188 protein-coding genes and 14 pseudogenes (1 of these 202 cut by a window edge) are annotated in these 230611 nt (G+C 60.6%); 88 read left to right on the forward strand and 114 right to left on the reverse strand.

Translation table 11 applies throughout. From position 1 onward, the window contains the following. From WBP07_RS22070 to WBP07_RS22080, 3 genes are all read left to right on the forward strand, one after another. Nucleotides 1-1792: the 3' portion of a TonB-dependent receptor gene (locus tag WBP07_RS22070; RefSeq protein ID WP_395396009.1), read on the forward strand. It extends 641 nt beyond the left edge of the window; 1792 of the gene's 2433 nt are visible here — the last part of the coding sequence; the start codon falls outside the window, past its left edge; the stop codon is at nucleotides 1790-1792. Nucleotides 1793-2124: 332 nt separating this feature from the next. After that, the gene (locus WBP07_RS22075) at nucleotides 2125-4278 is read left to right on the forward strand and encodes a glycoside hydrolase family 3 N-terminal domain-containing protein (RefSeq protein WP_395396010.1); all 2154 of its coding nucleotides are present in this window, start codon (nucleotides 2125-2127) and stop codon (nucleotides 4276-4278) included. 106 nt (nucleotides 4279-4384) lie between these two features. After that, nucleotides 4385-7741 carry a glycosyl hydrolase gene (locus WBP07_RS22080; RefSeq protein ID WP_395396011.1) on the forward strand — a complete coding sequence of 1119 codons (3357 nt, stop codon included), beginning with the start codon at nucleotides 4385-4387 and terminating at the stop codon, nucleotides 7739-7741. Between the two features lie 161 nt (nucleotides 7742-7902). On the opposite strand, the gene WBP07_RS22085 is transcribed toward WBP07_RS22080, so the two are convergent. From WBP07_RS22085 to WBP07_RS22135, 11 genes and pseudogenes are all read right to left on the reverse strand, one after another. Beyond that, complete coding sequence (locus tag WBP07_RS22085; RefSeq protein ID WP_395396012.1) at nucleotides 7903-8220, reverse strand: hypothetical protein; 318 nt, start codon at nucleotides 8218-8220, stop codon at nucleotides 7903-7905. A gap of 172 nt (nucleotides 8221-8392) precedes the next feature. Continuing rightward, complete coding sequence (locus tag WBP07_RS22090; RefSeq protein ID WP_395396013.1) at nucleotides 8393-8956, reverse strand: TetR/AcrR family transcriptional regulator; 564 nt, start codon at nucleotides 8954-8956, stop codon at nucleotides 8393-8395. 337 nt (nucleotides 8957-9293) lie between these two features. Then, nucleotides 9294-9698, reverse strand: coding sequence for an NUDIX hydrolase (locus WBP07_RS22095; protein ID WP_395396014.1), 405 nt, complete (start codon nucleotides 9696-9698; stop codon nucleotides 9294-9296). 138 nt (nucleotides 9699-9836) lie between these two features. Continuing rightward, a complete protein-coding gene (locus WBP07_RS22100) occupies nucleotides 9837-10640 on the reverse strand; it encodes a phosphatase PAP2 family protein (RefSeq protein ID WP_395396015.1) in 804 nt (267 codons plus the stop codon). A gap of 704 nt (nucleotides 10641-11344) precedes the next feature. Continuing rightward, complete coding sequence (locus tag WBP07_RS22105) at nucleotides 11345-12670, reverse strand: sensor histidine kinase (RefSeq protein ID WP_395396016.1); 1326 nt, start codon at nucleotides 12668-12670, stop codon at nucleotides 11345-11347. Continuing rightward, nucleotides 12670-13404, reverse strand: coding sequence for a response regulator (locus WBP07_RS22110; RefSeq protein WP_395396017.1), 735 nt, complete (start codon nucleotides 13402-13404; stop codon nucleotides 12670-12672). The genes WBP07_RS22105 and WBP07_RS22110 overlap by 1 nt, the downstream gene beginning before the upstream one ends. Before the next feature lie 58 nt (nucleotides 13405-13462). Further along, entirely contained in the window at nucleotides 13463-14623 is a 1161-nt protein-coding gene (locus WBP07_RS22115; protein ID WP_395396018.1) for a lactonase family protein, read from the reverse strand. Nucleotides 14624-14627: 4 nt separating this feature from the next. Continuing rightward, nucleotides 14628-15875: a neutral/alkaline non-lysosomal ceramidase N-terminal domain-containing protein gene (locus WBP07_RS22120; RefSeq protein ID WP_395396019.1), complete on the reverse strand. Its 1248-nt coding sequence runs from the start codon at nucleotides 15873-15875 to the stop codon at nucleotides 14628-14630. A gap of 157 nt (nucleotides 15876-16032) precedes the next feature. Beyond that, a complete protein-coding gene (locus tag WBP07_RS22125; protein ID WP_395396020.1) occupies nucleotides 16033-18333 on the reverse strand; it encodes a TonB-dependent receptor in 2301 nt (766 codons plus the stop codon). Nucleotides 18334-18653: 320 nt separating this feature from the next. Beyond that, nucleotides 18654-19313, reverse strand: coding sequence for a DsbA family protein (locus tag WBP07_RS22130; protein WP_395396021.1), 660 nt, complete (start codon nucleotides 19311-19313; stop codon nucleotides 18654-18656). Continuing rightward, nucleotides 19310-19836, reverse strand: a pseudogene (locus WBP07_RS22135) (MFS transporter); the annotation flags it as partial. The gene WBP07_RS22130 and the pseudogene WBP07_RS22135, both read right to left, overlap by 4 nt. Before the next feature lie 386 nt (nucleotides 19837-20222). On the opposite strand from WBP07_RS22135, the gene WBP07_RS22140 reads away from it, so the two are divergent. From WBP07_RS22140 to WBP07_RS22155, 4 genes and pseudogenes are all read left to right on the forward strand, one after another. Beyond that, on the forward strand, nucleotides 20223-20588 hold the full coding sequence (locus WBP07_RS22140; protein WP_395396507.1) for an IclR family transcriptional regulator C-terminal domain-containing protein: 366 nt from the start codon (nucleotides 20223-20225) through the stop codon (nucleotides 20586-20588). A 223-nt stretch (nucleotides 20589-20811) separates the two neighbouring features. After that, nucleotides 20812-22167: a cell envelope integrity protein CreD gene (gene creD / locus WBP07_RS22145; RefSeq protein ID WP_395396022.1), complete on the forward strand. Its 1356-nt coding sequence runs from the start codon at nucleotides 20812-20814 to the stop codon at nucleotides 22165-22167. A 378-nt stretch (nucleotides 22168-22545) separates the two neighbouring features. Then, nucleotides 22546-23361: a hypothetical protein gene (locus tag WBP07_RS22150; protein ID WP_395396023.1), complete on the forward strand. Its 816-nt coding sequence runs from the start codon at nucleotides 22546-22548 to the stop codon at nucleotides 23359-23361. A gap of 158 nt (nucleotides 23362-23519) precedes the next feature. Beyond that, nucleotides 23520-23807 (forward strand): annotated as a pseudogene (locus WBP07_RS22155) (DUF389 domain-containing protein); the annotation flags it as partial. A gap of 165 nt (nucleotides 23808-23972) precedes the next feature. On the opposite strand, the gene WBP07_RS22160 reads toward WBP07_RS22155, so the two are convergent. Continuing rightward, nucleotides 23973-24335, reverse strand: coding sequence for a hypothetical protein (locus tag WBP07_RS22160; protein WP_395396024.1), 363 nt, complete (start codon nucleotides 24333-24335; stop codon nucleotides 23973-23975). Nucleotides 24336-25426: 1091 nt separating this feature from the next. Here WBP07_RS22160 and WBP07_RS22165 point away from each other — a divergent pair. The 3 genes from WBP07_RS22165 (at nucleotide 25427) to WBP07_RS22175 (ending at nucleotide 30134) form a co-directional block, all read left to right on the forward strand. After that, entirely contained in the window at nucleotides 25427-26248 is an 822-nt protein-coding gene (locus WBP07_RS22165) for a response regulator transcription factor (protein ID WP_395396025.1), read from the forward strand. A 114-nt stretch (nucleotides 26249-26362) separates the two neighbouring features. Continuing rightward, nucleotides 26363-29512 (forward strand): autotransporter domain-containing protein, encoded by a 3150-nt coding sequence (locus WBP07_RS22170; protein WP_395396026.1) that lies wholly within the window; start codon nucleotides 26363-26365, stop codon nucleotides 29510-29512. Nucleotides 29513-29762: 250 nt separating this feature from the next. Then, on the forward strand, nucleotides 29763-30134 hold the full coding sequence (locus tag WBP07_RS22175) for a hypothetical protein (RefSeq protein ID WP_395396027.1): 372 nt from the start codon (nucleotides 29763-29765) through the stop codon (nucleotides 30132-30134). A gap of 379 nt (nucleotides 30135-30513) precedes the next feature. Here the strand turns inward: WBP07_RS22175 and WBP07_RS22180 are convergent, their stop codons facing one another. The 3 genes from WBP07_RS22180 to WBP07_RS22190 form a co-directional block, all read right to left on the reverse strand. Beyond that, nucleotides 30514-30936 (reverse strand): hypothetical protein, encoded by a 423-nt coding sequence (locus WBP07_RS22180; RefSeq protein WP_395396028.1) that lies wholly within the window; start codon nucleotides 30934-30936, stop codon nucleotides 30514-30516. Between the two features lie 125 nt (nucleotides 30937-31061). Continuing rightward, nucleotides 31062-32222 (reverse strand): HupE/UreJ family protein, encoded by a 1161-nt coding sequence (locus WBP07_RS22185; protein ID WP_395396029.1) that lies wholly within the window; start codon nucleotides 32220-32222, stop codon nucleotides 31062-31064. Nucleotides 32223-32232: 10 nt separating this feature from the next. Next, the gene (locus tag WBP07_RS22190) at nucleotides 32233-33366 is read right to left on the reverse strand and encodes a DUF3500 domain-containing protein (protein WP_395396030.1); all 1134 of its coding nucleotides are present in this window, start codon (nucleotides 33364-33366) and stop codon (nucleotides 32233-32235) included. 881 nt (nucleotides 33367-34247) lie between these two features. On the opposite strand from WBP07_RS22190, the gene WBP07_RS22195 reads away from it, so the two are divergent. Both WBP07_RS22195 and WBP07_RS22200 read left to right on the forward strand, forming a co-directional pair. Next, a complete protein-coding gene (locus WBP07_RS22195; RefSeq protein WP_395396031.1) occupies nucleotides 34248-34805 on the forward strand; it encodes an outer membrane protein in 558 nt (185 codons plus the stop codon). 213 nt (nucleotides 34806-35018) lie between these two features. Then, on the forward strand, nucleotides 35019-35189 hold the full coding sequence (locus WBP07_RS22200; RefSeq protein WP_395396032.1) for a hypothetical protein: 171 nt from the start codon (nucleotides 35019-35021) through the stop codon (nucleotides 35187-35189). Between the two features lie 296 nt (nucleotides 35190-35485). Here WBP07_RS22200 and WBP07_RS22205 read toward each other — a convergent pair whose 3' ends face one another. After that, nucleotides 35486-35746, reverse strand: coding sequence for a hypothetical protein (locus WBP07_RS22205; RefSeq protein ID WP_395396033.1), 261 nt, complete (start codon nucleotides 35744-35746; stop codon nucleotides 35486-35488). A 562-nt stretch (nucleotides 35747-36308) separates the two neighbouring features. Between WBP07_RS22205 and WBP07_RS22210 the strand changes: the two genes are divergently transcribed. After that, entirely contained in the window at nucleotides 36309-37193 is an 885-nt protein-coding gene (locus WBP07_RS22210) for a hypothetical protein (RefSeq protein WP_395396034.1), read from the forward strand. A 181-nt stretch (nucleotides 37194-37374) separates the two neighbouring features. On the opposite strand, the gene WBP07_RS22215 is transcribed toward WBP07_RS22210, so the two are convergent. Beyond that, a complete protein-coding gene (locus tag WBP07_RS22215) occupies nucleotides 37375-37503 on the reverse strand; it encodes a pirin-like C-terminal cupin domain-containing protein (RefSeq protein WP_395396508.1) in 129 nt (42 codons plus the stop codon). Between the two features lie 519 nt (nucleotides 37504-38022). On the opposite strand from WBP07_RS22215, the gene WBP07_RS22220 reads away from it, so the two are divergent. After that, nucleotides 38023-38670 (forward strand): alpha/beta hydrolase, encoded by a 648-nt coding sequence (locus WBP07_RS22220; protein WP_395396035.1) that lies wholly within the window; start codon nucleotides 38023-38025, stop codon nucleotides 38668-38670. A gap of 258 nt (nucleotides 38671-38928) precedes the next feature. Here WBP07_RS22220 and WBP07_RS22225 read toward each other — a convergent pair whose 3' ends face one another. Then, nucleotides 38929-41511 (reverse strand): TonB-dependent receptor, encoded by a 2583-nt coding sequence (locus WBP07_RS22225; RefSeq protein WP_395396036.1) that lies wholly within the window; start codon nucleotides 41509-41511, stop codon nucleotides 38929-38931. Nucleotides 41512-41886: 375 nt separating this feature from the next. Between WBP07_RS22225 and WBP07_RS22230 the strand changes: the two genes are divergently transcribed. From WBP07_RS22230 to WBP07_RS22245, 4 genes are all read left to right on the forward strand, one after another. Then, nucleotides 41887-42201 carry a hypothetical protein gene (locus WBP07_RS22230; protein WP_395396037.1) on the forward strand — a complete coding sequence of 105 codons (315 nt, stop codon included), beginning with the start codon at nucleotides 41887-41889 and terminating at the stop codon, nucleotides 42199-42201. A gap of 358 nt (nucleotides 42202-42559) precedes the next feature. Then, the gene (locus WBP07_RS22235) at nucleotides 42560-43813 is read left to right on the forward strand and encodes a dipeptidase (RefSeq protein ID WP_395396038.1); all 1254 of its coding nucleotides are present in this window, start codon (nucleotides 42560-42562) and stop codon (nucleotides 43811-43813) included. 117 nt (nucleotides 43814-43930) lie between these two features. Then, nucleotides 43931-44509, forward strand: a complete 579-nt coding sequence (locus tag WBP07_RS22240; RefSeq protein WP_395396039.1) for a hypothetical protein — start codon at nucleotides 43931-43933, stop codon at nucleotides 44507-44509. A gap of 166 nt (nucleotides 44510-44675) precedes the next feature. Then, the gene (locus WBP07_RS22245; RefSeq protein ID WP_395396040.1) at nucleotides 44676-44936 is read left to right on the forward strand and encodes a hypothetical protein; all 261 of its coding nucleotides are present in this window, start codon (nucleotides 44676-44678) and stop codon (nucleotides 44934-44936) included. Nucleotides 44937-45226: 290 nt separating this feature from the next. On the opposite strand, the gene WBP07_RS22250 is transcribed toward WBP07_RS22245, so the two are convergent. The 7 genes and pseudogenes from WBP07_RS22250 to WBP07_RS22280 form a co-directional block, all read right to left on the reverse strand. Beyond that, entirely contained in the window at nucleotides 45227-45601 is a 375-nt protein-coding gene (locus WBP07_RS22250) for a hypothetical protein (protein ID WP_395396520.1), read from the reverse strand. Nucleotides 45602-45638: 37 nt separating this feature from the next. Next, nucleotides 45639-45974: pseudogene (locus tag WBP07_RS22255) on the reverse strand (hypothetical protein); the annotation flags it as partial. A gap of 1015 nt (nucleotides 45975-46989) precedes the next feature. Continuing rightward, nucleotides 46990-48057, reverse strand: coding sequence for an MBL fold metallo-hydrolase (locus tag WBP07_RS22260; RefSeq protein ID WP_395396041.1), 1068 nt, complete (start codon nucleotides 48055-48057; stop codon nucleotides 46990-46992). After that, the gene (locus WBP07_RS22265) at nucleotides 48014-48259 is read right to left on the reverse strand and encodes a hypothetical protein (protein ID WP_395396042.1); all 246 of its coding nucleotides are present in this window, start codon (nucleotides 48257-48259) and stop codon (nucleotides 48014-48016) included. Before WBP07_RS22265 ends, WBP07_RS22260 begins: the two co-directional genes overlap by 44 nt. Nucleotides 48260-48671: 412 nt before the next feature. Next, nucleotides 48672-48834, reverse strand: a pseudogene (locus WBP07_RS22270) (transposase); the annotation flags it as partial. Between the two features lie 130 nt (nucleotides 48835-48964). Further along, nucleotides 48965-49189 (reverse strand): hypothetical protein, encoded by a 225-nt coding sequence (locus WBP07_RS22275; RefSeq protein ID WP_395396044.1) that lies wholly within the window; start codon nucleotides 49187-49189, stop codon nucleotides 48965-48967. Nucleotides 49190-49377: 188 nt separating this feature from the next. After that, complete coding sequence (locus WBP07_RS22280) at nucleotides 49378-49884, reverse strand: DUF1003 domain-containing protein (RefSeq protein ID WP_395396045.1); 507 nt, start codon at nucleotides 49882-49884, stop codon at nucleotides 49378-49380. A 256-nt stretch (nucleotides 49885-50140) separates the two neighbouring features. On the opposite strand from WBP07_RS22280, the gene WBP07_RS22285 reads away from it, so the two are divergent. The 4 genes from WBP07_RS22285 (at nucleotide 50141) to WBP07_RS22300 (ending at nucleotide 56051) form a co-directional block, all read left to right on the forward strand. Continuing rightward, nucleotides 50141-50380, forward strand: coding sequence for a hypothetical protein (locus WBP07_RS22285; RefSeq protein ID WP_395396046.1), 240 nt, complete (start codon nucleotides 50141-50143; stop codon nucleotides 50378-50380). A gap of 26 nt (nucleotides 50381-50406) precedes the next feature. Further along, a complete protein-coding gene (locus WBP07_RS22290) occupies nucleotides 50407-50877 on the forward strand; it encodes a hypothetical protein (RefSeq protein ID WP_395396047.1) in 471 nt (156 codons plus the stop codon). A 28-nt stretch (nucleotides 50878-50905) separates the two neighbouring features. Next, nucleotides 50906-51202 (forward strand): hypothetical protein, encoded by a 297-nt coding sequence (locus WBP07_RS22295; RefSeq protein ID WP_395396048.1) that lies wholly within the window; start codon nucleotides 50906-50908, stop codon nucleotides 51200-51202. Nucleotides 51203-51515: 313 nt separating this feature from the next. Beyond that, complete coding sequence (locus WBP07_RS22300; RefSeq protein WP_395396049.1) at nucleotides 51516-56051, forward strand: autotransporter domain-containing protein; 4536 nt, start codon at nucleotides 51516-51518, stop codon at nucleotides 56049-56051. A gap of 149 nt (nucleotides 56052-56200) precedes the next feature. Here WBP07_RS22300 and WBP07_RS22305 read toward each other — a convergent pair. From WBP07_RS22305 to WBP07_RS22315, 3 genes and pseudogenes are all read right to left on the reverse strand, one after another. Beyond that, a pseudogene (locus tag WBP07_RS22305) lies at nucleotides 56201-57040 on the reverse strand (IS3 family transposase); the annotation flags it as partial. A gap of 427 nt (nucleotides 57041-57467) precedes the next feature. After that, entirely contained in the window at nucleotides 57468-57929 is a 462-nt protein-coding gene (locus WBP07_RS22310) for a hypothetical protein (protein ID WP_395396050.1), read from the reverse strand. Between the two features lie 288 nt (nucleotides 57930-58217). Then, entirely contained in the window at nucleotides 58218-59120 is a 903-nt protein-coding gene (locus WBP07_RS22315; protein WP_395396051.1) for a S1/P1 nuclease, read from the reverse strand. A gap of 207 nt (nucleotides 59121-59327) precedes the next feature. On the opposite strand from WBP07_RS22315, the gene WBP07_RS22320 reads away from it, so the two are divergent. The 9 genes and pseudogenes from WBP07_RS22320 to WBP07_RS22360 all read left to right on the forward strand — a co-directional run bounded on the left by WBP07_RS22320 (nucleotide 59328) and on the right by WBP07_RS22360 (nucleotide 71565). Next, a complete protein-coding gene (locus WBP07_RS22320) occupies nucleotides 59328-59933 on the forward strand; it encodes an RNA polymerase sigma factor (protein ID WP_395396052.1) in 606 nt (201 codons plus the stop codon). Then, nucleotides 59902-60900, forward strand: a complete 999-nt coding sequence (locus WBP07_RS22325; protein ID WP_395396053.1) for a FecR family protein — start codon at nucleotides 59902-59904, stop codon at nucleotides 60898-60900. The genes WBP07_RS22320 and WBP07_RS22325 overlap by 32 nt, the downstream gene beginning before the upstream one ends. Before the next feature lie 104 nt (nucleotides 60901-61004). Then, on the forward strand, nucleotides 61005-63926 hold the full coding sequence (locus WBP07_RS22330) for a TonB-dependent receptor (RefSeq protein ID WP_395396054.1): 2922 nt from the start codon (nucleotides 61005-61007) through the stop codon (nucleotides 63924-63926). 12 nt (nucleotides 63927-63938) lie between these two features. Continuing rightward, on the forward strand, nucleotides 63939-65153 hold the full coding sequence (locus tag WBP07_RS22335; protein ID WP_395396055.1) for an SGNH/GDSL hydrolase family protein: 1215 nt from the start codon (nucleotides 63939-63941) through the stop codon (nucleotides 65151-65153). 11 nt (nucleotides 65154-65164) lie between these two features. Next, nucleotides 65165-66187, forward strand: coding sequence for a nuclease (locus WBP07_RS22340; RefSeq protein WP_395396056.1), 1023 nt, complete (start codon nucleotides 65165-65167; stop codon nucleotides 66185-66187). Between the two features lie 322 nt (nucleotides 66188-66509). Further along, nucleotides 66510-66859, forward strand: a pseudogene (locus WBP07_RS22345) (LysR substrate-binding domain-containing protein); the annotation flags it as partial. A gap of 103 nt (nucleotides 66860-66962) precedes the next feature. Continuing rightward, nucleotides 66963-67088, forward strand: coding sequence for a hypothetical protein (locus tag WBP07_RS22350; protein ID WP_395396058.1), 126 nt, complete (start codon nucleotides 66963-66965; stop codon nucleotides 67086-67088). 204 nt (nucleotides 67089-67292) lie between these two features. Continuing rightward, nucleotides 67293-70094: a DUF5695 domain-containing protein gene (locus WBP07_RS22355; protein ID WP_395396059.1), complete on the forward strand. Its 2802-nt coding sequence runs from the start codon at nucleotides 67293-67295 to the stop codon at nucleotides 70092-70094. Nucleotides 70095-71298: 1204 nt separating this feature from the next. Then, nucleotides 71299-71565 carry a hypothetical protein gene (locus WBP07_RS22360; RefSeq protein WP_395396060.1) on the forward strand — a complete coding sequence of 89 codons (267 nt, stop codon included), beginning with the start codon at nucleotides 71299-71301 and terminating at the stop codon, nucleotides 71563-71565. A gap of 244 nt (nucleotides 71566-71809) precedes the next feature. On the opposite strand, the gene WBP07_RS22365 is transcribed toward WBP07_RS22360, so the two are convergent. The 7 genes from WBP07_RS22365 to WBP07_RS22395 all read right to left on the reverse strand — a co-directional run bounded on the left by WBP07_RS22365 (nucleotide 71810) and on the right by WBP07_RS22395 (nucleotide 83238). After that, entirely contained in the window at nucleotides 71810-72703 is an 894-nt protein-coding gene (locus WBP07_RS22365; RefSeq protein WP_395396061.1) for a LysR substrate-binding domain-containing protein, read from the reverse strand. A gap of 1024 nt (nucleotides 72704-73727) precedes the next feature. Beyond that, nucleotides 73728-74372 carry a hypothetical protein gene (locus tag WBP07_RS22370; protein WP_395396062.1) on the reverse strand — a complete coding sequence of 215 codons (645 nt, stop codon included), beginning with the start codon at nucleotides 74370-74372 and terminating at the stop codon, nucleotides 73728-73730. Between the two features lie 414 nt (nucleotides 74373-74786). Then, nucleotides 74787-75092 (reverse strand): DUF2149 domain-containing protein, encoded by a 306-nt coding sequence (locus WBP07_RS22375; protein ID WP_395396064.1) that lies wholly within the window; start codon nucleotides 75090-75092, stop codon nucleotides 74787-74789. Then, nucleotides 75092-75565 carry a MotA/TolQ/ExbB proton channel family protein gene (locus tag WBP07_RS22380; RefSeq protein WP_395396065.1) on the reverse strand — a complete coding sequence of 158 codons (474 nt, stop codon included), beginning with the start codon at nucleotides 75563-75565 and terminating at the stop codon, nucleotides 75092-75094. The genes WBP07_RS22375 and WBP07_RS22380 overlap by 1 nt, the downstream gene beginning before the upstream one ends. Continuing rightward, nucleotides 75552-79481, reverse strand: a complete 3930-nt coding sequence (cobN, locus tag WBP07_RS22385; protein ID WP_395396066.1) for a cobaltochelatase subunit CobN — start codon at nucleotides 79479-79481, stop codon at nucleotides 75552-75554. Before cobN ends, WBP07_RS22380 begins: the two co-directional genes overlap by 14 nt. 16 nt (nucleotides 79482-79497) lie before the next feature. Next, complete coding sequence (locus WBP07_RS22390; RefSeq protein ID WP_395396067.1) at nucleotides 79498-81465, reverse strand: TonB-dependent receptor domain-containing protein; 1968 nt, start codon at nucleotides 81463-81465, stop codon at nucleotides 79498-79500. An 801-nt stretch (nucleotides 81466-82266) separates the two neighbouring features. Continuing rightward, nucleotides 82267-83238 carry an HAD family hydrolase gene (locus tag WBP07_RS22395; RefSeq protein ID WP_395396068.1) on the reverse strand — a complete coding sequence of 324 codons (972 nt, stop codon included), beginning with the start codon at nucleotides 83236-83238 and terminating at the stop codon, nucleotides 82267-82269. Between the two features lie 987 nt (nucleotides 83239-84225). On the opposite strand from WBP07_RS22395, the gene WBP07_RS22400 reads away from it, so the two are divergent. Together WBP07_RS22400 and WBP07_RS22405 are read left to right on the forward strand one after the other, a co-directional pair. After that, nucleotides 84226-86079, forward strand: a complete 1854-nt coding sequence (locus WBP07_RS22400; RefSeq protein ID WP_395396070.1) for a methyl-accepting chemotaxis protein — start codon at nucleotides 84226-84228, stop codon at nucleotides 86077-86079. Between the two features lie 359 nt (nucleotides 86080-86438). Continuing rightward, entirely contained in the window at nucleotides 86439-86813 is a 375-nt protein-coding gene (locus WBP07_RS22405; RefSeq protein ID WP_395396509.1) for an alpha/beta hydrolase, read from the forward strand. An 882-nt stretch (nucleotides 86814-87695) separates the two neighbouring features. On the opposite strand, the gene WBP07_RS22410 is transcribed toward WBP07_RS22405, so the two are convergent. After that, nucleotides 87696-88169, reverse strand: coding sequence for an amidohydrolase family protein (locus WBP07_RS22410; RefSeq protein WP_395396071.1), 474 nt, complete (start codon nucleotides 88167-88169; stop codon nucleotides 87696-87698). Further along, nucleotides 88133-89077 carry a hypothetical protein gene (locus WBP07_RS22415; protein WP_395396072.1) on the reverse strand — a complete coding sequence of 315 codons (945 nt, stop codon included), beginning with the start codon at nucleotides 89075-89077 and terminating at the stop codon, nucleotides 88133-88135. The genes WBP07_RS22410 and WBP07_RS22415 overlap by 37 nt, the downstream gene beginning before the upstream one ends. 744 nt (nucleotides 89078-89821) lie before the next feature. On the opposite strand from WBP07_RS22415, the gene WBP07_RS22420 reads away from it, so the two are divergent. Then, on the forward strand, nucleotides 89822-91453 hold the full coding sequence (locus WBP07_RS22420) for a beta strand repeat-containing protein (RefSeq protein ID WP_395396073.1): 1632 nt from the start codon (nucleotides 89822-89824) through the stop codon (nucleotides 91451-91453). Nucleotides 91454-91458: 5 nt separating this feature from the next. After that, nucleotides 91459-93675 carry an autotransporter outer membrane beta-barrel domain-containing protein gene (locus WBP07_RS22425; protein WP_395396074.1) on the forward strand — a complete coding sequence of 739 codons (2217 nt, stop codon included), beginning with the start codon at nucleotides 91459-91461 and terminating at the stop codon, nucleotides 93673-93675. Nucleotides 93676-93746: 71 nt separating this feature from the next. Here the strand turns inward: WBP07_RS22425 and WBP07_RS22430 are convergent, their stop codons facing one another. The 7 genes from WBP07_RS22430 to WBP07_RS22460 form a co-directional block, all read right to left on the reverse strand. Continuing rightward, a complete protein-coding gene (locus WBP07_RS22430) occupies nucleotides 93747-94127 on the reverse strand; it encodes a Gfo/Idh/MocA family oxidoreductase (RefSeq protein ID WP_395396075.1) in 381 nt (126 codons plus the stop codon). After that, nucleotides 94058-94591 (reverse strand): Gfo/Idh/MocA family protein, encoded by a 534-nt coding sequence (locus WBP07_RS22435; protein WP_395396076.1) that lies wholly within the window; start codon nucleotides 94589-94591, stop codon nucleotides 94058-94060. Before WBP07_RS22435 ends, WBP07_RS22430 begins: the two co-directional genes overlap by 70 nt. Before the next feature lie 202 nt (nucleotides 94592-94793). Next, entirely contained in the window at nucleotides 94794-95402 is a 609-nt protein-coding gene (locus tag WBP07_RS22440; RefSeq protein WP_395396077.1) for a TonB family protein, read from the reverse strand. Between the two features lie 118 nt (nucleotides 95403-95520). After that, nucleotides 95521-97941, reverse strand: coding sequence for a TonB-dependent siderophore receptor (locus WBP07_RS22445; protein ID WP_395396078.1), 2421 nt, complete (start codon nucleotides 97939-97941; stop codon nucleotides 95521-95523). Between the two features lie 132 nt (nucleotides 97942-98073). After that, a complete protein-coding gene (locus WBP07_RS22450) occupies nucleotides 98074-99069 on the reverse strand; it encodes a FecR family protein (protein WP_395396079.1) in 996 nt (331 codons plus the stop codon). A 97-nt stretch (nucleotides 99070-99166) separates the two neighbouring features. Then, nucleotides 99167-99664: an RNA polymerase sigma factor gene (locus WBP07_RS22455; protein ID WP_395396080.1), complete on the reverse strand. Its 498-nt coding sequence runs from the start codon at nucleotides 99662-99664 to the stop codon at nucleotides 99167-99169. Nucleotides 99665-100763: 1099 nt separating this feature from the next. After that, a complete protein-coding gene (locus WBP07_RS22460; protein WP_395396081.1) occupies nucleotides 100764-101126 on the reverse strand; it encodes a hypothetical protein in 363 nt (120 codons plus the stop codon). A gap of 731 nt (nucleotides 101127-101857) precedes the next feature. Between WBP07_RS22460 and WBP07_RS22465 the strand changes: the two are divergent. Beyond that, nucleotides 101858-102092 (forward strand): annotated as a pseudogene (locus tag WBP07_RS22465) (FAD-dependent oxidoreductase); the annotation flags it as partial. Between the two features lie 244 nt (nucleotides 102093-102336). Here WBP07_RS22465 and WBP07_RS22470 read toward each other — a convergent pair. From WBP07_RS22470 to WBP07_RS22480, 3 genes are all read right to left on the reverse strand, one after another. Beyond that, nucleotides 102337-102762 (reverse strand): DUF3597 domain-containing protein, encoded by a 426-nt coding sequence (locus WBP07_RS22470; protein WP_395396082.1) that lies wholly within the window; start codon nucleotides 102760-102762, stop codon nucleotides 102337-102339. A 188-nt stretch (nucleotides 102763-102950) separates the two neighbouring features. Beyond that, a complete protein-coding gene (locus WBP07_RS22475; RefSeq protein ID WP_395396083.1) occupies nucleotides 102951-104153 on the reverse strand; it encodes a glycosyltransferase family 4 protein in 1203 nt (400 codons plus the stop codon). A 230-nt stretch (nucleotides 104154-104383) separates the two neighbouring features. Then, entirely contained in the window at nucleotides 104384-105466 is a 1083-nt protein-coding gene (locus WBP07_RS22480) for a DNA topoisomerase IB (protein ID WP_395396084.1), read from the reverse strand. 688 nt (nucleotides 105467-106154) lie between these two features. On the opposite strand from WBP07_RS22480, the gene WBP07_RS22485 reads away from it, so the two are divergent. Next, entirely contained in the window at nucleotides 106155-106367 is a 213-nt protein-coding gene (locus tag WBP07_RS22485) for a hypothetical protein (RefSeq protein ID WP_395396085.1), read from the forward strand. A gap of 259 nt (nucleotides 106368-106626) precedes the next feature. Here WBP07_RS22485 and WBP07_RS22490 read toward each other — a convergent pair whose 3' ends face one another. Then, entirely contained in the window at nucleotides 106627-107202 is a 576-nt protein-coding gene (locus WBP07_RS22490) for an alpha-ketoglutarate-dependent dioxygenase AlkB (RefSeq protein ID WP_395396086.1), read from the reverse strand. Between the two features lie 71 nt (nucleotides 107203-107273). Continuing rightward, on the reverse strand, nucleotides 107274-107537 hold the full coding sequence (locus WBP07_RS22495) for a DksA/TraR family C4-type zinc finger protein (protein WP_395396087.1): 264 nt from the start codon (nucleotides 107535-107537) through the stop codon (nucleotides 107274-107276). A gap of 197 nt (nucleotides 107538-107734) precedes the next feature. Between WBP07_RS22495 and WBP07_RS22500 the strand changes: the two are divergent. Beyond that, a pseudogene (locus WBP07_RS22500) lies at nucleotides 107735-107911 on the forward strand (hemerythrin domain-containing protein); the annotation flags it as partial. A gap of 2 nt (nucleotides 107912-107913) precedes the next feature. Here WBP07_RS22500 and WBP07_RS22505 read toward each other — a convergent pair. The 7 genes from WBP07_RS22505 to WBP07_RS22535 all read right to left on the reverse strand — a co-directional run bounded on the left by WBP07_RS22505 (nucleotide 107914) and on the right by WBP07_RS22535 (nucleotide 112553). Next, nucleotides 107914-108042, reverse strand: coding sequence for a hypothetical protein (locus WBP07_RS22505; protein WP_395396088.1), 129 nt, complete (start codon nucleotides 108040-108042; stop codon nucleotides 107914-107916). Continuing rightward, on the reverse strand, nucleotides 108039-108329 hold the full coding sequence (locus tag WBP07_RS22510) for a hypothetical protein (RefSeq protein ID WP_395396089.1): 291 nt from the start codon (nucleotides 108327-108329) through the stop codon (nucleotides 108039-108041). The genes WBP07_RS22505 and WBP07_RS22510 overlap by 4 nt, the downstream gene beginning before the upstream one ends. Then, nucleotides 108317-108688, reverse strand: a complete 372-nt coding sequence (locus tag WBP07_RS22515) for an HWE histidine kinase domain-containing protein (protein ID WP_395396090.1) — start codon at nucleotides 108686-108688, stop codon at nucleotides 108317-108319. The genes WBP07_RS22510 and WBP07_RS22515 overlap by 13 nt, the downstream gene beginning before the upstream one ends. 119 nt (nucleotides 108689-108807) lie before the next feature. Continuing rightward, a complete protein-coding gene (locus WBP07_RS22520; RefSeq protein WP_395396510.1) occupies nucleotides 108808-109869 on the reverse strand; it encodes a PAS domain-containing protein in 1062 nt (353 codons plus the stop codon). A gap of 198 nt (nucleotides 109870-110067) precedes the next feature. Continuing rightward, a complete protein-coding gene (locus tag WBP07_RS22525; protein ID WP_395396091.1) occupies nucleotides 110068-110328 on the reverse strand; it encodes a hypothetical protein in 261 nt (86 codons plus the stop codon). Between the two features lie 195 nt (nucleotides 110329-110523). Beyond that, nucleotides 110524-111798: a DUF763 domain-containing protein gene (locus WBP07_RS22530; RefSeq protein ID WP_395396092.1), complete on the reverse strand. Its 1275-nt coding sequence runs from the start codon at nucleotides 111796-111798 to the stop codon at nucleotides 110524-110526. Between the two features lie 332 nt (nucleotides 111799-112130). Then, a complete protein-coding gene (locus WBP07_RS22535; RefSeq protein WP_395396511.1) occupies nucleotides 112131-112553 on the reverse strand; it encodes a transposase in 423 nt (140 codons plus the stop codon). A gap of 49 nt (nucleotides 112554-112602) precedes the next feature. Between WBP07_RS22535 and WBP07_RS22540 the strand changes: the two are divergent. Beyond that, a pseudogene (locus WBP07_RS22540) lies at nucleotides 112603-112944 on the forward strand (LysR substrate-binding domain-containing protein); the annotation flags it as partial. Nucleotides 112945-113344: 400 nt separating this feature from the next. Continuing rightward, the gene (locus WBP07_RS22545) at nucleotides 113345-116203 is read left to right on the forward strand and encodes a PAS domain S-box protein (RefSeq protein WP_395396093.1); all 2859 of its coding nucleotides are present in this window, start codon (nucleotides 113345-113347) and stop codon (nucleotides 116201-116203) included. 14 nt (nucleotides 116204-116217) lie between these two features. On the opposite strand, the gene WBP07_RS22550 is transcribed toward WBP07_RS22545, so the two are convergent. The 4 genes from WBP07_RS22550 to WBP07_RS22565 form a co-directional block, all read right to left on the reverse strand. Further along, a complete protein-coding gene (locus WBP07_RS22550) occupies nucleotides 116218-117159 on the reverse strand; it encodes an IS110 family transposase (protein ID WP_395396094.1) in 942 nt (313 codons plus the stop codon). 851 nt (nucleotides 117160-118010) lie between these two features. Continuing rightward, on the reverse strand, nucleotides 118011-119408 hold the full coding sequence (locus tag WBP07_RS22555; protein WP_395396095.1) for an efflux transporter outer membrane subunit: 1398 nt from the start codon (nucleotides 119406-119408) through the stop codon (nucleotides 118011-118013). Next, entirely contained in the window at nucleotides 119408-120532 is a 1125-nt protein-coding gene (locus tag WBP07_RS22560; RefSeq protein WP_395396096.1) for an HlyD family secretion protein, read from the reverse strand. The genes WBP07_RS22555 and WBP07_RS22560 overlap by 1 nt, the downstream gene beginning before the upstream one ends. Nucleotides 120533-120549: 17 nt before the next feature. After that, nucleotides 120550-122235 carry an MFS transporter gene (locus WBP07_RS22565; RefSeq protein ID WP_395396097.1) on the reverse strand — a complete coding sequence of 562 codons (1686 nt, stop codon included), beginning with the start codon at nucleotides 122233-122235 and terminating at the stop codon, nucleotides 120550-120552. Between the two features lie 830 nt (nucleotides 122236-123065). On the opposite strand from WBP07_RS22565, the gene WBP07_RS22570 reads away from it, so the two are divergent. Next, on the forward strand, nucleotides 123066-123278 hold the full coding sequence (locus tag WBP07_RS22570; protein ID WP_395396512.1) for a helix-turn-helix domain-containing protein: 213 nt from the start codon (nucleotides 123066-123068) through the stop codon (nucleotides 123276-123278). A gap of 1033 nt (nucleotides 123279-124311) precedes the next feature. Then, entirely contained in the window at nucleotides 124312-124524 is a 213-nt protein-coding gene (locus WBP07_RS22575) for a hypothetical protein (protein WP_395396098.1), read from the forward strand. A 263-nt stretch (nucleotides 124525-124787) separates the two neighbouring features. Here the strand turns inward: WBP07_RS22575 and WBP07_RS22580 are convergent, their stop codons facing one another. The 5 genes and pseudogenes from WBP07_RS22580 to WBP07_RS22600 form a co-directional block, all read right to left on the reverse strand. Beyond that, nucleotides 124788-125180 carry a DNA-directed RNA polymerase subunit alpha C-terminal domain-containing protein gene (locus WBP07_RS22580; RefSeq protein ID WP_395396099.1) on the reverse strand — a complete coding sequence of 131 codons (393 nt, stop codon included), beginning with the start codon at nucleotides 125178-125180 and terminating at the stop codon, nucleotides 124788-124790. Between the two features lie 996 nt (nucleotides 125181-126176). Next, nucleotides 126177-126953 carry a hypothetical protein gene (locus WBP07_RS22585; protein ID WP_395396100.1) on the reverse strand — a complete coding sequence of 259 codons (777 nt, stop codon included), beginning with the start codon at nucleotides 126951-126953 and terminating at the stop codon, nucleotides 126177-126179. Between the two features lie 1060 nt (nucleotides 126954-128013). Next, a complete protein-coding gene (locus tag WBP07_RS22590; protein ID WP_395396101.1) occupies nucleotides 128014-129240 on the reverse strand; it encodes a dihydrolipoamide acetyltransferase family protein in 1227 nt (408 codons plus the stop codon). Nucleotides 129241-129242: 2 nt separating this feature from the next. Then, nucleotides 129243-131585, reverse strand: coding sequence for a transketolase (locus WBP07_RS22595; protein ID WP_395396102.1), 2343 nt, complete (start codon nucleotides 131583-131585; stop codon nucleotides 129243-129245). A 55-nt stretch (nucleotides 131586-131640) separates the two neighbouring features. Continuing rightward, nucleotides 131641-132312, reverse strand: a pseudogene (locus WBP07_RS22600) (fumarylacetoacetate hydrolase family protein); the annotation flags it as partial. 108 nt (nucleotides 132313-132420) lie between these two features. Here WBP07_RS22600 and WBP07_RS22605 point away from each other — a divergent pair. Together WBP07_RS22605 and WBP07_RS22610 are read left to right on the forward strand one after the other, a co-directional pair. After that, nucleotides 132421-132744, forward strand: a complete 324-nt coding sequence (locus tag WBP07_RS22605) for a DUF6968 family protein (protein WP_395391182.1) — start codon at nucleotides 132421-132423, stop codon at nucleotides 132742-132744. 38 nt (nucleotides 132745-132782) lie between these two features. Beyond that, nucleotides 132783-133549 (forward strand): annotated as a pseudogene (locus WBP07_RS22610) (IS5 family transposase). A gap of 143 nt (nucleotides 133550-133692) precedes the next feature. Here the strand turns inward: WBP07_RS22610 and WBP07_RS22615 are convergent. Genes WBP07_RS22615 through WBP07_RS22625 form a run of 3 tightly spaced genes read right to left on the reverse strand, consistent with a single transcriptional unit; the run spans nucleotide 133693 to nucleotide 136433 of the window. Further along, nucleotides 133693-134028 carry a hypothetical protein gene (locus WBP07_RS22615; protein WP_395396104.1) on the reverse strand — a complete coding sequence of 112 codons (336 nt, stop codon included), beginning with the start codon at nucleotides 134026-134028 and terminating at the stop codon, nucleotides 133693-133695. Then, on the reverse strand, nucleotides 134025-134651 hold the full coding sequence (locus WBP07_RS22620; protein WP_395396105.1) for a VOC family protein: 627 nt from the start codon (nucleotides 134649-134651) through the stop codon (nucleotides 134025-134027). Before WBP07_RS22620 ends, WBP07_RS22615 begins: the two co-directional genes overlap by 4 nt. Nucleotides 134652-134660: 9 nt before the next feature. Beyond that, a complete protein-coding gene (locus WBP07_RS22625; protein ID WP_395396106.1) occupies nucleotides 134661-136433 on the reverse strand; it encodes an FAD-dependent monooxygenase in 1773 nt (590 codons plus the stop codon). A gap of 285 nt (nucleotides 136434-136718) precedes the next feature. Here WBP07_RS22625 and WBP07_RS22630 point away from each other — a divergent pair, with 285 nt between their 5' ends. Together WBP07_RS22630 and WBP07_RS22635 are read left to right on the forward strand one after the other, a co-directional pair. Next, on the forward strand, nucleotides 136719-137429 hold the full coding sequence (locus tag WBP07_RS22630; RefSeq protein ID WP_395396107.1) for a TetR/AcrR family transcriptional regulator: 711 nt from the start codon (nucleotides 136719-136721) through the stop codon (nucleotides 137427-137429). A gap of 375 nt (nucleotides 137430-137804) precedes the next feature. Then, the gene (locus tag WBP07_RS22635) at nucleotides 137805-138068 is read left to right on the forward strand and encodes an XRE family transcriptional regulator (protein WP_395396108.1); all 264 of its coding nucleotides are present in this window, start codon (nucleotides 137805-137807) and stop codon (nucleotides 138066-138068) included. A 333-nt stretch (nucleotides 138069-138401) separates the two neighbouring features. On the opposite strand, the gene WBP07_RS22640 is transcribed toward WBP07_RS22635, so the two are convergent. From WBP07_RS22640 to WBP07_RS22665, 6 genes are all read right to left on the reverse strand, one after another. Next, a complete protein-coding gene (locus WBP07_RS22640) occupies nucleotides 138402-138620 on the reverse strand; it encodes a hypothetical protein (RefSeq protein ID WP_395396109.1) in 219 nt (72 codons plus the stop codon). A 236-nt stretch (nucleotides 138621-138856) separates the two neighbouring features. Further along, a complete protein-coding gene (locus WBP07_RS22645; protein ID WP_395396110.1) occupies nucleotides 138857-139093 on the reverse strand; it encodes a hypothetical protein in 237 nt (78 codons plus the stop codon). 42 nt (nucleotides 139094-139135) lie between these two features. After that, nucleotides 139136-140308, reverse strand: coding sequence for a cystathionine gamma-synthase (gene metB, locus WBP07_RS22650; protein ID WP_395396111.1), 1173 nt, complete (start codon nucleotides 140306-140308; stop codon nucleotides 139136-139138). A 223-nt stretch (nucleotides 140309-140531) separates the two neighbouring features. Next, a complete protein-coding gene (locus tag WBP07_RS22655; RefSeq protein ID WP_395396112.1) occupies nucleotides 140532-140654 on the reverse strand; it encodes a hypothetical protein in 123 nt (40 codons plus the stop codon). 250 nt (nucleotides 140655-140904) lie between these two features. Next, a complete protein-coding gene (locus WBP07_RS22660; RefSeq protein ID WP_395396113.1) occupies nucleotides 140905-141399 on the reverse strand; it encodes a DUF6306 domain-containing protein in 495 nt (164 codons plus the stop codon). Next, nucleotides 141396-142244: a LysR family transcriptional regulator gene (locus WBP07_RS22665; protein ID WP_395396114.1), complete on the reverse strand. Its 849-nt coding sequence runs from the start codon at nucleotides 142242-142244 to the stop codon at nucleotides 141396-141398. Before WBP07_RS22665 ends, WBP07_RS22660 begins: the two co-directional genes overlap by 4 nt. Before the next feature lie 327 nt (nucleotides 142245-142571). On the opposite strand from WBP07_RS22665, the gene WBP07_RS22670 reads away from it, so the two are divergent. Next, the gene (locus WBP07_RS22670) at nucleotides 142572-143117 is read left to right on the forward strand and encodes a hypothetical protein (RefSeq protein WP_395396115.1); all 546 of its coding nucleotides are present in this window, start codon (nucleotides 142572-142574) and stop codon (nucleotides 143115-143117) included. A gap of 292 nt (nucleotides 143118-143409) precedes the next feature. Here the strand turns inward: WBP07_RS22670 and WBP07_RS22675 are convergent, their stop codons facing one another. The 7 genes from WBP07_RS22675 to WBP07_RS22705 all read right to left on the reverse strand — a co-directional run bounded on the left by WBP07_RS22675 (nucleotide 143410) and on the right by WBP07_RS22705 (nucleotide 150765). Beyond that, on the reverse strand, nucleotides 143410-144546 hold the full coding sequence (locus tag WBP07_RS22675; RefSeq protein WP_395396116.1) for an aspartyl protease family protein: 1137 nt from the start codon (nucleotides 144544-144546) through the stop codon (nucleotides 143410-143412). Nucleotides 144547-144957: 411 nt separating this feature from the next. Further along, entirely contained in the window at nucleotides 144958-146379 is a 1422-nt protein-coding gene (locus WBP07_RS22680) for an efflux transporter outer membrane subunit (protein WP_395396117.1), read from the reverse strand. Beyond that, nucleotides 146373-147272, reverse strand: coding sequence for an efflux RND transporter periplasmic adaptor subunit (locus tag WBP07_RS22685; protein ID WP_395396513.1), 900 nt, complete (start codon nucleotides 147270-147272; stop codon nucleotides 146373-146375). Before WBP07_RS22685 ends, WBP07_RS22680 begins: the two co-directional genes overlap by 7 nt. A 2-nt stretch (nucleotides 147273-147274) precedes the next feature. After that, complete coding sequence (locus tag WBP07_RS22690) at nucleotides 147275-147499, reverse strand: DUF1656 domain-containing protein (protein WP_395396118.1); 225 nt, start codon at nucleotides 147497-147499, stop codon at nucleotides 147275-147277. Beyond that, nucleotides 147496-149553 carry an FUSC family protein gene (locus WBP07_RS22695; protein WP_395396119.1) on the reverse strand — a complete coding sequence of 686 codons (2058 nt, stop codon included), beginning with the start codon at nucleotides 149551-149553 and terminating at the stop codon, nucleotides 147496-147498. Before WBP07_RS22695 ends, WBP07_RS22690 begins: the two co-directional genes overlap by 4 nt. A 236-nt stretch (nucleotides 149554-149789) precedes the next feature. Continuing rightward, nucleotides 149790-150320, reverse strand: coding sequence for a hypothetical protein (locus WBP07_RS22700; RefSeq protein WP_395396120.1), 531 nt, complete (start codon nucleotides 150318-150320; stop codon nucleotides 149790-149792). 169 nt (nucleotides 150321-150489) lie between these two features. Then, a complete protein-coding gene (locus WBP07_RS22705) occupies nucleotides 150490-150765 on the reverse strand; it encodes a DUF1971 domain-containing protein (protein ID WP_395396121.1) in 276 nt (91 codons plus the stop codon). 1184 nt (nucleotides 150766-151949) lie between these two features. Here WBP07_RS22705 and WBP07_RS22710 point away from each other — a divergent pair. Next, nucleotides 151950-152381, forward strand: a complete 432-nt coding sequence (locus tag WBP07_RS22710; RefSeq protein WP_395396122.1) for an NUDIX hydrolase — start codon at nucleotides 151950-151952, stop codon at nucleotides 152379-152381. A 56-nt stretch (nucleotides 152382-152437) separates the two neighbouring features. On the opposite strand, the gene WBP07_RS22715 is transcribed toward WBP07_RS22710, so the two are convergent. Continuing rightward, the gene (locus WBP07_RS22715; protein ID WP_395396123.1) at nucleotides 152438-154081 is read right to left on the reverse strand and encodes a Na/Pi cotransporter family protein; all 1644 of its coding nucleotides are present in this window, start codon (nucleotides 154079-154081) and stop codon (nucleotides 152438-152440) included. A 493-nt stretch (nucleotides 154082-154574) separates the two neighbouring features. Between WBP07_RS22715 and WBP07_RS22720 the strand changes: the two genes are divergently transcribed. Beyond that, on the forward strand, nucleotides 154575-154850 hold the full coding sequence (locus tag WBP07_RS22720) for an HU family DNA-binding protein (RefSeq protein WP_395396124.1): 276 nt from the start codon (nucleotides 154575-154577) through the stop codon (nucleotides 154848-154850). A gap of 142 nt (nucleotides 154851-154992) precedes the next feature. Here WBP07_RS22720 and WBP07_RS22725 read toward each other — a convergent pair whose 3' ends face one another. Then, a complete protein-coding gene (locus WBP07_RS22725) occupies nucleotides 154993-157734 on the reverse strand; it encodes an EAL domain-containing protein (RefSeq protein WP_395396125.1) in 2742 nt (913 codons plus the stop codon). Nucleotides 157735-158182: 448 nt separating this feature from the next. Between WBP07_RS22725 and WBP07_RS22730 the strand changes: the two genes are divergently transcribed. The 3 genes from WBP07_RS22730 (at nucleotide 158183) to WBP07_RS22740 (ending at nucleotide 161149) form a co-directional block, all read left to right on the forward strand. Then, complete coding sequence (locus WBP07_RS22730) at nucleotides 158183-159559, forward strand: RimK family alpha-L-glutamate ligase (RefSeq protein ID WP_395396126.1); 1377 nt, start codon at nucleotides 158183-158185, stop codon at nucleotides 159557-159559. Then, nucleotides 159556-160344, forward strand: a complete 789-nt coding sequence (locus WBP07_RS22735; RefSeq protein WP_395396127.1) for a sulfite exporter TauE/SafE family protein — start codon at nucleotides 159556-159558, stop codon at nucleotides 160342-160344. The genes WBP07_RS22730 and WBP07_RS22735 overlap by 4 nt, the downstream gene beginning before the upstream one ends. A 472-nt stretch (nucleotides 160345-160816) precedes the next feature. Continuing rightward, nucleotides 160817-161149 (forward strand): hypothetical protein, encoded by a 333-nt coding sequence (locus WBP07_RS22740; RefSeq protein ID WP_395396128.1) that lies wholly within the window; start codon nucleotides 160817-160819, stop codon nucleotides 161147-161149. A 184-nt stretch (nucleotides 161150-161333) separates the two neighbouring features. On the opposite strand, the gene ybaL is transcribed toward WBP07_RS22740, so the two are convergent. The 7 genes from ybaL to WBP07_RS22775 all read right to left on the reverse strand — a co-directional run bounded on the left by ybaL (nucleotide 161334) and on the right by WBP07_RS22775 (nucleotide 173547). Beyond that, complete coding sequence (gene ybaL, locus WBP07_RS22745) at nucleotides 161334-163013, reverse strand: YbaL family putative K(+) efflux transporter (RefSeq protein ID WP_395396514.1); 1680 nt, start codon at nucleotides 163011-163013, stop codon at nucleotides 161334-161336. 989 nt (nucleotides 163014-164002) lie between these two features. Next, entirely contained in the window at nucleotides 164003-164371 is a 369-nt protein-coding gene (locus WBP07_RS22750; protein WP_395396129.1) for a hypothetical protein, read from the reverse strand. 407 nt (nucleotides 164372-164778) lie between these two features. Next, nucleotides 164779-165942 carry an ATP-binding protein gene (locus WBP07_RS22755; protein ID WP_395396130.1) on the reverse strand — a complete coding sequence of 388 codons (1164 nt, stop codon included), beginning with the start codon at nucleotides 165940-165942 and terminating at the stop codon, nucleotides 164779-164781. After that, on the reverse strand, nucleotides 165935-166513 hold the full coding sequence (locus tag WBP07_RS22760; protein WP_395396131.1) for a chemotaxis protein CheB: 579 nt from the start codon (nucleotides 166511-166513) through the stop codon (nucleotides 165935-165937). The genes WBP07_RS22755 and WBP07_RS22760 overlap by 8 nt, the downstream gene beginning before the upstream one ends. After that, a complete protein-coding gene (locus WBP07_RS22765; protein WP_395396132.1) occupies nucleotides 166510-167334 on the reverse strand; it encodes a CheR family methyltransferase in 825 nt (274 codons plus the stop codon). The genes WBP07_RS22760 and WBP07_RS22765 overlap by 4 nt, the downstream gene beginning before the upstream one ends. Before the next feature lie 9 nt (nucleotides 167335-167343). Then, the gene (locus tag WBP07_RS22770; RefSeq protein ID WP_395396133.1) at nucleotides 167344-170775 is read right to left on the reverse strand and encodes a response regulator; all 3432 of its coding nucleotides are present in this window, start codon (nucleotides 170773-170775) and stop codon (nucleotides 167344-167346) included. A gap of 1413 nt (nucleotides 170776-172188) precedes the next feature. Next, a complete protein-coding gene (locus tag WBP07_RS22775; RefSeq protein WP_395396134.1) occupies nucleotides 172189-173547 on the reverse strand; it encodes a replication protein RepA in 1359 nt (452 codons plus the stop codon). Between the two features lie 786 nt (nucleotides 173548-174333). On the opposite strand from WBP07_RS22775, the gene WBP07_RS22780 reads away from it, so the two are divergent. From WBP07_RS22780 to WBP07_RS22800, 5 genes are all read left to right on the forward strand, one after another. Further along, a complete protein-coding gene (locus WBP07_RS22780) occupies nucleotides 174334-175515 on the forward strand; it encodes an AAA family ATPase (RefSeq protein WP_395396135.1) in 1182 nt (393 codons plus the stop codon). A 1258-nt stretch (nucleotides 175516-176773) separates the two neighbouring features. Further along, nucleotides 176774-177784, forward strand: coding sequence for a ParB/RepB/Spo0J family partition protein (locus WBP07_RS22785; protein WP_395396136.1), 1011 nt, complete (start codon nucleotides 176774-176776; stop codon nucleotides 177782-177784). A gap of 686 nt (nucleotides 177785-178470) precedes the next feature. After that, complete coding sequence (locus tag WBP07_RS22790) at nucleotides 178471-178956, forward strand: hypothetical protein (RefSeq protein ID WP_395396137.1); 486 nt, start codon at nucleotides 178471-178473, stop codon at nucleotides 178954-178956. Continuing rightward, nucleotides 178943-179290 carry a Fic family protein gene (locus WBP07_RS22795; protein ID WP_395396138.1) on the forward strand — a complete coding sequence of 116 codons (348 nt, stop codon included), beginning with the start codon at nucleotides 178943-178945 and terminating at the stop codon, nucleotides 179288-179290. Before WBP07_RS22790 ends, WBP07_RS22795 begins: the two co-directional genes overlap by 14 nt. A 194-nt stretch (nucleotides 179291-179484) precedes the next feature. Beyond that, nucleotides 179485-179670, forward strand: a complete 186-nt coding sequence (locus WBP07_RS22800) for a hypothetical protein (RefSeq protein ID WP_395396139.1) — start codon at nucleotides 179485-179487, stop codon at nucleotides 179668-179670. On the opposite strand, the gene WBP07_RS22805 is transcribed toward WBP07_RS22800, so the two are convergent. After that, nucleotides 179667-180581, reverse strand: a complete 915-nt coding sequence (locus tag WBP07_RS22805; RefSeq protein WP_395396140.1) for a hypothetical protein — start codon at nucleotides 180579-180581, stop codon at nucleotides 179667-179669. The genes WBP07_RS22800 and WBP07_RS22805 overlap by 4 nt on opposite strands. A gap of 213 nt (nucleotides 180582-180794) precedes the next feature. Between WBP07_RS22805 and WBP07_RS22810 the strand changes: the two genes are divergently transcribed. Continuing rightward, nucleotides 180795-181970: a site-specific integrase gene (locus tag WBP07_RS22810; protein ID WP_395396515.1), complete on the forward strand. Its 1176-nt coding sequence runs from the start codon at nucleotides 180795-180797 to the stop codon at nucleotides 181968-181970. 231 nt (nucleotides 181971-182201) lie between these two features. Then, nucleotides 182202-182681: a DUF4440 domain-containing protein gene (locus tag WBP07_RS22815; RefSeq protein WP_395396141.1), complete on the forward strand. Its 480-nt coding sequence runs from the start codon at nucleotides 182202-182204 to the stop codon at nucleotides 182679-182681. An 881-nt stretch (nucleotides 182682-183562) separates the two neighbouring features. On the opposite strand, the gene WBP07_RS22820 is transcribed toward WBP07_RS22815, so the two are convergent. Continuing rightward, nucleotides 183563-184516, reverse strand: coding sequence for a hypothetical protein (locus tag WBP07_RS22820; RefSeq protein WP_395396142.1), 954 nt, complete (start codon nucleotides 184514-184516; stop codon nucleotides 183563-183565). Between the two features lie 360 nt (nucleotides 184517-184876). On the opposite strand from WBP07_RS22820, the gene WBP07_RS22825 reads away from it, so the two are divergent. The 6 genes and pseudogenes from WBP07_RS22825 (at nucleotide 184877) to WBP07_RS22850 (ending at nucleotide 189492) form a co-directional block, all read left to right on the forward strand. Then, the gene (locus WBP07_RS22825; RefSeq protein WP_395396143.1) at nucleotides 184877-185080 is read left to right on the forward strand and encodes a hypothetical protein; all 204 of its coding nucleotides are present in this window, start codon (nucleotides 184877-184879) and stop codon (nucleotides 185078-185080) included. A gap of 69 nt (nucleotides 185081-185149) precedes the next feature. Then, nucleotides 185150-185473, forward strand: coding sequence for a DUF6968 family protein (locus WBP07_RS22830; RefSeq protein ID WP_395391182.1), 324 nt, complete (start codon nucleotides 185150-185152; stop codon nucleotides 185471-185473). 38 nt (nucleotides 185474-185511) lie between these two features. Beyond that, nucleotides 185512-186278, forward strand: a pseudogene (locus WBP07_RS22835) (IS5 family transposase). Continuing rightward, on the forward strand, nucleotides 186279-187148 hold the full coding sequence (locus tag WBP07_RS22840) for a hypothetical protein (RefSeq protein WP_395396144.1): 870 nt from the start codon (nucleotides 186279-186281) through the stop codon (nucleotides 187146-187148). It begins immediately after the preceding pseudogene. Nucleotides 187149-187537: 389 nt separating this feature from the next. Beyond that, nucleotides 187538-188521 (forward strand): DUF1254 domain-containing protein, encoded by a 984-nt coding sequence (locus WBP07_RS22845; RefSeq protein WP_395396145.1) that lies wholly within the window; start codon nucleotides 187538-187540, stop codon nucleotides 188519-188521. 11 nt (nucleotides 188522-188532) lie between these two features. Next, nucleotides 188533-189492 carry a DUF1254 domain-containing protein gene (locus WBP07_RS22850; RefSeq protein ID WP_395396146.1) on the forward strand — a complete coding sequence of 320 codons (960 nt, stop codon included), beginning with the start codon at nucleotides 188533-188535 and terminating at the stop codon, nucleotides 189490-189492. 350 nt (nucleotides 189493-189842) lie between these two features. Here the strand turns inward: WBP07_RS22850 and WBP07_RS22855 are convergent, their stop codons facing one another. Beyond that, entirely contained in the window at nucleotides 189843-190379 is a 537-nt protein-coding gene (locus WBP07_RS22855; protein WP_395396147.1) for a hypothetical protein, read from the reverse strand. 645 nt (nucleotides 190380-191024) lie between these two features. Here WBP07_RS22855 and WBP07_RS22860 point away from each other — a divergent pair. The 3 genes from WBP07_RS22860 (at nucleotide 191025) to WBP07_RS22870 (ending at nucleotide 193562) form a co-directional block, all read left to right on the forward strand. Then, nucleotides 191025-191270: a BrnT family toxin gene (locus WBP07_RS22860; protein WP_395396148.1), complete on the forward strand. Its 246-nt coding sequence runs from the start codon at nucleotides 191025-191027 to the stop codon at nucleotides 191268-191270. Continuing rightward, nucleotides 191267-191554 carry a BrnA antitoxin family protein gene (locus WBP07_RS22865; protein ID WP_395396149.1) on the forward strand — a complete coding sequence of 96 codons (288 nt, stop codon included), beginning with the start codon at nucleotides 191267-191269 and terminating at the stop codon, nucleotides 191552-191554. The genes WBP07_RS22860 and WBP07_RS22865 overlap by 4 nt, the downstream gene beginning before the upstream one ends. Before the next feature lie 463 nt (nucleotides 191555-192017). Next, nucleotides 192018-193562, forward strand: a complete 1545-nt coding sequence (locus WBP07_RS22870) for a Fic family protein (RefSeq protein ID WP_395396150.1) — start codon at nucleotides 192018-192020, stop codon at nucleotides 193560-193562. Between the two features lie 363 nt (nucleotides 193563-193925). Here the strand turns inward: WBP07_RS22870 and WBP07_RS22875 are convergent, their stop codons facing one another. The 3 genes and pseudogenes from WBP07_RS22875 to WBP07_RS22885 all read right to left on the reverse strand — a co-directional run. Further along, nucleotides 193926-194273: an SbcC/MukB-like Walker B domain-containing protein gene (locus WBP07_RS22875; RefSeq protein WP_395396151.1), complete on the reverse strand. Its 348-nt coding sequence runs from the start codon at nucleotides 194271-194273 to the stop codon at nucleotides 193926-193928. Between the two features lie 86 nt (nucleotides 194274-194359). Then, entirely contained in the window at nucleotides 194360-194833 is a 474-nt protein-coding gene (locus WBP07_RS22880) for a hypothetical protein (RefSeq protein ID WP_395396521.1), read from the reverse strand. Nucleotides 194834-194885: 52 nt separating this feature from the next. Further along, a pseudogene (locus tag WBP07_RS22885) lies at nucleotides 194886-195227 on the reverse strand (transposase); the annotation flags it as partial. Between the two features lie 282 nt (nucleotides 195228-195509). Here WBP07_RS22885 and WBP07_RS22890 point away from each other — a divergent pair. The 4 genes from WBP07_RS22890 to WBP07_RS22905 all read left to right on the forward strand — a co-directional run bounded on the left by WBP07_RS22890 (nucleotide 195510) and on the right by WBP07_RS22905 (nucleotide 199299). Then, nucleotides 195510-195890 (forward strand): glyoxalase superfamily protein, encoded by a 381-nt coding sequence (locus tag WBP07_RS22890; protein WP_395396152.1) that lies wholly within the window; start codon nucleotides 195510-195512, stop codon nucleotides 195888-195890. Between the two features lie 460 nt (nucleotides 195891-196350). Then, nucleotides 196351-197535 (forward strand): tyrosine-type recombinase/integrase, encoded by a 1185-nt coding sequence (locus WBP07_RS22895; protein WP_395396516.1) that lies wholly within the window; start codon nucleotides 196351-196353, stop codon nucleotides 197533-197535. A 308-nt stretch (nucleotides 197536-197843) separates the two neighbouring features. After that, a complete protein-coding gene (locus WBP07_RS22900; RefSeq protein ID WP_395396153.1) occupies nucleotides 197844-198389 on the forward strand; it encodes a hypothetical protein in 546 nt (181 codons plus the stop codon). Next, the gene (locus tag WBP07_RS22905; protein WP_395396154.1) at nucleotides 198352-199299 is read left to right on the forward strand and encodes a nucleotidyl transferase AbiEii/AbiGii toxin family protein; all 948 of its coding nucleotides are present in this window, start codon (nucleotides 198352-198354) and stop codon (nucleotides 199297-199299) included. The genes WBP07_RS22900 and WBP07_RS22905 overlap by 38 nt, the downstream gene beginning before the upstream one ends. A 380-nt stretch (nucleotides 199300-199679) precedes the next feature. Here WBP07_RS22905 and WBP07_RS22910 read toward each other — a convergent pair. Together WBP07_RS22910 and WBP07_RS22915 are read right to left on the reverse strand one after the other, a co-directional pair. Then, nucleotides 199680-200309 (reverse strand): annotated as a pseudogene (locus tag WBP07_RS22910) (IS3 family transposase); the annotation flags it as partial. A 22-nt stretch (nucleotides 200310-200331) separates the two neighbouring features. Next, nucleotides 200332-200586 carry a hypothetical protein gene (locus WBP07_RS22915; RefSeq protein WP_395396522.1) on the reverse strand — a complete coding sequence of 85 codons (255 nt, stop codon included), beginning with the start codon at nucleotides 200584-200586 and terminating at the stop codon, nucleotides 200332-200334. Between the two features lie 90 nt (nucleotides 200587-200676). Between WBP07_RS22915 and WBP07_RS22920 the strand changes: the two genes are divergently transcribed. The 3 genes from WBP07_RS22920 (at nucleotide 200677) to istB (ending at nucleotide 203170) form a co-directional block, all read left to right on the forward strand. Further along, on the forward strand, nucleotides 200677-200940 hold the full coding sequence (locus WBP07_RS22920) for a hypothetical protein (protein WP_395396155.1): 264 nt from the start codon (nucleotides 200677-200679) through the stop codon (nucleotides 200938-200940). Between the two features lie 137 nt (nucleotides 200941-201077). Beyond that, nucleotides 201078-202382: an IS21 family transposase gene (gene istA / locus WBP07_RS22925; RefSeq protein WP_395396517.1), complete on the forward strand. Its 1305-nt coding sequence runs from the start codon at nucleotides 201078-201080 to the stop codon at nucleotides 202380-202382. Continuing rightward, the gene (gene istB / locus WBP07_RS22930) at nucleotides 202382-203170 is read left to right on the forward strand and encodes an IS21-like element helper ATPase IstB (protein WP_395396156.1); all 789 of its coding nucleotides are present in this window, start codon (nucleotides 202382-202384) and stop codon (nucleotides 203168-203170) included. The genes istA and istB overlap by 1 nt, the downstream gene beginning before the upstream one ends. A gap of 348 nt (nucleotides 203171-203518) precedes the next feature. Here the strand turns inward: istB and WBP07_RS22935 are convergent, their stop codons facing one another. Next, entirely contained in the window at nucleotides 203519-203827 is a 309-nt protein-coding gene (locus WBP07_RS22935) for a hypothetical protein (protein WP_395396157.1), read from the reverse strand. Nucleotides 203828-204418: 591 nt separating this feature from the next. Here WBP07_RS22935 and WBP07_RS22940 point away from each other — a divergent pair. The 3 genes from WBP07_RS22940 to WBP07_RS22950 all read left to right on the forward strand — a co-directional run bounded on the left by WBP07_RS22940 (nucleotide 204419) and on the right by WBP07_RS22950 (nucleotide 206033). After that, nucleotides 204419-204739, forward strand: a complete 321-nt coding sequence (locus tag WBP07_RS22940; RefSeq protein WP_395396158.1) for a hypothetical protein — start codon at nucleotides 204419-204421, stop codon at nucleotides 204737-204739. A 797-nt stretch (nucleotides 204740-205536) separates the two neighbouring features. Continuing rightward, on the forward strand, nucleotides 205537-205719 hold the full coding sequence (locus WBP07_RS22945; protein ID WP_334185417.1) for a hypothetical protein: 183 nt from the start codon (nucleotides 205537-205539) through the stop codon (nucleotides 205717-205719). Between the two features lie 62 nt (nucleotides 205720-205781). After that, nucleotides 205782-206033 (forward strand): hypothetical protein, encoded by a 252-nt coding sequence (locus WBP07_RS22950; protein WP_395396159.1) that lies wholly within the window; start codon nucleotides 205782-205784, stop codon nucleotides 206031-206033. A gap of 194 nt (nucleotides 206034-206227) precedes the next feature. Here WBP07_RS22950 and WBP07_RS22955 read toward each other — a convergent pair whose 3' ends face one another. Next, nucleotides 206228-206884: an inner membrane-spanning protein YciB gene (locus WBP07_RS22955; protein ID WP_395396160.1), complete on the reverse strand. Its 657-nt coding sequence runs from the start codon at nucleotides 206882-206884 to the stop codon at nucleotides 206228-206230. 160 nt (nucleotides 206885-207044) lie between these two features. On the opposite strand from WBP07_RS22955, the gene WBP07_RS22960 reads away from it, so the two are divergent. Beyond that, nucleotides 207045-207647 (forward strand): TetR/AcrR family transcriptional regulator, encoded by a 603-nt coding sequence (locus WBP07_RS22960; protein ID WP_395396161.1) that lies wholly within the window; start codon nucleotides 207045-207047, stop codon nucleotides 207645-207647. A gap of 381 nt (nucleotides 207648-208028) precedes the next feature. Next, entirely contained in the window at nucleotides 208029-208859 is an 831-nt protein-coding gene (locus WBP07_RS22965) for a 23S rRNA (adenine(2030)-N(6))-methyltransferase RlmJ (RefSeq protein WP_395396162.1), read from the forward strand. Between the two features lie 35 nt (nucleotides 208860-208894). Here the strand turns inward: WBP07_RS22965 and WBP07_RS22970 are convergent, their stop codons facing one another. The 5 genes from WBP07_RS22970 to WBP07_RS22990 all read right to left on the reverse strand — a co-directional run bounded on the left by WBP07_RS22970 (nucleotide 208895) and on the right by WBP07_RS22990 (nucleotide 211895). After that, nucleotides 208895-209215, reverse strand: a complete 321-nt coding sequence (locus WBP07_RS22970) for a hypothetical protein (RefSeq protein WP_395396163.1) — start codon at nucleotides 209213-209215, stop codon at nucleotides 208895-208897. Nucleotides 209216-209640: 425 nt separating this feature from the next. After that, on the reverse strand, nucleotides 209641-209826 hold the full coding sequence (locus tag WBP07_RS22975; RefSeq protein WP_395396164.1) for a hypothetical protein: 186 nt from the start codon (nucleotides 209824-209826) through the stop codon (nucleotides 209641-209643). Further along, nucleotides 209826-210353: a GNAT family N-acetyltransferase gene (locus WBP07_RS22980; RefSeq protein WP_395396165.1), complete on the reverse strand. Its 528-nt coding sequence runs from the start codon at nucleotides 210351-210353 to the stop codon at nucleotides 209826-209828. Before WBP07_RS22980 ends, WBP07_RS22975 begins: the two co-directional genes overlap by 1 nt. Before the next feature lie 57 nt (nucleotides 210354-210410). Beyond that, nucleotides 210411-210977 carry a helix-turn-helix domain-containing protein gene (locus tag WBP07_RS22985; RefSeq protein WP_395396166.1) on the reverse strand — a complete coding sequence of 189 codons (567 nt, stop codon included), beginning with the start codon at nucleotides 210975-210977 and terminating at the stop codon, nucleotides 210411-210413. Between the two features lie 285 nt (nucleotides 210978-211262). Then, nucleotides 211263-211895, reverse strand: coding sequence for a tyrosine-type recombinase/integrase (locus WBP07_RS22990; RefSeq protein ID WP_395396167.1), 633 nt, complete (start codon nucleotides 211893-211895; stop codon nucleotides 211263-211265). A 246-nt stretch (nucleotides 211896-212141) separates the two neighbouring features. Between WBP07_RS22990 and WBP07_RS22995 the strand changes: the two genes are divergently transcribed. After that, complete coding sequence (locus WBP07_RS22995; protein WP_395396168.1) at nucleotides 212142-213032, forward strand: hypothetical protein; 891 nt, start codon at nucleotides 212142-212144, stop codon at nucleotides 213030-213032. A 78-nt stretch (nucleotides 213033-213110) separates the two neighbouring features. On the opposite strand, the gene WBP07_RS23000 is transcribed toward WBP07_RS22995, so the two are convergent. The 5 genes from WBP07_RS23000 to WBP07_RS23020 all read right to left on the reverse strand — a co-directional run bounded on the left by WBP07_RS23000 (nucleotide 213111) and on the right by WBP07_RS23020 (nucleotide 217521). After that, on the reverse strand, nucleotides 213111-213815 hold the full coding sequence (locus WBP07_RS23000; RefSeq protein WP_395396169.1) for a phosphatase PAP2 family protein: 705 nt from the start codon (nucleotides 213813-213815) through the stop codon (nucleotides 213111-213113). 404 nt (nucleotides 213816-214219) lie between these two features. Further along, nucleotides 214220-215014, reverse strand: a complete 795-nt coding sequence (locus tag WBP07_RS23005; protein ID WP_395396170.1) for a PIN domain-containing protein — start codon at nucleotides 215012-215014, stop codon at nucleotides 214220-214222. After that, nucleotides 215004-215723, reverse strand: coding sequence for a hypothetical protein (locus WBP07_RS23010; protein WP_395396171.1), 720 nt, complete (start codon nucleotides 215721-215723; stop codon nucleotides 215004-215006). Before WBP07_RS23010 ends, WBP07_RS23005 begins: the two co-directional genes overlap by 11 nt. 408 nt (nucleotides 215724-216131) lie before the next feature. After that, nucleotides 216132-217037: a LysR family transcriptional regulator gene (locus tag WBP07_RS23015; protein WP_395396172.1), complete on the reverse strand. Its 906-nt coding sequence runs from the start codon at nucleotides 217035-217037 to the stop codon at nucleotides 216132-216134. 64 nt (nucleotides 217038-217101) lie between these two features. Beyond that, nucleotides 217102-217521: a VOC family protein gene (locus WBP07_RS23020; RefSeq protein WP_395396173.1), complete on the reverse strand. Its 420-nt coding sequence runs from the start codon at nucleotides 217519-217521 to the stop codon at nucleotides 217102-217104. A 490-nt stretch (nucleotides 217522-218011) separates the two neighbouring features. On the opposite strand from WBP07_RS23020, the gene WBP07_RS23025 reads away from it, so the two are divergent. After that, on the forward strand, nucleotides 218012-219145 hold the full coding sequence (locus WBP07_RS23025; RefSeq protein ID WP_395396174.1) for an FAD-dependent monooxygenase: 1134 nt from the start codon (nucleotides 218012-218014) through the stop codon (nucleotides 219143-219145). Between the two features lie 82 nt (nucleotides 219146-219227). After that, entirely contained in the window at nucleotides 219228-220409 is a 1182-nt protein-coding gene (locus WBP07_RS23030; protein WP_395396175.1) for an MFS transporter, read from the forward strand. A gap of 44 nt (nucleotides 220410-220453) precedes the next feature. Here WBP07_RS23030 and WBP07_RS23035 read toward each other — a convergent pair whose 3' ends face one another. Beyond that, nucleotides 220454-220666, reverse strand: coding sequence for a hypothetical protein (locus tag WBP07_RS23035; RefSeq protein ID WP_395396176.1), 213 nt, complete (start codon nucleotides 220664-220666; stop codon nucleotides 220454-220456). Between the two features lie 128 nt (nucleotides 220667-220794). On the opposite strand from WBP07_RS23035, the gene WBP07_RS23040 reads away from it, so the two are divergent. The 3 genes from WBP07_RS23040 to WBP07_RS23050 all read left to right on the forward strand — a co-directional run bounded on the left by WBP07_RS23040 (nucleotide 220795) and on the right by WBP07_RS23050 (nucleotide 224014). Continuing rightward, nucleotides 220795-223014, forward strand: a complete 2220-nt coding sequence (locus WBP07_RS23040) for a TonB-dependent receptor (protein WP_395396177.1) — start codon at nucleotides 220795-220797, stop codon at nucleotides 223012-223014. A 68-nt stretch (nucleotides 223015-223082) separates the two neighbouring features. After that, nucleotides 223083-223598: a nuclear transport factor 2 family protein gene (locus tag WBP07_RS23045; protein ID WP_395396178.1), complete on the forward strand. Its 516-nt coding sequence runs from the start codon at nucleotides 223083-223085 to the stop codon at nucleotides 223596-223598. After that, entirely contained in the window at nucleotides 223595-224014 is a 420-nt protein-coding gene (locus WBP07_RS23050) for a hypothetical protein (protein WP_395396179.1), read from the forward strand. The genes WBP07_RS23045 and WBP07_RS23050 overlap by 4 nt, the downstream gene beginning before the upstream one ends. 242 nt (nucleotides 224015-224256) lie before the next feature. Here WBP07_RS23050 and WBP07_RS23055 read toward each other — a convergent pair whose 3' ends face one another. The 3 genes from WBP07_RS23055 to WBP07_RS23065 are packed head-to-tail and all read right to left on the reverse strand — an operon-like array spanning nucleotide 224257 to nucleotide 228668. After that, complete coding sequence (locus WBP07_RS23055) at nucleotides 224257-225420, reverse strand: tyrosine-protein phosphatase (protein ID WP_395396180.1); 1164 nt, start codon at nucleotides 225418-225420, stop codon at nucleotides 224257-224259. Nucleotides 225421-225471: 51 nt separating this feature from the next. Then, complete coding sequence (locus WBP07_RS23060; RefSeq protein WP_395396181.1) at nucleotides 225472-226494, reverse strand: metallophosphoesterase family protein; 1023 nt, start codon at nucleotides 226492-226494, stop codon at nucleotides 225472-225474. Nucleotides 226495-226508: 14 nt separating this feature from the next. After that, nucleotides 226509-228668, reverse strand: coding sequence for a TonB-dependent receptor (locus tag WBP07_RS23065; protein ID WP_395396182.1), 2160 nt, complete (start codon nucleotides 228666-228668; stop codon nucleotides 226509-226511). Between the two features lie 230 nt (nucleotides 228669-228898). Between WBP07_RS23065 and WBP07_RS23070 the strand changes: the two genes are divergently transcribed. Together WBP07_RS23070 and WBP07_RS23075 are read left to right on the forward strand one after the other, a co-directional pair. Further along, entirely contained in the window at nucleotides 228899-229465 is a 567-nt protein-coding gene (locus tag WBP07_RS23070; protein ID WP_395396183.1) for a TetR/AcrR family transcriptional regulator, read from the forward strand. A 192-nt stretch (nucleotides 229466-229657) separates the two neighbouring features. Next, entirely contained in the window at nucleotides 229658-229954 is a 297-nt protein-coding gene (locus WBP07_RS23075) for a hypothetical protein (protein ID WP_395396184.1), read from the forward strand. The last annotated feature ends 657 nt before the right edge of the window (nucleotides 229955-230611 follow it).

Consider the following 230611-nt stretch of genomic DNA (forward strand, 5'->3'; position numbering starts at 1 on the left):
CCGTCCAATCGACACCAGCTACGGCGGCCGCGATCCTTTCGCGCGGACGAAGGCGGGCCGCATTACCGGCCTCGTCCAGCCTACCGACTGGCTGAAGCTGGAAGGCTCCTACCAGCACATGGAGCGCAATGCCGCCACCTACAACCAGGTGGCCTCGTTCAGCGAGGTCAATCCGGACGCCGATCCCAGCCCGGTCTACATCGCAACCGGCGATCGGCTGACCGACCAGGTCGTGCCGCAGCGGATCAGCCAAGTCTACAACATCTATAACTGGCGCGGCGAAGCGAGCCTGCTCGGTCAGGTGCTGATCTATCAGGGCCAGCATTATACCCAGAACGTGCATGCCAGCACGCCGCTCGATTCTGCCGTCATCTTTCCCGGCGAGGACACGTTCCAGACCACGCACACGTATACCAAGTCGACTTCGCACGAAGTCCGCCTGCAGAACCAGGAACGCCTGTTCGGGATGGTCGACTATGTCGTCGGATTCTTCGATCAGACAAATGATGCCCCGACGGACCTCATCCGCAAGACCGTCGTCGCCTTGCCGACCCTCTTTGGCGGCGGTTTCGCTACGGCTGTCGACACGCCGATCGCGGTGCGCGGCGGCAGCCACGAACAGTCCGAGTTCGGCAACCTGACGCTGCATGTGACGAAAAGCACCGAGATCTCGGGCGGGCTGCGTCATATCAGCTTCAAGGATGACGATACCCTGTCTGTCGCCGGCACCACGGTGAAGGAGTCCAACCAGGATCGCAGCACCTGGATCTATACCGCGTCGGTGAAGCAGAACATCACCCCCGACCTCATGGTCTATGCCAGCACCGGCAGCTCCTGGCGCCCCGGCATCAGCGTGATCGGCGATTTCAACATCGCCCCTTCCGCGCTGGAATCGAGCTTCATCACCCTGCCGCCCGAAAAGTCCAAATCCTATGAAATCGGCTTCAAGAGCACGCTGATGGACGGGCGCATGCATCTTAACGTCACGGGCTACCACCAGAAGTTCAAGAACTATCCCTATCGCGTCTCGAACGGTGTCTACTACATCAACACCGCCGCCGATTTCGACAGCGCCGGCAATTTCGCGGGCGTCCATCAGGAAGTGGGGCAGTTCAATTTCGTGGGCGCGGTCCCCGTCGAGGTCAACGGCGTCGAGGGCGATGCGTCGTTCGAGGTCAACGATCGCTGGAATGTCAGCCTGCTCGGCAGCTATTCGCTCGGCAAGATCAAGAACGGCACGGTGCCCTGCAATGACCTCAACGGCGACGGCGTACCGGACACGGTCACGGCAGCACCGACACTGAAGCAGCTCCAGGATACCGTTGGCGCAAACAACCTTGCAAGTTGCAAGGTCACGCAGCGCTCCTCGTTCCAGCCTCCCTTCTCGGCGACGCTGCAGAGCGAATACCACATGCCGATCTCGGGCAAGATGGACGGCTACTTGCGCGGTCTCGTGACCTACAACGGCAAGTCGAAGACCGATCCCACCAATCCGTACGACGATGTCGGCGACTATGCTCTGGTCAACCTCTACGCGGGCATCCGCGATCCGAAGGGCATGTGGGAAGTCTCGCTCTACGCGAAGAACGTGTTCGAGGTCGAAAAGGCGCTTTCGCGCACCAGCCCGCTCTCGACCAGCTACCAGCAGCTTGGCTTTGGCGGCTTCGGCCCAACCGGCCCGGTCTTCACTGGCCCGACCTCGGCCACGGCCACCAGCACCTACACCGGCATTACCATGACGCCGCCTCGAGAGTTCGGCATCAACATCCGCTACGCGTTCGGTTCTCGCTAGGCTGTGCGAACCGAACTCTCCTAGCCTGGGCGGGCGATCTTACGATCGCCCGCCCTCTTTTTCGTGATGGCTAGGACAATGACGACTCCCCTTGGCAGTGAAGTACCAGCTGGAAAGGGATCGTCGGACAATACGACAAGTCCGGGCGCCGTACGCCCCAGAAAGAGGAACTCCATATGCGTCGCATCTCGGCAACATTGGCAGCCAGTTTGCTGCTCGGCACTGCCTTGACCGGCTCGACGATAGCCGGCGCGGCACCGAAACATGTGTCAACCAAGGCTCCTGTGAGCGATGCCGATATCGACACGCGCGTCGACTCCCTGCTTTCAAAAATGACCGTCGAAGAAAAAGCGGGGCAGCTCAGCCAGTTTTTCTATTTCGCCCAGATTCCCGCGATGGCGAAAGGCGTCGACGATCAGATTGCAGCGGGCCGTGCCGGTTCGATCCTCTTCACGACCGATCCGAAGCTTCTCAATCGCGCGCAGAAGATCGCCGTCGAACAGACCCGCCTAAAGATTCCCCTTCTGGTCGGTTTCGACGTCATCCATGGGCTGCACACGATTTTCCCTGTTCCGCTTGCCATGGCTGCATCATGGGATCCGAAGGTTGCCGAGCAGGCGCAGGCCGTCGCCGCGCAAGAGGCCCGGGCCGTGGGTGTCCACTGGACCTTTGCCCCCAATGTCGACATCGCGCTTGACGCGCGCTGGGGTCGCATCGTCGAGGGAGCGGGCGAGGATCCCTATCTCGGTTCAGCGATGGCGTCAGCGCAAGTGCGCGGCTTCCAGGGCGCATACATCGGCGCGCCCGACCATATCATCGCCGGACCCAAGCATTTTGCCGGCTATGGCGCCGCCATGGGCGGCCGCGATTATGACGAGAGCGAGCTTTCCGAGAACCAGCTTCACAACCTCTATTTCCCCCCTTTCAAAGCGGCGGTCGACGCGGGCGCCGGCAACATCATGGCCGCATACATGGCACTCAACGGGGTTCCGGCAGCGGGTAACCGCCGCCTGCTAACCGACACGCTGCGCAAGGAGTGGGGTTTCAAGGGCTGGGTCGTCAGCGATGCCGGCGGCGTGAACGCACTTACGACCCACGGCCTTGCCGTCGATGGAAGCGAGGCCGCCTTGAAGGCTCTCGAGGCCGGCACCAACATGGAGATGGTCCCGCCCGGCCAGAAAGCCCGCATGCCCTCGCTTGCGCAAGCCGTGGCCGACGGAAAGCTCACCTTGGCCGCACTAGACGCCATGGTCCGACCGGTGCTCGCGGCCAAATTCCGCATGGGACTTTTTGAGAATCCCTATGTCGACGAAGCCAGGGCCGCGAAGGTGCTGGCCGATCCCGCCCACGCGGCGGCGGCGCGTGTCGCTGCCGAACGCTCAGCGGTGCTGCTTCGCAACGACGGCGGCCTGCTGCCGCTCAATCGCGAGAAGATCCACTCGCTGGCCGTAATCGGGCCGCTCGCCGATTCCGAGCGAGATGTGCTTGGCTCGTGGATATTCTCCATGAATTCGCCGAGCGCCCAGAGCCTTCTCGCGAGCATCCGTGCGAAAGTCGGACAAGGCGTTACCGTGAACTATTCCGAGGGCGTTCGCATCCCCGCCCGCGTCAATCCCTCGCCCTTCGACATGATGGATGGCAAACGCGCCAAGCCCGCGCCGATCGATGAGGATGCCGAAATCGCGAAGTCGGTGGAAATGGCTCGCCAGTCGGATGTCGCCATTCTCGTGCTCGGCGAGACCCAGAATATGAGCGGCGAAAAGGCGTCACGCGCTTCCTTCGATCTTCCAGGCCGACAGAGGGAACTCCTCGATGCCGTCGTCGCCACAGGCAAGCCGGTGGTCGTCGTTCTGATGAGCGCGCGCCCGCTGACGATCCAGGACAGCAAGCCAGGTGCGATCCTCGATGTCTGGTATCCGGGAAGCCAGGGCGCTGCCGCCGTAACCAACCTGCTATTCGGCGATGCGGTACCTGGCGGCAAATTGCCGATCAGCTGGCTTCGCAGCGCAGCCCAGGCGCCGATGACTTACGCCCGCTTGCCTTCGCATGATCCCGATGATGCCGCCAAGCGCTATCAGGAAGGCAGTAATGAGCCGGCCTGGCCATTCGGATTCGGGCTCAGCTACACGACGTTCGCTTACTCGAACCTGCAGGTATTGACGCCGAAGGTCGCGCCGGGGAACGCGGTGAAGGTCGCTGTCGATGTCGCAAATACCGGCCAGCGGACCGGCGACGAGGTGGCTCAGCTCTACATCCATCAAAGGCATGGCACCTCCTCGCGGCCGGTCCGTCAACTCAAGGGCTTTAGCCGCATAACGCTGAAGCCGGGCGAGAAGCGCACCCTCACTTTCACGCTCAGCCCGGATGACCTGCGCTATTGGAGCGACGCTAGGCGAATCTGGATCGAGGACAACTCGGTCTTCGACGTCTGGGTTGGCGGCGATTCCAGGGCGTCACTCGGCGGATCGTTCGAGGTAGCTGGTTAAGGCCGGCGCGGGAGGACTGTCGAAGCCCGAGGCTTCGGCAGCACCAACGACAAGCTCGGCGGGCGCTCTTCGCCGGCCGGCTTTCAAAGGATAATGGAGCTTGGACATGAACGGCGGAATCTCTCGCCGCGGGTTACTGCTCGCGACCGCGCTTGGCGCAATCGGGCTCGCCTCGGCGGCGCATGCGGACTCCCAGTCGCCCACTGCAGCTGCAGCTGCGGCAGCTGCGGCAGCTGCGGATCAGTTGGAAACAGAGTTCCGCAATCCCCCCGCATCCGCCCGCCCGCGCGTGTGGTGGCATTGGATGAACGGCAACATCACAGAGGACGGGATCCGCAAGGACCTGGAATGGATGAGCCGGATCGGCCTTGGCGGCGTTCAGAATTTCGACGCCAACCAGGATACGCCCCAGGTAGTCGCCAAACGCCTCCCTTACATGACCCCGGATTGGCAGAGCGCCTTCAGAGTGGCCGCATCGACTTCCGACAAGCTTGGCCTCGAACTTGGCATAGCCTCGTCGCCAGGCTGGTCTGAAACCGGAGGGCCATGGGTGCGCCTGGAAGATGGCATGAAAAAGCTCTCGTGGAGCGAGACGCTGGTCACGGGGCGCGCCCGCGGCCCGGTTTTGGCTCCTGCTCCGCGCGCCACCACCGGGCCTTTCCGCGATCTGCCCGGTGAGCTTGCGAACGCGCCGGGTCATTACGAAGACATTGCGATCTTCGCCTATCGACTTGGCGATATGCCGAGCCTGCCTCCCGCTCGCTATCGTGGGCCCGATGGCTCGGATCTCGACGCCGCGGTTCTTTCCGATGACCGGCTCACCACCTTTGCAACGATCAAGACTGGAAGCCGCGACAATCCGGCCATTGTCTCGCTCGCCTTCGACAAGCCGCAAATCGTCCGCTCGCTCACCCTTTTCGTTCCGGGCATCGCCCCCAATCCTCGGGGGCCGGGTCTCCTGCCGCGCCTTGAAGCCAGTACGGACGGGCAGGCATGGACCAAGGTCATCGACATCCCGGTCAGCGATGCCCCCAGCACGGTGAGCTTCGCTGCGAGAACCGCAGCCCATTTCAGAGTGGTCTTTGCCCAGCGGGAAGGCGCCCGGGCGGCCTTCGGCAGCGGTGTTCCGCCCAAGCTCGAAATTCGCGAGCTGACGCTCTCGCCCGAGAACCGGGTCAACATGTTCGAAGCGAAGGCGGGCTTCTCGACGGTATCCGACTTCTATGCCCTCGATGCAGGCGTAAACCCGGACGCCCCGGCCTTGCAGCCGCGCGATGTGATCGACCTGACTTCAAAGCTCCGCGAAGACGGTACCATCGACTGGAGGCCGCCTGCCGGGAGGTGGCGGATTGTGCGGCTAGGTTGGTCGCTGATCGGCAAGACGAACCATCCCGCCAGCGCTGAGGCGACGGGTCTCGAAGTCGACAAGATGGATGCCGGCGCTGTGCGCCGCTATCTTGAGCACTATTTCGGGACCTATCGTAACGCTGCGGGCGCTTCGCTGTTCGGCGAAGCCGGGGTGCGGGCGCTCGTGAACGACTCCACCGAAGTCGGCCCCTTCAATTGGACCGGCGACATGGCCGCCCAATTCCGACGTCTGCGCGGCTATGATCTGACGCCCTGGCTCCCGGTGCTGACCGGTGCGATCGTCGGTTCGCGGCAGGCGAGCGATGCGTTTCTATACGATTTTCGCCGGACGATCGGCGAGCTTCATGCGACTGAACACTATGGAACGATCGCCAAGGTCGCCCGGGAGAACGGGCTCAAAACATACGGCGAAGCCTTGGAAAATGCGCGCAGCACGCTCGGCGACGACATGCAGATGCGCAGCTTCGCAAATTACCCCATGGCGGCAATGTGGTACGTTCCGCGTAACGCGGCGATGCCGGGCGCTTTCATCGCCGATGTCAAAGGCGCAGCGTCCGTCGCCCATGTCTACGGTCAGAACATCGCAGCGGCTGAATCGCTGACATCGATCATGATGCCATGGGCAACCGGTCCCAACGAGCTGAAGTCGATCATCGACTACGAGTTCTCGCTTGGGATCAATCGCCCCGTCATTCACACCTCGGTGCATCAGCCCGTCGACGACAAGGTCCCCGGGCTCTCGCTCGGGATGTTCGGGCAATACTTCACGCGTCACGAGACCTGGGCTGCGCTGGCAAAGCCCTGGATCGATTACATCGCGCGTAGCGCCTTCATGCTCCAGCAGGGCCGCAGTGTTGCCGATGTCGCCTACTTCTACGGTGAGGAAGCACCGCTGACGAGCCTCTATGCAGGCGGGCTGCCTGACGAAGTGCCGCGTCAATACGGGTACGATTTCCTCAACACCGACGCGTTACTCCACCTCGCCTCGGTCGATGGTTCCGATCTCGTGATGCCGGGAGGCGCGCGCTATCGGGCGCTGTTCCTCGGCGGATCGAGCCGTTTCATGACGCTACCCGTGCTTCAGCGCCTTGCAGACCTTGCGGACCAGGGCGCAACGATTGTCGGTGATGCGCCGGTGGCGTCTCCCAGTCTCGCGGACGATCCCGCCGCGTTCAGTGCCTTGGTGAAAAAGCTGTGGCCCGGGACCGCTGTTGCCCAGATCGGTCGCGGCAAGATCATCGCCGGCCACGATCTGGCCGCAGCTCTAGGCTCGGCGGGAGCGGCACCCGATTTCGACTACGCAGGCGAGGAGGGCCGATCGCTCCTCTTCCAGCATCGCCGGCTCGCCGACGGCGACATCTACTTCGTCAGCAATCGCAAGGACCGCGAGGAGCATCTCGAAGCACGCTTCCGGGTAAGCGGGAAGGTCCCCGAAGTTTGGCGCGCGACAACCGGGAAGAGCGAGCCGGTTTCCTACCGCATCGATGGCGAGCACACGATTGTTCCGCTCGATCTCGCAAGCGAGGATGCGGTGTTTGTCGTCTTCCGCAAGCCCGCACAGGCAAATTCCGCAAAGGTCTCGTCTCCAGCGCTGCATGTGGCTGATCAGCTCGACAGAGGTTGGCGCGTCGTCTTCCAGCCCCATCGCGGCGCACCGCCCGCCATGGCGATCGACACCCTGTCATCGCTCAGCGAAAATCCTGATCCCGGCGTGCGCTATTTCTCCGGCGTCGCAACTTACTCGGTAGCGATGCCCGCACCCAGAGGGTGGCGGCCGGGCCAGAAGGTATGGATTGACCTTGGTGACGCCCGCGACGTGGCGGACATCTCCATCAATGGGAAACGCGTTGGCGGCGTCTGGCACGCGCCCTTCAGGATCGAGGCCACGCAATTCATGCACTCGGGCGTCAACCGGCTTGAGGTCAAAGTCGCCAATCTGTGGGTGAACCGCCTCATCGGCGATCAACAGCCAGGCGCCACCAAGGTAACGTGGACGGCGTTTCCGGCCTACAGCAAGACTTCGAAGCTTCGGCCGTCCGGGCTCTTGGGACCCGTTCGCGTTTTGAGCGAAAGCGCCGCGGGATCAACCCAGTAGCCTAAACGACGAGGACCTCTTTCTGCTGGCTGGCGAGAAAGAGGTCCTCTCCCCACACCGATGGGGAACCGATTGATGACGTCCGCTACCGGGTCTTTCGAGGGCAGGCGCACATGGAGGGGGCGACCATCCGCCCCCTTAATCATCTCAATTTCGCATCCTCAGTTGGGCCTTGCCGCGTCGAGATCGGCCTGGATTTTCGCGAGCTTTTCGTCCGTAAGCTGATCGCCCGCGAACTGCTGGAGCTGCGCAAGCGTCATGCCGCGCCCCATCTCGATCTGCGGGTTGTTGACGATCTCGGGAATGTACTTGAGCAGGATGGCCTTTGCCGCCGGATCATCGAGCATTGTGCCGAGATCGGTGTCCTGAACTTTGTAGGCCGCCTTGGTTTTGGCAGCAGCTGGGGGTGTTTCGGCATGGGCGGCCACCGGACCAGCCACCGCGGCTGCTAGAAGCACGGCCGAGAGAATTGCGCGCATTGATAATCCTTTCCCGAACAGGATCTGGGAGCGATGCGAGCGGCTCGTTCATGGCCGCAAGTCTCACGCATCTCTCCGCTGTTCGGTCCGGACTATCCGGTCATATTTCGATAGAGTCAATATCGATACAGTTTGTACATTTAAAACGCCGCTTTTATCGTCGCGGCGCAGATTACCAGGATTCAGCACCTCGGACGATACGATCTACCAAGGAAGCCGCGACCGCTTTGGCCTCGTCTTCCTCGAACGGCTCCGCTTCAGGGCGCATGGAGATCGTCCCACCCGTGACGGCCATTACCAGATCCGCTGCGCCGTCCGGGTCGCGCATCTCGAAGCCCCGGACCGGGCCATACTCACGAATCGAAGCGGCGATGAGCGCGTGGAGCTTGCGGTAGCCCTCCTGATTGTGGCCTATGAAGCCGGAGCCTGCAGTGCCGGTGAGGTTGCCGGCAAGCTTGGTGATGGCGCGGACTTCGGGATTTGTGCCCCAGAGCAGCATCGCTGCGATGTAGCTGACCAGCTGTTCAACGAGATCGTGAGACAAGGCAGGGTCGCGTTTGGTGTTGAGTTCCGACCACGATGAAATCTTTGCATCAATCACGGATTGGAGCAGATCAGACTTGTCGGAGAAGCGCTTGTAAAGCGTCGTGCGCGGAATACCCAGCTTCGTAGCGACAGCATCCATTGATGTCGCTTCATATCCGAATTCCAAGAACATTCGCGTGGCCTCGGTCAAGATGTCATGTGTGATCTTGACGGAGTCGGCGGCTACCGGACGCCCCCGCCGACGGACCGGTTTTTGTTCAGGCTTCGTCGCAGCCGATTCTCTCACCTTGTCCCACACTTCCCGCAATCCAAGCCTAAAAACACCGAGCTCCTCTGTCCTAACCGATTTGGAATGAGGCACAACAGCAATGGGCTGAATTGCAGCATCCCTTTCGCGAACACGAATATCCTTCGATGTTAGGTTTCCGGTGAATGACTGCTCTTTCCGCAAGCAGTCATTCTAAGCACGAGTGTCGAACGTCCAAATTTGGCCGCATACGGACAGGACAATCCGTCGTAAACGCCCATCATTGACCTTGCGTCGCGGCGACCCTTTCCGCCGCAAATGCCTGCAACGCGCGCTGAAGCTTTTCATCCTGCAGGATTGAGCGAGCTTCGGACAAGGAAAACCACGCACGTTTACGAGACCTCATTTCCGGCCACTGTTCCAATTCCGTTTCGACCCTCAGGGCGTAGACTCTCGCGCGGCTCGGATCGAAGCTGGCGGATGCATTCACTGGTTGTTTGGAGACTGTCCCAAGCACGCCCGCTTCCTCGAAGGCTTCGGTCGCCGCACGCTGGGACGCCGTTTCACCCGGCTCGATCTTCCCTTTCGGGAGGATCCACTTTCCTTTGCGTCGCGAGGTCACCAGGAGGACCTCACAGCTATCGCCATTCAGGCGGTAAGGAAGAGCGTTGGACTGACCTGGCATCCTACTTCTCGTTACCAATGGTGAAGCGCGATCGGACGGCGCAGCGCTTGTACGTCAGGACGTAGTTATGAAGGCACATTACAACGGCTGGTAGGTCCACGGAGTTGCCGCAGGCTGCTCTCTCTTGCAATGCCTTGATCAAAGGCGCGGCATTACCCTTTCGCGGATCAAGGCCGCTTCCGCGTCACATCCCACGGGGCGCTCTCCGCTAGCGCGCAGCGCATCGAGTTCTGCTTTGGCTGCCAAGCGATCGGCAAGATAATCGGGCTTGGTCTGGACGATTGCCATCGTAGCCGTTGCCGAAAGCATTCCGGCCTCAACAGCACTTTCGTTATGCGCACCGCAGACAAACCGACTATCGCCATAGGCCCGCCCTCGCTCAAGGATCTGTTGCGCACGGTCCGGCGCGATGCTCGACAGGACAAGTGCCCACGTCCAGCCCCAGGTCGTATGGCCTGACGGATAGTCGTAGCTCATTCGATGAGCCTTCTCGTCGTAGAGTTCGGAGGCTGGCTGGCAAATTTGCCCCTTGTCGATGGTGAATGGCCGATTGCGCTGGTAAACGGCCTTAGCCTTCCCAGACTGGGCGCTAGTATCGGAGCCGGCTCGTTGGATGACCGTCATCAGCTTTGGCGCGTTTTCCGGCGTGAGCTTTACCCCGACCGCACAGCTGAAATCGTTAGCAAGCGCCGACACACTGTAATCGGCATCCTGCGTCGCAAGCTTCCACCGAGGAGAGCCTGCCAGCTTGCGGGTTGCCCGGAAGACTTTGCGATCCGTTTCGTATCGCGGATCACCGGGACGCGGTGCCGGTTCGATTACGTGCGTGACGTCGAACTCAGCGGGATCAAGGTAACCACGAGGGCGCTCGGCGGAATCTGCGTTTGCTGTAGATAAGGCAGCGGTGGCCGCAACTACGGCAATCAGAAGCTTGAGGTTCACGAACGATCTCCAATGGCCTGGACCTACGGCATTCGGGCTCGCATGGTCAATATGACGGAAATATGACAGTTGAGCTTAAGCGTCCGGAATGGTGCACCCGCGCACGTGACTGGAACGCTGGGGGATCCGCAGATTCCAGCATATGTGGGTTTTCGAGTCGCGGTGAGGCTCAGCCTGAGATTTTGCTTAGCGGGAATGGCTACCTTGACCCACACTGGATTCGACTCCAGCTCAGACAATTGCGGTACGACACCTGCTTGATCGGACTGGCGCGCATTCTGACGGCGCCCGATCCAAAGGACCGAAATCGACTCCGATCGCCATATTCCCTAAGCCAACCTTGCGCCTTTGAGGGAAACAAGCGGGTAAAACGCCGGCGCCGATGGCCGCTGGGATCCATACAGGAAGCCGTCATTATTTGCGAAAGCTGGCTTTTCGGTGCAGCATAAGCCCCCGCCGCGACATGCTCGACCGCCGTGATCCGTGCATCGGATAAAGCCACACGGGCAAGATTTGCACAGTCGGCGGCAGCATGTGCCGTCGCAGGCGCAAGACCCTGCCCCGCAAGCTCCAGCACCTAAACCGGCTTCTGCACGAGGAAGACCTTCAGGGCCGGTGCGGAGGTGGACCTGATGACATGAGATGGCTTCCAATCGAACGTTCGGGGGGAACATGAAAGGTGTGATGGCGCGCCCGCAGGCACATTACTCAATATGCAGCGGCAATTCGAGGACGGCACGAAGCCCTCCCAATTGCGGTGATCGCGACAGGACAAGCTCTCCGCCATAGAGACCCGCGAGTTCGGCCACGAGACCGAGCCCGAACCCGAAACCGGCGCCATCCTCGGCAAGCCTTCGCCCGGGCTCCATCGCCAGAGTCATCTCCCCAGCGTCGAGGCCGGGCCCATCGTCCTCGACCGCAAGGCACGCCGAACGATCGGCCACAGCCCCCCGAATAACGATCCGACTGCGCGCGAAGCGCGTGGCGTTCTCAAGCAGGTTTCCAAGCATCTCGTCGAGATCCTCGGCATCGATAGCCAGCGTCAAAGACGGGTCGACTTCGTTGACGATCGTCAGTTCGCGTCCCCCCGCCAGCACATGCATTACCTCCGCAAGGCGCGCAACGACATGCGCCGGGTCGCACCGCACGCGTTCGCCCGAGCCGAGCGCCGCGCTTCGGGCACGGCCGAGGTGATGACACACGCGGGTATCCAGTTGTTGCAGAAGTTCGAGCGACTTCTCGCTGGCGCCTTCGCGCGGAAGCCGCAGCGAAAGCGTTGCCAGCGGCGTTTTGAGGCTGTGCGCGAGATTGGCCAGGTTGAGCCGTGCATGCTGCAGGCCGGCCTCGTTCTGCGTGATCAGCGCGTTGATTTCGCTTGCGAGCGCACGCAGTTCTTCAGGCAGGTCTTCGCAAAGCAGCCGAATTCGGCCGGCTCGTACGCCGGCAAGATCTCCTTGCAAGGTGCGCAAGGGCGCAAAGCCATAACGCCATTGAACTGCGACCAGCCCAATCAGCGCCAGCGCAAAGACTCCAAGTGCGCCCCAAAGCCTGACACGAGAGCGCGTGAACGGGTCCTGGAAGGGGCGGTCGGATCCGATCAAGGTGATCGAAAGCGGTAATCCGCTCTGCGTGGCACCGTGCCACATCCGCATATGAACGGACTGACCATTTATCGTTTCGCCCCGCGCAAGCTGCAGCTTGCCGCCGCTCTCCTCACCCGTTCGGGCCAGTTCGACAATCCGTGCGGTAGCGCCCGATTTCCAGGTGCCACGCGGCGTCGTGATCGCCCAGCCCCAAAGATCGGGATGGTCGTTAAACCCCTTGAGGAACAGTACCTCGTCCCGGTGAAAGTGCCCGTCCGCATCGATCGCTTCACGCATGCGGTCCTGCTGCGCGGTGAAGATCTCCTCAGCGCCGTCCATCACCACGTCGCGGATCACTTCACCGATTGCGTAGCCGGCCAGCAATAACACTGCGAGGCCGGTCACCAGCGAGATGACAAGGAAACGCCCCTGCAAGGATCCCCGCATCAGTGCCCATCCCCACCGAGACTGTAACCGCGCCCACGAACGGTCCGGATCAGGTCGCGGCCGATCTTGTGCCGCAGGCGCCCGATAGTCACTTCGAGCGACCCCGGCGACGGCTCTGTGCCGTCCTCGTAGATGCTCTCAAGCAGGGTAGAGCGCGCGACGAGGGTTCCCTTGCGCAGCATCAAAGCGGTGAGAATACGCCACTCGAACGCGGTCAGATCAAGATAGGCCCCATCGAGGTCGAATTCTCCTAAAACCGGATCGTAGCCTAGCCGCCCGCAAGTTTCGCGCGTCCGCCCAGCCCTGCGCGCCCGGCGGATCTGCGCCATCAGGCGGAACTCCAGTTCGCGGGCAACGAAAGGCTTGACGATGTAATCGTCCGCCCCCGCCTCGAAGCCCGCGACCTTATCGGTCCATCCACCTCGTGCAGTCATGATCAGGACCGGCATGTCGCATCCCTGCTCGCGCCAGCGCGCCAGCAACTGGTGGCCGCTGCCGTCGGGAAGGCCAAGATCGAGCAAGGCGGCATCGTATACATGGCCATCCCCCATCGCGCATGCGCGGGCGTAATCGGACGCGTGGTCGACCGCAAAGCCCTTGGCGCGCAGCGTAACCATCAGCTCTTCGGCCAAGTCCGCATCGTCCTCCACCAGCAATACCCGCAAAAGCTCACCTCGCATCCGCCGCGGGCTCTCCGGCCCGTCCTTTCCCGGATCGATCATAGCGTTGTCCATGCAGCTCCGCGAGAGCGGGACCATTCCCTCGCATTTGCCCTGTCTTTGGGGAACGGGATCAATGCGCAAAAGTCACGTTGACTGGTTGGTATACGGCAATGCCATTGTCCGTGGCACCAAGCTTCCCGCTCTCCGGATCACGGGCAAGCACCGCGACATGGCCAGCTGCCTCCTCGGCCACCAGCATCCACTGCTCGCCCGGTGACAGCGCGAAGCTCCAGGGGCGTTTACCGGTTTCGAAGCGCTGGACCTCGATAAGCGTGCCCTGCGCAGGATCGACGGCGAAAACGTAGATTGCGTCCTCCCCCTCGCGGCTCGACACATAAAGGAAACGTCCGTCACGCGACACCGCGATTTCGGCCGCGCTCCGCTGCCCGGTGAAGCCGGCAGGCGTGAGATCCAGCGTCTGCACCGGATCGAGACCACCGTTAGACGCATCCCAGCGATAAACGATCACTTGGGCCGTAAGCTCGGTTGCAAGGTAGGCATAGCGGCCGCCGCGTCCGAAGACGACATGGCGCGGCCCTGTGCCTGCGGGTACTTGCGCATAGGGACGCGGCGCTGGGCTGAGCCGACGCGTGCGGGGATCGAAGCGATAGACGAACGTACGGTCAGCGCCGAGATCAGGAACCAGCACGAAGCGTCCTGAGGGATCGAGCGTAACCCCGTGGGCGTGCGGCCCTGCTTGCCGCGGATTGGGCCCGGAGCCTTGATCCTGTACGCGTGCGGCCACGGGTCCGATCCGGCCCCCGAGATCGACCGGGAGTACGGTTGCTGTCCCGCTTCCGAAGTTCGCGACGAACAGCGAGTGCGAACGTGGGTCGTAGCCGAGATGGGTGGGCCCGCCACCGCCCGCATCGGCCGTCCCAATCCCGGCAAGGCTGCCGCTTGCGTGATCCACAGTATAGCTCACGACCTTTCCGTTGCTCCGTCCGTCATTGCCCTGCTCGCTGACGGCATAGATCAGGGGCCGAACGGGATCGGCGACGAGCCAGGTCGGCCGGAACAATGGGGCGACTTCGCCCAATGCCGAAAGCTTTCCGGTCGCCTCGTCGAAACGGGCCCCGAAAATGCCCTGTCCGGCCTGCTGACCGTGAGTGCCGAAGTAGACGAGACGCGTGGTACAGGCTCCGTCCCTGCAATCTCCTTGCTTGGGCGGCGTCGCACAGGAACTGGCGAGAGCAAGCGCCAGAAGCGCGGAAAGACGGGAAACACGCATCGACTTAGTTCTCCTGACGATCGGTCTGCCGGATCATTGCGACGAGGCCCTCAACTATGCCCGGCTCCGCACAGCCGCGCTGGACCGGGCTGCCCTTCACCTCGAATGTCGGACGATCGTAATCGCTGTCGGGCGGCAGGTAGCCGACGCGATCGTTGACGAGCGAGACCAGCAGGGTTTGGCGAAGCGGAGAAGAAGCGCGCAGCTTCGTGCCGATCGCGGTAAGCACTTCCCCCGAGACCCCGCCGAGCGCCACGTCATCGAGGCGGATCAGCGAAAGCCGGATCGGCACCGAAGAGACCGGTTCCTGATGCATGTCGGCCATGACGTCGACACCCGCCTTGACGGGGCAGGCGAAAGTCCGGTTCGCGGCGGCGAGCAAGCCTGCTTCGCGCATGTCCGATATCCGGCCAATCACGCGCAGCACTTCGCCGCCGAGCATGGTGCCCTGGGTATCGGCCTCGTGCCACGCGGCTTCGGCCTTGACCCCATCCTGCTTGGCACCCGGCGTAAACAGGCGCGGAGCCTGGTCGCCGATGGTGCTCTGCGCGAAGGCCACGATAGCGCCCCCGCCCAGCGTGTTTTCGACAAATCCGGCCGCCGCTCCGGTCAGATCTCCGCTCAGCAGGTCCGTGCCCAGCATGACATTAGCATGAACCGGGTAATTGACGATGGCGGCGATGGTCCGACCCGAAAGATCGTCGAAACGGATAACATGGACGGTCTTGTCCGAAGGACCGTCGGGATCGAAGCCGATGGTCCAGCCGCGCGCAGTGTACTCGTCGCGGTTGACGTTGACGTCGGCATGCCCCTCACCCGTGCCATAGCGCGCCGGCACCGCATGTGCGCGTGCCGCCCTGATCCCATCGATCACCTTGCCGATCACCGCGGAGGTATAGGCATCGACTTCCGGGCCGCCAGGATGGGCAAGCGCGCCCGGCGTAACCCTGCCAAGGCGCGGGGCGGAATGATCGTGCGTCGCGGTGATCATGACATGGTCTGCGGCGACGCCCGTTTCCCGGGCTATACGCTGCCGCTCGGCGTCCATATTGCCGACCTCGATGGCATCGATCGAGACGAAAGCTGTTACTTCCCGGCCAAGCTGGAGCACGATGACCCTCGCGTGGATCGGATCGTGCACGCCGCGAAAGGCCCTACCATCCATCGGGTTGAGCCCGGCCAGATCGGTCGGCGTAATGTTGATCCGCTCCGCACCGACGGTGAAGGTCGGCGAGGAAGGCCTGCCCGTCACGGCGCCGGCCGGATAAGGTGCCCATCCTCCAGCAAGGACAAGCGCCAATGCTCCCCAGCCAAACCTCTGCATCACATTCGCTTGCACGCCAGACTCCCGATTACCTCCGCGAAAAAGGACGGGCCGGCGGAGGAGGAAATCCGCCAGCCCGAGGCTTTCACCAGTTGAAGCCCAGTGTGACGCCATAAGTTCGCGGATCGCCGATCGTCGTGGCCGGCAGGGTCGACTGCTTGACTGCATAGTTCGAGAGGTTCTTCACGAAGGCAGCCACGCTGATCCTCTCGTTCGCGGTGGTGAAGCGCGCGTTGAGGTTCTCCTGCCAGTAGGCTGGCTGATAACCGTACCCAGCCGCGTCGTGGACGGGATGGACCCAGTACCCGCTCGAATGGAAGGCATCGCCGCCGATGGCGAGGCTCGCGCCCGATGCGAAGCGGAAGGTGTGCTCGTAGCTCACGGCCATGCTGAAGGTGGGCGAGTGCGGTTGGCTGGTCCCGGCAAGGTTGTAGAACAGGAGGTCGCCCGTGCCCTGATCGTTGTAGCCTATCCAGCAGCCGGTCGCGGTGGGAGCCGCAACGGTCGCGCACGCGCCTTGCTTCTTGTTGAAGCGCGCCTTCATCAGCGTGCCGTTGAAGCCGAGTACATCATTGTCCGTGACAAGGTATCGCGCCTGCCATTCAAGGCCGATGTTATAGGCGTTCTTGATGTTGAACGTTGGCAAGGAGCATTCCGCCGGCTGGTTGCCACCGTTCTGGCACGTGTAGGTATCGCCAACCGCGCCAGCCGAACTGGCGCTGGTCAACGTCACGTCGTAGCCCGCGTAGCTGTCGATATCCTGGTAATTGCTCTGGTCGTAATAGAAGGCGGAAAGGTTGAGGGTCAGGCGGTTGTCGAAGAACCTGTTCTTGAGGCCGAACTCGTAAGCCCGGGTTACCTCGCTCTTGAACACCGAGGCCGTGCCCGAGCTGCCGTCGTACGTGATGCCCCCCGGACGGTAGCCGCTCGATGCCGTGAAGTACTGCATCATGTTCGGCGCGATGTCGTATTCCTCGCCGACGCGGTAGTCGAAGTGAGAGAGGTTCGCGGTATATACGGTGGAAACGCCGGCAGGCTTGAGCATTCGCCGGTCCCAGCTGTACCGGGCGCCGCCGATCACACGCAGGCGGTCGGTCAGCGGATAGGTGACCTCGCCAAACAGCGCATTGGTGCGGGTGCCGTTCTGCGTACCGCCAAGCTTGCCGTCGACCGACTGAAACGCATCGTCCCACTTGGTCTGGCGGTAATCCCAGTAATAGTAACCAAGGTTCCACTGGACCTTGGAGGAAGCGTCCGAATGCAGGCGCGCTTCGGCCGAATACTGGTTGAACGGCGCGTAGGAATAGACGTGGCCGCACGTGGTCGTACCGCTCGTTGCCCAGGGCGGACCGGAATCGGTGCAGCTGTAGTCCGAACCCGTGATCTTCATGTAGGAACCGGTTACATCGAGCACGACGGCATCGGTCACGTTGTAGCTGACGCTGCCACTGAAGGTCTGCGACGTGACGTCGGACTTGTTGTCCGAGGGGCAGACCGTGTTCCCGCTGGAATCCGTGCCGCACAGGTCGCCCTTGTGCCAGGGATTGCCGCTGTCGTTGATGCTGTCGCCCGAATAGGGTGCGACCTTGCTGATGATGATGGGATAGCCCGCTTCCGACCCCTGCCCGGTACCACCGATATGATCGACCTGGTAAGTCAGCTTGACCGTCAGATCGTCTGTGGGCTGGGCCAGCAGCTTGGCTCGAAGCGACTGGGCAACGCTGTCGCTGGCCGCGGGCTTGAAGTAGGAATTCCGGTCGACTGCGGCGCCTGAGACCCGCAAGGCCAACTTGTCTCCCAGCGGAATATTTTGGGCAAGTTCAACGCGCTTCAACGCATAATTGCCGACAGTCACCGAGCCTCTGCCCGACCAGTCGCCAAGTACCGGATCATTGGTGATGACATTGACTACGCCGCCCTCGGCATTAGGGCCGTAACGCGTGCCTTGCGGGCCCTTGAGCACCTCGATGCGGCTGACATCGAACAGGCCGGTGGTCGTACCGAGCGCGATGATATTGTAGACGCCGTCGAATTCGAGCGCGACCGACCCTTGCGTAGTGCCGGTCGGCGTATCGGCGCCAAGGCCACGAATATTGATGGCTGAACCGCCCGGCTGAGTGGTGGTGTTCACACCGGGCGTGGCGGCAAGCGCCTGCGCCATACTGACGGTCGCCCGGGCGGCGAGGTCTTCACCGCCCAGTACGTCGACCGTGGCCGAAACCTTCTGAAGGCTCTGGCTGTGACGCGCAGCGGTGACGATGATGTCCCCGCTGGCATTGCCCGCATCGCCGGGCTGCGCCGTCTCGGCCTGATCGGACTGGGCCTGAGCTTGTGTCGAGATTGCTGCCGCAGCGACGCCGCAGAGCAGCGCAAATGCCGTCCTCATGGTGGGTCTCCCTCCCGTTTCTTGTTTGACGGCCTTGCTATCTAGACAGCTTGGGCAGAGGGAGAAGCGAGTTTAACCGCTCAATTTCGATGCGTTCGGCACTGCGGGCATTCTTGCGTTAAGCCACGATTTGGTTTGGTCCAAAACTTATCACAGACACCGGAATTTCGGCATTGACCGGACTCCCCGATGATCATTCTCGCGGCGACTTGCAGAATTTACGATACCAACGAGGTTGCCGGATGAATTGGCGCAGTCAAGCTGCGGCTGGCGAACTCACTCTTGAAGTTTGCCTCATGCTCTCGCTCTACCAACCGTTGTCAGCGCGCGCCCTGACGCGTCTTCTGCAAGACCTCGCGCAACGTCGCGGCGTCGATGGCGCCTGGGATCAGATAGTCACCAATCACCAAGGCAGGCGTTCCCGAAATGCCGAGCGTTTCGGCGAGTTGCCCCGTCTTGCGCAGCGAGGCATCGATCGCGCTCTTGTTGCGAGCAAGGTCGGCCTCCAGGCGCGGCCAATCGACGCCGGCGCGTTCAGCCGCATTGCGGATGGCGATGTGATCGAGCTTGACGGGGCCTGCCATCAGGGCGTCGTTGAAGGCAGCATGCTTGCCCTGATAGCGCGAAGCCATGGCGGCGCGTGCCGCTTCGAGCGAGGCGGCACCAAAGATCGGCCAGTCCCGATAAACGATGCGGACCTTGCGATCACTCGCCAGAAGCTGCTTCAGGTTGCCATGCATCTTGCGGCAATAGGGGCACTGGTAGTCGGAGAAGACGACAATCGTCGCGTCAAAGCCCTGCGGAGCGACGCTGGGCAAGCCAGGGTCATTGGCCAGCATGCCCTTCATGCGCTCGCGCTCGGCCGGTGAAGCCATAACGTCGGCTTTCGCATCCGGCACGGAATGGATTGCTGCATACGCTCCCGCGAATGCGCCAACTATGCCGACGCTGGCGATGAGCCAGACCGGAAACTTCTTCATGCATTGAGCCTTTTCAGAGTTGCGTGACGGCCGCTTCCCCAGGCGAGCAGCGAAAACGCGACCGAAACGCACGGGAGGACGAGCCAGTTGATTGCCGTCCAGCCTGAACTGTGCAGCAGGGATCCTGCGAAGAAGGATGCGCAGGCAACGGAACCAAAAACGAGGAAGTCATTGGTTCCCTGCACCTTGGCACCCTCAGGGGGCGTATGACAATCGGCGGCCATCGCGTAGCTCCCAGAAATCCGAAATTCCAGCCCACGCCGAGAAGGACGAGCGCCAGCCAGAAGTGGAGGATATCGACACCCGTTAGCGCCACGACCGCCGAGGTTCCGATCAGCAGAAGTCCCACTGCTGCAACGCGCTCCTTGCCGAACCGCACCATCAGTCGCCGGGTCACGAAGCTGGGTCCGTACATCGCCAGGATATGCCATTGGATCCCGAGCGCGGCCTTGTCGGCCGAATGACCGTGGCCGACCATCGCCACCGGCGAGGCTGTCATCACGAAGATGATGAGGCCATAGGAGCTCATAATCCGCTGATTCTAGGCATGTTCGAGTGCAGAACAACACTTTCGTTCTGTAATGTCGCATTGACCTGCGTCAGACGACGGCAAACGGCATCACCCATTCGGGGGCATAGCAACGTGGGATGCCTCGGCCGGCTCTGGTAGGTGGCAACGCTCACTTCGATGATCGTTATGTCTCGACAAGTGCGAGGCCCCGAGACAGGCGAATCCATCATTCTCGCCGAGTTGACGGAGACCCAGAATGAAGCCGCCTGCATCGCCGTCATTCAATCCATTAAGCCGTTGCGGTTCACGGTCCCTTCGGGGCACATAAGACCACTCTATGCTGCAACTGCGGGCCAGATGTTGCTGCCTTTCTGCCCGAGCACCCGTGTAACTCTTACCTGGCAAGAACCGATTTTCCAAAGCTGACCGCAGAAACGCTGGACCGCGAAGAACTTGCTTGCCGTTTGCCCGGAATAGTCCGCGATGCGATGGCTTTCGATCGCAATGGCAACTTTCTCGGCGCAAGCGCGATTAAGAGCCCAGTATTCAATGCCGGCGGTGCTGTGCGCTACGCCGCCGCCGTTGCTGGACCAACGGAGAGGATAGACGAAATCGCTCCGCAGCTCCATATACTGCAACTCGAAATCTTATACGCCGCCCTGCGGTTCAGGCCTCGCCTGACACGCTCAGCCCGATCCGCGATCCGAATCGAATCTTACCAAACGTGGCTTTGCCTTAGGCCGTTTGCGCAGACACTCGGTTGATATCAATAGATTGAAGCATCGCATCGAAACGATCAAGATAGGAGCCTGATCACGCGGGACAACCCTACCTAAGGACGTTCCTGGGCGCATGGACCAATTCTGTGCCGAAAGCTCATTTCGTGCAAGGGCAGGCCAGCGAATGCTTGTTCCACGAACCTGGAAGATTGTAGCGGAGGCGGCCATGAGCAAAGGAATACATAGGGAACGATCCCCGGGAATCAAATTGCTCTTCGCCAGCTTGATCGGCCTGGCGCTCGCGATCCCGCTTATGCTTGTTTACGCCTTGATCTGGGATCGCGAGCGCCAGTCACAGACTGCGCAAGACGCAATCAATGCAGGTTGGGGCGGGCCGCAGGTCATCGCGGGCCCGGTGGTGGTCGTGCCATTCCGCACGACACAGACACAAAACGAGGAAGTCGACGGCAGGATCGTTGCTCGCACGGTCGAGGTCGACAAGCTTCTCTATATCTCACCAACTCAAAACAACGTCACGACGAGCGTAACACCGCAGGAACGGCGCAAATCGATCTATCGCAGCGTGCTTTTCGAGGCCCAGATCAGTGGTGTCGCGACCTTTACGCTGCCGCCCGATCTTGCGCGGTTCGGTGTGACCCGCGAGCGCTTGCTCTGGGATCAGGCGGAGCTGCGCATGGGTGCGTCCGATGCGCGCGGACTGACAAAGGGGGCGGTTCTCAGGGCCGATGGACAGGCGCTTGCAGTGCAGCCGGGCAAGGGGCCGCGAGCAACAAGCGGGCAAGGCTTCTTTGCCTTCCTGCCGTGGAACGGCGAAGGCAGCCTCTCGGTCGATTACCGTTTCGGCCTGCGCGGCAGCCGCTCTCTGAGTCTCGTTCCGCGCGGCGGACAAACCCGATGGAACGTGTCGTCCTCGTGGCCGAGCCCCAGCTTCGGGGGCGCCTTTTTGCCGGAGAGGCCGGAGATTTCCAGTGACGGCTTCCACGCCGATTACACGATTGATAAACTCGCGCTGGGCGAAGCGCCGGTGTCAACGGATGAAGCTGGCCCTCCGTCGATCGAAGACGGCGTGGCCAGCACGAGCAGTTCGGAACCCATTCCTAGCCAAGCAAGGTTCGTCACCGTCGGCCTTGTCGAGCCGGTCAATCTCTACAGCAAGGTCGACAGGGCCGTGAAATACGGGTTCCTGTTCATCGGCTTCACGTTCCTTGCGTTCCTGTTATTTGACATTGTTGGCGGCGCGCACGTGGCCGCTGCGGAATATCTGCTGACGGGCGCCGGACTGGTGCTATTCTTCATGCTGCTGCTTGGCTTTGCAGAGGTGGTCGGCTTCACTCCCGCCTACCTCTCAGCCAGCAGTGCAATTATCGGACTTCTGACGAGCTACAGCGCGGCCGTGCTAGGCAGTTGGGGGCGAGCGCGCTTCATCGGCGCGCTTCTTATAGGGCTCTACGCGCTACTTTTCGTGCTGCTGAACCTTGAGGCATGGTCGCTGCTCATCGGTGCGGCGCTGTTGTTCATCTCTCTAGCCGGAGTGATGTATGCAACGCGCAATATTGACTGGGGGCAAGCCGATCGCCGCGAAACTGAGGTTGCGGACGTCTAGCTAGTGTCGAAAATGACATGGCCACGGCGATGATCTCGCGGCGTCATAGGCATGCCGGAATGGCAGCTTCCCCCAAATTCTGCAGTGTTTTTCTGCCGTTCCGAACACGCCGAAGATGAGGTCACTCGATCAAGGCAAACGAAATCCCTTTTTGAGTACACGATGTGGGCTCGGTACGAAGGTATACAGGCAGACTCTCGATCACCTCCAGGCGATCATCCCCGAGTTTGACCTCAGGGGTGTTCCAGCGCCCGGCCGGATCCGATTTCTCGGCTCCTGCAGCCAGATACCCTGTCAAAGTCATGCCCGCCCTGCTCTAGTGTCCGTGTTCGCCCCCGATTCCCCCAAGCGCCGAGTTCGCCAATGTTCGTCAATCGCATGCAGTTCCTGACCGTTATCGCCGCGCTTTCGAGCGCGAGCCTGCCCAACAGTGCAGCGGCACAGCCCATCGGCACGTCGGTCTCGCAGCCTCCTTATGCCAAGATGGTCGATCTTGCACGGAAGGCTAAACTCGTGATCAAGGCGCAAGTCACAAGCATGTCGCCCTTGCCCCAAGCGCACGTCACCGCCCCCCTCCATGGCATGTATTACGTCGAAGCGAAAACACAGTCGCTGCTCTATGGAGATAGCGGTATTGGCGGATCACTGCGCTATCTTGTGGAACTGCCGCTCGATGGAAGCGGAAGGGCAGCCAACCTCAAGGGAGAGAATGTGCTGCTCTTCGCCTGGCGCGTGCCGAACCAGGCCGAGGACCTGAAGCTGGTCGAACCCGGCGCTCAGCAAATATGGACCCCTGAGGGCGAGATGCAGCTGCGCTCGATCCTGCGCGGGCTGGTTTCGGCGCGCTCGCTCCGACCGGTAACGCGCGTCAGAGAGATTGGATATGTTGCAGGCAATCTTGCCGGCCAGGGCCGCACGCAGATATTCCTGGATACCCAGAAGGGCCCCGCCACCATCACGGTGCGCCATGCGCCGGGAGCAGGAACGAGTTGGGGCGTTTCGTTTGGCGAAGTGGCAGGAGGAGATCCGCACCCGCCCGCCAAGGACAGCCTCGAGTGGTATAGCCTCGCCTGCTTCCTGCCGCCTTCACCGGCTCAGGACGCGTACGTCTCCCGGACGTTTGCGGCCAAGCAGCAGGCCTACCAGGACTACCGCATGGTGCTGGGCGACCTTGGGCCATGTGTGCGAGACTGAACCGGTTCTTCCAATGCCTCTTCGGAATCGGGCTATTTTCGTTGGAACAGATTACGCCTGAAGACGGACTGAGAGAGCATTTAGAACACATAGACCGCTCAGCCCGGCCGGAAGAGCATTTCAATGTGCATTTGCAGCGCATCTCGCTCTCTCGCTGATGGCTTCGTTCGGTTGTCGGGCGTATCGATCACGAGGCTGTCCTCGCCCGCATTCGCGATGACAGCGGATGGTCGCCGCGCGATGCGTTCATGGTCATGATGTCAGCCGCCATTGCCATACTGGGCTTGCTGCTTTCGTCTCCAGCCGTCGTCATCGGCACCGTGCTGATATCGCCATCGATGAGCCCGATTCTCAGCTTCAGCCTTGCCTTGGTCGATTTTTCCGAGACATGGCGTTCCCCCGTGCTCGCAATAGGTGCAGTGGCGGCAGCCCTATTCACCGCCCTCCAATTGCTAAAATCGGAGGGGTTCAATCCTAATTTCAAAAATTATCCGGGAGCGGGCCATGGCGGCATGTTTGGACTTTCATTCAACTTGGCCACCAAAGCCATGGCGACCGAAGCCAACATAGCTTCATGACAAAACCGTCAGCCCGGTGCCGAGGGCCGCTAGTTACGGCACCCCTATGCGCTGAAGACCCAGGATTGCGGGAGCACCAAGTATCTTCTGAGCGATTTGGTTGTCGCTGCGCACGGAGCAATCGAATGGCACATCGAGCTGATCGCGGCGTCCGAATTCGATCCATTCGATCTTGAGGCCGGCATTCCTCGTCGACTGGTCGCACTGGGGTACAGTCGCCGAGACCGTCGGCTCGCCCTTCGGCCGAAACTCACTGAGACTAGCCGCGAATGCGTCGGCCGTCCGCCGTTTAACCTTGGCCCGTGAATGCTGGTAGTCCCAGTCGTTATGAACTGCATCCCATCGCCCAAACTCAATCAGCACTTCACCGGTCGGCGAAACGGTGATTTTGGACAACCGGCACGTGCGGCAATCCACTCTCGGGACGATCGTAAATGCGATCGTTGCGGTGTTGTCCGCGTTGGCTGGTGCTATGGGCGGTTTAGGGGGGACCGATCGGCTGCCGGTAACCATGATCGTATCAGAAGAGGCGACTGAAGTGCTCTCTTCCGGAACCGGTGCCTGGGCGCCTGCGGGCACTCTGGCGGCCGGTTGGCCCGGGCCGCTCAATGTGGGCCGCTCCGCGGCGGCCAGTGGGGGCTCCGATTCTTCATGTGCCGGCGCGACATGCGACTTTGTGACCGACGAAAAGACCGGAACTCGCGCGGGCTCAAGGGGTCGGCTTTCCACAGCAGTGGAGCTGGTTCTGGGCGCTAGCCTGGAAGAATGTACGAGCGCGCCAGCGCACCCGGCCGTTATGGACAGGACCGCCGCTTGCGCGATCAAGGCGAACATCGAGCCGCTGATCTGGGTGAATTTGTTGGAAGACGTCCGCGAAGGAGCTCTGAGTGGCAGCTTTGGCATCGTGCGATTCCGAACTAGAGGGCACCGGAGGCTTGTTTGCATCCTCGAAGGTGCCGTCCCAGCTGGGCGTTTCCCGCAGATTTCAGGATATTCGGTATCGTGCCAGCGCCCGACCAGCAGGCGGCCAAGGCTCCCTATCGCATGGAGAGGTGGTGCCGAGCCCAGACGCGGAGGATTTCATCTCGGGCGATAGGCGCGCGCGCTGGCGAAGGCGCGGGTCGCGCCGGCATCGGACGCTTCTCGGAATTAGGCGATTTACCGGTCGTGACGGGGAGGGAAGCCATGTTCAATTGCGGATGGCAACAGCATTATCGACGACAAAACAGGACGATAGCTCGTATCGGCCGGAGACAAGGGCGATTGGAACGAAAACCGGCCAGAACAAGTACAGGATCGTGCAATGGGATTACAGTGTATCGCCCTCAGCATAGTTTCGATGTTGTGGCGGTACTGTCACGATCGATTGCGATGCAATGGCGGAAATTTGGCAAATTCACGCCGCTCTGTGGCAATGTATCGGCACGGCGGGCCGGACGGGCGGGTTTTGAAATCTCCGCTATATGCACCGGTTTTACCCAGCATGCATGCAGACCATCCCTTCCGCTGCCGCGCCCCTTGAGAGCCGCATCCTTGTTGTCGATCCCGACCAGGATGGCCGTTCATCACTGATCGAGTTCCTGTCCCGACATGGCTATGATGCCGTTGGAACCGATAATTTGACGGCGATTCAGCGCCGAAACGAAGTGCCTTGCTTCGACCTTGTCGTACTGGATATCGCTTCCTCTCCGATGGGGGGGCTTGAGAGCCTGCGCAATTTGGTGCCCCTCGGGCCGCCTGTCGTGGTCTATTCGCAGTTCGACGCCAGCATTGACAGGATCGTCAGCCTAGAAATCGGCGCCGACGATTGCATCGCCAAACCGTGCGATTTGCGGGAGATGCTGGCACGCCTACGCATGGTACTGCGTCGGCGCGCGGCGCCCCCTTACCGGCGAGAGCCGACGGAGACGGCCGAGAGCGTCGCGGGCATTACCTCCGGCAATTGCCTGCATTTTGCCGGATGGCGCATGGATCTGGGCTTCAGCCTGTTGTTCAACCCGGCCGGGCAAATGGTTTCCCTCTCTCCGGGCGAATACAATCTGCTTCGCGCCTTCGTCGAGCATCCCCGCGCGGTCCTTTCGCGCGAGCAACTCATGGAGTTCGCCCACGTCGAGGATCCGGGATCGGATGATCGCACAATCGACGTCCGGTTGTTCCGTCTGCGCCGCAAATTGCGGCCCAAGGGAACGGTCGAGCTCATCCGCACCGTGAGGAACGAGGGGTATCTATTCACCCCGACCGTATGGGCGGAACAGTGCGAGGAGCTCCCCGATCTCTCGCACATCGACGATCACCGGCAACGCGGCTGAGCCGCGGATCGCCGCTCGGACCGACCTTTCAAATGATCCGCGCTGGAACCGGCTGCGGCGACGTGCGCGTCGCGCGCAGCCGCGTGTCCGAATTCATGACATGGGATTCTTCAAATGCGTAGCCTGTATTCTTCAACCAGCATCGGTACCCTCTCACTTGCGCTGGCATCGTGTCCCGCCCTTGCCGATACCACCGTTTCCAAAAGCACGACAACGGCACTTTCGACGGCAAGTGCCGGTAATATCGACGTCACCAGTGCGGGCACCATCACCGTCTCCAGCGGCAATGCGATCACGGTGAACAGCGACTCTTCGGCGACGGTGGACGGCGCGATTGTCGGGGGCAGCACCGACGGGGCGACCGGCATCTACGTCGCATCGGGCACGAACTCGTCGATCTCGATCGGCGAGGACGCAACGATCAAAGTGCTGGAAGACTATACGATCGATGACGACGACAACATCGTCACGACGGGTATTTCCTCGGCAAGCAACCGTTACGGCGTCTATGTCGCAGGCGATGCCTCGGGCACGATCCTGAATGAAGGTTTGATCTCGGTCGAGGGCCAGGATTCGGGCGGTATCGTGCTCGCCGGCGATTGGACAGGCGACATTACCAACACCGGCACCATCAAGGTTATCGGCGACAACGCACTCGGCATTTCCACGCAGGGCGTCGACGGCGACGTGACCGTTGAAGGTTCCGTATCGGTCGTAGGGTTCAATTCGACTGCGGTTAGCGTAGCAGGCGACGTGACCGGTGCGGTCACAATCCAGGGAACGGTCACCAAGGGCTATTCATACACCGACGACGATGGCGACACCGAGGTGCTGTCGCGCGCAGCGCTGCGCACGGGCACTGCGGCGGTATCGATAACCGGAAATGTCGCCGGCGGCATCTACGTGGCCGCGCCTCCTTCCGACGACGACGACGATAACGACGATGAGGATGGCGACGGCGTCACTGATTCCGAAGAAAGCACCGGCGTCATTTACAACTACGGCAACGGACCGGCGATCCAGGTGGGCGGCACCGACGACATCACCATCGGCGCCGTGAATGCCAATGTCGGCACCTACTCGATTGCCATCGAAGGCACGGTGACGTCGAACTCCTACTACAGCAACACCAACGCTTACGGTTTGGTTGTCGGCGGCGCGGGCGGAGACGTTACTTTGACCGACGGCATCGGCGTCTCGGGAACGCTTAGTGCCATCTCGTACGATTCCACTGCTGTGGCACTGCAGATCAACGAGGGCAGCACCGTGACCAGCCTCTACAACAGCGGCACGATCAGCGCTTCGCTGTCGTCCCCGGGTGAGGGGACGACGATCGCGGTTCAGGATCTTTCGGGAACGCTGACAAGCATCGAGAACACCGGCTACATCAGCGCTAGTGGATCAAGCACCGACACGCGTACGGCGCTCGACCTGTCGGCGAACACCACGGGCGTCACCATCTCGCAGTATCTCAATGATGACGATGCGGAAACCAAGGCGGACAATGAGGAGGAATCCGGCGAGGAGGATACCACCGTCTATGCCGGGATCTACGGAAACATCCTGCTCGGCTCGGGCAACGATACGATCTCATCGTCGACCGGCCTCATCAGCGGCGATACCTACTTCGGCGCCGGCGACGATACCCTGACGCTTTCGGACGATGCGGAATACAGCGGCGATATCTACTGGGGGACTGGCACTGCGACGACGACACTGTCGGGTGAGTCGCTCTATTCGGGCACGATGGACTTTGCAGGCGAGACCGGCACCGTTACCATCAATGATTCGGCGACCTACACGGGTCTTCTGACGAACGCAGAAAACGTGGCGATGACCGTCAACGGCGGCACGTATACGCCCAGCGAGGCGACGACGGTCAGCTTCGGCAACCTCTATGTGGGTTCGAGCGGGACGATCGGCGTCTATGTCGATGGAGACGAGAGTTCGACGATCTCGGTCAATTCCGCGACGCTCGAAGACGGCGCCAGCGTGAGCGCCACGTTCAGCAGCCTCGCTTCGGCGGAGGGGACCTATACGGTGCTTACCGCCGACGATCTTACCATCGACGGCACGCTCAATTCCTCGGTGAACACGCCGTATATCTACAACGGCACGGTCTCCTCCGACGACAGCAACATCTATCTTACCGTGTCACGCAAGACGACCGACGAACTCGGCCTGACAAGGTCGCAGGCATCCGCGTGGGACGCCATCTATGCGACCGCGCAGAACGACGACGATATCACGGACAGTTTCCTCGATATCGCCGATGGCGATACGCTGCGAACGCAGGTGAGTTCGCTGCTTCCCGACCATGCAGGAGGAATTTTCAAGGCTGTCACCATGGCTGACCGCGCGGCCGCTCGACATTTGAGCGATGAGACCACGATGTTCGATATCTCCGATGTCGATGCATGGATCGAGCCGATCTATTTCCGATCGAGCAAGGCGACAACCGGCACCGCAAGCTATAAGCTGAGTGGTTGGGGCCTGTCGGCCGGCGTCGAGCGGCATACGGATCTGGGCTACTTCGGCGTTTCCTACGCTTGGGTCCAAAGTTCGCTGAAGGACAATGGCGGGACCGGCATCCTTGACATCGGTCAGCATGATTTCGGTGCGTTCTGGCGAACCGCCAAGGGACCACTGATGGCTTATGCCCGCATTGGGGCGTCGCGGATTTCGATCGATTCCACGCGAACCTACACTGGAACTATCGACGATACCGACTTCACGTACGATGCCGACGGCAGCTGGAACGGGTGGCTGTTCTCCGGATTGCTTGGGGCATCCTACAAGTATGACGTCTCGCGCCGCTTCAGCCTGAAGCCCAAGATCGAGATCGAACAGATGTGGCTGCGGGAAAGCGGCTATGAGGAGACAGCGGACAGCGACGCGATCGCGCTCACGGTCGCCAGTCGGACGAGCAAGCAACTGAGCGCAACCCCGACGCTAACCGCCTCCTATTCTCTGGGAACAGTGTCGGCCGACTGGCAGCCGCTGACCTTCACTGTCGAGGCTGGCCGCAGGCAGACGCTGAGCGGAAAGCTGGGGAGCACCACGGCTTACTTCAACGGCGGTGACAGTTACGACGCCGGAGACGCCTTCACCATTGCTGGCGAAAGCGTGAAGAGCGCCTGGGTAACCGAAGTGGGCATGCTTGCAGGCGGGTATGACTTCACCTGGAGGATTTCTACCCGAATGGAGCGGACTTCAGATAGCACCGACCTTTCGGCCCGAGCCGCGTTGAGTGTCGCCTTCTGATCAATGACCGTGTCTTTGCAAACTGCTGCGAACGCGCGTCGAGGCGATCGGGTTTGGTTTCCAGGGGCAAAGCGTTGCAGCAGCGGCGGCGGCGGAAATGCCGTTTCAGGAAGGGCTTGCCGGCGGCGTCGCCATCAAGCAATTGATAATAAATCGCAATAAGCGAGATCGCCAAACATGAGGGGTAGCATTTGAAAAGGACTTGCCTCCCCAATTCTCGCCGCCTGCGCCGCAGGAGGCCGCGCATGCCATGATGCTGGTCGATGCCATGCGGTGCTGGAGCGAGGCGCGAAGAGCTGGCGAACCGGTCCAGCCACGTCTTTCGCATCTGCTCGGGGACCAGGACTGTGCGATGCTGACACCGGTCTTCGACAGTCTGATCCGACTGTACGAGATCGTTCTGGAGCGGCCAATCCAAGCAGGGAGCGGTCCGGTTTTCTCTGAAGACGAGCATCTTCTGCTGGACCTTGTTGGCGGCCGGTTCCCGCGCAAGGCCTGCCTATCTTGCCACAAGGAAATTGGCACCACCGTCGACTGCGCGATCTGTTCGACGCGGATTATGATGGCGCTTACGGTCCCGATCGATACGCCGTATCTTGAGGCCAGCGCTCGGTTGCGATGAACGAGAGAGCGCTGGCTTCGGCAATTGCATCCCATCGTTGCCCCGCGCGAACTGACGCGCGGGCCCCCATCCACGAGGTCGCCGGCGAACTTCGCTACGAAACGGTCAACGCAGTACCACTTGCGTGAGATCTGAGGTAGATTGAGCGCCCGACACTGATCACAAGCTGACGCTTAGTGAGCCGGATCGAAATATCGACAACCAGGCGCGAACAAGCGGAACTCCTGGAGAGACCTCTCGAACATGGCCACTTGCCTGTTCATGAGAAATTGCGGCCGCACGAGTTCCGAACCTGAACGGGAGCCGCTGCAATGAAATCGAACCTATACCAACCAAGCCGATCGCAGCATCCTGACCTGCGAGAGTCAGCAACAGCCGTCTAATGCCTCGTTTGGTCCGGCCTTTTGTTAAGTATCACCGCGAAAGCAGCAGAGAGTATCGTATCAAATGCCGCGACCTGCTCGCTATTGAAGCCAAATTTGGGCAGATGCGCGCTCACTTGCGACAAGCCGCGCAGATACTCCAGAATTTGCTCCTCAAACGCCCCCGTGACAAACACATCGTAGTCAAGCTGTGGTGCGCAGGTATAAGTCCGCTTTCTGATCGACGCCCTTGATCGCTGTGGGTATTCCTTGCGCATATCCGCCGGCATAACGATCGGGATATAACCAAGCTCTATGTCGGCATCTGCAAGGACGGATGTATTGAGCGCAGTGTTGAGATGTCCCTCGACACATCGGCGAGCTCGATCCAAGCTAAAGAATGCTGGCTGATATACCTCAGCGGAAGCCCAAAACCTCACGAATACGCTATCCTTCTGATTATTCGACACCCACGGCGAGGATTGACCAGAACCTTTATCCTCGTGCTGCGTATAGGCTGAAAATCCGTTGCACCGTGATCATCGCAGGCACCTTCGGAGAGATACTACTCACCAAGCATCCGACTGCACGCCCACCACAAGGCCGCCGCCAACGCCACAAGCGCCGCGCCGCGCCGCACGTAAGGCTCGGCACTGCGGCCGCGCAGCAGCAACAGCAATGGCATGACGAGCGCGACGATGCCCAGTTGGGCGACTTCGATGCCGAGATTGAAGCCAAGCGTCGCCAGCACCGTTTGGGTAGTAGAGAGTTCCAGTTCGCGGATCACGGTCGCGAAAGCCATGCCGTGGATCAGCCCGAAACCGCCTGCGATCCAAGCCTCACGCCGGGGGTAGATCGGCATTAGCGCGTGGGCCGCCGAGATCGCCACCGACAGCGCGATCAGTACTTCCACCCCCTGCCCCGCTGCTGGAAGCAGCCCCAGCGAGGTGGCGAGCAGCGACAGCGTATGTCCGCCCGTGAACGCGGTCACCCGCCAGAAAGTATTGGCAAGCACCCGGCGATTGTCGCGCTCGGCAATCCAGTTGCCGGCTCGTGCGGCAAGCGGCGCGGTGAGCAGCAGCGTCACCAGAAACGCGATATGGTCAGCGCCCTCGGCGATATGCTCGATGCCCAGCGCAATCATCGCCAGCAACGCAGAAAAGCCTGCGCCCTCTGTCCCGCCGATGACAATTGCACGCTCATCGCGCTCGAGCTTTCCGAGCACACGCGGATGTCCGGGAAGCACCCCACCCTGCCAATCCTGATCCACCGAGACGATCGCCGCATCGGGAATGACGTCGCGAATGATCACGTCGTAGCCGAGGCGCGCACGCCGCGGATCGTGTCCTGCCGGAGCGTGAGCCTCGATATCGACCGTCCAGTTGCGGGTATTGGCCGCGGGCTTATCGAGCGAAAGCACATGCAGCTTCCACGCCTGCCCGTCGGTGCTCGCCAAATGGACATTGGCCAGCACGTAATCGCGCACGGCGCGTTCAGGCGGCACCGGATATGCCGTGAACCCTGGCCCCGGATCGGCAATCCGCCCGGTCGAAATTAATGCCATAGCCAGGCGGTCGAAGGGCAACGTCAGCCGCAACAGCCACCGCCCTTCGTGCATGCGCACAGCCACGCCGGAATCGGGCATCGGATGGGCAGGTGCGGATGCCGGAAACAGCGCCCCGAGCAGTAACAGAAAGGGCAGCCATCGCCGGCCGCCCCGGCCCAACCCTCTCACCTCAGAAACTGAAATTGCCGCCATAGTCGTAAGTCTTGTCGCGCCAGACGGTGTGGTAGTGGGTCGCGCTGAACACGACACCGCTCTGGACGGAGAACTCGATCCAGATGCGCGGACCGTCGATGCGCATGTAGGAGCCCTGCGTCGCAAGGTCGGAATAGTTCGACCACGATATGTACGTGCTGCCCAGTGCCGAACTGGCAACATAGGCATCGTATTGCCCGGTGCCGTTGGCATCGCTGGCATACGTCGCGATGGCGGCCTTCACCAGATCCTGCTGGCTGGAATCGAGCGCCGAGACGGCAATGCCGGACTGGGTCGAAGGGTACTTGCCGTCTGCCTGCGGACCGACCACGAGATCACTGACCGAAGTGGAAAGCTTGGCCGCCGCCAATTGGCTGGTGCTGAAGGAATCGAGCACGGCCTTCATCGCATCGTGCTCGGAGGCCATCGGCGTCAGCGTCGAACTGCCCGAGGTGTAGCTCTTGGGCTCGACGCCCACGAAATTGGGGGTGAGGCTGACCGGCGCGTTGGAGGCGTCGAGCGCGTAGAAGAACGTGTAGTGATGCCCGGTAAATTCGAGGATCCAGGCCGAACTCGTCGATGGCGTGCCGAGGAACGAGACGTAGTAGAGGTCTTCTCCGTAATCGCTGCCGCCGCCGTTGTTCTTGAGGTACTCGTCGGCGGCGCGCAGGTTGGCCATCGTCGTTTGGCCCTGCGTCGAGAGCACGCCTGCGAGCAGCGCTTCGGCCGCTTCCTTCTGCGTATCGGTCAGTGCCGAAAGCGCGAGTCCGTGACGCGTCACGAATGTAGTAGGCAGGTTCGACCAGTAATTGGTCGCGTTGGCCTGGCTCAGCGTATAGATACTCGAAGTCTGCTGCGTCGTGCTGAGCGTCGCGAGATAGTTGGTCGCCAGGCACGTGATGTAGGCGCCCTGCCCGCTCGTCGTCGAACAGGTCGACGTTGTGTACGTGCCGCTGGAGGCCGACGATGAACCGCTCGATGAGGACGTGCTCGTCGAGGATGTCGAGGTGGAGGTCGTCGTAGAGGTACTGCTGGACGTCGAGGATGACGAGGAATCGTCTCCTCCGCACGATGCCAGCATCAGCGAAAGGCCCGAAAATCCGATGGCCAAGGCGCGAGAGGCCCTCGCTATTGGTCCAAATTCCTTAGGTCGCATCGATCCCTCCGCTAGCCGCCAGCACGGCTTCAGCCCATTTTGACAGTCACACTAGAATGGCTACGAGGAGGTCGTTGCGTGCGAATTTCGTGTTCGTTTCAGGCCGAAACCGCGTTTCTGAGTAGTATGCTGCTCCGATTGCGCTTTCCGCTTACGGCAAGGGTACACAATTCGAACCGCGGCGCATGGTCGGAACCATCATCACAAGTTGACCGGCGTTTTATCTCACCATCGACCAGAAAATCGGCCCGGCTATCCGGTAGTCCCTAACGAGGAACGCGCGAACATAGTCCTTGAGCCGAGTGTCCCTTGCCGCAAGGACTTCGAAGTTCCGAACACGCTCGACGCAGGTCGGAACATCGAGAAGTCGCTCGTCGCCCTTATCCCGCAGGCCTGTCGGCGCCCACCAACTTGCTAAACCTTACCGAGTGGGATTCTCGTCAAAACTTGGCATACATGATCTTTGCCGCTTGTAGAGAATATGGATCGCGGCAGTCGGGGCATTATCGAGCAGATCAAAAATTCCGCTCGACCGGCATGGAATTATAACTGCAAATGTTAAGTATCTCTCCTTCCACAATCGCCTCGACGAAATCAGCTCGATGATCAAAATAATTTTACGATACATCGTGTATCATCGAAAAATATCTCTGAAAATGACGAAATCCTTGGATTACCGCGCAGCTCTAGTCTTTAGTGCTGTTGCGATCTCGCAACAATTTCAGTCTCATTGCGACCAAATGTGGTTCCTTTCTTGAGTGAGACGTTTTGACCTGTATTCGGCCCCGACCTCGCCGCTGTGAAGCGGGAGGCAAGAAGAATGCAGGAGCAAGTACATGAAGAATATCGCCCTTTTTGGCGCAGCCGCCGCTCTTTTCGCCGTTCCGGCTACGGCGAACGCTCAGGCCTATGTCCAGGCGCAGACCGGCCTCGACAGCGTTTCGGTCAATGGCGGCTCGTCGGAAGGCCTGACCTATGGCGTCGCTGCTGGCTACGATGTGCAGGCGCGCGATGCTCTGTTCTTCGGCATTCAGGCCAGCGTTTCGGACAGCACGACCAAGGAATGTGAGCGCGATCTCCTCTCTGTCGGCGACAAGCTCTGCGTGCGGTCGGGCCGTGACCTTGCGGCGGTCGCCCGCGTCGGTACCAACGTTGGCGATACGACCAAGCTGTATGTGCTGGGCGGCTACACCAACGCGCGCATCCGGGTCACCTATAACGACGGGACCAACAAGGACAGCGAAGGCACCAACCTCGATGGCTTCCGTCTCGGCGCTGGCTTTGAGCACGACTTCGGCGGCAACCTGTTCGGCAAGGTCGAATACAACTACTCGAACTACGAGCAGGGCTTCAGCCGCCACTACGCTCTCGCCGGTCTCGGCGTGAAGTTCTGATCTAAGCACTTCGGAAGATGGGGAGCGTCATCGCTCCTCACCTTTCGCCGGGCCCGATTCTGTCAAGACGGCGTAATTTTCGGTAAAAATGCATCAGGCAGCCGGTCTGGATTGTGATTTTACTGCCAGCTGCTGGCTACACCCCCTCCTCCAAAATTTTATTGCGTCAATAAGTTGATTTCCCCTCATCCTCCCACCCCGAAGCAGATTGACATGATCCGCGATGCCGTTGCTCACGCTCTCGAGCAACGGGGTTTGGACAACCACGAATTCCTGCGCCAGATCCGGTCGGGCGAACAGGGCCATGGTCCATACATGGCAGGCGCGTTCGCAGCAGCCGAAGCGATACGGCAGCAACTTGGTGATCGTTTGCGCGGAAAATGATGCTGGCGGTGATCGCTGGGCATTGAGCAATCGAAATGGCAACGGGCTCTTGTAAGGCCTAAAGGCGCACCTCTCGAAACGAGCGTCCAAACATCAGTCGATGGAACTCCCTCCGGCGCCGAATGTCCAGTCGCGCAGCGTGACCGTCGATATCTGGCCGCGAGCGGCGTTCCAACGCTGGCCGACCTTTCCCACGCAGTGATCTGCTTCTGAAGGTGATCCGAAGGCTTGCCGGTCTTAACCGCGACTTCATTATCGCAGCCGCCGGCAGGCCCACCTTCAGGCGGCCCTCCAGGCTACCGCCAGCCCTCGGCAGTGAAGCGATCGCCCCATGCGTACTCGAAAACGGCAATGAAGCGCAGCACCTTTCCAACGATACGGTACTTGCCCTCGACCCTTGCGCTCAGCCAGTCGATGAGTTGCCTGACCGATCTTTCCTCGTCGAGAATATCAATGTCGTCGCCGAAAAGCTGCCGGCCGACAAGGAACGCCGCGTCGCGTCGAACGTCTTCGCTCTCGCGCACGGGCCGGCCTATCAGGATGTCATTCGAATTCATAAGGCGCGCCCCTCGATGGTGGGGCCAATAACGGTGCCGTGCAGGCACACAAGGGCCTCCGCCGCCAATTTTTCCGGCGTCGCCTCGCGGCACCTCAGATTTCAGAGAAGCGGAAGGCAAAATGCCGCCTCGTCCCAAGCGCACCGTACCCCAAGCCGACCGCGCTTACCTGATGCCGCGCGGGCCGGCATCACGCTCGGCCGGGATTTCCGATCGGACAGGCTGACCTGCATTACGGCACCGAAGTGCAGGTCAGCGCCATTTTTCGCCGGTTCGCGCTGCTTCGCCTTGTGGAGTAGCATTGCGCACCTGCAGGAACCGGAGCATCGCCGGGTCTGATGCCGCACGGTCACGACATTTCGGCCGCTGGGGTCTTGCGTCGCTTTCTATTCCAGCGGCCGGAATGTTTCGCGCACGCATGTTTTGCGTACGGGGGGCGGCGCCGTTCGCCCTCGGACCGATCCAATTCCAATCAGCCTATAATGTATCAGGAATGCCTTGGCCGATATCGGGCGCCGTTTGCGATGGTGATGGCGGTCGCCGCCGCGGGCCGCCTTGATCCATGGCTTTAGGCGGGCTCAAGGACGGTGCGATGTCGATAAACGGGATTTCTGGCGGGGCTGTAAACGGTTATTTTTACGCGGCGGCTACGCCGGAGAAGCCGGAACAGGATGATGAACCTTCATCGACCTCGTCGGCGACCAGCACGCGAACCGATCGTGAGCGGGATAAGCTTCGATCAGCGCAGTCGGCGTTGGAGACGATCAAGCAATACAACAAGCCGTCCGACCGCGATGCAGAGCGCAAGGCGCGCGCGAAGCAAAAAATCGCCGCACTCAAAGCGCGGCTCCAGATGTTGCAGATGATACGTCCCGTCAGCACCCGAGCGCTCGCTCAACTGGCGCGGGAATTGAAGGCGGCGATGAAGGAGTTCGGAGGAGCGTCAGGCACGGATGGCTCCTCAACGTCAACACAAGGTGACGGGATGGTTGCCGAGGCTGGTTCGCAAAACACCGCTGGGGACCTGAACGGCGGGAACCTCACAGCAGACGCGAGCACTGTCGATGGCGATGGCACTTCGCCTGATGCTTCACCATCTGCGGGGGAAAGCGGCGCGAAATCCGACGCGGAAAGCAAAGCAGGCGATGCCGAAGCGAAGGATGACGGCACCAAAGCCGCCGTCTACCGCCGCATGGCGGAACAAGCGTCGTCGCGCAGCGCCGAGCAGGCCCGCAAAGGCGAACAGAACCGTTCCGATAAGGAGTTCCTTACCGATGTTCGCAGCCTGGCAGCTCGCATCAAGGCCTTGGCGAGAGAGGCCGCGAAGGAAGGTCTGCGGGGGCGTCATGATGCCGAAGAAGCAGAATCTGCCGCGACCGATGCGGCCCGCGAAGCACAGAGCGCCGGCCAGGAACTGGGAGCGGTCAGCTTGTCGGTCATGGCCTGAAGCCAGCTTCACTGCTTAAACCGGCCTGAAATTGCCTATCGATTGTTATGTCGCAACCTCGTCGGCGAAGCGGGCGGTTTGACGTAGGAATGCACACATATCGTCATCCCCGTTCCTCCCAGGCACCATGCTGCAACGCCTTTGCCGCGCGGCGTTTCAGAGATTCGCCGCGAGACATTGATCAGATACCGACGTTGAGCAGAGAGGCAGTCCCGTAGAACTTGCCCGTCTGATAATCTCGAATGGCCTCGTCGATCTCCTCGTGCGATTTCATCGCGAAGAGGCCGCGGGCTGCAACCGGTTCGCCTATCGTGCCCCAGGCTTACCGGGACCAATCATAACGCCGCTGTTTGGATGCGGATTTTTGCTTTCATGGCGCCATCCAGCGGTGTGCCACGATGAACATTCGTCCGAGATCTTTTCCTCGCTATCCACAGACTGTGCATAACCCGATACCCTGACGCACGAGCGCGTTTCAGATATCCCTGCCTGATGTCCATTCTCTGTCTGATCGGGCGCCACAAGCCCTCCCCCGTGTCTCTCGCGCGGAGCAGGGACGATCGGTATTTGGCGCTGTGCGACGCATGCGCAGTTCCGCTCGAACGCACAGGCGCAAGCTGGCGTGCTGTCCGGCCTGGCGCAGCCGAGCCAAGGGCCTAAGCATCTGCGTTTGCGCATCAGGGGGCACATGCGGCTGCAAAGCGCGCTTGCACGCCGCTCGGAAAATTCGTCCCCGCCTGCGGCAGATACCCGCAGATTTGAGCTCCAGCAGGCAAAAGTTCCACCATTCCCGCGCCCCTAACCAGACGCGCTAACGAAGAGAATACCCATGCTGCTCGATGGCCCTCGCCTCGCTCCCTTGTCCGGTTCCAGCCCCAATGCACTCGTCATCCTCGTTCACGGTTATGGCTCGAACGGTGACGACATGATCGGGCTCGCCGAGATGATGCAGCAATCTCTTCCGGATGCCGCTTTCGTCGCACCGAACGCCCCTGGCCTCATCCCCCAAATGGCCGCAGCGCATCAATGGTGGCCGATCGACACGTTCTCCATGGCCGAACGGTCAGCCGGTGCCGATGCGGCAGCGCCAGATTTCGACGCCTTCATCACGGCGGAGCTGGAGGCGACGGGCCTCGCGAGCTCGCGCCTGCTACTTGTTGGCTTCAGCCAAGGGACGATGATGGCTCTGCACGTCGGGCTCAGGCGGCCCGAAGCCGTCGCCGGCATCGTGGGCATCTCGGGCATGCTCGTGGCCCCGGAACGACTGGACCTAGAAATCCGCAGCCGGCCCCCTGTCTTGCTCATTCACGGCACCGAGGACGACGTCGTGCCGTTTCGCTCGATGGAGCTTGCGACGACGGCTCTTGAGCAGGCCGGCGTCCCGACCGAGACGCACATTTCCCCCGGCGAAGAGCATGGGGTCGCGCCCGATGGCCTCGAGGCGGGAATCGCGTTCGCACGCCGGCTGCTCACCTGATCGGGACGAAACGTTCAGGAAGGGCGTCGATGAAACGGCGGTCGGCTTCGGCCCCGCCGGCGAGTTCGAAGCCCTGCCAGCGGCCGGGCCCTCCTCCGCCATCCTCAATTGCTTCGCAGAGCTCGGAAATCCCGAAACTCAGCGCATCGCACGGCCCCCGCTGCAATGCCACAACACTGACCGTCCACCCATTTGCCCAACAAAGCCGTCATGCGGCGGCGCAGGTCAAGGTCTGCGCCGCCAATCGACTTCTTGCGCTCAATACGCCGCCGACAACGTCAGAAACCACTGACGAGGTGCGATGGGATAGGCCGAATAGCTGTTCGTGGCCGATCCGATCGAAAGCGTAGATACACCCTTCTTATCGGTGAGGTTGGTCACGTTGAGCGCAAGTTCCACCTTTTGAAGCGGCAGAACGCCGTCAGGCACTCGTCCGGCGACGCGCAGAGAGGTCAGGAAGTAGGACGAAACACTGGCATCGTTAGTGAATGTCGCGAACCGGCGGCCAACGTAATCGCCGATCGCCTGAACCTCGATCGGGCCCACATCCAGCGTTGCAACCGTCTTGTTCATCCACTTAGGCGTACCAGGCAACTGCTTGCCGCACGTCGGCACAATGCCGCCAGTGACAACGTAGCCGCCAATGCAAGTGTCCGTGGCCGCACCGATCCCCAACGCAGTAGAGGTATAGTCGTTCTGGTATTTGGAGAGATTGTAGGAGACGGCATTGTAGAGCGAGAAGGTACGCCCGACCTTCAACGTAACAGCCGCGTCGACGCCATTCGTCTTGACGTCACCCACATTCACCAGCGTCGAAGTGCCGCCGGTAATCCCGCTTCCAGCGATACCACCCGGGTTGGTGGGGATCGCAAGCAGTCGGTTGCTGAAGTCAACGTGATAGTAGTTAATCTGCGCCTGGATCGCCAGGCCGTTGGAAAACGAGCGGCTCGTGCGCAGGCCCGCCTCGTAAGTCCAGCTCGTCTCGGGCTTGCCCTCATCGGCGAAGGCATCGAAAGCCGCCTGGCTGCCGGTGAACCAGGGACCGCCGCCGCCAGCGAGATAGGCCTGATATTGCCGCAGATTTTTCTGGACGTTGAAGTAGACCTGCTCGTGCCCGTTGAAATCATAAGTCGCGCCGAACGCCGGCAGGAACCAGTTCCTAGTGTTGATCTTGCCTTGGGGGAGCGCCGTCGTGCCGCCCAGCGAGCCGACACGCGGCTGCACCGGGAACCACCCGTTCGCCCATTGGGCGCTGGTCTTGACACCGCCCTGGATGAGTAACTGGTCGGTCACCTGCCAGGTGTCCTGGATATGCAGCTGCAACTGCTTGATCCGCGCTTCGCCCTGGTACTGTGTGAACAGCGGCTCCATGACATCACGGGGGCGGATGTAGGGGGTGCTCAGCGACGGATCGGAGACCGGCACGGCATACCAGCGGCGCCATTGCGTGGTGCTGTTGTGTTCGAACCAGCCGCCGAACTCGATCTTGTGGTTGGCCAGTTCAACGCTGGCTGCCGAGATCACACCAACGCGATCGATGCGGTATTCGGTGGTGCGGGTAATCATTCCCGAACCGCCGGTAGCGGCCACCAGCGCGGCACCCGAGGCGGCGGCCTGAGCAGCGGTCAGCGCCGTGCAAGCGGACGGGCGGATCCCGTTGCCATTGGCGGCAAAGCGGCAATTGGTAGGCCGGTTCGCATAGTTGGGATCGAGATAGGCCTGTGCCGTCGTGATCGACTGGCCGAGCGGTCCGGCGACGACGCCGGCACCGTCGTTATGGTGGTAGTAACCCGTGGTCGACCACGTGATCTTGTCGGTCAGATGCGCGTCGTAGCGCGCATAGCCGAGATAGTCGGTACGCTGCGCATCGGAATAGTAATTGCGATAGTTGCTGCCTTCGGCTGCTGGCGAATTCCCAAGCGGGGATAGGTAGTCCGTGCGGTAACCGTCAAAGTCGGGATAGAAGAAGGGCTTGGTGTAAGGCGTGAAGAGCTGGGCCGGGGTGGCTGTGCCGCCGGCGGATGGCTTGTAGAAGACAGTCGCGTCCTCGTTCGGCTGCGTCATGTCGTTGTAGTCGAAATAGAGCGTCAGCTTGCCGGCATCGCTCTCATGCACGAATTTCGCGTTGGCCTGCCAGCCCTTCTGGATACCGTCGAAGTCCCAGGCGCGTGCTCTCTGACGAACGCCCGAGATATAGACCGAATTCCCGCCGCCGATGTCGCCGCTATCAATGCGCACATACGTCCGCGATGTGCCGTAGCTGCCCACGGTCTGGGCGGCGCGGACGCCGAACTCTCTTTGCGGATCGGAGGAGAAAATCTCCACCGTACCGCCAAGGTTGCTGTTCGAAGGCGTTGCAAGGTCACCAGCGCCGGTGGCCACGACAACGCGCGCCACGTTTTCCGAAATCACGGCGCGCTGCGGCGAAAGGCCGTTGTAGTTGCCGTAGCTTTGATCGCCCAGGGGGATGCCATCCATGGTGTAGCCGAGTTGGTTACTCGCGAAACCGTGGATGAACATCTGCGCGTTCTGTTCGTTGTTCCCCCAAGGATCGGCGGTGATGTAGAGAACACCGGGCAGGGTCTGGATCGCCTTCAGGGGCGAAACACCGGGCAGGATCTTCTGGATTTCGACATCGGAGAGCGCCGTGGCCGAGCGGGTCGATTTAGCGCCGGTAACGATGATCGAGCCGTTACCGTCGTCGGCATTGCCGTCTGCAGGTGCGACTTCGTCAGCAGCGGCCTCGGCCGCCATCGCTTGCGTCGCGGAGCACAGAGTAAGCGCGGTGCCAGCGAGCATAGCCCAGCGCGCGGCCCTGGCCGCCGATCGAATTGCCGTCATGTGATTGCGTTCCCCAAACCTTGCGAGCGGTGCGTTCACCGTGCGGCACGGTCGGTAGCCAAGCACTGTGGCGGTTTGACTTAAATTTGATTGCAGTTTTAATTCATACGCAAAAGTAGTGAAATATTACATTGTGCAGACAGTCCGCCGGTCGAGTGATGAGCAGACTCGCGCCGATCGAAGTGAAATCGTGGCGATGCTCGCGCGACACGAACATCAGGGAAGCATCTACATCGGCCTGATGCCGAATACCCGCGCAACCAGCTCGATCTGAAAAGCGGTAAGAGCGGTGCCGTCATCGGCCACGATTGTATAGCGCCACACGTCTCCACGCTCATCGTTCATGGCAGCTTCGACAAGCGTGTCGATCGTTCCATGCCGGATAAGCTCGCCAAGCGGTATCGGGCAATCCGCATTCAGGTGGCTATCGTGCGCACGAAACAGCTTCCCGGTTGCCTTGACTTCGCTTGCCTGCATCGCCTCCCTTTCGGCTTATGGTCGGATAGGCTCGATGAAAAGCGTCCTCACTTCATTCACATAGTTGATGCGAAGACCAACAAGTTGGCGACTGGCGAATGCCGCACGCGTGCCTTCCGCAGCCTTTTGACCGTGCTCGGCGCAATCCTGATTCGCCGCTTGCCGCGAGCATTGCTGCCCTGCCGAGCAATCGGCACGGCAAAAATCCCGTGACTGAAAAGGTTTGGCTGGCTTCCCGGCGCAAACGCATGTCGGCCACGCTTGGCGCCGGCCTTCAAAAATTGGCGCTTCGCAAATCCGCCAATCGGCAAGACTTCGCCGCGCGGCTCGCGAAGCGCATAATTCCCGATCGTTCCGCGCCCGCCAGCCTCAAGCAAGCGGCGGCAGCGCCTGTGCGCCTGCATCCTGCTGCTGCTCGAACCCGGATACGGTGACACCGACGAGGCGCACGCCCTTCCCGGCCCGCAGGACCGAGCGGATCGGCGCCATGCTCGCCTCGCGCAGCGTCTCGGCGGCGCACGGCCCTCGCCCCTCGGCTCGGAATGGGGCTTTCCCCAGCAGCTCCTACGGAATGCCTCCGTCTTTCCTGGATAGCGGCCCGCCTTTTCAAAATCAGTTCCGTCGATCCAGAACGCCGCCCGTCGAAGCCCAATTGCCGAAAACGGCACCCATAAGCCAATTCGAGCCACTCAATCGGGAGGAAGAAATGGATCGACGTCAAGTTCTTGGCTTTGCAGGCGCGGCAATTTCAGTGGCAGCATTCGCGCCGGCACGCGCCTTTGCCGACGCCGCCAAAGGCTCCCAGATTGCCTCTGGAGGGCTGCTCATCGACGGCAATCTCATGCCTCCGCTCGACCCGGAAGCCCCTCTCGACGAGGAATTTGCAGCGCTGGTGCGCTCGTCGGGTCTTACCGCCCTCAAGATGACGCTGGGTGGTAGCGGAAATCTCGACAAGGCACAGACCGATGCGGATATCGCCGATGTCGGCAAGGCCATAGACAAGAATCCGCAGTTGTTTACGCGCATTCGGGCTCCCTCGGACTTCGTCGAGGCCAAGCGAAGCGGGAAAGTGGGCATCATCTTTTCCTTCGAGGCCGGGGAGATGCTCGAGGGCAAGGTCGATAACATCGACCACTTCCGGCAAGCCGGCGTGCTGGTGATGGGTCTCACCTACAACCGGGAGACGCCTTTCGGTTCGGGGGTACTTTCCAGGAACCCAACGGGGCTGACACGGCTCGGCCGCGAAGCGGTCGCGAGGATGAACGCACGCGGCGTATCGGTCGACATCAGCCACTGCGACGAAGCAACCAGCCTCGCAGCCATTACCGCGTCCCGCGCTCCGGTGCTGGTAACTCACGCTGGCTGCGCTGCGATATACAAGCACCCCCGCAACAAGTCGGATGCCCTGCTTCGGGCGCTGGCGAAGAAAGGCGGGGTCGTCGGCATATACGAGCTGAGCTTTCTCGTACCCTACCCCGCGCAACCGGACATCGCCGACTACATCTCGCATCTTGACCACGCGTTGAAGGTTTGCGGAGAGGATCATGTCGGGATCGGCACCGACGGCCCGCTGACGCCGTTCGATACTTCGCCGCAAAGCATGGCCGCCTGGAACGCAGAAATCGAACGGCGCAAGAAATCCGGTGTTTCCGCTCCGGGCGAAGGTCCGCCGCCTTTCGTGATCGGGCTCAACCGACCAGACCGCTATTCGGTGATCGCCGATGCCATGGCCGCACGAGGCTATCGCTCCCGCACGATCGAAAAGGTGCTGGGCGAAAACTTTGCGAGGGTCTTTGCGGAAACCTGGAAGTCCGAACCGCAATAGGCATGTAACCGAGCGCTTACTCAGGTGACCACCTGTGGGCTGATTATGACAAACTCAGCCTAGCCAGATTGGGAACGATCGTTACACATGTGCGCTCCCTACTCCGGGAGATTACCTATGGCCGCAAAACTGAAAGTATTCCGAACGGCCGCTGGTTTTCATGATGTCTATGTTGCGGCGACCAGCCAGAGGGCCGCGCTCGCGGCGTGGGGCGCAGACAGCAATCTTTTCGCCAGTGGCTTGGCCGAGCGGGTCGAGGATCCCGGACTCATGAAGGCGCCGCTCGACAATCCCGGCACGGTAATCAAGGTGCCGCGAGGCACTGCGGCAGAGCACCTGTCTTCGCTCCTTGCGCTCCCGCGCAAGACAGCAGCCAGGCATTCCGCACCGGCGGCTGAAGATGAGCCGGTCAAAAGCCGTCGGTCCAAGGCTGCTCCACCGCCGACGCCGAGCAGGCCTCCGCCACCCCGCCCGAACAGAAACAAGCTCGATGAAGCCGAAGAGACCCTCGTCCGACACGACCGCGACCTTGAAACGGAACTGGCTGAGCTCGAGGCCGAGCGAAAACGGATTTCGGAAAAGATTGCCGCCCGGCGCGCTGCGGCCGACAGACGGCGTGCCAAGCTCGCCGGTCGCCGCGACAAGGCAAAAGAAGTCTACGAGGTGGCTATGGATCGCTGGCGCAAGGCGACTTGAGGCAGAGCCGCGCCGAACCGAGAGGAGCAACTCCTTTCAGCCCGAAAGGTTTAGGCGTCTTGCGCCAATTGGAGTACCTTCCTGCCATCGTCGGCCCTGAAAGGCCCGCTGACGCCTGAGAGACAGCCGATCGTTGCGTGCTCCCGCCAAGTCGAGGAGCACTGCCATGCACCGCTTCACCATCGTGCCCACTGACCCGTCCCATCAGCCCATCGAGATAACCGCTCTCGATGCCGCAGCCGTCCTTCCGATCATCGACCGGCTCGGTTGCGGCGAGGTCCACGTGCATCGCAACAGCGCCTATGTCTTTTCGGCCCAGCCTAACGGCAATGGTTTCTGGTCGATCTTCCAGCGCAAGGATTCCGCGGAGATCCCGGCAGGTTCGGGCCTGCCGTTCTTGCCCCCGCCGACTTCCAGGTGGGATTGATCGACCCTCCGGTCCAAAACGCCCGAACGACAGCGATTTCAAGGAATGCAACCAGATAGGGCAACACTGGTTGCATTCCTTGCATTTGCGGGAGCGCGCTGCAACCGACATATGGCGTGTGCCTTTCAGGCATCCTCTCCCAAAAGACTTCCCAAGCCGGCCCTCGTGGCCGGCTTTTTTTTGCGCCTTTGCTTCGGCGGACCGAGCATGTCAGCCAAACACCCAGTAGCGGGCTCCCCTCTCGTCCTCGACCAGGAAGTAGTCGCGCACGCTCAGCCATTCCGCTTCGCTCAGATGCCATTCGCCATAGATGCGCTCCGGGCCGTCGCCGCGCGCCGCCTGACGCCGCGCCACACGAAATGAACCGGGGGATGGTCGGGCAGAAGCGCCATCGTCTCGATCGTTTCCGGGCGTACGAGCAGCCGCGCCGGGCGCGGCCAACGCTGCGGCCAGCGCAGCAGGGTCGGATCAGCCATAGGCGCGATGCGCAGGGTCGAGCGCTCGGGGATATGGCTTTCGCGCGCGGCCAGCCGGAAGAGCCGTTCCTCGCCGACCCGATTGCCGAGCACATCGACGAGCGCCGCGACTTCGGGAACAGCTCGCTCTCCCAGCGTCGAGATCGTGCGAAGACCGAGCGGCTCGGCGACAGGGGCAGCGAGCATCATACGCTCGACCCCCGAAGCCCGGATCGATGGTCTGGATTTTGTCGCAGAGAAGGCGCGCCAATTGCTTCTCGCGGCTTGGCTTTGCGAGTCCCGCTCGGATCGCCTGCACTGCATTGTCGACGCGGTGGAAACGTAGGTCGAGCCGGCGTGCGCCAAGCCCTGCTTCCTCCAGCTCCAGAGCCAGCGCGTCGACCAGCTTGCGCGTATAGCGTTCGAGCGTCTCGGCCGCGCCGATCGGCTCGGCAAAGCGCCGCTCAACCTCGATGCGCTCGCGTGCTTCGACCGGTTCGAAGGGCTCGGAAAGTCGGCCATAAACCTGATCGAGCCGGGCGCGACCGCAGCCTCGATCTTCGTCGCGATTTCGATGATTCAAATAGCGAATCGTTTGAAAGCAGCTCGTAGTGTCGTAAAGTTAGCGAGCCCTTAAAGGGCATCGCACGCACCCCCAGAACCCGCTGAGCAAACGCTCGGCGGGTTCGACCACAAAACGCTCAATAAGGCGGGCTTGCTCTCGCAGAGAACGAACTTTGACATCGCTTTTTGTTCTCGTCGGTATGGGCTCAACTAAGCGGAGCGGCTCTCAATCAACGGCGCTCCTGCTTTGTGCACCTTTCCCGTTGCGTTCTGGTGCTGGGCAAACGTTGGCTTGGACACGTCTTGGAGCTGCGCGATAAAGGCTCACAGACCGACAGCTGGACTGGCCGCGGTCTCTTCCATGCCCACACCGGACGACAGAGATCGCTACCGGATCACTTAGCCGTCAGCGGACTTCCGTTCTGGAACGACGCATGACCCTACGAAAGTCAGCTTTTTTTCCATGGGGTACAACAAGGTCTGGCAGAATAGTCGACGGGGAGCCTGTCCGTTCGGACAGCTTTTATAATATCCTGGCGCCCAGTGCAGTTTTCGGCTCGTCGTCCCGGCCAAACCAGCACTATCGGGCACCGGATCCTGTCGCAGATCGATGATGTCCAGCCTGGCGCCTGCCCGGCATGCGATACGCCGGATAAACGCCCCTCCTCTCCCTACCTCGTTTGTTTAAAATCATGCAAACTGACCACGCGCCCGTTTCATTGCCGCCTGGGTTTCTCATTGTCTCACGCCGTGGTTTAAGCTTGCATGAGGGATTCGGGATGATGGGATCTTCAGGCGAGCGCTGGAAAAATCCTTGTTGACCGCACCCGAATTGCAAACGGAAATCCTTTGTCCGGCCCCGACCCATTATTCGTAATGGCGAAATGCGCCTGCGTTAGAACGACAACGAAGGCGGAGCGAGTTGGTCCATAATTTGAGCTGGCAAAACAAAAAATCCCAGGGCCGCCCGATCTCCATGTCCGATGACGATCAAATCTCCCGATCGCCGTGAACCGACCTGGTTTCGCCATTGCTTATCGGACGCTGGGCACTTCCCAGGATTGCCCGGCATCCAGCGTGCGGAAGCGGCCCGGCTGGATGGCACGACGGGTCAGCGTAGCCGCCAATCGCGTTGGGGCGTCATCCACGGCTTCCTCTCCCAATTCGAAAGTGCCCCAGTGCACGCCCAAGGCCCAGGCCGGATGAAGAATGTCGAAAGCCTCGACCGCGCCATCGGGGTCGATATGGTTGCCGGTCTGCTTCTCGGTCAGCTTGTAAGGGGCGATGGGCAGGATCGCGAGGCGGATCGGACGCTTACCCTGCGCGGCCTGATGCGCCCAGACCATCTTCCCATCCCCGGTATCTCCTGCATAGTAAAGGTCGCCACCGGAAGGCAGGGCGATGCGAAAGCCGCACCATAGGGCACGGTCCCGATCGTCGTACCATCGCGCGCTCCAGTGATGAGCGCGGGTAATTACCACATCGATGCCGGGCCGAAAGCGGAATGCCTGCCCCCAATCGCCCGCCGTCGCCTTGATCCCGTGGTCCGCAAGCACGGTATCATTGCCAAGCCCTGTCAAGATCATTGGATGATCGCGCTGATCGATCTCCTTCAACGCGGCTATATCCAGATGGTCGTAGTGGTTGTGGCTGATCAGGATAAGATCGATCGGCGGCAGATCGTGCAGCTTTACGCCGGGTTCCCGTACTCGGCGCGGGCCCACAAGTTGGACCGGGGAATCGCGGTTTGCCCACACCGGATCGATCAGGATGTTGACGCCCTGCGTCTGCACCAGCGTGGTGGCATGGCCGATCCAGGTTACCAGCATCCGGCCTCCATCCACCCGGCGTGGCGGCACTGTCTGCACCACCGGGACAGAGGCGGGCCAAGTATGATGCCCGGCCTTTCCCTCGGCAATGCGCAGGAACGTGCCGGGACCGTCTCGCTGGGCGCCTCCGGTGCCATCTTCGCCTTCCGGATTGAAGAAGTGGGCTCCATCGAAATGGTCGGATTTCGGGCCGTGATAGTAGATCCGCGATGGCGGCGTATGGTTGCCGTCAAGGCATCCCGCCAGCGCGAGAGAGAGCGTCACGGAGAGCATCAGGCAGAACGCGGGAAATGCCGGCAAGCGGCGCCTCATCGAAGGTATACTCCATGCCGATGGCGCCGCTCCATTGGTCAGCGCTGCCGACGTCCGCGGCGATGGGAGAATGGCGATCGACGGCCAGCAAGCGCTGATATCCCCGCGCCGCGAACACGCCGAGACCGTCGAGCAGATTTCCCGAGATCGAATGCACTGCCATCGTACCGAGAGTCGTTCACGCCGCCCTGCCCAGAGATATCATCACGATGTTCGAGCCAAACCGTCTTTTTTTCAAACGCATGCCGCAATCGTCGGACTAGCATGAATCGAAACTCCCCACCAAGCCAATCAACCCAGGTATCTCCGCGCGATTGCCTAGGGATGCCTCCTTTCCCGCGAACCAATATTAAAATATGGCGCCCTGCGGACTCACCCTGGAAACCGACGGCTGCCTATCGGGGGGTAGGTAGACGTCGGTCCATATGAATGAGTATCCGACCGCCGGGGCCTCCAAGTGCTGAGGCAGCGCAAGGTGGCCCCCTTACAATCTCCGCCTAACCATTATAAGTTAGGCCAGTCTTCAGACGGGGTCTCTGGCTGCTCTGCCGGAAAAGCTTGCTTGCAGCATGCAGGCCGTATCGTGATGGGATGTCCGCCCAGGGCGCCCCGTCCCCAGCCGCCAGAATATGTCATTGAGCACCCGGCGGTCATCGACACGCGGCACTCCTCGCACCTAGTCGGCAAGAGCGGTTCGATCACAGACCACTCGAAATCCGTCAAACCGAACCGCGCCATATCAATTCCCTTTTCGGAGAATGAATCAGATCGCGGCCCCCTTTGGGAATCCTGTTCATGAGTATGTGACCTATTTCACACGTCCCGCTGCCGGAAACCGGCAATCGTCCGTAGCGCTGGGGTGCGAACTTTATCCCTTCGCGGTGCCGCCGCGTTTCTCATGCCGCTTCTTCGCCGCATATCCACCGATGGCGAACGCGACGATTGCGAGCGGGCTCATCCTACGCAGCAAGGTTGCCGCTCCCACGCCAAGCAACGCACCGCGGGTCCCGCTGATCCCACCGGCCTCCTTGGCTATACGCTGGCCGGCAACGGCTCCCAGGATTTTACCAATCATGTGCTTCTCCTTCACCATGACAAAGAAGCCGCAGCGCGATTGTTCCAGAACCCGTGAACTTTCAGTCGTTCTTCCAAGGTTGCACCGCCTGCCTGTTACCGGAGACATAAGACAGGACGCATCGGAAATGCACCCGCTCGCGGCAAAATAGGGCCCGGGAACTTGGATGGGCGGCTCACTCGAACCGCGCGCAGACGCTGAAGAGATCAACCGCGACATTCCGGAGGGAGTGCTTCGCCGTGATGCCACATGCAATGGCGACGCGCGAAAATATTGGCGCGCAGCCTTGCTGGGCGGTTCTGGCTCATCATGATGATCGGCGCCTGAATCGCGGTCAGCATCGAAAGCATCAGATTCAGGAAGATATAGGGATAGGGGTCGAAGGCGATGTGCCAATAGCCCTGGATGTCGGTGTTGAGCACCATCCATGCCAGCAGCACGACCATGAAGGATATGATGAAACCCCACGAACCGCCGATCGCGGCCGCTTTGTCGGCCAGGCGATCCCCGTAGTAGGCCCGTTCATCGGCCATATCCGCCGCATCCTGACTGGTCAGGTTACGCGTGCGGATATCCTCAAGAACGTTCTGCTCTTCCTCGTCGAGCGCATCGGGCTGCTTGCCGAGGAGAGATTCAGCCAGTTCCCGAATGTCGGCATGACCTGACGCCGGCTCTTTGACCGGCACCGTGGTCCGCTTCACCGCCTTGGTCATTGCCTTGATCATGCCTGCGCCTCCCCTACGGGCCCGCATCGCCTCATCTTTGGCTTACCCCCTCCTGCGCGTTTCAGCATTGCGTGGACATCGCCGCTTCCTGACCAATCCGTAACGTTGCAGCGTAAGGCTTTTGTCAGCGGGCCGGCGGCAGAGTCCTTTACGGTTACGAACACAATGTAGCCATTCGAGGTCTCGAGCCCACCGGACTTCCAGCCCGAACTCCCGCACCTCCTTCTTGGAAGGAGCTTACGTGATGTCCGCCGGTAACCTGTCACTCAACCGCCGTCGCTCGGTGGCCATGGCCGCGATCGCCGCCGCATCGGGCGCGCTGCTGCTCGCAACTTTGCCGAGTCCGGCCTCTGCCGAAAACTATCCCCCTTGCTCGGCAACGCGGACCGACGAATGCACGCAATCCCACCATGCGGGCAAGGCGATGCTCAGCAGCCATCCCCAAAAGGGACATGCCCGCAAGGCAAAAGGCGCCGACCGGTGAAGGCGCGGTATCCAGCCGGAGCCCTGATGCTCGCTGCACTCGTCGCCGGATGCACAACCGCCGGCACCGGCTACGGCCAGCCGCGCGGCCTGGGAGGCCCCAACGCCACCTTCACCTGGCAGGCGCAAAGCGCACGATCGGGAACGATGAACGCGTCGCTTTCCGATGGCAGCAGCTATTCCGGCCCATTCTTCCAGGTAACGCGCGAGACCCGCGTGGACGAACTGGCCCCGTTGTGGGTCGGCTGGGGGCCGGGAATAGGGCCCGGCTGGGGCCCTCGACGCGGCTGGGGCGGCAGCTGGGATTACTGGAGACCGACGCAAAGCGTCATCACCCACTATTCCGGCAGAGTCCTTGCCAATCTTGAAGGTCCAAGCGGCCACATGCGCTGTCGCTTCACGCTGATGCGCCCCTCCAGCGGCATGAGCGGCGGCGGCGAAGGCCAATGCCAGCTGCCGGCCGGCACCCGGCTCGATGCGAGATTCCCGCCGCGATGACCCATCCTAAGTCCAATCAATCAGGACTTTGGATAAGCGCCCGCTCTTCGCCGGCCCGAACTACGATATCGTGCACGATGTGACGCTTGGCCTCGAGCTGCGTCATCAGATTGACGAAGTCACCAACACCACCCCCAGCTACCGCGTGGGTGGCGTGTTCGACCACGCCTATCTCGCCACGCTCGTTCACGCCGATCCCAATCAGATCGTTGGCGTGACCGGCAAGCGCACGGCCACGTTCAAGGCCGCATTGCCCCGCGTCATGCTCAACTGGCCCGCCGCTCGCGACCCGTCCCCAAACGCCATTGCATTAGGAACAAATTAAGAGGGAAGCCCCATTGAGCAGCCGCTGGGAATAGCGGCCAAACTGCAGGCTGCAATCGACGGGGCAGAACGTAATGGCATTGGAACTGGCGGACATGATTGGAAAGGTTACTCGGAGCAAGGGGCTTCGCGGCGCAATTCTGACAACGACGGCGCTCGTTGGTACTACTCAATTAGCACTCGCGAATGGCGGGGCCTCGAATCAAAGCGAGTTCGAGACAGCACTGAATGCTGCCAATTCGGATCCAAGCCAGACCATTAACATTTCCAGCAGCTTCAACGTCTCCAACCCCATCGTCTCGGCAACGAACGACGTGACGATCTATCTTGGCGCCAACACGCTTGGCATAACCGGAATGGGCGCAAGCACCGGCAGCCTAACGATTGCGGGAACCGGCGGGTCGAGCATCCTAAGGCTCACCGGCACGAACACTTTCAATGGGCTCAGCGCATCGAGCAGCGTTGTCGAGTTCGACAGCGACAGCGCATTAGGCACTGGGCCGATTACGCTTACAACGCAGTCATTCAAGGCGATCCAGGACGCCAGCGTCTCCAAGAACATCACATTGGCCGGTTTAGGCGCGTCATTCATTACTGATGGCCATGTCATGAGCATCACCGGTGCGATTGGCGGTAGCGCGCCGTTGATTGCCACTGGCGGCGGCACTCTGGTGCTATCGGGAGCCAACACCTACACCGGCCAGACGATCATCGACGGGGCCACGCTGCAGTTAGGCGATGGCGGGAACACCGGTTCGATCGCCACGACGACGAGCGTCGCCTTGTCGAACAACGGCACGCTGGCATTCAACCGGTCCGATGACACGACCTTTGACCGCGCGGTATCGGGTTCTGGACTAATCGTCTCGCGCGGGGCTGGCACAGTCACGCTTTCAGGTGCGTTGACCAACAGTGGTGTTCAGGCGGCGGCAGGCAGCGGCGGGGTCGTCCTGGCAGGAAATCTCACGACGGCAGGAGCTAGCTACACTGGCTCCTCGGCTGCAGCGCTGGTCGATCAAGGCGGGAACCACCTGTTTATCTCCGGAGGCACCCTCACTGCGACATCGAATTCGGGTCTGGAGGACGGCGTCCAGCTCAATGGCGGCACCCTCACGATTACCAGCGGCAGCATCGTAGCCAAGACTTCAGGTGTCTATGTCCGCTCGGGCGGAGGCGTGATCGAAAATGCCGGATCCATCACGGGCGGAGACAGCGGCATCAACTTCTCGGGCAGCGGCAACCAGTCGCTGACGGTAACGGGCGCAGGATCCTACACCGGCGGCAGCGACAGCGGCGACACCGGTATCTATGTTCGCGCAGTAAATGGCGACATCGTGCTTGGGACGGCAGCCTCATCGCTCGGTGCGATCTCGGGCTCCCAAGGCATCGATGCACAGGTGAGCGGCACAGGCGCGTTACAGATCCTGACCGGCGCCAGCGTCGTCGGGAATGCCGGCAAGGCCATTACCGCAATTGCTAACACGGGTGCCGTCTCCGTTACCGCTTTGGGGAATGTTACCTCGAACGGCGCAGGCAACGCTGGCATTTACCTCTCCGGAAACAGCAATGCCAACAGCATTACAATAGGAACCGCGGGCGCGGCGAATGAGCCCGTCGTGCAAGGCGCGATCGGCCTGCGCCTGGGCGGAACGGGCACCACGACCCTCGCCAACTATGGCACGATCGGCACCAGCGGTTCGGCAACCAATGCCGTCCAGATCGATACCGGCACGCTAGTCCTCACGCAGGCGGGCACGGTCACCGGCAATATCGCGATCGTTGCGGCCAACAGTGCTTTGACCGTCGACTCTGCGACGGCGCAGGCCCTTTCAAGCACGATCACCGGTTTAGGCACGTTCAACCAAAATGGCACGGGCCTGCTCACCCTGACGGGCGTGAACGGCACCTCCACCGGCCAGTTCAGCGGCACCGTGAACATCAACGCAGGCATTCTTGCGGTGAACGGCACGCTCGGTAACACCGCGACCAACGCCGCGACCGTGAACGTCAATGCAGGCGGCACGTTACATGGTTCCGGGACCATTGCCGGGTCGATCAACGTCGCTTCGGGGGCCACGGTCTCCGCCGGTAATTCGCCGGGCACGCTGACGGTCAACGGCAATTACACGCTGGCGAGCGGCTCCACTTCCTTGTTCGAACTGGGCACACCCAGCGTTTCGGGTGGTGCGGACAATGACCTTATCAACGTCGGCGGCAACCTGACTCTCGCGGGTACGCTCAGTCTGGTCAGTGCGGCTGATTCCTCCGCCTCGCCGGTGGCAGGGGCCTACCGTCTCTACAATTACGGCGGCACGCTCAGCGGCAGCTTCGATACGGTGACCACGCCCACCGCTCAGTCCGCAACCGTCTACACGACGATTCCGGGGCAGGTGAACGTGCTGATCGCCAATGCCGGTCAGTCGCTGCAATACTGGGATGGCACTGACACTTCGGGCGCAGCTGCAGGCGGCCAGGGCGGTACGGGCATCTGGAGCGCTGCGGCCACCAACTGGACCGGCTCCCCCACTGGCAACGTAAACGCATCCTGGGGCTCGGGCGTCGGCATCTTCGCCGGCAGCGCGGGCACAGTCACCGTCACGGGCGCGCAGGACATCCAGGGGCTGCAGTTCACGGTCGATGGATATCAGCTTGTAGGGTCGGGAACGCTCAACCTGACCGGCGATCCCTTCTCGACTCCGGACCAGAGCTTCGTCAACGTGGATGACGGGGTTGGTGTGACCATCGCCAACACGCTCACCAGTACGGATGGGGAGATCGGTCTCGTGAAGCTTGGCGCGGGTACGCTCACCCTGTCGGGCACGAACACGTACACGGGTACGACCAGCGTCACGAACGGCACGCTGGCGCTGGTGAGTGGCGGTTCGCTTGCTTCCGACGTGTCGGTTGCCGCAGGCGCCACGTTCGAGAATGCCGGTACCGTAGCCGGTGTCGTCGCCAATGGCGGAACGCTCACAAGCACGGGCATCCTCGACGCCGGTCTGACGAACACCGGCACGGCGCAAGTTTCCGGCCAGATCAACGGCGCGGTCAATAATGGGGGCAATCTGCTTCTCATGGACACGACCACGGGCGTTGGCGGGCTTGTGAACGACGCTCTGGTCGATCTCGGCGGTACCGCTTTCAGCATCGCCTCGCTGTCGGGCACGAGCACGGGTGCCGTCCTGCGCAACGGGCAATTGACCGTGGGATCGGACAACAGTTCCACCAGCTATGCCGGTACGATCACGGACGGGGCCGCCACCACCTCGCTCACCAAGACGGGCAGTGGCACACTCACGCTATCCGGCGTGAGCACCTACACCGGCGCCACCATCGTCGGTGCCGGCGCACTTGACGTGACGGGCTCGCTCGGCTCCGCCATTACCGTATCCAACGGAGCCCTGTTGTCGGGTACGGGCACGATCGGAAACCTGACCGTTGCGCGAGGCGCGACTGTCGCACCCAGCGCCGGTCGCTCGATCAGCACGCTGAGCGTGGCAGGCAATGTCACATTCGCGGCCGGTTCAACCTATCAGGTCGCCACCACTCCCGCGGGACAGTCCGACCGCATCGCCGCTTCCGGAACGGTCACGATCCAGGGCGGCACAGTCAACGTTCTCGCCGGAGGAACTACCTATAGCCCGTCAACCCGCTACACGATTCTATCGGCAAACGGCGGCATCAGCGGCACCTTCTCGAACGTGTCCACGAACCTGGCGTTCCTGACGCCCTCGCTGGACTACACCGGCAATGCGGTGACCCTGAACCTGACGCGCAACGACGTGTCCTTCATCGATGTGGCCCAAACGCGCAATCAGCGTGCCGTTGCGACGGCAGTCCAGGGGTTGGCCATCACTTCGGCCCTGCCGCTGGCGATTGTCTCGCTCGATGCGGCAGGAGCGAGAGCTGCCTACAACGCCTTGTCCGGCGAAAGCTATGCGGCGGTTCCGCTGGCCCTGCTCGATGAAGGGAGGCATGTACGCGAAGCACTTCTCCTCAATGGGCGGCGGACGGGCGACGGTTTTGGCCTGTGGGGCGACGCGATGGACGACAGCGGCAAGTTCGACCGCGACGCGTCGTCGGGAACGGCCGCATTGAAGACGCAACGTGATGGCATCATCACCGGCATCGACTATGGCAAGGACGGTTTCCACGCCAGCATCGCAACGGGCTATTCCCACGGAACCTACAATCAGAATGCGCTCCGGAGCCGGTCGACCGTGAAGTCCTATTACGCTGGCGGTGCCGCCGACTATCGCTTCGGCCCGCTTCGTTTGCAGGCTGGCGGGACGTATAGCTGGCATACGCTCGACAACGACCGCTCCGTCGACTTTGCCGGTTTCTCGGATGCGCTTCACTCGCGCCAACACGCCAACAGCGTGCAGGGCTTCGGTGAAGTAGGTTACGCGCTTTTCAATGGTGCCAAGGCGGCGTTCGAGCCGTTCATCGGCTACACTCACCAACATGTGTCTGTCGACCCGACGGAGGAAGTGGGCGGCGCGGCAGCCCTCACCGTGGCCCGCGTAAAGCGGGATATCGACCTGGCTCGGATCGGATTCCATTTCACCGGCTCGGCACCGATCCCGGGAACGGAAGCGACCTTCGAGCCGCGCCTTTCGCTCGCCTATCAGCGGAGTTGGGGCGATCGAACGGGAAGCGCCACCGTTGCGCTAGCCGGTGCTGCTCCCTTCGAGGTGTCCAGTGCAAGCCTGCCGAGAAATGCCATGCTGATCGACAGTGGCTTCAATATCGTGATGGGCAATATCCGACTGGGTGCCTCGTATCTTGGTACCGTGGGCGGCAGCCAGTTCGACCATGGTGGCCGCGTGACGTTCGGTATCCGGTTCTGATCTAATTTCACCGACGACGCCTCGAATTCCGAAAAAGATTGTCGGGGCGTCGTCGATCCATTCTCGGCACATAATCCCACGTAACGTGAACCTTTATTGCTTAACCCTGTCCCGGAATTGCCACCGGCCAGAACGAGAGATCCGGCTTTTCATCGGCCGGGGTTAACCCCGGCCGATGAAGCGAATCCGGCCGGTGTCATGAGCCCCAGGGATGTGTGAGGTCGGGTCTCGTTGAAGTCCGTCCGCCACGCTTCGATCTTGCTCCTGGCGTCGTCCAAAGACAATAACCAGTGCGTGTTCAGGGATTCGTCGCGACGCCGGCCGTTGAAGCTTTCCACGAAACCATTGTCTGTCGGCTTTCCAGGCCTGCCGAAGTCCAGCGTGACGCGGTTGATATAGGCCCAATGATCGAGCGCCCGAGAGATGAATTCCGGGCGGTTGTCCACCCTGATCTTGGCACGCGCGCTGCCGCGCTCGAACAGCAGGCGATCCATCACAGCAACCACCAGCTCGGCCTTGATCCCCTGATCGACACGGATCGCCAGGCACTCGCGGGTGTAGGCATCAACGACCGTCAAGGCGCGGAAGCGCTTGCCATCGAACAGGGCATCGGACACGAAGTCCATCGCCCAGACTTCGTTTCTGTGCGAGGGCAGAGGCGTTCCACCCGCCACGCGGCCATGACGTGCCGACGGGGCCTTTGGGCCCGTAAATTAAGGCCTTCCAGGCAATAGAGGCGATGTGCTCGCTTCACATTCACCTCCAACCTTCGCGCCGAAGCAGTACATGGATGCGACGATAGCCATAGCGCACGCGGGTCGCGGCGATCTCCTTGATCCTGTTCCTGAGCGGCGCCTGGTCGCTTCGGATCGACCGATAGCGGTGCGTCTTGCGATCGAACCGGAGAACCGCGCAGCTACGCCGCTCGCTCACCGATAACGATCCTGCACCCAATGGACGATCTCGCGCAGTCTACCAGGCGCTACACTTAATGAGATGACCCGCCCTGTCTTCCCGCCCACACTCTGGGAGCAAAGGAGGAAGAAGCGATGACAATACGCCACAAACCCCGCGATGCAGCGGTGTTCGGCATAGATATTGGCAAGACGGCGCTTCCACCGCTCCCACAGCTCGACCTTCTGGGCTGACGTGAACCAGAGCCGTGAAACCACCATCGCCCACCTCCTCATCCTCTCAGATTAAGGTGTCGCGGTGATCTGTTGAATCTACCGGGCGCCATCTGCCGGTAGCGCCCTCCCCTGCCCCGCCGACAAAGCGGTCGTCGACCATTTCATCTGGGTCCCTTGATAGTCGTCCTCCTTCATTCGCAGGACAACCAATCCCAACGCGCATCAAGTTTCGATGACGTTTGACCGGGCAATAGAAAAGACGCTGCGGCACGCATTGGAAAATTTACTATCCCCTTGTGAGGTCTAACAAATGCCGAACGAAGCGGGCAGGCATAAGAACCGTCTTTCCATTCATACGTGCCCACACTGGCGGCGGTTGGTCCTCCCAGGATGGGTAGGTCAAACTCAACAGTTCTCGATCTTCCTCGCCTTCGACGTAAACGACAATGCGTTTATCAAAATGGTCTGTGGCACCTGTGATCTCTGGAAATGACTGTTCGCAAAGGGTTTTTTGAAAATATTGAGCAAATACGGAACGAACTAAATATTGGTCCGTACCCTTTTCGATGATGTAACGAGACGAAGGAGGAACCCTGAACGAGATTCCCGGCGATATGATGCGCAGATGGATGATGTCTCGCGCGTCACCGGTAGTGCAAAGTGTCGAGGGCGACCTGCCCTCTTCAGCATTCACGGAAGCGCTGATCGAAAGGCACCCGAGCGCCAAAGCAATGAGTTTGAATTTCATTCTGATTTTGTGCCCAGGCCCATCAAGGATGACAATATCGGCGAATCCGGAAAGTCCGGTCTTGGGTTAAAAATGGTCAAACTGTTACTCGGATCCATCGCGAGCCTGCCAATGCCACCCTGTCCCGCCAAGCAATTCCGCCGACAACGGTCGCAGATCAGCCGGAATGCCCTTTCCGCAAACCGGCCAATCATTCATGTCCCGTGCGAGGCCCGAATCGAGGTATACAGGACGAAGGGGTTGCCGATCCGAACGTGACCTCCCTGCGCAGATAGGTTCTTGCGCGTTCTAGGCCAGTATCGTGGCGAGCAGTTCCGCCAGTCGCAGACCCGCCTGCTTGAGCCTGTAAGAGACCAGATAATATTCCTTGGTTTCGTAGTCCGCCGGCAGGACCGTCGGAACAGTGGAACAGGCCACCCCGGTTCGGCCGCCGCAGACAGGCACCTTGTACGCATCGCTCGACGTCGGCGTTACCGGGTCGAGGAAGATGCATTTCTTTGCCAGATTGCGGCTTTCTACTGCCCAGTCGCGCGGAGTGTAGCCCGTGGGCGGATTGAGCGTGGTATCGGCCCACAGCTCCTTGCCCAGTTGTATAGCCGTCAGCCCGTGCTTCTTGACGATGGAATAGTCCCACACGGAATGCATGTCGGGGTACTTCACCACACCGTTCGTCGTGGTGGGGAGCAATATGCCGCCGGGAATGTCGACCTGGTTCTGTGCGCCGCCGGGCTCGGTGCCGTGAAGCGGCTGATGCAGATCGCCGACCAGATGGAGAATGAACTTCAGGGCAGTCAGCCGCTCGTCGTTGGTCTGGCTCGTATCCTTGAGGATCGCGGCATATTGCGCGATCGCCTTGTCCGCGCAGGTCACGGCCGGCTGGTCGGCAATGCAGGCGGGATCACTGCCCGATGGCACGGCCGCAAGAACCGGAATCCGCACCGTGTGTATCAAGTTCGGATAGGATGTGCGCACATCGTCTGCCCAGCCGGCCACATCTTCGTCGTAGAGGTTCGCATCGCCCAGGATCTGGGCAAGCTGCGCCCATACCGCCTTGTTGTCGGTCTTGAGTTTGGCTTCCGCGACGAAGCCGATGGCCGCATGGCCGGTTTTCGTCCAGGCATGGGCAGGCCCCGCCAGTACGAGCGATATGCCGAAAGCAGCGCAGAGCGCGACGCACGCTCGCGTAATCATCCTGTTTATCATGGACGTTCCTTGGATCTGATGGTGACGAAAAAGCCCGCCGCCCGAATGATCGCGCAGGGCGTTTCGGCACCTAGATGCAAGAGCGCAGGTCTTCCGCCATGCCGCGCCGGATTTATTTGCAAGGTCTACACACATCGTCGCCGGGCACTGTAATTGTATCCAAATTGTCATTCTCCGCAGATAGGTGGGGCAGCCATGTCCTTCTCCCGAGAACGTGCTGTCTGGTTGGGAAGCCACGTCTTTCCGCACGAAGCCGCCCTGCGGCAGTGGCTGGGCGCACGCGCGTCATCGGCGGGCATGGAAGTCGATGACGTCGTGCAGGAAAGCTATGCGATCCTGGCCTCGCTCGAACGCGTGGACCACATCCGCAACCCGCGCACGTACTTGTTCGAGGTCGCCAAGTCGGTGGTTCTGCAATCGCTGCGCCGGGCGAAAATCGTAACGATCGACGTTCAGGCCAATACTCAGGTTCTTGAAATCCCCGAAGATGCGCCCACCCCGGAACGCGTGGCAGCCGATCGGCAGGAGCTTTCGCAGGTCGCCGCCGCGATCGCCGCCCTGCCGGACCGCTGCCGCGAGGTTTTCACCTTGCGCAAGATACAGGGCCTGAGCCAGCGTGAAGTCGCCCAGAAGCTCGATCTGGCCGAAAGCACGGTCGAAAAGCACATGGTCAAGGCGCTGGCGATTCTGACGAATGCAATCGGGCGTGGCGGAAATTGTCGGAATACGTCATCTAGGCTGCGTGAACAGCGAAACGACAGCGAAGGCAATGACCGACCCCATGAGCGTGAGCGCGCTTGACGACCGTGCCGCGTATTGGGCGCTTCGTGCCGACGCCAATACGCTGAGCGTCCGGGAGCAGGAAGAACTCGACGCCTGGATTGCAGCCGACACCCGGCACGCAGGGGCCTTTGCACGCGCGATGGCGGCGAACGCCTATCTTGAGCGGGCGGTGGCACTGGGCGTGGAGCGCGATCTCACTCACGAGGCAAGTGCTCCGGCCGAACCGGTGGAGGAGGCAGATGACCTGCGCATGCGCCGGGTCAACCGGCGGCTCTGGCTGGGCGGCGCGGCCGGCGCCATTGCCGCCTCGGTCCTGGCCGCTGTCGGCTTGGAGAAATTCACCCGCACAGAAACGCTGAACGCCGAAAAGGGAAGCGTGCGCCGCGCCGCGCTGGCCGACGGCTCCGCAGTCACCCTGAATTCGGGAACCCAGGTTTCGGTGTCGATGCAGCCGCTCGAACGCCGGGTCAGCATGCTCGCGGGCGAAGCGAATTTCGATGTGGCCAAGGATGCCGCCCGCCCGTTCATCGTCGAGGCCGGGGCCGTACGCATTCGGGTGGTGGGAACCAGTTTTCTGGTCCAGATCTCGGACATCGGCGACGTCGCCGTCACAGTGCGCGAAGGTCAGGTCGAGGTCCGTGCGACGGGGGCGCAACCGTACCTGTTGTCGGCTGGAGACCGGATCGACGTGCCGGCGCGCGGCCCGGTCGCGCAAGGCCAGCTTTCCCCGGGCGATGTCGATCGGGCAGGCCTGTGGCAAAGGGGCGAGATGGACCTGACCGGTTTGACACTCGCCGATGCCGCCCGCCAGTATGCCCGCTACTCCGACCGGCGCATCCTGTTCGGCGACCCCGCTCTGGGCGAACTGAAAGTTGCCGGCGTGTTCTCAACCAGCGATCCGGCCGGTTTTGCACAGGCCGCCGCCCTGGCGCACGACCTTCGCGTTACGGTCGGCGATGACACGGTCACGCTCTCTCGCAAGTAGATTGTGGATCGCAAATAAATTTCACCGCTGGATGGAGGATCGTCGGGCGGCCCGCATCTAGCCCTCGAAAGCGGCAGACACGCCGCTTGTGGGGACAGGTTACCATGATTTCGAAACTTTTTTGCGGCAGCGGCCTTGCCGTCGTCGCCTGTGCGATCGCCACGCCGGCGATAGCGCAGGAACGCCAGTTCGACGTGCCCGCGCAGCCCCTGCCGGCCGCCATCGCCACGCTGGGACGGCAGGCGCAAGTGCAGATCGTTGCCCCCGGCGAAGGCCTGGAAAAGCTGCGGAGCCGCCCGGTCAAGGGCCGCATGGACGCGCGGGCCGCGCTGCGCATGCTGATCTCCGGCACCGGCCTTGAAATCGCCGCGGACGACGGCGCGCGTATCGTCCTGCGCCGTGCCAGGATCAGCGAAACCCAACCTGTCGTTCCGGGTGATGCCGCACCTGGGAGCGACATCGTCGTCACCGGGTTTCGCGCCAGCCTGACTTCCGCGCGGGAGATCAAGAGAAACTCGTCCTCCATCGTCGATGCGGTCGCGGCGGAAGACATCGGACAACTTCCCGACAACAGCGCGACGGAGGCTCTGGCCCGCCTGCCCGGCGTGCAAATCTTCCGCAATCGAGGCGAAGGTCAGTCGATCACGATCCGCGGCATCTCCAGCGTAGTGACGATGATCAACGGGCAGGAAGCCTATACCGGTTCCTCGCGGAGGACCTTGTTGAACAGCTATCCGGCAGGGATTATCCGCTCGATGGAGGTATACAAGGCGCTGACGCCCGATGTGATCGAAGGCGGCATCGGCGGAGCTGTCGACGTGCAACTGCGCCAGCCGCTGGATTTCAAGAAGGGCCTGAGCGCCGCCGGCACGATCCGCGCCAGCTATGACGATCAGGCCGAAAAGCTGATGTACAATGGCGACGTGCTGCTGGCCGGTAACTGGGACACCGGTGCAGGCGAGTTCGGCATCCTGCTCAACGCATCCTACACACGGCGCGACTACTACGAATCCTATCGCGAGAACCTGCAGCCGCAGACCAATGCTGCCGGATACATCCTGCCCACCGGCATCCTGGCGAAGAATCCCAAGGGGCATTACCAGCGCCCGGTCCTGACCGGCGAGATCCAGTGGCGCCCGGCCTACAACTTCGGCGTGCATCTGCGCGCGACCAATGTCACGGACGACAACACCTACACCGATACCGACTTCCAGACGAACATCGCCGCCACCACCCCGCTCAGCAACGTCGAACTCGTCGATGGCACCAAGATCGTCAAGAGCGCTACCTTCACCGCGCCCGCCACGTCCGGACCGCGCTCCAACCATACGCATCAGGTGCTCGATACAACGCAAGTCGAACTGGGCGCGGATTTCACGTCCGGCATTGCCACGCTGACCTCCAGCGCCGTCTACACCACGTCGCGGATCAACACCGACCAGCAGCTGTTCCTGCTGGCGTTCAACAAGGCGCCGGTGATCGACGCGGTATTCCAGAGCGACAGCAAATGGGGCGGCTTGGCCTATTCGTACCCAACCGTCGACATCACCGATATCAACCAGTTTCACGTTCGCGCCTATTCCGACACCCGCGAACGCCAGAAGGGCCAAGGCCTGCAATGGCGCGGCGATCTGGAGCTGGACACCGGCCCGGGGTTCTTCCGGTCGCTCAAGTTCGGCTATCGCTACGCCAGCCGTACCGCGAAGTACCGGTCGGGCACGGGTCTGGTGGACCTGAACGCGCTGAACCTGCCGATGTCCTCGTTTCCCGGCGGTGACACGCCCGTAGTGCTCTCCCGCCGCCCGGCTGCCGACGATGCATCCATCCCGTCGGGCTGGGTGGGTTACGATGCCGGTTACCTGAACCGCGATGCCAATGTCATCGCGCTCAACGAATACATTCGCACGTTGAAGGGGATGAGCGGCTACTTCACCGATAATGGCCGCCCGGCTTATGATCCGGAAAGCTCGTTCGATGGCAAGGAATCGAGCTTCGCCGCTTACGGTCAATTCAAATACGGCTTCGAAATCGCCGGCATCCCGGTGGACGGCGTCGCGGGCGTGCGTGCCGTGAATACCTGGCTGTCGATCGATGGAACCCAGCGGATCAAGGAAAACACCCCAACGACCGGGGGCACCATCACGCGCTACGAACCGATTCACGGCCGCCAGAACTACATCGATGTAGACCCCGCGATCAGCGCCATCGTCCACTTCACCCCGCAGCTTCAGCTTCGCGGCGCCTGGACCAAGACGTTCAGCCGGCCCGATTTCTCCAACCTCAATCCCACCGTCTACCTTGTGCAGGTCCAGGCCGCCTCGGGCAGCTATACGGGTGTGGCGACATCGGGTAATCCGGACCTCAAGCCGGTGCGTTCCACTAATTGGGACTTGTCGCTCGAATACTATCTCGGGCGCACGGGCGCGATCGCGCTTGCGGGCTTCTATCGCAACGTCAAAGGCTACATCGTCAAGACGACGCTTGAGGACGATGCCGTTCCGGGCGCGCTCGGCACCGTGGACGTGACCAAATACGTCAACGCCGGCAATGGCTACATCAAGGGTATCGAGGTGGGCGCCAGCACGTTCTTCGACTTTGCCCCCGGCGTGCTCCGCCACTTCGGCGCTTCAGCGAACTACACCTACATCCAGTCCGAACAGAACCTTCCCGCGACCGACGCCAGCGCCGCATTCAAGGGCCAGACACCCGGCATCTCCAAGAACAGCTACAACACCAGCCTGTTCTATGACGACGGCAAGTTTCGCGCGAAAGTGGCCTGGTCATGGCGCAGCGACTTCACGCTCAGCTACAATGCGACCGACCCCAGCAGGAACCTGAACTGGTATCCCATCTCGCGCCTGGACGCATCGGCGACGTACAACTTCAATCGCAACCTCTCGCTCACGGTGGACGGCACCAACCTGCTGAACCGGCCACAGCGCGCCTATTGGGGGACCAAGGCCTTTACCGATCGCGTCTATTTCGAAGGGCGCGTCTATTCGGCCGCCCTGCGGTTCAAGTTCTGAAGGGGCGGCGCAATGAAGAACCTTATCGCAGCAGTTCTGCTGTGCGGAAGCATGGCGTTGGCCCCCGCAGCGCAAGGCGAGACGGTGCGAGCCGGCACCGGGCCTGAATGGGCCGGCGCATGGGGATACGCCACATCGCCGGCAACGGGATCGGTCAAGGCGGAAAACCCCGCCGGAACCTATCGTTACCGCATGCGTGTCAGCCAGTCGGGCGATGCCGTCAGGCTGACTGTGACCAATCCCGATGGTGCGCAGGAGCTGAAAATTGCGACGATCACCGTCGCCAGGGCAGCCGACCGGGATGGCTTCGCGCTGGATGCGCAGAATATGCGACCTGTCACGCTTGCAGCCGGCTCCGGTGCGGCGCTGTCTTCCGGCCAGACGATCGTCACGCAGCCGGTCGGACTGGCGGTGAAGGCGGGCGATGACCTGATCGTCGAAATCGCCACTTCCGCGCCCAGCACCACCGTCGCCGGCAATGCGGGCTTTCCGGCCTCATTTGCGCCGACGACCGGGGGTGCGGCGGGTGCTACCCTGCAGACGATCAAGGTCCGCCCGCTCGTAACCCAGATTGCCGTGCGCAACCCGTCGGCCCCTTGCACCATCGTCACGCTCGGGGATTCCATCACCGAGGGCGCGCGTGGAACCCGGCCCGACTGGCGTGGATGGCCCGGCGTACTTGCCCGGCGGCTGACGGAAAAGCACCCCAAAAGCCATTGCGGCGTCGTCAATATGGGGATCAGCGGCAACCGCCTGCTACGCGATGGGCGCGGCACGGCCGCGATCAATCGTTTCGAACGCGACGTGGCTTCCGTGCCCGGGGTCTCGCACCTGATCCTCCTCGAAGGCGTGAACGACATCTGGCGCGCCACCCTTCCCGGCGAACCCGCGCTGACGGCCGACGATCTGATCGCGGGCTATCGCAAGCTGATCGCCGCCGCCCATGCCCGCAATATCCGGATCATCGGCGCAACGATCACACCGGGCTTCGGTTGGAAGGCCTTCACCCCGGCGATGGAAGACATCCGGCAAAAGACAAATGCCTGGATCCGCTCAAGCGGGGAATTCGATGCCGTGATCGACTTCGAAGCGGCCCTGCGCGATACCGCGACACCGCCGGTGATCAAGCGCGCATTCGATTCCGGCGACCATCTGCATCCAGGCAATGCCGGTTACGAAGCGATGGGCCGGGCCATCCCGCTCTCGCTGTTCCAACCCGCACGTTGATGAGATCCTGCTTGCCCAACAACGCCCGCAACCGCCTCGCGGCTTCGTTTCTGGCCGCCTGCCTGATGGCCATGCCGTCAGCAGCATTCGCCTGGGGCCAACAGGCCCATGCCGCGATAGACGGTGCCGCGATCGAAGCCTTGCCAGCGGATGGTCCCATCTTTCTCAAGGCTCAAATCGACTATGTCACTGGATCCGCGACCCTGCCCGACAAATGGCGCGCAGCAAGCGAGCCATTCGCAAAAATCGAGGAGGATCCCAACCATGGCTGGTTCAGGGAACAATTTGCGTTCTTGAGCCCCATTCCACGCTCGCGCTATGCATTCGTGCTCGCGCTTTATCGTGAACGGCAGCGGATCAAGGAAAGCGATCCTGAAGCCGCCGCTAGAACGAATGTCCGTTGGACGGGAACGCTGCCCTATGCCGTTATGGAGCAGTACGAAAACCTGGTCGCGCAGATGCGTCTGCTGCGGGAAGCGCGGGCAAAAGGCCGGGCGGATCAGGCAAGGTTTCTTGAACAGAGCTGTGCCTTCACGGTCGTGCGCCTGGGCCACTATATCGGCGATCGTTCCCAGCCGTTGCACGTATCTGTCAACAGTGACGGCTGGCGGGGGCCAAACCCTGCCGGATTTACGCGCTCCGGCACCGTTCACAGCAAGTTTGAATCCCGATACGTCGCCCTGATCGGCTTGACCCCGGCCGACGCCGCCAGCCGGATGCGGCCGATTGCGCGTCAGGACGGTGATCTGTTCTCCGAAATCCTGGCATTCCTCGAAGAGAGCGGCCGACATGTGGAGGCCGTCTATCAACTCGACAGCCGTGGCGCGCTCGACAACACGGGCGACACGGCTGCCCGGGAGCTAGTGATCGATCGCACTGCCGCCGGGGCAGCCCTGCTCCGGGACGTAATCGTGCGCGCCTGGCACCAGTCGGCGACACCGCCGCTCGATACCCCGGACCCACTCGATCCGGCCAATCCCGATTACGATCCCGATACCGGTTCCGCGCCCGCCGCGTTTCAACTTCGGCGATAACGAGAAAGTCCAGCGGCGGTTGATCCCGTGCGTGTCACAACCATCCTCAAAAGCGAAGGGAAAGGAAGTCCAGAATTTCGGAGGCGATATCGGTTTACAACACTTCTCGATACCTTCGAAACCGGGCGAACTGTTGGCGTCGCAGATCTTTAAAACTCTTAACTGTTGGTCGGAATCATCGGCATGGCAGGTCACAGGTTCCCCAGCTCATAAGAGCAGGATAGTCGGTGGATGAGCCATCTCAAAGACATGGGTCTGTCGGAAAGGCGGTGATAGAAGAGCTTTCAAGGGGCAGCCAAAGAGACGCGCTTGGCCCAAGCTCACGGGTCTCCTCAGGGCATCTTCTCCAGTCGCTTCCGCGGTGACATATCTGGCCCCACTGATCGCCAAGTTTGCCCGGCTACTTTCAGGCATCACCTTCAACATCGATCTGACGCCGCGTCGGAACGACTTTGGCAGCGAGTCCATAGATGCCGTTGTCCCCATGGACGACCTGAAAACTCTCGCCTAATCGCCAACCCATTGGCCTTGCTAACACCCCAACTCTATGCCTCACCTCGCTATCTTGCTGACTTGCAGGGCAAATCGATGCCTGTCTATGCTCTCAACGAAACTCGTTTGCTACCAGTGAAGACCCAGCGCCTGATAGATTTCATGCGCGAACAGCTCGCCTCACAGGTGATCGCCTCCGCTCGGAATTCTACGGCTTTCGTCAGAAGCCGACGTATGGGCAACCAGATCGAAGCGAATCCCGTTCCACGCAGGACGGGCCTACGTGATCGGCGCCGATTTCACCGTGGCCGACCTGCTGATCGGCAGTGCGCTCTCCTTCGATCGTCGCGTCTTCCCGGCCGACGATACGCTGGATGCCTATATCAGCGCTGCCGGAATCGGCCCGTAGCCATCCGCGGTGTGAGACTGGATGATCAATCCGGGCTCCAGGTCGCAATCTGATCGCCGCGCAGGCGAACCCAGGCCGACTGGCTCCTTGGCGGGCAGCCAGAACCGGTTTGCGACCGCTACAGCACAGGCCTGGCAATCATTGCCGATGGTTGCCTAAAGTAAATTATACGATATACCTTCGTTTCTTTGACGAGGGTGAGCCTTGGACAGCGCTGACGATGACGCACTCGACATTCCGCCCGGAAGTCGCAGAACCCCCGGCAGCCGGGTGCGCGGCAAGCCTGCTGATATGCATGACCGACGTAGTCTGATCCGCGCCGGGCTCGCAGGCCTGTTCCTTCCCGCGTTTGAAACGCAGTTGCTGGCCGCAGTGCCGCCTTCGCCAGTACCGCGCACGATCAGTTCCGTACTCGGCGGCCCCGGCAAACCGTTCAAGCTGGGCTTCGACCGCGGGCGCGCGACAAGCCTCTCTGCCGCCTCAGAGAGTATTCCGGGAGATTTCATTCACGCTGGCGCGGGTCTCGGGAATGCCGCCGGGACCTACCGCATCGCAAATGGTCCGTGGCAGCGCTTCGACACGGGCAAGCTGGAGCCCGAACGCGTCAGGACGACGGAAAATGGGTTACAGGCACGCTATTTCCTCGCCCCTGCCATCTCCGCCACTTGCAGTTTTGTCCTCGGACCAGATGGGCTGCGCCTGACCGTAACGCTGTCCAACCACACAGATTTGCCGATCGAGTTTGGTGATCTTGCTCTTCCGCTACCGATAAACATGATTCACGCGGCAAAAGAAGATCCTAACGCGGTTCTCAAGCATAGCTTCATTTCCGGCCGCAGCTCGCACATCTTCTGGCAACGTAGGGACACTCTCACCCCTTGGCTTGCCATGCTCCCGGAAGCTGGCGCAGCGCTCGAGTACTGGGATGCCCCCAAGGATTCGCCGGACCTCTACCGTGTATTTTTCCACGCCGCCGCTGAAGTTGCCGCCGTGCAGCTGGCGGGATCGCGTTGGCGCCTGCCCGCAACCAGCCTCTTGCTGGCGCCGGGGGAATCCGCCGAAAGAAGCGTTCGGTTCCTGCTCGTGGACGGCTACGCCGCGATGCGAAGGACCGTTGCTCAGCATGGGTTGATCGACGTCGAGGTCATTCCGGGTATGACCGTACCGACCGATCTGGAGGTAACGCTCTCGTTGGCTTCTAGTGTACCGGTCGTCCGACTGGAGCCCGAGCACCCCGCGCACACCGAATTGACCCCGCTGGGCGAACGGGCCGGGCGGAGGCTTTTCCGCCTTCGCTTCGCTCATCTCGGCGAGAACCACATTACGCTGCATCAGGCGGACGGGGGGCAAACCACGCTGGAATTCTTCGTCACCGAACCGATTGAGACGATGATTGCCAAGCGCGGAGCCTTCATTGCCGCGCACCGCCATCGCGATCCGGCGAAGTGGTACGACGGTCTGCTCGCCGAGTGGAATATGGAGAGCGAAACCCTTCTCGGCCCGGACAATTACGACCGGATCAAAGGCTGGCGTATCTACGAAGTGACCTGCGATGATCCGGGCCTCTCAAAGCCCGCCTTCCTTGCCGCCAAGAACGCGGAATATCCGGTGCAGGCCGAAATCGACGCCTTGGATGACTATGTCGAGCACTTCGTCTGGGGCGGGCTCCAGCGTACGACCGAAGAGCCATGGCCTTACGCGCTTTACGGAATTCCGGACTGGAAGCGCAATCGCGACAGTGCCGATCCGGGCGACAAGGGCCGCAAACACTTTTGGCGCCCTTACGACTATCCGCACATCGCACTGATGTACTTCGCGCTCTATCGCATAGCGCGCGACCGGCACGGCTTCCGCACACGTCTAAGCCCAACCGACTATCTCGAACGCGCTTTCGGCACCGCGCGGGCCATGTTCACGATCCCCAAGGAAATCGTCGGCTGGGAGGCGGATTCCACCGGCTTCTACAACGAACTGGTGATTCCGGATATGATCGACGCGCTGCGCCGCGAAGGCTTCATGGCGCAAGCCGACGAACTGGCCGGGCACTGGGAGCACAAAGTCGCTCACTTTGTTAACGAGGTCGATGACCTCTTCGCCTCGGAATACGCTTTCGATTCCACTGGCTTCGAAACGACGCAGGCGATTGCCCGCTATGCGCTCGACCGGCCGGAGCGCTTCCCGCCCGAACGTGCGCACGCTTTCGCAAAACGGCAGATGGATGCCAACCTGTTCTGTCGGGGATGGCTGCAACCCGCTTACTATACGCTCGGCAGCGATTACCGCGCGCAGGCAGGCGATGCCTATACGCTAAGTTACATGGCGCAGATGGGCGGTTGGGCCATCCTCGATCACGCTCTCTACGATACTTCCGATTTCCGTCCGCTGCTGCGGTTGGGCCATGCCTCGGCGCTGAGCAGTTGGGCGCTGCTGAACAGCGGCACGCCGGAGAGCGGCTACGGTTATTGGTACCCCGGCAAGGCCAACGACGGCGGCGCAGGCGGCGGCTTCGAGCCCGCTGCCCTGAGTGAGACATGGCTGGACCAGCCCAATCGGCATGGTTCGTGGTACTATTCCTGCGAAATTGACCTCGGCTTCTGCGGGGCCCTACGCGCGGCAGCTACCACGCTGGTTGATGACGAGCTGTTCGGCCGCATTGCACTTTCCGGAGTGCTGGAGGAGCGCGATAACCAGCTTCTGATTTATCCCCGCGACGGTGTGCGCCGCCGCTTTCACGCGCGGCTCGCAGACCGCTCCCTCGATGTTCACTTGCTGGACGACGGCCGTTTCGCGCCTGACGCACCCATCCAGGTCAGCCCTCGGCTCGATCAATGTGCGTTCGAGATCGAACACTCAGCGGGTCCGGCCCGCAGCTTGCGGCTGCAGATCTCGGACGGGAATGTCATGCACTGGCAAATTGCAGGAGCAACCCGCCAAAGTGCCCGTGAATACGCGATCCCAGTACAAGAAGGCGCGCTGCGAACCAGTCTAAGGGCTCGAGCCGGTTAAACCGGGCAGGTAAGTATTCGCAGAGCGCCAGCGGCGAACATAGGCATAAGCGGCCATTGGATCTTGGGCGCTGGACGACGGGGCATAGTCGATAGCTGCGGCGTCTGTCTTCATGTCTATCTGCCGCACGCTGCCGTAGAGCACGTCATGGCGGTTCCCCGACAGCTGCCGTCCATTTAATGAATTGCCCAGGAACTGTAGGACTTGTCGTGGGATTTACCTGCCTTGCCAGCCAGCGGTCCCGAAGCGTTGGTTTCGACAGGAGCGCACACGCGTCACCCCCGCATCAAATGCCGCAGCCTGCTCACATGCAACTTCCTACTTCGAAAAGGGATGGCTTGGCCGGCGGCATTCTCGATACAATTCTCCGATTGCCTTGTCGGCAGGTCGCGAACGCTGCGTCAGCCAGCGACGAAGCGGTTCATCCACCAGTCTTAGCCAAGCGACAACCGGGTGAAGATATATCAACGGATGATCTGTGACGTGCGGCGGACAAGAAAGGTCTGCGAACAGTCGGGCATCCGCGACGAGTCCCGTTGGAATCCGGATGTCCTGCGCCGATCGCCCCGATCAGCGGGAACGACATTATTATGCAAAATGGCTTCCTCAAGCCCCGTGCAATTGGACGGACAGGGTAAGTGAGCAAGGACCAGACCGCGCGCCATTTGTGCATCAACACGCACGACGTCGAGTTCATCATTAATTTATAACAGTCAATTTGCAAATAATACAGATATTATTCGCTCATTTACCGGCTTAAATACAGTTTAGGATTGAAGATATTGGAAAATTAGCCAATTCTTGACGAACCTAACAAATCAGACTGTGACCGCCGCCAACGTCGCCGCGGCGGACCGGCCAAACATGTCTGAGTTCTACAAACAATCTCGATGCCTCATCGCCCGCTACCCGCTGCTTTAAGCAGATTCAAATCCGTCGCTTCCTGTCGAAGCCTCGTTCGGACCGGCGAGTCGATACGTGTAATGCAACACACATTTCGACTGTCCGAAGAAATGTAGCGGGAAGAAGGCGGCGAGAAATGCGGCCAACTATATCGGAGCGGCCGAAAAATTAGCATATCGGGACAATCGGATAGCTTTCGCATAGAGGAGATGGCAATCTAAAACCGAGGTTGCCCTTCGTCGCGAGTTGAAAAATAGCTTACGGAATCGACCCTCAAAGGCAGGCGCAGATAGAACTCGCCGTGGCCATCCAGGAAATGGACCTGGATGCCGTCGTTCGCAGCACGTACCGTTCATGGGCGGCGAAGGAGATCCTCCTGCATCTCGAATCGCGTGCTCTGGAGTTAGACGTTGTGCTGGTCGATCACTCCCTCGAAGGTCACGACTTCAAAGCCTCAGTCCGTGACGGGGGAATGTTCGGTCGAAAGCTGGTGGTGATTGAGGTGGAATCGCTCATTGGCCGCGTCGAAGCGGTTGCGCGCGAAATCCGGCGTTGGTTCGACGGTTGAGTGTACCGTGGACCAGCGATTGACGCGCCACCTGGCAAGGTTCGTTTCCGACCAGTTTCGGCGCAGAGCATTTAGCCGCGGCACCTGTATGCGTCTCTGAGGCGGCGCCCCGTTAGGCATGCTCAAAAAATCCGCCTGATATCGGGTCAGCGCGCCTCGATCGGCATAGGGCTATCGCACCGGACCCGCGCAAAACATCGTGGTCCAGCAATGCACGATGATATGACAGACGACGTCCATCACATCACCGTGGATTGGGGAAATTTCCAATCGCCTTTGCAGCGTTGAAGATTGTCAGGGCTACTTCGGAAGCACCGCCCCTCTCCGCTATCACAATTCCTATTCTCGATGCTCGCAAAACGGGTTTCAAGGGGCACGCAAGCAGGGACTGCGGGAGGAGATGCCGATAGGTCCCGGGCAGGAAAGTGGCCCACTCCCCCGTGTCGGCCAGCGCTATCAGCGCCTCAAGGCTATCCGCCGTAATCGAAGCCACCGCCGTCAAACCGATGTTTGCGAGTTGCTCATCGAGAATGCGGCGGCCATGCGCACTTTTCGGCAGCAAGCACAGAGGAAAGCGCATTGCCGCTTCCAAAGGAAGCCCGTCCATGTATTGCCGCATGTCGGGATGCCGGCCGACGAACAAAAAATTGTCCGTGGAAAGGGTGTGAGTGCTTATCGTCGGCAGCGGCGCAGGATCGAGATATGTGATTCCAGCATCAATAGCGAACGTGTCGATCCCCTTTTTAATTGCTTCCGAGGTCATGGGCCGCAACATGATGCGCAAGTGAGGGTGATGCTTTTTCAATCGGCTCGCAAGCGGGGCCATGACAGGTATCCCCGCCGGAACACATCCTATACGTGCGTTGCCGGTAAGCTGATCCCCGGCACCGTCTAACGCCGCGATCATCTCACGACTTGCAGAGACCATCTGCCTTGCCCACGGAAGTACGGTGGCCCCTTCTTCTGTGAGACCCACGAAACGCCGGTCCCGCTCGACCAGACGCTTGCCGAGCATTTTCTCGAGAGCCACCAGTCCCGCCGACAGCGCCGGTTGAGAAACATTGCAGCGCTCGGCGGCCTTGGCAAAATGCCGTTCAGCATCCAGCGCCACCAAATACTCAAGGAAGCGAATTTGCATAGGCGTCGTCCTGTTTTGATAGGAAAACGCTATCATAACGGCTTGAATATTTCAGCGTACATGATCGGTGCCACGCTATGCGTTAGGACACGTTGCGCACAATCGCCAAAATTTTCATCGATGGAGCTCTCCATCTGCTTACGCACCCCTTAGAAACTTCGCTTCCGCAAACCGCGCCGTTGATCAATCATCGTTGGGGCAGCGCGCAAGCTGGACTGCCGAATCGAGCACGAACGCGTCATCATGGTCGAGACAGCCAGGAGGATGTTCAGGCGCGCTGGCCCCGCCGCGCCCGGGAGGCGCAGAGCGTCTCAAAGCACTGAATGGCATCGGCCAGACATCGACGTCATCCATTTGTCTTGCGGCGCTTTGTCCGCGTGCGTTCGGGCGGAGCGACGGCCGGAGGAGGTGGCCGGTTTTGTCGCTCGACCTATCAGCGATCACGCAGAAGCCGCGCCGCGCGAAAAGCAATGTGAATCGTAATGAGCAGAAGATATGGTCTCGGTGCTACGCCAAGGCCATTCTCTCCGGGTTGGGGACCGCCCATGCCCCTCCCGCGATATGACGTCGCAGGCCGCAAGAAGCGCATGGAGAGTTGAGATGAAGCGGCCACCTCGTTCCGCTGCATTCGCATTGCCTCAATCCCGACATTCATCTGGTACTTCGATGACCGGATCCTGCGAAAAGGCACTGTCCGCTCGTCGCTAAACCGAGCTTCGCGAGCTGCAAAACCCCCTATCAAGATCGGTTCCACCCCTTGCAGCAAAACCTCTCCATGGCCGCATCACCATCGGCGACTCAGAAGAAAAGTCGCGAAAGGATCTATTGCGCCGCCGCAGACTTACAGCGACATCCCAGCATTGCTGCCATTCGGCTGAATGGAAGACAATGGGCGCCGAAATACCAAACAGGAGAACCGGCCAGGCGCAAGGAGCCCGGTGCACCGGCGGTAACCGCCAACCTCACCGCAGCGGTCGTCGCCGCCACCGATGCCCCGCCTCAAGCGCTGGGCATCGGCTTCCCATCAGGAGAGGCGAGGCAAAACCATCAAGGGGAAAGCAAGGAGAAATGCGCACCCTGCCAGCCGCGCGCAGAAGGCTTTCCGGCGGTTCCCGAAAATTTCCTGGTCGCGCCTCACTCCGATCGTTTGCAGTCGGTCACGACCGAACCAGAAAAGTACACAAATCAGGACGGCGAGGACGGACTGCAATCCACCCTTGAGCGACAACCATTGCCAGGCAGGTTCAACAAAGGGCTTGCCGGCCACTATTATCAGGACAAATGCTGCGCCCAATCCCACCATGTTGCCTGCCGCCACCGTTGCGAAGTAGCCGAACGGGGGCGGCTGAATGGCTTCCTTTTTGAGGATCGACTGCAATTGCCGCCAACCATGGGCAATAAGCCAATCGCCCAAGGCCAGGCCATAGACGAGGAATACCACAGAAGCGGTCATCAGGACCTTGCCCAATGTATTGCCTAGCGACAAACCCTTCAGCCCGAATTGCGCCCCCACCTCATCGAGCGAGCCGTAGAGGGTGCGAAGCAGGTCCGGCTGCACGAGGTGGAATGCCAAAATCCAGAGGGGACCTGCGCAGCAGGCACAGGTCAATACCTGCCACCAACGCCGCGCGTAACGAAGGTTCTTGTAGAGGCTCGGTGTGAGCCACATGGCCTGCGTTGCAAGCACAAGCGGACGAACATATCTGTTTCTGCCGGCCAGTCTATTGAACCTACGGACCTGTCTGTTGGACCAGGCCGCGATTTTCGCGCGCATTGCCGCTATCGTCGTCGCTCGGGTCATGCATACCATTATAGACGAGGTCTGGCGATCACCGTGGGAAAGCAGGTACCCTAAATGTATCCTCGACGTGAATTCTACCCGGACACGCTTTTTTTGGACCACGCGCCGTCGAGGAATGGCTTGACGCAGTTCTTGCTCAACGAATGGTTGCGACTTCGGCTAGCTCGATATCGTAGCACTGCGCGCCGGTCGGAAAATCGACTAAGTACGTTTCTTAGAATGCGAAGTGAACGGGTTCACCGCTTGCGGCCGTGACTAACTCGGCCCGCGTTGGCTGGTAGATCATTCAGGAACGTAGACGAGATTTCCATCAGGCAGACGATAGGTTACGCCCGCCTTCACTCCGCCGCCCTTACCCATCTTACTGGTCGATGTGTAGCGTTCCAGCTTTTCGCCATCTTTGACGGTAATCGTCATGTCCGCCTTGCCCGGATTCTCGACGACAATGACGTCCTTTGACTGAAAAGGATTGAGTGGATTGCGCGCGATAAGGACCATGAGAACGGCGCAAATTACCAGGAACAGATCCACAAGGTTCACCACCGAGAGGATCGGATCGTCAGCCTCATCATCTTCAAGAAAGCGCATCAGGCGGCACTTTCGGTTTCAATGGCCCGCAATTCTTCCAGCAACCACCGCCGCCGGATCGTGTAGACGAAGAAGCTGATCGATGCGGCAACCAGCGCCAGGATCACCGAAGAGAAAGCCACGACGAGGTTCTTGCCGACCGCCGCACCATCATTGCTGCCAAGCGCCAGCAATGCCGGCCCCATCGGGATCATCGTCGCCACCAGCCCCAGCATCGGCGCGCTGCGTGAAACGATGCGCAGCCATTCGAGGCGGCGCATGATAAACAGTTCGAGATCGTCGCTGGCACATCCCGTGCGTGCACGATGACGGGCAAGTGGCCGCCCGGCCCCGCCCGCAGCTCGCGCGGCAGCCTCGAAAGCGAAACTTCCCAAACTTGCGATCGCAAAGATCAACGCCAACAGGATCAGTATCATCACTGGCATCAGAAACAGTCGGGAAGCATCGTAAAGCGTGGATTCAAGTGCTGGCATGGGCAGTCTTTCGCGGAAGGATGGTCCGGCGCGCCCCGGCTTCGAGCGCCACGCCGATCAGGAAGAAGAGAACAATGGCGAATAACGCAGGCATCTGGCCGCGCATGGCGGTTGGCAGGGGCGTTGCTTCGGTCTTCTGCCGCTCCAGCACGCGCCCAAAAGGCGGCGGCGGAGGGGGTGCGGACGCGGCTGACGGACTTGATTTCACCGTGGACGAGGACGCGGCGGCCGTGGACGCGGGAGATGCACCGGCTGACGGCGCAGCGGCCGTCAGGCCAAAGCCGCTTCCCTCCAGCTGCATCCGTGCGCTCCTGTCCGCGTTGGCAATCGCCTGCGCAACGTCTGCGCGGCGACGCGCGAGCGAAACCCTGGTGGCGGAATCGGGCTTCCAATATCCGCGCGAGACGGCTTCCAGCATCCGGTCCACCATTTGCAACTGCGCGCCGGGATGAACACGGGCGAAGAACCTGCCGAGGCCCAACTTGCGAGTGTCGGCAACGTACGTTTCATGCATAGCCTGCCACTGGTCAGCGCGCACGCTGCCCGGGTCGGTTACCTGCCAGCCCCATAGATTATTGACGATCGCCGCCATGGCATTGGCCCCCGCATATCCCTCTTGCTGCATTGCACTGATCCACTGCGGATTGAGGTAGCGAGCACGCAGTTCCTCGGAAATATAGCCGCCTGCGCTCGTCACGCGGGCCTCGCTCCCACGCATGTCGGTCACGAAAAGGTCCGGCGCGCGCCCCGACACCGTACGCACCGCCAGCGATAGGCCGCCAAGATGCTCGAAGGGATGGTCGGTCGATAGCAAGCCATGAACATTCGACGATCGCACCAACACCGCAGCATCGACATCACGCAATTGCTCGGCGAACAGGTCGGTATCTTTCAGCGAAAGACCCCAGTCGCGCGCGCCGTAAGCATGGCCGAGGCGGGCAAGATAGGGTTCGGCGAGCGACGCTTCGTCTTTCCACGCACCGCTACCGTCGGCAACCACGCGATCGGGCAACCCTGTACCGTAATCTCCCGGCACATTGGTGAAGATGCGCAGGCGAGATAGGTCAAGGGCGCGCTCCTGCGCCATTCCGGAGGCGACAAGACGCTTTTCCAAAGCCCGCGCATTGGCAGCAGGGCCGGTGGGTTCGTCGAGCGCGGCGACACGGTCGATACCATCGGCCAGCAGGCGCATGAACACATCGAACTGATCGCGATAGACGCTGGTGGGCTGCATCAACACATCGATGCGCGGATGGCCGAGCTGAACGGCGGGCACTATTTCCAGGCCCTCCACCTTGCCGCCCCGCCCCCAGACAGGCCGCAGGCCGAGCGCTTGCAGGATCTGCCCCTCGCCAATGCCAAGCGTGCGGATCGTCTCGCTCGAGAACATCGAGAAAGCGAGCTTGCGCGGCCACTCCCCGCCATGTTTCTCGCGATAGGCTTCCAGCAGCCGGTCGAGCGCCCTACCCCCTTCGGCATAGGCGGCAGGCGTTGGCACTTTCTGCGCATCGAAGGCATAAAGGTTGCGCCCGCTCGCCGCCTCCGGCTCACGCACCGGATCACCGCCGGGACCGGCCCGCACGAAGCCGCCGGCAAGTCCCTGCAAAAGCGCCTCGGTCTCGCTCGGTTCAGCAAGATTACGGTCATAGGCGAGTGCTTTGATCACCTGCGCGCGCAAGGCCGGGTCGGCTATCGATGCCGGGTCCCCGCCTTCCCTCAGGTAGCGTCGCAGGAAGAGATAAGGCGCACTTTCGCTAATACGGGAGAAATCCTCCGCGAAGGCTTCCACGGGATCTTGTCCCAACGCCAGCAAGTAATCGGGGCCAAGCTGCTGCATGACTGTGGTCAGACGCTGCACGGGTTCGGACGCCTCGCCGAACGTGTGCAGGCCGAGCGGAACCGACGCACGGGCGATCTGGTGCAGACGGTCGTGCAGTGCGGTGTAATAGCCGCCGAAGTCCCGCGCGATGGCGGCCTTGTCCCAGCCGAGTTCGGCGTCAAAGTGGGCGCGTCCTGCCTTGCCGACGATCTCGCCGGCAACCCGGTCCCGCACCGGTCCTGCGTCAAGTTGGGCGTACTCATGAATCAGCGCATGGATGTCTCGCAGTTCGTCATAAAGACCCGAAGGAGCGAATGCAGGCGTCTGGTGGCTGATGGTCACCGCGCGTCCGCGCCGCCGCGCCTGGATGGCCTCGGCCACGTTATCCTGAATATACGGATAGAAGACCGGCACATCACCCAGCAGCACCATCGGAAAATCGCCCGCCCAGAGCCCGCGATCCTTGCCCGGCGTCCACTCCTGCGTACCATGCGTGCCGAAGTGGATGATCGCATCTGCATGGGCGTGGATGCGTGTCCAGAGGTAGGTCGCCAGATAGCGATGATCAGGCGGCGTTCCGGCATCGTGATAGGACTTTGTCGGATCGCCGCCTCGCGGCGGCTGCGGCAGGATCGTCAGATTTCCGAGCATGAGGCGCGGGATGAGAAACGCACCGCCGCGCAGTGCCGGACTGTCCTCCGGCCTTCCCCAGCGGCTTGCGACCGCCTGTTGGGCCGGTTCGGGCAGCGTCGCGAACCATGCCTTGTATTCGGCCAGCGGCAGCCGCTCCGCGAGCCCCCGCGCAGCGAGCTCGTCCAGGCTCTCGGGCCGGTAAAGGCCACCGAGCATGGCCTGCCCGGTCGCGATCAGGTCCTGCTCCCCGGCAGGCTTCACATCATAGCCCGCCGCCGCCAGATCGCGGGTCAGCTTCGCCAGACTGAGCGGCAGGTTGAGATTGGACGCAGCGAGATTGCGCTCACCGACCGGATAGTTCCAGAAGAACAACGCAAGGCGCTTGTCGGCAGGCGGTGTATTGCGCAGGGCGACAAGGCGCGCGAGTTTGGCGGTCATCAATTCGATCTGCTCGGGGATAGGTACCGGTTCGCCGTTCTCGACCGCCCCGATTACTAGCGGATCGGAGATCCCCCAGCTTTCAGGCACGCTGAGCATGACCGCTCCGCTCGCACCCGTAATCCCCGAGGGGGCGGCGCGCCACTCAGCCGGAGTCATGCCGCGCTCCACCAGCCCTTGCAGAACAGGGATGTCCAAAGCCTCGAACTCGTCCTTGCGGGCATCGCCGTTCTGCATGTGCGTCAGGTTCACCAGCGCCTGAGCGCGCAATGGGCGCAGCACCCTGGTCAGCGCCTGAGGATCGCGCTCGTCGTACCAGAAGAAGACCGGTGACAGGCCACGCGCCTCGGCGCTCCCGGCCAATGCACCGAGCACGCCGGTCTGCATGTCACGAACCTGTCCTTCCGAAATCGCGAAGGCCACGACTGGGCCTTTCCCGCGTGCCGCCATCCATGCCGCGAAATCGGCCGGCTCCCCAAAAGCGGACGGCGCCTGCGGATGGTAGAGGCCGCTCGCGGGCAAGGGTGCCGGTGGCGGCAACACGGAAAGATCGCTCCCTGAAAGCACCAGCATGGCTGCCTTGGCGAATGCGGTGAGGTTCGCTTCGCCGCCGCCCGCGTAGTAGCCGATCAGGCGACGGGCGGCCGCCTCGTCCAGCCTGCCCCATGCCGGAGGACCGCCGCCCGCCGCGATCCACGCAACAGTGAGACTGGACGCAGGGCCAAGCGCCTTCTCGATGGCGGCGCGATCGCCCGGGCGCGGACCGTCTATGACGAGAAGATCGGCACCGGTGACGATATCTGCGGCGCCACTCCCCGCATCCTCGGCATAGCGCCATTCGATCCGGTAGCCCGCCTCCTCAGCCCAGCGGGCAAGCCGAACGAATTTGGCGGGCAGCACGAAGTGTGTACTGACGATCCGCACGACCGGACGATCGGCGGCATCCGAGGCTGTCCGCGCGAGGGCGAACGTGGGAGCCAGCGCAGGCGCCAGTAAAGCAACAAGCAGCATCAGTCGAAAGATCATCCGGGGCCGCATCACGTCAGAACTGCGCGCCCAGACCCACGAAGAACACCCTGCCCGGCTCAGCATAAGTGTAAAGCGCGGAAGTTTCGGCGAGGCGCTTCTTGAACATGTTGTCTATGCCCGCCTTCAGGGTCAGTCGCCCGTTCAAGGCATGGCTGACGGCGGCCGACCACAGATCGTAACCATCAAGCCGAACCGGCACCGTGCTCTGATATATAGTCTGCTTGCCGATGTAGCGGCCACGCAGGCTCAGGGTACTCCCGGACAGGAAATCCCATGCCGCCTGCCACTTGGCACTGTGACTGGGGCGCTCGGCCAGTTCCTGATCGTTGGAAATGTCCTGCGGATTGACATAAGTATAGCTCGCCGAGAGCGACAGGCTCTCCACCGGCGTCCATGCGCCGCCCAGTTCCACGCCGCGAATACGCGCCTTGTCGACATTGACGTAAGCCCGGCGTTCGCGTCCGCGGATGCCGCAGCTTTCCACGCAGACGGTCTGGACCAGGCCCCTGAGGTCGTTCTGGAACAGCGTCGCCCCCAGGTGCCAACCGTGCCCGTAGTAAGCGGCCCCCAGTTCGTAGGCCGTGTTGGTTTCCGGCTTGAGATCCGGGTTGCCGGTGATGATGAAACGCCCGCCCGCAGCGACAGTGATATAGTCCAGCGACAGCTGCTTGAGGCTCGGCGCCTTGAATGCCTTGCCCGCCCCGCCGCGCAGCACGAGGCCCTTAACCGGTGTGACCACCAGATAGGCGCGCGGGCTGCTCTGCCAGCCATAGGCGGGATGGTGGTCGAAACGGCTTCCGACCGTCAGCGAGCCGATCTCGCCGAAGTTCCACTCGTCCTGAACGAACAGTGCGTCTTGGTTGACGCTATCCTCGCCCGCCGTGTTGATCGTCGAATCACGCAGGAACTCGTTGCGATGCTCTGCGCCCAGCGTCAGTCTGTTGCCGGTGAAAGCATGCACGGTGACGCGCGCATCGGCCACGAAATCGACGCCGCGGGTCGGCTGCGTCGGTGTCTGGCCCTGATCCCGCTCGTTTCTGCGCTCCAGCACCGAACGGTAGGCCCGCGTCTGTACCTCGCCCCAATCGAAGCTGCCGGTGTAGCTGCCGTGCGTCTGCGCGCGGGTGATGTGGTCCTGGTATTCGTAGTAGACGGGCGGCGTAGTTGCCGTGACGGTATCGCGCGCGCGGTCATCGTCGCTGACGGCCTGCCCGATCTCGATGCGGTGACCGGGCGCGGGTTTCCACCAGGCGATGACGCTACCGCTCAGCGCCTCACGCGCCTCCAATTCGCTCTGGAGCGGATCGACCTCGCTCGCCGTGCGCCCGCGCCGGCGGTACTCGCCCCAGGCCACAATACCAAGCTCGTCCTCGACAATCGGCCCGCCGACAAGTGCGGAAAGCTGCGAAGTGTCACCGCCCGCGCCGTCACGAAAGCCTTGCAGCGCCAGTGCGCTGGCTTCCAGTCGCTGTTCAGGTCTGCGCGTGATGACGTTGACAACCCCTGCCAACGCCTCGGACCCGTAAAGCGCCGAGAGCGGACCGCGCACGACCTCGATCCGGTCGATAGCGATGGTCGGCACCCAGCCAAGATCGAAGTCGACATGCGCCATGTTGGCGGCGGAATCGGTGATCCGGCGTCCGTCCACGAGCGTCAGCACATGCTCGTTCGACATCCCTCGGATCGAGATGCCCCGCCGCGTCATCCCAACGCCGTTGATCGTGACGCCAGGCTCGTTTTCCAGGGCTTCGGCCAAGTCCTGAACCGGACGGCGGCGCAAGTCTGGGCCGGTGACTACCGACATTGAGGCAGGAGCCTGCGCAATCTCCTGTTCGCCGCGCGTCGCCGTAACGACGATCTCCTGCCCAGACACCGCTGCGCGGCGCTCGCTTCGGACCGTTGCGGAATCGTCCTGCTCTGCCGCCTGCGCGGCATGCGCGACGACCAGCGGCAGAGCCGCGGCGATAACTAGCTTTCTCATCAAACCCCCGAATATGCGACCCAGACCGCAACTTGGCCGAGAACACGCTCAGTGCCCTTGCCTACATCCGCCCCGCCGAGCCGCGAATCATGTGACGATATAACGTCCCTTTCAATCGTGGCAATATTGTTGTTGTTTTTCGACGACCACCCGAACAGCGCCAGCTTCGGGCGCTGGGTAACCAACGCCGCCGCTCGTGGAAGATCGGGACCGCCAACATTCGAGCAAGTGTGGACTGCCGTTGGCTGGGCAGACTACCCCTTGGCAGCAGGTCAGCCGACGGTTGGCCGGTTTTCACGGGACCGGTAGTGCCGCGATCTGCGGAACGCCTTAACGGCGCGCGACCTGCCAATATCGCTGTGCTCCACCCGGAGACTTCCGCCGACATAGCTGCCGTTCGTGGTGTGAAATCGGGCTCTGCAAACCTGCCTCCATCGCCCAAGGGTGAACATGAACGCCGGGGGCTTGCGATATTGTTGCCGTTCAGGACCACGGCGGCGAATGACTTGCGTGAGCCGCCAGGATGCAAGCATTAATCGGGAGTTTGTCAGCACGTAGTCGGATACTGCCGTCTGTCCGGCGTCGATGGGCAGTGCGATAAGCCACGGGCCAATATGGGAGTTCGCAGCCCTGATCCATTTCAACTTTGCGCGCCTGGCTGGCGCTCTGCCGTTCCCTCGTCTTCGAGCCCCGTCCCGACGACTGTTGCCCCATACACTCCTTCGAGCGCCTACGTCGCCGCCCCTCTGATCTGACCGCGACCTCAGCTGTCGCTGGCCGACTAACGTCGAAAAGGCGATTTTATCTCTGTATAGCCGGCCGTGCGGCGCTTAATTCATCTTCGCGGAACGAGCGCTGTTCAGCAAAGACATCTCGCCAGTCATTTTTGAAGCTGACCACCGTGATGCCCAATTCCTCCGCGCGATCGAGAGCCTCCGCCAAGGGACTGATTGCGAATTCCCGGTCGTAAGCAAACTCCCGTTCTCCATCATCGTGGTGAAGCAGAAGAGCCAATCGCAGACCACTTCCCGACAAAGCGTACCGAAGCATCGCGAGATCGCCATCCGAGTTTCCGAAAGCGAATATCGGCCGGCGCCCGATATGAAGGGCGATATTCTGCACCTTAGCTTCCCGGTCGTCGAAGCTCTGTAATTCCGCAAGTTTCAGAAGATCCACTTTCCCATTGCAGACTTCCATCCGGGTCCTGACGCTTGAACCCACGACCTGCGAGCGCGCGATGCCATAGACCTCTTCAGAGAAGGCTCGAATGAGGTCGATCCCTCCACCGGACACGATAAAAACACGAAAGCCATTCTGCCGTAGATGCTCCATGAGCTCAAGCTGCGGGCGATACACCAGATCGACGAAGCGCCGTCCTTTTGCGGGGTTTTGGGCGTGAACCAGCCAGTCCCGAGCATGTACATGGAATTCGTCCTCGGTCATCCCTGCGTGCGCGGCGGAAGCGACTTCGAAGAAGGCCTGTTTTCCCAGTTGCTTGATCGCTCCTATATCGTGCTCGAGAAACGCCTTGTAGGGCTGGCGCTCTTTCAGACCCGGATCTTCAGCCGCCATCTTTTGAAGCTGATCCCGCCCAAAGAAGAACTGGGTTTGAAGAGGCTGCTCGCACCAAAGCGTGCCATCATTGTCGAACGTCGCGATCCGACCTTCTGGCGGGACAAATTCGCTTCCATCCGCGTCGGTCACCCGTTCAACGAACTGGAGGATTGTAGTTTTCGCTGTTCCTTCAGCCCAGCTGGAAAGAGGGGTCGTCATAGGTTTCTCCGGCGCCGTCTGAAAAGCATCCTCTTCCTGAAGCGCTCCGCAGCCCGGCGTGGCTCATTTACTGCGATGTTGAAGCGCTCCATCGATCATCTGATTGACGTCTCCCCGGATATTCGGCTTCTCGTCCGACATGGTCGCCTCCACCTGCACATCGAATCGTCAGGGGAGTTCACACGAGGTCCAGCGGGAGGCCCATCGGGGCTAATCCCGAGTTGGCGAGAGGTTTTCTCGGAGGTCGGCATCGGAGTTGCGCTTCCGCAACAGCATTAGCCTACGGCGGTAGCAGGTTGGCCGGCGGCCCAAAGTCTGTGCGGTAGCCGACGACAGCGATGCGCGCTCAATCCGCCTCCCTCTTTTCGCGGCTCGATATCGGCACCGGACCCGGCAGTTTCGGCAAAGGATATGACGATCTCGTCGAAAAACGAGGCAACGACAGGCCGAGACTGACCTACCAATAGCCGGAAGGAGTAGAGCCGGAAGTGCAAGTGGGCGACCGTCTCGCGAGCGGAACCACCACTGTGAAGGCGCGCGGACACGTGCGCCGGTAGCCGTTCAGCCTAGTGCAAAAACACGTGCAATCGACGCCACCAAATTTTCTGTCCACGAACTCGGCGGCGCCATCTTACGCAGCGCGCTCTCGGTCGGCGGACCAAGGAAATTCCACGGGTTCAATAGGTTTCTTGCGATCGCAAAGGCTGCGACGATTATGGTCCTTCAGCGCCCTGCCTGCGTATGCTGGGCAGTAACTGCAGACAAAAATCCGCAGCGGCGGAAAGTTGAAAGCATTGCCGTCCGCCAAAGAGAATGGGCGACCTCGCAAAGGCTGCAGCGGTGCATAACAACCATGACCCGCGTCATAGGATTCATCATCACACTCACTTGGGCCATCGAGGGCGCGACGAAAACGCACCGCGGTCTTCTATAAGTCTATTGGGCGCATGGAGCGTCCGGCTGGCAGACAGGGAGGCCACATTTTCCATGATCGAAGTCTTCAACAGCTGGCGCCTGTCACGAAAGATGCTGGTCACCTTCGCGGTGATCGGAGCCCTGATGGCCGGCATCGCCGGCACGGGAATCTATGCAATGACCGAGCTTGCGGCCATCGCGACGCGGCACGTCGAACGGGGGATAGCCGGCACCGAAGCCCTGGGGCGAATGATGACAGGCCTCAGGGAAAACCGGGTCATCGTCTTTGCCCAGATGTATGTGAACTCGCCTGAAGGGGAAGCCCGTTATGCGTCCCGTATGGCAAAGAACCGGGCTGCCATCGAGCAGGCCATGCAGGACTACCGGCCTCTAGCCGGCGAGTTCGCCCCTCAACTCGACGCGCTGAAAGCCAAGATCGATCGTCTCGATACGGTAGATGCGCGTATCATGGAACTAAGGAAGAGCCAGGGACCGGCGGCAGCCCTGCCTCTCGTGCAAGGCGACGGCAAGGAAGCATCGGATGCCGCCTCCGACGAGGCGCGAAATCTCGTGGCGCTGCAGCAGAACCGGGCCAGAGCCGCGAACGATGCAGGTCAGGTATCCGCCTCGCGTGCTTTCTGGTCGGTCGTCGCCATGGCGGTACTGGGCTTTGCATGCCTCCTCGTCATCTGGCGTCTCATCACTCGGACGGTATCAAACCCAATGGCACAGCTTGCAGATGCGACGACGGCGCTTGCGCAAGGTGGCGAGGCCAATGTGCCGCACCGGGAGCGCAGTGATGAACTGGGCGATGTCGCCAATGCCGTGGAACAGTTTCGCATTGCAGCTGTCGATCGCGCCGAGGCCGATGCCCGGGCTGCTGCGGCACAGCAGGTCGTGACCTCCACACTGCGCGACGGCCTGGCCGCATTGAGCCGAGGCGATCTTACGGCAGAAATCCACGCGGAGTTTCCTGCCGATTACGCCGCGCTCAAAGCCAATTTCAACGATGCCCTTGCCAGCCTCAGCACGCTCATCGCTGCGGTAACGGAAAGTACGGCCGGCATTCGCTCCGGTGCAGGTGAAATTGCACAGGCATCGGATGATCTTGCACGCAGGACCGAGACCAACGCCGCCAGCCTCGAGGAGACGGCCGCAGCGATCATGCAGATCGATGGACGCCTTCGCGCAACCGCAGGTTCGGCCGGGCGCACTGTCGAGCGCGCGGACGGGGCGATCGCAACCGTGGCGGGAGGAAGATCGACCGCGAACGCAGCGGTCGAGGCCATGACGCGCGTTTCCGAGAGCGCCAAGGGCATCGATGACGTGATCGAAGGTCTCGACAAGATTGCGTTCCAGACCCGCGTCCTCGCCATGAATGCCGCCGTCGAGGCCGGACGCGCCGGAGAAGCGGGGCGCGGCTTCGCCGTCGTCGCCGACCTCGTCTCGGCACTTGCCATGCGGGCGGAGGAAGAAGCGGGGCGCGCCCGCGATCAACTTACCGCCACCCAGACCGACATCGTCTCGGCCGTGGAAATGGTGCAGAAGGTCGACAATGCCCTCGCCGCGATAGCGGGGGACGTCAGCGAAGTGCACGGCCTACTGGGCGCGATGGCTGCGGACAATCAGGCGCAGTCCACCGCGATCACGCAGATCAGCGCCGCCATTGGAGCAATGGACCAGTCGACCCAGCAAAATGCTGCCATGGTCGAGCAGACCTCAGCGGCAGCTCGCAATCTTTCGAACGAAGTCTCCACTTTGTCCGGGCAGACAACCATGTTCAAAGTGAGCGCTGCCTCGCCGCGCGCGTTTCGTCCGCAGATTGTTCGCAGTCACAGGGAAGAGCCGGCCGGATTAGCCGTTCCATCGGGAGCACGAGTTGGCGGGACTGGCAGGCAAGACCAGCACGGATGGACCGAGTTCTAACCGTAGGGCGTGGAGTGGACCGTGTCTTGTCGCGGCCCACTCCATGCTTCCTTGCCCCCGGTCTCCACCGCGCCGCACTAGAGCAGGTCTCCGCAGACCCGAAGCGCGGGAGAGTCTCCTCTCTTATCCCAACGATCCTGCGTCATATGCAGTTCGCCGCGAGCGGAGGTCGGTTCTCCGCGCTGCTAGCACAGGAGAACTCGCATGGCGCGCTCCATTACTTTGCCGAGTATCGACGGTTCGGGATCCATGCACTAAAATACGCTGCAGAGGCCCCTCAAATGCGCCGGTTTAGCCCATCGAACCGGGCCGCGCCTCGACGTGATGATTGCTGCTACGCGCTGGACGATGCTGCGGCCATGCAAAGCGAGGCGCCAGGCTCGTTGCGCAGTCGTCCGCCTGCCTGCTGGTGGTCCGTCGGAGTGCCCGATCAAGCCTCGGTGAGGGGCGCTTTTCTGGTTTCTTTGCCCGGTCCGACGACTGCGAGGTTTCCCAAGACCAGCGCCGCCGATTTCGTGGGTGCAGCGAAGCACAAGCTTGGGTTCTCTTCGTTCGCAAGAAACGATCCCTATGGGTCCTGCGACTGTCAGCGTGATCGCGCCGCGCCATGGGATAACGGCTTTGTCGACGTCGGGGACAGCGGGCACATCGGCGGATCGGATGACCGGTTTCTGCCCGGAAGGCAGAAAGCTGCTGGAGGTGTCGGTCGCGCACTTCTCCGGTGCATGCCTTAACCCGGCAAAGGCATGCAGGCGTTGATGGTTACGTTTCGGCGGCCGCTGCGACCGCGCTGGTGGGCGCTCCATCGTCGCCTCACTAACGTTGCGCGCCCGAACCCCCTAATTTTTTTCCGGCGAAATCGTCTCGGTAATTCATGAAGTTGCTTTGTTGCGAGGGAGTTCGTTGGCTGCATCCAAGCATGAAACATGCGGTCTCACGCCATTTCTGACACTGATTGTCATATAATGAAGTGGCGCCGAATTTGCGGGTGTGCTCTTCCGAGATTCGGCGTCACCTTTTCGGATTTAGCCTCGACGCCTCTGGGATGATCCAATTTTGGGTCGGCTGTCGGGCCCCTTCGGCTTGCCACGCAGCGCTTAGCGGCAATCAGCAACTGGGGCGTAGACTGGTGGCGGGATCTCCATGACGTTGAGATCGCCCAGGGCATCATCCGCGCAAGGTACCGGATCGGCGGCCTGAACAAGCCGCTGTGCCGTCCATGGCAGAACCGGCCAGATCAGCTTTCAGGGCCGCGCATCTTAGGCTCTTCGGAGGACCTGCGACATCGGCGAGGGGCGCGATCACCGCAGATTTTGATCCTTCCCCACACGCTCGCCGCTTCGTGCAAGATCGGACGTTTGACCGGAACCATTGGAATGGCAGACTGCCGCCGCGGTCGCCGTGCCACAAGAATTGGCCGCCGATCCAAAACTCCGCGCTGTCGATGGGACTTACCCGTTCTTTGCGCCTGCCAAGGGAACGGTTACATTCGGCAATTCCTACCGTTCATGTACCATGACACGTTAGGACCGGTGGAAGCCGACAGGAACGCAATCTCGCGGCCACCGGCGAAAGCGCGCCGCACCGCGCGGTCTCTCAATTTGGCGGGGTCAAGCTCACTGGAGCGTACCACCGCCTTCGGCGATCCGGCGCTTGATCGCGTCGGGGCTGGAGGCTGAATAATGTGCGCCAGCTCGCACCACTCCTACAATTGCATGCAGCTTTTCGACAGGACCGAGAGGATCGGCATCCAGCAGGACGAGATCGGCCTCATAACCGATCTCCACCAGCCCCATCTCCGCTTCCTTATGCAGATATTGCGCGGCGTTTACCGTGGCCATCTGTAGAATGACGAGCGATGACAGCCCTGCATCCGCGAGGTCCCGGAATTCCTGCCTCAAGGTCAGGCCCGGCCCCAGATAGGAGCCGCCGTCGGTTCCCACCATCATCCTGACACCGGCATCGTTGAACAGCTTGGCGAGTTCGAGCTGGCGCGGATAAGCCTCGCGATAGGCAGTCAGCATGTCCGATGGGAGTGCCTTGTAGCGGGCAGTCACCTCGCGCCAGTTCTTGACGGCCTTTTCAGGCATGTAGGCGAGTATCTCGTCGCTTTCGTATTCGGCGCGGTCCGCAATTCCTGCGTGCGCAGGCGCAACAGCGTCGGCACTTGCCAACTGCCATCTTCACGGAACTTGGCAGCGACGGCATGGCCTTTGTCGGGATCGTAGCTGTCGATCGCCCGCTTCAGCCGATCGACATCCTTGGGCTGTGCGAAGGCCGCCGGGTTGATCAGCATCCTGGCCAGCCGCTTCATGACAAGTGTTTCGAGGAACGGTATCCGGAACGGCGGCGCCTTTATGACGTCGCGCCGATAGCTGTCGGCGCGCAATTCGGCTTCCTCGTCCGAGCAGCAGATCCAGATGGTGCTGCCGGGCCCTAGATGTTCTACCGAACGGAAACCGGCGGCGGTTGCCTGCAGGGCGTCGGTTCCTTCCTGAAGGTGGCCCAGGATCGGGATGCCCTGTGCATTTGCCTCGTCGATCGCGGCGAAGAAGACCTCCGGCGCGACCATGCCGACCTTGATGAAATCGGCACCCTGCGCCTTTTGCCGACGGATTTCGCAGGCGACAGCGTCCACGGTACCAGCGTTGAACGGCGTGATCAGCGAGCCGGGCGTTTCGTGCAGTGCCGGGGCGATTGCGCCGATCGGCAACGTGCCCTTGCTGCGCGCGGTCAACAGCGCGGGCGAGCCTGACATCTGGCGGAATCCCGTGACGCCTTCGGCCAGCATTAGAGCCAGGGAGCCGGACGGATCACCGAGCTCCACCACATGCGAATGCATATCGTTGGAGCCGGGAACGACGTATTGCCCCGGCCGTCGATCACCTCCACTCCGTTGGGAACGGGCTTGGAGGCGAAAGGGAAGAAATCCGTGATACGCCCGGCGCACATGGCGATCGTCATGTCGGGGGTCTTGCTGCCGTCCCGCGCGGGTCAACGATGGTCACGCCTTCGATCTGCAACGCGGGCGCGCGCCGAGCATTTGCGGCCGGCAATCTGCCCGAAGCCTCGCCAACCCCGGTGAGGAAGCGAGTGAGCGTTTGCAGCGGCGTGAACGGGAGGGCCGAAGCCGCGTGGCATAAGCGCAGCAGGGACAAGGCGCGGGACCGGTCAGGGCAGAAAGCAACATCGCAGTTTCTCCGGTCAGCTGAAACGCAAGGCCAAGTTCACGAAACCTTGGAGCCCGGCATTGGTCCCCCAATACGGGTTCCCCAAGGGAAAGTTCTTGATCTGCCTATGACTGGTTCGTCAGTAACCTTTTCCTCAGCCGGAAAGCTGCGGGTTTAATATCGTATACAACATGAGCGCCTAGAAACGCTTTCTACGGATTATACCCGATACTGCCTGTTTGATTAGCTTGCGATGCTTAAGCGCGCATATCCGAGTCGAAGCAGGGCCTCCTGAGGCAAACACTCTTGTCATCTTTTGGGCGCCATATTCGCATCACTCGGCCTGCTATTACGGCTTGCTGGATTACGCTGCTAAATGCTCGCCATGCCAAAGCGGTATAATTGAGCGGAATTCCGTGACCGGATGAGCCGAAAGAAGCGTTACGACGCGGCGAAGGAAGAGAATGCTCATGCATGGCTTCGGTCACACCCGGACCACTTGCGCCGCACGCATCCGGCGTGCGCCCACGTTGGGCGGTGCCTCAGCTATCGCTATCATAGCGGCGGTTTGGTTGTGTACCGACGCGTTTGCGCAGCAGGTGATAGCAAATGGTACCGTCGTTACAGCCGGTCCAAGCACCACCACCGCCGCAAACGGCAGTTCCGGCATCGGACTATGGGCACTCAATAACGGGGAGATTACCAGCAGCGCGCCGATCACGGTCACCACGTCGGGGAGCGGAGGAGCGCACGCCGCGGTCGCGGAAAGCGATGGATCGATCGACGTATTCGCCGGTTCGACCCTAACCACCACCGGGGCGTCGGCGTTTGGCGCATTTGCCAGCGGCGGCGGCACCATCACGTTGGAAGACGGAACGAGGATCATTGCACGTGCCAGTGCGCTGAGGAGCGCGCTAGGCGGCACGATCAACGCCACGAACGTAGTTGCTTCGACAACAGGGTCAAACACGATCGGCGCCAACGCCGACCGTGGTACCATCATTCTTCAAGGCGGATCGATAACCACGTCCAGCGGCACTCTGAATCACGGCCTCGGCGTCACCACTTCGGGCTCGATTGAGGCGACGGGCGTTACGGTGTCGGCGAGTGGCGAGGGCATCAGCGCGACCAGCGGCGGCCAGGCCACGTTTACGGGCGGCACGATCACGAGCGCAATGACCGGCGCCAATGCCTCGCTTGGTTCCGTTATCGCCATCAGCAACGCCTCGATAACCGCGACCGGGGCGAACATTGCGGGTGTACGCTCGGGCAATTCGACTGTTACGCTCAGCAATTCCTCCGTGTCGACCACGAGCACGGCGACGACGGGCGCGAACGCTATCGGTCTTCTGGCTGAAAATAACGGAACACTCTCCGCTACCGGCTCGAATGTCACTACCAGCGGAGCGCTCTCCACGGGAGCGCAGGCGAATACGGGAGGCACGGTAAATTTGGCCGGCTCAGCCGCCGCGCGAACGAGGATCATGACCCAGAACGTCAACACGAGAGGCGTGGTAACGACTGGCGGTACCATCAACGTCTCTTTCACAGACGTCTTTACAGGTTCGCATGCCATCGTTGCCGAAAATACGGGGCAGATACACTTCCGAGACGGCACGCCAACTGTAAACGCCACCGGGACAAATCTCGTGGGCCTTGCCGTCAATCAGGGCGGACGAATTGACAGCACCGGCCCTCTCACCGTCAACATGCTGGCGCCGGCAAGTGGCGGATCGGCAGGACGCACGGCCGCCTATGTTCATGACGGGGGCCAGCTCGCGCTCGCGCCCGGGGCGGTATTCAACATCACCGGAGGCGTCGGCGGTGCGGGCATAACCATCGATAACTCGATTCTCGAAGCGCCCGTCGACCAATTGACAATCAATCTCAATTCATCGGCGACTACCGGATCTACCGGGGTGATTTCGATCAATGCGGGGCAGGCGAATATCTCCAATCTCACCGTCGGAGGGCTGAGCGCAGGTTCTGGCGTCTACGCTCGCGGTGCAGGGAGCCAGGCTGTCATCACAGGGACAAGCCGGTTCGACATTTCCGCAAGCAGTCCCAACTTCTACGAGTTGACATCGACGAGTTTTCTCCCCGTAGGCGGCATTATCGCGACAGGGTTCTCAACCACGGGCGTGACGCCTTCCACTGCTTTCCACGCCAGCGATGGCGCTACGATCCTAGCACTGGATCGGTAGCCAATGTGTTAGCGCAGTTCGGCGCCGGCGCCTATGCGCTGCGCGCTGGGACGGTTACACTTACTAACAACCAGATAACCACTACAGGGCTGTTGTCTCGCGGCGCAGCTGCGCTCTACGGCACGATCAATGGCAGCGGCAACACGATATCCACCACAGGCGGCGGAGCCGCGCTGCAAATAGAATCGAGGACCGCTGGAGCAGCGGCCGGGACGCAAGGCCTGATCGACCTTTCCGAGAGCACAATCAGCGCGAGCGGAACAGGGACTTTCGGGTCGTCCACTTTCGACACTGCGGGATTTTCTTCCAGCAACATCAACGATTCTCCCAATCGTTTGCGGCTGACGAACAGTACGCTCACCAGCCAACTCGGTACGGCAATGGAGATTGCTGGTCCAACCGATGCGACATTGACAGGCACCACCGCCAGCGGCGCGCTGCTGATCGAGACGTTTCCCATCAGCGCCGCATTTCAAACCGTTTTCAACCTGACAGCCACTGGCGCAAGCCAGCTCACCGGGGACAGTTTTTCGTACGCCGGCAGCACGGCCAATGTCACTCTCGACGGGGCCAGCACGTTGACCGGTGGATATACGACCGAAGCGGCTGCGACGACCAACATTTCGCTTTTGAATGATTCCACATGGAACATGACGCGCAGTTCCAACGTCACATCGGCATCCAATGATTCGAGCCTGATCTTTTTCACCCCGCTTGCAGCGGGGGCAGATGCGACGCTTTTGGCAAGTTACAAGACGCTGACGACGGTGAACTACGCTGGGGCCGGCGGCATTGTTTCACTCAATACCTATCTTGGCACGGACGGCTCACCTTCCGATCGGCTAATCATCGATGGCGGCACCGCCACTGGAAATTCGCGATTGACGATCAGCAACACAACCGGGCTGGGTGACCTGACGAAAGCCAATGGCATCCTGGTAGTCGATGCGATCAACACCGCCACAACGGCCGCAGGGGCATTTGCGCTGGGGAACTTCGTCATTGCCGGGCCCTACGAGTATCTGCTGTACCGTGGCAGCGTCGACGCAAGCGGGCCGGAAAGTTGGTACCTTCGCTCAACGCTGGACTGCTCAGCCCCGGGTGCGCCATCTCCGCCGTGCCCAACTCCGACACCGACCCCAACTCCGACACCAACTCCGACCCCAACTCCAACGCCGACCCCAACTCCAACTCCGACTCCAACTCCAACGCCGACCCCAACTCCGCCGGTCCCGAATTATCGCTCCGAGGTTTCACTTTATTCAGCCGTCCCTTCCCTCCTGCGCAGCTTCGGGCTCGATCTCTTGGACACGCTTCACGAACGGGTCGGGGAAGAGGAACAACTCCGTGGGGACCCAGCGCTTCGTGACGAGAACAAGATGACGGGCACCTGGGGGCGTTTCCTGTATCGGGATGGTCATGCAAATGGAGAGCCACGTGGCCAATTGGGCCAGGGAGATTCATACGATTCCAAGCTCTTCGCTTTCCAGATTGGCGTCGACCTTTACCGGAATGAAGAGAAGCGGGACGACGGCAGCACCGGTGACCGCGATCATGCCGGCATCATGGCGGCACTGGGCCAGATCGATGCGCATGTTGATCATCAAATTCTCGATTTTCAGGTCGCTGCGGGACGCGACAAGGTCCAAACCCTCTCGATCGGGGCTTATTGGACCCATTTTGAGCCCAACGGGGCATATCTTGACGCCGTAGCGCAGGGCACATGGTATAATGTTAACTTCTATTCGCCCCGTCTGCCCAAAGTCGGTACCGACGGTTTCGGGCTCGACCTTTCCCTTGAGGGGGGCTACCCTATCCGCTTCGACGACGACTGGCAGCTCGAGCCACAGGGCCAGTTGATTTACCAGGCGATCGAACTTGACCAGTTCAACGACCCTGCCGCCCAGATCCGCTTCCGGGACTTGGACTCGTTAGTAGGCCGTATTGGCCTGCGGCTCGCCAACACCGGCAAGGCGCAAGGTTGGCTGCGCGGAAACATCTGGCATGAGTTCCTGGGTCAGCCGCGGACCGAATTTTCGTCGGCGACCGGATACATGCCCTTCAACGGCAATCTCTCCAAAACCTGGTGGGAACTGGGTGCAGGCGCGTCGATCCAGCTTGAACCCAGGCTGACCCTCTACGGTCAGGGAGACTATAATCGGGGTTTCAGCGGCGATTTCCATGCCTTCGAAATCAAAGGAGGTGTACGGATCAATTGGTAACCACGTGGACTGCATTCGCCATCGCCGATCTATATGAGCTTCTCCCAAAGGGGCCACCCACAGGCGCGTCACTATCCACATCCATCACTGACCGACATCCCCGCCGATTGCTGCATGGAACCCTCCACGCCGCCCTTCGTGACGAAGCGCATCGAGTAGCTGTCTTCCGCAACGTTAACGCGGTCCGAAACGGTCAACAGATTGGCGCGGAGCGAATGGAAATCTCCCAGCCACGCCCTAATCTGGTCGATTAGGTGCGATCCGCTCGCCCCAAGCCAGCCGCCTCCCGCGTCCTTGTCGAACCGCCAGCGCGGCAACCTGGCGTTGGGGTCGGCACAGAACGGCAAGAACTGGTCGACGATCAGGAAACGGGGCTCACCGATCAAACCCTCTTGGATCGCCTGTCCGAACGACGCGCGCTCCGGCAGCCAGCGGAATTCGTGGGAGACCATGTGGATGACCCCCGCCTGCTCGGCGGCCTGGAGCAGTGCCCGCCCTCATCGGCATTGAAGGCGAGGGGCTTTTCACACAGAACGTTACATCCAAGTGTAATAGCCTCATGCGCAAGCGTAGCGTGTGTGTTCGGCGTGGTCGCGATGGTAACTAGCGCAGCACCTGTTGCGCTGATCGCTTCGTCCAGATCCGTGAAGCATGTCGGCACGGCATTTTCTGCCGCTTTGCGTTGAAGGCGCTCCTCATTTCTGCCTACGAGCGCTGCGACTTCGAAACCCGCTGCGCGAAGCGCAGGTACGTGGACACGACAACCAAATCCTGTCCTTACGACGATAGCCTTTATCTTTCCAATTCGCCCTCCCGTTAAACGGGAGATTGTCATTGATAGCGCGCTATCAATGACAATCGACGCCGGTATTAACAGCACTTCATGCGGCGTGCGACCGGAGCCAATGACCGCCATTTTCGCGAGCAATCATTCACACCTTGGCGCCGAACGTCGCGATCGGGGCGGGAGCTGCCGGCACTCATAGACGAACCCGTGGACGAAATCCGCTTTCCACCATGGTGCAATCCGGACGTTCCTGTTGCCCCGCTGCAGTGACATAGACCAAGGGTGAGGTTGCTTCGCGTGACTTATCATTCGAAGCCATGCCCACAGACTGTCACCGCATATAGAACTCAATGGGCACCGACAGCTCGATCTCGTCAGGCCGGTCGGCAGGTATCCTGGGCAGCGGATCGGCGCGGCGAAGCGTTTCGAGAGCGGCCTGATCGAGCGTCTGGAAGCCTGAGCTGCGCACAAGGGACGAGGTGAGCACATGTCCGTCGCGATTAATGCGGAAGCGGATGTAAACTACGCCTTGTTGCCGAGTGCTGCGCGCCGCGCCTGGATAGCGGCGGAAGTTTTCCAATCGCGCCAGCACGCGCCCTTCCCAGGTGTCGGGGGCGTTGCTCGATGCTTGCGACACGGACGCTGCGGGTGCAGTCTTGGGCGCGGCGGCATCCGGCTGCGGCACTGCGGGATCGGCGGGCCTCGCCGCCTGTGAAGGCGGCGACTTGATCGCTGGCAGCGGCGAGATCGCGCGCTCAACTGGCTTGACCTTCAGCCGGGTTGGGTGAAGTTCGCGCTTCTCGATCGGCCTGGGCGCCTCCTTGGGCTGGGGCGGCGTCTCAGGCGGGGATGCGAGCGGCAGCAGCGACACCGCCAGCGGCGCTGAAGGTTTGGGCACCGTATAGCTGCCGCTCCACTCGATCGCGATTAGCACGATCACCGCAGCGTGCAGGAGGAGAGTGAAGACGAATGCCTTTGGCCTACTCCCAACCGGTGCACCATAAACGCTGCGCTCAAAGACCCGCCGGCTCTCTCTCGGTGGCTCGTGCCTGGGCATTTCACCAGCGGTAGGTCAGAGCTGCAATAAGCGATCGGGCATCACCAAGGGGACACCGGTCGACTTCTCGGCAGTTGGTGACATAGTCCTTTCCGGCTAGATTGCGTCCCGTGAGGGAAGCAGTCCAGCGGTCAGAACTGTAGCTCAGGCTACCGTCGAAAAGCGTCACTCCCGGTGTCGTGAACGTGTTTGCATAGTCCCACGTCTTGCTGTTGTACCGCACGCCGAGCCCCACTCCCAATCCGGCCAAGACGCCTTGGGGAATGCTGTACTGAGCCCAGGCAGTAGCGCGATGACGCGATACGGCCACGGGCCGGCGACCGATGACGGCCGGATCGGTATCCTTTGTCGTCTTCACGTCGTTGAAGGTGTAGCTCGCGATCAAATTGAAACCGTCCGCAAGGCTCGCATTCGCCTCCAGCTCCACGCCGCGCGACGCGACTTCTCCCTGCTGGATGCTGAAATTCAGATGGTCCGGGTCCGTGACGAGGACGTTCTGTTGCCGTAGATCGAAGGCAGCAACCGCGAGCGTAAGGTTCGTCGAAGGCGGCTGATACCGCAGGCCGATTTCATACTGGCGGCCGGTCGTGGGTTTGAAATCGTCGCCGCTGTAGTCCTGGCCCTGCTGCGGCAGGAAGGATTCCGAATAGCTGAAATAGGGAGCAAGACCGTTGGGGTGGAGATATACGATCCCGGCTCGGCCAGTGAATGCGTTCTGACGCTGCGAGATGACGGGAACGGATCCGGACGTATCGATTGCCTTGTACCAATCCTGTCTTCCGCCCAGAAGCACAACGAAGCGCTCTGCGATCTTGATCTGACTCTGACCGTATAGTCCGACCTGACGGTTACGTCCTTTGACAAGGGATTCCGACACAGGCTCGACGAAGCTCCCGGTAGTCTCACCCGTGTCGACATTAAAACTGGTGGAGTCAGCGTAGCCATACTGCCAGTCGCCTTTATTGCGACGATAGTCGAGGCCAACGATGGTCGTGACGCGGATCTCATCATTGCCCAGCGCGGCCTGGAGGTAATTGTCAAAGGCGAACGCATCGACGTGATCACGATATATTTCCGAGTAACGGTCAATTACTGAGGGATCGTCGGTCAGATTATAACCCGTGCTGTTATAATCGATCGTGATGCGATCGTATCTCCCCTTGCTGTGCACACTCAGCACATCGGAGAACCGATGGTTGACTTCGTAGGCCAGCGAATACTGGTTCCGATAGAGATGATCGAAACCATCCTGCACAATTGCCTTGCCATAGCGTTCATCGCGTGCCTCGGCGGGGTAGGCATTGCCGTGCGTGCGGTCGCGCTGATAATCGGCAAGGATCGTTATGTCGGTATCGGGACCGGGCTGAAAAGTGACAGCCGGCGCTACGTAGATGCGGCTCGTGTCGCTATCGGGCAGTTGGAGGTCGTAGTGCTCCCACATGCCGGTCAGGCGATAGAGAATTGTTCCATCCGAGGTTAGCGGGCCGGTTGTGTCTCCAGCCAGGCCATAACGATCCTGCGTGCCGAGACGTGCCCGGATTTCACCATAAGCTTCCGCCTGCGGCCGCCGCGATACGTAGTTGATGAGGCCACCCGGAACGTTGGATCCGTAGAGGATCGACGCCGGCCCGCGCAGAAACTCGATCCGCTCCGCGCCATAAGGCTCAAGGCTTGGAACCGCGAATATCCATGCGCCTTGGCGTTGCCCGTCTCGATAGGTATTACCGTAGGCATCCCCGATGCCCCGCGCGATCGACCAGTCGTAGCGGCTGTCTTCCCCATAGAGCGTCGGCGTGATGCCAGGCAAATATTCAAGTGCCTGTGCCAAACTGACAGACGCACGGGCATCGACAGAATCCCGTGTCACAACGGATATCGACTGGGGCACCTCCATGATCGGCGTGTCTGTCTTGGTCGCAGTGGTGCTGCGCCTGGCGACATAGCCGCTGACGGGACTTGTCGCCGTCTGCTCTCCGCCAGCATAGCCGCTCGCCCCCAATTCCGAGCTTTGCCCCTCCACCCGCACCGGGCCGAGTTGCACCGCGCCGGCAGCAGCTGCTGGAGCAAGCTCCAGTCGGACCGCCGTGGGTGCCGTGAAACGATAAGTAAGACCGGTGCCGCTCAATAACCGCGACAGCGCCTCACCCGGCCCGAACACACCGTTTACCGCTGCGCCGGTTCTGCCCGCAATATCCCCGCTCTCATAGCCGATCTGCACCCCCGACTGCCTCATATACTCGCGAAGAGCTGCTTCGAGCGGTTGGGCGGGGATCGAAAACGTGTGGCTGGCGCTCACCGCACCAGTTTGGGGGGACTGCGCCCAGCCCGACGTCGGAAGGACGAAACTGATTATGCTCGCTGAGTAAAGCAGCTGGCAAGGGAAGGTAAAAGCGGAACGGTTGGTTCGCAGGGCAAGCGGCATTCGGTAGTCCCCCATCGGCCATGAAACCCACCGACGGCGGGCCTTTTGCCCATGCGACGCATTCGCAAATAACTTTGGGCGCCCCTATGACTGTTCTCGAGTGTCCATACCCAATGGCAGCACAAAATATTTTTAGGAGGGTGCCTTGGGTTGCACGATCAGGATACCGCCGGGCAGCGTTCGGATGCGAAGCTCACGCATGGCCGCGATCGTCGCCAACGCGTCGTCGGGCCGATCCGTGCGGTAGATGCCGCTGACGGGCTGCGCGGCGTCCAAATCACCGAATGTGAAGATCGGCGCCGAGCGATAGCGGCCAATTTCCTGCACGGCGCGTGAAAGCGGCATTTCGTGCAGCAGCAGCGCCCCTGAGCGCCACGCGGCGATGGACGTGCTGTCCGCCGAGGCAAGCCGCTCGACCCTCTCCCCCGGCCGATAATGCACGCGTTCGCCAGCTTCGAGGGTGACGCGTTCGCCGCGGCCGTCTGGCGCGAAGACGCGCACGACGCCCGCGCTAACCCCCACGCCTACGCCGTCCTCATCCCGCTCAACCGCGAACGCGGTACCGACATCCTGGGTAACGCCTCCCTGTGCTACAACCCTGAAAGGCCGGGCATCATCATGCTTTACGTCGAACCAAGCCCGTCCGCGGAGCAGTTCGATCCGCCGTTCATTGCCATCATAGGCGAGCGCAATCGCGGAATTGCTATCGAGCACGACTTGCGATCCATCGGGAAGCGAGGCGGTTTGCCGCTCTCCCGTTCCGGTCCGATAGTCTGATCGCATCATCAGGTAGAAGTGCGGAGCTGTGGCCATCACCAACAGCGAGGCAGCGATAGCACCACCGATTGCCTGCCTGAGACGGCGGGGGGACCAACGCCGCATTCCGTCCTTGCGCCGATGCCCCGCTGGTGTCTCACCAAGGCTCGCTGCAATAACCGCGACGTCCTGCCAAAGTGCGCGCTCCTGCTCGAACGCACGGGCGTTGTCCTCATCATCGGCGAGCCAGGTGCGCAGCGCCGCCAGCTCAGCCGAGGTGATGTCACCCGAGCCCAGCCGCGCGACCCAATCGCGTGCCTGATCGACCTTGCCGGCATCGAGGCTGTGTCGCTTACAAGGTAAATCGGTCATCGAGCCCTCGCAGCTGGGGCAGAGCGTAGAGCGCACGCTCCGGCTACCCTATGACTGTTCTCGATCAGCCTTACCCAAGGCGGCGTTTGAAAAAATATCACCCGGATGGCTCATTCCCGTCACGAGCACGGCCGAGAGCGATGAGCGCCCGCCGGATGTGGTTCTCTATGCTGGTCGTTGTCAGGCCCACTTTCATCGCGATCTCACGCTGCGTCAGCCCCTCGACCCGGTTCATGCGAAAGATCGACCGTGTCGGCTCAGGCAAGGTCTCCGCAGCCGCCTTGACCCTGCGTAAGGTGTCGAGGGAATCGACGATGCGTTCGGGCGTGAGGGAGACATCTGAACCCCACAGAAGAGCTTGAGCTTGCCCGTGAACATCCTCCCGGCGCTGATCACTGCGGGCATGATCGACCGCGAGGTTGGTTGCCAATCGATAAAGGTATGCCCGCTTGTTTGCGATCGGCGGATCATCCTCAATCCGTTGAATCCGAAGCCATAGCGATTGCGTCACGTCTTCGGCCGCCGGCGCGGTGCCCACGATGCGCTGCACCAATCGCAACAGCGATGGACGTTCATTCAGCAGCAGGCGCGTCAAGGCAACGGCGTTTGTCGTCATTGGCAGAGAGCCGTAGCATATTGCGAACAGATCGCAATAACCAACCCAACACGGTGGTTCTGTGCGGCAACCGCTGGAAGCAACCAGCTATTTTATTCGCTTTCCGGCTGTCTGCTTAGGTCACGGCGATTGACCGCATTTAGCGCAACCGGACGTTGGCCATGCCGAACAGAACGCCCGGGTTCGGTCGACACCTGCCGGAAGACCGGACGCTCTGCACCTCGAGGACGAAAATCAGCCGCTGAGTCTCCGAAGGGGCGGAAGCGGAAATTTGACGGCTGAACCCAGGTTCGGTCCGAGGTTTCTATTAAACAGGACAGATATCCGTCTCGATTTGAGAAAGCGATGCCGTCCGCTGCATTTAAGATTGCCACCGCTTGCGCGAGAGAAAATCCGGATAGCCCTTCCTCCCATCGCCGCAGAAGCGCAGCGCGCATCCTGCTTTCACATATCGCGGGAAGACTTCCACCCAGGATCGCCGCCCCCACCATGCATCCCGGGATTGCGGCGTTCAGAAATCATGTCGCTGCGCTCATTTGGATCCTCGCCGTTGGGATCATGGTCCGGCTGCGATGAGACAGCCTCGTGATCGCTTTGCTTCTCAGCTCGCTTAGCTCTTAAAGCGGAGTTTTCCTCAGGCACACCCATCGCTGGACTGGCTTCGGATACCGCCACACCGTGACGCGTTTCAAACTCACTCTCAGCTTGCGCGTCCACTCCCTCTATTGTGGTCTGGACTCGCCTATGGCCTTGAGCTCCAGGCGTCTTTCGTTCCGAAGGACCGATCGAAGTTTGTCCATTCACATTCGTTCTCCTTTGCATAGGAACAACTCGCGTCGTGACAAAGTTCCGCCTCTCGGTGCACTGGTTGGCGATCGAGCATACTCTTCGCAGGGGAAGCGCGAACTTAACCCCTTGACGGAACGTGTCATAATCATGCTAACCTAGTCCGAGCGACCGGGGCCTGATGGCCGGCCGAATGCACCCGCCGCAAAAGGGGCAAACCAGCTCGCAGAATTAACTCGGCCCAACCGGCCGATTTAAACGCTGCGTGAGGCCGCAGAACGGCATCGTAAATTCATGAAATTTCCCGGGCCAGATCTGCCACGCCGAACCGCCAGTTGATTCCGGTCTCACGCATAATCCCCTCGACTTCCTTGCCGATCTGCTTTTCGAGAACCGGGCCAGGGAACGAGGGTGAAATCCCGGCTCTTCTCGACGGGCTCACCAAGAAGGGGGTAGAGAGACACATGGCCATCGCGATCAGGCAACTCGGACGGCATTTGCGCAGCCATGGCTGAATCCCCGGAGAACTCTCGATGCGTCTCAGGCGATCGCGTGGCTCGAGCGCGGCTACGAGATCGCAATCGGCGATTTCCTCGTTCTGCAAGGACGGCGCGGAAGGCACGCGTTGGCGCGCCCCATCGCGCAGGAGGTTCACGGCCGATTTGCCTGAGACAGGCCCCTGGATTTTCGATCTGCTCTGCATTTCCTCCAGCAATAAAGCGCGCCAAGGCCTGCTACACGACATCCTCCGCGTCCTCACGCCGCGATCTGCCAATCACGAAGCGCAGCAATCCAGCCCGCTCGCGGCGGTAAAGCGTGTCCAGAACCGCAGCCGAGCTTTCCATCAGATCTTGCTCGGGCGGAACTGCCTCGCCCCCGCCTAGCGGACGGCGCAGAAAACCTAAGCCGACACGCATTGGGCCGGGCCATAAAATGCGAATTCTTGCAGTAGCAACATCTACCGGCCCCGCTCGTCAGGCGAGGCGGGCCGGTAGGTTCCGGGTGTTGAGAACAGGCAAGTGAACCCGCGCCGACGCCTTAGCCATTAGAGCCTGAACATATACGGTCGTTGCAGTGGTGGCCGTGCTTGGAGAAGATCCCCCCCGGTTCCGGCCCTTGTTGGACCGTGATGCCGTATACATCGACATGACAAAACTTCAGGAGGCAATCATGGCCATCAAGGTCAAGCCGGAAGAAGTGATCCGGCATGAAGAAGTCTACAGTGTCGGCCTGGACGTCAGCCAACGCAGCACCAGCATCTGTGTACTCGATCCCAACGGCAAGCTCTTGATGGAAGGTCAAGCCAGAACCAATCCCTTCGAAATCGCACGCTATCTCCAAAAACGAATGGAGGGGCCTCTCAAACTCGCCATGCAAACGGGGAGCCTGCGCATCAATGGAGACCACATCCTCGTACCCGTTCCGGACGAAACGCTTGCGTTCGATACGATCTATCAGCCTTGGGGTCCGTCGTCCGTTCCGGACTTGCCGTCAGGCTCGGCGCGACGACCACCGAGGATGGCTGCCTTACGGTCGATGCCCACCAGCGCACCAGCGTGGCAGGCCTCTAGCCGCAGGCGATGTCACGCGAAGCCTTGTCCAGATTAGCCATGCCATGGGCTAGGCGGGCGTCGCTGCGACAACCATTCGCAACGATCTCGCAGCCAGAGAACCGCTTCTCAGCCGAGGCGGCTTGAATGAGTCGGTCCGCTGATGCCGGCGCAGAGCCCCCAAGCTGGCTGGTGGCCCACCAAGTGGCCGCTGGCGCTGCTTTGTTTCCGGCCCTTTGCCCCAGGAGAGTTGGAAAGGGCGAAAAATCGCGGCCCCGGTGGCGAGGCGCCGGGCAGCGGATCAAAGCTTTCCGGTCAGTGGCGCATGCTGTCGGGAACGACGCCGCCGTTTTCCGCGAGCTTGGCCATCACCGCACGATGTAGAGCAATGTTCTGTTCGGCGGAACCGTCCTCTTCCGCATGAACGTCCAGTTCCTCTGCGAGCTCCTTGCGCGCGGACAGGCTGGGATTGAGATCGAGCAGCTTCAGGAGGTCGACAATCGAACTCTTGTAGTTTCCGCCGCGGTTTTCCTTCAGCGAAGCCATCGCCTCGAGCACCGCTGCGACGTCGACCGGCGTGGTTTCGCCTCCTCCTGCCGCCTCGATCGTCGGCGTGCCCGGTGCCGGGGCGATCCTGTCCGGCTGAGGTTGCTGAGTTGCCGGGGTCGAGGCCGGCGCGGCAGCAGCATTGGCGCTGGGGTGGTGGAAAATCTTGGCCATGATGTTTGCAAAGACGCCCATTGCTTGCTCCTGAGTTGTTCCGGTTTGTGATTCACCGCGTGTACGCACCGGTTCCGCGATCGAGGATCGTCTGCATGCGATCTTCATCGCATTTGGGGCGCACCCCGTACGGCCCTATTTCCCGAGGACGTACTGGCCCCCTTCCGCCAGCGCGGTTGTCGGCAGCTGCTCAACCCTTGGGAAACCCATTACGGGTGCGCAGGAGAAAGTCGCTGGAAGGTGTTCCGGGCAACGTCGGAGCGCGAAAGGTGAAAGGCTTGGCCGGTCGCGGCCCGCGAACCGTCAATGTGTCCGGCACCGTCGACAGGTTCGGCGGACGTCGGTTTGCGTGCAACCGCCTTCTCCACCAGATTGGCGCTGGCGTCGGCAAATTGCTGCCAGATGGTAGAACGCCCTTTGGCGTAAGCGCGCATCTTGAGGGCGTTCAGACACTCCGGTGTATTCAGCAACGCGTTCACCGCGTTCGAGATTGCCGACGGTTCCTCCGCCGGCACCAGCACGCCGACTCCGTCGGCAAGCAATTCGCAGGCATGGATATAGCGAGTGGATACCACGGCCTTGCCGAGCGCGACCGCATAGCTGAGCGTTCCCGATGTCGACTGCTGAAGGTTGGGGTAAGGTGTCAGGTAGACGTCGCAGGCCTCGAGCTGATCGAGGAGCTCGTCCGTATCGAGGAAGCGATCGTCCCACGCAACGTTGCGTTGCAGGCCGAGCTGCGCCACGCGTGCCTTGAGCCGTTCCCGGTACCTCTCTCCCTGATCGCGCACGAGATCAGGATGGGTCGCTCCCACGATCCGATAAAGCACATCGGGATGCCGCGCAGCGATTGCCGGAAGCGCCTCGATCGCATGCTCGATACCTTTGCCGGGCCCGAGCAGCCCGAAGGTCATCAGAACTGGCCGATTGGCGACCCCAAGGCTTGCCTTGAAATGTTCTTCACGGCCGAAGGGCCGATCCGGCGCTCCGTGGGCAACAACGGTCACCCGCTCGTGCGATGCTCCGTAAAGGCTGATGAGAAGGTCCCGACCGTGCTGGGACATGACCATGACCTGGCCGGCACGCCCCAGCAGGCGTTCCATGACGTGGCGCTGACCAACCGACGGTGTCGAAAGGATCGTGTGCAAGGTTACTACGAGCGGGACAGCGAGCCTGTCGATGAGATCGGTAACGAGCCTCCCGTCCGGCCCTCCGAAAATTCCGTACTCGTGCTGCAGCCACACCGCATCCACGCCCGAAGCATTGATGCGATCGGCGGCCAGACGGTAGGCATCGGGATCGTCCTGTGCGATGACATGCACGTCGGGCGAATACGCGAGGTCTGAACCATGGCGATCGAGCGCGTAGACATCGAACGATATGCCGGGGCGAAACTCTTCGACTTTGGTCTTCAAGTCTTCGGTGAAAGTGGCAATCCCGCATTTACGCGGCGCGTAAGTGCCGATTACAGCGACCTTGAGAGTGCCGGTTCTGGATAGCGGATCGGGAGAAAACCGGATGGGAGCTGCCGACACGAGTTTGAGTGAAGCGTTCCTGGAATGAAGCATGCCGGCACCAATGATGAGGGATGTGCCAAATTAACGGTCGGAATTTCCCGCAGTTCCCTGACAATCCTCCGTGACCTTCAAGTATCGGATTTTGCGGATAGGCGCCTCTGGAGGAATGCGAGGACAACAGCTTCTTCAGGCCGCAAGCTGGAAAGCTCGTCACGAAGCTCGCGCTCGACTTCGTCCCTGGCATCAAGGACGAGTTCGTCCGTCAGATAGCTTTCGAAGATCTCAGGATGAATGTAGCATTTGCGGCAAACCGTTGGAGTGTTTCCCAGCCGGGCAGCAACCGTTTCGATGGCCGCACGCACGTTGCGCTTGGCTGCAGCCGCACTGTCGACTTTCTCATATTCCGCAAGTGCCAGGGCGGCGAGCACGGTGCCATTCCACGTCCTGAAATCCTTCGCGGTTATGTCGGCACCGGAAATCTCTCTTAGATAGGCATTGATGTCGCTCGAAGTGACCTCGAACGGCTTTCCATCCTCGCCTATATACTGGAAGAGATGTTGGCCGGGCAGATCCTGACTAGCCTTGACGATTTTCGCGATGCGTCGGTCATGGAGCTTAAGCTTCCATTGCTTGCCGCTCTTTCCTTTGAAATTGAAGCGCAGCTCAGCGCCCTCGATCGCGACGTGGCGATCCTTCAGCGTCGTCAATCCGTAGCTTTTGTTCTGCTTGGCATAGTCGGCATTGCCGACCCTTATCATTGTGGTTTCCAGAAGGTGCACGACGGCGGCGAGTACTTTCTCGCGGGGCAAACCGCGTTTCCCAAGATCCGCATCGATCCGCGCCCGCACGGCCGGAAGAGCCTTTGCGAATTCTAGCATGTGCTCGTACTTCGTGCTGTCGCGTACTTCGCGAAATCGCGCGTGGTAGCGGTACTGCTTTCGGCCTTTTGCGTCGCGCCCGGTAGCCTGGATGTGCCCGTTCGGCTTGGGGCAAATCCAGACATCGGTGTAGGCTGGTGGGATCGCGACCGCGGAAATGCGCGCAAGAGTTTTCTCATCGTCCAGCAGATCGCCCTTGGCAGTCCGATATCGAAACTTGCCGCGCCAGGCCTCGCGTGAAATCCCGGGGTCTTCGTCTGTCATGTAGACGAGGCCCGCGTTCTCTGCTGCCTCCTGAGCGTCTACTACTGCACCGTCTTTTTCTGCGGCCATCGGTCCGATCCTGTCCCTTCCGTATCTATTCCTAGATCGCTCAGGCAGGCAGCGCGTTCCCGCCGCCCGATGAACCTGGAAACGCAATACGCATGGGGTAGGCCAACGCGCATTGCCAAACGCGAACCGCGCAGGTGAGACCATTCCAATCCACGCCATTTCTGTCGGCCTCAGCGGTTGGGATTGATGGCCGCCCAGGGCTTCGATGAGTACAAAGCTTAGGATTTACGACTACTCACCGAGCGGGACGAGCGTTCCGTCTCAGACCATCTGGATCGATGCGCCGGTTCGGCCGACCAGCTGACTGCGTCCCCACTCAGACAGGCTGGAGTTGCCATGGACTTTGTACACCCTCAGATTTGCGGAACAGGCCCGGTGCCCGCAAAAGTGGTGCTGTTCGAGGCGAGCACCCGCTCTGCAACGCTGCCCATAGCCGCTCAGGAAAGCCCTGCCCGCCGTGAGGAAATTTGGGAGGGGAGCGCAAGCTCTGCTCAATTAGGAAGACTTTTGGTGATGCGTGGCAGGTCGACACGCATTAGTCTGCGCCGCCCCTCGCTCACGTGAGCTCCGGCGGCACCAGGCTCAGTCGGCCGCGTTGACGGGCTGCCGCCAAATTGAATGCGGGAACCTTTGAGCGCAGGCGCGCATTCACAGGCGGCAATTCACACAACACATTGTTTGGAGGAGAATGATGAAGATCTATTCGCTGAGGTTTTCGGATGATGGCCACGGAGTGGCCAAGCGCCTGGAATTCAAAGCTGAAGATCTCACCGCCGCCCTGATCATCGCGCACCGGGAAGCCGCAAGAAGAAGCGCCGAGCTTTGGGAAGGGGCTAAAAAACTCTGTACCATCCGTAAGCCAAGGGAGCCTGCTCCAAGCCTCACGGCATTTGCCTTCTGAGGGCGGCGGAACGTAGCAGGACGCACCGTGCAATGCCAAGTCTCCATAGGGGGACCAGTCACAGACATGCCGGCAGATTGCGCCGTGTCGTTGCCGATCCAATGGACCGCGCTTTCGCGGAAGTTTATAGGGCGGGTGAAGGAGTCTGCTCGAAGCAGCACTCGCGCACGAAGCAATGCGAATGGCGAACGACAAGCCTGGACCTGTGCAAATGGCGTTGCATTTCGACGCGGTGCTTGTGCGCGGAGGCACGGTGGGATTACTTCCTCCCGTTACGAATACCGATTTCCCTGAGGGTGCGGAACGTTACCGACCAGCGAGGGCTGTCCAGCTCGGCAATACTATGTTCCCAGTGATGGCGAGCCTCCCCGCTCAGAAGATAGAGACCGCGTTGCCGCGCCCCATGGGTGAAGCGCTCGAATCCCGTTTCGGTCCTGCGGCGGAATCGCAGCGGCGCGGATCGGCCCAGCGACAGCCCTGCGACAAGCTCGAACATCGGCCGATCCTTGTGCCAGCCGATCACGGCGCCAGGATCATAGCGGATCACAAGCGCCTGCTCGAAGCGCTCCGGGGAAACACCGAGATGGCCCGCCACAAGCGAACGCATGGGGATCAGCCAGTCGGGAATGGGCTGCACCTGCTCCGCGCGTCCAGTACCGTGATCGTAGGTCCATCCGAACGAGCGGGTAAGCCTTTTGCCAAGCCAGCCCTGGAAGCGAAACGGTTCGAGCTGCGATGCGTCGATCTGTGCTATGAGGCGTCTTTCCTCGGAAGGAGGAATGACCTCGTCCCAACTGTCAAGGCCTTTGGGCATCAGGACACGTTCGACAGCCAATGCGCCGAACAGGTCAGCTTGCGCTGGCAGCCCAGCCTCCTTGGCAGATCTTGCGATTGTTTCTCGACCTCTCACCTCAGCTGGCTGTCCTTGCTGCCCCGGCGATTGATGCCCGAGAAGACCGGACGCTGTTCGCGCCCTGACTGGCAACTCACGCAGGTGCGCACGCCCGGAATTGCCCGGCGCCTGCCGTCAGGAATTCGGTCGCCACAAACCTCGCATTCCTTCAGACCCTCGCCGCGAGGCATGGACGCTCGGGCCGCTGCCACCGCATCCTTGAGACTGTCCTCGATCTGATCTTGTACCGCGCCGTCTGGCGCCCAGCCATTGGCCATGCCGTTTCTCCTCGTTCCTGAAAGTAGGAAGCGAAGATATCGATTTCACCCCCTGTATGTTCTTTTCGCCGAGCCGTGGCTGCTCGATTTGGCGCGGTTCGCCGCGTTGTCACCCAGAGATAGAGTGGGATGGCCAAGGTATCGGGAACGCGAAGGTAGATCGGTAATTTTAGAAAGCAGAAACCGAGGAGGATCCCATGACAGAATCCTTTACCGGCGCCATTGCACTTCTGAAGGCAGAACATCGCAACGTCGAAGACCTATTCGAGAAATTCGAGGGGGCGAGTTCTTCCGCCCAGAAGCAAAAGCTTGCGAAGGAAATCTGCACCGAGCTGAGAATTCATACCATGATCGAGGAAGAGATCTTCTATCCCGTCTAGTCGTCCTCGACCACCAGGACGCGGCGCCCAGTCAGGTCGGGTGCAGCAGTCATATCGAGCGTTCCTCCGAAAAGCTTGGCGGGAATCGGCGCGTCTGTCTCCAGAATGCTCTCGCCGTCCTTCAAGGAAACTCCAGTCGGCAATGGGCGCCGCCCGATCCTATGGTGACTTTTCCGGTCCCGCCAAGCTCATAGGGGACGCGGCCCTCGATGAGGTCGCTGCCGAAGCCGCGCCTGGTGGGCGGTGCGCGCAGAGGTGCGCCGCTTTCCATCCAGTCAAGCGCCAGCCATGCGCGACTCCGCTTCTCGAACGGCGTCCACGAGACCTGCAGCCGGCCCTGCGGCGTGGAAAAGGCGCCGTACTTCAGAGCGTTGGTCGCCAGCTCGTTATAGACGCGCTTTAGCACCTCCACCGCCTTCGGCGACAGCCGGCTGTCGGCTGTCGGCTGTCAGGGCCATTGAGCTCGAACTGATCGTCTTCGTGGGCCTGGGCGCTGACATCACTCGCAATGATGTCGCGAAGAGACCCGCCGGCGTTGGCCGCCCGGGTAAGCAGGACCTGCACCCTGGCCAAGGCCATAAGCCGGCCCTCCAGCAACGAACGGTAGTCCTCCACATCGGTCGCACCGTCTGCCGTCCGCAAGTCCATGGATCGGATCATTGCCATAATGTTGCGCACTCTGTGCTGGAGCTTGGCCAACAACACACCCTGGTGCTCGACCGCCAGCTTGGCTTCGGTGACATCCTCGAAGATGCCGCCGATGCGCTGCACGAGCCCCGATGGATCCATCAGAGGAGAGACCGTGTTGCGGACCCACCGAAAAGTCGGTCAATTGGTCTTTGGACGCGGAACTCCGAGACGCGAGGTCCCTTTGCCGGACGGCCTCGATGTCAGCCAGCACAGCGGTGCGGTCCTCCGGCACTATCAGCGATGACCATGCCTCGATCCCATCGAACAAAGCCTCGCATTCGACGCCGTAGATCGTCTCGATCGCCGAACTGGCGTACTCCATCTTCAGGGTCTGGGCGTCCCTGATCCACAGCGCGCCCGATGAAGCCTTGGCGAACTGGCGGAAGCGTTCCTCGCTCGCGCGTAGCGCGTCTTCGGAGCGCACGCGCTCGATCGCAGCCCAGGCCACCTCCAAGATGCTGCCCGACCAACCGGCTGGCCTCTTTCAAAATCTGGCTATTGTCAGTCGCGCTGCGCGCAGCGTCGCTCAGCTTGAGGAGGATGGCCTGCCGCTCCTCGCTTTCGCGCAACGCCGCCTCGGCCGTCTTGCGTTCCGTAATGTTGGTGAACAGAACAGCAACGCGGTTGCGCTCCCGGTCCAAGGAAAAGATGTTCAGGTCGAAAATCAGACCGAGCGTTGCTTCGGGCTCCTCCACCCGCAGCGGCTGGCCGGTGTCCAGCGCCTGGCCGTATAGCTCAGTCCAACGCGGGTTCGGCGAGCCAAGCAGTTCGGTAGCCGTCTTCCCGACAGGCCACGGCATGGTGGTATGGACGAGGAAGGCGCAGTTGACATCCAGGAATCGAAAATCCGCCCAGCGGCCTTCGGCGTCCTTGATGACCTCGACCACAGCATGGGCTTCGTCCATCGACTCGAACAGGTCGCGATATTTTTCCTCGCTTTCTCGCAGCGCCGACTCCGCACGCTTGCGGGCGTCGATGTCGATGTTCACGGCGGCCCATTTCTTGATATGGCCTTGCGCGTCGAGCACAGGAGCCGCGCGGACGTTGGTCCAGCGCCATCCGCCATTCGGTGCCCGAAGTCGGAACTCGGCGTCCACGACCCGACGCGCCGCCATCGCCTCTCGCCGTTGTTGCTCTGCGAACGCGCGGTCGTCGGGATGGATTGCCTCAAGCCAGCCGTATCCGAGCCACTCCTCCAAGGTCTGGCCAGTGTAGGCACGGTAGCGGCCTGCGCTCAGGGGGAAACTTCCCCCTGAGCGCAGGCCGGTTCAGCCTAATCAAACCCGCAAACCAGCTCCGCGATAATGTCCGCCATCGCCCGACGGGCCACCTTGTTGGAGGGCGAAACGGGAACGTCGGACCAGCCTATTTGCAGCCACCGGCGCGGCACCTACGCGGCGGCGGGCGATGTCCGACCACAGTCTGGGAAAAAGCCAGTACAAGCGATGCGACTGACCCGACTAAGGGTTCTTGGTCTCTTCATCGGTAAGTGCAGCCTCGAGCATCGCCGACCAAACCGCCCGACAACTGGCACTTGCCAGCCATTTATCGCCAGCAGCTTCCATCCCATCGTCGGGTTCGCGAATGGCTGCGAGGACGGCAAAGGCAATCGATCTGTAACGGAGGCGCGTTTCATGCGGCACCTGATCCCACGGTTGCGGATTCTCGGCGGCCCAGTCTGCGGTAAACGCAGCTCTGGCCATTCGTTCAAGCGGCGTCATGAATAACCGCCGCGATACCTTTTGAGTTCGGAGTGCGGTCGGAACGATTTTCCATCATAGTGAGGCCAATGAAGAGTGGCCTCGATTGTTCCCTCATGGCGGTCACCTTCATGGGAGGCGGACTGAGTCCATCGGGGATATCAAGACCGCCGCTATGCATCATTTGAGCGGGGAGGGTCCTGCCCGCGCAGGCTATCACTCTGCTCGTGTCGTTGACTGGGCCGGTGGAATAATCACCGCAACCTCTCCAGTTGGCGGTTCCCATCCGAACACACTTCGTCCGCCGTATTCATGTGATCGCGTACACTCCTCGGCGATGAAATCGTCAAGCGACGGGCCCGAGGCGGCCGCCTCAAGTCTCCGCGCCTGCTCATCTAGTCGCCGGATCGCTGCCAATTGTTCACCGTGCCCGAGGCTGGCCTTGCTGACGGCGGATTTCATAACCGCAATTGTATGATCGTAAACCTTCGTGGGCACCGGATAAGGATGGCGGTCCTTGCCTCCGTGCGCCAGCGAGAACCGAGCTGGATCGCTGAAGCGGCAAGGCGCGCCGTGAACGACTTCCGCCACCATAGCTAGCGAACGAACCGTACGTGCTCCCACGCCCGGTACGAGCAGCAATTCGGAAAAATCTCTGGGCCCGAGGTCCGCAGCAGCAGCAAGGGCGCCACGCAAACGCCGTTCGATGACATTTTCGGGGCGAACCTCGTGGTGTTCCGGCATGATCAGATGAGGGAGAAGGCCTTGTTCCGGCTCGACCTGCGGCGTCATTCGACGCAATTCGCGCAAAATCCCATCCGGTCCGATGGATCCCAGCAGCTTCAGCTGCCCGCTGCGAGAGGGTGCTGCGCGGCGATCGGCTAGGTTGACGATTTGTCCCCCGCATCGCCCCTCTATCGCCGCATGAGGGGCGTCGACAAAATCCTCGATGCCTTCGCTCAGCCAGTGGTAACGGCGAGCCTGCCGCCGACTATCGTTCATGCCTTGCTGCACGACCACCCAGCGCCCGTCATCAGCGACGATAAAGCCGTGCAGGTACAAGTCGAACCCATCCTGAAGCGCCGCGCTATCTACCTTGGCGATCAGGCGACTGGTGGCAGCGAGCGCCGTGCCGTCGATACCGGTGCGTTCTCCCACAAGCACCAGCTCATCAGGCGTTTTGCGGCTGTGCTTGCCTCTGCCGCCACAGACATGCAGGCCAAGCTCGCCCGACAATGGCGCTAGTCCTCGCTTCAACGCACCAAGAACGCTGGTGGTGATGCCTGAGGAATGCCAGTCCATTCCCATCACCGCGCCGAACGACTGAAACCAGAAGGGATGGGACAAACGGCGAAGGAATTCGTCGCGGCCATATTCAATCACGATTGCCTGAGCGATGACGGCGCCCAGTCTGGTCATGCGTTCGCCCAGCCAAGCGGGAACCCTGCCGCCGTGAAGGGGAAGGTCGGCGCTTCCGCCGCGCCTGCTCAAGAGTTCTTCCCAGCCAGAAGCGGGTAGGTCCCGGGCTTGCATGGAGAGAGAGCTGGCGATTGCAGAGCGATCATTGGCGGGATCCTAACACATGTCGAACATAATGTGAACATATCGGCCACGCCGCTGCCCGCCGAACAATTGCCGTGTCCCCCAATACGGACCTTTTCGGCACAAGGACGGAAGGCGGGCGCGACAGCGCACGGCCTTCGCTGTGCCTTATCAGCCGGCTGCCCGCGGCGCGCCGCCTCCTCGATCGCCCTGTGCCATGAGGTCGGTGCCGGCTGTTCATTGCTGCATGAAAATGCTGCATCAGCAGCTTGGAAGGAGCCCTAGGCGGCGTGGGCAAATTTGAGCCAATATCTGGCGGTGGCGAGATGGACCATACCAAGGAAACTGTTCGCCAGTTGATCGTAGCGGGTGCCGATGGCGCGGTTGATCCTGAGGTGGCCGAACATACGCTCGATGCGGTTGCGCTGCTTGTAGAGCACCCGGTCATGTTCGATCTTTACGCGACGGTTTGATCGGCCAGGAATGACGGCCTTGATTTTCCGTTCAGCAAGATCGGCTCGAATGGCGTCGGCATAGCAGCCCTTGTCGGCGAGCAGAGCGCCGGGTGCGCGTTCAGGCAGTCCGATCAGGGTGCCATACGCCTTGTAGTCTGCCGCTTCGCCAACAGTCAGCGTTCGCCCTGGCGGCGCTGTGGAAAAGGATAGGATCGCTGTACGTATCGCCCCGGATATCGCGATGGCAATTGTCGCCTCTCCGGCCTACCTCTCGCGCTTCTAAGCTCCGTCGACACCGCAGGAATTGGTCCGCCATCACTGTGTAAATTTGCACCTTCCAACAGCCGAACGACCCTTTGCTTGGGTGCTGCGCCGGAGGGGCCCTGAAGTCCATGTCCGCCCGGAAGGGCAATTGATGTGTTCGATGATCGACCCAGTCCTCGATGGGGTGCTGACGGGGATCGGAATTGGCAATGTCCCGCTGAACGATGCTGCCCAGCATTTGGCTGATGGAAAATTGATCCGCGTTCTGCTCGAGTGGGAACAGTCACTGCCTGGCTACCACTTTTATTATCTGAACCGGCGCAACGCATCGCCCGCGTTCAGGCTTATGCTGGATGCGATACGCTACAGCGTGTGACTGTCGAAGAGATGCACATGGGAGGTTACGCTGCTTGAATGCATCTCGAGCCGGGATCGGCTACACCGCGCTCGCCATACGCGAATGACGAAATCCGGTACAAGCGAGCGGACGTGGCATGAGCATGGGAAGCTCCTGTTTGGGCCGCGAGCCGCCCGATCTCTGGCTCGCGCCTGTTGATCCACCGCTGAACATCACAGTCGCGACAAGCCATTGAGTTTTAGGTCGGATTTATCCGAAAACGGCTATCCCGCTTCAAGAGCCTCTGGCGCATGATCGCGTCGCTCTGCTGGTCGACGTCTGGACAATCGCCGTGGGCCGCGGACAATCACTGCATCATGGGCACTAAAGCGTCCGGCAGGCGTTGACGGGCAAAAGCGGCCGGGATGGATCTGATTGAATGAATGAACTGACTGCGATTTTTCCTGGCGACAGCGAGATGGCGCGCGTGATGCGCGAAAAGGACTGGACCGACACAGCTCTGGGCGACCCGCGCACGTGGCCTGAAGCTCTCAAAACTCCCTTGCGGATGTTGCTGACTACACGTTTCGAGATGTGGCTCGGCTGGGGCGATGACCTCAATTTCTTCTATAATGATGCCTATATCCCGACGCTTGGGATCAAGCATCCCAAGATGCTCGGCCGTCCGTTCCGTGAGGTCTGGGCCGAAGTCTACGACGAAGTCGCCGGACAGGTTGAGCGCGTGCGCGCCGGCGCGGCGACCTGGAATAAGTCGCTGCTGCTCCTCCTCGAACGCAGTGGCTTTCCCGAGGAAACTTATCACAGCTTTTCCTATAGCCCCCTTCACCTTCCCGACGGTTCGGTGGGGGGGCTGCTGTGCATCGTAAGCGAAGATACCGCGAACATCATTGGTGAGCGCAGGCTCGAGACGATGCGACAACTTGGCCTCGGTCTGTCGCAGGCCACCGACCGGCCGGATATCGTCTCGGCAGTCATGGCGGCGTTTGCGACCAATAGGCGCGACTTTCCCTTCGTCGCGCTGCAACTGAACGACCACGTAGATCGGATGGATGCGATGAAGAGCGCGGGAACCGCGAACGCGCACCGGCAAGAATGTCAGGCCGGTAATCCTCCCGCCGAGACGCTGTTCGCCCGCATCGCGCCCGCGCTTCCGGCGGACATCCTCGAAGCCGGCGTGTTGTTTAACCTTCCGGAACGCGAGGACTGGCCCACGGGCGATTGGGACCGGGCACCCGTACGGGCGATTGCCATGCCGATACCTGGTGCAGGCACGGCCGAACGCGCCGGCACGCTGGTGCTCGCGCTTAATCCCTACTGCGTGGATCTTGCGGATATCCTGCCGACCGTGCGGCTGCTCGCGGGGCAGATCGGCGGTGCCCTTGCCAATGTCGCGACGCTCGAGGCGGAGAGGCGCCGCGCCGACCGCATGTGGCAGGTCTCGCGCGACCTGATGGTAGTCGTGGATGCGGGCGGTGTGTTTCGCGCCGTGAGTCCATCCTGGACGCGCATTCTCGGCCACCCCATCGAGACGGTGATCGGTCGCCCCTTCGCCGATTTCATGCATCCCGACGATGTGACGGCAAGCAGTGCAGCGCTCGCCGAAGCTCTCAATGCCACTGAGCTCAATAATTACGAGAACCGTTTTCGCGCGCTGGACGGCAGCTACCACCGCATCGAGTGGCACACCACGCTCGAGGAAGGACAAGTCTATGCCTATGGCCGGGACGTGACCGACCGCCGGCTGGTCGAAGAGAAACTGAGCGACAGCGAGGAACAGTTTCGCCATCTGGTTCAAGGCGTCACCGATTATGCAATCTACATGATCGATCTGGAGGGCAATGTCTCAAGCTGGAACGAGGGCGCACGTCGTATCAAGGGTTACGAGCCCGACGAAATCATCGGCTCACATTTTTCTCGGTTTTACACGCCGGAGGACCGTGAGCGCGGCGAGCCGGCACGCGCGCTGGAAACAGCGCGCACGGAAGGCCGCTTCCTCGCCGAGGGCTGGCGCGTGCGCAAGTCCGGTGAGCGCTTCCGCGCCAGCGTCGTAATCGATGCGATCCGCGACGATATGGGCAAGCCGATCGGCTTCGCGAAGATCACCCGCGACGTCACCGAACGCGAACAGGCTCAAAGGGATCTTGAAGTTGCACGCGAGGCGCTGTTCCAGGCGCAAAAGATGGAAGCGATCGGTCAGCTGACCGGCGGCGTGGCCCACGATTTCAACAATCTCCTGATGGCAATATCGTCGAGCCTTGATCTGCTGAGCCGGCGGACCGGCGACGATCCGCTGTCGCGGCGGCTCCTGGACAATGCGATCGAAGGCGCAAAGCGCGGCGCCACGCTGACCCAGCGCATGCTCGCTTTTGCCCGCCGTCAGGAGCTCAATGTCGGACGGGTCGACGTACCCCAATTGCTCAGCGGAATGAGCGATCTGGTGCAGCGCTCGATAGGGCCCGAATGGCCGATATCTACTAGCTTTCCGTTGAAACTTCCCTCGATCCGCGCCGACGCCAACCAGCTCGAAATGGCGCTCTTGAATCTCATCGTGAACGCACGCGACGCGACTCCCGGCGGCGGCCCGATCCTGATTTCTGCGAGCTGCGAAGATGTCGCCGGGGAAGGCCCGGCCAAACTGGCCGCAGGGACCTACGTCCGGCTGGTTGTCAGGGACGAGGGTCAGGGCATGGACGCGGAAACGCTGCGCCGCGCGACCGAACCCTTTTTCACGACGAAAGGGGTGGGCAAGGGCACCGGGCTGGGCTTGCCAATGGTACATGGCATGGCGCAGCAGATCGGAGGCACGTTCGAGCTCCTGAGCAAGGCTGGCGAAGGCGCCAGCGCGGTGCTCTGGCTTCCGGTCGCCGAACCGGAACCGGTCTGCGTCACCGCGGCGGCGGAGGACGCGCAAGTCACTCGGGACACACCGCGATTGACTATCCTGACGGTCGACGATGACGCGCTGGTACTGATCAATACCGCAGCGCTGCTCGAGGATCTCGGTCATACGGTGATCGAGGCGGGGTCCGCCGCCCAGGCGCTCGAGTATTTCTCGGCGCGCAACGACATCGACCTGCTTATCACCGATCAAGCCATGCCCGGTATGACCGGTGTCGACTTGGTCGCAGCAGTCGACGCCATTCGAGCGGGCACGCCGGTGATCATTGCCAGTGGCTATGGCGAAGGGGTCGATATCCCGGGCCGGCAGTTGGTCCGGCTCGGCAAGCCCTTCAACCAGGAGCGCCTCAGCGAAGCGATCGAGGAAGCGGTCGGCTAGAGTATCCGTGATAATCAAGCCAACGATTGGGCCCAGCATCGATCGGCCTTGAGCAGTGCGTTTGCGGTGACGATGAGCTTTCGCATGACGGCAGTGATGGTGATCTTGGCGGGTTTTCCAGCGGCGAGGAGTTGTTGGTACTTGGCTTTGAGGTCGGGGTTGTATCGGGCGGCGACGAGGGCCGGCATGTAAAGGGCCTGCCTTACGTTGGCGCGTCCGCCACGGATAAAGCTTTTACCTTTCCATTGTCCGGATTGTCGCGCGACGGGGGCAAGACCGGCGAGCGATGCGGCCTGCTTGTTCTCGAGGCTGCCGAGTTCGGGCATGGTGGCGATGAGCTGGTTGGCGGTCAGCCTCCCCACACCCGCGATGCTGGTCAGGATCTGGTGTCGTCGGGCGAGTAGCACGTCGGCGGCGATGAGGTTGGCGATCTCGGTGTCGAGGGTCTCGATATGCCGATCGATTTGTTCGAGCCGCTGGCGACACTGGCGCTTGAGAAAGGCAATGGTGAGATTCTTCTCGCGATTCTTGAGCGCGGTGCGATCACGAACCAGGCCGTCGCGGGCATTGATGAGCTCGGCCATTTGGGCCTGCTGTGCGCTTCGAGCGGGTCTGACGGGTGGCTGCAAGGTGGCAGCCATACGGGCCAGCAGCATGGCGTCAATGCGATCGGTCTTGGCCAGCGTGCCAGTCGCCTGGGCGAAGCGCCGGGCGCGTTCAGGGTTGAGTTTCACGCAGGGCCAGTTGGTCAGCGCCGCCTCCAGTGCGCGATGATAGGTGCCGGTTGCCTCATAGGCGATCCGCTCGACCGGCCATTGCCGTAGCCAGGCTATCAACGCCTTGTGGCCCTTGGCGGTGTTGGCGAACTGGCGCTCGACGCCGGTGGGGTGGGCATGGCAATCGAGGCTCGCTTTGGAGATGTCGATGCCGATCGTCTGTGATAGATTGTCGCTCATCTTTTCCGCTGTCCCATGCTTGTCATCCGGGTCCAAAACCCCGGTATCCGTTCGGGCCTGATGGAAAAGAAAGGGGCGATCCTACTCTAGCCCGGTCCCTTAACGACCGGCGGTTTCGCGATCCGTCCCCTTCCGCCCGGACCGGGGTGGCCACCCCGGTCCGGGCAATCCAGCATGACCCAAACGGACCGCAATGTCATAAGACAAGCGTTTTCCAATCAGGCGGAAATCACCTGTTGGCTCGGAAAACCCGGGAAATCAAAATATTGTAGCAGCTTATCCAGTCAAATTGGATCGCAAACGGCCAACGAACGGCGCTCACGAGATATTTCGGTCGCCAGTTCGGCGCCCGCATACAACGCTCCCGCACATCCCGACGGGCGTGTGTCGGACTGAGCGCCGGGTAGGTTTGCGCATTCCGTCGACGGAACCACTGCGGGCGAATACCGCAGAGCTGCCTGGTCGGCGATCGGCCAGCTATACCGGTCCACCTGCCTGTTCCAGCCTCGCGCGTGAAAATCGGCTTTACCGCCGGCAGCGCGCGCCCGGGCGCGATTGGGATTGGTCAAGGACCCGTCATCTGCGGCGACGAAGCGCGCGCAGCTCTCGCGAACAGCGACCTTGTCCACGTTTTGCGCCAGCCACTCGATTCCAACCACCAGGCCGCGCACGCCATCGCCGGCGAGGGGTCGACGGGAGCCTGCCCGCGAGCCACATTCGGATAGTCTTCGAGCCCCTCATTGTCGCCCTGCCGCACAACCCACGGCCAGCAGGCCATGGCGGCGATCGACGTTGGTGAGGAAGCCGCCGCGCCGCATAGCGTCCTGACGGGCACATGGGCGAACAGATCGCTAGGGAGCAGCTTCCAGCCCCGCGACCGCCTCGCCGCTCCAGCCACCGCCCATCGCAAGGTAGAGCACTACCCGCGCCTGTAACGCCGCGGTTCGCGCCTGTACGAGGCTCAACTCGACATTGAGCAGGCCTCGCTGGGCGACCAGCTGTTCGAGATAGGGCGAGTAACCCTCGCGGCGGCGGTTGGTGGCCAGCCGCAAGCCTTCGGCGTCGGCAGTGCGCTGTGCGGTCAGGGAAGTCATGCGTTCGTCAGCTTCTCGCACGGAGCCGAGGGCATCTTCCACTTCCCGAAAGGCAGTGAGCGCGGCCTTGCGATAAGCCAGCGCCGCATTGTCACGCTGCGCTGCCGCACTTTCTGCGCCGGCGCGTAGTCGCCCGCCCTGGAAGATTGGCGCCAGAACGCTGCCTCCCAGCGACCACAGACCGATCGGGTCGCCCGCCAACAGCGAGGACCAGACAAGGGCCCCCGATCCTGTAAGTTGAAGCTGGGGCAGGAAGCGCTTGCGGGCGGCAGCGAGCGACTTGTCCGCGGCGGCAAGCTGCAGCTCCGCCTGAGCCACGTCCGGCCTGCGGGCGAGAAGTTGGGAGGGCAAGCCTTCCGGGATTGCCGGTTCCATAAGCTCGGCGAGTGAGCTGTTGCGCGTGACTGGACCGGGCACCTCTCCTGTAAGGAGATGCAGGGCATTTTCCTGCCGCATCGTCGCCTCGCGCAAAGTCGGGATCAATTGAGCGGTGGCCTGATACTCGGCCTCGGCTTGAGCCAGTTCCAGCCGCGGCGAATATCCCGCACCGACCCGGCGCTGTGCCAGCTGAAGTTCGCGGCGCCGTGCATCCAGTGTCAATTCGGCAATGCCAAGCTGCGCATCGAGACCGAGCAAGCCGATATAGCCCGAGGCCGCTGTCGCCGCGACAGAGAGGCGGATCGAATCCCGCGCTGCCTGACTGGCCAGCCAGCCAGCCCGCGCCGCGGCCTGTTGGTCGGCCAACCGCCCGAACAGGTCCGCCTCCCACGCCGCTTGCACTGCCGGCTCCGCGGCCTGTTGGACCACCGCAACGCCGAAGGCATTGATGCTGCGCGCATCCGAAGCTGAAGCCGAGGCTGCGACGGCGGGTAGCAACTGCGCATGGGCCAGCCGTTCTTGTGCCCGCGCGTCGCGGATGCGGGCAGTTGCCTGCGCAATGTCGATATTACGCGCCAGCGCCGCTTCTATGAGGGCCGTCAGTTGCGGATCGCCGAAAGACTGCCACCAATCGCGGTCGAGCGGCGCGGTCGGCCCTGTAGTGGTCCGCCACTCGGCGGGCGCAGTAACGGGCTCCACGGGCGCGACGGCGACGGGAGGGCCCGCGCAGCCGGCAACGAGCGCTGACAGGCTGGCAAGGATGCCGCAGCGCCGCATCAATTCCTCGTCGACACAGTGATCTCCACCGACATGCCCGGCCGCAGTCGCTGTGCCAGTTCCTGCCCGGGATCCACCGTGATCCGCACCGGAATACGCTGCGCCACTTTCACGAAGTTGCCGGTGGCGTTGTCCGACCGAAGCACGGCGAATTCGGAACCAGTGGCAGGCGCAATGTCTTGTACGCGGCCGGTCAGCCGCGCACCGCCCAGCGCATCGACCCGGAAATGGGCTCTTTGTCCGACCCGCATATCGCGAGTTTGCGCCTCCTTGAAGTTGGCGATGATCCACATGTCGTCGGGGACCAGGAACATGAGCTGCGTGGCTGCCGAGACATAGGCGCCGTTGCGCACGCCGATCTCCGAAAGGCGCCCGTCGACCGGTGCGCGGATCACAGTGTTGTCCAAATCGATCTGCGCCAGATGAAGCTGAGCCTGCGCCGCTTCCACGGCCGCCTGAAGGCCGCCGCGACCGACAATCACCGAACGAACATCCTGCCCGCCGATGGCCCGCGAAGCACTCGCCTGTCGCACAGCCGCTTCCGCTGCCAGCAGGGCGGCCAGGGTCTGGTCGCGCTCACGCTGCGAAATCGAGCCGTCCGCCACCAGTGCATCGGCACGCTTCATGTCCGCACGCGCGCGCACGAGTTGCGCCTCGGCGCTGGCGATACCGGCTTCCTGCCCCAGCAGCGCTGCCTCGCGCGACCGCTGGCTCTGTTCGGAATTGGAAAGCGCAGCGATTTGCCCGGCAAGGTTCGCCTTGGCCTGCTCCACGCGCGCCTTGTATATGCGCCGGTCTATCGTCGCCAGCACGTCTCCTGCCTTCACATGCTGGAAATCGCGTACGGGCACCGACGTGACATAACCATTCACCTGCGGGCTGATCACTGTCACCTTGCCCCGGACATTGGCATTGTCGGTCTTCTGGGACCATCCCGCGAAAGGCGGGAGGCTCCAGGCATAGAGGATGGAGAGCACACCCAGTACCGCCATGACGACGATCGCGGCCACAGTCCAGCGGCTCTTGGGGGGCGGGCGCCAGCCGGTCGGCGGGTTGATCTGGGTATCCACCCCTTCTGTGCCGGGCCATGCCGTCTCGCGTTCACCGTTATTGTCGTCCTTCACTCCTGCCCTCTGCTTTCTCAATCCCGGCTCGCCTGCAGGGGTCCGGCTGTCGCCTGCGCCGCGCTGCGAGCCCGCATTTCGCGCTGGAGCAGGATAATCGGCGATTCCTCCTTGCGCCGTCGGATGCCCAGGCGAATGGCAATCCCCCAGACAACCGCAGCCACCGCCAACCAGCCCGACAGCAGGAAGACATCGTTATAGGCCAGGATGTTCGCTTCCCGCGCCACTTGCTGGGAGAGGAGCGCAACCCCTTCCGCCGGCCGCAGCACCGGGTCGCCGACCACGCTGGAAAACGCGCCGGCGTTCGCTCGGAGGCGGTCTGCAACTTGTGGGTTGGTCATGATGATGCTCTGCACCAGTTCGTGCGAGTGGTATTTCTCGCGCAGCGTCTGGAAAGTGCCCAGCAGCGCTGTTCCCACCAGACCGCCCAGGCTCTGGCTCATCCCGAAGAGCACCACAAAACTCACCATGTTTTTTCCGCCGCCCAGCAGTGCGCGCGCGAAGCCGATGGCGACAGTTTCGGCCAGAAACAGCATCGCGGCAAAGCCGATCAGCCCCTGACTGAAATAGAGGTTCGCGGGGCGCGTGAGATTGGTGGAATTGGCGTCCATAAAGGAGCCGATGGCGATAAGCACTACCGCCAGGTTGATCAGACGCCCGGGATGCGCGGGGTTGAACACGGCCAGCGCGAACACCATCCCCGCGATCGAGGCGAGCACGATGATGCCGTTCAGCAGAACCATCTGGTCGTTGATCATGCCCACCGCGTTCAGCAGGCCGACCGAACCGAAGGTCTGTTCGGACAGCAGGACGCGGACAATGGCTGCCACGGCAAAGAGGCGCAGCATCTCGCGCGTGCCGATCCATCGGGTGTTGATCAGCGGGTTTCTTCGGAAATGTTCCTGCACGAAGCCGGCGCAGATCAGCGCCACCCCGGCTGCCAGCGACCAGCCCATCCATGCCCGTTCCGTCCACCATTCGATGCGCCCTTCGGAAAGCACGGCGATCAACAGCCACAGACCGGGAGCGAGCATGGCGAATGCCACGAAATCCAGGCGTTCGAAGGCCTTGATCCGCTCGCTGGGGGGAAGCGGCAGGGTCATTATCGCTGCAAGCGTGACCAATGCCAGCCCCAATTCGAAACGATAAAGCATATGCCAATCGCCTGAAATCAGCAGGCCGGGAGACATCACCCGTGCCAGGGGCGTTGTCAGCTGCGAGACCGAAAGTCCGATCATCGCGCCCATACTGCGCCTGGCCGGCGGCATACCCTGCGTAAGATAGAGCGTGGTCAGAGTGGAGAGGCCGGCGGCGGCAACCCCGCTCACGGCGCGAACCGCCACAGAACTCCAGAACCCGTGAACCAGAAGGTGCAGCACGGTGGTGACTGCATAGACTACCATGATATGGCGGATAAAGGTCTGCAGACCGAACTGCTGGCGAAACTTCACCAGCAGCAGGTTTGCGGTGACGTTGGTCATCAGGTAAGCGGCCGTGAGCCACGCGCTTTCGTTACTGTCCAACCCCAGGGTGCCTTGCGCGAAGACGAGGTTCACGGTGACCAGGGCATTGGCCAGCCCGCCAGTGATGCCGATGAGGATGCCGATCAGGAAATAGAGGCGGCGACGATGGTCCGGATGGTCGGGGTTGGCCGGCGAGCCCGCAAGGGTAGGCCGCTCATGTGGTTTGAACTCATAGTCCATTCCATTCCTTGCCCTTGCGCGGTAACGGAAGTTTGCGCTGACGCGAATCCCCGGTTCCATGTTGAAATGCCAAATTGGCCCGCTTGGACTGCAAAGACAAGCAGCCAAGTCTAGTTACATGGCAGCTCCCGCAATGCCCGATTTCGGATTCTAGACGCATTTTGACGGCGCTCTTGCAATGGAGCTGACCGGGTGGATTGCATCGGCCGGTTGTCGGAGTCGCTCTGGCTGCCGTGCGCTTGCCGCCGAGCGCCCGCCCCACGTTTTCCCTCAATCGCGGGACCGGGCTCCGCAAGGGATCGGAAGCCCCGACCTTACTGATTGTGACATGTCGCGGGATGATTGCATGCAGGCGTCGGATGGCCCACAAAGCCTCCCTGCGCGGCGCCTGGACCACTTGTGCCACCTCTCGACTCGATGCTGGCAAGCCGACCGTCGAGCCATGCGCAGGGCCGGGGTGCGCCTCGGAGTTCAATGCCTGCGATTTCGCGGAGCATCATCGATAGGGTTACTTTCATCGGCACCCTGGCCGCCGCAGGTCTAGCATTTGCCACATGGGCAGGCACAATCCGCTGCGAGACCAAGGCAAAAGCTTTTCGGCGCATTCAAATCCATCACCCCCTGCCCATCATCCCCCCGGACCCGCTCGGCGTGAGGCGTGGATGCCGAGAGCCGGCAATGGAAGCTGGGGCGGTGGGTTCCCGGTGAGCTCCCTCGCAAAGCCAGGGAGGGGACAGTTCGGAACAGACATTGCCCTTTGTACAGCAGAGCGAATCTGCTACAATCCTGCGCTGACCGAAGCGCTGATTGCACGAGAGGATCGCTGCAAGATGCCCGATAAACATCCAATCGATAGCCAGTCGTTTCTGATCAATAACGAGGCAGCCGCATTCCTGCGATTGTCGCCGCGAACGTTGGAAAAATACAGAGTGATAGGCGGCGGCCCTCCCTTCCATAAATTCGGACGCAGAGTACTGTATGCCCGCGCCGACCTTCAACAATGGGCAGACTTGCGCACCTTCGATAACACCTCGCAATTCTAAAATGCGAGATGCGTGAAATTCTGCTCCCGGCATGCCCGCCGCTAACGCTGCTTGAGGCAAAAATCGCATCACCGGGAAACGATCGAACCGGAACAACGCAAACTTGGGAGCGGATGAGGCTGGCGGACGATCACGCAATCCATGGCGTTCCTTCCACCATCCTATGGAATACGATCAAAGCCAATGAGAGTTCGTGCTCCCACGGTTGAAACCAAAGGCGGCACAGCAAAGGGTAACCTCGAAATTGCGATTCAGAAAATCTGCGGCCCACAGAGATCCCATTTCAGCCCGGTTTTGGGGAAATTTCTCCGAATCGATCGGACAGAACGAGCGCGCGAGCCGGCACGCCGCTCCCTTGGAAATAGACTGTGGCACGTGCCGCAAGCGACTTGAGGGATTTCTACCACAATCCGCCAGAGCGCAATCGGACGGCGCGCGACCCCGGCGGTGCGGCGTCCCTTTCGGTCGCCGGCGAGGGCTGCGCTGGAAACCTTCGGCCGCTCGAACTGCATCATTTCCGACTTGTCGTTGAGGCAAGTGCAAATCACCCACGCTGGGGTCACGGAAAGCGGATCACCGTGGATGACGGCCGCATGATCACGAGGCAGATCCAATGGTAGAAGATCCGGCAATACTGCGTACTACCGATCTTTCTCGTGCACATGATTAGAGCCCCTCTCCCTTCATCCCTTCAAGAAGGAGGCATTTTAGCAGATGACCGCAGCGAGCGTCACTTGGCATTTACGGCTACGGCTCTACAGAATTGAATGAAGCCGGAGCGCAAGACGGCCGATGAACGACCCGTCGGTGTCAGACAGCGGCCGGCCTCAACCTGCCACTCGAGAGGACATCGCCCATTCAAGCCGGAGAGATACCAGGCAGCGACCAAATCGGTCCACCTCACCTTTGCCCCGTTAGAACGCAATCCGCGCCCCAAACGGCCTGATACGTTACTACAGAACCCACAGCCGCATCCATGAACACTCCTCAAGGGGCGTCGATGCAGGATGAGTAGGCTGGTGGAGGGTGCCTGATGAAGTCTTTGAATGGGCGCGCTTTGACGCCGGAACTGTCCAGAGCAGTTGACCTCTTGCGCGGGGCCCTGATTATCTCCGACGATGAAGGAGAGTTGGCCGCGGCCTGCCTCATCAGCGCTGCTCTCGACCAATTGACCGGCGCTGGCAGTGTCTTCGACCAATGGAGAGCGATGACATCGCCGCAAAATGATCCACATGAACCTGAATAGAAATTCACAAAATCTGCGTATTGGGTAATCTTTTCAGCCCAAGACCGCGACAATATCGACATTGCGTAATGAAATTTCATTTCCTCATGACGAGCTTTAGAACATTGTTCAAATAAATTCCTTTTTGGAAGCTTGGGGTTTGCATGCCCGTCGTTTGTGCGGCGCGGCAAGGCGAAGCGTGGATGCCGCGCATCGGCGGATGCCATACCCACTTGCCGCGTAATTGTTTCGCCAGGCTGTTTGCAAGAAACTGGACAGGATTTTCATTCGCTCGCCAGCGTGCTCATGGCTTCACGGATTTCAGTCATGCCGGATCGGCCGAGGTTGGGTAAGGCCGACAGCCGTCGCTGCTTTTCGTTGTCGAACGGCAGAAGGTCAGAAACATTGTCAAAACCTCCGAACAGAAGGGCCCTTCTGGTACGAGTGCTGAGGGGCAGCTGATCTATCGGCGTCGTGGGACTCACGACCAGCGAGGTCATCTCCATGATCTCTTCCGCTTCCCGTTTGGCACGGCGATAGATTTGACCCGCGCGCACTCCGCTAACGCCCAGGAATGACCCGATCTGCTCGAACGTCTGACCGGCTGACCTTAACTGAAGGACAGCCTGATTCCTGCCGCCGACGACAGGATCGCTGTGCGGTTTTCGAACATTCATCGCGTCGCTCCCCCGTACCATGTCGCCGCGTGAACACTGCTCAATCTGCTTCCTGTCAAAAGGGCAAGCGAGCCGTGCCGGAAGGAAAACCGGGAAAGGGGCCCATTTCGATTTTCTTTCGACATAGTTCCGCCCAAAATAACAGTCATACGATAATCCAATGCATGATCAAAGGATCGCAGCGCCGTTACCACTGCCAAATACCTTCGCGTCCGCGAGGAAAGGCTACGAATTCACGGCTAGCGGTTCATTCGCGCTGACCCCTTTAATATGTCATAGCCAATCCGTTAGATCTTCCCGTACCGCAGGCAGCAAGTGGCACTCTGGCACCGCTCCCTGAGATCGACAGTATTACAAACCCTGTGGCTCTGTACTCTTAAATAATTGCAATCCCGCCGGACTGATTACGTCACGGACGACACCCGCAGTCGCCGCGATGCAGCCGACAATACAAAACGCTCGAAGCGTGGGCCAGCTGGGGACGAACTCCTGGGACGACGCAGGCACATGAATGCGCGGCAGCCTCTGCCGGGCGGGGCGGGATTTACTCCCATATGATCGGGTTAGCGCGCGTTGGCGCCCGAAATCCTGCGGCGCGCCCGGTCGGACAACCGTCCCCGCGCAATGAGAAAATGGCGTGAGAGCGAGGAGCGCAGCTGAGGCCAACGTCTCGATACGCATCACGATCTCACTGCCGAAGCCTGTCGCCTTCGCTGGGACTGGCGCCCGCCGCCCCCCTGCCCCCTCCGACTTCGCTGCGCGAGGTGCCCGACTGGCGGTCAGAATCGGCTCGGAGAAGAAAGGAGACCACTGGAAAGTCGGGCCGCGCGTCATTATCGAGCCGAGCAAGTCCGATCTCGCATACAAGCGCTGCTGCCTGAGCCAAGCATGGCATCAAGGCAGATCGACGCCGAGGTACGGCCTGACAAGGACCGGGCATTGCACCGACGCGGGCGCGCTGCGACCAAGTTACCGCATGCTACACGTTACGCCCGCTCATCGTCGTCGCGACATTGCATGTCCCGCTCGCCTGTCGATCTCGATATCTTTCAGTTCTGCAGAGGCATTGTTGCTGCGGTCGATGCGTTTGGAACATTCAGAGCTACCAAATGAATGTCGCGCGATCGCTGCGAGCGCTTCATCCCGCTCCGATTGGGCGTCGCGCTTGCCCGTGTAGGGGATGACGATGAATGGCATTCCCGTTTCCAGCTTGGCCCTACGTGTCGCAGCTTCCGAATACCGATCAACCGGAACGACAAGGGATGGCTCCAGCTCTCTCAGAATGTCCACGAAACCGGATTGATAGGCCTGTTCAATGACGAGATTGCTAAGCTTGCCGGCTCCGTCGTTCCGGATTCCGAATGGGATCAAATATGCAAAGGCAAGCTGGCCTCGGTTCTGGCGGGCGGCATTCAATATATCGTCGATATGCCGCCATTGGGTCTCCCGGTCCGGCATATCAGCCTGATAAGCCCTGTTCACCTCTTCAAAAGCCTCCAGATCCGCCGTTGAACGCAGTGCTTCGATGGCTCGGCGCAATCTTTCGTCACCTGGCGTGTGACACAAATCGACTTGGCCGCCGGCAGGACTGATTGAGACGATTACGAGACCTCCAGACCGGTAGTTCTCACTCACCATTCCTGGCAGTGCGAGATGTATCTGACCGCCATCTCCCAACGGGCGCAGAGTTGCGTCCCATGCTCCGAATATCTTCTCCCTCGTTACAGCGGTGCGTTTGTGAAAAAGTCCGGCCAGACGCTCTCGATCAGTCACTCACGTCCTCCCTATGAAATAGGCGGGAAAACTTTAGGTCTATAAATCCATTTACATAGATTTTATTTTAATGGAATTCGTATCATGAAAAATAGTGCCTGATGATACGTGGTCTCAATCGTTTTCGTGCAGGGTCAGATGGAAGCCCTCCCGACCGAGCGCCGCCTGACTATTGTCGGTAACAGCTCTGGCTCCGCAATCGGCTCTTGCGAGTTCAAGGGACCGAAGAAAGATCTTCCGACGCAAGACAATACTCGGAAAGCGTATTCCCCAGCCGCACGTGTTTCGAGTTCAATGCTTGCATTCCCCTGCGACAACTGTGCAAGCAGCCTGCTAGCTTCAAATTCGGGAAGTGCCAAATCGATTTCGACCCGGCTTTCATACACCCTCCCGAGCCCCCTCGGGCGAGGATCGCGAAATGACGTTCCAGGTTCGTTGAGAAATATGCGAACTTCGCCCCCAGCGCGTATCCACTCGTTCTCAGCTCCATCGTCAGCAACCTGACCCAAAATGTCGCCGTTCGAAATTCGCGCGAAGCGAACACGAAGGTCGGCTCCAGTCATCTTCCCCTCCCCATTTCGACTCACCCACATCATAGAACAGTTCAACGCACGATTTAATGAAAAAATCTTATCCTTACTTAAATTATCTCCCATTAGGTGCGGAGGACAATTCCGCTTCCAGTATACCGCCAGGAATTTTTTGGGCCTCGGCATCATAATAAATCGGATCGACGCAAACTATTTCTCACCAATTCAATGCCCTTTCCGCCTGGGGGACTTTTGCACGAGAGGCACAGCGGCGCCCGCGATCGAACCGACCTACCGGTATTGCAGCCGCCGCCAGTTTCGGTGGCGGGGCTGATCGACGACTTCGCCCGGACTTGGCAGGTGTCCAGATTTGGCAGTTGCAGAGTGCCTGACGTGGAGTTCGCAGTCAGCTATCCCTCGCGCATGGGGCACATGCTCTGCGACCTGCTGCGGCCTGTGGATTGCTTTGCAGCGATCACCTGCCAATGCCTCCACCGGGTACCGCGCCGGGAAGCGCGAGAATTCAACTGTCAGACAAGAAGCTGGACCGGTTCTTCGACCAAACGTTTCAACACCGCCAGAAGCCTCGCGGCATCCGCGCCGTCGACGATACGGTGATCAAAGCTGCCCGTGACGGTCATCACCGAAGCCAGTGCGAGCGTGCCGTTGACATTGCAGGGCCGCTCCTCCCCCGCACCGACCGCAAGAATCATGGCCTGCGGCGGGTTGATCACTGCCTCGAACTGCCGAATGCCGAACATGCCCAGGTTCGAGATCGACGCCGTACCGCCCTGATACTCGTCGGGTCTCAGCTTTCCGTCCCGGGCGCGGCCCGCAAGATCGCGCATTTCCGTTGCTATCGTGGAGAGGCTTTTCGTATCCGCCCCTTTGATTATCGGCGTGATGAGCCCTCCCGGGATCGAGACTGCTACCGAAATGTCCGCGCGCTCGAACGTGACCAACTGATCACCCGACAGCATCGCGTTGCAGGTGGGGACTTCTATCAATGCAAGCGACAATGCCTTGATGATCATGTCATTTACGGAGAGTTTTATACCGCGGCTTTGCAGGCTGGTATTGAGCTCGGCGCGAAGCGCAAGCAACGCTCCAAGCTGAATATCCAGCGTGAGATAGATGTGCGGCGCCTGCAGTTTCGAGGCGGAGAGACGCTGACCGATGGTCTTACGCATAGCCGAGAGCCTGGCGAGCGTGTGCGGAACGTCCGGGATCGCAAATGGGCCTGCGCTAAAGGAGGCATTGTCCCGTTGCTCCGGGAGAGACCGCGCCGCAGGCGACAATGCAAGATCGGCCCTGACTATCCTACCCCGCGGCCCCGAGCCCACGACGTCGCGCAGGTCAATCCCGCCCATCGCCGCAATCCGGATGGCGAGCGGGCTTGCCTTCCCAACCATCGCGGGCCGCGGCTCGACAATCGGCGTGGTCAGGCGCGCCACCTCCCGAGCTGGTGAGGCAGTCGCTTCGGGAACGCAGGGACGTTCTTCGACCGGCGGGGCACCCGCGTCCATCAGCTTCGCGAGTACCGCGCCCACAGGAACGCCATCCGTTCCTTCGGGGACGAGAATCTCGCACAGCCGCCCTTCCTCGGCCGCCTCGAATTCCATCGTGGCCTTATCGGTTTCAATCTCGGCGATGAGGTCTCCCGGCTTGACGATATCGCCCACTCCGACGAGCCATTTGGCCAGCGTTCCCTTCTCCATCGTGGGCGAAAGGGCCGGCATCTTGAGTTCGATTGTCATGGTCAGGCTCCGAGGAACAATTCAGCAGCAGCATCGACGATTGCTTCGGCATCAAGCCGATAGATGCGATAAAGGTCGGGCAAATCGCCTGTCTGGCCGAAGCGATCAATTCCCAGAGGACTGACCCGCTGGCCTCGCACCGCTCCAAGCCATGACAGTGTCGAGGGCGATCCATCGACGACCGTCACCAGACCGGCGCCGGGCGCCAGCGGGGCCAGCAACTCCTCGATGTGGCTTTGTGACAGGGCATTTCCCGTCCAGCGCGCCGCCAGCCGTGCGGACCAACCCCGGTGCAGGAGGTCGGCAGAAGTCACGTTGAGCAACCCCAGTCCCGGAATATCGTCGACAAGCTGTTGCCAGGCGTCGAGCACTTCGGGCGCTATCGCACCGGTAAAGACGATAGCCGCATCGGCCCCTTCGGAAGGTCGCTTCAGCCAGTAGCCGCCTTTGAGTGCATCGGCCTCCCAATCGTACCCATCGCGTGCCACCTGCGGCACTGATCGCGTGCTAAGGCGAAGATAGACCGATCCGCCCTCCTCGGCCTGCATGTGCTCGAAGGCCCAGCGCATGATCAAGGCCAGCTCGTCCGCATAGGCAGGCTCGAAATAGGTAAGGCCCGGCTGCCCCATTCCGATCAACGGCGAGCTTATCGACTGATGTGCGCCTCCTTCAGGTCCGAGCGTTACGCCGGAGGGCGTTGCGACCAGAAGGAAGCGCGCATCTTGATAGCAGCCGTAATTGAGGGCATCGAGCCCGCGCGCAATGAACGGATCGTAAACGGTAACCACCGGTATAAGCCGCGAACCGAACAGGGAGGAGGACAAACCGAGAGCCGTCAGCATGAGGAAAAGATTGTTTTCGGCGATGCCCAGTTCCAGGTGTTGACCCGCGGCGTGCCCCGACCATTTCTGCGCGGATGGAATTTTTGCGCCAGCGAACACGTCCTTCAGTTCCTGCCTGCGGAACAGACCGCGCTGGTTCACGAATGCGCCCAGATTTGTCGATACCGTCACATCGGGCGACGTAGTGACAATCCGGTCGCCCAGCGGATGGCCGGACTTGGCAATGTCCAGGAGTATCCGGCCGAACGCCGCCTGGGTGGACTGCTCCGCGCCGTCGGGCACCGTAAGCCGAGCCGGAACCGGCACTGGCGCGGCCGGCGTATCCTTCCGGTGCTGGGCAAAAGGCGACCTCTCGACAAAGGACTTTAGCCCGGCGGCAGCATTGTCGCCCAATCCCGCCCAGGGAGCCCATTCCTCTCCGAGAGGGATATTCATGCTTTCCCGCAACGCATCGATCTGCGACGGGTTCATCAAGCCTGCATGATTGTCCTTGTGACCCGCCAACGGCAGGCCGAACCCCTTGATCGTATAGGCAATGAACACACAGGGCTGCTCGTCCTGCGCCCCGTCGAACGCCTCGACGAGCGTTTCGATGCAATGGCCGCCCAGGTTCGTCATGAGCGCCGCCAAAGCGTCGTCGTCATAACTCGCCAGAAGCTCCGGCACATGTGGCTTCTTGCCGATGTCGGACAGGAGACGCGCCCGCCACGCCTCGCCTCCCTGGTAGGTCAAGGCCGCAAAGTCCGCATTCGGACAACTGTCGATCCATTCCTGAAGCGAGCGTCCCCCCGGCCTGGCGAAAGCCTCGAGCTGGCGCTTCCCATACTTCAGCGTCATGACGCGCCATCCGCACGTTTCGAAGATATCATCGAAGCGACGGAACATGCGATCCGCCGTAGTGGCATCGAGAGACTGCCGGTTATAGTCGATGATCCACCAGCAATTGCGAACGTCGTGCTTATAGCCTTCGATGAGAGCTTCGTAGATATTGCCCTCGTCGAGCTCGGCATCGCCCATGAGCGCGACCATCCGTCCGGCATCGGCCTGGGCCAGTTCGCCGTGCGCGATGAGATAGTCCTGAACCAGGCTTGCAAAAGCGGTCACCGCAACGCCAAGACCGACCGATCCGGTGGAAAAATCGACCGGAATGCTGTCCTTGGTGCGCGATGGATAACTTTGGGCACCGCCAAGACCGCGAAAGCGCTGCAGCTGATCTGCGCTCTGCTGGCCAAGCAGATAGTGAATTGCATGAAGAACCGGTCCAGCGTGCGGTTTGACCGCCACCTTGTCAGCCGGCTTCAAGGCATGGAAATAGAGAACCGCCATGATCGCCGTCATCGAAGCGCAGGAAGCCTGATGACCTCCTACCTTGAGCCCGTCACGGCTTTCGCGAATGTGGTTCGCGTGGTGGATCGTCCAGGACGCCAGCCAACGCAAACGCGCGTCGAGCGCTTCGAGGGAAGCAATCAGATCAGCTGTTCCCGCATTTTCAGCAGGCGTCATTGTCTTGGCCATTTTCGCAGTTCCATTTACGGCTCGGACCTGTTCGTCCGGCATTTTACCCTTTGACGCGGTTCTCGATCGCACCGATGCCCTCGATCTCGCAGCGCACGATATCGCCTGACCGGAGGAAAGCCGGGGGGGTGCGAGCGACGCCGACACCCTCCGGCGTTCCCGTTGCGATGAGATCGCCGGGCTCCAGGGTGAAGGCGGTGGACAGATAGGCAATCTGCTCCCAGATGTTCGCGACCATCTGGTCGGTATTGCTGTCCTGCCGCAGTTGTCCGTTGACGTAGCAACGCAGGCCCAGCCTGTGCGGGTCGACGATCTCGTCCGCAGTGACGATCCACGGCCCGATCGGACCGTGTGTGTCGAACGATTTGCCCATCGTGAATGTCGGTGAGTGGAACTGCCAGTCCCGGGCAGAGACGTCATTGGCGACGAAGTAGCCAAAGATGTGATCGGCCGCCTCGGCCCGTGTAACGCCCTTGGCGGCTTTGCCGATCACCACTCCCAGTTCCGCCTCGTAGTCCAGCTGTTCGGTCACGCCCGGATCGATGTCGTCGAACGGACCGCAAATACTGCTCGTCTGCTTGTTGAACCACACCTGATGGGCGGCTCGAGGCAATCCAAGCTTGTCCGCCTCCTGCGCGTGCTTGCCGTAGTTCATTCCAATCGCGAGCTACTTGCCAGGCCGCTCGATCGGCGCCAGCAGGCGGGTTCCCGCAAGTGGAAGCGTGGATCGAGACTCCACGGCCACCCCTTCTAGGCCGTGAACCCATAAAAGTTGCCGCCTTCTCAGCCCTATGCCACACCTTCCCGCGATGGAGGAGGGCAGATGATTGAAGCGCCATTTGTGGAGCGCAGGTTCGAGCTTGATGGCGGTGAATTGGTCGTCTGCTTTTTCACGCCATCGAAGGCACCTGGAGGCGAGTTCCAATGCCGTTATGTCATAGGATGGCCGGAACGAGAGGTTCGCCGGTATGCGTGCGGCCTGGATGGGCTCCAAGCCCTCATGCTGGCCATGCGCATCGTCCATACCGAACTTATCGAGAGTGATGCGTATAAGGCCGGACGCCTTACTTGGTGCGATCAGGCCGATCTCGACCTTCCACCTACTTGGGGCGAGGGATCGCTATATGACCCGCCTCCACATCCATAAACCTTTCAATCCCGCTTAGATTCTGATTCAGGGACGGCATGAGCCGATATGACCTGACCGACTTTGAGTGGCGCGTGATCGAGCCGCTGTTGCCAAATAAGCCGAGGGGCGTGCCGCGTGTCGACGACCGGCGCGTTCTGAACGGAATATTCTGGGTGCTGCGATCAGGCGCTCCATGGCGTGATCTGCCGGAACGCTATGGCCCGCGCACCACCTGCTACAACCGCTTTGCGCGATGGCGGAAGGCTGGCGTCTGGGATCGAATGATGGACGCCATCACCGCCGCGCACGATGGCGACATCCAGATGATCGACAGCACTTCCGTTCGCGCCCACCAGCAGGCAGCGACGGCAAAAAGGGGGATCGAGATCATTGTCTCGGTCGCTCCCGAGGCGGGCTCACGACCAAAATCCATGCGGTCGTCGACGGGCAAGGCCTCCCGATCCGGCTGAGCCTGACCGCAGGGCAAAGCCATGACGGCCAAGCCGCTGACGATCTGCTCGATCATGTTGGTGCCGGAACAATCATTCTGGCGGACAAGGCCTACGATGCCGATCGCATCCGGGTGTCTCTCCGCGAGAAAGGGGCGTTCGCCAACATCCCGCCAAAGTCCAACCGCCGATCAAAACCGTACTTCAGCACATGGCTCTACCGTCAGCGCAATCTCGTCGAACGGTTCTTCTCCAAGCTGAAGCACTTCCGCCGTGTTGCCACCCGCTACGAAAAGCTGGCCGAAAACTTCCTGGCCATGGTCCAGCTCGCCTCAATGCGGCTGTGGCTCCGTGCTTATGAGTCTACGACCTAGTTCTGCCAAGGCCGGAGCGCCGGCCTCGACGATTTCGCGGATCGTGCGGTAAGGGGAGCCGGACGCGATCAGGTCCACGATATCCGGACCGCGGACGGCACCGATGCCCACAATCCCGTTCTTCTCGAAACGCACCAGTCGCATCACTCGCCCTTCCCATTGCCAACCTGGAAATCGATGTGGGCCAATCTTCCCTCGAACCGGCCGGCGAGTTCGAGCACGCGCTCGCGCATGGCGCTCCGCTCAGGCGAGGCGAGCATCCGTTCCATGCCGGCCCGGTCGTCGAATTCGACGAGGACCTGACAGAAGATGTCCGGCGGATTGTCTTCCAGCCGCTGCGGCCAGAGTACACGGGCACTTCGCACCCCCGGCAGGGAACGCAGGCAGGCTATGAGGTCACTGTCCATCGCCAGACAGAACCTGTCGTATTCGCCCGGCTTGGGCTTACCGAGCCAATAGGCGGAACGTATTAAGCTCATGATGCAAGCGCCCCCTGGTTTGCAGCGCCGGGATAAAAGGGTGTCATGCGCGGTGCGATACGAGCCCGCCATTGCGCGTAGGGCTCGAAGCCTTCGCTGGTCTCGCACATCGCCCGGGTTTCCTCGACAATCGCTTCATTGTCCTTCGAGAGATCGAGCGGAATGAGGAAGGGTTGCAGAATGTACCAGTCCGTATCGACGAAGAACTCGAGATTGTTACCTTCCGGATCATGCGCGTAGATGCTCCAGGCGACCCCGTGATTGCCCGAAAACAGATGACCGACGCCGAACTCTTCGAGACGCGCCTTGATATCGCGCAAGTCATCCAGTGTGGCCATCTTGAACGATATCTGGTTGATACTTGGACCGAACTGAGTGTTGGCCGTATTTTCCGGCAGGTATTCCGGACGACCGGTGGCCAGCACGATCTGATGATGATCGCCAGGATCGCGCGACAGGAACACGAGGTCCATACCTCCGACGATACCCCGGTCGGTTACGGTGAAGCCCAGAACGGCCGTATAGAATAGCTCCATTCGCGCGATGTCGCGCACACTGAGGCCCATATGGCTGAACATAAGGTTTGGCGCGGAAGAACGATTATGTTTCGTCTTCATCATCATCTCTCCAGATCAGGTACAGATTGCTTCGAACGCAGGTGCCGCCGCAGGCCGGACGCTCAGCGGATCTTGCAATCCATGGCTGACCCGAACCGCGCGTCCGAGCGCGGTGCGAGGGTCGGGCGGGAAAGTCGGCGTTCTCCAACATACATGGCCATCGGGCCTGACCGCGACAGCTCCGCCGGGATCGATCCCGAGCAAGTCGAGAACGGAAGCTCCCGAGGAGGCGCGGTCCAGCATCACAATTTCCACCGGGACCCCGCTCTCGGCCGAAACCACGGCGACCACCCCGGTCCAGGCTGCGTTGAACGTAAACAGCGTGACGCCCCGCGGTTGCACTTTCCCGAGCGTCGAATCGCCGAAGTCGCCGCTCGCCGATGCGAAAGGCAGTCGTGCACCGGGGTGCGCATCTGCGCGATAGTCACACGGCGCGCAGGAAGGCGGCAGCGAACCATCGGGAATGAAGGCCCCTTGCACGTAGGAAAAGCCAAGATCCATTCCAGCGCCCTGGGCAAAGTGTTCAGCCTGTTCATCGACCGCCCGCTGCACGCCCCCTCGGCGTGCCATGGCCAGAGGAGAGTCGCCGTCGATCAGCAGCCTCTCGGCAGGATATGCGGCAATCGGGCCCTCGCCGGCATCCGCAGCGATGGGGGCAAGGGTCTCGATACCCAGCGCCTCATCTATGAGCGCCATCTTGCGCAAGTTACGAACACTCTGATCGGTGTTGCGCTGGGCGACGGGACGGCGCTCCAGCTCATAAGAGTCCAGCAGCGCGCTAGGGGCGCGCTCTTCCATGACCGCGGCCAATTTCCACACAAGATTGTGCGCATCCTGAATACCGGTATTCATGCCCAGACCACCGGTGGGCGGGAAGCGATGACAGGCATCACCGACCAGAAACACGCGGTCCCGGCGATAAGCGGCTGCGACTTGCGCGCTCATGTTCCAGTTGCTCAAGCCGATCAGTTCGACCGGGACCTGCCCGCATCCGATTGCCTTGCTCACAATCGCTCGGGCTGCCGCCTCGTCGAATGTTTCCGGCGGAAGGTCCCCGATAGGAACCAGCATTGCCCAGGTCCGGCCTTCCTTATCGAAACAGATGAAAACCCCCCGGGCGTCCCTCCCCCCGATCCAGTAGAGCATACCGCGCCGACCTTCGCGGAAACGATCGAGGTCGGCCCTGAAGTAAATGGTCATGAAGCGCGCCAGAGACCTCGGGCCCTCCATCTCGATATCCATCGCCCGGCGCACCGCACTGCCGGCTCCGTCACATCCGATCACCCAACCGCAATCGACGACACTCTCCCGGCCATCGGCAACGGATCGGATCGTGACGCGCGCGCCATGGGCGTGATTTTCGACACCCAGGACTTCCTGTCCAAGGCGGACTGTCCCTCCCAGCTCGACGAAGCGTTGATGGAGGAGTGCCTCGAAGCGATTCTGCGGAATGTTCACCGAACAGAATGCGCTCAGCGGCCCGCGCTCGTCGATCGCCGAGCCCTGGATGGGCAGCAGGCCATACTCGCGTCCTGCCATGCTCTCGACCCAGGCAACGAGGCTGCTGAGCGCCGTGGGGTCACCTTGATCGCGCACGATTTCGGCAAGTCCCATTTCCGCCAGAATTTCCTGCGAGCGCGTATTCACGACATGTGCGGCGGGAAGACTGGTGAGACTTGTCCGCCGATCCACCACGATAGGTTGATATCCGCGCTGACGAAGCAGGATCGCGGTGGATAGCCCTGCAGGTCCGGCGCCTACAACGAGGATGCTCTGGTCAGCAGCCATGTAATCGACTCTCCCGAATCAATCGGCACGCCATGGGGTGCGACCGCACGGGATTGCCGCCCTGCCGCGTGCCTTGTTCATGATGATTGTGACGAACTCTGCAGAGAGGAGACGAACTCCTGCGGCCCGATATTATCGGGCAGGCACATGTCTCTCCGCACAACTTCGTTGCTCTTCTCGTTACCGTCACGCTATCGAATCATACACGAGAGGTCAAGATGAACATTCTTGTATTGTTCGGAAGTTGAGATTGCCAGGTCACGCGAGGTATGGATAAGCGACTTCATGGACAAAGTCGGACATACCATGACTGCCGGAAACCCGAGCGCAGACAAGCCGGGCAGCGAGCCCCGCCGCCGCGCGGCGCTCACGAAACGCACCCGAACGCGGGCTCAGATCCTTGAGGCAGTGCTGGCCGCCTATCCGGGGGCAGATCCGTTTGCACCGGTTACTGTGGATGATGTGCTGCGCGTGGCGGGGCTTTCGCGGGCGACATTCTATAAATATTTTACATCGCTCGAGGAGGCCGTCGAGCAGCTTGGCTCGCGACTCGCAGACGAACTGGCCGATGCCTATGCCGCAATGTACGGGGATGTGGTCGATCCGAAGGTCCGTGCGGCAACGGGCTTCCAACTCTTCCTGACCCGCGCTGCCATGGAGCCGAACTGGGGCTCGTTTGTCTCCCACGCCCACTATCTCAGTCGCGACGAGGGACTGCTGAGACAGATCAAGAGCGACCTGCAGGCCGGTATTGCCACCGGCGATTTCAAGATCGCTGAACTCGATGTCGCCGTCGATTTCATCGTTGGAGTCAAGACGCAGGCAATCCGCCGACTGGTCCAGAGCAGCGCTTCACAGTCCTACATTCAAACGATTACGAGCATGATCCTGCGCAGCCTGGGGCTTTGTGCGCAGGTCGCCGATACAGCAACGCTCGAAGCGGCCTACAAGCTAGCTTCCGCGGGGCCCGATCGCCTCAGCTGGTGGAGGCCATGAACTGATCGGCAGGATTTCCGCGGATCCTCCCTCGAAGCGCGTGGCCCTCGTGAGCGCCCCCCGCAGTGACTATCCGCTGTCCTTTGTTTGGTGGTTGCTGCAGCCTCAAGCGCCCCGTTATACCAATCTCCTTGTCAACAGCCCGCGAAAAAGAGGCCGTGCCGCGCATGTTACAGGGTTCCATCAGTCCCTGCGGCCTCCCTGCGGCGCCCAAGAAGTGCGCAGATCTTCAAAGGATCTGGATAAGGCATTCCGAAGCGATCCAGCCCGTGTTAGCCTCTGGCGCTTCATCGGATCAGTGCAGGGCAGTGTCATATGGACGGACAAGTTCGGATCACTGGGCGTCTCATCGCCGCAGGCCGAGCGCTCGTGGGGGTGAGCGTTTCCGATTTCGCGGCGGCAGCGGGTCTCGATGCCGCCTCGCTGAGCAAACTGGAGGAAAGCGCAAGCGCGCTGATTGACGGCGAAAACGAAGTCAATGCAGTCGGTCTGGCGTTCGAACACTTCGGCATCGTCGTCGTGGGCGAAGGAGATGGCATGGGTTCGGGCGTGAGGCTCAAATTCACCCGTCAGGACGTAAGGCAGATTGCCCGCCTCGAAGGTGAAGGAGGCATCGTCGGATCCGATGATGCTCCATGACATCTTCGTTATTTGGTTGGGCCCGCGCCCGGTCTTGCCTGACGGCGGCTTCCATTTCGCATCACGCCGTTTCGCATCGGCAAGCCAATCCTAAAATAGTGCCGCGCGCAGCGGCAACCTGCTGGCAATAAACGATGCAATATCGCGCACGAACACCGGGTGCCGCACATAGATTCATCGAGGCGTCGTAGCCGCCGACCGCACACCCGGATCCTCGTCTCTCGGCGATGGAGCGAGGACTGCCGGCGTTAACAGCGCCAGCGTAACGGACAAGACAACTCGTTCCACTGAAAAGAATAGGGAGTTTCGCCAGCCGGGGTGGCAGCCTTTAGGTCAATGTCCGGTATCGGCCGGGTCCAATTTACCGGAACCCGCCAACCCCAGCCATTGCTTCAACGCACTTGGCGCGCCGACCAATTTGTCGATGGCAGCACATGTCAGGCAAGCTGCTGCGGCTTCGCCCTGGTCGTCGAGAATCCCCAAGGCCTCTTCAAGCAGTCGCTTCGCCGTCTCGAGCTCAGGCGACAGGATGCGTTCTCCTACAACTTTCATGCCGGTACCCTCCACACCCACCGGGATTATTGGAAGTCGGAGCCAACATTAAGTTAACACTCGGTAACCCCCAGCGACCGGATCCGCTTGCAATAAGGCGCCTGCCGTAGCTGTCTCCTCGCCCCTTGAAAGGGGCCGCTGATTGGGGTCAGATTTTCCAAATACCGTTCCTGCCGTGTGCGCCAAGGCCATGTCCGGCGTCCGCGCACTTGCTTGCGGGGGTCCGCTCCTGTCCTTCAATCGGCCGAAAGCAGTGAAAAGAGTGTCATCATCCCGCCCAGAGCAATGCCGAACACCATGGTCATCACTCCCGCTATCCGCAGAATATAAGTCAAGGGATCGTCGGCGTCATTTCCTTTCGACTCAGGGAGGGGATCACGGCGTCCCATCAATCGGCGCACCAAATGCTGCCGGAAGGCCATGACGAAACCACCAATCGCCAGAAACAGGCTGAATACATCAACAGCCAGCATAAGCCGAGGCATCCTCCAAAGCCTCGCCGATCCATGGGACTGTCAGCCAATACATGCAGCCAATCCCGCGTCCAGACCGGCGATCAGATCCTGCTGCGATTCCATACCCACCGAAAGCCGAAGGAGAGAATCGCTGATGCCGGCGATTGCCCTAGCCTGCGGCCCCATGTCGGCGTGCGTCATCGTCACCGGATGGGCAACCAGACTTTCGACGCCACCCAGCGATTCCGCTAGCGTGAAGAGTCTTACATGAGCGAGGAACTTGCGCACGGCCGCTTCCCCACCGTTAAGTTCGAAACTCAGCATGGCACCGAAACCGTCCTGCTGCCGGGATGCCAAGCCATGGCCTGGGTCGCTGGCAAGGCCGGGATAACAAACTCTCGCAACCCCCGGGTGCGCCTCCAGATATCTGGCGATCGCCATCGCATTGGCCTGTTGGCAATGCATGCGGGCGAAAAGCGTCCGCATTCCCCGCAGCGTGAGCCACGCATCGAAAGGCGCCCCGGTCACGCCGGTGACATTGGCCCATTGTTTCAACGCCTCCGCTTGTTCCGGATCAGCCGCTACCACTGCTCCCCCGATGACGTCCGAATGGCCATTTAGGAATTTGGTGGTTGAATGAACGACGAAGTCGGCGCCCAGCGATAGCGGGCGTTGTACGGCAGGGGAGAGGAAAGTATTGTCGACGGCGACGGCCGCGCCGACCGCACGGGCCGATGCCGATAAGGCCGCGATGTCCACGATCCGCATCAGCGGATTGCTGGGCGTTTCGATGAGCACCAGAGCAGGCACTTCTTCCAACGCCCGGGCAAAGGCGAATTCGTCGGATTGATCGACAAACCTGACCGAACAATGTCCCAGGTCCGCTCGGGCCCTCAACAGGCGCATCGTGCCGCCGTAACAATCGTGCGGGGCGAGAACGAGATCATCGGGGCGCAGCCGTCCGATCAGCAGGTCCAGCGCTGCCATTCCACTCGATGTGATAACAGCGCCGGCCCCGCCTTCCAGTGCGGCAAGAGCATCGGCCAGCAATGCGCGCGTGGGATTGCCGGCGCGACCATAATCGAACTGGCGCGCCGTCCCAAATGCTTCAAACTCGTATGTACTGGAGAGATAGATGGGCGGCGCCACCGCCCCGTAGGCCTGATCGATGGCAACGCCAAAAGCGGCAGCTATGGTCTGGAGATCCCGAGATCGATCGGAGCCGTCAGTCATCCAAGAATGGTCCTTCTGCAATCTCGCACGATATCGAAACACCCATTAAACACAGCCAGACGGCTGCTGGCGCTTGGGGTTGCGCAAATGCCACGCAACTTGTCCCCGCTCGTCGGTTGGTTTCCAGGGGAACGGCCCATCGGCTGATGCGGCAAGTCTGAGCAGATTGATTTAAAAGCTGGACCTGCTTCTTGTCGCTCCATCTGCATGACGCAACCAAATATTATTGCTCGTTGACTGCAAATATCTTGTGATAAAGCCCGGTGTTATCCGCTCGGTCGGGAAGGCCCTGCTCGCGCGAAACGCGTGGCTGGCCCAAGACTTCGCGCACCTCGGTCGGTTCCATTGGCATCTGCCCCTGGAAACGGCATTGCCGGATAATCGTCACGATACCAGTCTGACCGAAACGTTCGATCCCGTCTCCCGAAGAAGCCTCGAGATCTCACGCGACGCACCGCTGCGCTAATGCCGGCTGCAGGATCTTCCCAAGCCGCGCAAATACACAGATTCGCAAGAGGGCGAGAACCTGCAGGAACGCGCGAACGCCCGCTCCTGCGGCGCGAGAGCAAGGACCCACGCTGCGCAATCTTGCCGCATCAGGGAACCTGTCGCCGCTTCTCGTCGCCAAAGCGCTGCGCGAGGTCGATATTAGAGCGATGTCGGGCCGCCATCTCCTGCAAGTCGGCATGCATTGAATCATCACGCACGCGCGGCATCAGAATATCAAGTTTGCGCACGACCCAGGCCTGCCCACGATTGAGGAATGCCAGCCGCTCGAGCGGGTCGGCAATTTCCATCGCCTTCTCGAAAAAGGCCCCGGTCCGGCGAGAAGGCATTGCGCCGAGCCTGCGGATATGTGCGGCAAGCATTGCGCGCCAATGGGCCTCGTCTGAACGGACCCGTTCCATCAATTGCGAAAAGTCGCTGTCTCCAAGCGCCTTCGCGCTGGCGCTTGCAACACGCGCGCCCGCCCGCTCGGCTTCCAGTAATTCATTCAACGCAGCGAGGAGTTCGTCCCGCGACGCATATCCCATGTATGCATCAGCGCCCTGCGAAGCGTAGCATGGGGAAGAGGAAGGTTGGTCCGTCATAGCATGATGTCCGCTGCTGCACGAAGTCCTGCCCGAACCCGGTCCATCACGCCGGAATCGGCCTTGGTCGAGTGCACCACATAGGCAGAATAGGAAAATTCCGGACTTCCTGGAACCAGTGCCAGCCGCCCCTCCTCAAGATAGGGCCGAATAAATCCCTTGCGAAAATAACCGCTGCCGCCGGCGGCAAGGATATATTCCAGCGCAAGAGGGCCATAACTGATTGACACGACCGCGTTCGGCGTATCGGGGAAAGCGGCCTGATAGCTGGCCGCAAATTCATCTCCCCAATCGATCTGCACGTGGTCTTCAGGTGAAAGTGGACCGGCCGCCGGCGTTGTCCGCACAAGCACCAGCTTCTCCTCGAAGAGAAGCTCGGCAATCACGCCGGGCCGGCTCGGAGCGGCATAAAGCACCGCCACATCCAGCGTGCCGTCCTGGACCTGCTCCATTAGCCGCTCGGACGAATCGATGTGCGTGCTGACTGCAATGTCGGCGCATTCACGCCGCATCCAGAGCAGCCAGTGTCGCAGCAAGGGGTTCCACAGACTGATCTCGGCACCCACCGTCACAACAGTTTCGCGGCCCGGTGGAAGCGCAACAGCCCGCTGCGCTCTGGACCATACCTGAACCAGCGTCGTTGCAAACCGGAGGAACTGCTCGCCTGCAGGCGTCAGCCTCGCACCGGCCTTGTTGCGAATGAACACCGGGCGATCGAGATGATCCTCGAGTACGCGAATACGCGCGCTGACTGCGGTCTGGGTAAGATTGAGATTGTTGGCTGCTCCCACGAAGCTGCCCGTCTTCACCACCTCAAGAAACGTTCGGGCTATGCTGATATCCATACAATCAAATCCGTGTACTCAAAGCGCAATAATATTCATTTGCCTGATGTATGATAGCGGCGGAAGAATGCAGCGACAAGAACTTCGCAAGGCCGTTGCGGCGCCGCCCGCAACTCGGGTCATTTATCGAACGGATATTCGCATCAAGGTCTTACGCCATCCACGCCGGGCAGGTTTCGCAGCGCAACCCTGTCGTTTCGGGAGCAATCGGAAAGCCGTCCCCACCCTCCTAGGCACTCGAGCGAGGATCTTCACCCCACGTGCCCGTATCCGCCGCCCTGCCCGGCCATCCCCTCGCGGCCGGCGCGCAAGTCGACCGCTCGGCTCATGGGCAGTTGCTCCTTCCTTCATTTTGTCACCGCGCATCGCAGTCGCGAAGGGGGAGCCCGCCCCGTCCTCTTCCTGCACGGCCAAATCGCCCGACGGTCAAGGTGCGCCCTGCCCGGCTGCCTGCAAGAGCACACACGCGGTCGGGCCAGCGGATGCAGCACGGATCCTTTTGTCCCTCAAGCCCGAGCAATTCCGAATATTCCGAAATTGCCATGGCACAAAAACTCCTGGCAGTCGGATATTTACCATCCATTCCAGGAAACTCTCAAACCGCAGATAGGTAATGTTGAAATGTTGACCGAAATATATTCCGGCTACGAAATGGATGGAGCGACCCTGCATGGCAGCTTCCACTTTGCCTCGCCGCCTGCAGCTGGAGAAAGTGTCGAGCTCGACGGCAAACTATTCATCGTCAGCAGTTCTTGGCACAAGCCCGATGTCCACTATGCGGGCGCCAAGTTCGCGGCCCTGATCACGCCGATCAGCCAGGGTCAAACATGGCCGGCCCAGCGGACGGTGCCGGCTACGTGCGAAAATCCGTAACCAGGATGATCAGTGAGGAGTTACCGCTCTCCTCGCGCGAAGCGAGGCGGCAAAGGACTGACGGCAGCGAGATCTTCGGAAAGGGATGTCTCGCTGCCAAGGGACGTCCAGCCTTGTCTCCAATCCGCAAATTTCTCGCAAGCTTATCCTGACCCGGCTTGCAATCGGAACAAAGAATATGGCGATCGCCTAGAGCAGTTGCCGATCCGATTGCAACGGATCAACTGCTCTAAGTTGTTATTTCACCGCGTTTTCCGAGTTATCAGGTGATTCCACCTGATTAGAAAACGCTCTAGAAATAATTCCGCAACTGAAGGCACACTCTACGTCCGTCGCCGATAGTGAGAACGATCAAGGTACCCTCGGCCTGCGCTCCAAGTTGTTTTCCGGGAGTCGGATATGTCCTGTCGACGCGCCGTCCATCAATCGCCACAACGCGGTCACCTGGCTGCAGGCCGACCTCCTCGGCGGGACTGTTGAATGCCACATGGCGTACAAGCAGATGATCGGCAAAACGCTGGGCACCGATGCCGGATCTGTCTCTGGGTAAAGGCTCCGCGAGCGCGGCAGCCGAAGCGCGTACTCTTAGCTCGTGGTCATGAACAAAGGCCAGATCGAACGCAGAGAACGCCGGCCATCCAAGGTTGATCGGCATTGGCGACTTCCAATCCGGAACAACACATGCCGGAATATCGCTCAACTCGTAATGCCCAATCCTCAATGAGCGCAGCGTGATCATCTGACTGACGATTTCGCCTTCCAACCCAATAGAAAGCGTTGAGGAAACTTTCCGGTTCAGGAGCCCTTCCTGTTCGGCGTACTGCGCAGAAACAGCGCACGGCGCATCGTTACCGAGATCCAGCAATGCAGCCTGTTGTCTTCTTCCTTCCAGCTCAACCGGGATGACCGGGAGCCCGAAATCACAGTGAAGCAACTCCAGCATCCCATAACCATTCAGCTCGCTCTCCCCCAATCGGGTACAGAGCCGCGCCCGGTTGTTCGGAAACTGGCATTCAAGCAATCCGCGTATGAGAACATCGCGGCCAACGATCATGGAGAGTTCACCTGGGAATGCCAGTTCCAGATTCGGAAGTTCGTGACATCCAACTTCGGTTCCTATGAGATCGATCGGGCCGACGCGAAGACTTCCCGTCCGACATAACGGCATCACGTACCGTTTCGTAAAGAAGGTCGCCAACGATGCCCCGCATCGGGACAGGCCCAATCGATCACAAGTCTGCGGAGTAATCACACTGCGGGTCGCACCGGTATCGACGACCCCTCTGATGGGTATTCCATTAATATGCGTCGGAATACTGAGGTATTTCGACAATTCGGGGTCAAAGGAAAACCAGTCGGACCTGGCCGCCAGCGCCGCCGGGAAAGACGAGCCGAACGATACCCTTACATTTTGCTTGCCGTAGCTCAAGCCCCCTGCCCTTTCGATTGCGACAGCCTTTCGATGCGCCATCCTAATCAATTGAGACAATTGTAAAATGCATAAATATTGAGGTATTCCAGCACAAACTCTGTTGAGAATTGATAGAGACAACCCGCAGGACCAATGCATCCAGTGCCGGTGATGTCACCCTGTTCGCGATCATCCGGTAAAGGCAGATATCTTATCCACTCTTGCAAACCGACACACCATTTGTCCGGCACTCCCCGCTACGCCCGGTACAGCGCAGGACGGTCGAATACCTTGGACAGGTCGCTGCCGCAAAGACCGCGATCGGGCATCGATCGACCACGCGGCATGGCCAAAGGTTAGCTCGGCCATCGGCATGGTTCCGCATGGCATGTCGTCCGCGCCCGGCACGTGAGCGATCTTACTGCGAGATCATTGCCCGGGGATGGGGGTCCAGCCGCCACCCAACGCCAGAAATAATGCGATCTGGTCGTCATTTATCGCAGCACGCCCCTCTGCCGCGGCCTGCTCCGCCGTGACGAGGTCGCGATCTGCCTCGAGTGCCGGAAGTTCCGAAATTTTCCCGCCACGACGCAGCTGCATGGTGCGCCGGGCCACCCGTGCCGCATCGTCCCGGGCGCGCTCGAGGCTTTCCTGTTGCTCGAGACCGGCAGCGTAAGAATTGAGTGCCGTTTCTACTTCCCGAAGTGCCCTGATCACAGCGCCGTCGAAGTTCGCAAGATCGCCCCTGGCCTGAGCTGTAGCGGCCTCGATTTCCGCGCGGGCGGCATGCCGGTTGAGAGACCAGCTGATCAACGGTCCAAATCCGAAGCGATTGGTGAGCGGTGACAGGAAATCGGTTGCCGCACCTGTCGAGCCAGCCGAGGCTCCAAACCTGATGTCGGGATAGAGTGCTGCCGTCGCTATTCCGATACGAGCTGTCGAAGCCGCCAATTTGCGCTCCGCCAGCCTGATATCGGGTCGACGCTTCAGCAACGCCTGGCCGTCACCGACTGGTAGTTCCTGGGCCAATCGAAGCGGGTGGCGACAATTGAGCAATGCCGGGTCAGCCTGCGTCGGTGCAAGACCCTGAAGTGCGGCGATTCTGAAAAGTGCATTGCGCTGGCGGGCTACCAGGCGCGGTACGCGGGCTCTGCTGGTTTCCAGTACGGCTTGTCGCCGGTCGAGTTCAAAGGGGGCCGAGCGCCCGTTCCTGACGAGGAGGCGGGCAAGGCCAACACCCTTGCCCTGGAGCGCGATCGACCTCTCCATGACATCGTTCTGAAAGCCGCTATTGCATATGTCCGCATAGGCACGGGTCGTCTCTGCCGCGACGTTTACCCGTACCAGATCTCGCGCGGCAGCGGCCGCCTCAGCGTCCGCGCCTGCGGCCTCGATGCCGCGCCTGAGACCTCCGAACAGATCGAGATCATAGCTGACGCCAATCCCTCCATTGTAGATCGGTCGCCGGGGCGGTTGGACATGCTGCAATTCGGCCTCCGCCGATCTTTGCGCGTAACTGGTTTCCGCGTTGAGACTGCCCTGCCACTCGCGGCCGGCGTCACGTGCATCCAGCAGCGCCATGCTTCGTTCGAGGTTTGCCTCGGCAGAGCGTAAGTCCGTGTTCGCCTTGAGAGCTTGCGCAACCAGGCCGTCGAGCACGGGATCGTTGTACAGCTCCCACCAATGATCGGGCAGGGGCTCCGGCTTTGCGAGCCTCGCGGCCGAAATGAACGGTCCCTGGGCACTGTCCATGTTGATCGCGGCGCTCTTGGGTACGTGATAATCGGGCCCGACCACCTTGCAGCCCGCAACCAGCAGGACCGCCGCAAACAGGAAAGGATGCCTTACCATGGCAAGCTCCTGTGAACACTGCGTCCGTCGTCGCGCGGGTGAACGACGACGGTGGCCGTCTGCCCGGGAATCATGCGGACATTGGCCGGGATCCTATCGATCGCAACGCGAACCGGGATACGTTGCGCAAGGCGAACCCACGTGAAAGATGGATTTACATTGGCCAGCTGACCATCCCCTCCGGCCCGTTCGCGGTCCTCGACGCCTCCCGCGAGGCTTTGAACATGGCCCTTTATCTCGTCCGCCACCCCCATGAGATAGATGCTCGCAGGGTCGCCGACCTTGATTGCGGGGAGCTTTGTTTCCTCGAAGTAGCCCTCCACACGCATGGATTGATTATAAACGAGGGCCATCGCGGGCTTGCCTGCGTTCAGATAGACGCCCGGCTGCAACGATATATTCGAGACGGTCCCGTCGACGGGTGCCCGGACAAGCGTGCGCTCGAGGTTGAAGCGGGCAAGGTTTCTGGCCGCCACCGCCTGGGCAATGGAAGAGCGAAGTTCTTCAACCTTTGCACGCCCCTGCTCGATCTGTTCTGCCGCGACCACTTCGGTCATCGCGCGGTTGCGCCTGTCTTCGCGAATGGCCTGCGACAGCGCGGTCTGTTGGCCCGCCAGGGTGGCCGATGCCTGATCGAGCGCAAGCTGATAGCGCGGGCGATCGATGATGAAGAGGATCTCCCCCTGTTTTACCATCTCGTTATCCATTACGCGTACATCGGTGACAAGACCGCTCACGTCCGCCGAAACCGGTACCATGTCCGCTCTAACCTTGCCGTCGCGCGTCACCGGCTCGACCTGGTATCGCAACCAGAGAGCATAGATCCCCCCCAGAATAACAAGTATAACGCCCAGCGTTACCAGAGTACGCAAGAGATTATGTCTTTGAATCATGTTCACGAAGCCAGTCGAGAAATCAGAAATGTGTCGGCAAAGGCACTAAGTCCGAGCCAAATCAAGACGAACAGTGCCAGTTCGAGCAAACTGGGATGCCAAAGCAGCCGATAGACCGGCATCCGTTGAAGCGGTACGCGCAGCACGTAAACGACGACAACCGCCACCACCCCCCAAAGGAGCGCTGCAGGCATGTAGACTCCCAGTATGTGGACTTCCTCGATCAAGGCAGTTCTCCAAGATCGGGCGAAGTGGCCAGGGGAAACAGGTTGCACCGCATGCCTACCAGCGCACGCAATGCCGTTTGCCGAAATTCATCCACAGGCAGCGCAAGCAAGCCGGCCATGGCCCGATCTATCTGCAGGCGCAACGCGTCGGAAGCTTCCACGGCCCGGCCTCGCCGCCACTGCGAAAGATAGAGATCCGTCAAATTCGACAGTACTGCGCCGAGCCGGTGCCTCGTATCGTGTGGAACATGCGCGAGCGCGCGGCGCACCGGAATGATATTGCGTCCGATACGCAAGTCGGCCAATCCATCGGCCGCGTGAAGGTCTGTTCCCGGACCTGCGATGGCCATCCTCGCAGCCACCTGGCCCAAGCGATCCACCGCTGCCGCTGTCCACCGGTCAGGCATGAACGGCCTGCGGATATCCGCCAGCTGGGCAAGCTCCGCCCAGTTGGCTCTCAAAATTCTTCGGGCGGTCCACAGAACGCTGGCGGAGCGAAACATCTTGGTGACAGCCAGCGTCGTTACGATTCCGCCGACCTGCGCAAGTCCGGTGTTGATGAAAAGGGCAAAATCAGCCTGAAAGCGGGCCAGAAAGCCCATTGCCACGATGAAACAGGAAAACATCGGCAATGCCTGAGGCGAGCGTTTCGGGTCCGCCTGCACGTATCCCATCCACAGCAGCGCGGGCGCGAGCGTTATCATGAGCATCTCGTACCCATCCACGCGCGGCAGAACGACAAACAGATAGAGAGCGGCCAATGGAAACGTCTTCAGTGTCGCCACAAGGTAGCGCCCGATGACCGGTGCCGGATCATCCTGCGCTGCGAAGGAGCACGTAATCAAGGCTGCAAAGGCCGCGGTTGCCGATCCATTGGGCCAGGCAAGCAGGATCCAGACGGCACAATAGATCATGATCGCCACGCCCGTCGCAAGGCCTGCCAGCGCCGCCACGCCATGATCGCGCGCGAGCGCAAATGGTGTAGCCGACAGCAAACGAGCACTGGGACGCCCGGGCATGCCGATGCGATCGGCGAGCCGGCGACTTGCCGTCAATGCTGTCAGGAACTCAGCCATCCGGATGCATGCCGTGGCGGTAAGCAGCCCGGTCCACGTTTGGTCGGTCTCTGCTTCCTCGGCCATCCTGCTGCATCGACGGACGAGCGATATCCCTTCCTCTACCCTTGAATCGGACCGCCCCAGCCAGTCGGATATGTCATCGAGCAAGCTTGCGAGGGCTGGTGAGATTCCGCCATCGGACCGCAAAAGATCGAGACGGTTTGCTGCAGCCGAGGCAAGCGGAAGGACATTGGCGAGTTGTTGTTGCAAGGCCATCACCCGCCGCCTCGTCGCCGGCGCCCAGCGCTGGTCGAACGGCAGATGGATCGCAATCATGCCAAGCTCGGTGACATCTGCGGCGAGGCCACGGCGATGCTCGTCCTCCAGTCGGGTGTGCTGATTGGAAAGTGCCTCGGCCGACCAGCGGCGAGCATGGCCGAGAAAGGAATAGGCCCGCGCACGAATACCCGGTGTCGCGCTCCAAGGCTGAAGGACGGCATGCACGACCGTCACGCACAGAATTGCAACCGTCATTTCCTGAACACGCGCGATTGTAGTGTCGAAAATGTTGCCGGGGTCGTCAAGGTAGGGAAAACTGATTACCGCCGAGCTGAATGCAGCCATCTGGAACAGAAAGGCGCGCGGCGTTCTGTCGAGTACGGCCAGATAGATGCAAAATCCTGTCCACGCAGCCAAGCACAGCACCAGCAGTTCCGGTGAATTCTGCAAATTCGGCACAAGCACGATAGTTACGGCGGCGCCGGTTGCGATTCCGCCAAGCCGATAGAGGACTTTCGGCCGGAAGGCCCCCGCCATGGGCTGTGCGGTGACGTAGACTGTGAGCAAGGCCCACCAGGGGCGTGGCATGCTGGCGCAGAAGGCAATAGCCAGCGTCATGGCGGCCGCTATGAAACTGCTGAGCGAAAACAGCAGTTTCTGGGGATCGATGTCAAGCGAGGGGAACCGCGGATGTTTCCTGAGCGAAAGCGTGACCATTCTTTGGCGACCGTGACAAAGCGGAGCTGTCACGATCGAAAGTGATCGTGGTTGGCCTCCTCAAGTTTCGCGGGCTGCCTATCGAGATTTGGCTCCTCTCCATAGATCAAAATATTGATGGTTGAGCGCAACTAATTTGTGTTCTGGCCAAGTTCATGAAGCCCGGACCTGCATGCGCGCATACCAATCAGCGCGCAGCCAAGACTTACAGAGGATTGCCGTCGCCGGGAATTGCATCAATCCTGGGAAGGGTCCTGCCCGATGCCGGACAGAACAAACGCGGCGACAGGCACGGCGAGAAAGACCAGCAGTTCGATCTGGATTTCCGTCAGGATGCCATGCCGGTGCGAATAATATAAGCAGTAGGCAGACACAGCTGCCACACCTGACCATATCGCACCTGTCCAGGAAAAGCCTGGCGCCGCTGCGAGCAATTTCCGCTTTCGTCGCCCGTCCATGGAAGTCCCCTTTGCCGCAATGGGCCCCACGACCGTACAATTCCTTTCGATCGCGCGCCCTTGTCGGTGCGCGTCTGCCCCCTCCAAGGCAAACGAATGTTTTTTATGGCTGATCGAAAGCCGCTTGCTGGAAATCGAGCGGCCCGTCTGTCCTGTTTCCCGAAAGGGCGGAAAGGGCCTGCACATGCTTCGGCTCCAGCCTTTCAATCGCCGGCGCGAGCCTTGGAGGTTTTTCAATGCTGTTGGGATGATCTGGCACAGCGCCGAAAGCGCTGCCGTGCGCAAACCGTCCTTGCTCCCGGCGAGCACGATTGGACAAATCTCGGTTCCAGCCCCTCCCAAACTCAGATCCTATTGAGGACCACCCGCCCCCGGAGCATCTACGGCAGAGCAATTGCCTTGACCAATTCGATCGTCCGCCGGCTCAGTGGATCTGGCGGTCGAGGCTGCGATTTCCGACGTAAATCGACATGCCCTGTCAAGACCAAGGCGGTTGATCATAGAACTCGACCTGCATCTTCATCGCGCCGCGCGGCGTCACGAAGTGCGGTTGCTGGGGTTCAATGATTCCCGGTCTGTCAGGGGTCAGCATGACTTCCGCGATCGGATCTAGATAGGTCAGCAACAACTCGCCGGAAATGACCCTTATCACAGCCCAGACCCCCGCCTTGGTATCATGGCATTCCTGCAGTGCCCGCGGTAATGTGTCCTGGTCAAAGACCGGCGTGGAGCGATAAGGAAGTGGCCAACTCATCTGGCTGCGGCTCCTTGAAGAAGGGGGAAGTCTTCGCGCTTGATCAAACCTTAGGCTGCAGTGGCGACACCGCCTCGCCGGCTCTCAACTTGTCTGTGCAGAAATTAGGGACCGCCCCCCGCGAAGCGCAGAAAACATCGGGACCCGACGACGCGCCGCTGGCCGCTCCCTTTCGGGGCCGGGGATGTTCAACATGGCGGACGACCTCAATACCGGGAGCTTCGCGAGAATTTCAGACCAATTGTGCGCCGCGCAGTCGAGCACCGTACACAGTTCAGAATCTTCGAATCCGCAGGAAGAACGCGCATATCCGGCGTGCACGGCTTCATCGATCATCGAAGTCCTCTCAAAATTCGAGCTCCAACCAGGCGCCGAAGCATATGTATAGGCACTGTCGATAGATGCAACGTCAATGCATGTCGGCAGTGATCAGGAGTGCCGAAGGAGTTCATAGATCTTACCCGCTTGACCGACTAATCCATTCGCATACTCATCGCTCCTTGCCACCCGCGAGAAGCATTTGTGCTCGCTATCCTAAAATTTCCGTGCCCACGGCAAGCGAAGCTGAAGAATACAGGCCAACTCCGTCAACGGAGAAATGCAAATCCATGCCCAGCCACTCCGCAAATGCTCGCGCGCGTCAGGTCAGGTGAAACCCCTGTGCAACGTGGTTGCTGCGGCATTTCCGGTCTCGCTGATCTCTCGTCCGGCCCGGCTTGGATATGATCTCGCGCAACACCGACACTCGCTTCGGACTCTTCGGTCTAGTCGAATGCTGATGGAGGAGCGGATTAAGCAAGCCGATCGTGCAGGATGATGCCCGACACCAAGCCGGATGCGATTATCCAGCGGTCACGTTGGCTTGCACGCGGCAATGCGCGGCGCCTCAGCTCTTGTTTTCCAAGATCTCCCGAATGCGAGGAGCGCAAATTTTCCCCGTTCAACCGAGCGGGGCATTTGCGGTACCAGCACAGCGGTGCCTTCCGAGTCTGCTTTGCTTCGCGCACGCCCGCACAATTTGCCGGCCGCGAAGCGAAGAACCGCCGTGCATTGACGCCGGCAAGCCGGCAGGCCATCTTTGTGACAAAACTTGGACATCAGCGTCTCGTCGGCGATGTCCCAAAAAAGGAAGCCGCACGGCCTATTCGAACTCAATGGACCCCCGCTACCTGCAGCCACCCACGATGAAGAATGCTCAATTTGCCGCCATTCCCTACCGCAGGAATGGCAAGCATGATCTCGAGGTTCTCCTCGTGACTTCGAGGCGCAAAGGGCGCTGGGTCCTGCCCAAGGGAACTGTCCGCGGCATGCTGCCGCATGCCTGCGCAGCGCGTGAAGCTCTCGAGGAAGCCGGTGTCCTCGGCGACATCAGACAGGCTGCGTTCGGAACCTACGTTCGTCTAAAGCGCGCCAAGGCAAGCCAACCGGAGGCAATTCCGGTTTTTGCGTTCCCCCTGCTAGTGCGCACGCAACTGGAGATCTGGCCGGAAATGAGCTTCCGTCGGCGCCGCTGGCTCAGCAGCCGCGAAGCTGTCGATACTGTCGAGGACAGCGGCCTTGCAGACATACTCGGCCGCTTTGCCGCAGCTTACGCGCTCGAGGATCCGGGAATATAGGCCGACCGGACCCGTGGCCGGGTCGGAAGTCGCTTTCCAAGCAGCCGGGTGAAATCTCATCCGACAGCCTTGAGCCGCGAAGGCAGCAGGTCGCCTGTCTGCTTGAGAATCGGATAGGCGGACGCCTCGATAAGATGACTGCTTATCCGTTTGAGATCGCGCAGTGCATCAAGATGCAGAGCGCTGCTTTCTGCGGCCTCCACGTCGCCCGATCGCAAGCGACCGAAATGCGTGGACGTTGCCTCTTCCTCCATTCGGCGGAACGTCTCCTTGGCAGATGCCAGTGCACGCGCGGCCTCGACGTCTCCATTGAGAAACACCGCGGTCGAAAGATGCAACGCCTCGATAAGCTGATCGAGCTGTGCGAGCAATTCGGACTTGTCTTCCTTGGAAAAGACAATTCCGTGCTTTCCCGCGCGGCGAGCGATGCTCAACAAGCTGCGGTCGATTAAATCGCCGGCCTGCTCCAGGTTAATCGAAAAGGCGAGTATGCGCCCCGACCTCTCGATCAGCCGTACGTCGTGCTTGTCCGGATCGAGAGCTATCAGCCTGTCCTGAATGGCGCGGTTAAGCTGATCCAGTTGGTCGTCAAGTTTACGCACATCCTCGATCAGCCGCCGGTCGGAATGGTCAAGCGCGCTGCGAAGTCCGGTCAGCATCTCTTCCAGGACGTCGGCGAGCCGCAGCGCCTCGCGCGTGGCTGCGGCGAGCAATTGGCCCAGCGGTGCGCCCGTTGGCACCATTGGCAGATATCTCGGAGTGCCCGGCTGCTCCGCTTCGGCGCGCAGCGGCAGGGCGCTTTCGAGGAGACGGGAATAGGGCGTGAGAAGCGGAAAGAACAAAACTGCCAGGGCGAGATTGAACAACAGGTGAAAGTTGGCGATTGCGCGGGCCGGATGGATCTCGATACTCTGCATGACCGGCCCGACCAGCGGATAGATCGCCAGCACCAGCAGGACGCCCGCCAGGCGACTGAGCAAGTTGCCCAGCGGCAGGCGCCTGGCAGCGGCGCCCTTCGAGGGCCCCTCCAGAACTGGATTGATCGCGGTTCCCACGTTCGCACCAAGAGCCATGGCGATCCCGGCCGGGACCGTGAGTATGCCGTTGCTTGCCAGCGACATTGCCAGGAGGATCACCGCGACGCTGGAATGCGCCGCCCACGCCAGCACAAGTCCGATCACGACGATGAAGACGATATGGGTCGAAAGAGCCGTCAGAAAATTTCGCACTGCATCGTTTGCCGTCAATGGCGCAAGCAGGATCAGGAACTGGTGAAGCGCGAAGAGAATCAGGCCCAAACCGATGAAGACCCTCCCGAAATCGCGAACACCCGCACGGGTGCGCCTGAAAAGCAGATAGCCGCCAAGTATCAAAATCGGCGCCAGCAATGAGATGTCGAAGGACAAGAACTGGACAATCAGGGTAGTGCCGACATTGGCCCCCAGCATAACCGCCAGCCCCTGCCCCAGCGTCAGCAGCCCATCGGCAGCAAAGCCGGCCGCCATCAAACCGGTCGCCGTACTGCTCTGGAGCAGCGCGGTCACCAAGAAGCCCGCCAGGAAAGCGGAGAGGCGGTTGTGCAGGCATCGGGCAAGGAAAGAACGAAGCTGCGGCCCAAGCGCGCGCAGCACGCCGCTTTGAACCATGTGCACACCCCATAGCAAGAGCGCCACCAGTCCCGCCAAATCAAGCAAAGTCAATGTGATGCTCGTCTTGCACCTCCGAGCCGACCAGAAATCTGAACACTGCACGACCAAAATGGTTCCCGCAGCTTACGCCCGGCTGCGGCTGCCGTCATTCATCGACAGGAAACGCTGCCTATCGATCGACAAGCCCCACTCCACATGGTGGAATAGTGCGATCTATTGAATCGATATACTTTTTCTTCGGCCGAGCCTGTCGATGAGAAATGGCCATGATTTGTCTATTCACCATTTCGATTGAACAGATATCATGGGCGGGCACATCGAGCCTGAGCGCCCAAATTAGGCGGGCCATGGATGGCAACGCTGAGATACGTCTGGATGAAAGGGCCCTGCAGCGAAAGCCCCAAAAACCCCGGCATCTTATCCAACCCCGGGCCGAAGAACGCGACCAGCCGGTACACAAGTCTGTGGAAACAAGGTACCCGATGTGCACGCCAAGCTATAAGGCGGCTATAGCATGCGGGGTAACAGCAGGAGTCCATTTCCGATGAACAATGCCGATCTTGCCGATAAGATTGCCGCAATAGCCGAAGTGACCAAGGCCGATGCGAAGAAGATCATCGACGGCGTGTTCGGCGCCATTGCCGAGGCGGCTGCGGCCGGTGACGAGATCTCGCTGAGCGGCTTCGGCAAGTTCAAGGTGAAAGTTTCACCGGCTCGCGAGGGTCGCAATCCCTCTACCGGCGAAACCATTCAGATCGCAGCATCGAGGAAACTCACGTTCGCGCCTGCCAAAGCGATCAAGGAAAAATTGAACAACTGAAATTGTCGCGGCGCTGCATCTCGGTGCAGCGTCGCAGCGGCCTGCCGCATCCTGATGACGGCTGCCCCCTCGCGGATACGGCATGAACCGGAAGGTGCCGCCAACGCCGCGTATCGTTGCACCAGCCGCAGCTGATTCCGGCTCAGCGCCGATTTCGCTCGTCGTTTCTGTTTCCGGCCTCGATGCCGGCGAGAATCGAAGTCGGGCTCCAATTTTTCAACAAGGCAGGAACATGGCGGGATGACGTTGGCCGCCCGAACAGGAAGCCCTGCCCATAGTCGCAATATTTCCGGGCTAGGTGTGCGGCCTGGCCCGCCGTCTCGATACCCTCCGCAACCGTGCTGATACCCAGATTTCGAGCCAGGTCGATCACCGCGCCGACAATCGCGGCATCCTCCCGCTCGAAATTGCCGAGCCGCGAAATGAATGAGCGATCGATCTTCAAGACATCGACCGGAAACTGCTTGAGGTGTGTCAGCGACGCATAGCCTGTGCCAAAGTCATCCAGCGCAATCTTCACTCCGGCCCGCGACAGCGTTTCCAGGGCGGAGCTTACATTCTGCGCGAGCTGCCCCACAAAAACGCTTTCCGTCACTTCCAGTTCGAGGACATCGGCGGGAAGACCGGCCTGGGCAAGCCGTCCCAGTATCCTGTCCGCGAAATCGCCTCTGCGAAAATCCCCTTCAGAGCCATTGATCGCTATCCGGCCGACTTCGATGTCGTTGTCCCGCCAGTAGATCAGGTCGGCAATGATCTGATCGAGCATGCGGTCGGTCAGGCTGGTGGAAAGATCTGGATCATCGAGCGCTGCGCCGATCGCTTCGGGGGAACGCAGGCCGGAACCATGGTGCCAGCGTAACAATGCCTCAAAGCCGACGCATGTGCCGGTGCAAAGGCAAACCTTGGGCTGATAGAAGGCAACCACGCGATCTTCCAACAATGCTTCGCGCGCATCGTGCAGCATCTGCGTTTCTCGCTCCGCAGCCTCGCGCAGCTCGTGTCTGAAAGTGTGAAAGTGGCCCGGCCCCTCTTTCTTCGCAGCGTAAAGGGCCAAATCGGCGCTCTTATGCAATTCTGCGGGGTCCTGGCCGTCCCTGAACGCGAGGGCCGAGCCGGCGCTCAGACTTATGTCCAACCGTCGGCCCCTGAAGAACGCTGCCTGCCCCGCGTCGGCAAGAAGTTGCTTTGCAAGCGCGAAGCTTGCGTCATCGCCCCCTGTTTCGGGCAGAATGATGGCAAACTCGTCTCCGCCGAGCCGGGCCACGGTCGCGGTAGCAGGAGCGTACCGCGTAAGACGATTTGCAATCTCACGCAGCAGGGCATCGCCGGCATCGTGGCCAAGATTGTCATTGGTGGCCTTGAACCGATCGATGTCGAGGACGATCAGGCGCACTTGCGTGCCCTGGGCAACGGCATCGCCAAGCGCCGTCTCCAGCCGGTCTGCGAACAACCGGCGATTTGGCAAGCCGGTAAGCGAATCGTGATGCGCCGCCCACCGCAGCTTGTCCTCATATCGTTTTTGGCTGGTCACGTCCTGAAGCGAGCCAATCAGCCTTGCCGCGCGTCCACTGCCGTCCCTGACGACCTGTCCCCTGCCGATTAGATCCAGATAGTTGCCATTGCCGGAAAGAAACCGGAATTCCTCGATCCAGTGGACTGCGGCAAGGTCGTCCAGTTGCGAGAAACGGGAGAGGACGCGGCGGCGATCCTCGGGATGGATCCGTTCGACCCACCAGTCACGAGAGGTGCCCGCCAGAGCTTCGGGGTAGCCGAGAACCGTCGCGGCCGCCCCGCTCCACGCGATGCGGTTGTTGGCCAAAGAGACGTCCCAGATGATGTCGTTCGTGGCAAGCGAAGCAAGCCGGTAGCGCTCCTCGCTCAATCTCAATGCTTCTTCGCCCAGCACCTGTTCATGAATGTCTTCAAGGGTCCCATACCAACACTGGACATTCCCCTCCGCGTCGCGGCGTGGAAGCGCCCGGGCGCGGAACCATCGGAACTCGCCATCGGCTTGCCGCAATCGGTAGCGCAAATCGACATGGGAACCATCCGGAAGCAGCAGCGCAGCCCCCCATAATTCCCGGACGCGAGGCAGATCCTCGGGATGAACCGTTGCAGTCCAACCCCAACCCAACGCTTCTTCACAGGACAGTCCTGTCGATTCGGACCAGCGCGGGCTGACTTCGATGATCGCGCCCATGCCATCGGCTATCCAGGGGATTTGCGGGTTCAGTTCGACCGAATGACGATAGTGCTCCTGGGTCGATTGCAGCTGTTCAATCAGCAGCGCCATCCTGGAGCGAGCAAGGATCGCACACCTGAAAGCCTCGTGGGAGTTGGCGAGCATCCGAAGGACCACGCACGCCGCAACCAGAAATGTCAGGCCGATCCCCGAAAGAAACAAATCCTGCGAAAGCACGAGACGCGCGGTAACGGGAAAAGCGCCACAAAGCAGAACCAAGCGTCCGGCAATCGGCAATGCCTGGAGACAATAGCAGCAGCTGATGGCCCCGAGCAGGACATACAAGGCAATTGCCGCCCCTCGGCCAGGCTCAATCGCTCCCATCAGAACAAAGCCCCAGCCTCCGAATGCAGCGCTAAGGATGATCGAGGCGACGATCACGCCATTCAAATGACGCCGCATCTGCGTGGCTCCCACGCCGATGTGGCGGCGCGAAATCCATAAGAGGCCTCGACAACCGATCAGAACGCAGAGAATTGCCGGAACTGCCAGACTGAGCCTATCCGAAACTTTGCCGTAGGTCGCCAGGGCAAGGAAGCAGGCATCCACGAGAATCAACACATACATGAGCGGAATCTGCGCCCGCAGATCGCTGTATCGCGCCTGAAGCATCGCCTCCTGGCTCAGCGCAGTAGCTTCCACACGGCACCCCAGTTCATTTGCCCATTATAGCAACATATTGCACCCGAAATCCGTCTCTAAGGTTAACCCGATCTGGTGCCGCCTTCCCCCAGAATTTTCCGACAGTATCGACCTGCCCCAACCCGGCTGGCGCATGGCGAACCCGTTCTCCGGGCTAACCTGCCTCGGCGGCGCAAGTGATCTTTCCGCCACCCTGCTGGCGGACTGCCCACGGCTGTTGCGCCCATTCCGCCCCTCGCTGCGAGCAAGTGGAGGGCATTGCCGAGGCGACCTTGCAAGTGGCTCCCGCTCATTGGTTTTTCCGATGGAGCCGTGCCCTCCCAAAGTGCCCGGCAGGACCTGCTTGTTCGTAACTCCCTGGCTTGTTCATAACCCATTGACATGCCGCGTCCGACCGGGGCGGAATAGGCTGCCCTTTTTTCCGCTAGCTCTAGGGAACGTTAAAATCGTGCGTGGCTGGATATTGTTTCATCGCGATCTCGATCCCGCGAACCCAGAAGTGCCGGAAATCCTGCGTTTCCAGGAGGCGGCAAACGCCATGGGCATCGAATTGTCCGTTTTCCATCCTCACAAGTTCGATCTGATCGTCGGCGCGGAGGACGGCTGGTCCACGTCATACCAAGGCCGACCGGTGGACCGGCCGGACTTCGTGATCTGCCGGACCGGCGCCGAAACCGACTACTTCACGCTCGCCTTGCTACGACACCTTGAGAGGCGGGGAGTGCGACTGGTGAACGGGCCCACCACCATCGAGCAAGTGGCCGACAAGCTGCACACGCTGCAGAGTCTCAACCGGGCCGGGTTGCCTATCCCGCGCACGATCCTGGGCAACTTTCCCATCGACGTGGACGTGGTGGAACGAGAACTGGGCTTCCCGGTGATCGTCAAGACACTCAAGGGCACGCGCGGCGCCGGTGTGCTGAAATGCGAAAACCGCGATCAGTTCGAAGATCTGGCCGGATTGCTGGAAAGCGCGGATGCGAAGGCGGATTTCATCCTCCAGCATTATGTGCGCGCCAGCCATGGTCGCGATGTGCGCGTACTGGTCGTGGGCGGGCGGGTGATCGCGGCCATGGAGCGGCGCTCTCTGACCGGCGGCTTCAAGTCGAACGTCTCGCTCGGTGGGGTTGGCATCGCCTATAATCCACCGCCGGAAATGGCTGAACTGGCCGTGCAGGCCGCTGACGTGCTCGGCCTCGACGTCACAGGCATCGACATCCTGTTCGATGAGGATGGATACCGCATCTGCGAGGCCAATTCAGCACCCGGGTTCCAAGGGCTGGAACGGGCGACCGGGTTCGACGTGCCTTCCGCCATCCTCGACTGGGTGGTTGCCACGCAGGAAGCACCCGATCCAACCGCTGCCCCCGCCGCCGAGACCAATGCCCTGGCCGATCTGGCGTTCGGCGGCCGCGCTGGCCTGCGCGCGATCAGCGACCGAAACCCCGATTATCGCCGCTTCGCCAGCGCCATCGGGCTGCGGATGGTGGGCGCCGGCGCAAGCTGCCTTGCCCATGCCACGCTGCCACCTTTCCTTGTCGATCGGCGCAGCCGCGTTTCCATCGGGCTTCACACCCTTTTCGAAGGCCGGGTGGATGCCGATCTTTCGGCATTGAACGACAACGAACAGGAACGCACGTTGCTGATCGTGCTGGTGGCGGCGATCTGGGGTGCCGTGCTGCCCTGGCTGGCGGGCGCGGATTCGCTTCCCAGCGCGCTGCTCTCGGTGATTGCACTCTGCTTTCCCGTGCTGTTCCTGCTGACCGCGCCTTCCGGGCGGATCGGCCGCTCCGCCTCGCATCTGCGCAGGAGATCCGGCGTATGATCGATATCTCCGGACTTCCGTGGGCCGAACTCGGGCCTTTCCTCATCGCCGGGTTCCTCACGCAGTTTGTCGACAGCGCGTTGGGAATGGGCTTCGGGGTGTTATCGAATTCCCTGCTGGTATTGCTGGGGCTTCCGCCCGGCGCAGCGTCGGCCGTCACCCACCGGGTGGAAGGCTTCACCAGCGGTGCTTCGGGTATTGCCCATGCCCTTCAGCGCAATGTCGATTGGCCGCTATTCGCCAGACTGGTGATCCCCGGCGTGGTCGGCGGATTGCTTGGCGTCTGGGTGATGACCAGTCTTGGCGCCAGCATTCTGCGTCCGGCGGTACTGGTCTACCTTGCGGCCGTCGGACTCTACTTGATCTGGCGCGGACCGCGCCGGCCGCAAGCCTATCGCCGGATGAAGCTCGTCGGCCCGCTCGGGCTGATTGCCGGTTTTCTCGATGCCTCCGGCGGCGGCTGGGGCCCGATGGTGACGGGCAATCTCATGGCGCAAGGCATGACCCCGCGGATGGCGGTCGGCACTGCAAACGCGGCGGAGTTCTTCGTGACGGTGACGGTCCTGTCCGCGTTCATAGGCAAGTTGGGTCTGCAATCGTTCACCATTGCAGCCACGGGCCTTCTGATCGGAGGCGTCGTTGCAACACCCTTCGGCGCGCTCTTGACCCGCAGGCTGCCCTCGCGTCGACTCATGGAACTGACCGGCGCGGTTCTGGTGGCGCTCAGCCTGGGCGGACTGATTTCAAGAATGTTTTCCGCCGCTCCGTTCTTTACGCGGTTGTAGCCAATCGCATTTCAACTGTCGCCTAGGCAAGCTTCGCTCTGGGGCCGCGTCAGAGCCACGCCCTCAGCCTCGTCTTCCGTTTTTCCGCCTCGATTGGGGCATTCGAACCGTCAACTGTCGGACCTCATCAATGTCGTCGGCATGCTTCGAAAAGAGGCGCCTTGAATAGAGATTCAAGTCTCGCTCTATCTCACCGACGGCGGGCTTGCCGCGATGCCATCGATGGCCTTCCGGCCGCTTTGCGTTTCCTAGCAGCGCGGCTGATCCACAAGCGCGGTTTCACATGGGATCATCGTCTCTACGGACGATGGCTCTGTAAAGCTGGCACGCACGTGCTTCTTCTCTTCACCCGGTTAAATCAACCGCATTTTGTCCGCTCGAGAGCATACCCCTTAATCGCCAATTTGATTGCACTTGACGGTTTGCGACTAGCCGGAACAATATGCATGTGGTGCGAGAGAGGGTCAGGCTGATGAATATCAGCAAAGACGTCTATGTTGCGCGTCTGGAAGCCATCGAGGCTCTGCAAGATGCAATCGACCCCACTTTGCCCGAAAGTGTTCAGGCCGCGCTGCGACATTTTGCCGTTCACGCAAAGTCAGCTTTGGAATACGGAAAGCTTAGACCCGCAGATGCGTTCATCATCGAGGCGGGCGAAGTATTCGAAAAATACAAAATCTCGAGTTGGCCCGTGAATGCTCTTCTTGCGGACGCCGCCGTGGACAGGGTGTCCATACCCGGTAACCTCGCAACCCCAGGCATAAAACGAGCGACCCGGCGAAACCGGATCGACGCCAGACCCTAAGGCTTGCCTGCCGGAAGCGGGGGCGAGGATGGTCCCTCCTCAAAACACAGCAGAGCGCCGACCGGAGCGTTCTGTCCGCCCGGAACGGAGCCGGCATTCTGCAAACGCGGGCGCAATCGGGGGAAATCGAATGGAGTTCGTTCGCCGGCAGCGGCCCGTGTATGTCACGCCTCGCGACGGCGCCCTAGGTTCGGCCCGGCTCTCCGTGTTTCAATGGAGACAGCTTGCTCGCCCCCCTTCCGGCCAGCCGGAGCATCTCGCGGGCAATTTCCTTGTCGCCCTGAACCACACTGTCAGCCCCATACTTAATGAGGTGATCCATTTGCTCGTCGCTGTGCGCGCGCGCGATTACCGTCAGGTCAGGTCGTATGGCCTTGGCTTGTGCCACGATCGCGCCTGCCTCGAAGTCCTCGGGAACAGCGAGAAGCATGTGGCTTGCGCAGACGATGCCGGCTTCGGCCAGGACGGCAACCTCGACCGCGTTACCGATTACCACCTTGAAGCCATCGCCACGCGCACGGCGGGCAAGATCGGGCTGTGCCTCAATCAAAAGAAAGGAACCGGATGCCGACCGCAACTCGGCCGCAATCAGCCTGCCCACCCGCCCGTAGCCGACAAGGATAATATGCCTTCCTGCGGGCCGCTCGCGATCGCCATTTCCCGCAAACCCGACCGGTTGTTCCTTGCCGGGATTGCTGCGACCAACCGCGATGCTGAATATGAAGGGATTGAGGAAGATCGAAATGATCGCCCCTGCAAGGATGAGGTCGCGCGCCTTCTCCGGCAACAGCTCCAATCCCGCTCCCAATCCCGCCAAGATAAACGAGAACTCTCCGATTTGGGCAAGGCTCGCCGAGATCGTCAACGCCGTATCGTTCGGATGACCGAAAGCGCGCACGATAATATAGGCCGCGAACGATTTCCCGATAACGATTGTCGCTATAGTAACGAGGAGCGGAAAGGGCTGCTCGGTTACCGTGGCAGGATCGAACAACATGCCAACCGAAACGAAAAACAGCACTGCAAAGGCATCGCGTAAGGGCAGAGTCTCCTCCGCGGCACGGCGGCTGAGCTGGGTTTCGCCCAAAATCATGCCCGCGAAGAATGCACCTAATGCAAAGCTGACGTCGAAAACCTTTGCCGCTCCGAATGCAACACCCAGCGCTACCGCCAGAACCGCGAGACGAAAGAGCTCGCGCGAACCCGTATGAACGACCCAGTGTAGCGCCCAGGGTAACAGGCGCCGCCCTACGATCAGCATCAACGCGACGAAGCCTGTAACCTTGAGGAGAGTACCTGCTATCACCCAAGGCAGGCTCAAAGCGCCCTTCCCGCCGGCAAGGCCCGAAGCCAAGGCCGGCAGCAATACGAGCGCGAGCACCATCACGAGATCCTCTACCACAAGCCAGCCTACCGCGATGCGGCCACGCTCGGTTTCGATGAGCTTTCGGCTTTGCAGGGCGCGCAAGAGAACGACTGTGCTCGCGACAGAAAGCGCAAGGCCGAACACAAAGCCCGCCAACGGCGCCAGGCCGATGATGCGACCGATTCCCATGCCGAGCAGGGTCGCAGCCATGATTTGGACAATCGCACCCGGGATGGCGATGTGCCTCACCGCCAGTAGATCTCGCAAGGAAAAGTGCAGGCCCACCCCAAACATCAGCAAGATGACGCCAATCTCGGCCAGCTCGGAGGCGAGGCTTGCGTCCGCGACGAACCCAGGCGTAAACGGACCAACGCATACGCCCGCCAGCAGGTAGCCGGCGATTGGGGAGACCCGCAAACGGTGAGCAATCGCGCCCAGGAAGAAGGCGATCACCAAGCCTGCGACCACCGTGCCAATTAGGGGTGAATGATCCGGCATCGAGACATCCCGTGCATCGCCACCGGAAAAGCCTGGCGGCGCTGAGGTCTGGATCGGGGTAGCCATACCCCGCGCAGCTCAGGCGGGAGGCGGAGCTCTTGCCTGGCCCCGAGCGCCGCGCCATGCGGGTGGCGGACGGATCCCGGCAGCTGGCCAGGCCATACAATCAGGGAAAGCGTGATCGGGGGAAAGAGCCGGTGTAATGATCCTGGTCCCGGCAATCATCACCAAGCTCTGGCGTCGGGCGCGATCAGCGCGCTGGTCGCGGCATTCCTCTTGCTCGACATGATGTCTGCGAGAATGCGCTATGGAGACGTCGACAGTCGAGGGATTGAAAGGAGAACCGCTCGTTCGCGCCTCGGACACGGCGCACGGCAGCAAAGCGTGCATGGCCACGACCACCAGCACGAGGTGGCACAAGAACCTTACGTTCCCAACGACGAAATCTCTGCGCAAGCGGGCGTTCTCCTTTTTCAAGGGCGCAGATTCGCTGCTCGTTGGCGGAGTTTAAGAAACCTTTGCCGATTCTGCGAGTCGTGATGCGGAAAAGAACGCGCAGGCCATCTGCGCTCGAGGCATCGGCTGACGAACACAGCAGCTTTGCCTTGAAAGCTCACGCAAGGGCGCAACAAGACCCACGGCTTCAAAATCAACGGGCGACCGGTGACGCGCTCTCGCAAAGTGGCGACCGCTCCGAGAGAAGTCACCCTGCAACCCCGCAACTACACCAGCACCGATTGCGCCGGACGTCGGCGATGCCTGATGAAGCCAGACATCCGGACTTCAAGCGGACCGGGCTCCCGGTTTGCGGCTATCGCGACGATGCATGAACGCGAACCCTGCCCAGGGCCTTCGGAGGGAGGACCGTTTTCGCCGGCTCATCATGCAGGCCACGGTGTCGAGTGCCCCCGCCATCCTGAGCATGGACTGTCGGTCTCTCAAGCTAGAGCGCATCTGCGCCTGGCGCACCTGCAAGGCAAGCCTTTCGCTCAGATCGGCCTGATGCCGAGTGCCCGGGCCAGCAGTTCAATCTGATAGGCCGTAAGAGCGGCACCGTCGTCGGTCACGATGGTATAGCGCCACACCTCCCCGTTCTCATCGTTCATTGCATACTCGACGAGCCTATCAATTGTTCCGCGCAGGATCAGTCCGCCCATGGGGATGGGGGGACCGGGTCTCAGATCAGTGTCGCATGCGCGGAACAACTGTCCTGCTGCCTTGACTTCGTGTGCAGCCATCTCGCCCCTCTTCGCAGTCGGCCCGCAAGGCTCGATGAATGGTTTCTTTGCTTCATTCACATAGGTCATCTTAGCAGCCTGAAAAATCGCGACAGTGGAAAATAGCAGAGCCATCGACATTTTCCGCGACCAGCGAAACCGCACATGTTTCCGCCTCGCCCAGGAAAAACCGGCGCTCAAAGCTCGAAGCTTGGAAGTTCATGGTCATATCGATCCGTTTCGGGCTTCGAGCGGTTGCAGGCGTCTCTCGTTGGCGCCTGTTCTGGATGACGCCTGGCTCTTGTCCTGGAAGGATATGCGTGGTCAACCGCGCGAGGGTGTTCGCTTCGGACATTCCGAACGTCCCCGCCGCCAGTCGCATGGAGATGGGCGATCAGTCGATGGAAGACTGTAGAAAAACGGCGCAGGATGGATCCGGCGGGCATGGGGCGTTCGAGTGACGTCATGAACCTGGAGGCGCGAAGCACGGACGGCAAAAGCGAGGAGCAGCCTTTCCTTGTCCCTCCGCTTGCAGTCGGACGGTCCGCCTAGCTCGATGCCGAAAGCGGACACCCGTTCCGCTCTGGGAGGAACACTGCAAACGTGGATCCCTCCCCTTCTATGCTCTCCTTCAGAGCAATCGTACCCCCATGCAATTCGACCAACTGCTTGGCCAGGGCGAGACCAATCCCCAGTCCCTCGTGCGTGCGATCGCTGGCCCCTTCGACTTGCGCGAACAAATCGAAGATTTTCGTCTGCATTTCTGAGGGAATGCCCGCTCCGGTATCCGCCACTTCAATTACGACGGTGAAGTCGTCGAGGCGCGCGGAAAGTCGGACCTCTCCGCCCGGAGGCGTGTATTTGGCCGCATTCGTCAGGAGATTGCCGACGATCTGGGCCAAGCGCGCGCCATCGCCCTCGAGCCAGATCGGCGCTTGCGGGATATCGAGCTCGAGGCGGTGCTGCGATGCCTCGAAATGATGTTGGGTTCCCGCGATTGCGAACTGCAATACTTCCTGCAGTATCAGCCGCTCCGGCTTCAGGGAAATCTTGCCCTGGTCGATGCGTCCAAGATCTAGCAGGTCCTCGATCAGCCGGGAAAGGTGCGCGACATATTTGCCCATCTCGCCCCGGATCATGTTCACCGTCCCGGTATCGGGACGCCTTTCCATCAATTGGAGGCCGGCCCCCAGTGCCATGACAGGGTTGCGCAATTCATGCGCTAGCACTGCAAGGAATTCGTTCTTGCGCCTGTCAGTCACCCGCAGGGTCGCCGTCAGGACCGCAAGTTCATCCCTTTGCATCGCAATCTGCTGGCGCTGCCGATAGAGATCGAAGAATATCCTGGCCTTGGATCGCAGGATATCCGCCTCGATCGGCTTCTGAATGAAATCCACCGCCCCCGCCTCGTAACCCCGAAAGCGCCGTTGCAGATCTGCATTGCCGGCTGTCAGGAATATGATCGGCACATGGCGCGTTCGTTCGCTGCCACGCATGAATTCCGCCAGTTCAAACCCGTCCATTTCCGGCATCTGCACGTCCAGAAGCGCCAGCGCGACGTCATGCGACAACAGCAATTCCAGCGCCTGCTCGCCTGAACGTGCCTTGAGGAAGGTCACCCCTTCATCTGCCAGCAGGGCTTCGAGAGCGACCAGATTTTCATCGAGGTCGTCGACAAGGAGACAGTTCAGAGGTGGTTCGATGCTATTCATGGGATGTCAGCCGTTGCATGATATCGAGGATGCCCGGCAGGTCCAGCACCATAGCTGTCGGACAGGCCGCCAAGGCTGCAGCGGGCAAGGCCGCGCTGGCGGCGCTGGCCGGATCTTCGACGATTGCCAGTCCGCCAGCCTCGGCGATCGCCTTCAAACCCGCCGCGCCGTCATGGTTTGCCCCGGTCAGCACGATCCCTGCCAGTGCAGCGCCGAAAGCATCGGCAGCGCTCTCGAACAAAACATCGATCGCCGGCCGCGAGTAATTTACCGGGTCATCTACCGACAGGGCAAGCGATCCGCCGCTCTCGACAAGAAGGTGATAATCGGCGGGCGCGAAATAGACGACGCCGGGTAGCGCGATTTCCTTGTCTTCCGCTTCCTTGACCGGAAGACGGCAACGCGCAGCGAACAGGTCCGGCAATGCGCTGGCGCGATCGGGCGGGATATGCACGACGATGAGGATCGGCAGCGGATATGTTTCGGGCAGCGCCGGCAGGATCTCCAGCAAGGCCTGCACGGCTCCCGCCGATGCGCCGATGACGACGGCCTCGACCGGGTTCGGCGTCATCCGTCCAGCCTCTGATAGATTTTCTCTTCGCTCACAAAGTCCCCGAACGAACCGGCGTGCTGCGAGAAACGCAGGCTCTCCTTGGAGCCAAGCCCCAGGAAGCCCTTCCGTGCAAGCGAATCCCGGAAAAGGCCAATGGCGCGATCCTGCAATGGCCGGTCGAAATAGATCAGCACATTGCGGCAGGATATGAGGTGCATCTCTGCAAAGACGGCGTCGGTCACCAGACTGTGGTCGGAAAAGACCACCTGACTGCGCAGGCTCCTGTCAAAGACCGCCCGGCCGTAATCAGCCATGTAGTAGTCGGAAAGGGATGTGCGCCCGCCGGAATTCTGGTGGTTCTCGGTATATTTCTTGATCTGGTCCAGCGGATAGAAGCCAGCCTCCGCCGCGCGCAGCGCTTCCGGATTGATGTCGGTTGCATAAAAGATCGTACGGTCAGCCAAGCCCTCCTCCCGGAAGAGGATCGAAAGCGAATAAAGCTCTTCCCCATTGCTGCACCCCGCGACCCAGACCTTCAGGGAAGGATAGGTGGCAAGATGGGGAATGACCTGTTCGCGCAGCGCCCGATAATAGCCGGGATCGCGAAACATCTCGCTCACCTGCACGGTCAGGTAATTGAGCAGGCGCGGCAGGGTTCTCCCGTCATGCAGAAGCCCCTCCTGCATGGCGGAAAAGTTTGCAAAGCCCAGCCTCGCCCGCGCCTCCGTCAGACGCCGTTTGATGGACGCACGGGCGTAGTGCCGGAAGTCATAGTGATAATGCTGGTAGAGCGCCTCCAGAAGAAGCTCGATCTCCAGATCCTCAACCCCGTCGCGCACAAGGCCTCCTCATCGCGGCATCCATACGCGAACAAGCGAAAGCAGCTTGTCCACGTCGATCGGCTTGGCCAGATAATCATTGGCACCCGCCTCCAGACAACGTTGCTGGTCATCGGGCATGGCCTGCGCGGTGAGCATGATGATCGGCAGCTTGCCCCAGCGGGCATCGGCGCGAATTTCCCGCGTCGCGGTGAGGCCGTCCTTCACCGGCATCATCACGTCCATCAGCACGAGATCGATCGGGGACGAAGCGTCCTCGCCAGCGCTTGCCAGTGTATCGATCGCCTCCTGCCCATTGCGGGCAATCTCGACGATGGCGCCGCGCGGTTCGAGCACGCTCGACAGCGAGTAGATATTGCGCACATCGTCCTCGACGATGAGGATGCGCCGCCCCTCAAGCGCGGCATCGCGATGCCGGGCCTGCTCGATCATGCGGCGGCGCTCGGGCGGCAATTCGGACACTACTTGGTGCAGGAAGAGCGAGACTTCGTCGAGCAGGCGCTCGGGCGATTTGGCCCCCTTGATGATGATCGAACTGGAATAGCGGCGCAGCCGCTGCTCGTCGTCGGCGGAAAGTTCATGACCGGTATAGACGATCACCGGCGGGAAGCCGTGTTCGCCCTCTTCACTCAGCGCTTCGAGCAGGGCGAAACCGGACGTGTCCGGCAGCGAGAGGTCCAGCACCATGCAGTCGAACGTCTGGAGGCGAAGCTGTTCCAGGCACTCTGCGGCCGACCCGACGCCCACCGTCTCGACATCGTCGGAAACCAGCAGGCGCGAGACCGCGTCGCGCTGGATATCGTCGTCCTCGACAATGAGCACGCGGCGCATGCGCGAGGCAAGTTTGGCCTGAAGCCCCGCCAGCACTTCGGCAAGCTCCTCTCGCTTGACCGGCTTGATATGATAGCCAACGGCACCGAGGGACAGCGCGGTCTGGCTCTGGTCCGCCGCCGAGATCACATGGATCGGGATGTGCCGCGTCTGGTCGTCATGCTTGAGGCGGTCCAGCACGGTAAGGCCAGACTGGTCCGGCAGGCCGAGATCCAGCACGATGGCGCTTGGGTGGAATTCGTGCGCAAGCTTCATGGCCTCTTCCGCCGTCCCGGCGACAATGCACCGGAAATCGAGTTCGCGCGAAAGATCGCAGACGATCCTGGCAAACACCGCATCGTCCTCGATCACGAGCAGGACGCGATGGCCTTCCGACAGAGCACCGCGATCGTCCTCCAGGCTCCATGCAGAGGCCATGGGCGCGGCTGGCGCCTTCGCTGCCGGGATGGCCGGAACCTCCACCGGTCGCGTTGCCCTCGCAGCCGGCAAAGCAATGGCGCCGGCATCGTAGGCCGCAGGCAGACGCAGGCTGAAGGTGCTGCCCTCGCCTTCACGGCTTTCCAGTGCAATCCTGCCCCCCAGAAGGCGCGCCAGTTCGCGGGAGATCGAAAGCCCCAGCCCGGTGCCCCCGAACTTGCGGCTGATGGTGCTGTCGGCCTGGTGAAAAGCCTCGAATATAGTGGACTGCTGCTGCGCGGATATGCCGATCCCGGTATCGCGCACGGCAAAGGCAATGCCCTGCTCTCCCCCGCCGCCGATTGCCAAGGTAACGCCGCCACGCTCGGTGAATTTGAAGGCGTTCGAAAGCAAATTCTTGAGGATCTGCTCAAGCCGCACGCGATCCGTTTCGATGGTGCGCGGGCAATCTTCGGCAAGCGCGATGTCAAAGCTGAGCGAGCGTGCTTTAGCTACAGGTTCGAACACCTGCCGCAAGTCCGCGGTTAGCCGCTGCAAGGCCACCGTTTCGGGACGGATATCGACATGTCCCGCCTCGATCTTCGACAGGTCCAGGATGTCGTTGATCAATGTCAGCAGATCGTTCCCGGAGGATTCGATCGTCTGGGCGAACTTGATCTGTTCGTCGGAAAGATTGCCCTGCGGATTATCTCCCAGCAACTTTGCCAGAATGAGCAAGGAATTGAGCGGCGTGCGCAGTTCATGGCTCATGTTCGCAAGGAAGTCGGACTTGTACTGGCTTGCCTGTTCCAGCTCGCGCGCCTTGGTTTCCAGCCCGGCCGCTGACCGTTCGAGTTCGTCGCGCTGGGTTTCCAGCGTTTGCGCCTGCTCCTCCAGCTGGCTGTTGTTCTGCTCCAGCGCGACCTGCTGCTGTTCCAGGCGCGTCTGCGATTCCTTGAGCGCGCGGCCCTGCTCCTCAAGCTCCTCGTTGGATACGCGCAGTTCCTCGCTCTGCGCCTGCAATTCGCCGGCCTGCCGCCGCGTTTCCTCAAGCGCATCTTCAAGGCGGGCCCGGAATCGTGCCGAGCGAAGCGCTATGCCGATCGCGGGCGCGGCCTCTTCCAGGAGTTCGAGTAATTGCGGATCGACCGTCTTGAAAAAGCCAAGTTCCATGACGGCGTTGACGACACCGTCGGCAAGCGCCGGAACGATCACAAGGTGTCGGGGACGGTCGCGACCGAATGCCGAACCTATGGTAAGGTAGCCGGAAGGCACGTCCCGCAGCACCATCGGCCGGGCATCTTCTGCAACCTGCCCCAGCAGGCCTTCCTTGAGATTGAAGGCTGCCGGCATATCGGCGTCTTGCGGAACGCCGCGCGTTGCGACGCGGATGAACCGGCCATTCTCTCCCTTGAACAGCGCCCCGCCCTCAAGGCCGGTATAGGCGGCCAGATGCGAAAGAATGTCTTCGCCAAGCCGCTCGACCGACTTGTCGCCGCGCATGGCCTCGGCCAGTCCGACCTGGCCGGACTGCAACCATTGCCTGCGTTCCTGACTGCGCGCGTTGCGCCGCAACAGAATGAAGATCGCGATCGTCAGCCCGCCACCCAGCAAACCCGAGACGATGCAACTGGTGATCGCTGCCTGGGACGCAAGGTTCATCTCGTAAACGCGTTGCTGCCTTAGCCGCAGTTCCTCCCGCGCCATCGTCTCGACCTGGCTGCGTATCGCATCCATCGACTGCTTTCCGCGATCGCCCGTGACGACGGTCATGGCCGCAGCCAACCCGCTGGATCGGCGAAGGTCGATCGTTTCGCGCAACTCTCCCAACTTCGTGTCGATATGCCGGCGCAAGGGCGCAATACTGGCCTGCTGCACGGGATTGTCGCTGGTCAGGCGCGCCAGGATGGCCAACCGGTTGGGAAACGCCGCGATAGCTGCATGATAAGGCTCAAGGTATTTGTCGGCACCTGTCAGCAAATATCCGCGCTGCCCCGTCTCGGCATCCTGGGCTGTGGAAAGGACGTCATCGAGCGCGATCAGAATCTCGTGCGTATGCCGAATGGCTTCATCGGCATCCTGGATATCCTGGATGCTCGAATAGGCAGCCCAGGTGCTGGCAAGAAAAAAGCCCAGCCCCAATATCAATCCGGCAACGGACCACCTTTTTGTTCGGCTCGCCGAACCAAATCCGACCGTCGTATCCCCCGTCATTCGTATCGCCCATCCCGCTGCGCAGAACGCCCCAACTCATTCGCGTCCAACAAGTTCCCAAATGTGGGATTCGCTTGGTGACAATCGGAGATCCGCCAAGAATTCTGGAACATTCCGGGGTTGCCGATACACCCCATCCTGGGTCCAAACTCTTCTTATGGCTCGTTCGTCCGACAGGGCAATCCGGTTCACCCCTCGCTCCCGCGGTATCGCGGGGCCCCAACCCTTCTGGATGGGCGGGCCGCGCAACGGCACTGGCTACCCGCCGGGTGCCATCGCCGCCGACAGTGAGCTCAGCGTCAGGGAAATTGCGCTGCGGCCACGAACTCGGGAACAAATGGATGGTCGGCTTTCACACATATGCCCGCTATACTATGGTTTTACATTCGACGTAACGTAGAGTCCCTACAACTGAAACGATTTCGCAACGATAGGGCTCAGCTTGCGCCTGAACCTTCTGAAATCGTTCTCATTTAACCCAGTTGTCAGCCATCATCTGACAGTCGATCCGGCCGGTGGACAGAAAAACGCGGTTTGTGTTCAAGAATACGCAACAATTTTATTCCATCGATAGCGAACCTCCCAAAAAATGTTCGGAAAGCCGATCGAATACCGCTGGGTGGCGTCCCTGCCTTTCCCGCCCTCCCAAGGGTGGAACTCAGCGCCAGCATGAAATGGAGGCCATGATCGCCCGGGCTGGTTTCATGGACGGTTCGCGTATCGGGGCGAGGCGGTCCGGACGAGACAAGCAGCAGCCAAGTGGAAACTTGCGCGACGAAGCGTCCACCGCCGTCAGGATCGGAAATCATCCACCATGCCGCACAAGGACAAGAACAGGCGCTCTTGGGCGAGTTGGCGATCAACTGCGCGAATTCTCGCAAAATATGGAATTTTAGTCGCTCTCGATCCCCTACGCCGGGATCCGCAAAAGCACGTCTCGCTGTCTGCACCGTTTGAAACGTGGAGCAGGATTGAGGACGTCTTGTGCCGTGCGGTCGAGGCTTCCCCTGCTTGGACGCCGGTTTTGGAGGAGAGGATGAAGTTCAACGGAGTCGTCGATCGCGGCCGGCCGGGCGCGAAAGGCGCTCGGCCGGGGTCGGCATGCAGGACATGCGAGCAGGCAAACCGCTCGCTGATTAAGGTATGCATCCCATGTCAGTGCAGCCGTGCAGATTACCTTCGCTGGTTAAGGTATGCTCTTCATTCACCTAGCCCCACCGCAGTGTGCAGAAGACCCATCACCCATACCTTAACCAGCGATGTGGGCATCGCCACGTAGCCCTATGTGCGGATCGCTGCTTAAGGTACACCTTATCTGGCCGGCAACCTCGCTGGAGTGACGAGAGATTGATTTCACCAAGGTCAGAGAGTTGCGGGATTCTCCAATGGAGAATCCGGTACGCGCCAAGCCCGTCAGGTAGGTGGTGCCCATTTCTGCACATACCTTTTCCAGCGATCCTTCAGGTCCTCGCCAGAGAGAACATCGATCTGGTCGCCCAATGCCTTGCGGAACGCGTCGGCCATCATCGAGACAGAATTGTTCGAGCCGAAGTCGCGCCCGATCCGATAAAGTTCAGGCTCTGCAAACTCGAGTGACCCGCTTTTGGGGAACAGCAGCTGCCGTTCCTTCGGTACAAGCTTGTCGGAACTGTGGAGGCGCAGCAAGCCTGCTTCTTCGATGAGCGCTGCCTTCTCCTGACGGGTGGCTTTCGCCTCGCCTTGGAGCAGAAGCATGCCTTTGGTTGGCTTGTCCGCATGGCGTAGCTTGATGACGAGATCGCTCATGTCGACAGCATGGCGCGCCTGCTGATAGACGCCGGAAACTTCTTCCCATGCCGCCCGTACCGACTGCCTGAATTTGGTCATCGTGCTGGCTTGATTGCCGAGATGCTTTGCGAGGTCGTGCCAGCTTAGGCGGACTTCGGTGCCTTGCGGAATCCTCGGCAAGCGGTAGGCCAGCCAAGTATAAAGATCGAGCTTGGTAGCGCTGTCCTTGAGCGCGACAATCGCACGTTCGTTGAACGGAACAGAGTGCTTGAGCAGTTCGTTGTAGAATTCCTCTGACAATACGAAGTGCGAAACAAAGCTCCCCTCCCCTGTCCGAAGCCCTGCATACTGATTGACAATCCGCATGTCGTTGACCGCGAAAGCCCGCATGGGTTGCGTCTGGGAGATTTGGCTGCGCCCTTCCCCACGCTTCGCCTTGCCTGAAACCGGAACATCGTCATCCCAGCGGATCGTCCACTGGCAATTGAGAATGCGGTCGATCTGGTCCTGAACGCTGGTCCGTGTGCCGCGCTTCCCACCAGAAGACGTGTTGGTGATGCCCATCCGCCGAAGCCAGCTGGAAAAGGAGCTTCCAAGATAGATTTCACGGGTTCGCGTTCTTACAGCCTCAGTCATGATATAGATCATGATGAGGCGTGCATGCCGGCCGTAAGGCACGCCGCGGTTGACCGCAACGAATTGGCCATCCGGGCCGATCGGTTCCTGACGTTCCATGGGTTGGATTATAAGGGAAATGTTGCCGTCTCGGCGGATTACCGGCGCGGTTGCATCTTTGGGTGCCTTCACGGGTAGTGACATCGCGCAAAGAGCCGAATGCATGAAGTTTGGGACGGATTCTTCCTCCATCACATATTGGACGGCGTGAAAGATCCTTTTGGCTTCAGGCGTTTCGGCAAGAGCGCGAACGTCAGCAACAGGGCTGGACTTCAGAGCATCGACAAATTGGGCGCCGAGTGGCAGGGCAATCTGCGCGTCATCATCCATTGTTTTGCGCCGAGCCACAGAATCACCCCACTTGCCTTTCCGATGGCGGGATTGTGGCAATATTGGCCGCAAAAGCAAGCCGTTGTCGCTTTTTCACCCCGACTGCGAGAAAAAGCGACAAGAGTTCGCTGCTAAAGGTACAGGCGGCAAGCCCCTTCCCCCGTCACATCTTTTTTCAACCCCTCACGTGTAACCGAAGGAAGGATCTCCCAAAGGGAGTAGGATTCTTTAGTAGGTTAGATGGCATACCGTAATCAGCGAGTTTTCATACCTTTTTCAGCGATCCATCGTACCATTTCCAGCGAGTTCCTGTACCTTTGTCAGCGACAAGCCGGACCATGGCAAGGGATGTCCTGGCGCTGACGTCCGTGGGAGCGCTTCTTTGCACTTTTTGGGGTCATCAGGCCTCAACATGTGCGAATTGCTCGCTGGTTAAGGTATAATCGCCAATCGCGCGGGAGTTTCGTTCGCAAATTCCAATGATACCTCTTGGGCCCCGGACGAGAGACTCTGCGTAAGGGTGCTCTGAAAAAGGAGCATCGTACCTTAACCAGCGACCTCGACGCGTGATCAACCCTAACAAGGGTTGGCGAAAAAAGGGGCTACATCGTCCGAAAATTGCCAAGAGATCGCTGTTTACGGTATCGGCTGCAGCCGTAAATTCGGTAAAACCTCGGTGTTTTGACGATCTGGAAATTTTCATTGTCGAATTTTGGGGTCTCCTCTACACAAAATCGACAACTGCGCCGTTAACCGCGGTAATTTGACAGCCAAATGAGGACAAGCATGGCGTCCCTTCCATCCGAACTGGGCAGCAGCACCAAGGAACTCATCACTCGCTACTATCAGATGGCGAGCATGGTGCTACGCAAGCTCCAAGAGCGCAATATACAGCATACGCCGCCGCGGACCGGTCCGACGTTTACGATCTCGCAAGCGGCAGGGCTTGTTGGCCGATCCGCGTCCGCCATTCGCATTGCCGAGGCCGAAGGAAGGTTGCCGCATCAGGAGCGCAATATGACTGGGCGCCGCAAGGGCTATACGCTCAAAGATCTGGACACGATGCGACAGGTTTTTGACACGCGTCCCTGGCGCAAGGAAGGCGATCCGCCGGCCATTATCGCCTGCCAGAACTTCAAGGGAGGGGTCGGCAAGTCGACGATCGCCGTCCATATGGCTCAGTATCTGGCAATTCACGGCTATCGCGTGCTTCTTCTCGATGCCGATGCACAAGCGTCGGCGACTATGCAGTTCGGCTATATTCCGGACCAGGACCTCGACGAATACGATAGCATTTATTCGCTGCTTCAGGGAAAACCGGAGCGCGGGATTGCGCAGATCGTGCGCAAGACGCACTTTCACAATCTCGATCTCATCCCCGCAAACCTCAAACTGTACAACGCCGAGTACGAGGTGGCTGCGAGGATAGGTGTCCACGGCTTCAACGTTCTGACCACCCTGGCCCGTGATATCCATAAGATCGCGGATAATTACGACGTGATCATCATGGATCCGCCGCCAGCTCTTGGCATGGTCTCGCTTTCGGTCATGTACGCGGCCAATGCGTTGTTGATCCCGGTGCCTCCGAGCATTGTCGATTTCGCCTCAACGACCGCATTCCTGAGCATGCTCGACGAGACGATGGGCGCGCTTGGCGAACATGATATTCAACCCGAATACGGCTTCGTCGGAATGGTGATCTCGAAGAGCGAGGCCAATATCGAGTCGCAGCGACAGATTGTCGACATCACCAATACCGTTTTCGGGCGCAGCGTGTTCTCACAGGAGTTGCGTACTTCGGCCGAATTCAACAACGCGGCGAGCCAGCTCAAGACCGTATTTGATTTAACATCCTCGACGACCAATCACGCAGTCCGGTCTCGCTGTCTAAGCCAGCTGAACCAGTTGGGCTGGGAACTCGAGCAGAATATTCACAAGCTCTGGCCCTCGAGAGTCGAGGAAATGTAGCCTAGGACGCTGACCATTCGGGCTATCGGATTCTCATCCGGCGAGGCGCTCCGATCTCTGGATCGGAGCGCCTTTTTTCTTACGCCGGTGGGCGGGAGGGATGACCTCTAATCAGGAGCCCCGAGTAGGGCGGGGCCGACGAAAGGCGGCTGCAGAACGTTGAGGTCCGGGAACACTGAAACGATCTGGAGGGGCGATCTGCTCGCGAGCACGAAGGCGTTGGCGAACTGCGAAGAGGGAAGGGGAGCCAAGGCAACCATAGTCTGAAGCAGCAACAGGGGGCGACTTTTTCATTCGGCTGCCTGGTAACCTTATGGATGGAAGCTGCGGCGACCCTTCTCTGGGAGGCGGACCACGACAGGCAAGATCTCCGCAAACGGCCTACGATGCCGCTATTCTCCAATGGAGAACGCCCATCGAAAGCGGCGCCGGAAGCTGCAAGAAATCGGGATTCGCAGGGGGCAGCCTCCAATATTCTCCATTGGAGAATAGCGAATTATCGCGAGGCCGAGTTCCTCATAACAAGTTGAAATATAACGATTCTCCATTGGAGAATCTGCTTCCGGCGTGAGTTTTGGAGGTCGGAATGCGAGCCTGCTGAAAGGGCGAAAAATGGCATTCTCCATTGGAGAATGGGCAGGAGACAGGTCTTAGAGATGATGACTCTGCGGCTCTCACGATCTCGATTCTCCATTGGAGAATGGGATGCCCAAGAGGCGGCGTTGCGGCTGTAGCGGCGGGACAACAAACTCTTAATTGAGCGAAAGCAAAGCCGGCGAGCTTTGATAACTCTGTTGCCAAGGCGGATCCGCAGGTCGGTGTGCACGTTACTCCGTGTGGCAGGCGGCGGCTCCCATAACCGACGTGACGAATGGGGAGGGGGAACCGCCGGACGCGGTCAAGCCGAGGGAAGCTGGAAGGATATTCCATCGACATGGCCCACCTCCGGCGATGGGGGAAATGGTCGCTCGCGTCTGGTGGGAGAGAGGCGTGGGATCGCCAGGGCGCACGTGCGTGAACCACGGATGCGCATGAGGGGGGCACATCGATAGCCTTGCCGGGATGAGTTCTGCGATCCGTTACGTACCGGGAACGATGTGCGCTGTGCAAAAAGGTCTGAGCATAGTTTTTGGCCGCGCGTTGCAATCGGGAACCATCATCCGATAGTTCTCTTGGAAGGAATCACGGCGGGGCCAGTCAAGAATTCTCGCGCCGCGCGCGATCAGGGCACCGTCATTCGTAAAGAAGGAATTCTATCATGGCTCGCAAACCGGGTTTCGGCGCGTCGATCGCATCCGAAGTTGTAGAGGAATTTGGGAGCGGCGACGTCCCGGAGCTTCCCACGGGAGACGTACTTGCGAGTCGTGGAAAGGCGATTTCGAAGCTCGGCTCCGATGTCATGTACGAACAGTACGAATGGATCGATCCAGTCCTTTGTCGTCCGTCGAAACAGAACGCTCGCCGGTATGATGAACTGACCTACGGGGACTGCGCAGAGCTTATTGAATCGATCAAGTCGGAAGGCCGCCAGCGCATGCCGGCAATCGTCCGGCGGACAGACGACCCCGACGTGCCATACGAGATTGTCGCAGGGTCCAGGCGCCATTTTGCGATCTCATGGCTGCGTGCAAACAACTATCCTGAGTTTCGATATCTCGTTGATGTTCAGAAGCTGGACGACGAAGGTGCGTTCCGCCTTAGCGATCTGGAGAATCGCGCTCGTGCCGATGTCTCGGATATTGAGCGTGCGCGCAGCTACAAGATGGCGCTCGGTGCGCATTACAAGAACGACACCGCTGCCATGTCGGAGAGACTGGGCATCGCCCGAGCCACCATCTATCGATATCTGGCCCTTGCCGATCTCGAACCCGTGTACGTGTCCGCTTTCGGTGACCCGAAGGCAGTGACAGTCTCTCACCCCCGAGCGATCTCTACACTCATAAAGGGGCCGGACGATGTGGTTCAGCGAGTTCGCGCCGAGGCTGTTCAACTTGGCCTCGAGCAGGAGGCATTAAAGGCACACCAGGCTGCTCTGCTGTCTCCGGTGGAGGTGATTGCGCGCCTCAAAGCCGCTGCAAAGCCCCCGAGGCCGACTGTAGTAGAAAATCGGTCTTTCACATTATCGGGTGGGGATGGCGCGCAAATTCTGACTTACACGAAGCCTGAAAAGAAAAAGGGCATGACGATCCTGCTTCCCGCCAAGCTGTCGGCCACCAGAAGCGAAGTCGAATCCGCATTCCAAGTGCTGCTGGACGAACTATTCAGTTGAGCAGGGCGCCCAAACGACGAAGAGGGCGCCGACAGCGCGACTGCCTGGTGAACAAAACGGGAATTGCTCCTAAAATCGGTTTTAAGGCACCTCTCAGTAGCGCGGCTTCCGCGATGAAGTCTGGGTCATGCCAGGGCGCTTTTGTCGCTGTAAGGGCTGTTTACGGCAAAAAAATTTGATGTCTTGAAAACTCCCGGATTTCCGGGAGTTTTCGGCCATCAGCGGGTCTTTTTGTGACTCTCGAGCGTTCCATTCTTGAGCAAGCTTGCAAGGCACCTTCAATCCCGCTTGGACGACATGCGAGTTGTGAGCCAAGGGTGGGTGGCTTGGCCGGACCCGCAACTTTGTAGGCAACACACGCCGGAAGGAGCCATTGCCCGTTGAAATCATAGGGCCGTGTGGCCTGCGGGACCCACTGGCAAACGCGGGGAGGACTTCGGCAAAATGGGCGTCAACGCGCGCTTGTTGGACGGCTTTGATGAAGACGTCGTGGAAGTCCGCAGGACAGATAACGCGGATTGATCAACGGCCCCGTCTCCCCCATGTCTCCTGGTTCCGAGATCAGATTTGATCGATCATGTCAGCAACATCGGCCAAATGATCGGCCAAAAGACCGGCGGTGACGATGTCCTCAGGATCGCGGGGTGGCATAAAAGGTTAGGAAATCTGCGAGCCTGAGGTAAATAGTGCGGCGGCAAGGTGACTCTTTAGAGATCGGCCAAAGCTGTGGCGACGAATGTCGAATCCCCAACCAGATCGAGCCCGCACGCATCGACGCGCTGACCGGAGACCTGCCTGATCTTGTCGCGGAAATCGCGGCTAAAGCGGAAGCTCTGGGAAGAGCCTTCCATCCGCAGACGGCACTTCATCTGGCCAGCCTCGTGCGGCTGATGAATTCCTATTACAGCAATCTCATTGAGGGGCACCGCACGCGCCCTCGGGACATCGAGCGCGCGCTTGCGGGTGAGCGCGATGACGATCAGCGAGATCTGACGACGGAAGCAGCGGCCCACTACCGCGTGCAGGGGTCGATCGATCTGGCCGCCGCCGATGGCGAGCTTCCCGATCCGGCCGATCCCGAGTTTATCCGCCAGCTGCTTCTATGCCAGCGCATCCGAGGCGATACTCACCGTGCGCGGGGGAGGGCGGGTCTATCTCATGACCCCGGGTGAATGGCGCTCGCGCGACGAGCCCGACGTCCAGATTGGCCGGCACCTTCTGCCTTTGCCGGGGCGGATCGCCGATTTCATGGCGTACTTCTACTCCCGGTTTGCGTTTGAGCCGAAAGACGGGATGCGCATTACTGCGGTGGGGGCGGGTAAGGCAAAGCGCATCCTGGCGATGGCCACGGCGAACCACCGGTTCAACTGGGTTCATCTGTTTCCCGACGGAAATGGCCGGGTCAGCAGATTGATGAGCCATGCCATGGCGCAGAAGGCAGATATCGGCGCCCATTGGTCTGTGGTCGGTGTCATGCGGATTGGCGCGAGGTCTGGGGCAGGGTGATCGCGATGGCCAAGGCAATCTTTCCGAACAGCACCTGGCAGGTTTTGCCGAGTGGTTCCTGAAGTCTGCCTCGACCAGATCGACTACATGTCGGCGCTGTGCGATCTAGATACCCTCTCGAAGCGGCTCGAGCGCCACGTCCGGATTCGGACGATCTATCGCCTGAGGGCAATTGGCTGCTGCAGGAGGCGCTGGTGCGGGGCCAGTTCGAGCGGGGCGAGGCACCGCGCCTGACCGGGCTGCCCGAACGCAGCGCTCGCCGTGTGCTGAAGGAATTGACCGACGCCGGGCTGTTGTCCTCGGACACCCCTAAGGGGCCGGTATCGCTGCGCTTTCCGAGTGACACGCAGGATACGCTGTTTCCGCAATTGTTCGCTTAAGTGGTGGACGCCGCGACCAGCGCCTGGACTTTCACGGCGCCCTGCGGCGAGATCCCCAGTAGCCGGGCGATCGCTGGCACCCGCAGATCCGGATAGGCGAGCTGCAGCCGCGCGAGCAGGGGGGCCTTGCTACGCTTGGTGACTTTGAGATCGGCGGGGATGCGGAGCAGCGCTCGTTCGAGCCGTTCGAGTTCGGCCAGCCCGAGACGAACCGCATCGAGGGTTCGGGCGCGCAGGGCATCGGCGAGCGCGTGGGGATCTTCCGGTAGAAATCGCGGCAGGCCCGCCAGGCAGGGCAGGGGGCGCAAGGTGAGCCCGGCGGCGACATAGGCGCGGGGCAGCAGCGTTCCGAGGATCCAGACGGTGTCGAAGCTGCGCGGATCGATGTCGAGGCGGCGGCCGTCGGCGGTCAGGACGCTGCGCCCGGCGCCGGCGTGCAGCCCGAGGTCCCGGTGCACGCCGATCAGTCGCTCGGCCAACGCCAGGAAGCCGGGGCAGGGCAGGGGGGCGAGCAGTGATCGCTTGGCTTCCGCAAACGCCGGGCCGAACCAGGCGAGATCCTGCGCGGCATAGAGCGTCGCCTCGGCGCGATCGTCGAGCAGCGTGCGCAGCACGCGCAGCGACGCCTCGGCCACCGGATCGCCGGACGTGTCCTCGGCCTGGAGCGCGAAGTGAAACAGCGCGGCGATCGACAGCGGATCGTTGAGGCCCTCGCTGCGCCGCGGCGGCGGGCTGCGCCCGCCAATCCACGCGAGCAGGCTGTCTTCGGTGATCGGCACGCCCGCGAGTTCAGCCAGCAGAACCGCGCCTTTCAGCCGCATGCGGGCCAGCCACAGGTCGGTCGCAGGGCTTGTTTGCAGCCGTCCGTCGAGCCGGCCGAGCAGCAGGTAAGTCTCCTTTTCGGCGTCCATGAGGGCAGTCTAGCACACGATCAATAACAACCAAACTAGGCAGTTGGTTCTTCCCTTCGATATCATTCAGATATGAACACGCGATAATTGCCCTTATTGCGTGTCCACATTGGACGCCGCTATAAGGTGGGAACGTCCAAAGCATCGGGATGGCAGGGGAGCGAAATGGCGGAAAAACGGGATGTTGCCGAAAGCACGGGAGGTTTGTCCGTGATGGCGGTGCCATCCGAAAAGCCTGCCGATGATCTTCCGCGCTTCCTCACCCGGTTGCGCACGTTCGAGCGGATCACGCTCGATGCCGCGCTGCTCGATGCGTTTGTCGCTGCATCCTCGCGGCACACGTTCCTGGCCTTGCGCTCGGATCTCGCCGCGTTTGATCTGTGGTGCCGGCAGCACCAGCGCTTCACGCTGCCAGCTCAGCCTGAAGACGTCGCGGACTATCTCGACGCGCGGGCCGGGGAGGGTGCCAAACCCGCCTCGCTGTCGCGCTACAAGGCCTCGATCGCCCGCGTGCACCAGTTGCTGGGCCTCACCGATCCGACCAAGGCACCATTGGTGAAGGTGCGGCTTGCTGCCATCCGCCGCGACAAGGGTGTCGCGCAGCGCCAGGCAGCTCCGCTGCGCTTCAAGGGGCCGGTGCGCGATGTCGAGCGCGATCCGGCGCGCGGGCTCAATGTCCGCGCGCTGCTCGACGCGTGCGGCGACGACCTGCGCGACCGCGCGCTGCTTAGCCTGGCCTACGACACGGGCCTCCGCGTGCGCGAGCTGGTGGCGGTGCAAGTGGAAGATCTGCTGGAGGCGATCGATCCCGAGACGCGGTTGCTGGCGATCGCGCGCAGCAAGGGCGACCCGGAGGGGGAGGGGGCCACCGCCTATCTGTCGCCGCGCACCGTGCGCGCGATCGCCGCCAGGACCGCGGCGGCGAAGATCGAGACGGGGCCGCTGTTCCGGCGCGTCATCGTCCGGCGTTACAAGGCACGCGCCCGCCAGCCTGGGCGTAAACTGGCGACGATCTCCGGGCGCGAGACCTGGGATCTGCGCAAGACACTGCCCAAGCCGGCGGTGCCGGCGCGCACCGAATATTCGATCGGCGAGCGGGCGCTGCATCCGGCGTCGATCGGACCGATCTGGCGCGCGATCATCACCCGGGCCTTTGAAAAGGGGGCTTTGCCCGATCTGACCAAGGACGATTTGGCGCGGTTACTCGCGCAGGTCAGCGGGCATTCCACGCGCGTCGGGCTCAATCAGGACCTGTTTGCCAGCGGCGAGGATCTCGCCGGGATTATGGATGCGCTGCGCTGGAAGAGCCCGCGTATGCCGCTAGCTTACAACCGCAACCTTGCGGCCGAGGCTGGAGCGGCCGGCCGATTGATGAGGAAGCTCGGATAGGCTGATATGAGCAATGTGACGGTCGCGAAGTGGGACTTTTCGGCCGTTCAGGACGAGAGCCGCCAACGGCAGTTCAGGTCCCGGAACCGGTCGTTTAAATAGCTGTCTCTAATGGCCGAAAGTCGCCAGTCGGCGCGACATGAGCTGCTCCGGGGACACGTTGACATTGGCGCCGTTGGCTTAACGTCGTTGGACGCTACAAGGTACCTTTCGACGAGAGGACTAACAACGATGTTCGCCAAGCTATTAAGTGCTGCCGTGGCGCTATCGACACCGATCACGATCCATGCGCAAGTTCCGCCGCCGCCATCTTTGCCTGGCCAGGCCGAGCTTGGAGCACGGTTGGTTGCTGCGATCGAGACTAAAGACGTGGAAGCTTACGCCGAATTGCTTTCTGACGATATACAAGTTTTTGAGGATGGAGAGCAAGTTGCAGACGGCAAGGAAGAGTGGCTACGCACGTTCGGCAAAAAACTAGCGGCCGAGGGCGTATCGTTCAAAGTTACTTCTGGGTACTCTTCGACCGGACGATTACTTTTTATCGAATATTTCAATTCTCAGGGAAGCTGGGGCGGTGCCATTCCATCCCACTGCTGCTGGTCATATGATGCGGTCGCATATGAAATTCGCGATGGGAAAGTAACGGTAATTAGGCGGCTTCGGGGCGGCGATAAGAAGCTGAAGGAGCCAGCTGAAACGTCAGGTAAGTAGGCGATGATCGTCCCCCCGGCGATTGCCGGAAAGCCGCCAATCGTCAACCTTGCTGCTGAGTGGTCGGTCGTTCCCCGAATGGCCGCATTTCAGGATTTTCGCCCGAAAGCAGCCTGACCGGAGTTGCGGACTTCGACGCCTTCCGCAGTAAGCTTCAGCGCATCTGAAGGCGGCCGAATTGATGGCACAAACGTGCGCTATTGCAGCCCCAAACCTCAAACCGAATGGCTTTTGCTAAGCCACTTACGGGCGGACGCGCTAAACAACAAACCGTACGCGGTAACTGTCCAATTGTTTGTAAGGCTGTGATCCAAGCGGAACCGTGCAACATTCCCTCTGTGAAAAATTTATAAACCAATGGAATTCCAAGAACGAACATTACGATCTGAATCCACTTTGCGATATTGCTCCGGCGACGTGACACCAAAAGCACTAAGCTCGCGATCAAGGTGGCGGTGAATATTTGGACAGTAAGTATGAACCCGACAGATGCCATTTGCGTGTTCTGATCCCACCCCAAATAGGCTTGGATCAGGCCAATTAGCGTGGCAAACATAATCCGTTCGAAATTTATGATTGTCGCTGGTCGCATAATCCCACCATTTATACCATTATTATGATGCCGCGATTGCGTGTGTATCGGCAATCGCTTGCGTTTCCTACCATTGTCGGCCGAAGCCTGTTGACGGCGGCCTTTCCAAACCATTCGCACCGTTCGCGGGACCGGATAACGGGACTCGCGACTTAGCCGTCCTTCAGGTGACCTCTGCGGCTCCTTGAAAGCGGCCGTTCGTTGTCTTGATCACAATTTGAAACAATCGCCGGTTTGTCGAGGGCGGCGGATGTTTTCGAGCGTTGCCAAAATGTTGTCGATACGGACTTCACAATCCGCCGGAAATCGGGCCGACGACAGATATCCGACTGCTTGCCGCCTGGGGGAACGTCAGAACCAATTGCCCCTTTTGAACGTCGAGGATTGTGTCAGCACGGGAAAGAAAGCCGTTACCGAGCAGCCCGTCAGCGTCAGATTGGCTATAGCCGCTCTCAACCGGAGCGCTCCTGGCGGAAATTGAGCCGATGCGCAGATCGGCTTTGAGAACCCTAGTCTTATGTGTAACGCCGTCCGCGCCAGTCTGAGATCCGCTAAACGAAACGGAATCCGCGCCACTCACGCTTGCGAACGCTGCGTCTGTAAGCCTGATCATCCCGCTTGAGCCGAGGTCGATCTTGAGGTGGACCGATCTCCCGTTGACTTCGGCATCGACTTGATTGCCGTTTTCGATCGGGATGATAATTGCACCAGCGCCCGGCGTAATTCGGCCGCTTCCGACGATCGCGACCTGCCGCTTGCCTGGTCGCACCATTACAGCGACTCGGTTCAGAAGATCACCGCCAATCACCGCCCCAATCGGCCGGCCCAGAGCTGCAGACATCGGCGCCAGATCGATCGCCGGCATCTGGCCCCGAGCCGTCAAAGTATGCGGAAGGGTGAGCGTTGCACCTTCGGCCATTTGCGCTAAGAGGCGCGATCTCCCCGTGATTGCGCCAATACTGGAGTTCCGAAGCACGATACCTGCACGTTGGGCGAAGCTCACATCCACGACCGTTCTGTCAGTGCCGTTATCCAGTAGAACTGTTGCCGGTTCCCCAAAGACGACTGCCTGCAGCAGAATGACGCCTTTCACCTGTTCGTACGACAAAGGCGCCCAATCATCGCCCTCCATAAGATGTATCGAAAATGTCTGTTTGCTCGCCTGTTCGCTAGCTGCCGGCGGGAGATCCTGGGCGTTGGCGGCACTCGAAAGAAGCAGACCAATGGCAAGGATACGAGCCATGCAAACGCCCTCCAAAGCTTTTGAAGCCCGCCAGCTTAGCGCCTAAATGAATGTCTGCAATGTCAGTTGACCCCGAACCACCGGATCCGCGTTAAAATCGTGAAAGCGCGAATTCCGCCCGCTTTCGTCAGGAGCCGACATTGAGGGGGCCGCCTAGGGACGGCGAGAATTGGGTCGGGATTTGCCAGTTCGCCATCATCCGGCGAGTATGATAGGTCGATGTGACATTGTTGCATGCCAAGTTCAGCCTAAGGTCACGTTATGACGCGAAATCCCTTCCGCCTCCTACTCTCTCTCTTTGTCTGTTGGGCGGCACCGAGCAGCGCCGATAGTTGGGTGCCCGCCGAGCCGGAGATTTACGTGTCGCCAGACCAAACCTATCGGGTTCGAATTGATCCGCGCCCGATCACCAGTCCGCTGGCTTATTTTTCCGACAAGGTGAAAGGGCGCGAACCGGCGGGGGCACTGAAAGGGCATAAGGACACCAAGGCAACAGCGACGATCGAGCATCTTGAAAATGCCGATCAATGGACCCGTTTATGGTCCGGAAATTTGTCTAACTAGGCCGTGAACCCATAAAAGTTGCCGCCTTCTCAGCCCTATGCCACACCTTCCCGCGATGGAGGAGGGCAGATGATTGAAGCGCCATTTGTGGAGCGCAGGTTCGAGCTTGATGGCGGTGAATTGGTCGTCTGCTTTTTCACGCCATCGAAGGCACCTGGAGGCGAGTTCCAATGCCGTTATGTCATAGGATGGCCGGAACGAGAGGTTCGCCGGTATGCGTGCGGCCTGGATGGGCTCCAAGCCCTCATGCTGGCCATGCGCATCGTCCATACCGAACTTATCGAGAGTGATGCGTATAAGGCCGGACGCCTTACTTGGTGCGATCAGGCCGATCTCGACCTTCCACCTACTTGGGGCGAGGGATCGCTATATGACCCGCCTCCACATCCATAAACCTTTCAATCCCGCTTAGATTCTGATTCAGGGACGGCATGAGCCGATATGACCTGACCGACTTTGAGTGGCGCGTGATCGAGCCGCTGTTGCCAAATAAGCCGAGGGGCGTGCCGCGTGTCGACGACCGGCGCGTTCTGAACGGAATATTCTGGGTGCTGCGATCAGGCGCTCCATGGCGTGATCTGCCGGAACGCTATGGCCCGCGCACCACCTGCTACAACCGCTTTGCGCGATGGCGGAAGGCTGGCGTCTGGGATCGAATGATGGACGCCATCACCGCCGCGCACGATGGCGACATCCAGATGATCGACAGCACTTCCGTTCGCGCCCACCAGCAGGCAGCGACGGCAAAAAGGGGGATCGAGATCATTGTCTCGGTCGCTCCCGAGGCGGGCTCACGACCAAAATCCATGCGGTCGTCGACGGGCAAGGCCTCCCGATCCGGCTGAGCCTGACCGCAGGGCAAAGCCATGACGGCCAAGCCGCTGACGATCTGCTCGATCATGTTGGTGCCGGAACAATCATTCTGGCGGACAAGGCCTACGATGCCGATCGCATCCGGGTGTCTCTCCGCGAGAAAGGGGCGTTCGCCAACATCCCGCCAAAGTCCAACCGCCGATCAAAACCGTACTTCAGCACATGGCTCTACCGTCAGCGCAATCTCGTCGAACGGTTCTTCTCCAAGCTGAAGCACTTCCGCCGTGTTGCCACCCGCTACGAAAAGCTGGCCGAAAACTTCCTGGCCATGGTCCAGCTCGCCTCAATGCGGCTGTGGCTCCGTGCTTATGAGTCTACGACCTAAGTGGCTCCGGTCGATGCGCTGATCGCTGATGGCGGCAAATATCTGGTGACCTTCGATAACTGGCATTCCATGGGATATGGGCCAAACGTTGTGGCGATTTACGACGGGCATGGGCAGCTGATCCGCGCACTGGCCCTGAGCGACATTGTATCTGCGGATTATATTGTTGCGCTGGAGCATTCCGTCAGCTCGATCCGATGGCGCGGTGAGCCGCATTTTGCGCCGACAGGGTTGTTGGTCATCCCAATCGTCGTTCCAGACGCGCAGGATGACGGCAAAGAGGAAACTTACCTGGATGCGGTTCTGCGACTGTCCGATGGTTCGGTTATTTCGGGCTCTTCGCCTGATTGGCAGAGGGCGGAGGCAACAGCACAATCCATGGCCCGCCAGAAGCGGGATTACGAAAAGCAGGCCAAACAGGCATTCATTGCGCCATTACTCGGCCCCAATGAGAACACGGAACGAAACTGGCACGACTACCTGACGGAGGCCTTCTATCGCTCGTCACCAAACTGGAAGGATGCCTCGACATCCACCACGGTGCTTCGCGACCCAAGCGCCCCCAACTATGCCGCATCGGAAGGCTGGTTGCGCGATGCGCTGCTGTCGCTTGACTATGAGCATGGCACGATGAGCTTTGCCAGCATCGCCCCGTTTGATTTTTTCGTGGCGCGCATGAAAGCCATTTTGGCGGATGCCAAATCTGGCCAACTCAAAGGCTCCAAAGTCTACGTCGCCGCACCCACGAGTGCGCTTCCGCTATTGCAGTCTATTTTTGCGAAGACCGGTGCAAAAGTGTTCGTCTTTGATCCAAATTCCCCGATCCCCCAGCGTCCGGATCGCCTGAAGCGCTATCTTTCCAGAGAATGACGGAGTTTCGACTTAGCATTGAGGCTAGGCGTGTCTGCAATTGAGGTGATAGCCGTCGATCTTCTCGTGGGGAGCGGTAATCGGGGGCTGAATGGCGACAAAGGGTCGGTTTCGCTGAAGGCAAACACCGTGTCATGGGACTTTGCTGGCGTTCCCATGGCAGATGTTGAACGTCAGCTCCTGTCAAAAGCTGACGTTCAGCGCTCACCGGGGCGGCGTCGGGTCATGGTAGAGGCTGGGCCGTCGGCGGTCTATCCGCTTCCCGTGCCAGAGGTCGCGTTGGCTGCCATTCGCAGGTCAGGAATCGTACGCGGCATTCCTGCGGGTTAGCCCCAATCCATCGGGCGAGAAGCTCAGTCTAAATTCCCAGCCCTTAAAGGGGTTCGACCATGTCCGACGACCTGACAAATGCCAAGTTGACTACCGACCCATCCGTCAGTGTCGATCGCGCCAATTTCGTCCGCGCCGAGACCGACAACTATTTCAAACGCTTCGTTGGCGAAGGCGGCTTGGGCAAGTTCGTGCATAATCGCGAGCTGGTCGATCTCGATCACCAACTCGTGATCCGCATGAACCGCGACACCATCTATTCGCAAACGGTGCTCGACCTCAATGCCGGGCCGGTGACGATAACCCTGCCTGACACCGGCGGACGCTTCCTGTCGGCACTGGTGATCGATGAGGATCACTATGTCATTGAGACCTTCTATGACAGTGCGCCACATCGTTTCGCGCGCGGGGCCGTAAACACGCGCTACATCGCAGTGCTGCTCCGGACCTTCGTCGATCCGAGCGATCCCGCTGATCTGCGAAAGGTCCATGCGCTACAGGACGCGATCACGGTCGAGCAACCCGGTGGCCCGGGCACGTTCGAAGTGCCCGATTGGGAAAAAGCCTCGCTCGATGCGACACGTGCCGAGCTTTGCAAGGCGAAGGTCGATCTCTCAAATGCATTTGGCAAACCGGACGAGGTCGATCCCGGGGCGCACCTAATCGCGACGGCAATGGGTTGGGGTGGCAATCCGCCGCGCGATGCGGTCTACCTCATGTTCGAACCGGCGGTGAATGACGGCAAGACCAAGTATCGTCTCACTGTGAAGGACGTCCCCGTTGACGGCTTCTGGTCGGTCACGGTCTATAACAAGGACGGCTATTTCGAGAAAAATCCGCAGAACGCCTATTCGATCAACAACGTGACCGCGAAGCGCGACGCGGACGGTTCGGTCAGCATCCAGTTTGGCAGCTGTGACGGAAGCGTCGCGAACTGCCTGCCCATCACGCCGGGTTGGGGTTACTCGGCCCGCCTGTACCGCCCGCGCGCCGAGGTTTTGAACGGCAATTGGACATTCCCTGAAGCGAAGCGGGTCGATTGAGGAAAGCAGCAATGAGCAATCCCGTCACAGTCGAGAACTTCACCCGCGCCGAGAGCGATTTTTATTTCGCCAAGGTAGTCGAGGATGGCGGTTTCGGGAAATTCCACCACGCCCGCCAACCCGCGTCGATCGATCACCAGACCGTTATCCGGATGAATCGCGACACGATCTATTCGAGCGCCGTCGTCGATCTAGACGCTGGGCCGGTCACCATTGCCCTTCCCGAAAGCAGCGGACGCTTCCGCTCGCTACAAGTCCTGAATGAGGATCAGTACACCTTAAAGGTGGCCTATGACGCAGGCCGCTATCGCTTCACCCGGGAGGAGGCCGGAACGCGATATATCCATGTGTCGATTCGTACGCTGGTCGATCCCAACACGCCCAGCGATCTCGAAGCCGCCCACGCCCTGCAAGGCGGGGCGACGCTCGATCAGCCCAGCGGCCCCGGCACATTCGAGGTGCCGGATTGGGATCAGGCGAGTCATAAGAAGGTACGCGATGCTCTGCTTGTCCTCGGGACCACCCTGCCTGATTCCAAGCATGTCTTCGGACGCAAGGAAGATGTCGATCCGGTGCGCTTCCTGATCGGCTGCGCTGTCGGTTGGGGCGGCAATCCAGAAACCGAGGCGAGCTATCTCAACTTCACGCCGGCCCAAAACGACGGCCAAACAGTGCACAGGCTGAAGGTGAAGGATGTCCCCGTCAATGGGTTCTGGTCGATCAGTGTTTACAACGCGAAAGGGTTTTTCGAGCCGAACGACCGCAACGCCTATTCGATCAATAATCTGAGCGCGGTGAAGGATCCGGACGGATCGGTGACGGTCCAGTTCGGCGGATGCGAGCAGCCCGGGGCGGGGCCTAACTGCATTCCCATCACGCAGGGATGGAACTATATCGTCCGCCTCTATCGCCCACGCCTCGAGATTCTTGACGGGCGCTGGACGTTCCCCCCGGCGGTGCCGATCTCGTAGGAACGGCACGTTACAGGCTCGACGCGGAATGGCGCTGAATGACTGAATGTGAGGCGCGCTGCCGATCGCCCCTTTGACCAGCGCGAACGGCATCTTCCGTTGGGACCTGACGTTCAGCGCCGACGGAGTGAACGACTGACATGGGTCGGGAGTTGCCACAACTCGAAGAACGGGGCCAAATCCGAGCCAGCATGCCTCTTTACAGGGGGCTGTGGGGGCTGTGGTCCTGCAGCCAACCGCCCCAACACCGTTATCTGTCAGACGCAGCCATCGTTGAGGGCGCGAGGGCCCACGCAAATGGGAATAGCGATGGCTAACATGAGTTTCTCGGTGGAAGTTGGCCACCGCAGTCAGTGCCCGGGCATTCTTCCAGGAGGTTGAAGAATGCCGCCAGCCATCCTCCCATCAGAATCTAGCACTGCCGACATCACCACTTCACCGTTAGAGAACACCAAATCGTAAGTGTCGTCCCCCATCGCGCCGCGCCCGCGAAACGTGATCGACTTCAACTCGCCCAGCGAGTTGAACATGCCATGTGTCATGGGCAAATCCCGCCGGACGATTTCAGCGAACTGAGGGGAAAGCTTGTCGTAGTCAGGCGTCCCCTTCGCCAGACCGGCAACTAAGCTTCGCAAGGCAGCCTCGGTGCCAGCAGTCGGCACTGAACCATTCGCGGCTAGAGGTGCAGAGGGGTTCGATGCTGACGGTCTTGCCTGACCCTCAATGCCCCCAGATGACTGAATACCGATGATTAAAGCGGCGGCTGCCAAAAAGCTCATTAGCATGACTCCTGAGACCACATAGGCTTGGCGCCGCCGGGTGATCCACGCGGTCTCATTTCGTGGGGCGGCAATGGAGCCGCCTTCGTCAGGCTTGGCATTCTCCAAAGAAAGGTCCGGCGAGCAGGGTCCTACTCGACCAGACCGTTCTGACGCCTCCACCAGCTTCGCAACCTCGAGGGATGAAGACAGGCCCAGCTGGTGCGTGCCATCTTCAACCGCTTCTCCACAGCATGCGGAGAAATACCAAGATCGAGGGCCATTTGCTTAGCAGTCTGATGATTGAGACAACGCTTGAGGCATTCGCGCTCAGCTAAAGTCAGGCGCAGGATTGCTGCCCGTGTGCTCTCATCTATCACGTCCATCCTCATGCCGGCCAACTTAGCGCTTAACGAGCCAACGCCAACTCCGGCTGTCTGGTACCCCTCTGGTACCCCAACTGTCGACTCCATTCCTGCACGCTCAAAAAGGCTGGCGAGGCAATCCCTTAATGGGAGGGTTGCCGGTTAGCGGCAGCTCCAGGCTCTGATGTCCGCTCCATTTCAGATTGAGACGTTTGCGCAGGCCCACGTGTACGTCTTGCCTTGGGTCGCGATTTGCCGGAACCGGACGGTCCGCACCTACGGAGGTGAAATCGGCGGCTGAGCGTCTCGTAAGGGTCGGGCGCGGTAGGGCTTCAAATGCCGACACCAAGAGCGAATTGCAGTTACGAAAATCGATTGACCACAGATCAAATTGTAACTACAAAAAACCATGGTCATCGTATGGGATGAGCCGAAACGGCAAGCGAACCTCGTCAAGCACGGGATCGACTTTGCTGATGTGGGCGAAGGATTCTTCCTCTCAGCTCTGGTTATCCCTGCGAAGGACGGACGCTTTGCCGCCATCGGTGAGATGAACGGCACGATCACGGTGATTTTCGCTGTGCTGGGCACCGAAGGCGTTTCGATCATCTCTGCCCGCCCGGCCAGCACTACGGAACGGAGGCTCCTGCCATGACCGACCCGAAACATGCCGCTCCCGGATACACCCAAGCCGATATGGATGCGGTCAGCAATAACCCTGAATGGACAGCCGAGGACTTCGCGAAGGCAAAGCCTTTCGCTGAGGCCTTCCCGGACCTCGCAAAGACGATTCGCGCACGCGGTCCGCAGAAGGCCCCGAAAAAGGTCAGCACCACACTGCGCCTTTCGCCCGAGGTGATCGAGCATTTCAAATCCAGCGGCCCCGGTTGGCAGTCGCGGATCGATGCAGTTCTCAAGGATTGGGTTGCTGCGCACTGACGCCGATTATCCCCATCCTCCTGGTAGGGCGATGGCAAGCTGCCGGTCCGCTCCTGGGAGCCGAAATCGGTGATTGAACGATCGGAATGGGTCGGCAACAAACGCTCTGTTGCTCCAGAATCTGGCGCGTAGGTTCGGGTTTTGCAGCGGGCCTGGGTTTGGCCAATCGGCGATACCAATTTGCTGCTGGATCGCATCACCCCCCATTAGCGCATCCCCGGCCGACACCCTTTCCTGGCCCGGACGGCGACCCGCCTGTTGAAGCGGCCATTCCGGTGACTAGCGGTAACACGTAACTCTGCAGCGCCTTTAACTGAGCAGCGAACTTGCGCGCGTTTGCCGCGTTCAGGTCGTGGGAAATCGATTTTCACAGATCGTAGCGAATGGTGATTGAATTTCAGAGCCGGTGATGCATATTCGCAAATGGTCTAGACCACAGTGAGTGGTTTGCACGGGATCATTTATGGGTGATTGGCCTTCACAAACGGTGATGGATTTTCGCGGACGGCGTTTGCCGGAGCCCGCCACTCCGCAGGGTTATGCTGCGCTTATAGCGAAATATGATCTTTCGCTGCCCTTGCCGCCTCACCTCGCTGGTATTGCCGAGCGGCATCATCCCGCCTCGAGTGACGACTGGACGCTCCTGACGCCGAGGCATCAACCCGAAGCGACTCTCGCCGGCCAATTGGTGTTTGCTCTCAAATGGGAGGGTGTCGACCTTAGCGTCCTGGCACGCATCTTCGCCGCTATCGGCTCTCAGCCCATCCGAGAGTTCATACAGGCGACGCCGACAGGCGCCTTCGCCCGCCGCGTCTGGTTTCTCTACGAGTGGATTACCGGCGAGGAGCTCGATCTTCCAGACCCCGGCAAGGTCAAGGCGGTGCCGGTCATCGACGACAAACTGCAGTTCGCGTTGGCGAATGGCAGAGTGTCGTCGCGCCACAAGGTCATCGACAACCTTCCTGGAACGCCAGCCTTCTGTCCAATGGTCCGGCGTACCAAAGCCCTCGAGGCCGTGGCGGCGAAGCAGCTCGACCAACTCGCCCGCGCCGAGATTGGCAGGGTACGTGGCGATCTAATAGCCCGCGCTGCCGCCTTTCTCCTTCTCAATGATTCGAAATCGTCCTTCGCAATCGAAGGCGAACGCCCCTCCGGAACACGTGCGGCCCGCTGGGGACAGGCGATCGCGCAGGCAGGGACGCACCCGCTTACGATTGCTGAGTTCGAACGCCTTCAACGAGTTGTCATCGGCGATGACAACCGCTTTGTCCGGCTCGGCTTGCGAACCGAGGGCGGCTTCGTCGGCGTCCATGATAGGGAGACCGGGGAGCCGCTACCCGATCACATCAGCGCCCGACATGAAGACGTCGAAAGTCTACTGAAGGGCCTCGTTGCTTACGCCGAACGGACCCTGGCCGGCGGCTTTGACGCTGTCATCGCCGCGGCGGCCATGGCCTTTGGTTTCGTGTATATCCACCCATTCGTGGACGGAAATGGCCGCATCCACCGCTGGCTGATCCACCACGCGCTGGCCTCGGCTCACTATAACCCGGCTGGACTGGTGTTTCCGATCAGCGCCGCGATCCTGCGCCAGCTCGACCGATATCGCTCCGTTCTCGAAACTTATTCGCGCCCCCTCCTTCCCGAGATCGAATGGCAGCGAACCAAGGAAGGAAATGTCGAGGTGCTCAACCGCACAATCGACTTTTACCGCTATTTCGACGCCACCGCGCATGCCGAATTTCTCTATGCGTGCGTAGAGCAGACCGTCATGGAAGACCTTCCCCGCGAGGTCCGCTTTCTCGAAGCATTCGATCAGTTCAGCGATGGTGTGCAGGAGATTGTCGATATGCCATCGGCACTTATCGAGTTGCTGCAAAAGTTCCTCGCGCAGAATGCCGGCCGCTTTTCCCAGCGGGCGCGGGCCCGGGAATTCGGATCGCTGACCGACGAGGAGGCCAACCGGATAGAGCAACTTTACGCAGATGCCTTCGGAGAGGCGACATGACGGTCTCGCCCGTCGATCAAGGCCGCCTTGGGACAGAAATCATTCCACACTTGTGAATATCAAACGCATCGCAGCAGACCATTTCCTACGTCGCGCCAACGTCCCGGAATCCCTGATCCGTCGCCTTCTGGACAACTGAGATCAGGCTACCGGAATAAATTGTCGAAGCGCGTGGCAGCCGCGATGGCACTCGAGCAACTTGCCGCGAGGGTCGCGAATTGACGTGCTCGTCAGAAACCGGACGCGTCCGCAACATCCGTGGGATGATTGGTTTGTATTTGGTCGCCACTGAGAGGTCGGCCTGGTCTGCCGGCTAACCGATCTGCGTCTGGCTCGGGCCAAGGCACCGCGCTTCGGGCATTTCTATCCATATGCAATCCCGATCGTGCTGGTGCCGCGCCCAGTAGGAGTCACCTCGATCTTGACCGGCACGCGCTCTTTCAACTCTTCGACGTGGCTGATCACACCCACGCGGCGGCCGCTCGCATGAAGACGTTCGAGGAGGGCCAAGGGCTGACCGAGACTGGCTGGATCGAGCGCCCCGAAGCCTTCGTCGATGAACAGGCTTTCGATCTTGACCCCGCGTCCGCCAGACATTTCGGCGAGGCCCAAGGCAAGGACGAGACTGACCAAAAAGCGCTCGCCTCCGGATAGGTTGTGTAGACCGCGCACTTGCCCGCCCATGTCATTGTCCACGACCTGGACCAACATTTCGCCGCCGGTCCCTCGTTCCAGAGCGTAGCACGGCTTCAGCTCTGCAAGGTGGGCGTTGGCGTGTTCGAGCAGTCGATCGAGTGTCAGCCCTTGCGCAAAGCGTCGAAACGCCTTGCGCTCTCGGTCGCCGATGAGGTCGGAGAGACGCAGCCAGACGTCGGCTTGGGACGTGGCCGCCTCAAGCTCCGCGCGCGAGCCTCCTCATTCGCCTGTCGCACTTTGCCCGAGGCCCGCGCTGTTGCCTCTTCAACCTCCGCGATGCTGCGACCTTCGAGCAGTTCAGAGCGTTCGGCGCTTTTGAGGGCATGTGTGTTGGCAAGGTTGAGCTTTGTTGCGGCAGCGGTCTCAGCGTGTAGGCGCGCGAGATCACGAGCACGTACGGCCTCGTGGCGCTGCGCATCGAGGCCGGGCAGGGCAGCTTCAGCTTCGCTCTGTTCGGCAGTGTGAGACCGCCAAGTTTCTGCCTGCTCGTGCACCCAACTCCCTGCGTCCGGCAATTGCCGCCATTCCGAGAACGCCGCGAGGGCCCGATCGAGCGCGCGATCGTTGTTCTGCATTTTCGCATTGAGCCGGTCGGCCGTGGCACGACCTTCGCTCAGAGCCTGGGCATGGCGCCAATCGCCCCGTCAGCCACATCAATTCGACGTTCCGCTGGGCTTCACGCTCGAGCCGCCGGCTCGACTGGACCCGATTCAGATAGCCGTAGAGGTAAATCTTGAGCATCGTTGCTGGATGATAGGCAGGACGGCCCGTCTCAGCCGGCGTCATTCCAGCGAACTGCAGCGCCTTCAAATCGAGCGCATCAATGAAGGCCTCGATTGCCCGAACCGGGTTGCCTTCCGACACGTAGTCATCCAGCGAAGCTGGCAGCAAATAGTTCTGCCGACGGTCTTCCCCTTGGACGAAACGACCCGTTCCAAAGCCTCCCGAAACGCAAGAGAACCACAGCATATCCGGGCGTTTTTACACAGCCTCGGGACTAAGCCGCCATCCCGGTGCGGTGCGCAAAACGACGGTCATCTAGCCAGAACCTGCCGTTCGTGGGCCGACCTTTGTCCTGCCGCCTATGTGGAAGGCTGGTGGATTCTTGTCGGCCCCACTTGGGTGAACGGCGGGCCAAAGTAGCCGACCCTTTTTGTTGACAGAACCTCGCACACAAAGCAGCAAGTTGACCCGGACACCGCTCCGTAATCGGCACGCGCACCGCCGCCCCTGCCTGAATAGGACGAGACGATGGCGGACTCCGCTTTGGCGACGATTACCTTTGGGCGCGCTGCGCCGGGATTATGCGTGCGCGATATCCAAGCCGCGCAAGACTTCTATTCGCGCGTGCTGGGCTTCGAGAAGGTTTTTGAGAACGGTGATCCGGTCGGTTTCATGGTGATGAAAAAAGATCGTGCCGAAATCCACCTGAGCCAAAAGCCAGACCACAAGGCTTCCACCGTCAATGTCATGCACATGTTCGTCAGCGATGTAGCGGCGCTCTATGCCGTCTGCGAGGCCGAGGGCGTGAGGATCATCAAGAGCCTCGCCGACAAAGATTACGGGCAACGAGCCTTTGTCTTCGCTGACCCGGACGGCAACCGGATCGACATAGGCGAACGGCGCTCATAGCTCTACGTGCCGCGTAAGGGCCGTTTCCGGGCGGCTCTTACAGAGAGATCGACGACTGCCATTGGGGCGCTTGCTGTCCGGCTGCTGTATGACGCTCGGTCGGCGACTTCTGTCATCAGCGACCGTTCGCTTCCAGGCCGCTGAATGGCTTATGTTGGTCGGCACCAGGCGCTCTTTTGCTCGAGGATATCGCGTGTAGGTTCGGGTTTTGCAGTGGGCGTGGGTCTGGCCGATCGGCGATATCAATTTGCTGCTGGATCGCATCATTACCCATTAGAGCATCCCGGTCGGCACCCTTTCCTGGCCCGCGGAGTATCGATGAACATGCCACTAATGGCAGTTATTGCGTGTTCATATTGCACGTCGCTATAAGGAAGCCACGTCCGGAGCATCGGGGTGGCAGGGGAGCGAAATGGCGAAAAACTGGGGAATTGCCGAAAGCACGGGAGGTTTGTCCGTGATGGCGCCGCCATCCGAAACGCCTGCCGGTGATCTTCCGCGCTTCCTCACCCGATTGCGTACGTTCGAGCGGATCACGCTCGATGCCGCGCTGCTCGATGCGTTTGTCGCTGCATCCTCGCGGCACACGTTCCTCGCTTTGCGCTCGGATCTCGCCGCGTTCGATCTGTGGTGCCGGCAGCACCGGCGCTTCACGCTGCCGGCTCAGCCAGAGGATGTCGCGGACTACCTGGATGCGCGCGCGGGCGAGGGCGCCAAACCCGCCTCGCTGTCGCGCTACAAGGCCTCGATCGCCCGCGGGCACCAGTTGTTGGGCCTCGCCGATCCGACCAAGGCACCATTGGTGAAGCTGCGGCTTGCTGCCATCCGCCGCGACAAGGGTGTCGCGCAGCGCCAGGCAGCTCCGCTGCGCTTCAAGGGGCCGGTGCGCGATGTCGAGCGCGATCCGGCGCGCGGGCTCAATGTCCGCGCGCTGCTCGACGCGTGCGGCGAGGATCTGACCGGGCTGCGCGACCGCGCGCTGCTTAGCCTGGCCTACGACACGGGCCTCCGCGTGCGCGAGCTGGTGGCGGTGCAAGTGGAAGATCTGCTGGAGGCGATCGATCCCGAGGCGCGGTTGCTGGCGATCGCGCGCAGCAAGGGCGACCCGGAGGGGGAGGGGGCCACCGCCTATCTGTCGCCGCGCACCGTGCGCGCGATTGCCGCCTGGACCGCGGCGGCGGTGATCGACGCGGGGCCGCTGTTCCGGCGCGTCATCGTCCGGCGTTACAAGGCACGCGCCCGCCAGCCTGGGCGTAAACTGGCGACGATCTCCGGGCGCGAGACCTGGGATCTGCGCAAGACACTGCCCAAGCCGGCGGTGCCGGCGCGCACCGAATATTCGATCGGCGAGCGGGCGCTGCATCCGGCGTCGATCGGACCGATCTGGCGGGCGATCATCACCCGGGCCTTTGAAAAGGGGGCTTTGCCCGATCTGACCAAGGACGATTTGGCGCGGTTACTCGCGCAGGTCACCGGGCATTCCACGCGCGTCGGGCTCAACCAGGACTTGTTTGCCAGCGGCGAGGATCTCGCCGGGATTATGGATGCGCTGCGCTGGAAGAGCCCGCGTATGCCGCTAGCTTACAACCGCAACCTTGCGGCCGAGGCTGGAGCGGCCGGCCGATTGATGAGGAAGCTCGGATAGGCTGATACGAGCAATGTGACGGTCGCGAAGTGGGACATTTTGCTCAGTCGGGTGTTGAGTGCCCAGGCGAGGAAAGCCGACGCTTGCCGCATAGCTAATGGCGGCGATCGGAGTGCCAGCAAGGACTTTCCCCCCGACTGATTTTTTACAGTCATGCTGAGGCTACAACGTCAATTCTTCATATGAGGCGTCACTCTTGTGATTCTCCCCGCCTCCACCTATATACGATGCCGTAAAGGTCGTATTTTGGTTTGCACATGATGTCGCTGGCTGATCAGATTCTAAAGCGCCTCGATGGAGGTCGGACATTGAGCAGGGGAGAATTTCTGCTTGATGCCGATTATGATTCTGTGGGCCGCACGCTTCGCCAGCTGATGAAGGACAGGCGCGTCGAGCGTGTCGGACGCGGCCAGTATCGCAAGGCGGAGCCCGGCAAACGCCCTGCGATCACCGAGACAATTGGCGCTGCCATCGCCAGGAAAGTGCGACGTTCCAAGCGCAATGTCTTTCTGCGCAGCGATTTCGCGCCGCTGGGAAGCTATGATGCCGTTGGCCGTGCCTTGCGGCAGAAGGCCACGGAGGGCCAGCTCGTCCAGATCGGTTATGGCCTTTATGCCAAGGCCGAGGTTTCGCCTTTCACCGGCAAGCCCGTTCCGATCGTCGGCATCAAGAAACTCGCGACCGAGGCGCTGGGCCGCCTTGGCAAGAAAGTGGCGCCGTCCTCTCTTGAAGATGCCTATAATCGCGGTCGCTCGACGCAGGTGCCAACGGGCCGTGTCGTGGCGGTCGAGGATCGGGTTCGGCGCCGGATAGGATATGACGGAAATTATGTCGTTCTCGAACGCGCCCGATGAGGGGCTGCTGGGCCGCGTCGCGGGTGCGCTTGCCGTCGACGAGGCCTTTGCGGAGAAGGACTGGTTTGTTGTCCAGGCCATAGAGCGGCTTGCGGGACTGGCGACCGAAGATTTCACGCCGGTCTTTTCGGGCGGAACATCGCTCCTGAAGGCGCATAACCTCATTCGCCGCTTCTCCGAGGACATCGATTTCAAGCTATTGCTGTCGGACGGCTTTCTTGCGCGCAGCCGCAATCAGCGCAGACAAGCGCTCAAGGCGTTTCGCAATGCAATGGTCGAAGCCTGGACGGCGATGGGCTTCGATGTGACATCCTGCATCTCGCGCGATGAGCACCGCTTCATTGAGCTTGAAATGACCTATCCGACCATTCTGGAGCTGCATGGCTCCTTGCGGCCGCATATCCTCGCGCAGGTATCGGCGAAGCCGCCCCGGCTTGATATTCAGCACAAGGCGGTCGGGTCATTCGCTGGCCAATATGCCCGATCCGGGCCGGAAGTGCCCGACATAGCCTGCATCGACCCGGTCGAGACGGCGGCCGATAAGCTCAGCGCCTTTTCCTGGCGGATGCTGTTGCGCGATCGTGAGCATGAAGAAGACGATCCCACCATCGTTCGCCATCTGCATGACTTGGCGGCACTTGAATTGCTGGCAACGGCGCATCCGGATTTCCCCGCGCTTCTGAACACAGTGCTGGAGGATGACAGCAACAGGGGCGGCGGGGGTGTTGCGGAACTTGCGCCCCGGGAGCGGCTTGCCGCCATGCGCGAGAAGCTGGCGGCTGATCCTGTCTATGCCGAGGAATATGCCCGGTTCGTGGGCGGCATGGCGTTTGCCGGCGATGCCGAGGTGCCTGCGTTTGACGTGGCGGTGGCAGCGGTTGGCCGGCTGTGCGACCTTTTGGCAGATTGAAATTACACAACTGCCGCAATGCCTAAAGAAAACAGAGTGATGGGTTAAGATCGTGGTGGACTGACCCCGGCCTGCGCAGCAAGAGGCACTTATGATCTTGGGTTTTCGCTTTCGCTTCAAAAGAAGCATGGTTCGACATTGCTATAGACAGGGCGTGACGATTGCGCAGGGAGAACTGATGCCAGTGCCTGTGCAACCCAGCGTTTTTCTTCGGTGTGAACAAAATCGATGAGCCTGGCACCCAGAGATTTTGTTCCGCTTGATCGGCGCTTCGAGCGGCCGAACACTTCAGATACCACGGACTATTGGGCCGAGGTTCTGGCCGATCGGGAACGTCCGCGCGATTGGAACTGCTTGACGAGAGAGCCCCGACTACAGAAGCATTCGTCACGCAGTAGAGCGTTGAAGCTCTCGATGAAGCCGTTCTGCTGCGGCTTGCCTGGCGCGATGTAGTGCCACTCGATGTCGCGATCCCGCGACCATCGCCGGATAGCCATACTGGTCAGTTCGCTGCCGTTATCACTGACCACCATGGCTGGCTTGTCCTGACGCTCGAGAATGGCGAGATCGAGTTCGCGGGCAACGCGCAAGCCTGAGATCGAGGTGTCGGCGACGAGAGCCAAACACTCCCGGCTGCAGTCATCGACCAGAGCGAAGATCCTGAACCGGCGCCCACAAACGAGGGCGTCGGACACGAAGTCGAGGCTCCAACGCTGGTTCCGTCCCTGAGGGAACACCATGGGCGCCCGCGTGCCCAAAGCCCTTTTGCGTCCACCGCGCCGACGCACCTGCAGGCGCTCCTCGCGATACAATCGCCGGAACTTCTTGTGGTTCATCGTCCATCCTTCACGGCACAGCAGCCAGTGCAAGCGGCGATAGCCGAACCGGCGCCGCTGCCCGGCCAACTCACGGATGCGTACCCGTGCCGCTGTATCGTCCGGCCGGCGGCTGACGTAGCGCACGCTCGTTCGATCCACGCCCAGAGCCTCGCAAGCCCGGCGCTGGCTCACGAGCAGACTAGAACCGGTAGTCTCAGGTTAGCGTAAAAGTCCTCCGGCGCCCGGCGAAGAACGCGAGGTTGTCGGTCGGCAGGCGAGTATCGCTGCTGTAGTCGATGTAGAACTTGTCGAAGAGGTTCTGCACGCTCAAGCGGAGCTCGATCTTGTCGGTCGCAAATGCTGCGTGAACCTGCCAGTTGCTGCGGTTTGAAGATGGAGCCGCATTTGCCCGAGCGCTCTTGGGTCCTTTCTTGACCCTCTCCCGAGTATGACTAAAAATCAGCGGCAACAGCGGCCGACGTTCTCGCGCGGCGACGCATCGGGTCGTCCTGAAGCGCTTCGCCGATGTAGATCAGGTTTTGAAGCAGGGGAGAAAGTGATGTTCCGTCACGTTCTAAGGGCAATGGATGATCAGATCGCGAATGCTGATTCGCAGGGCCTGGTGGTTAAGGAATTCCGCGTGCACGACCAGGATTGGAGGGCAATCGCTGCATTTCTTGAAGGGCATCCATTCCTGGCGAGTGAAATCCCTGGCGGCAAGCGCTACAGGGGCGTCCAGGTCGAGATTTGCCAGCCGTATGAGGGCGGATTTCTCGTTGCCGAACTGTCGGATGGTCGCATCGTCAACCCAGATCTGGCGTAGAAGAATTATCAGGCGATTTGCCAGCGAGGGTGTGAGCAACATTGCCATGCCCCGCCGCAATCCCCGTGTCAGGCGCCATGCAAAACTGGGCCGGTGGCGACAAATAGAACTGGGCCCCCCTCCTGAATGAGGAGGGACTGATGAGTAGCCTGGATAATGCGACAATCTCCGCGGTGTCTGCGCGGAGAGATACGATGCTCGAGCCTGATGAGGTGACGGCGATGCTGAGGCTAAACAAGCTGGGTTGGGGAAGCCGGCGCATTGCGCGGGAGTTTGGTTGCTCGCGCACGACGGTACAGCGCTACGTCGACGCGGGCGGCTGGCAGGAATACCGAAGTCCCCGCAAAGGCGTGAGCAAACTCGACGGGCATGAAGCGTGGCTGCGCGATTGCTTCTTTCGACATCGAGGCAACGCAGATGTGGTCCGTCAGGATCTGGCGCGGGAACTGGGTGTGAGGGTGAGCTTGCGCACGGTCGAGCGCGCGGTTTCGGGTTATCGGCAGGAACTGGCGGCAGAGGCCGTGGCGACGATGCGGTTCGAGACGCCGCCAGGTCATCAGATGCAGATCGACTTCGGCGAGAAGCGGGTGCAACTCGGCGGTGAGATGACCCGGGTCTACATGTTCGTGGCAACGTTGGGCTACTCGCGACGGATTTTCGCGATGGCCTTCCTTCATGAGCGCCAATCAGCGTGGCTGGACGGCATCGAGACTGCGTTCCGATATTTCGGCGGGACGCCAGCGGAGGTGCTGCTCGACAACGCACGGGCGCTGGTCAAGCACCATGACGCTGCAACGCGAGAGGTTGTTTTCAACGATCGGCTGCACGCCTTCTCCCGCTACTGGGGTTTCCGGCCTCGCGCCTGTGCCCCGTATCGGGCGCGGACGAAGGGCAAGGATGAGCGCGGCGTTGGTTACGTGAAGCACAATGCGCTGGCCGGGCACAGCTTTGCCAGCATGGCCGCACTCGAGCAGCATATTGCGTGGTGGCTGCGCGAGGTGGCCGACGCACGGTGTCACGGTTCAACCGGCGAACCGCCGCTTCTGCGCTTCGTCCGTGACGAGGCCTGCAAACTGAAGCCGCTCCAAGGGCGGCCACCGTTCCGACAGATCCGAGAGCTGGTTCGCAAGGTGCACAGCGACTGTGCGGTCGAGATCGATACCAACGCCTATTCAGTGCCTTGGCGATTGGTCGGTGAGAGCGTGCAGGTGACGCTTAGCGGTGCTCAGGTTCGCATCTTTCATGGCGGTCAGCTAGTTGCTGAACATGCCGAGGCGAGCGGTCGCCACCGCCGACTGACGGACCCGGCTCACTTCGCTGGTGTCAGTGGCGTGAGTGGCCCCGTGCTTCGGCCTGTCGATCCCGAGATGGCGGCTATGCGACCGCCCGATCTGCTGCGTCCCCTGCTCGAATATGAGCAGCTAGCAGGAGGGCGGTGGTAATGACTATCGACCACGAGACGTTGCTGGGCTGGTTGTCCCGGCTCAAGCTCACCGCCATCCGTGACCAGCTCGACACGCTGCTCGACGAGGCGGCCCGCAACGACCTGACAATGCGCGAGACGCTCGCGTTCCTTTGTGAGCGAGAAATTGCCCGCAAGGACGAGCGGCGGATCGAGATGGCGATGAAGATTGCCCATTTCCCCTATGCTCGCGAGCTCGACGGCTTCGATTTCGAGGCTCAACCCAGTGTCGATCCGCACCAGATCCGAGACCTGGCCACTGCTCGCTGGGTCGCACATGGCGAGGCCGTCCTGCTGCTGGGGCCTCCCGGCGTCGGCAAGTCGCACCTGGGCATCGCGCTTGGGCGGGAAGTGATCAGGCAGAACTACACCGTTTTGTTTACAACCGCGCAGGCGCTCGTCTCTGCCTTGGTAAAGGCCCATGGCGAAGGGCGCCTGGAAGAGCGACTGTCCTTCCTTGCCAAACCTAAACTGCTGATCGTTGATGAGCTTGGCTATCTGCCTTTCGACCCAAACGCTGCGCACCTGTTCTTCCAGTTGGTATCTCGCCGCTACGAGCGAGGCGCCATGCTGATCACGTCGAACCGCAGCGTGGGTGAATGGGGAACGGTCTTTGGCGACCCCGTCGTCGCGACCGCCATTCTCGACCGTCTGCTGCACCACAGCCACGTCATCACCATCCGGGGCGACAGCTATAGATTGCGCGAAAAGCGGCGGAGTGGCCTTCTGCAGAAGGCCACTCCGCCGCTCGATTCCGTTACCGTTTGAGCATGAAAAGGGGGCCCAGTTTTACGTGTCGCCCCCGGCCCAATTCCCGGCGTCGTTTGACACCCCGTCAGTATGGATTTTGGCGGAAAAAGCAGCGACTGAACGGCTGATTGGGAAAGCCTACGCGTCATTTCAGGGTTAGGGGGATCGACGCGGATAACGCCTCCGCCGTGATTGCGTCGCAATGCGGCGTGAATCCGCCTTTTCTGGCATCGCCGAAAGAGCCCCGTACCCCTTGGGCGTACCCCGCAATTTCGCGTCATTGGGGCCGCAGGGCGATGTACTCGAAGCCTAGTTCGGCCGCGTGTTCGTTCACCTGGATAAGATTATCGCAGCGATGTCAGATATCTACGCAGGGCTGGCACCTTTATCCCCGCCGTTAACGAGGAAAACCTCGATTTGACCGCAGGTGATCTCGATTCCGTTGTAACCGCCTTGGGTCATGAAGGCTGAGGCGATTCCGGTCGCTATGCTCTCGTCCCATGGCCCGGGTAAGATGCTAATCGAGTAATGGGCGCCCTTCTGTGAATCGCACCGGATGCTCTGCACGCGTTTCAGGATCATTGGACTAAAGGCATCAACCACACGCCTCATTTCGCTGAGTTCGGCCTGTAGATTGTGGCGACTTTCAAGTCGTACACCCTTGTAGTGCATCATGAGGTGCTGGCCTGCGCAGGCGAGCACAATGTCCCACAAAGCACTGCTCGACTACTCGACATGTTGCCCGCCCTCCTTCAGCTAAAACGCCCCCTTACTCGTGGATACGCGGTGATCGCGCGCTGGTCGCGATCGTCCGAACGAGAGTCAAAGCTGCCGCTCGCTCCTTCGGCGGAATCGCGCGGAGCATTTCGACCCAGTCCCTTTCCTCGGCGGTCAGATTGACGGGATCGTCACCGAACTCGGCCGTAGGATCGTCACTTTCCCCAGTCAGATAGGTAGGCGTTGTACCTAACTCGCGAGCAATGCGATAGGGGGGATGATCGCCTACCGCGCCTGATGAGGCTGTTCATCGTAGACTGCGGGATCATTGCGCGACGTGCCAACTCAGCCTGGGACATTCCCTGGACGCCAAGTCGCTCCACGATGCGAGTTCCGAGATCCATGCTTCTATCTAACGAGAATGTGTTGGATAGGATACGCGACGATGGCGCGTGACTGACCTAACGCCCTTGCGTTAGTCAAGGTAAGCTGCGGAGGGAGAGCATTGTGCGCGCCTGGGGCGACCCACACCGTCGTGAGCGTATCCCCTTGGCTGACGCGATCGAATTGGATCTTGCCTACCGTAGGGCGGGTGGTGACGGTGCGCCGCTGTTCGAGACGTACGGCTACCAATTGGATCAGGCGGGCACATTTCGTTTTGCCGGTGAGATCGCGCCCAGTCGTCTTGCCGTCGAAGCGATCCGCGAAGGGGGCGAGGCGCGTGCAACGCTCGTCCTGGCCGCTCAGCCGGGCGTGGGCCTTCGGCGGCAGCACGAGGCCAAGCGCGAGGTGGATGAAGCCATCCAGGCGCATCAGAGCGCGAAGATACTTTTGGAAGCGATGACGCGTCTCCGGTCCACCCAGCGCTGAGGGGGCAAGGGCCCTCTCACAATGTACTTGGATTTTCCCGCGCTCGCTCGGCTTTGCGCCTTTCGCGGCGCTGTCTCGCGTCTTCGGAACACGGTGAACCCCATCCGGATTCACGCGAAGACGCTGGGAGATGACGGTTCGGCCGCTGTCACTGTCATTTTTCAGTGGGTTGAATACCGCGCCGTTGAGGTGGCTGAAAGCGAGATCATTTGAGCTTGCATTCCAGTGCGTGAGAATGCTTCTTTGTCTCGCAGGATCCAGGACTGGCTCGGCCGCTCGCGCGATCGTGGAATTGGGATAGGCTGATCGGATGAGCGACATCAACACCCCCGAAGAGCTTGATCCTGCCACCGCGTTCCAGGGTATGGCAGCTCGCCCACCGGCGGAGCTTCGTTTGCTAGTACCTTTGTAAAACCTATTGTCGAACTGGATCATTCCTACGAGCTTGACGTAACAGGCCGGCGGCGTTGAGACATTGGGCCAACTGACGGAACTCGTGAACGGGGTTTGACGATGCACTTGGCTGCTACCTCTCTCGTCACCTAACACGCATCGAAAAGATGGCATTCCTGTCCAAGGTGGTCTCCAATCCGCGTGAGCTCATTCCGTCTTTCTCATAGAAATGTGTTTTGGCCTTCTGGCGCAGCCGATGAGCTGAATTGTTTGAACCCCGGCTTGCCCATCCCGACAACGACAAACAGTCCGCAAACCGGCCACTTTTGTACTTAGGAGCCAAATTTGCTTTTGAGGCTTTATGATCTGCCACGCGTTATCGTGGCGCCCCTATGGAGAGATCGATGAGCATCAAGGGCGAAATGAAAGAAGCCGCTGGCTATATCAAGGAAGAACTGAACGAGCACGGCAAGTCGCCGGAAGCTCAGCGCAAGGCGCAGGAAGGTCGCGACCTTCGCAACGAGGGCCGTATTGAGGACGGCAAGGCGCCGAAAACCTCCGAGCCTGGTGCAGGCAAGCCCAAGTAAACCTGACAGGAGCCGGCGCGCTCGTGTGCGCCGGCCCTTTCTTTGCGATCAAGAGGCCCGGAATGTTCACGCAGCTCAACCCCACCATTCCCCTTCACGTAGTAGGCAAGGGCGATGGCTATGCGATTGGAATGATCGACTACGGCCAGGAGCACAATCTTATCTGGGTTACCGCACTCGACAGTTCGGGTGAAATTTGGTGCGCGCCCAACGCCACCGTTCGCCTAGGGAAAAACTGGACTATGGGTCGCCAGGAAAACCCGTTGATCACGGAAGACAAAAAGGCGGAACGGTCTGAGCGGACGGCCTGCTGAGAGAGGTCGATCACCTTACCTCGCAAGCCTGACAGAATTTTCCCCGCTAAGCGATCGCCGTGCCTCTGATCCTTGCCCAGAATCTCGCGGCCCACGTCTCAGCCGTCTGCTGTTCCGGTAGGTGGCGCCCCCGCCTGTCCTTTCTCGATCTCCGGTGAACCTCCTGTATTGAAGGAAGCTAACGATCGCGCCGGTCAAAGCGGACGATCTGCAACGTGCCCCCACGCTCGCGTTTCAGCTCGATGCGGGCAGCGGTTTAACGATGGCGTTACAGACGCAGTGGTCGATGCGTTTCCCATTTGCCAGCGGGCTCGCCTCTTCCCAATGCCTTTCAGCAATGTGAGCTGCCCCAGGAACAGCAGGGACTTGCTGGCCATCGACCATATTCCCATCGCACTGGCCCACACCCCCACGCTGCAACTCAGGGCCAGCACGAGGTTCAGCGCTGCCGAGACAAACATCAGGCCGGACCAGACGTAGCCTGAAATGACGATCAGATCGGGCACGTATTCGCGCGCGCGCGGAGGCATGTAGCGATCCATCCAGCCTCGCTGCAGCATGGCGCAGCCTATCAACACATAGACGACCGAGGGCTTGGCGAGCATGAAGCGAATGTCGTGCGTCAACAACGTCGCACCGGCTCCCGACACGACCACCACCAATCCGATCCACTGTAGCGCGTCGATCCGCTGGCGATGCCACAGCCGCCAAGCGAATTGACCTAACGCCATGGCGAGCCCGAGGAGCAGCGCGGGAATGAGGCTGCCGGTCCAGGCGTGGAGCACGAAGAACACTAGCGTCCCGGCCAAATCGAAAAGTATCCCGCGAACGGCGCCGAAGAGGTCCTTCATGCCCGGTCATTCCAGGAAGGACGCGGTATCACCGCGCCGGGAATCATCGGACCAGAACCCGTACCGAAGGTGGCGGTTCGGGGCATGAGACAGCAACTCCGTCGTTGAGCGATTTAGGGCCGCTGTATACAAAATTGTCAGTAGTTGCTATCCCCGAAAGGTGACTGAACGATTAAAACGCATTCGCCGCACCGCTGAAGAAGCGCGCGAAAGGATTCTCGATGCTGCAGAACGCACTACGCGCAACGGACCAGCGGGCATGCGGCTGCAGGATATCGCGCGTGAGGCCGGAGTGTCGCATCCCACGATCCTACACCATTTCGGAAGCCGCGAAGGGCTGCTCGACGCCCTGAACGCGCGCGCTATCCGACAGCTCACGCGCGACCTGTCAGGGGCGATGGCCTCTGCGCAATCGGGCCGCGAAAGCGTGGCGCGCACCTTTGCCACTTACCGCGATGGCGTTGCGCAACGCCTGATCTGGTTGATCCAGGCGGACGCGCTGCCAAAGGGGCGGCGGCTTGAGATGTTCGACGAAGTAGTGGAGAGCCTGCACCGGGCGCGTCTTGGCTTCGCAAGCCCTGGTCCCGTTCCCGACATAGCCGACACGAGAAGGACCATACATCTGATCACCGTGGCCGCGCTCGGTGACGCCCTTTTGGGCGGGCGCCTGCGTAACGCGGGTGCCAGCGAAGCGGTTGAGCGAGATGCCTTCGAAGACTTTTTGTCCGGGCTGATTGCCTGCCATCTCACGCAAGGCGCCTAAGCCAGCGCAGCGTCACGCAAGCTGTCCAGGGAGCTATGCGACCCTTCTCGGTTGTTCAGCCAGCGATTTCCCGTCCCCAGGTCCGGACCGGCAGCTTCTCCATGCTGGACGCCCTGAACTGGCCGGTAGGCGAAGGTCCGGTTCGGAGCCGGTTCGCAGGGCTAGCAGACGCTGCCGTGATCATTTCCACGTACCTGGCCCCTTGTTTCATCGCCTCTGCTGACGATCTCAAACGGGAGCATGGCGCTTTGCGCAGAAGTGATTTGAAGGTTTATGCCCGCAGCTGTAGGGGCCCCGGATTGGTTGCTTGAACGGGCACGCGCGCGGCTTTTCGCGCCTGGAGGCTCGCATAAAGGCAGATCGTCGGGATTTTAGATCGCAATGAATTATCGGCATTCCTTTCATGCTGGCAACAGCGCCGATGTCGTGAAGCACAGTCTCCTGATCGCCTTAGTGCAGGCCCTGCAAAACAAGCAGGGCGCGCTGACTTTGATCGACACCCATGCGGGCTGCGGGCTGTATGACCTTGAGGGCACGGAAGCCCAGCGCACCGGCGAGGCTACGCAAGGCGTCCTGCAGGCCCTTGCCGACCCGAACCCCTTGCTGAACCCCTATCGCGCCGCCGTAGAGGGGGTGAATGTCGGTGCAGAGCTGAAGCTCTACCCCGGCTCGCCGCGGGTTCTGGCCCAGCTTCTGCGCCCGCAGGATTTCCTGGTTCTCAACGAAAAGCACCCCGAGGACGCCCGCGCCCTGCGTAAAGCGATGCGCGACACGCCAGCCGCCGTGCATCAGCGCGACGCCTATGAGCTTTGGCTGGCGATGGTGCCGCCGCGAACGTCTCGCGGCGTCGTTGTGGTCGACCCGCCGTTCGAACAGCAGGACGAACGCTCCCGCATCACGGCCACTCTCGCTGCAGCTTACCGCAAGTGGGCGCATGGCGTGACGGTGATCTGGTTTCCGCTGAAGGAGCGCCCAACGCACGCGCACTGGAAGCACAAGTTGCGCGGCCTCGGCATCCCGAAATTTCTGAGCATCGAGCACTGGCTCTACGATGCCGATCAGCCCGGCATCTATAACGGCGCAGGCCTGTTTATCGTCAACCCGCCTTACGCCTTCACCCAGGCTTTGCCGCCTCTGCTGGATGCCCTGCGCGCCGCGCTGGCTCCTGAAGGGCATCGGGGCGAAATTTCAAGCGAATGGTTGAACGATTGAGAGAGCCGCTGTCGCGGTCGCGCTTCGGCTGATGGCTAGTTGCCTTCGGCATCGACCACGAAAACCATCGGCTTACCCCGCGAGTCAGGCTCCCAACCGGCGTTCAGCGCCGCCTGAATGCCCCTGATCACAAACGCATCGCCGATCTGGAGCCGGCCACGCGGCAAGCCTTTCATCAGGCGCTTTGGCGCCGGGAATTCGAGCAAGGCGCCGCGCTGGGTGTTTTTGCGCAGCAAGCTGACGGTCATGCCTTTCCAGCCTTCGAACTCGCTCCAGCGCGGCTCGCTCCGCAACTCCCATTCATATTGAACCCCGTCGACCTCGACGATACCGGAAAGCTTGTGGGTGTTGGTCATGCCACGCTGCCTAGCAGGTTTACGATTACATACCACCGGCCGGTTGCGATCATGTCCGAGCTACCCAAGACGGGCCGGTAGGCGACTGTCGTGTTTGAAGCGCTGATACAGAGATAGCTGCCGCTCATGCTGCGTCGTCTGTCGACCACGACTTATCGGCCGCTCGCGACCCTTCCCGGTCGTCCAGCACCCAATTTAGCATCCCCGGGGGCGGACCGGCAGCTATCCTATCCTGGATGCCCAAGACGGGCCGGTGGGCGAATGTCCGGTTTGGAGCCGGGTTGCGGGGATAGCTGACGCTCACGCGCAGTCAGCACGCGACCAACTCTAGTCGATCAATGCTCGGCAGAAGAAGAGCGGAATTAGCTCCTAGCAGACATTCGGTCGCTGATGATTGGCCGGGTCAGCGGATGCCCGGCGCTAAGTCAGCGACATCCACGGTCTCGTCTCAAGTATTTTCCACCACAATTGTGGGTGAGCCCCACAGCCGAGTTCACCACCAGCGTGATCAGGATGGTGGGGCTGGCCTGCGTGATCTGCGTCATCAGCAGATTCTGCGCGACGAGTGCGCCGCCCGCTGCCACCAGCAGCGCAAAGACCAGCCCTGCCATCACGCGGCCAGCGGCGTGTCGGGCGTCTCGCGGCGGTCCAGCGTCAGTTGCAGGAAGGCAAGATCGAGCCACTTGCCGAACTTCATCCCGACTTGCGAAAGGTGGCCGACGTTCTCGAAGCCGAGCTTTTCGTGGAGGCGGATCGAGCCGACATTGCCGGCCTCAATGCCGGCGACCATGACATGCTTTCCGATCCTTCTCGCGCGATCGACCAGCGCAATCATTAGCGCCTTGCCGACCCCGCAGCCACGCTGGTCGGCGCGGACATAGACCGAATGCTCGACGGTGTGACGGTAGCCGTCCCAGGCGCGCCAGTCGCCAAACGAGGCATAGCCGATCACAGCATTGTCCGCGTCGACCGCCACCAGGACCGGGTAGCCCTGCTTTGCGCGATCAGCGAGCCAGGCGAGCCGGTTGGCAGTGTCGATGCGAGTATCGTTCCAGATGGCGGTCGTGTTGACTACGGCATCGTTATAGATGGCGGTGATGGCCTCAGCATCGGCCGGGTCTGCGTCGCGAATGTTCATGCTTCCACCTCATCCAATATAGAAGCACAAAAATGCACTATATTATCATTTTGTCTACTACGTGTTGCGTAGCGCAATGATCCCATATTCACACGCCCGCGCTGCTTCGTTGCGGAAATCGCAGTCGACCGGCGGCCCCAGCTCCAGGCAGTCGCCTGTCGAGAGGTGGTGGCGCGTGTCGCCCTCGACGAACAACAGCTCGCCCTCCAGCACCCAGATGAGCTGGCGGAGAAAAGCATAGGCGGACGCCGGCATCGGCACCGACGCGCCTGGCGGCAACGTGATCCGCACCAGGTCGATCGGCATCTCGGAGCAGGGCGAGACGTGCAGGCGGACATAGCCAGAGGCCGGATCCGTCCACACCGGCTGATCTTCGCGGCGCATCAGCCGCCCCTGTGCAGCCTCCGCGCGCGCCATCAGCGTCGAGATGCTGAGCCCGAATGCGCCAGAAAGCTTGCCGAGCAGATTGGCGGTCGGGCTGCTGTCACCCTTCTCTACCTTGTGGATCATCGCGCGCGAGACTGAGGCGCGCTCCGCCAGGATGTCGAGCGACCAACCCCTGCTCTTGCGCTCTGCCTTGATGCGCGCACCCAAGCGGCTGTCGAAATCTGATTGGTCGGTCATTCTGCTACTATCGTAGATGAAGGTCGTCAGTTGGACCAGCCATCGAAGGAGATGCGCGGTTCCCAAAAACAGATCGTTTTCGGGCCACTCACGAACGACAGCACTCGGCTGAACCCTCCATTCGGTGAGGTCGCGGCGGATGGCAGATTAGTCCCAGCCCCGGTCATAAGCGGACCGACCGGTCGTTGGCATAACATTTTTCCTCTCGAGCGACTTAGATGGGCGCAGAGCAGCTGCCAAGCTGTAGGCCCTGGGTCCTTGCTACGGCAAGGACCCAGGGAAGTTTCAGATTTCAGTGCCCTCTGCGAGCGTCAAAGCGTCCTCCACGTCCACGCCGAGGTATCTCACCGTGCTTTCGATCTTCGTGTGCCCAAGCAAAATCTGGACGGCGCGGAGATTTCCAGTCGCCTTGTAGATGATCGAGGCCTTGGTTCGGCGCAGAGAGTGCGTGGCATAGTCCTCGCTGGGCAGTCCGATCCCCGTGACCCATTCGTCAACAAGGCGAGCATATTGCCTTGTGCTTATGTGGGCTGCGTGATCGGTACGGCTCGGAAATGCAAAATCCTCCAAGGATCCACCTCTCAGTTCCAGCCATTTGAGCAGGCTGGCGCGAGCATCGGTCATCAGTTCAAACTGAACCGGTCTGCCGGTCTTTTGCTGTACAACCGTGGCCCGTGTTCGAATTTTCCGATCACAAACGATATCGCTGATCCTGATCTTCACCAAATCGCATCCGCGAAGCTTGCTATCGATGGCCAGGTCAAAGAGGGCACGGTCCCGGATCCGCCCATGGTGGTCGAGAAAGAAACGGATCGCCCATATCTGACGGGGCTTTAGCGCTCGCTTCGCACCAACCTTGCGCCCGGCGTTCCAAGATACCCGCTCACGAGCGGCGGGATCAAACTCTGATAATCCCATGACAAATCTCCTATGGCCCTGACGGCCATAGTTAGAACGCTTCAGGAGAGGCCGACCCTTCTTCGACGTTCAGAGCCGGTTTCGGATTTCCCAAAAGCGGACATTTTTTCTAACTGCGTCCGGATCGCCCAATGTCAGGAAAGTCGGACAGACCGGAATGCCTCCCTTCGCGGATCGATTGTGCCAAAGTTGCCCTTCGTTCAGTCCGGCCATCTTTCGGACGTCGCGCCGTGATGAGGTTGATTCATGGTCGCTCTGATGGATCAAGTCTTGCTGGTACGGCCGTTCATTCGGCTGATCCGGTCACTCTCCGTCTATAGTGAGGCTATGAAAGAACGAGAAAAGCCCAGGGATCGCACGCCGTTGTACGACGCAATGTCCGCCTGGCGGCCGGCTGTCGGGATGTTGCTGAAAAGGGGAAACAGGCCAACCGAGCTGCAAGGGATTGGAACCTGTTTTCTCGTTACCTACGAGCGGGTTCCGTTCCTAGTCACCGCACTTCACAATTTGGACGAGTTCAGGAAAGGCGATACTCTCGATATCTGGTTCGACGGTATAGTCTTTCCGCTCGAGCAGGTCGGTTTCGTCCCGTCGATCGAGGACGACCTTGCGGTCGCCTGGTTCGACTGGGAAGCGGCGCTCGCGTGCGCAGTGCGGAGCGACCCGGCCGGCACTCCCTATGATACCTGGCTGGCGCGGGTGACGACACTTCTTGAAAGTGCCATCGAAATTGAATCCTCGATCGACGGCGCCGTTCGGGATTTCGGACTACTGGGATTTCCGGGCAGCCGCAACGTGCTTTACTTCCAACCCGGCAAGCCGGTTACCGCGGAAATGTTCGCGATTACATTCGACCTGCTGGGGATCAGCAGAGATCCCGATGGCGAGTTCGAAAAACTCTATTTCGGCTACAAGGAAGGCGCGCACCGTGTCCCGTCGGCCAAGGGGCTGAGCGGAAGTCCCGTGATCGGCCTGGTTCCGGGATTGGAGGAAGGCACGTTTCGCCCGGCTTTATGGGCCGTCGCTGTGAAGCGCTTCACGTCCGAGGGGGTACTTGTCGGCGTCTATGTCTCGAAGGTGATAAGCCTCCTCGACAGGACGGTCGCGAAAATTCACGAAGCCATGCAATCCGCTTGAACACGTACGATTGGCTGGCCTTACAATCGTTGGACAAGCCGGAGCCCGAAAACTGGCTCGTCCGCGATCTGACTGCCGTTACTTCAACTTCCTGGTTGCGCAGCCAGCCGGCAATGCGGGCAGCTTTTTCTCGATCACCGCCTCTTCCTGGTGGGCACAATCGAGAGCCTCCCTGAAAGCGGCGGTCAGCGAGGCTGCCTTGAAATATTGAACCGCCAGGAGCTGGCCTTCGAGAACATCGCTTGGATGGTGCGCGCCGCACACAACGCGGTTGTCACCGTATCGCAGGCCGCGGGCAAGGATCTCCTCGCGGCGCGCGGGAAATATCTCGGCAAGGACGAGGGCCGCGGCATAACCGTTCGCAGCGTGACCCGAGGGGTAGGACCGTTTCGGGTCGAGCGGGTATCGCGGATTGTCGTAGCACAAGGGGATAGCAGGCTCTTCCACATAAAGACGCGCGCGCTCCGCCATATTCTTATAAGTCCCGGAGTAGGTCGCAACTTCGCCGAGCGCTCGTCCGAGGAATGCAACGAGGACGGGCCGCTGTTCGGCGATCAACGGAGCCCTCGCGGCATCTGTGAAGCGTGTTATGGGTTGGGCGGGTTCGAATGCCTGCGCATCCATGACGGCCTCGTCTGCCTGGGGACCTCCCGCAGCTTTCTGCGATGCCTGTACAATCGTCGATTCCAGCGAGGTCGCAGCTTCATCGGGGGGAGCGGGAAGCGCGAACGGCAGCGGAGCATTGCTCAGATACCCGGATTGGGCCTGCCCGGTCGCTGCCAATCGCAACGTCCCGATCTGTTGTGGGCCGCCGCCATCCCGGCCGTTTTGAAATTCGGGCCGATCAAACTACGCAGAGGCTCTCCTGCCGCGCTATTGGCTGGCGGGCTCATTTCCTGTCAGCTCATGGGCCACCTTATCGATTGTCGCCTTCAAAGCCAGGGGGGGGCTGCGGCTCGGCGGTCGCCACCAACAATCTGGCTGTCGGAGCCGGTGTCATTTGCGCCAGTGCGAATACCGGAGCGATCGCCACGCTGTTCGAGACCAATACGGGCCAAGGCCCCGCCGCAGAGCGCGCGTGATCTCGGAACCGATGCCCAAGTGAAGAAGCTCCTAGCGCAGTGACTCATCGGAGAAGGGCGAGGCACGGGGAACCCAGCTATTCGCCAATAAGCGTCTCGCCGCGGCTAGGCCGCTCGCCCGGGGCCCGATTGCAGCCCAAGCAGGTGCCAAGCCGCACCCATTCCCGGCGCATATTCCATGCCGAGCTGCCCGAAATCCTCGAGAATCTCCGGCCGGGCCTTTCTCGCCGCTGTCGTGTAATCATTCGTGTTTGACGACAGGAACACCATCGCCCCCGTGTGGCCCGACTGTCGCAGCGCCTTGGCATGTTCCAGCACGGTCAGGTAGACGAGGCAGTCCTTCGAAGACTCCTTGCCCAGGCTTGCCGGCGCGCGGCCCATGTTCATCCGCGCATAGGCCTGACTGTGCACAATGGCTTCCGGCACTACGACTTCCCGGTGTCCTACCAATCGCGCCACCAGTGAGCGTGTGTTCTCGACATGCCCGTCGAAATGACCAAGCTCGATATCGGGGACCTTGCCGAAAACCCGCGCGGCCGAGGTGACGTTAGCCAGTTCCGCCTTGACGCGATCGATGCCTTTTTGCGCTTCGCGATGGGTTGCCTCGCAATGCTGCTCGAACTCGATCGAAACCTGCTGGGCAAAGATGCATCTCACCCGGCCCGTTTCCACCGCGTCGACGACATCGATTGCCGCGATGCGGTCGTGCGCACCCGGTGTCTTGCGGGTGGGGTCGCGCATGATGTCGAGTACAGAGCAGGTATCGATGTAAAGAACCGGCGAATGCGAACTAAAACGAGGCCCGTCGTCTCCTGTGGTATTTCGTACTTCGAATTCGTGGGCTTGCGTAGCGTCCGACAATCCCACGGGGGCAGGGCTCGTGCCTGGATCAGTGGCCATCGTAGCGCGCCAATAGACCCAGGCCTTTCTCGAGATCGCTCGCAAGGCCCCACGCAATTTCTGCGTCCCAGCTTTCGGCTTCGGTGAGCCACCGGCGCAGCAGGTCGCCGTCCGGCGTAGCGCCGGACCGATGGACGATGATCAGAAAGTCGAACCAGCGCCGCTCGTCGAGTGGATGGCCGGTGCCGGTCGACTTGTTGGCGCAGTTCGAGAAGTGGCGAAGCGCGCGCGCCGCATCCTCACTCATCCAGTCTTCCAGGTCCTGGACGGCGCGCGTGTACTCGATCTCGCAGGAGAGGGCTTTGGCGACCGGGTCCGCGACCCTGGTCCGGAAATCGGCAAGCAACGCATTATACTCGGACGCGGTCAGTCTGCCGTTGGCTTCGGGCACGATGTTCATGACTTTGTAGCCATCCACGTTTTCCCAAAGAAGCAGACCCGCGGCTTTCAGGCCGTCGCCTTCCTGCCGCACGAACGAGAACGCCTCGTCGTCGCCGCCGAATTCGTTCGCGCTCTCGGAGCGTTCTGCATCGTATGTCCAGGCCGAATTCGCGCCCCTGACGATGAGATCGGCAAAGGCAAGGCGTCGCGCCTTGTCGACCCGAATGGTCATATCCTGGAAGACTGGAATGCCGTCGCTCACCTGCAAATCCTCGTGGTAGGTCGCAAAGCCATGGAGGGCCGGGTTGCCCGCTTTCTTGAATCGCAAGAGGCGATAACAACTATATGGTTTTAAAGAAAGATAGCGTTTGAACGCTGGCGCGATAGGCCGGCGGCTCGATCCGGATTGCGGCACAGGAGAGAGGCTCGCGAGCTTCCGCCCCGCGCAAAAAGCCGATCAGTCTGGCGCCGCTGAGGCGCTGAAGCTTCTGTTCCTGCCACAACCACAGAACAGGGAGCCCGTCGAACGGGCGATCGACTTACGAACGTCCGCCATTCTATCATCGCAGCTCTGAAGCGGACCGAGCACAAAGTCCCACGACAAGTCGTTCAGGTTCATCCATAACTGAGTGAAGCGACGGCCGCTTTCAGGGAGCCGAAATAACGCGCCCAGCATCCGCTTTGTCGGCGAAGCAGGGCAGGTCGTCATCGGCAGATGGCGACCAGGCGAGGCACGTCACGCGGAGCGAACTTGCTTTTGGATGTGCTCGATGAGCCATCTGATCCCATTGTCCGCCCCCTTCGCGCGATGGAACTGGGCCAGTTCCGGAATGCGCGGTAGTGTCAGGGGCGGTTCGACGAATTTCACAGGGACATAGCGCGCCAGCTTGTCGGCAAGATGGCGTGGCAGAAGCGACAGGCGCGATGTGCCGATCAGCATCCAGGGAACCAGCGTAAAACTTGGAGCAACTGCCTCAATGCGACGGGAATGCCCCGCGCTCTCGATCAGACGATCCCCAAAAGTCATATCGACCGGCGCGCCGTGGCGGACTGCGATGTGACCTGCATCGAAGAAATCCTGTGTACTAAGAGTATTGGCCAACATCGGGTTGCGGCTCCAACCGACAACTACAATCTCTTCCTCGAACAGCTGTTCCGAAGGGTGATCCGGCAAAAGCCGTTGGCGCGGACCGATCAACAGATCGATATTGCCACTTTCCATACGTTCGGGCGCGTCATTGTCGAGCGTGATGAAGTCCAGGCGAACACCGGGCGCCTGCTTGGAAATCACTTCCGAAACATCGGTGAGCAAAGATGCGAAGATGTAGTCTGCTGCGATAATGCGGAATGTGCGTGTGCTGGTCGCGGCGTCGAAATCGCGGCCAGTGTTGATGATCGTATCGGCTTCATGAAGACATTGGTGAAGGTTGCGAGCCAGTTTCTCGGCGAAAGCCGTGGGTAACATCCGACGTCCGTCAGAGACGAACAACTCGTCGCCGAAAAATTCCCGTAGCCTGGCCAGTGCTGCGCTAACCGCCGATTGGCTGAGTGCCAGGCGGTCTGCCGCACGTGTGACGTTTCGGACTTCGAGCAGCACGTCCAGGAGGTGCAACAGGTTGAGATCTAGACCTTTATAACGCACCGCACTCTCCCGGCGTTGAACCCATCCAATTAATCACTTGATGCTGGGTCACCTGATTAAATTATCAAAATTCGTGGCGAAGAGCACGATCGTCCCAAGCGATCTCCGGCGCATCATCTTCTGGATCCGAGAGCAGAACGAAGAGGTTCCCATCCGGATCGCTGAACCTGACGACATTGGCCCAAGGCGTGCGGTGCGGCACCCCTTCGAACCGGACGCCCTTCGCGCTGAGCCTTGCGTGAGCGGAGTAGACGTTGTCACACTGAAATGCGCCGTTGAAGAAGGTGCCAATGCGATCCTTCTGCTCGTCAGATGCGAACAGCACCAGTTTTGTTGGATAGCCTGGAATGGCCAGTTCGATCCACCTGCCTTCCGGGACTGGCCGATCAGCCAGAGGCGTAAAGCCGAACTTTTCGACCCAGAATTCCAGCGCGGCGTCGTAGTCGCGCGTGGGCACCGTAACAAATTTGAGACCACTGATCACAGGCGCATCCCTCTCATCACCGACTCTGCCACTTCGAGGCCGATTTCCGCTTCACTACATTTTCGGCGGAACAAGTGAATTTGAAAGATTGGATCATAATCAATCGATTTTGATGATGGTAATAATGAGCCTCTCCTGATGAGCACGACCCTACCAATTTGCCCATGCTCCCATTGGTATGAACAAAAGTGTGGGATTGCGATCAAAACTTACAATTTCCATGAAACTTTTGGTTCAAGTAGAGGGGGGAGAGCAAGGATCGCTGGCTTGACGGCCGAGAGCCGCCGATCGTCCGCGCCCTTGCGTGCTGATTGAATGAGACCGCGATCGGCGGCAAATCTTGGAGAGAAGGACGTGAAGGCAATGCAAGGCGCCCGCTAACGCTGGGCATGCATCGGCCGTCAAGTTGCGCGGGAGCCCATTTCCTGGATGCCCAGCGCTTCCCCGTCTGAATTTCCATCCTGTTACATCGAATGAAGGAGTTCCATGAATGGCGTGCGTCTCGAAAGGCCTGATCGTCGGAGCCGGCATCGGCGGCCTTGCCTCCGCTATCGCGTTGCAGCGCATCGGTGTGCAGTGCGATGTTGTGGAGATCGATAGACGGCCGGTCGGTGCCGGCATCGGATTTGCTGGGCGCGCGCCGCAGGCTTTGGAAGCGCTGGGAATTTACGACGAAGTCTACGCGACCGGAAAGCCCTTCACTGAAGACATGAAGTCTCCGGTAATGCGTGATGCATCCGGCGCGCCGCTTGGACCGCCGCCGCCGCCCCAGGATTTTCCTGGCTCGAAACCACCAGTGGGCGTCCATCGCCCCGTTTTTGCGGAAATCCTCGCACGAAGGGCCGTGGCCAGCGGCGCCGTAATCCATGATGGCATGTCGATCGTCGCTATCGAGGAGGGGACGGATTGCGTGGCAGCAACCCTCACCAATGGCGCAGTCGAAGAGTACGATTTCATCCTTGGCGCAGACGGTATCTCCTCCAAGACGCGCTCGCTGATCTTCCCGGACGCGCCTGAACCTGAATACACCGGCCAGATGAGCATCCGGTGGCTTGCCCCGTACCCGGCGATCGAGAACGAGGACTGGTATGTTGCCGGCGACCTTGGCCGCGTTGGCGCCCATAACATGCCGCTGTATGACCACATCTACGTCCCGATGGTCATCAACATGCCGGAGGAGCGACTGACGCAGCAAAGAGCTTACGAAGTCGTCAGCAATCTTCTCGACCAGTTTACAGCTCCAACTGTCGTCGCATTGCGCGAGCGCCTGACGCCCGGTGCCGAGTTGATTGCGCGCCCGTTCAAGTCGCTGCTCATGAAGCCGACCTGGTATCGCGGTCGGACCCTGCTGATAGGCGATGCCGCGCATGCTACGACGGCCCACATGGGTATGGGCGGCGGTATGGCGCTGGAAGATGCGGTAGTCCTTGCTGAGTGCATTGAGAGTTCTTCGACGCTTATGCAAGCTTATGAGACATTCATGCAGCGCCGGTTCGAGCGTGTTCGTACGGTCGTTGAGACCAGTGTTACGCTGTCCAAGCTCGAACAGACCAAGGACCGCGACGGGCCTCGCCGCGCGAAGCTGATGCAGGAGGGCATGGCCGTTCTGGCATCGCCCTACTGACACTGACGGATCGAATAGGACAATCGGTGCACCTACAAAGTCGTACCACAAAGCAATACAACAAAGGCGAGAGGCGAAGCGTATGGAGGCCCGCTTGAATCAAGGGAGCGCCGTGAATGTCCGAAAGCTGGCAGGCTTTGCCTTCCTGCTAGGCATCGTTCCTCAGGCCATGATCGAGGCTGCCGTTACAGCGGCGCTTCCGGAAAGCGCCCGCGATCTCGGCGTCAACGGCGAGTTTATGGCTCAGATGATGATGGGAATGGGCGCACTTGGGCTGATGCTCGGCGCGTTCCTCAGCGGCCGTGTGCTTGAACGTTTCGGAAGCAGACAAACCTATCTTGCATCTCTCGTCGCGCTTGGCCTTTTCGGCGGCGCCGGGCTGATAGTCGAAAATGTTTGGCTGCTGTTCGGATCGCGCGTTATCGCCGGGTTCGCAGCATCGTGCATTACCACGACCTGCATGTGGGGCATCACCTCGTCATTCGAGGCCGCAGGACGCGGCCGTCGGTTCGGGATGGCGGGGTCCATCGGCGGCCTCTCTGCAATTGCCAGCGTGATTACAGGTGGTTTCCTGACCCAGCACCTGGGTTGGCGCTTCGCTTTCATTCAATACGTTGTGGTCGCGCTGACCTTCCTGCCGTTCATCGCAGCCAGCGTCGAACAGCGGCACCCAGAAAGCATGCATTCGAACACCGGCGGCTTCCTCGGCCGGGTCGCTCCGCTCTATGTGCAGGTGCTGGTTCTCTATTCGGTGATCGGCATGTTCAGCATGCAGTTGCCATTCATGTTGAATGCCGCTGGAATGGTGGATGCCGGGGCCCGCTCGCTGATCCAGGGAATCCCAGGGCTTGGCGTGATCTTCGGTGGTGTCGTCTACGGCGTCCTTCACCAGCGGATCGGTGCCGTCTGGACGTTGATATCATCGGTAGGTCTGTTTGGATTGGGGCTCTTGTCGATCGCAACCAACCATGCGGTCGTACCACTCACGCTCGGTGCCGCTGCCGCTGGACTGTGCATGGGTATGAGCATGCCCTACTTCTATCACGCGGTCAGCGGCCGGACCGGCGCGGCGGCAGGGCGCTATCTCGGCTATCTCAGCGCCTGCACGTTCTTCGGCGTATTTTCCAATCCAATGATCTTCGAGCCGCTGAAAGCGATGACCGGCGTGCGTGGGTTGTTCCTCATGAGCGCTGGCATCCTGATAGTGATGGCGGCCGCGACGGCGCTGACCAGCCTTCGCAAGCCAACCGCTGCTCCATCCTGACCCGCGAGAAGGCGGGTTAAAGCCCTAGAGGCCTCACCAAAAAATCAAGCGATAACCGAGCCACTTAAGACAGCCGGCGACGCCTCCAACCGCGGCATGGCTGGACGATCGCGCTCGCGCTTTTGCACGAGCCCGACCAGGCGGGAAGCATTGAATAAAGCCGTTGCAGCCATGAACAAAATTGGCTGCATGGTATGAAAACTTTCAATTTTAGCAATACGACGGTCCTTGATAGACCGGTTCCGCAAAACATCCATTCGCCTTCGATGAGCGAATGCACTTCCAGGATCCGCCTAGGCGCATCAGTTGGAAGATAAAAATTCGAGAGGGGAGAGTTATGTCGAAGAGTTCATTCTCTAATTGCGTTTCCGCGTCTGCACTCTGCGTGGCAACCATCATGGCGGCGCCGTCTGCCCATGCGGCTGAGGCGATCGCCGATCAGGCGCAGAGCGCCAGCAGTCAGCCTGCAGCGACGCCCGCCAACAGCGATACGATTCCCGAAATCATCGTTACGGCCGAGCGCAAACAGGAGAGCGCGCAGCGCACCGCGCTCGCCGTTTCCGTGCTCTCGGGCGCGGACATTGCGAAGACCGGCATCCAGACTGCCGACAAGCTGCTTCAGCAGGTTCCCAGTGTTCAGGTCCAGCCCTCGGTATCGCCCACCACCGGCCTCAATGTCGCCATTCGCGGTCTGGGCACTGACGGTGATAACAAGCCCGGCGCGACCTCGATTTATCTCGACGGCGTGCTGACGACAACGATGGGCGCCGAACTCTATGACATTTCCCGTGTCGAAGTGCTGCGCGGCCCGCAGGGCACGCTCTACGGAGGCATTGCCACCGGCGGCGCGGTAAACATAATCACCAACAATCCCAGCTTCGATCGCGACTCTGGATCAGTGAGTATCGAGGCGGGCAACTATGGGCTCGTCCACGCCACCGGGGTCATCAACACGCCTGCTTCCGACACTTTGGCCCTGCGCGCTGCTGTGAACTTCACGCGCCGCAATACATTCTCGGACAGCGACACGACCTTCCTCTCTGAGGTGAATGCCCGCCTCAAACTGTTTTACAAACCCAATGCTGATCTCTCGATCTTGCTTGCAGGCGAACTCTATCGCGGCAACGGTGTCGGTTACGACGGCTCGAAGGAAGTGAACGCACAAGGCAAGGTTGTCGGCCCCTGGTATCCTGCATCGGGCGACAGCAACCGCGATGCCTACCGTCTGTGGTCGGATATCTCCTATGACTTCGGCTTCGCCAGTCTGACCAACATTGCCTCCATCGAGCGCTACAACAAGTATTCGGAAGTGCTCACTGCGTCGTCGCCTTCAGTGGACGGGTACGGCGCGCTCAAGTCGGTAACGCCCAAGCGCGACACCATTACCGAGGAACTGCGCCTGTCGAGCGCGGCCTCCTCGCCGGTAAGCTGGGTCGCGGGCTTCTGGTACAAGAACTATCATCTCGCCGACACGGCGGACATCGGCATTCCGCCGGGCAGCCTCCCTGTGACCGAGGCGGCCACGCTTCTCCAGATTCCCGAGGAGCAGAAGACCAACCAGTATGGTCTGTTCGGCCAGGTGAAGATCCCGCTGTTCGACCGCGCGCACCTGACGCTGGGCGCACGCCAGAGCTGGGATGATATCCGTTACAACCAGTACTACACCTATATGCAGCCGTTCCTCAGCTGCGGTGCCGAAACGCCGGGCGGTCCGCCCGTCTTTGGCCCCTGCACGGTGCCGACTCTCTATGAGGGCTCGTTCAAGAACTTCGATTATCTGGTCCGTTTCGATTACGAGATCACGCCGCAGAACATGGTCTATGCGCTGACCTCAACAGGCTATCGTCCAGGAGGTGGCTCCGCCCCGCGCACGGAATATCTGGCCAGCGCGCCGGTCTATGACAAGGAGAAGATCACTTCCTACGAGATCGGGACCAAGAATCGGTTCCTGGGCGGTAAACTGCAAATCAACGGGGATATCTTCTATTACGATTACCCCAACTTCCAGAATCAGTTCGTAAGCTATGGCGGCCCGGGCAACGTGATCCAGCTGCGCTCGATCGTCGGAGTGCCGGCTCGCTTCTTCGGCGCCGAGCTTGAGACGGTGACCCAATTCAGTCACGCTGATCGCCTTACGTTCTCCGTGAACTATCTGAACGCGAAGTACACCAAGGACTCAGTCTACACTGATCCGTTCAATCCTACCGGCCCGCAACTGGCGATCGATACGAACGGCGGCGTGGTACCTCATGCTCCGAAATTCTCGGTCAATGCCTCCTATTCCCATACGTTCGATCTGGGCTCGGCGGGCACGCTCGATTTCGCGGGCACCATTCACTATCAGACCAAGCAGGCCATCCTGTTCGATCCGTGTCTTTACACCGCAAGCCTCTGTCAGGCCGGCGTGACGGCACAGACGTTGACCCAGAAGGCCTATGAGGTGACCGATCTTTCGGCCACCTACACGTTGCCCTCGGGACGTGTCCATTTCACGGCCTATGGTCGCAACGTGTTCGACGAAAAGATCAAGACCGACCGCTTCGGCAGCGTCTTCAACCTCGCTGCACCGGCTCAATACGGCTTCATAGTCGCCGCCGATTTCTAAGCAAGCTGCCGGCGCGGAGCGTATGTCCGAGCCGGCTTCACACCATGATCCTTATTTTGGAGTTGAACATGCCCGATCAGGACCGGCTGCTGCATGAGGTAGCCGACAAGCTCGCGATCCAGGACCTGGTGGTGAAGTATGCCAAGGGGCGGGACACCACCGATCCCGGGATCTACAAGGCGATCTTCGCCGAAGACGCCACGATCTGCGCTGCTGGCGGACGGATCCTCTCCGCCGATCTGGATGCCATTCTTGCCAAAGTCGCCACCGATCAGATCCGGTTCAACCCCGGAAGAAAGGCTGACGAAGTCAGCTACGCGCTCATGCGCCACATCGTTACCAATGTGGATATTACGCTGTCCGGCGAGACGGCCCTTAGCGATTACTACATTACCACTCTGGCCAACAACGAGGCGGAGAAACGCCCCGAAGTGATTGCGGTGGCCCGCAACGAGGACGTCTACGCAAAGCGTGACGGGCGTTGGTGGATCATTCGCAGCACGCTCAACTTCGGATGGGAACATGATGCCATGGGCCGTGTCCTTCAGGTTGGCCCACATACCCCGGCGGAGTATCGTCGATGAACCGGCGCGTCGGCACGATCTTGGTGTGGTCCTTCGCGGCCACGTTCTGTGTCACCGCCGCCCATGCTGCGCCGCCCGTCGTTAAAGTAGCACTACCTGCGCAAGTGGCCGCAATCATCGGCAACACGCTACATTACCGAACTGTCGACGGTGCGCTCGAGATGTATCTCTTTAGCACTGCCGATGGCCGCTACAGCGCGATGATCGTACCAAAAGAAATTCCTCCATTTTATGCGGAGGGCTCTTGGCAAGTCGAGGATGGAAAGATCTGCCGAACCCAGAGCGCACCCTCCGTTACAGCTGGTCCGCCACGCATTTGCGAACCCTATGTTGCCTACCCTACCTTGGGGGCAACGGGAGAAATGCTCGACGGCAAAATGCGGATCGACCTCATCGCAGGGCGAGCTATGCAATGAGCGCGGGCGGATAATCGGCTCGGGTTCAGGCTGAAAGCCAACCTCTCTAATCCGGCCGGGGAATAACGGGATGTCCCACGCCAAGTCGTTCGGGTTCATCCGTCACTGAGTGAACCAAGGGCAGCCAGCCCGGATCCGAAGTGACGTGGTCTACGTCAACTATGTCGGCGGAGCAGGGCAGGGCGCTACCGGCAGGTCGCGCCCTCACATAAGCCGTTTGCCAGTAGGGGCGATCCGAGTGCCTACTTAGTTAGGTAGCGCTCTCTAAGCATCTGCAAATCGGATGCGGTTAGACCCAGCCCATCCCGGAGATACGCGTCGAACGATCCATATTTTATATCGACTTCTGCGAAAGCACTTTCAAGGTATTCGGGGCGAACGGTCAGCGCCGCCTCCAGATATTCCGGTTTGACCGGCGTTCGCGATCGTGCGAGCGCCGCGAGGATCGCCTCGTTCTTGACGTGCAGGTAGACGTTGCTGAGCAGATAGTCTTCTATCACCGTCTGGCGAGGCACGCCCAGTAGAGTGAGGATGACCGCGGTCGCCCAGCCAGTGCGATCCTTTCCGGCAGTGCAGTGGTAGAGAAACGGCACTTGCGATGGATCGGCAAGATCGCGCAGCATCGTCCCATATGCACTGCGCGCGCTGGGAAGCAACACGAATTCGCGGTTCGCCGCCATCAGCATCTGCACTCCCTGGCCGGCGGCGATGGCCGCTTCGGCCTTGCGCATGTCGCCCCCCAGCGCATTGGTGCTGTCGGCGGCGACGTCCAGCACCACTTGTTTTGCACCGATTGGAATACGGTCTGGACTGCTGGCCCGCTCCGTGACGGTGCGCAAGTCCGCCACGGTTGCGATATGCAGGCCGGCCATTTCAGCAAGATCGGTATCGCTGATCCGGTCGAGTTGGTCCGATCGGTAGATCAGGCCCATCCTGACCCAGCGGCCGTCCGTGGTGCGATAGCCGCCGATATCCCTGAGGTTGTGGGCACTCGGCAAATGCAACGCGCGGTCAGACACGACCAACGGCGCGCCTTGGGATGGCGCAAGGGTGAAGTACCAATGGCGACCAGGTGGAAGGCCCCTGATCGCGATGGACGCGCTGGCAGCGCCCATCGCCACCGGCTCGCCGGTAACCTTGGGTTCCGGTCCCTCACCGACAAAGACCTGCACGGTGCCCGGGACATCGCTCGCCCACTGGACCCGATAACTGGCGCCGTCGGGCTCCAGGACCGCTGATGCGGCGGTGAAGGGAATTGCCACGCGTGGCTTCGCTACCGGCTTTTCGGCCGTCGTGTGCACCTGGGACGCGTTCGCTGCGGCCGACGTGAACGCCAGGATACAGAGCGCCGTCGCCAGCGCTGTCTTGGTAGACGCGGCAAAGCCTTTTAATTGGCAGTCATTCATGGTCAGTCCTTCCTCGTCGCATCCTGCATGGCGCTGCCTTTCCCGAGTTCCTCAGTGTGTCCGCTCGCGTTGATCGGGGCCTTCCTTCGGGAAGAAGCCGTCGACGCGAATGTTGCTGATGGTTGGCGGACCCGCTGCGACCGAGACCCACATGACATGATCCGCGACGGCCGGATCGTCGGCCTTGCCGCCGGGCATGCCCCCGGTCACGCCAAGCTGGATGTAATCGTGCCCGCCATGCTGCTCATAGCTGTACTTATGATAGTGGCCGGCGAGCATGGTGTAGTTGCGCCCCGTCAGAAGCGTTTCGATCTTACGGAAAGCCGGGGAATCGACTTTCCACGCCGGACGGTGCATCAGCACGAAAGTCCAGCGGACCCTTGGATTTCGCAGCAGAGCCTCGCGCACCATCCCGATCTGTGCGTCGCTGATCGCCACGTTTTCGGACCCGCGCACTTTGGCGGCCAAAGCGCCCAGCTTCGGCTCGCGCGCGAACAGTTCCTCAGCCCTGGCAGGGTCGCCTTGGAGTGCCTGGAGGACCTTCGCGATGTCATGTGGATCTTCTCGTGCAAACAGTTTCACGCGGTCGATCGCGGGCTGCGGGGGATCTTCGGTATTGAGAACCAGGAACAGTGCATTCTTGTAGGTGAAGCTGTAATAGTCGGCGCCCAGTCGCTTGCGCCAGACCTCCCGTTGAACCTCATTGCTGAGATCGTGATTGCCGGGAACGTAGAAGAACGGCATGCCCAGCTTGCCGGTCGCGGTGGCCACCTCGGTCCATTGTGCGTCGAGCTGGCCGCGATCGTCGGTTTTCCCTTCGATCAAGTCGCCGATGTTGATCACGAAGTCGGGACGGAGCTGATCGATCCGGGCCAGCGCGTCTTCGAAAACCTCCGGCCGATGTCCTGCGGTCCGGTCACCGATGACAGCGAAGCGGAATTCCTCCTTTCCGCCCGCAAAAGGTTTCACCGTGCGCGGAAGCGGGGGGACGCCGTCGCGCGGTTCGGCGCCGATCTGAGCCGCACCAGCAAGTGGCAGAACTGCCGCGACGAGCAGGGCAAGCGATCGTTTCATGGTCAGCGCCATTCCTAGAACTCCACGCCCAGATCGACGCCATAGGTCCGTGGTTCGCCGAATATCGCGCCCGGCCGTCCGATGTTGAACTGCATCAGATAGTATTGTTTGTCGGCCAGATTGCGGCCCCAGGCACTGATGCGAGTCCCCTTCAATCCGGGGATCTGGGCAAGCGTCAGGCGGGCGTTGAGCAGGCCGTAATCGCCGACGATATAGCTGCCGTTGTTGATAGTCGAGTTGGTGTATTTCTTGCTCTGCGCGGTATAGTTTACATTCGCACTGAACTCCCCGATCGGCGTTGGCGGCAGATCGTACGTGAGATCGAGCGCAAGCGTATGCTTCGGTGCATTTGTGAAGCGATAAGTCGAAGCGATGTTCTTACCGGTCGCATCGATGATTTCGTCGTACTTTGAGTGCAGATAGGCGTAGTTGGCAGTGAAACGCAGCTCCCGCACTGGCGCGAGCGTGATGTCCATTTCCATGCCCGTGACGGTGGCGCTGCCGGCGTTGAGGACGTCGGTGATTCGGATATTGTTCGGGTCGGACTGGACGTTGATCTGGATGTCATCATATTTGGAAACAAAGCCGGCGATGTTGAAGCGCAGGCGGTTGTCCAGCCACTGGCTCTTCAGCCCCGCCTCGTAGGACCATAGCGTTTCCGGTGCGAACCCCTGGTTGAAGCGGTCGATCGAACTGGCGCGGATGTTGAAGCCGCCGCTCTTGTACCCCTTCACCACCTTTGCATAGAGATTGACGTCCGGCGTGGCGTCGAAAGCAAGAATGAAACTGGGGCTGAGATCGTTGAACTTGCGGTTACCGTCGCCCAGGCCGGGAACGTCTACGATGGGGCCATCGTTGACCTGCGTTTGGCGCTGCAGCGTCGCTTCCCGTTGGTCCCAGCTCTGCCGCAGGCCGACGGTGACGTGCAGGCGTCGATCGAGCCACTCGGGCGTCAGCGTCGCCTGGCCGAACAATGCGTAGGACCGATTGCGGATCGTGGCATAAGTGAAGCTGCGCGTCCGCGTGGGCGGGCTGTAACTGTTGCTGAAATTGCTGCCGCCTTCGGTGAAGAAATAGAACCCGCCGACGTATTTGAGCATGCCGCCCATGGCGTCGCCGACAATTTGCAGTTCTTCGCTCCACTGGTCCTGCAGCGCGTGGCTGCTGTTCTTCTGAAGCGGCTGGGGGCCGGTAGCGCCGGTCAGGTAATCCTGGTTCTGGAAGTTGTCGAGCTTGCGATATCCGGTGATCGACCGCAGCGTGAAGGCTTCCGACACGGTCCATTCGCCGATCAATCCGTGCCCCTGCGAAACGATGTCGTTAGGGACCACATCACGTACCAGCGAGCTGCCGGCACCCGGGCGCGGGGTCTGGTTCGGATAGAGCGTGGATAGCGCGACATAGGCAGGCGTATCGTGAATGATCGAGCGGTCGTAGCTGTAGCGCACGCTGAAGTCGCCCACGGGCTGCCACAGTACATCTGCGCGCATCGCCTGGCGGTCCTCGTCGCCCCATCGCTTCACGATGGTGCCCGGATTGTCGACGAACCCGTCCTGCTGTTGGTTCGCGTACGAAAGCCGCACCGCGATCGTATCGCCCAGCGGGACGTTAATGGCACCCTTGAACTGGCGCGTATCGAAATTGCCGAGCGTTGCCTGGCCTTTGAATCCGAAGGTGGAGAGTTCGGGCTTGCGAGTAATGAAGTTGATGGCGCCACCGGTGGCGTTGCGACCGTAAAGCGTACCCTGAGGACCGCGAAGCACCTCGATCCGCTCAAGGTCTGAGACTTCCATCGCCAGCCCCTGGCTGCGTGCTACGTAGATGCCATCCATATAAACGGCAACGCCGCCGTCCTGCGTGATCTGGTCATCGCTCAACCCGACGCCGCGCATGAAAATCTGCGTCGACGCCGCATTGTTGGGAAATGGCGTGAGCTGCAATGCGGGAACGGTAGCCCGCAGGTCGGTCAGCCCACTGATCCCCCTGTTTTCCAGATCGCGCTCGTTGAACGCGGCGATCGAGATCGGGGTGTTCTGGAGCGACTCTGCGCGCTTCTGCGCGGTTACGACGATCTCTTCGATACCATTGGCTTGATCGCTCTGCGCGAAGGCAGGAACCGTAAGCAGGCAGAACAGGGATACGCCAAGGGCGTAGCCGGCAAGACTATTGTGCAAAATATCCTCCCAATTTGAACGCAAATCAACATTCCGTTTTCGGACTCGCTGTTGTTTGCGTAATTTATCTACCTACGTGACGGTAGAATTTCAACCCACCTAATTCCATTGCGCCTGACGCGGGTTGATGGGAAGGAAACGGGGAAGGGTTGGATACGGGAGCTGCGGGGGAGCAGATGAGACGGACAGTGCCAAGGCAACCGCGAGGAGATGCCACCCGCCAGGCGATTGTGGACGCGGCGGAGAAAGTCTTCGCCGATCTGGGCTATGCCGCCGCGCGGCTTGAGGATGTGGCGCAATTGGTAGGAATCCGGCGACCGTCAATCGTCTACTACTTTCCTGGCAAGCAGCAGCTCTACGATCATATCGAGGCGGACATCTTTTCTGCGATGCATGGTTTCGTTGAGGAGCGCACGAGCGGCGTGACCGCACCTCTTCCACGTTTGCTTGCGTTGCTCGATGCCTGGCTGGATTTTTTGGTTTCGCGGCCGACGGCGGCGAGGATCATTCAGCGCCTGATTGCGGATTCAGCTCAAGGCAGCGATAATCCGATCCGTTTCTCGGAGACCGCGCTTCGAGATATCGAGGCGGTGATCAGCGCCGGCATCGCGTCCGGTGCATTCAGGCCGATTTCGGCAATGAACATTCTCAACGGCGTGGCGAGCGGCGCCTTGTTTTACGTCTGCAGCGCTAATCTGCTCGGGCACGCGCGACAATACGATCCCTCCGCTCCTTCAGAACTGGAGGCTTTTCGCGGTTTAATGCACCGCACTGCAGAAGCTGCTGTCTTAGGTTGAGCGGCGTTCGCGAGGCGCGGCAGCTGCCGCCCCACCTTGTCGCCGTTCGGGCCTGGCTTCTGAGCGCCTGCTATCGCCAGGAGCGGTCGGTCGTTCAGTCGAATTGCCGCTTTCGCGATTTTCACCCCGGAAGCGGCAAGTCCGGATCCGCCGGCATAGCGGACCGTCCGCTTTCGAATTATAGTCACAGGCATGACCGATGCCGAGCTAATCAACAAACTGAAGCACCTCGAAGAGACCAGCGATCATGCGGAGCGGCACTCGCTTGCATTGGAACTCGCAGATAATTCAGACCGTCGGATTTTTGATGTTCTCGTGAGACTTATCCAGAGGCCGAATCTAGAAAATAGATGCGGCACGCTGATCTACTGCCTTGAAGCTCACGACTGCTCGTCTATCACGGCGTTGCTCGAAGACATTGCCGAGACGGGCAACTTCGAAGCCGGAATGCAGGCCGAAAGCATCCTCGATAATCAGGGCCTGCGTTGAACGCAGCGCGCGCCGTAGAGGTCCTCGATCTGACCCGTCCATAGTGGCCATTGGTTCAAGTTGTGACCAGAACAACGAACGGCCGGTGTCGGGGAGCGGTAACGACCATCTGAAGGACGGCGATGTCGGAGAGAGGAGACGTTAGAATTTTGCTTTGCCCATCTCTATCGCCAGTTTGTGGCATGCGACTCGATCCTTCCCGCATTTTGACTGCACTGTTTGGCCAAACGTTCGGCAGGTTATCGTTGGAAACGCGGGATGGGACGGCGCAGTGACCCACCACAGCGTTCGCTTGGATTCGTTCCAATAGGTGGAAATGCCACTCCCGTGCTCGGGCCAATGACGAATATCCGGCGAGGAACGCAGCATGTGCAGGACTTGATCCGCAGTTTGGTGATTCAACTGGCAAGCCAATTGGGGAGGCGCAACGCTGGCCGCGGCTCCGATTAATAACAAGTTCGATGATACTGGTACGATCATGCCCAGAAATTGCCATTCAAACTGAATGTCCGCAACGTTAGCGGATCCGGAAGAGCCGGTTCCAGATTAAAATCGTGCAAAGCCGCCTATGTCCGGTTCCGGTGGGAAACCCCGCCATACTGGGCCGGATTGGGTAAGGCAGTTTTGTCCCACGGCCTTCCGGCAGTTCCCGCCCGA

This window comes from Novosphingobium oxfordense (assembly GCF_044029435.1).
GTDB lineage: Bacteria > Pseudomonadota > Alphaproteobacteria > Sphingomonadales > Sphingomonadaceae > Novosphingobium.

Coding starts and splice junctions, on each gene's coding strand:
- WBP07_RS22075 (WP_395396010.1), top strand. CDS start 2,125: ATGACCGTCGAAGAAAAAGCGGGGCAGCTCAGCCAGTTTTTCTATTTC.
- WBP07_RS22080 (WP_395396011.1), top strand. CDS start 4,385: ATGAACGGCGGAATCTCTCGCCGCGGGTTACTGCTCGCGACCGCGCTT.
- WBP07_RS22085 (WP_395396012.1), bottom strand. CDS start 8,220: ATGCGCGCAATTCTCTCGGCCGTGCTTCTAGCAGCCGCGGTGGCTGGT.
- WBP07_RS22095 (WP_395396014.1), bottom strand. CDS start 9,698: ATGCCAGGTCAGTCCAACGCTCTTCCTTACCGCCTGAATGGCGATAGC.
- WBP07_RS22105 (WP_395396016.1), bottom strand. CDS start 12,670: ATGCGGGGATCCTTGCAGGGGCGTTTCCTTGTCATCTCGCTGGTGACC.
- WBP07_RS22110 (WP_395396017.1), bottom strand. CDS start 13,404: ATGGACAACGCTATGATCGATCCGGGAAAGGACGGGCCGGAGAGCCCG.
- WBP07_RS22115 (WP_395396018.1), bottom strand. CDS start 14,623: ATGCGTGTTTCCCGTCTTTCCGCGCTTCTGGCGCTTGCTCTCGCCAGT.
- WBP07_RS22125 (WP_395396020.1), bottom strand. CDS start 18,333: ATGAGGACGGCATTTGCGCTGCTCTGCGGCGTCGCTGCGGCAGCAATC.
- WBP07_RS22130 (WP_395396021.1), bottom strand. CDS start 19,313: ATGAAGAAGTTTCCGGTCTGGCTCATCGCCAGCGTCGGCATAGTTGGC.
- WBP07_RS22150 (WP_395396023.1), top strand. CDS start 22,546: ATGCAGTTCCTGACCGTTATCGCCGCGCTTTCGAGCGCGAGCCTGCCC.
- WBP07_RS22165 (WP_395396025.1), top strand. CDS start 25,427: ATGCAGACCATCCCTTCCGCTGCCGCGCCCCTTGAGAGCCGCATCCTT.
- WBP07_RS22170 (WP_395396026.1), top strand. CDS start 26,363: ATGCGTAGCCTGTATTCTTCAACCAGCATCGGTACCCTCTCACTTGCG.
- WBP07_RS22175 (WP_395396027.1), top strand. CDS start 29,763: ATGATGCTGGTCGATGCCATGCGGTGCTGGAGCGAGGCGCGAAGAGCT.
- WBP07_RS22195 (WP_395396031.1), top strand. CDS start 34,248: ATGAAGAATATCGCCCTTTTTGGCGCAGCCGCCGCTCTTTTCGCCGTT.
- WBP07_RS22200 (WP_395396032.1), top strand. CDS start 35,019: ATGATCCGCGATGCCGTTGCTCACGCTCTCGAGCAACGGGGTTTGGAC.
- WBP07_RS22205 (WP_395396033.1), bottom strand. CDS start 35,746: ATGAATTCGAATGACATCCTGATAGGCCGGCCCGTGCGCGAGAGCGAA.
- WBP07_RS22210 (WP_395396034.1), top strand. CDS start 36,309: ATGGCTTTAGGCGGGCTCAAGGACGGTGCGATGTCGATAAACGGGATT.
- WBP07_RS22220 (WP_395396035.1), top strand. CDS start 38,023: ATGCTGCTCGATGGCCCTCGCCTCGCTCCCTTGTCCGGTTCCAGCCCC.
- WBP07_RS22225 (WP_395396036.1), bottom strand. CDS start 41,511: ATGACGGCAATTCGATCGGCGGCCAGGGCCGCGCGCTGGGCTATGCTC.
- WBP07_RS22230 (WP_395396037.1), top strand. CDS start 41,887: ATGCCGGATAAGCTCGCCAAGCGGTATCGGGCAATCCGCATTCAGGTG.
- WBP07_RS22235 (WP_395396038.1), top strand. CDS start 42,560: ATGCCTCCGTCTTTCCTGGATAGCGGCCCGCCTTTTCAAAATCAGTTC.
- WBP07_RS22240 (WP_395396039.1), top strand. CDS start 43,931: ATGGCCGCAAAACTGAAAGTATTCCGAACGGCCGCTGGTTTTCATGAT.
- WBP07_RS22245 (WP_395396040.1), top strand. CDS start 44,676: ATGCACCGCTTCACCATCGTGCCCACTGACCCGTCCCATCAGCCCATC.
- WBP07_RS22250 (WP_395396520.1), bottom strand. CDS start 45,601: ATGATGCTCGCTGCCCCTGTCGCCGAGCCGCTCGGTCTTCGCACGATC.
- WBP07_RS22260 (WP_395396041.1), bottom strand. CDS start 48,057: ATGCTCTCCGTGACGCTCTCTCTCGCGCTGGCGGGATGCCTTGACGGC.
- WBP07_RS22265 (WP_395396042.1), bottom strand. CDS start 48,259: ATGGCAGTGCATTCGATCTCGGGAAATCTGCTCGACGGTCTCGGCGTG.
- WBP07_RS22275 (WP_395396044.1), bottom strand. CDS start 49,189: ATGGTGAAGGAGAAGCACATGATTGGTAAAATCCTGGGAGCCGTTGCC.
- WBP07_RS22280 (WP_395396045.1), bottom strand. CDS start 49,884: ATGACCAAGGCGGTGAAGCGGACCACGGTGCCGGTCAAAGAGCCGGCG.
- WBP07_RS22285 (WP_395396046.1), top strand. CDS start 50,141: ATGTCCGCCGGTAACCTGTCACTCAACCGCCGTCGCTCGGTGGCCATG.
- WBP07_RS22290 (WP_395396047.1), top strand. CDS start 50,407: ATGCTCGCTGCACTCGTCGCCGGATGCACAACCGCCGGCACCGGCTAC.
- WBP07_RS22310 (WP_395396050.1), bottom strand. CDS start 57,929: ATGAAATTCAAACTCATTGCTTTGGCGCTCGGGTGCCTTTCGATCAGC.
- WBP07_RS22315 (WP_395396051.1), bottom strand. CDS start 59,120: ATGATTACGCGAGCGTGCGTCGCGCTCTGCGCTGCTTTCGGCATATCG.
- WBP07_RS22320 (WP_395396052.1), top strand. CDS start 59,328: ATGTCCTTCTCCCGAGAACGTGCTGTCTGGTTGGGAAGCCACGTCTTT.
- WBP07_RS22325 (WP_395396053.1), top strand. CDS start 59,902: ATGACCGACCCCATGAGCGTGAGCGCGCTTGACGACCGTGCCGCGTAT.
- WBP07_RS22330 (WP_395396054.1), top strand. CDS start 61,005: ATGATTTCGAAACTTTTTTGCGGCAGCGGCCTTGCCGTCGTCGCCTGT.
- WBP07_RS22335 (WP_395396055.1), top strand. CDS start 63,939: ATGAAGAACCTTATCGCAGCAGTTCTGCTGTGCGGAAGCATGGCGTTG.
- WBP07_RS22365 (WP_395396061.1), bottom strand. CDS start 72,703: ATGCAAATTCGCTTCCTTGAGTATTTGGTGGCGCTGGATGCTGAACGG.
- WBP07_RS22370 (WP_395396062.1), bottom strand. CDS start 74,372: ATGTGGCTCACACCGAGCCTCTACAAGAACCTTCGTTACGCGCGGCGT.
- WBP07_RS22375 (WP_395396064.1), bottom strand. CDS start 75,092: ATGCGCTTTCTTGAAGATGATGAGGCTGACGATCCGATCCTCTCGGTG.
- WBP07_RS22380 (WP_395396065.1), bottom strand. CDS start 75,565: ATGCCAGCACTTGAATCCACGCTTTACGATGCTTCCCGACTGTTTCTG.
- cobN (WP_395396066.1), bottom strand. CDS start 79,481: ATGATCTTTCGACTGATGCTGCTTGTTGCTTTACTGGCGCCTGCGCTG.
- WBP07_RS22390 (WP_395396067.1), bottom strand. CDS start 81,465: ATGAGAAAGCTAGTTATCGCCGCGGCTCTGCCGCTGGTCGTCGCGCAT.
- WBP07_RS22395 (WP_395396068.1), bottom strand. CDS start 83,238: ATGACGACCCCTCTTTCCAGCTGGGCTGAAGGAACAGCGAAAACTACA.
- WBP07_RS22400 (WP_395396070.1), top strand. CDS start 84,226: ATGATCGAAGTCTTCAACAGCTGGCGCCTGTCACGAAAGATGCTGGTC.
- WBP07_RS22405 (WP_395396509.1), top strand. CDS start 86,439: ATGCAAAGCGAGGCGCCAGGCTCGTTGCGCAGTCGTCCGCCTGCCTGC.
- WBP07_RS22410 (WP_395396071.1), bottom strand. CDS start 88,169: ATGCCTGAAAAGGCCGTCAAGAACTGGCGCGAGGTGACTGCCCGCTAC.
- WBP07_RS22430 (WP_395396075.1), bottom strand. CDS start 94,127: ATGGTCTCCCACGAATTCCGCTGGCTGCCGGAGCGCGCGTCGTTCGGA.
- WBP07_RS22435 (WP_395396076.1), bottom strand. CDS start 94,591: ATGGCGGTCATTGGCTCCGGTCGCACGCCGCATGAAGTGCTGTTAATA.
- WBP07_RS22445 (WP_395396078.1), bottom strand. CDS start 97,941: ATGCCGCTTGCCCTGCGAACCAACCGTTCCGCTTTTACCTTCCCTTGC.
- WBP07_RS22450 (WP_395396079.1), bottom strand. CDS start 99,069: ATGACCGATTTACCTTGTAAGCGACACAGCCTCGATGCCGGCAAGGTC.
- WBP07_RS22470 (WP_395396082.1), bottom strand. CDS start 102,762: ATGGGCGTCTTTGCAAACATCATGGCCAAGATTTTCCACCACCCCAGC.
- WBP07_RS22480 (WP_395396084.1), bottom strand. CDS start 105,466: ATGGCCGCAGAAAAAGACGGTGCAGTAGTAGACGCTCAGGAGGCAGCA.
- WBP07_RS22485 (WP_395396085.1), top strand. CDS start 106,155: ATGATGAAGATCTATTCGCTGAGGTTTTCGGATGATGGCCACGGAGTG.
- WBP07_RS22495 (WP_395396087.1), bottom strand. CDS start 107,537: ATGGCCAATGGCTGGGCGCCAGACGGCGCGGTACAAGATCAGATCGAG.
- WBP07_RS22525 (WP_395396091.1), bottom strand. CDS start 110,328: ATGACGCCGCTTGAACGAATGGCCAGAGCTGCGTTTACCGCAGACTGG.
- WBP07_RS22545 (WP_395396093.1), top strand. CDS start 113,345: ATGAATGAACTGACTGCGATTTTTCCTGGCGACAGCGAGATGGCGCGC.
- WBP07_RS22550 (WP_395396094.1), bottom strand. CDS start 117,159: ATGAGCGACAATCTATCACAGACGATCGGCATCGACATCTCCAAAGCG.
- WBP07_RS22555 (WP_395396095.1), bottom strand. CDS start 119,408: ATGCGGCGCTGCGGCATCCTTGCCAGCCTGTCAGCGCTCGTTGCCGGC.
- WBP07_RS22565 (WP_395396097.1), bottom strand. CDS start 122,235: ATGGACTATGAGTTCAAACCACATGAGCGGCCTACCCTTGCGGGCTCG.
- WBP07_RS22570 (WP_395396512.1), top strand. CDS start 123,066: ATGCCCGATAAACATCCAATCGATAGCCAGTCGTTTCTGATCAATAAC.
- WBP07_RS22575 (WP_395396098.1), top strand. CDS start 124,312: ATGAAGTCTTTGAATGGGCGCGCTTTGACGCCGGAACTGTCCAGAGCA.
- WBP07_RS22580 (WP_395396099.1), bottom strand. CDS start 125,180: ATGAATGTTCGAAAACCGCACAGCGATCCTGTCGTCGGCGGCAGGAAT.
- WBP07_RS22590 (WP_395396101.1), bottom strand. CDS start 129,240: ATGACAATCGAACTCAAGATGCCGGCCCTTTCGCCCACGATGGAGAAG.
- WBP07_RS22595 (WP_395396102.1), bottom strand. CDS start 131,585: ATGACGCCTGCTGAAAATGCGGGAACAGCTGATCTGATTGCTTCCCTC.
- WBP07_RS22605 (WP_395391182.1), top strand. CDS start 132,421: ATGATTGAAGCGCCATTTGTGGAGCGCAGGTTCGAGCTTGATGGCGGT.
- WBP07_RS22615 (WP_395396104.1), bottom strand. CDS start 134,028: ATGAGCTTAATACGTTCCGCCTATTGGCTCGGTAAGCCCAAGCCGGGC.
- WBP07_RS22620 (WP_395396105.1), bottom strand. CDS start 134,651: ATGATGATGAAGACGAAACATAATCGTTCTTCCGCGCCAAACCTTATG.
- WBP07_RS22625 (WP_395396106.1), bottom strand. CDS start 136,433: ATGGCTGCTGACCAGAGCATCCTCGTTGTAGGCGCCGGACCTGCAGGG.
- WBP07_RS22630 (WP_395396107.1), top strand. CDS start 136,719: ATGGACAAAGTCGGACATACCATGACTGCCGGAAACCCGAGCGCAGAC.
- WBP07_RS22640 (WP_395396109.1), bottom strand. CDS start 138,620: ATGAAAGTTGTAGGAGAACGCATCCTGTCGCCTGAGCTCGAGACGGCG.
- WBP07_RS22645 (WP_395396110.1), bottom strand. CDS start 139,093: ATGCTGGCTGTTGATGTATTCAGCCTGTTTCTGGCGATTGGTGGTTTC.
- metB (WP_395396111.1), bottom strand. CDS start 140,308: ATGACTGACGGCTCCGATCGATCTCGGGATCTCCAGACCATAGCTGCC.
- WBP07_RS22655 (WP_395396112.1), bottom strand. CDS start 140,654: ATGGAACCGACCGAGGTGCGCGAAGTCTTGGGCCAGCCACGCGTTTCG.
- WBP07_RS22660 (WP_395396113.1), bottom strand. CDS start 141,399: ATGACGGACCAACCTTCCTCTTCCCCATGCTACGCTTCGCAGGGCGCT.
- WBP07_RS22665 (WP_395396114.1), bottom strand. CDS start 142,244: ATGGATATCAGCATAGCCCGAACGTTTCTTGAGGTGGTGAAGACGGGC.
- WBP07_RS22670 (WP_395396115.1), top strand. CDS start 142,572: ATGGGCAGTTGCTCCTTCCTTCATTTTGTCACCGCGCATCGCAGTCGC.
- WBP07_RS22680 (WP_395396117.1), bottom strand. CDS start 146,379: ATGGTAAGGCATCCTTTCCTGTTTGCGGCGGTCCTGCTGGTTGCGGGC.
- WBP07_RS22685 (WP_395396513.1), bottom strand. CDS start 147,272: ATGATTCAAAGACATAATCTCTTGCGTACTCTGGTAACGCTGGGCGTT.
- WBP07_RS22695 (WP_395396119.1), bottom strand. CDS start 149,553: ATGGTCACGCTTTCGCTCAGGAAACATCCGCGGTTCCCCTCGCTTGAC.
- WBP07_RS22705 (WP_395396121.1), bottom strand. CDS start 150,765: ATGAGTTGGCCACTTCCTTATCGCTCCACGCCGGTCTTTGACCAGGAC.
- WBP07_RS22710 (WP_395396122.1), top strand. CDS start 151,950: ATGAAGAATGCTCAATTTGCCGCCATTCCCTACCGCAGGAATGGCAAG.
- WBP07_RS22720 (WP_395396124.1), top strand. CDS start 154,575: ATGAACAATGCCGATCTTGCCGATAAGATTGCCGCAATAGCCGAAGTG.
- WBP07_RS22735 (WP_395396127.1), top strand. CDS start 159,556: ATGATCGATATCTCCGGACTTCCGTGGGCCGAACTCGGGCCTTTCCTC.
- WBP07_RS22740 (WP_395396128.1), top strand. CDS start 160,817: ATGAATATCAGCAAAGACGTCTATGTTGCGCGTCTGGAAGCCATCGAG.
- ybaL (WP_395396514.1), bottom strand. CDS start 163,013: ATGCCGGATCATTCACCCCTAATTGGCACGGTGGTCGCAGGCTTGGTG.
- WBP07_RS22750 (WP_395396129.1), bottom strand. CDS start 164,371: ATGTCGATGGCTCTGCTATTTTCCACTGTCGCGATTTTTCAGGCTGCT.
- WBP07_RS22755 (WP_395396130.1), bottom strand. CDS start 165,942: ATGAATAGCATCGAACCACCTCTGAACTGTCTCCTTGTCGACGACCTC.
- WBP07_RS22760 (WP_395396131.1), bottom strand. CDS start 166,513: ATGACGCCGAACCCGGTCGAGGCCGTCGTCATCGGCGCATCGGCGGGA.
- WBP07_RS22770 (WP_395396133.1), bottom strand. CDS start 170,775: ATGACGGGGGATACGACGGTCGGATTTGGTTCGGCGAGCCGAACAAAA.
- WBP07_RS22775 (WP_395396134.1), bottom strand. CDS start 173,547: ATGGATGATGACGCGCAGATTGCCCTGCCACTCGGCGCCCAATTTGTC.
- WBP07_RS22780 (WP_395396135.1), top strand. CDS start 174,334: ATGGCGTCCCTTCCATCCGAACTGGGCAGCAGCACCAAGGAACTCATC.
- WBP07_RS22785 (WP_395396136.1), top strand. CDS start 176,774: ATGGCTCGCAAACCGGGTTTCGGCGCGTCGATCGCATCCGAAGTTGTA.
- WBP07_RS22795 (WP_395396138.1), top strand. CDS start 178,943: ATGACCCCGGGTGAATGGCGCTCGCGCGACGAGCCCGACGTCCAGATT.
- WBP07_RS22805 (WP_395396140.1), bottom strand. CDS start 180,581: ATGGACGCCGAAAAGGAGACTTACCTGCTGCTCGGCCGGCTCGACGGA.
- WBP07_RS22810 (WP_395396515.1), top strand. CDS start 180,795: ATGGCGGTGCCATCCGAAAAGCCTGCCGATGATCTTCCGCGCTTCCTC.
- WBP07_RS22815 (WP_395396141.1), top strand. CDS start 182,202: ATGTTCGCCAAGCTATTAAGTGCTGCCGTGGCGCTATCGACACCGATC.
- WBP07_RS22820 (WP_395396142.1), bottom strand. CDS start 184,516: ATGGCTCGTATCCTTGCCATTGGTCTGCTTCTTTCGAGTGCCGCCAAC.
- WBP07_RS22830 (WP_395391182.1), top strand. CDS start 185,150: ATGATTGAAGCGCCATTTGTGGAGCGCAGGTTCGAGCTTGATGGCGGT.
- WBP07_RS22845 (WP_395396145.1), top strand. CDS start 187,538: ATGTCCGACGACCTGACAAATGCCAAGTTGACTACCGACCCATCCGTC.
- WBP07_RS22850 (WP_395396146.1), top strand. CDS start 188,533: ATGAGCAATCCCGTCACAGTCGAGAACTTCACCCGCGCCGAGAGCGAT.
- WBP07_RS22860 (WP_395396148.1), top strand. CDS start 191,025: ATGGTCATCGTATGGGATGAGCCGAAACGGCAAGCGAACCTCGTCAAG.
- WBP07_RS22865 (WP_395396149.1), top strand. CDS start 191,267: ATGACCGACCCGAAACATGCCGCTCCCGGATACACCCAAGCCGATATG.
- WBP07_RS22870 (WP_395396150.1), top strand. CDS start 192,018: ATGGGTGATTGGCCTTCACAAACGGTGATGGATTTTCGCGGACGGCGT.
- WBP07_RS22875 (WP_395396151.1), bottom strand. CDS start 194,273: ATGTTGGTCCAGGTCGTGGACAATGACATGGGCGGGCAAGTGCGCGGT.
- WBP07_RS22880 (WP_395396521.1), bottom strand. CDS start 194,833: ATGCAGAACAACGATCGCGCGCTCGATCGGGCCCTCGCGGCGTTCTCG.
- WBP07_RS22890 (WP_395396152.1), top strand. CDS start 195,510: ATGGCGGACTCCGCTTTGGCGACGATTACCTTTGGGCGCGCTGCGCCG.
- WBP07_RS22895 (WP_395396516.1), top strand. CDS start 196,351: ATGGCGCCGCCATCCGAAACGCCTGCCGGTGATCTTCCGCGCTTCCTC.
- WBP07_RS22905 (WP_395396154.1), top strand. CDS start 198,352: ATGACGGAAATTATGTCGTTCTCGAACGCGCCCGATGAGGGGCTGCTG.
- WBP07_RS22920 (WP_395396155.1), top strand. CDS start 200,677: ATGTTCCGTCACGTTCTAAGGGCAATGGATGATCAGATCGCGAATGCT.
- istB (WP_395396156.1), top strand. CDS start 202,382: ATGACTATCGACCACGAGACGTTGCTGGGCTGGTTGTCCCGGCTCAAG.
- WBP07_RS22935 (WP_395396157.1), bottom strand. CDS start 203,827: ATGATGCACTACAAGGGTGTACGACTTGAAAGTCGCCACAATCTACAG.
- WBP07_RS22945 (WP_334185417.1), top strand. CDS start 205,537: ATGAGCATCAAGGGCGAAATGAAAGAAGCCGCTGGCTATATCAAGGAA.
- WBP07_RS22950 (WP_395396159.1), top strand. CDS start 205,782: ATGTTCACGCAGCTCAACCCCACCATTCCCCTTCACGTAGTAGGCAAG.
- WBP07_RS22955 (WP_395396160.1), bottom strand. CDS start 206,884: ATGAAGGACCTCTTCGGCGCCGTTCGCGGGATACTTTTCGATTTGGCC.
- WBP07_RS22965 (WP_395396162.1), top strand. CDS start 208,029: ATGAATTATCGGCATTCCTTTCATGCTGGCAACAGCGCCGATGTCGTG.
- WBP07_RS22970 (WP_395396163.1), bottom strand. CDS start 209,215: ATGACCAACACCCACAAGCTTTCCGGTATCGTCGAGGTCGACGGGGTT.
- WBP07_RS22975 (WP_395396164.1), bottom strand. CDS start 209,826: ATGGCAGGGCTGGTCTTTGCGCTGCTGGTGGCAGCGGGCGGCGCACTC.
- WBP07_RS22980 (WP_395396165.1), bottom strand. CDS start 210,353: ATGAACATTCGCGACGCAGACCCGGCCGATGCTGAGGCCATCACCGCC.
- WBP07_RS22985 (WP_395396166.1), bottom strand. CDS start 210,977: ATGACCGACCAATCAGATTTCGACAGCCGCTTGGGTGCGCGCATCAAG.
- WBP07_RS22990 (WP_395396167.1), bottom strand. CDS start 211,895: ATGGGATTATCAGAGTTTGATCCCGCCGCTCGTGAGCGGGTATCTTGG.
- WBP07_RS22995 (WP_395396168.1), top strand. CDS start 212,142: ATGGTCGCTCTGATGGATCAAGTCTTGCTGGTACGGCCGTTCATTCGG.
- WBP07_RS23005 (WP_395396170.1), bottom strand. CDS start 215,014: ATGGCCACTGATCCAGGCACGAGCCCTGCCCCCGTGGGATTGTCGGAC.
- WBP07_RS23025 (WP_395396174.1), top strand. CDS start 218,012: ATGGCGTGCGTCTCGAAAGGCCTGATCGTCGGAGCCGGCATCGGCGGC.
- WBP07_RS23030 (WP_395396175.1), top strand. CDS start 219,228: ATGGAGGCCCGCTTGAATCAAGGGAGCGCCGTGAATGTCCGAAAGCTG.
- WBP07_RS23035 (WP_395396176.1), bottom strand. CDS start 220,666: ATGGATGTTTTGCGGAACCGGTCTATCAAGGACCGTCGTATTGCTAAA.
- WBP07_RS23045 (WP_395396178.1), top strand. CDS start 223,083: ATGCCCGATCAGGACCGGCTGCTGCATGAGGTAGCCGACAAGCTCGCG.
- WBP07_RS23050 (WP_395396179.1), top strand. CDS start 223,595: ATGAACCGGCGCGTCGGCACGATCTTGGTGTGGTCCTTCGCGGCCACG.
- WBP07_RS23055 (WP_395396180.1), bottom strand. CDS start 225,420: ATGAATGACTGCCAATTAAAAGGCTTTGCCGCGTCTACCAAGACAGCG.
- WBP07_RS23060 (WP_395396181.1), bottom strand. CDS start 226,494: ATGAAACGATCGCTTGCCCTGCTCGTCGCGGCAGTTCTGCCACTTGCT.
- WBP07_RS23075 (WP_395396184.1), top strand. CDS start 229,658: ATGACCGATGCCGAGCTAATCAACAAACTGAAGCACCTCGAAGAGACC.